General features: G+C 73.7%; 201 protein-coding genes and 3 tRNA genes (2 of these 204 only partly in view). 86 read left to right on the top strand and 118 right to left on the bottom strand.

Going from position 1 to position 229,065, the window contains the following annotated elements:
- Both cydC and ASD18_RS09670 read left to right on the top strand, forming a co-directional pair.
- A protein-coding gene (cydC, locus tag ASD18_RS09675) for a thiol reductant ABC exporter subunit CydC (RefSeq protein ID WP_056089888.1) crosses the window boundary here: on the top strand, positions 1-1,640 show its 3' portion. Its footprint begins 100 nt before the window's first position; the window shows 1,640 of its 1,740 coding nt (coding positions 101-1,740); the start codon falls outside the window, past its left edge; it ends in the stop codon at positions 1,638-1,640.
- Positions 1,630-3,342 carry a GAF domain-containing protein gene (locus tag ASD18_RS09670; RefSeq protein ID WP_235522311.1) on the top strand — a complete coding sequence of 571 codons (1,713 nt, stop codon included), beginning with the start codon at positions 1,630-1,632 and terminating at the stop codon, positions 3,340-3,342. The genes cydC and ASD18_RS09670 overlap by 11 nt, the downstream gene beginning before the upstream one ends.
- Positions 3,343-3,357: 15 nt before the next feature.
- Here ASD18_RS09670 and ASD18_RS09665 read toward each other — a convergent pair whose 3' ends face one another.
- Entirely contained in the window at positions 3,358-3,984 is a 627-nt protein-coding gene (locus ASD18_RS09665; protein WP_056089886.1) for a response regulator transcription factor, read from the bottom strand.
- A gap of 57 nt (positions 3,985-4,041) precedes the next feature.
- Between ASD18_RS09665 and ASD18_RS09660 the strand changes: the two genes are divergently transcribed.
- Positions 4,042-4,986 (top strand): NAD(P)-dependent oxidoreductase, encoded by a 945-nt coding sequence (locus tag ASD18_RS09660; RefSeq protein WP_235522310.1) that lies wholly within the window; start codon positions 4,042-4,044, stop codon positions 4,984-4,986.
- Here the strand turns inward: ASD18_RS09660 and mutM are convergent.
- From mutM to ASD18_RS09605, 11 genes are all read right to left on the bottom strand, one after another.
- Positions 4,983-5,885: a bifunctional DNA-formamidopyrimidine glycosylase/DNA-(apurinic or apyrimidinic site) lyase gene (mutM, locus tag ASD18_RS09655; protein ID WP_056089884.1), complete on the bottom strand. Its 903-nt coding sequence runs from the start codon at positions 5,883-5,885 to the stop codon at positions 4,983-4,985. The two genes, ASD18_RS09660 and mutM, sit on opposite strands and share 4 nt — an antisense overlap.
- Before the next feature lies 1 nt (position 5,886).
- Positions 5,887-6,576, bottom strand: a complete 690-nt coding sequence (gene rnc, locus ASD18_RS09650) for a ribonuclease III (protein WP_056089882.1) — start codon at positions 6,574-6,576, stop codon at positions 5,887-5,889.
- A gap of 67 nt (positions 6,577-6,643) precedes the next feature.
- Complete coding sequence (gene rpmF / locus ASD18_RS09645) at positions 6,644-6,841, bottom strand: 50S ribosomal protein L32 (protein ID WP_055913037.1); 198 nt, start codon at positions 6,839-6,841, stop codon at positions 6,644-6,646.
- A gap of 2 nt (positions 6,842-6,843) precedes the next feature.
- The gene (locus ASD18_RS09640; protein ID WP_056089879.1) at positions 6,844-7,422 is read right to left on the bottom strand and encodes a DUF177 domain-containing protein; all 579 of its coding nucleotides are present in this window, start codon (positions 7,420-7,422) and stop codon (positions 6,844-6,846) included.
- A gap of 125 nt (positions 7,423-7,547) precedes the next feature.
- A complete protein-coding gene (locus ASD18_RS09635) occupies positions 7,548-8,039 on the bottom strand; it encodes a hypothetical protein (protein ID WP_056089877.1) in 492 nt (163 codons plus the stop codon).
- Positions 8,036-8,524 (bottom strand): pantetheine-phosphate adenylyltransferase, encoded by a 489-nt coding sequence (gene coaD / locus ASD18_RS09630; RefSeq protein WP_056089874.1) that lies wholly within the window; start codon positions 8,522-8,524, stop codon positions 8,036-8,038. The genes ASD18_RS09635 and coaD overlap by 4 nt, the downstream gene beginning before the upstream one ends.
- Before the next feature lie 58 nt (positions 8,525-8,582).
- Positions 8,583-9,149, bottom strand: coding sequence for a 16S rRNA (guanine(966)-N(2))-methyltransferase RsmD (rsmD, locus tag ASD18_RS09625; RefSeq protein WP_056089871.1), 567 nt, complete (start codon positions 9,147-9,149; stop codon positions 8,583-8,585).
- Positions 9,146-10,765 carry a DUF6297 family protein gene (locus ASD18_RS09620; RefSeq protein WP_056089868.1) on the bottom strand — a complete coding sequence of 540 codons (1,620 nt, stop codon included), beginning with the start codon at positions 10,763-10,765 and terminating at the stop codon, positions 9,146-9,148. The genes rsmD and ASD18_RS09620 overlap by 4 nt, the downstream gene beginning before the upstream one ends.
- A complete protein-coding gene (locus ASD18_RS09615; protein ID WP_056089865.1) occupies positions 10,762-11,451 on the bottom strand; it encodes an ABC transporter ATP-binding protein in 690 nt (229 codons plus the stop codon). The genes ASD18_RS09620 and ASD18_RS09615 overlap by 4 nt, the downstream gene beginning before the upstream one ends.
- Before the next feature lie 40 nt (positions 11,452-11,491).
- Entirely contained in the window at positions 11,492-13,783 is a 2,292-nt protein-coding gene (locus tag ASD18_RS09610; protein ID WP_369817264.1) for an ATP-dependent DNA helicase RecG, read from the bottom strand.
- A gap of 2 nt (positions 13,784-13,785) precedes the next feature.
- On the bottom strand, positions 13,786-15,303 hold the full coding sequence (locus tag ASD18_RS09605) for a DAK2 domain-containing protein (RefSeq protein WP_056089862.1): 1,518 nt from the start codon (positions 15,301-15,303) through the stop codon (positions 13,786-13,788).
- Positions 15,304-15,580: 277 nt separating this feature from the next.
- Between ASD18_RS09605 and rpmB the strand changes: the two genes are divergently transcribed.
- Together rpmB and ASD18_RS09595 are read left to right on the top strand one after the other, a co-directional pair.
- Entirely contained in the window at positions 15,581-15,772 is a 192-nt protein-coding gene (gene rpmB / locus ASD18_RS09600) for a 50S ribosomal protein L28 (protein ID WP_028050248.1), read from the top strand.
- A gap of 84 nt (positions 15,773-15,856) precedes the next feature.
- Positions 15,857-16,381 (top strand): GNAT family N-acetyltransferase, encoded by a 525-nt coding sequence (locus tag ASD18_RS09595; protein ID WP_056089859.1) that lies wholly within the window; start codon positions 15,857-15,859, stop codon positions 16,379-16,381.
- An 8-nt stretch (positions 16,382-16,389) separates the two neighbouring features.
- Here ASD18_RS09595 and ASD18_RS09590 read toward each other — a convergent pair whose 3' ends face one another.
- Entirely contained in the window at positions 16,390-17,376 is a 987-nt protein-coding gene (locus tag ASD18_RS09590; RefSeq protein ID WP_056089857.1) for a thiamine-phosphate kinase, read from the bottom strand.
- 47 nt (positions 17,377-17,423) lie between these two features.
- On the opposite strand from ASD18_RS09590, the gene ASD18_RS09585 reads away from it, so the two are divergent.
- The gene (locus tag ASD18_RS09585; RefSeq protein WP_369817263.1) at positions 17,424-17,903 is read left to right on the top strand and encodes a DUF3515 family protein; all 480 of its coding nucleotides are present in this window, start codon (positions 17,424-17,426) and stop codon (positions 17,901-17,903) included.
- A 4-nt stretch (positions 17,904-17,907) separates the two neighbouring features.
- Here the strand turns inward: ASD18_RS09585 and ASD18_RS09580 are convergent, their stop codons facing one another.
- Positions 17,908-18,987 (bottom strand): acyl-CoA desaturase, encoded by a 1,080-nt coding sequence (locus ASD18_RS09580; protein ID WP_082573719.1) that lies wholly within the window; start codon positions 18,985-18,987, stop codon positions 17,908-17,910.
- A gap of 246 nt (positions 18,988-19,233) precedes the next feature.
- On the bottom strand, positions 19,234-20,403 hold the full coding sequence (locus ASD18_RS09575) for a D-alanine--D-alanine ligase family protein (protein WP_056089854.1): 1,170 nt from the start codon (positions 20,401-20,403) through the stop codon (positions 19,234-19,236).
- 105 nt (positions 20,404-20,508) lie between these two features.
- Between ASD18_RS09575 and ASD18_RS09570 the strand changes: the two genes are divergently transcribed.
- A complete protein-coding gene (locus ASD18_RS09570; RefSeq protein WP_056089851.1) occupies positions 20,509-21,672 on the top strand; it encodes a PLP-dependent aspartate aminotransferase family protein in 1,164 nt (387 codons plus the stop codon).
- Here the strand turns inward: ASD18_RS09570 and ASD18_RS09565 are convergent.
- The 6 genes from ASD18_RS09565 to leuC all read right to left on the bottom strand — a co-directional run bounded on the left by ASD18_RS09565 (position 21,669) and on the right by leuC (position 27,752).
- The gene (locus ASD18_RS09565) at positions 21,669-22,721 is read right to left on the bottom strand and encodes an NAD(P)H-dependent glycerol-3-phosphate dehydrogenase (protein ID WP_082573717.1); all 1,053 of its coding nucleotides are present in this window, start codon (positions 22,719-22,721) and stop codon (positions 21,669-21,671) included. The two genes, ASD18_RS09570 and ASD18_RS09565, sit on opposite strands and share 4 nt — an antisense overlap.
- Positions 22,718-23,482, bottom strand: a complete 765-nt coding sequence (locus ASD18_RS09560) for a 1-acyl-sn-glycerol-3-phosphate acyltransferase (RefSeq protein ID WP_056089848.1) — start codon at positions 23,480-23,482, stop codon at positions 22,718-22,720. Before ASD18_RS09560 ends, ASD18_RS09565 begins: the two co-directional genes overlap by 4 nt.
- Before the next feature lie 18 nt (positions 23,483-23,500).
- The gene (gene murA, locus ASD18_RS09555; RefSeq protein WP_056089845.1) at positions 23,501-24,817 is read right to left on the bottom strand and encodes a UDP-N-acetylglucosamine 1-carboxyvinyltransferase; all 1,317 of its coding nucleotides are present in this window, start codon (positions 24,815-24,817) and stop codon (positions 23,501-23,503) included.
- Positions 24,818-24,912: 95 nt separating this feature from the next.
- On the bottom strand, positions 24,913-25,503 hold the full coding sequence (locus tag ASD18_RS09550) for an HU family DNA-binding protein (RefSeq protein ID WP_056089842.1): 591 nt from the start codon (positions 25,501-25,503) through the stop codon (positions 24,913-24,915).
- A 107-nt stretch (positions 25,504-25,610) separates the two neighbouring features.
- Positions 25,611-26,276 (bottom strand): 3-isopropylmalate dehydratase small subunit, encoded by a 666-nt coding sequence (gene leuD, locus ASD18_RS09545; protein WP_056089839.1) that lies wholly within the window; start codon positions 26,274-26,276, stop codon positions 25,611-25,613.
- A gap of 21 nt (positions 26,277-26,297) precedes the next feature.
- Positions 26,298-27,752, bottom strand: a complete 1,455-nt coding sequence (leuC, locus tag ASD18_RS09540; protein WP_056089837.1) for a 3-isopropylmalate dehydratase large subunit — start codon at positions 27,750-27,752, stop codon at positions 26,298-26,300.
- Between the two features lie 106 nt (positions 27,753-27,858).
- Between leuC and ASD18_RS09535 the strand changes: the two genes are divergently transcribed.
- Positions 27,859-28,578 (top strand): IclR family transcriptional regulator, encoded by a 720-nt coding sequence (locus tag ASD18_RS09535; RefSeq protein ID WP_028046824.1) that lies wholly within the window; start codon positions 27,859-27,861, stop codon positions 28,576-28,578.
- Positions 28,578-28,808 (top strand): hypothetical protein, encoded by a 231-nt coding sequence (locus ASD18_RS09530; protein ID WP_056089834.1) that lies wholly within the window; start codon positions 28,578-28,580, stop codon positions 28,806-28,808. The genes ASD18_RS09535 and ASD18_RS09530 overlap by 1 nt, the downstream gene beginning before the upstream one ends.
- Before the next feature lie 53 nt (positions 28,809-28,861).
- On the opposite strand, the gene ASD18_RS09525 is transcribed toward ASD18_RS09530, so the two are convergent.
- The 5 genes from ASD18_RS09525 to ASD18_RS09505 form a co-directional block, all read right to left on the bottom strand.
- Positions 28,862-28,934: transfer RNA gene (locus ASD18_RS09525), tRNA-Glu, on the bottom strand.
- An 86-nt stretch (positions 28,935-29,020) separates the two neighbouring features.
- Positions 29,021-29,092 (bottom strand) — tRNA-Gln (locus ASD18_RS09520).
- 148 nt (positions 29,093-29,240) lie between these two features.
- Complete coding sequence (locus ASD18_RS09515) at positions 29,241-29,696, bottom strand: hypothetical protein (protein ID WP_056089830.1); 456 nt, start codon at positions 29,694-29,696, stop codon at positions 29,241-29,243.
- Positions 29,697-29,732: 36 nt separating this feature from the next.
- Positions 29,733-30,998, bottom strand: a complete 1,266-nt coding sequence (locus tag ASD18_RS09510) for a hypothetical protein (RefSeq protein WP_056089827.1) — start codon at positions 30,996-30,998, stop codon at positions 29,733-29,735.
- Between the two features lies 1 nt (position 30,999).
- A complete protein-coding gene (locus tag ASD18_RS09505) occupies positions 31,000-31,662 on the bottom strand; it encodes a hypothetical protein (protein WP_056089824.1) in 663 nt (220 codons plus the stop codon).
- A 115-nt stretch (positions 31,663-31,777) separates the two neighbouring features.
- On the opposite strand from ASD18_RS09505, the gene ASD18_RS09500 reads away from it, so the two are divergent.
- Positions 31,778-32,011, top strand: a complete 234-nt coding sequence (locus tag ASD18_RS09500) for a helix-turn-helix domain-containing protein (RefSeq protein WP_056089822.1) — start codon at positions 31,778-31,780, stop codon at positions 32,009-32,011.
- A 4-nt stretch (positions 32,012-32,015) separates the two neighbouring features.
- On the opposite strand, the gene ASD18_RS09495 is transcribed toward ASD18_RS09500, so the two are convergent.
- Positions 32,016-32,543: a hypothetical protein gene (locus tag ASD18_RS09495; protein ID WP_056089818.1), complete on the bottom strand. Its 528-nt coding sequence runs from the start codon at positions 32,541-32,543 to the stop codon at positions 32,016-32,018.
- A 164-nt stretch (positions 32,544-32,707) separates the two neighbouring features.
- On the opposite strand from ASD18_RS09495, the gene ASD18_RS09490 reads away from it, so the two are divergent.
- Both ASD18_RS09490 and ASD18_RS09485 read left to right on the top strand, forming a co-directional pair.
- Positions 32,708-33,505 (top strand): LysM peptidoglycan-binding domain-containing protein, encoded by a 798-nt coding sequence (locus ASD18_RS09490; protein WP_056089814.1) that lies wholly within the window; start codon positions 32,708-32,710, stop codon positions 33,503-33,505.
- Positions 33,502-34,107 (top strand): Rv3235 family protein, encoded by a 606-nt coding sequence (locus tag ASD18_RS09485; RefSeq protein WP_056089811.1) that lies wholly within the window; start codon positions 33,502-33,504, stop codon positions 34,105-34,107. Before ASD18_RS09490 ends, ASD18_RS09485 begins: the two co-directional genes overlap by 4 nt.
- 51 nt (positions 34,108-34,158) lie before the next feature.
- Here the strand turns inward: ASD18_RS09485 and secA are convergent, their stop codons facing one another.
- From secA to mtrA, 8 genes are all read right to left on the bottom strand, one after another.
- A complete protein-coding gene (secA, locus tag ASD18_RS09480) occupies positions 34,159-36,972 on the bottom strand; it encodes a preprotein translocase subunit SecA (protein WP_056089808.1) in 2,814 nt (937 codons plus the stop codon).
- Between the two features lie 3 nt (positions 36,973-36,975).
- Positions 36,976-37,956, bottom strand: coding sequence for a DMT family transporter (locus ASD18_RS09475; RefSeq protein ID WP_056089805.1), 981 nt, complete (start codon positions 37,954-37,956; stop codon positions 36,976-36,978).
- A complete protein-coding gene (locus tag ASD18_RS09470; protein ID WP_056089802.1) occupies positions 37,953-39,233 on the bottom strand; it encodes a winged helix-turn-helix domain-containing protein in 1,281 nt (426 codons plus the stop codon). Before ASD18_RS09470 ends, ASD18_RS09475 begins: the two co-directional genes overlap by 4 nt.
- A 78-nt stretch (positions 39,234-39,311) precedes the next feature.
- Positions 39,312-39,941: a ribosome hibernation-promoting factor, HPF/YfiA family gene (hpf, locus tag ASD18_RS09465; RefSeq protein WP_056089799.1), complete on the bottom strand. Its 630-nt coding sequence runs from the start codon at positions 39,939-39,941 to the stop codon at positions 39,312-39,314.
- Positions 39,942-40,147: 206 nt separating this feature from the next.
- Positions 40,148-40,885: a ComF family protein gene (locus ASD18_RS09460; protein ID WP_056089796.1), complete on the bottom strand. Its 738-nt coding sequence runs from the start codon at positions 40,883-40,885 to the stop codon at positions 40,148-40,150.
- 71 nt (positions 40,886-40,956) lie between these two features.
- Positions 40,957-42,615, bottom strand: coding sequence for an LpqB family beta-propeller domain-containing protein (locus tag ASD18_RS09455; protein WP_056089793.1), 1,659 nt, complete (start codon positions 42,613-42,615; stop codon positions 40,957-40,959).
- On the bottom strand, positions 42,612-44,333 hold the full coding sequence (gene mtrB / locus ASD18_RS09450) for an MtrAB system histidine kinase MtrB (protein ID WP_369817262.1): 1,722 nt from the start codon (positions 44,331-44,333) through the stop codon (positions 42,612-42,614). The genes ASD18_RS09455 and mtrB overlap by 4 nt, the downstream gene beginning before the upstream one ends.
- A 22-nt stretch (positions 44,334-44,355) precedes the next feature.
- Entirely contained in the window at positions 44,356-45,039 is a 684-nt protein-coding gene (mtrA, locus tag ASD18_RS09445; RefSeq protein ID WP_055912929.1) for an MtrAB system response regulator MtrA, read from the bottom strand.
- A 188-nt stretch (positions 45,040-45,227) separates the two neighbouring features.
- Between mtrA and ASD18_RS09440 the strand changes: the two genes are divergently transcribed.
- Genes ASD18_RS09440 through ASD18_RS09415 form a run of 6 tightly spaced genes read left to right on the top strand, consistent with a single transcriptional unit; the run spans position 45,228 to position 51,744 of the window.
- Positions 45,228-46,376: a glycerophosphoryl diester phosphodiesterase membrane domain-containing protein gene (locus ASD18_RS09440; protein ID WP_056089790.1), complete on the top strand. Its 1,149-nt coding sequence runs from the start codon at positions 45,228-45,230 to the stop codon at positions 46,374-46,376.
- Positions 46,373-47,041 (top strand): DUF4129 domain-containing protein, encoded by a 669-nt coding sequence (locus tag ASD18_RS09435; protein ID WP_235522309.1) that lies wholly within the window; start codon positions 46,373-46,375, stop codon positions 47,039-47,041. Before ASD18_RS09440 ends, ASD18_RS09435 begins: the two co-directional genes overlap by 4 nt.
- A complete protein-coding gene (locus ASD18_RS09430; RefSeq protein WP_056089788.1) occupies positions 47,038-48,246 on the top strand; it encodes a DUF4350 domain-containing protein in 1,209 nt (402 codons plus the stop codon). Before ASD18_RS09435 ends, ASD18_RS09430 begins: the two co-directional genes overlap by 4 nt.
- A 44-nt stretch (positions 48,247-48,290) precedes the next feature.
- Entirely contained in the window at positions 48,291-49,253 is a 963-nt protein-coding gene (locus tag ASD18_RS09425) for a MoxR family ATPase (RefSeq protein WP_156387991.1), read from the top strand.
- A gap of 1 nt (position 49,254) precedes the next feature.
- Complete coding sequence (locus ASD18_RS09420; RefSeq protein WP_056089784.1) at positions 49,255-50,547, top strand: DUF58 domain-containing protein; 1,293 nt, start codon at positions 49,255-49,257, stop codon at positions 50,545-50,547.
- A 33-nt stretch (positions 50,548-50,580) separates the two neighbouring features.
- Positions 50,581-51,744 carry a winged helix DNA-binding domain-containing protein gene (locus ASD18_RS09415; RefSeq protein ID WP_082573711.1) on the top strand — a complete coding sequence of 388 codons (1,164 nt, stop codon included), beginning with the start codon at positions 50,581-50,583 and terminating at the stop codon, positions 51,742-51,744.
- Here the strand turns inward: ASD18_RS09415 and ASD18_RS09410 are convergent, their stop codons facing one another.
- The gene (locus tag ASD18_RS09410; protein WP_056089778.1) at positions 51,745-52,734 is read right to left on the bottom strand and encodes a stage II sporulation protein M; all 990 of its coding nucleotides are present in this window, start codon (positions 52,732-52,734) and stop codon (positions 51,745-51,747) included.
- 50 nt (positions 52,735-52,784) lie between these two features.
- Here ASD18_RS09410 and ASD18_RS09405 point away from each other — a divergent pair, with 50 nt between their 5' ends.
- On the top strand, positions 52,785-53,600 hold the full coding sequence (locus tag ASD18_RS09405) for an RDD family protein (protein ID WP_056089775.1): 816 nt from the start codon (positions 52,785-52,787) through the stop codon (positions 53,598-53,600).
- Here ASD18_RS09405 and ahcY read toward each other — a convergent pair.
- The 5 genes from ahcY to ASD18_RS09380 all read right to left on the bottom strand — a co-directional run bounded on the left by ahcY (position 53,594) and on the right by ASD18_RS09380 (position 57,597).
- Positions 53,594-55,084: an adenosylhomocysteinase gene (gene ahcY / locus ASD18_RS09400; protein WP_056089770.1), complete on the bottom strand. Its 1,491-nt coding sequence runs from the start codon at positions 55,082-55,084 to the stop codon at positions 53,594-53,596. The genes ASD18_RS09405 and ahcY overlap by 7 nt on opposite strands.
- A gap of 152 nt (positions 55,085-55,236) precedes the next feature.
- The gene (locus ASD18_RS09395; RefSeq protein ID WP_056089767.1) at positions 55,237-55,434 is read right to left on the bottom strand and encodes a Trm112 family protein; all 198 of its coding nucleotides are present in this window, start codon (positions 55,432-55,434) and stop codon (positions 55,237-55,239) included.
- The gene (locus tag ASD18_RS09390; RefSeq protein WP_369817261.1) at positions 55,434-56,897 is read right to left on the bottom strand and encodes a phosphomannomutase/phosphoglucomutase; all 1,464 of its coding nucleotides are present in this window, start codon (positions 56,895-56,897) and stop codon (positions 55,434-55,436) included. Before ASD18_RS09390 ends, ASD18_RS09395 begins: the two co-directional genes overlap by 1 nt.
- A gap of 51 nt (positions 56,898-56,948) precedes the next feature.
- Positions 56,949-57,224 carry a hypothetical protein gene (locus tag ASD18_RS09385; protein WP_056091946.1) on the bottom strand — a complete coding sequence of 92 codons (276 nt, stop codon included), beginning with the start codon at positions 57,222-57,224 and terminating at the stop codon, positions 56,949-56,951.
- A 1-nt stretch (position 57,225) separates the two neighbouring features.
- Entirely contained in the window at positions 57,226-57,597 is a 372-nt protein-coding gene (locus ASD18_RS09380; protein ID WP_056089764.1) for a DUF3499 domain-containing protein, read from the bottom strand.
- A 75-nt stretch (positions 57,598-57,672) separates the two neighbouring features.
- Here ASD18_RS09380 and ASD18_RS09375 point away from each other — a divergent pair, with 75 nt between their 5' ends.
- Together ASD18_RS09375 and ASD18_RS09370 are read left to right on the top strand one after the other, a co-directional pair.
- The gene (locus tag ASD18_RS09375; RefSeq protein WP_369817260.1) at positions 57,673-58,170 is read left to right on the top strand and encodes a metallopeptidase family protein; all 498 of its coding nucleotides are present in this window, start codon (positions 57,673-57,675) and stop codon (positions 58,168-58,170) included.
- Between the two features lie 12 nt (positions 58,171-58,182).
- A complete protein-coding gene (locus tag ASD18_RS09370; RefSeq protein ID WP_056089761.1) occupies positions 58,183-59,058 on the top strand; it encodes a glycosyltransferase family 2 protein in 876 nt (291 codons plus the stop codon).
- Position 59,059: 1 nt separating this feature from the next.
- Here ASD18_RS09370 and ASD18_RS09365 read toward each other — a convergent pair whose 3' ends face one another.
- The 3 genes from ASD18_RS09365 to ASD18_RS09355 all read right to left on the bottom strand — a co-directional run bounded on the left by ASD18_RS09365 (position 59,060) and on the right by ASD18_RS09355 (position 64,626).
- Entirely contained in the window at positions 59,060-60,721 is a 1,662-nt protein-coding gene (locus ASD18_RS09365; protein WP_056089760.1) for a DUF5719 family protein, read from the bottom strand.
- Positions 60,718-64,230: a glycosyltransferase family 2 protein gene (locus ASD18_RS09360; RefSeq protein ID WP_056089759.1), complete on the bottom strand. Its 3,513-nt coding sequence runs from the start codon at positions 64,228-64,230 to the stop codon at positions 60,718-60,720. The genes ASD18_RS09365 and ASD18_RS09360 overlap by 4 nt, the downstream gene beginning before the upstream one ends.
- 66 nt (positions 64,231-64,296) lie before the next feature.
- Complete coding sequence (locus ASD18_RS09355) at positions 64,297-64,626, bottom strand: WhiB family transcriptional regulator (protein ID WP_056091941.1); 330 nt, start codon at positions 64,624-64,626, stop codon at positions 64,297-64,299.
- A 332-nt stretch (positions 64,627-64,958) separates the two neighbouring features.
- On the opposite strand from ASD18_RS09355, the gene ASD18_RS09350 reads away from it, so the two are divergent.
- The gene (locus ASD18_RS09350) at positions 64,959-69,392 is read left to right on the top strand and encodes an Ig-like domain-containing protein (protein ID WP_056089756.1); all 4,434 of its coding nucleotides are present in this window, start codon (positions 64,959-64,961) and stop codon (positions 69,390-69,392) included.
- Positions 69,393-69,471: 79 nt separating this feature from the next.
- On the top strand, positions 69,472-70,188 hold the full coding sequence (locus tag ASD18_RS09345; RefSeq protein WP_156387925.1) for a TIGR03089 family protein: 717 nt from the start codon (positions 69,472-69,474) through the stop codon (positions 70,186-70,188).
- 44 nt (positions 70,189-70,232) lie between these two features.
- Here ASD18_RS09345 and manA read toward each other — a convergent pair whose 3' ends face one another.
- A complete protein-coding gene (gene manA / locus ASD18_RS09340; protein WP_056089751.1) occupies positions 70,233-71,426 on the bottom strand; it encodes a mannose-6-phosphate isomerase, class I in 1,194 nt (397 codons plus the stop codon).
- Between the two features lie 181 nt (positions 71,427-71,607).
- On the opposite strand from manA, the gene ASD18_RS21020 reads away from it, so the two are divergent.
- The 3 genes from ASD18_RS21020 to ASD18_RS09325 all read left to right on the top strand — a co-directional run bounded on the left by ASD18_RS21020 (position 71,608) and on the right by ASD18_RS09325 (position 74,904).
- On the top strand, positions 71,608-72,174 hold the full coding sequence (locus tag ASD18_RS21020) for a hypothetical protein (protein ID WP_056089748.1): 567 nt from the start codon (positions 71,608-71,610) through the stop codon (positions 72,172-72,174).
- Entirely contained in the window at positions 72,174-74,288 is a 2,115-nt protein-coding gene (locus tag ASD18_RS09330; RefSeq protein WP_056089745.1) for a hypothetical protein, read from the top strand. The genes ASD18_RS21020 and ASD18_RS09330 overlap by 1 nt, the downstream gene beginning before the upstream one ends.
- Positions 74,289-74,400: 112 nt before the next feature.
- A complete protein-coding gene (locus ASD18_RS09325) occupies positions 74,401-74,904 on the top strand; it encodes a GNAT family N-acetyltransferase (protein ID WP_056089743.1) in 504 nt (167 codons plus the stop codon).
- Positions 74,905-74,928: 24 nt separating this feature from the next.
- Here the strand turns inward: ASD18_RS09325 and ASD18_RS09320 are convergent, their stop codons facing one another.
- On the bottom strand, positions 74,929-79,140 hold the full coding sequence (locus ASD18_RS09320) for a S8 family serine peptidase (protein ID WP_156387924.1): 4,212 nt from the start codon (positions 79,138-79,140) through the stop codon (positions 74,929-74,931).
- Between the two features lie 72 nt (positions 79,141-79,212).
- On the bottom strand, positions 79,213-81,240 hold the full coding sequence (locus ASD18_RS09315; protein WP_056089737.1) for a hypothetical protein: 2,028 nt from the start codon (positions 81,238-81,240) through the stop codon (positions 79,213-79,215).
- 144 nt (positions 81,241-81,384) lie between these two features.
- On the opposite strand from ASD18_RS09315, the gene rfbA reads away from it, so the two are divergent.
- The 4 genes from rfbA (at position 81,385) to ASD18_RS09295 (ending at position 86,558) form a co-directional block, all read left to right on the top strand.
- Positions 81,385-82,272, top strand: coding sequence for a glucose-1-phosphate thymidylyltransferase RfbA (rfbA, locus tag ASD18_RS09310; protein ID WP_056089735.1), 888 nt, complete (start codon positions 81,385-81,387; stop codon positions 82,270-82,272).
- A complete protein-coding gene (locus ASD18_RS09305) occupies positions 82,269-84,467 on the top strand; it encodes an acyltransferase family protein (RefSeq protein WP_056089732.1) in 2,199 nt (732 codons plus the stop codon). The genes rfbA and ASD18_RS09305 overlap by 4 nt, the downstream gene beginning before the upstream one ends.
- Before the next feature lie 119 nt (positions 84,468-84,586).
- A complete protein-coding gene (locus ASD18_RS09300) occupies positions 84,587-85,588 on the top strand; it encodes a GDP-mannose 4,6-dehydratase (RefSeq protein WP_056089729.1) in 1,002 nt (333 codons plus the stop codon).
- 4 nt (positions 85,589-85,592) lie between these two features.
- Complete coding sequence (locus ASD18_RS09295; RefSeq protein ID WP_056089727.1) at positions 85,593-86,558, top strand: GDP-mannose 4,6-dehydratase; 966 nt, start codon at positions 85,593-85,595, stop codon at positions 86,556-86,558.
- A gap of 63 nt (positions 86,559-86,621) precedes the next feature.
- Here the strand turns inward: ASD18_RS09295 and ASD18_RS09290 are convergent, their stop codons facing one another.
- Positions 86,622-87,716: an NAD(P)-dependent oxidoreductase gene (locus ASD18_RS09290; RefSeq protein WP_056091938.1), complete on the bottom strand. Its 1,095-nt coding sequence runs from the start codon at positions 87,714-87,716 to the stop codon at positions 86,622-86,624.
- 58 nt (positions 87,717-87,774) lie between these two features.
- The gene (locus tag ASD18_RS09285) at positions 87,775-88,677 is read right to left on the bottom strand and encodes a glycosyltransferase family 2 protein (protein ID WP_056089724.1); all 903 of its coding nucleotides are present in this window, start codon (positions 88,675-88,677) and stop codon (positions 87,775-87,777) included.
- 158 nt (positions 88,678-88,835) lie between these two features.
- Here ASD18_RS09285 and ASD18_RS09280 point away from each other — a divergent pair, with 158 nt between their 5' ends.
- The 4 genes from ASD18_RS09280 to ASD18_RS09265 are packed head-to-tail and all read left to right on the top strand — an operon-like array spanning position 88,836 to position 92,344.
- Positions 88,836-89,930 (top strand): glycosyltransferase family 1 protein, encoded by a 1,095-nt coding sequence (locus ASD18_RS09280; RefSeq protein WP_056089722.1) that lies wholly within the window; start codon positions 88,836-88,838, stop codon positions 89,928-89,930.
- A complete protein-coding gene (locus ASD18_RS09275; RefSeq protein WP_056089719.1) occupies positions 89,927-91,183 on the top strand; it encodes a hypothetical protein in 1,257 nt (418 codons plus the stop codon). Before ASD18_RS09280 ends, ASD18_RS09275 begins: the two co-directional genes overlap by 4 nt.
- Positions 91,184-91,193: 10 nt before the next feature.
- Positions 91,194-91,940: a glycosyltransferase family 2 protein gene (locus tag ASD18_RS09270; protein ID WP_056091935.1), complete on the top strand. Its 747-nt coding sequence runs from the start codon at positions 91,194-91,196 to the stop codon at positions 91,938-91,940.
- Positions 91,937-92,344, top strand: a complete 408-nt coding sequence (locus ASD18_RS09265) for a DUF2304 domain-containing protein (protein ID WP_056089716.1) — start codon at positions 91,937-91,939, stop codon at positions 92,342-92,344. Before ASD18_RS09270 ends, ASD18_RS09265 begins: the two co-directional genes overlap by 4 nt.
- Here the strand turns inward: ASD18_RS09265 and ASD18_RS09260 are convergent.
- On the bottom strand, positions 92,331-93,086 hold the full coding sequence (locus tag ASD18_RS09260) for a bifunctional 2-polyprenyl-6-hydroxyphenol methylase/3-demethylubiquinol 3-O-methyltransferase UbiG (protein WP_056089713.1): 756 nt from the start codon (positions 93,084-93,086) through the stop codon (positions 92,331-92,333). The genes ASD18_RS09265 and ASD18_RS09260 overlap by 14 nt on opposite strands.
- A 54-nt stretch (positions 93,087-93,140) precedes the next feature.
- Positions 93,141-93,986, bottom strand: coding sequence for a dTDP-4-dehydrorhamnose reductase (gene rfbD / locus ASD18_RS09255; RefSeq protein ID WP_056089710.1), 846 nt, complete (start codon positions 93,984-93,986; stop codon positions 93,141-93,143).
- Between the two features lie 127 nt (positions 93,987-94,113).
- On the opposite strand from rfbD, the gene ASD18_RS09250 reads away from it, so the two are divergent.
- Both ASD18_RS09250 and ASD18_RS09245 read left to right on the top strand, forming a co-directional pair.
- Positions 94,114-94,731 carry a dTDP-4-dehydrorhamnose 3,5-epimerase family protein gene (locus ASD18_RS09250; RefSeq protein WP_056089707.1) on the top strand — a complete coding sequence of 206 codons (618 nt, stop codon included), beginning with the start codon at positions 94,114-94,116 and terminating at the stop codon, positions 94,729-94,731.
- Positions 94,732-94,734: 3 nt separating this feature from the next.
- Positions 94,735-95,670, top strand: a complete 936-nt coding sequence (locus ASD18_RS09245; RefSeq protein WP_056089705.1) for a glycosyltransferase family 2 protein — start codon at positions 94,735-94,737, stop codon at positions 95,668-95,670.
- A 21-nt stretch (positions 95,671-95,691) separates the two neighbouring features.
- Here ASD18_RS09245 and ASD18_RS09240 read toward each other — a convergent pair whose 3' ends face one another.
- A complete protein-coding gene (locus ASD18_RS09240) occupies positions 95,692-97,797 on the bottom strand; it encodes a DUF2142 domain-containing protein (protein WP_056089702.1) in 2,106 nt (701 codons plus the stop codon).
- A 106-nt stretch (positions 97,798-97,903) separates the two neighbouring features.
- The gene (locus tag ASD18_RS09235; protein WP_056089700.1) at positions 97,904-100,477 is read right to left on the bottom strand and encodes a glycosyltransferase; all 2,574 of its coding nucleotides are present in this window, start codon (positions 100,475-100,477) and stop codon (positions 97,904-97,906) included.
- A 159-nt stretch (positions 100,478-100,636) separates the two neighbouring features.
- Here ASD18_RS09235 and ASD18_RS09230 point away from each other — a divergent pair, with 159 nt between their 5' ends.
- Entirely contained in the window at positions 100,637-100,894 is a 258-nt protein-coding gene (locus ASD18_RS09230) for a hypothetical protein (protein WP_056089697.1), read from the top strand.
- The gene (locus ASD18_RS09225; protein ID WP_056089694.1) at positions 100,891-102,417 is read left to right on the top strand and encodes a glycosyltransferase; all 1,527 of its coding nucleotides are present in this window, start codon (positions 100,891-100,893) and stop codon (positions 102,415-102,417) included. The genes ASD18_RS09230 and ASD18_RS09225 overlap by 4 nt, the downstream gene beginning before the upstream one ends.
- Positions 102,418-102,423: 6 nt before the next feature.
- Here the strand turns inward: ASD18_RS09225 and ASD18_RS09220 are convergent, their stop codons facing one another.
- The 5 genes from ASD18_RS09220 to ASD18_RS09200 all read right to left on the bottom strand — a co-directional run bounded on the left by ASD18_RS09220 (position 102,424) and on the right by ASD18_RS09200 (position 109,471).
- A complete protein-coding gene (locus ASD18_RS09220; RefSeq protein ID WP_056089689.1) occupies positions 102,424-103,794 on the bottom strand; it encodes a glycosyltransferase family 4 protein in 1,371 nt (456 codons plus the stop codon).
- Positions 103,791-104,996 (bottom strand): ABC transporter ATP-binding protein, encoded by a 1,206-nt coding sequence (locus ASD18_RS09215; protein ID WP_056089685.1) that lies wholly within the window; start codon positions 104,994-104,996, stop codon positions 103,791-103,793. The genes ASD18_RS09220 and ASD18_RS09215 overlap by 4 nt, the downstream gene beginning before the upstream one ends.
- Entirely contained in the window at positions 104,993-105,826 is an 834-nt protein-coding gene (locus ASD18_RS09210; RefSeq protein WP_056091933.1) for an ABC transporter permease, read from the bottom strand. The genes ASD18_RS09215 and ASD18_RS09210 overlap by 4 nt, the downstream gene beginning before the upstream one ends.
- Positions 105,823-106,710: a class I SAM-dependent methyltransferase gene (locus ASD18_RS09205; RefSeq protein ID WP_162251734.1), complete on the bottom strand. Its 888-nt coding sequence runs from the start codon at positions 106,708-106,710 to the stop codon at positions 105,823-105,825. The genes ASD18_RS09210 and ASD18_RS09205 overlap by 4 nt, the downstream gene beginning before the upstream one ends.
- Positions 106,711-106,801: 91 nt before the next feature.
- Positions 106,802-109,471: an N-acetylmuramoyl-L-alanine amidase gene (locus ASD18_RS09200; protein ID WP_156387923.1), complete on the bottom strand. Its 2,670-nt coding sequence runs from the start codon at positions 109,469-109,471 to the stop codon at positions 106,802-106,804.
- 115 nt (positions 109,472-109,586) lie between these two features.
- Here ASD18_RS09200 and rfbB point away from each other — a divergent pair, with 115 nt between their 5' ends.
- The 3 genes from rfbB to ASD18_RS09185 all read left to right on the top strand — a co-directional run bounded on the left by rfbB (position 109,587) and on the right by ASD18_RS09185 (position 113,299).
- Positions 109,587-110,582: a dTDP-glucose 4,6-dehydratase gene (gene rfbB, locus ASD18_RS09195; RefSeq protein ID WP_056089675.1), complete on the top strand. Its 996-nt coding sequence runs from the start codon at positions 109,587-109,589 to the stop codon at positions 110,580-110,582.
- A gap of 73 nt (positions 110,583-110,655) precedes the next feature.
- Positions 110,656-111,903: an LCP family protein gene (locus tag ASD18_RS09190; RefSeq protein ID WP_235522308.1), complete on the top strand. Its 1,248-nt coding sequence runs from the start codon at positions 110,656-110,658 to the stop codon at positions 111,901-111,903.
- A 4-nt stretch (positions 111,904-111,907) separates the two neighbouring features.
- Positions 111,908-113,299: an LCP family protein gene (locus tag ASD18_RS09185; RefSeq protein ID WP_235522307.1), complete on the top strand. Its 1,392-nt coding sequence runs from the start codon at positions 111,908-111,910 to the stop codon at positions 113,297-113,299.
- 7 nt (positions 113,300-113,306) lie between these two features.
- Here ASD18_RS09185 and ASD18_RS09180 read toward each other — a convergent pair whose 3' ends face one another.
- The 3 genes from ASD18_RS09180 to ASD18_RS09170 all read right to left on the bottom strand — a co-directional run bounded on the left by ASD18_RS09180 (position 113,307) and on the right by ASD18_RS09170 (position 116,299).
- Positions 113,307-114,431 (bottom strand): acyltransferase, encoded by a 1,125-nt coding sequence (locus ASD18_RS09180; RefSeq protein WP_056089672.1) that lies wholly within the window; start codon positions 114,429-114,431, stop codon positions 113,307-113,309.
- A 71-nt stretch (positions 114,432-114,502) separates the two neighbouring features.
- On the bottom strand, positions 114,503-115,042 hold the full coding sequence (purE, locus tag ASD18_RS09175) for a 5-(carboxyamino)imidazole ribonucleotide mutase (protein WP_056089670.1): 540 nt from the start codon (positions 115,040-115,042) through the stop codon (positions 114,503-114,505).
- 90 nt (positions 115,043-115,132) lie between these two features.
- Positions 115,133-116,299: a 5-(carboxyamino)imidazole ribonucleotide synthase gene (locus ASD18_RS09170; RefSeq protein ID WP_056089667.1), complete on the bottom strand. Its 1,167-nt coding sequence runs from the start codon at positions 116,297-116,299 to the stop codon at positions 115,133-115,135.
- A gap of 128 nt (positions 116,300-116,427) precedes the next feature.
- Between ASD18_RS09170 and ASD18_RS09165 the strand changes: the two genes are divergently transcribed.
- Entirely contained in the window at positions 116,428-116,928 is a 501-nt protein-coding gene (locus tag ASD18_RS09165; RefSeq protein ID WP_082573703.1) for a GtrA family protein, read from the top strand.
- 25 nt (positions 116,929-116,953) lie between these two features.
- On the opposite strand, the gene ASD18_RS09160 is transcribed toward ASD18_RS09165, so the two are convergent.
- Both ASD18_RS09160 and ASD18_RS09155 read right to left on the bottom strand, forming a co-directional pair.
- Positions 116,954-118,276, bottom strand: coding sequence for an ATP-binding protein (locus tag ASD18_RS09160; RefSeq protein WP_056089664.1), 1,323 nt, complete (start codon positions 118,274-118,276; stop codon positions 116,954-116,956).
- A gap of 3 nt (positions 118,277-118,279) precedes the next feature.
- Positions 118,280-118,981, bottom strand: a complete 702-nt coding sequence (locus tag ASD18_RS09155; protein ID WP_056089661.1) for a response regulator transcription factor — start codon at positions 118,979-118,981, stop codon at positions 118,280-118,282.
- 153 nt (positions 118,982-119,134) lie between these two features.
- On the opposite strand from ASD18_RS09155, the gene ASD18_RS09150 reads away from it, so the two are divergent.
- The 5 genes from ASD18_RS09150 to ASD18_RS09130 all read left to right on the top strand — a co-directional run bounded on the left by ASD18_RS09150 (position 119,135) and on the right by ASD18_RS09130 (position 128,368).
- Positions 119,135-120,442, top strand: a complete 1,308-nt coding sequence (locus ASD18_RS09150; RefSeq protein ID WP_056091922.1) for a sensor histidine kinase — start codon at positions 119,135-119,137, stop codon at positions 120,440-120,442.
- Positions 120,439-121,155 carry a response regulator transcription factor gene (locus ASD18_RS09145; protein ID WP_056089658.1) on the top strand — a complete coding sequence of 239 codons (717 nt, stop codon included), beginning with the start codon at positions 120,439-120,441 and terminating at the stop codon, positions 121,153-121,155. The genes ASD18_RS09150 and ASD18_RS09145 overlap by 4 nt, the downstream gene beginning before the upstream one ends.
- Positions 121,156-121,283: 128 nt before the next feature.
- Positions 121,284-122,048 (top strand): ABC transporter ATP-binding protein, encoded by a 765-nt coding sequence (locus ASD18_RS09140; protein WP_056091919.1) that lies wholly within the window; start codon positions 121,284-121,286, stop codon positions 122,046-122,048.
- Positions 122,048-124,639, top strand: coding sequence for an ABC transporter permease (locus ASD18_RS09135; RefSeq protein ID WP_056089656.1), 2,592 nt, complete (start codon positions 122,048-122,050; stop codon positions 124,637-124,639). The genes ASD18_RS09140 and ASD18_RS09135 overlap by 1 nt, the downstream gene beginning before the upstream one ends.
- Positions 124,640-124,753: 114 nt before the next feature.
- On the top strand, positions 124,754-128,368 hold the full coding sequence (locus ASD18_RS09130; protein WP_056089651.1) for an FtsK/SpoIIIE domain-containing protein: 3,615 nt from the start codon (positions 124,754-124,756) through the stop codon (positions 128,366-128,368).
- On the opposite strand, the gene ASD18_RS09125 is transcribed toward ASD18_RS09130, so the two are convergent.
- On the bottom strand, positions 128,350-128,745 hold the full coding sequence (locus tag ASD18_RS09125; RefSeq protein WP_056091917.1) for a hypothetical protein: 396 nt from the start codon (positions 128,743-128,745) through the stop codon (positions 128,350-128,352). The genes ASD18_RS09130 and ASD18_RS09125 overlap by 19 nt on opposite strands.
- A gap of 390 nt (positions 128,746-129,135) precedes the next feature.
- Here ASD18_RS09125 and ASD18_RS09120 point away from each other — a divergent pair, with 390 nt between their 5' ends.
- Complete coding sequence (locus ASD18_RS09120; protein ID WP_055912771.1) at positions 129,136-129,384, top strand: WhiB family transcriptional regulator; 249 nt, start codon at positions 129,136-129,138, stop codon at positions 129,382-129,384.
- Positions 129,385-129,524: 140 nt separating this feature from the next.
- Here ASD18_RS09120 and ASD18_RS09115 read toward each other — a convergent pair whose 3' ends face one another.
- Complete coding sequence (locus ASD18_RS09115) at positions 129,525-131,006, bottom strand: sensor histidine kinase (RefSeq protein WP_056091914.1); 1,482 nt, start codon at positions 131,004-131,006, stop codon at positions 129,525-129,527.
- A gap of 100 nt (positions 131,007-131,106) precedes the next feature.
- Here ASD18_RS09115 and ASD18_RS09110 point away from each other — a divergent pair, with 100 nt between their 5' ends.
- The 5 genes from ASD18_RS09110 (at position 131,107) to ASD18_RS09090 (ending at position 136,424) form a co-directional block, all read left to right on the top strand.
- Positions 131,107-131,625, top strand: coding sequence for a DUF2505 domain-containing protein (locus tag ASD18_RS09110; RefSeq protein WP_056089649.1), 519 nt, complete (start codon positions 131,107-131,109; stop codon positions 131,623-131,625).
- 287 nt (positions 131,626-131,912) lie between these two features.
- Positions 131,913-133,214, top strand: a complete 1,302-nt coding sequence (locus ASD18_RS09105) for an ABC transporter substrate-binding protein (RefSeq protein ID WP_235522306.1) — start codon at positions 131,913-131,915, stop codon at positions 133,212-133,214.
- A gap of 87 nt (positions 133,215-133,301) precedes the next feature.
- On the top strand, positions 133,302-134,312 hold the full coding sequence (locus ASD18_RS09100; protein WP_056089646.1) for a carbohydrate ABC transporter permease: 1,011 nt from the start codon (positions 133,302-133,304) through the stop codon (positions 134,310-134,312).
- Positions 134,309-135,223 (top strand): carbohydrate ABC transporter permease, encoded by a 915-nt coding sequence (locus ASD18_RS09095; protein ID WP_056089642.1) that lies wholly within the window; start codon positions 134,309-134,311, stop codon positions 135,221-135,223. Before ASD18_RS09100 ends, ASD18_RS09095 begins: the two co-directional genes overlap by 4 nt.
- A 160-nt stretch (positions 135,224-135,383) precedes the next feature.
- On the top strand, positions 135,384-136,424 hold the full coding sequence (locus tag ASD18_RS09090; protein ID WP_056089639.1) for a LacI family DNA-binding transcriptional regulator: 1,041 nt from the start codon (positions 135,384-135,386) through the stop codon (positions 136,422-136,424).
- Between the two features lie 92 nt (positions 136,425-136,516).
- Here ASD18_RS09090 and ASD18_RS09085 read toward each other — a convergent pair whose 3' ends face one another.
- Positions 136,517-139,798 (bottom strand): bifunctional proline dehydrogenase/L-glutamate gamma-semialdehyde dehydrogenase, encoded by a 3,282-nt coding sequence (locus ASD18_RS09085; protein WP_082573701.1) that lies wholly within the window; start codon positions 139,796-139,798, stop codon positions 136,517-136,519.
- 221 nt (positions 139,799-140,019) lie between these two features.
- On the opposite strand from ASD18_RS09085, the gene ASD18_RS09080 reads away from it, so the two are divergent.
- The 3 genes from ASD18_RS09080 to ASD18_RS09070 all read left to right on the top strand — a co-directional run bounded on the left by ASD18_RS09080 (position 140,020) and on the right by ASD18_RS09070 (position 142,855).
- Positions 140,020-140,412, top strand: coding sequence for a hypothetical protein (locus ASD18_RS09080; RefSeq protein WP_156387922.1), 393 nt, complete (start codon positions 140,020-140,022; stop codon positions 140,410-140,412).
- 80 nt (positions 140,413-140,492) lie between these two features.
- Complete coding sequence (locus ASD18_RS09075) at positions 140,493-141,764, top strand: Glu/Leu/Phe/Val dehydrogenase (protein WP_056089633.1); 1,272 nt, start codon at positions 140,493-140,495, stop codon at positions 141,762-141,764.
- Between the two features lie 38 nt (positions 141,765-141,802).
- Positions 141,803-142,855 (top strand): LLM class flavin-dependent oxidoreductase, encoded by a 1,053-nt coding sequence (locus ASD18_RS09070; protein WP_056089630.1) that lies wholly within the window; start codon positions 141,803-141,805, stop codon positions 142,853-142,855.
- Here ASD18_RS09070 and ASD18_RS09065 read toward each other — a convergent pair.
- The 8 genes from ASD18_RS09065 to ASD18_RS09030 form a co-directional block, all read right to left on the bottom strand.
- The gene (locus tag ASD18_RS09065) at positions 142,852-143,208 is read right to left on the bottom strand and encodes an META domain-containing protein (protein ID WP_056089627.1); all 357 of its coding nucleotides are present in this window, start codon (positions 143,206-143,208) and stop codon (positions 142,852-142,854) included. The two genes, ASD18_RS09070 and ASD18_RS09065, sit on opposite strands and share 4 nt — an antisense overlap.
- Positions 143,209-143,220: 12 nt before the next feature.
- Positions 143,221-143,913 (bottom strand): hydrogen peroxide-dependent heme synthase, encoded by a 693-nt coding sequence (gene hemQ / locus ASD18_RS09060; RefSeq protein ID WP_056089625.1) that lies wholly within the window; start codon positions 143,911-143,913, stop codon positions 143,221-143,223.
- A gap of 23 nt (positions 143,914-143,936) precedes the next feature.
- Entirely contained in the window at positions 143,937-145,154 is a 1,218-nt protein-coding gene (locus ASD18_RS09055) for a ferrochelatase (protein ID WP_235522305.1), read from the bottom strand.
- A 93-nt stretch (positions 145,155-145,247) separates the two neighbouring features.
- Positions 145,248-146,261, bottom strand: coding sequence for a carbohydrate ABC transporter permease (locus tag ASD18_RS09050; protein WP_056091901.1), 1,014 nt, complete (start codon positions 146,259-146,261; stop codon positions 145,248-145,250).
- Positions 146,258-147,196, bottom strand: a complete 939-nt coding sequence (locus tag ASD18_RS09045; protein WP_200938505.1) for a carbohydrate ABC transporter permease — start codon at positions 147,194-147,196, stop codon at positions 146,258-146,260. The genes ASD18_RS09050 and ASD18_RS09045 overlap by 4 nt, the downstream gene beginning before the upstream one ends.
- Before the next feature lie 78 nt (positions 147,197-147,274).
- On the bottom strand, positions 147,275-148,651 hold the full coding sequence (locus tag ASD18_RS09040) for an ABC transporter substrate-binding protein (RefSeq protein WP_056089624.1): 1,377 nt from the start codon (positions 148,649-148,651) through the stop codon (positions 147,275-147,277).
- Between the two features lie 93 nt (positions 148,652-148,744).
- The gene (locus tag ASD18_RS09035; protein WP_056089621.1) at positions 148,745-150,376 is read right to left on the bottom strand and encodes a glycoside hydrolase family 13 protein; all 1,632 of its coding nucleotides are present in this window, start codon (positions 150,374-150,376) and stop codon (positions 148,745-148,747) included.
- Positions 150,377-150,656: 280 nt separating this feature from the next.
- Positions 150,657-151,685 carry a LacI family DNA-binding transcriptional regulator gene (locus ASD18_RS09030; RefSeq protein WP_056089617.1) on the bottom strand — a complete coding sequence of 343 codons (1,029 nt, stop codon included), beginning with the start codon at positions 151,683-151,685 and terminating at the stop codon, positions 150,657-150,659.
- Between the two features lie 177 nt (positions 151,686-151,862).
- Here ASD18_RS09030 and ASD18_RS09025 point away from each other — a divergent pair, with 177 nt between their 5' ends.
- Positions 151,863-152,723: a serine/threonine-protein kinase gene (locus tag ASD18_RS09025; protein WP_056089614.1), complete on the top strand. Its 861-nt coding sequence runs from the start codon at positions 151,863-151,865 to the stop codon at positions 152,721-152,723.
- On the opposite strand, the gene ASD18_RS09020 is transcribed toward ASD18_RS09025, so the two are convergent.
- The gene (locus ASD18_RS09020) at positions 152,712-153,200 is read right to left on the bottom strand and encodes a MarR family winged helix-turn-helix transcriptional regulator (RefSeq protein WP_056089611.1); all 489 of its coding nucleotides are present in this window, start codon (positions 153,198-153,200) and stop codon (positions 152,712-152,714) included. The two genes, ASD18_RS09025 and ASD18_RS09020, sit on opposite strands and share 12 nt — an antisense overlap.
- Before the next feature lie 188 nt (positions 153,201-153,388).
- Between ASD18_RS09020 and ASD18_RS09015 the strand changes: the two genes are divergently transcribed.
- The 4 genes from ASD18_RS09015 (at position 153,389) to ASD18_RS09000 (ending at position 158,938) form a co-directional block, all read left to right on the top strand.
- The gene (locus ASD18_RS09015; protein WP_056089607.1) at positions 153,389-154,840 is read left to right on the top strand and encodes an endo-1,4-beta-xylanase; all 1,452 of its coding nucleotides are present in this window, start codon (positions 153,389-153,391) and stop codon (positions 154,838-154,840) included.
- Between the two features lie 62 nt (positions 154,841-154,902).
- Positions 154,903-155,478, top strand: coding sequence for an NYN domain-containing protein (locus ASD18_RS09010; RefSeq protein ID WP_056089602.1), 576 nt, complete (start codon positions 154,903-154,905; stop codon positions 155,476-155,478).
- Between the two features lie 246 nt (positions 155,479-155,724).
- On the top strand, positions 155,725-156,339 hold the full coding sequence (locus ASD18_RS09005) for a hypothetical protein (protein ID WP_056091894.1): 615 nt from the start codon (positions 155,725-155,727) through the stop codon (positions 156,337-156,339).
- A gap of 1 nt (position 156,340) precedes the next feature.
- Positions 156,341-158,938 (top strand): hypothetical protein, encoded by a 2,598-nt coding sequence (locus ASD18_RS09000; protein WP_056089599.1) that lies wholly within the window; start codon positions 156,341-156,343, stop codon positions 158,936-158,938.
- Between the two features lie 63 nt (positions 158,939-159,001).
- Here ASD18_RS09000 and ASD18_RS08995 read toward each other — a convergent pair whose 3' ends face one another.
- From ASD18_RS08995 to nirB, 6 genes are read right to left on the bottom strand one after another with little or no spacing between them, the layout of a single operon-like run.
- On the bottom strand, positions 159,002-159,751 hold the full coding sequence (locus ASD18_RS08995) for a S9 family peptidase (protein WP_056089596.1): 750 nt from the start codon (positions 159,749-159,751) through the stop codon (positions 159,002-159,004).
- A gap of 44 nt (positions 159,752-159,795) precedes the next feature.
- A complete protein-coding gene (locus tag ASD18_RS08990) occupies positions 159,796-160,536 on the bottom strand; it encodes a sirohydrochlorin chelatase (RefSeq protein ID WP_082573697.1) in 741 nt (246 codons plus the stop codon).
- Positions 160,533-161,651 carry a uroporphyrinogen-III synthase gene (locus ASD18_RS08985; RefSeq protein WP_056089593.1) on the bottom strand — a complete coding sequence of 373 codons (1,119 nt, stop codon included), beginning with the start codon at positions 161,649-161,651 and terminating at the stop codon, positions 160,533-160,535. Before ASD18_RS08985 ends, ASD18_RS08990 begins: the two co-directional genes overlap by 4 nt.
- A complete protein-coding gene (gene cobA, locus ASD18_RS08980) occupies positions 161,648-162,919 on the bottom strand; it encodes a uroporphyrinogen-III C-methyltransferase (protein ID WP_056089592.1) in 1,272 nt (423 codons plus the stop codon). Before cobA ends, ASD18_RS08985 begins: the two co-directional genes overlap by 4 nt.
- Positions 162,916-163,302, bottom strand: a complete 387-nt coding sequence (gene nirD, locus ASD18_RS08975; protein WP_056089589.1) for a nitrite reductase small subunit NirD — start codon at positions 163,300-163,302, stop codon at positions 162,916-162,918. Before nirD ends, cobA begins: the two co-directional genes overlap by 4 nt.
- Positions 163,299-165,890, bottom strand: coding sequence for a nitrite reductase large subunit NirB (gene nirB, locus ASD18_RS08970; RefSeq protein WP_056089587.1), 2,592 nt, complete (start codon positions 165,888-165,890; stop codon positions 163,299-163,301). The genes nirD and nirB overlap by 4 nt, the downstream gene beginning before the upstream one ends.
- 134 nt (positions 165,891-166,024) lie before the next feature.
- On the opposite strand from nirB, the gene ASD18_RS08965 reads away from it, so the two are divergent.
- From ASD18_RS08965 to ASD18_RS08955, 3 genes are all read left to right on the top strand, one after another.
- The gene (locus ASD18_RS08965) at positions 166,025-166,558 is read left to right on the top strand and encodes a DUF1697 domain-containing protein (RefSeq protein WP_056089584.1); all 534 of its coding nucleotides are present in this window, start codon (positions 166,025-166,027) and stop codon (positions 166,556-166,558) included.
- A 14-nt stretch (positions 166,559-166,572) separates the two neighbouring features.
- The gene (locus ASD18_RS08960; protein WP_056089580.1) at positions 166,573-167,019 is read left to right on the top strand and encodes an HIT family protein; all 447 of its coding nucleotides are present in this window, start codon (positions 166,573-166,575) and stop codon (positions 167,017-167,019) included.
- A gap of 171 nt (positions 167,020-167,190) precedes the next feature.
- Positions 167,191-168,717 carry a molybdopterin-dependent oxidoreductase gene (locus tag ASD18_RS08955; RefSeq protein WP_056089577.1) on the top strand — a complete coding sequence of 509 codons (1,527 nt, stop codon included), beginning with the start codon at positions 167,191-167,193 and terminating at the stop codon, positions 168,715-168,717.
- 64 nt (positions 168,718-168,781) lie between these two features.
- Here ASD18_RS08955 and ASD18_RS08950 read toward each other — a convergent pair whose 3' ends face one another.
- The 7 genes from ASD18_RS08950 to ASD18_RS08920 all read right to left on the bottom strand — a co-directional run bounded on the left by ASD18_RS08950 (position 168,782) and on the right by ASD18_RS08920 (position 176,978).
- A complete protein-coding gene (locus ASD18_RS08950; RefSeq protein ID WP_056089575.1) occupies positions 168,782-170,314 on the bottom strand; it encodes an FAD-dependent oxidoreductase in 1,533 nt (510 codons plus the stop codon).
- Positions 170,311-172,470 (bottom strand): molybdopterin oxidoreductase family protein, encoded by a 2,160-nt coding sequence (locus ASD18_RS08945; RefSeq protein ID WP_056089571.1) that lies wholly within the window; start codon positions 172,468-172,470, stop codon positions 170,311-170,313. Before ASD18_RS08945 ends, ASD18_RS08950 begins: the two co-directional genes overlap by 4 nt.
- Positions 172,470-173,831, bottom strand: coding sequence for an MFS transporter (locus tag ASD18_RS08940; RefSeq protein ID WP_056089568.1), 1,362 nt, complete (start codon positions 173,829-173,831; stop codon positions 172,470-172,472). The genes ASD18_RS08945 and ASD18_RS08940 overlap by 1 nt, the downstream gene beginning before the upstream one ends.
- Before the next feature lie 135 nt (positions 173,832-173,966).
- Positions 173,967-175,019, bottom strand: coding sequence for an ABC transporter ATP-binding protein (locus ASD18_RS08935; RefSeq protein ID WP_056091886.1), 1,053 nt, complete (start codon positions 175,017-175,019; stop codon positions 173,967-173,969).
- The gene (locus tag ASD18_RS08930; RefSeq protein ID WP_056089565.1) at positions 175,016-175,822 is read right to left on the bottom strand and encodes an ABC transporter permease; all 807 of its coding nucleotides are present in this window, start codon (positions 175,820-175,822) and stop codon (positions 175,016-175,018) included. Before ASD18_RS08930 ends, ASD18_RS08935 begins: the two co-directional genes overlap by 4 nt.
- Entirely contained in the window at positions 175,819-176,586 is a 768-nt protein-coding gene (modA, locus tag ASD18_RS08925; protein ID WP_056089561.1) for a molybdate ABC transporter substrate-binding protein, read from the bottom strand. Before modA ends, ASD18_RS08930 begins: the two co-directional genes overlap by 4 nt.
- Positions 176,583-176,978, bottom strand: coding sequence for a molybdopterin-binding protein (locus ASD18_RS08920; protein WP_056089558.1), 396 nt, complete (start codon positions 176,976-176,978; stop codon positions 176,583-176,585). The genes modA and ASD18_RS08920 overlap by 4 nt, the downstream gene beginning before the upstream one ends.
- 99 nt (positions 176,979-177,077) lie before the next feature.
- Between ASD18_RS08920 and ppk2 the strand changes: the two genes are divergently transcribed.
- Together ppk2 and nhaA are read left to right on the top strand one after the other, a co-directional pair.
- Positions 177,078-177,920, top strand: a complete 843-nt coding sequence (gene ppk2, locus ASD18_RS08915) for a polyphosphate kinase 2 (RefSeq protein ID WP_056089553.1) — start codon at positions 177,078-177,080, stop codon at positions 177,918-177,920.
- Between the two features lie 55 nt (positions 177,921-177,975).
- The gene (gene nhaA, locus ASD18_RS08910; protein ID WP_056089548.1) at positions 177,976-179,349 is read left to right on the top strand and encodes a Na+/H+ antiporter NhaA; all 1,374 of its coding nucleotides are present in this window, start codon (positions 177,976-177,978) and stop codon (positions 179,347-179,349) included.
- Here the strand turns inward: nhaA and ASD18_RS08905 are convergent.
- From ASD18_RS08905 to ASD18_RS08860, 10 genes are all read right to left on the bottom strand, one after another.
- A complete protein-coding gene (locus ASD18_RS08905; protein ID WP_156387921.1) occupies positions 179,346-181,046 on the bottom strand; it encodes a threonine/serine exporter ThrE family protein in 1,701 nt (566 codons plus the stop codon). The genes nhaA and ASD18_RS08905 overlap by 4 nt on opposite strands.
- A 17-nt stretch (positions 181,047-181,063) precedes the next feature.
- Positions 181,064-181,489, bottom strand: a complete 426-nt coding sequence (locus tag ASD18_RS08900) for an SRPBCC domain-containing protein (RefSeq protein ID WP_056089541.1) — start codon at positions 181,487-181,489, stop codon at positions 181,064-181,066.
- Positions 181,489-182,277: an SDR family oxidoreductase gene (locus ASD18_RS08895; RefSeq protein ID WP_056089537.1), complete on the bottom strand. Its 789-nt coding sequence runs from the start codon at positions 182,275-182,277 to the stop codon at positions 181,489-181,491. Before ASD18_RS08895 ends, ASD18_RS08900 begins: the two co-directional genes overlap by 1 nt.
- The gene (locus ASD18_RS08890; RefSeq protein ID WP_056089531.1) at positions 182,274-182,783 is read right to left on the bottom strand and encodes a thioredoxin domain-containing protein; all 510 of its coding nucleotides are present in this window, start codon (positions 182,781-182,783) and stop codon (positions 182,274-182,276) included. Before ASD18_RS08890 ends, ASD18_RS08895 begins: the two co-directional genes overlap by 4 nt.
- A 19-nt stretch (positions 182,784-182,802) precedes the next feature.
- Positions 182,803-183,828 carry an NAD-dependent epimerase/dehydratase family protein gene (locus ASD18_RS08885; protein ID WP_056089528.1) on the bottom strand — a complete coding sequence of 342 codons (1,026 nt, stop codon included), beginning with the start codon at positions 183,826-183,828 and terminating at the stop codon, positions 182,803-182,805.
- A 48-nt stretch (positions 183,829-183,876) separates the two neighbouring features.
- A complete protein-coding gene (locus ASD18_RS08880; protein ID WP_056089523.1) occupies positions 183,877-184,104 on the bottom strand; it encodes a MoaD/ThiS family protein in 228 nt (75 codons plus the stop codon).
- 32 nt (positions 184,105-184,136) lie between these two features.
- Positions 184,137-185,339: a serine hydrolase gene (locus ASD18_RS08875; RefSeq protein ID WP_082573692.1), complete on the bottom strand. Its 1,203-nt coding sequence runs from the start codon at positions 185,337-185,339 to the stop codon at positions 184,137-184,139.
- A gap of 106 nt (positions 185,340-185,445) precedes the next feature.
- Positions 185,446-186,000, bottom strand: a complete 555-nt coding sequence (locus tag ASD18_RS08870) for a methylated-DNA--[protein]-cysteine S-methyltransferase (protein ID WP_056089517.1) — start codon at positions 185,998-186,000, stop codon at positions 185,446-185,448.
- Positions 186,001-186,092: 92 nt separating this feature from the next.
- Positions 186,093-186,911: an ABC transporter permease gene (locus tag ASD18_RS08865; RefSeq protein ID WP_056089514.1), complete on the bottom strand. Its 819-nt coding sequence runs from the start codon at positions 186,909-186,911 to the stop codon at positions 186,093-186,095.
- Complete coding sequence (locus ASD18_RS08860) at positions 186,908-187,912, bottom strand: ABC transporter ATP-binding protein (protein WP_056089510.1); 1,005 nt, start codon at positions 187,910-187,912, stop codon at positions 186,908-186,910. The genes ASD18_RS08865 and ASD18_RS08860 overlap by 4 nt, the downstream gene beginning before the upstream one ends.
- Before the next feature lie 87 nt (positions 187,913-187,999).
- Between ASD18_RS08860 and ASD18_RS08855 the strand changes: the two genes are divergently transcribed.
- Positions 188,000-188,959 (top strand): YafY family protein, encoded by a 960-nt coding sequence (locus ASD18_RS08855; RefSeq protein WP_056089507.1) that lies wholly within the window; start codon positions 188,000-188,002, stop codon positions 188,957-188,959.
- A 22-nt stretch (positions 188,960-188,981) separates the two neighbouring features.
- On the opposite strand, the gene ASD18_RS08850 is transcribed toward ASD18_RS08855, so the two are convergent.
- Positions 188,982-189,587, bottom strand: a complete 606-nt coding sequence (locus tag ASD18_RS08850) for a uridine kinase (protein ID WP_235522304.1) — start codon at positions 189,585-189,587, stop codon at positions 188,982-188,984.
- Positions 189,588-189,601: 14 nt separating this feature from the next.
- Positions 189,602-190,921, bottom strand: a complete 1,320-nt coding sequence (locus tag ASD18_RS08845) for a mechanosensitive ion channel domain-containing protein (protein ID WP_200938592.1) — start codon at positions 190,919-190,921, stop codon at positions 189,602-189,604.
- A gap of 319 nt (positions 190,922-191,240) precedes the next feature.
- Between ASD18_RS08845 and ASD18_RS08840 the strand changes: the two genes are divergently transcribed.
- Entirely contained in the window at positions 191,241-192,074 is an 834-nt protein-coding gene (locus tag ASD18_RS08840) for a DNA-3-methyladenine glycosylase (RefSeq protein WP_056089504.1), read from the top strand.
- Positions 192,075-192,192: 118 nt separating this feature from the next.
- Positions 192,193-193,203 carry a DUF4349 domain-containing protein gene (locus ASD18_RS08835; protein ID WP_162251733.1) on the top strand — a complete coding sequence of 337 codons (1,011 nt, stop codon included), beginning with the start codon at positions 192,193-192,195 and terminating at the stop codon, positions 193,201-193,203.
- 67 nt (positions 193,204-193,270) lie between these two features.
- Here ASD18_RS08835 and ASD18_RS08830 read toward each other — a convergent pair whose 3' ends face one another.
- Complete coding sequence (locus tag ASD18_RS08830; protein WP_056089499.1) at positions 193,271-194,647, bottom strand: pyridoxal-dependent decarboxylase; 1,377 nt, start codon at positions 194,645-194,647, stop codon at positions 193,271-193,273.
- 37 nt (positions 194,648-194,684) lie between these two features.
- On the opposite strand from ASD18_RS08830, the gene ASD18_RS08825 reads away from it, so the two are divergent.
- Both ASD18_RS08825 and ASD18_RS08820 read left to right on the top strand, forming a co-directional pair.
- Positions 194,685-195,098, top strand: a complete 414-nt coding sequence (locus ASD18_RS08825) for a TIGR03668 family PPOX class F420-dependent oxidoreductase (RefSeq protein WP_235522302.1) — start codon at positions 194,685-194,687, stop codon at positions 195,096-195,098.
- Positions 195,099-195,234: 136 nt separating this feature from the next.
- Entirely contained in the window at positions 195,235-196,242 is a 1,008-nt protein-coding gene (locus ASD18_RS08820; RefSeq protein ID WP_056089493.1) for a hypothetical protein, read from the top strand.
- Positions 196,243-196,260: 18 nt separating this feature from the next.
- On the opposite strand, the gene ASD18_RS08815 is transcribed toward ASD18_RS08820, so the two are convergent.
- The 3 genes from ASD18_RS08815 to ASD18_RS08805 form a co-directional block, all read right to left on the bottom strand.
- On the bottom strand, positions 196,261-196,512 hold the full coding sequence (locus tag ASD18_RS08815; RefSeq protein ID WP_056089490.1) for a PspC domain-containing protein: 252 nt from the start codon (positions 196,510-196,512) through the stop codon (positions 196,261-196,263).
- A 104-nt stretch (positions 196,513-196,616) separates the two neighbouring features.
- Positions 196,617-197,057, bottom strand: coding sequence for a hypothetical protein (locus tag ASD18_RS08810; RefSeq protein ID WP_056089488.1), 441 nt, complete (start codon positions 197,055-197,057; stop codon positions 196,617-196,619).
- Positions 197,054-198,208: a serine/threonine-protein kinase gene (locus ASD18_RS08805; protein ID WP_082573688.1), complete on the bottom strand. Its 1,155-nt coding sequence runs from the start codon at positions 198,206-198,208 to the stop codon at positions 197,054-197,056. The genes ASD18_RS08810 and ASD18_RS08805 overlap by 4 nt, the downstream gene beginning before the upstream one ends.
- Positions 198,209-198,395: 187 nt before the next feature.
- Between ASD18_RS08805 and ASD18_RS08800 the strand changes: the two genes are divergently transcribed.
- The 5 genes from ASD18_RS08800 (at position 198,396) to ASD18_RS08780 (ending at position 204,233) form a co-directional block, all read left to right on the top strand.
- Positions 198,396-198,674: a dsRBD fold-containing protein gene (locus ASD18_RS08800; RefSeq protein WP_056089482.1), complete on the top strand. Its 279-nt coding sequence runs from the start codon at positions 198,396-198,398 to the stop codon at positions 198,672-198,674.
- Complete coding sequence (locus tag ASD18_RS08795; RefSeq protein ID WP_056089477.1) at positions 198,671-199,099, top strand: hypothetical protein; 429 nt, start codon at positions 198,671-198,673, stop codon at positions 199,097-199,099. Before ASD18_RS08800 ends, ASD18_RS08795 begins: the two co-directional genes overlap by 4 nt.
- Before the next feature lie 89 nt (positions 199,100-199,188).
- Positions 199,189-199,560 (top strand): nuclear transport factor 2 family protein, encoded by a 372-nt coding sequence (locus ASD18_RS08790; RefSeq protein WP_056089472.1) that lies wholly within the window; start codon positions 199,189-199,191, stop codon positions 199,558-199,560.
- A gap of 121 nt (positions 199,561-199,681) precedes the next feature.
- Positions 199,682-201,901, top strand: coding sequence for a cellulose binding domain-containing protein (locus ASD18_RS08785; protein ID WP_056089468.1), 2,220 nt, complete (start codon positions 199,682-199,684; stop codon positions 201,899-201,901).
- Between the two features lie 52 nt (positions 201,902-201,953).
- Positions 201,954-204,233, top strand: a complete 2,280-nt coding sequence (locus ASD18_RS08780; RefSeq protein ID WP_056089464.1) for a glycoside hydrolase N-terminal domain-containing protein — start codon at positions 201,954-201,956, stop codon at positions 204,231-204,233.
- On the opposite strand, the gene ASD18_RS08775 is transcribed toward ASD18_RS08780, so the two are convergent.
- The gene (locus tag ASD18_RS08775) at positions 204,223-204,894 is read right to left on the bottom strand and encodes an NAD(P)-dependent oxidoreductase (protein WP_056089458.1); all 672 of its coding nucleotides are present in this window, start codon (positions 204,892-204,894) and stop codon (positions 204,223-204,225) included. The genes ASD18_RS08780 and ASD18_RS08775 overlap by 11 nt on opposite strands.
- Before the next feature lie 114 nt (positions 204,895-205,008).
- On the opposite strand from ASD18_RS08775, the gene ASD18_RS08770 reads away from it, so the two are divergent.
- Positions 205,009-205,965: an AraC family transcriptional regulator gene (locus ASD18_RS08770; RefSeq protein WP_235522301.1), complete on the top strand. Its 957-nt coding sequence runs from the start codon at positions 205,009-205,011 to the stop codon at positions 205,963-205,965.
- 88 nt (positions 205,966-206,053) lie between these two features.
- Positions 206,054-206,455, top strand: a complete 402-nt coding sequence (locus ASD18_RS08765; protein ID WP_056089448.1) for a hypothetical protein — start codon at positions 206,054-206,056, stop codon at positions 206,453-206,455.
- Here ASD18_RS08765 and ASD18_RS08760 read toward each other — a convergent pair.
- Entirely contained in the window at positions 206,448-206,702 is a 255-nt protein-coding gene (locus tag ASD18_RS08760; protein WP_156387919.1) for a nuclease, read from the bottom strand. The genes ASD18_RS08765 and ASD18_RS08760 overlap by 8 nt on opposite strands.
- 368 nt (positions 206,703-207,070) lie before the next feature.
- Here ASD18_RS08760 and ASD18_RS08755 point away from each other — a divergent pair, with 368 nt between their 5' ends.
- Positions 207,071-207,658, top strand: coding sequence for a DUF664 domain-containing protein (locus ASD18_RS08755; RefSeq protein WP_056089439.1), 588 nt, complete (start codon positions 207,071-207,073; stop codon positions 207,656-207,658).
- On the opposite strand, the gene ASD18_RS08750 is transcribed toward ASD18_RS08755, so the two are convergent.
- Together ASD18_RS08750 and ASD18_RS08745 are read right to left on the bottom strand one after the other, a co-directional pair.
- Positions 207,645-208,616 carry a YafY family protein gene (locus ASD18_RS08750; RefSeq protein ID WP_056089434.1) on the bottom strand — a complete coding sequence of 324 codons (972 nt, stop codon included), beginning with the start codon at positions 208,614-208,616 and terminating at the stop codon, positions 207,645-207,647. The genes ASD18_RS08755 and ASD18_RS08750 overlap by 14 nt on opposite strands.
- A 71-nt stretch (positions 208,617-208,687) precedes the next feature.
- On the bottom strand, positions 208,688-209,920 hold the full coding sequence (locus tag ASD18_RS08745) for a hypothetical protein (protein ID WP_056089431.1): 1,233 nt from the start codon (positions 209,918-209,920) through the stop codon (positions 208,688-208,690).
- Positions 209,921-210,135: 215 nt separating this feature from the next.
- Between ASD18_RS08745 and ligD the strand changes: the two genes are divergently transcribed.
- Positions 210,136-211,101: a non-homologous end-joining DNA ligase gene (gene ligD / locus ASD18_RS08740; protein WP_056089427.1), complete on the top strand. Its 966-nt coding sequence runs from the start codon at positions 210,136-210,138 to the stop codon at positions 211,099-211,101.
- A gap of 87 nt (positions 211,102-211,188) precedes the next feature.
- On the opposite strand, the gene ASD18_RS08735 is transcribed toward ligD, so the two are convergent.
- Both ASD18_RS08735 and ASD18_RS08730 read right to left on the bottom strand, forming a co-directional pair.
- Positions 211,189-211,262: transfer RNA gene (locus tag ASD18_RS08735), tRNA-Met, on the bottom strand.
- Between the two features lie 91 nt (positions 211,263-211,353).
- Entirely contained in the window at positions 211,354-214,353 is a 3,000-nt protein-coding gene (locus ASD18_RS08730; RefSeq protein WP_056089425.1) for a UPF0182 family protein, read from the bottom strand.
- A 136-nt stretch (positions 214,354-214,489) separates the two neighbouring features.
- On the opposite strand from ASD18_RS08730, the gene ASD18_RS08725 reads away from it, so the two are divergent.
- Complete coding sequence (locus ASD18_RS08725) at positions 214,490-215,035, top strand: PPA1309 family protein (protein ID WP_056089420.1); 546 nt, start codon at positions 214,490-214,492, stop codon at positions 215,033-215,035.
- Here ASD18_RS08725 and ASD18_RS08720 read toward each other — a convergent pair whose 3' ends face one another.
- Both ASD18_RS08720 and ASD18_RS08715 read right to left on the bottom strand, forming a co-directional pair.
- Positions 215,036-216,139 carry a PDZ domain-containing protein gene (locus ASD18_RS08720; protein WP_056091871.1) on the bottom strand — a complete coding sequence of 368 codons (1,104 nt, stop codon included), beginning with the start codon at positions 216,137-216,139 and terminating at the stop codon, positions 215,036-215,038. It abuts the gene before it with no gap.
- A 36-nt stretch (positions 216,140-216,175) separates the two neighbouring features.
- Positions 216,176-217,108 (bottom strand): NAD-dependent epimerase/dehydratase family protein, encoded by a 933-nt coding sequence (locus ASD18_RS08715; protein WP_235522300.1) that lies wholly within the window; start codon positions 217,106-217,108, stop codon positions 216,176-216,178.
- Positions 217,109-217,311: 203 nt separating this feature from the next.
- Between ASD18_RS08715 and ASD18_RS08710 the strand changes: the two genes are divergently transcribed.
- A complete protein-coding gene (locus tag ASD18_RS08710) occupies positions 217,312-218,712 on the top strand; it encodes a zinc-dependent metalloprotease (protein ID WP_056089416.1) in 1,401 nt (466 codons plus the stop codon).
- A gap of 46 nt (positions 218,713-218,758) precedes the next feature.
- On the opposite strand, the gene ASD18_RS08705 is transcribed toward ASD18_RS08710, so the two are convergent.
- Positions 218,759-219,463: a YgjP-like metallopeptidase domain-containing protein gene (locus tag ASD18_RS08705; RefSeq protein ID WP_200938501.1), complete on the bottom strand. Its 705-nt coding sequence runs from the start codon at positions 219,461-219,463 to the stop codon at positions 218,759-218,761.
- A 193-nt stretch (positions 219,464-219,656) separates the two neighbouring features.
- Here ASD18_RS08705 and ASD18_RS21320 point away from each other — a divergent pair, with 193 nt between their 5' ends.
- Positions 219,657-219,815: a DUF5679 domain-containing protein gene (locus tag ASD18_RS21320; RefSeq protein ID WP_175348182.1), complete on the top strand. Its 159-nt coding sequence runs from the start codon at positions 219,657-219,659 to the stop codon at positions 219,813-219,815.
- Between the two features lie 55 nt (positions 219,816-219,870).
- Complete coding sequence (locus ASD18_RS08700) at positions 219,871-220,956, top strand: thiamine biosynthesis protein ThiF (protein ID WP_156387918.1); 1,086 nt, start codon at positions 219,871-219,873, stop codon at positions 220,954-220,956.
- A gap of 12 nt (positions 220,957-220,968) precedes the next feature.
- On the opposite strand, the gene ASD18_RS08695 is transcribed toward ASD18_RS08700, so the two are convergent.
- The 3 genes from ASD18_RS08695 to ASD18_RS08685 all read right to left on the bottom strand — a co-directional run bounded on the left by ASD18_RS08695 (position 220,969) and on the right by ASD18_RS08685 (position 223,800).
- Positions 220,969-221,322, bottom strand: coding sequence for a WhiB family transcriptional regulator (locus tag ASD18_RS08695; protein WP_056089410.1), 354 nt, complete (start codon positions 221,320-221,322; stop codon positions 220,969-220,971).
- 142 nt (positions 221,323-221,464) lie between these two features.
- On the bottom strand, positions 221,465-221,650 hold the full coding sequence (locus ASD18_RS08690) for a hypothetical protein (RefSeq protein ID WP_056089406.1): 186 nt from the start codon (positions 221,648-221,650) through the stop codon (positions 221,465-221,467).
- Between the two features lie 149 nt (positions 221,651-221,799).
- A complete protein-coding gene (locus ASD18_RS08685; protein WP_056089403.1) occupies positions 221,800-223,800 on the bottom strand; it encodes an ATP-dependent helicase in 2,001 nt (666 codons plus the stop codon).
- A gap of 155 nt (positions 223,801-223,955) precedes the next feature.
- Between ASD18_RS08685 and ASD18_RS08680 the strand changes: the two genes are divergently transcribed.
- Positions 223,956-224,216 carry a mycoredoxin gene (locus ASD18_RS08680; protein WP_056089400.1) on the top strand — a complete coding sequence of 87 codons (261 nt, stop codon included), beginning with the start codon at positions 223,956-223,958 and terminating at the stop codon, positions 224,214-224,216.
- Between the two features lie 10 nt (positions 224,217-224,226).
- Here ASD18_RS08680 and nudC read toward each other — a convergent pair whose 3' ends face one another.
- Positions 224,227-225,210, bottom strand: coding sequence for an NAD(+) diphosphatase (nudC, locus tag ASD18_RS08675; RefSeq protein ID WP_369817258.1), 984 nt, complete (start codon positions 225,208-225,210; stop codon positions 224,227-224,229).
- A 123-nt stretch (positions 225,211-225,333) separates the two neighbouring features.
- On the opposite strand from nudC, the gene ASD18_RS08670 reads away from it, so the two are divergent.
- The gene (locus tag ASD18_RS08670) at positions 225,334-226,281 is read left to right on the top strand and encodes a phosphotransferase (RefSeq protein ID WP_056089396.1); all 948 of its coding nucleotides are present in this window, start codon (positions 225,334-225,336) and stop codon (positions 226,279-226,281) included.
- A gap of 74 nt (positions 226,282-226,355) precedes the next feature.
- Here the strand turns inward: ASD18_RS08670 and ASD18_RS08665 are convergent, their stop codons facing one another.
- Positions 226,356-229,065: the 3' portion of an ATP-dependent DNA helicase gene (locus tag ASD18_RS08665; RefSeq protein WP_082573948.1), read on the bottom strand. The gene runs 836 nt beyond the window's last position; 2,710 of the gene's 3,546 nt are visible here — the last part of the coding sequence; its start codon lies beyond the right edge, outside the window — the gene reads right to left on this strand; it ends in the stop codon at positions 226,356-226,358.

The following is a 229,065-nucleotide window of genomic DNA, read 5'->3' as shown; positions in this document are numbered from 1 at the left end:
GGGTCGCGCTGGCCGCCGTGTCCGCGTGGCTGATCGCGCGCGCCTCGCAGATGCCGCCCGTGCTCCAGCTGTCGGTCGCCACCGTCGCGGTGCGGGCGTTCGGCATCGGGCGCGGGGTGCTGCGGTACCTCGAGCGCCTGGTGTCCCACGACGTCGCCCTGCGCGGCATGACCGAGCTGCGCACCACGCTGTACCAGCGGCTCGCGGTGGCCCGGCCCGACACCCTCCTGCGGCTGCGGCGCGGCGACCTGCTGGCCCGCGTCGGTGCGGACGTCGACACGGTGGGGGACGTCGTCGTCCGTGGCCTGCTGCCGGCCGGGGTCGCGACGCTGCTCGGTGCGGGGACCGTCCTCGCGATGTGCGCGTTCTGGCCGCCGGCCGGGCTGGCGCTCGCCGGCTGCCTCCTGCTCGCCGGGGTCGCGGCGCCCCTGATCGCGGCACGCGCCGCGCGGACCACCGAGGCCCTCGCCCTGCAGAGCCGCGCCGACATGACGGCCACCGCCCTCGGCCTGCTCGACGACACCGGCCCGCTGCGGGTGGCCGGGCGTGCGGCCGACGAGCTCGCCGCTCTGCGGGAGGCCGACCGTCGTCTGGCGACGGCCACCGACGCGGGTGCCGGTGCGGCTGCGGTCGCGGCGGGGCTCGGCCAGCTCGCCATCGGCATCGCCGTGCTCGTCGCGCTGGTCACCGGCGTGCCGGCGGTCGGCGCCGGGCTCCTGTCCCCCGTCGAGCTCGCCGTGATCGTCCTGACGCCCCTGGCCGCGTTCGAGGCGACGTCGCTGCTGCCCGCCGCGGCGATCCAGGTGCAGCGGTCGCGCGCGGCGGCTGCCCGGATCCTCGCCCTGCTCGACGCGCCGACGGACCCCGACCCGACCGACCGCGGCACCGCCGGTCCCCCGCTCGTCGCCGCCGGCGTCGCCGCCGGCTGGCCGGGCGCGCCGACCGTGCTCGAGGGGCTCGACCTGGACCTGCGCGCCGGCCGGTCGGTGGCCGTCGTCGGACCGTCCGGCACCGGCAAGACGACCACCCTCCTGACCCTGGCCGGGCTGCTCCCCCGCCGCGGCGGATCGCTCGCGCTCGGCGGGCACGACGTCGACCACCTCGCCCGCGAGACCGTCGTCGGCGCCGTGGTGGTCGGCACGGAGGACGCGCACGTGTTCGGCACCACCGTGCTCGAGAACCTGCGGGTCGCCCGCGGTGACGTGACCGAGGCGGAGGCGGAGGCCGTCCTGGTCCGCGTCGGGCTGGGTGACTGGCTCGCCGGGCTGCCGGACGGGCTCGACACGCTCCTGGGCCCGGACGCCCGCACGGTGTCCGGTGGGGAGCGACGACGCCTGCTCGTCGCCCGCGCGCTGCTGTCCCCGGCCGAGCTGCTGCTCGTCGACGAGCCTGCCGAGCACCTGGACCCGGACCGCGCGGACGCCCTGGTCACCGACCTGCTGGGCGACCCTCGCGGGGTCGTCGTCGTCACCCACCGGCTCACCCCGCTCGGCGCCGCCGACGAGGTGCTCTGGCTCGACGGCGGGCGGATCCGGGCGCGCGGGACGCACGAGCAGCTGGCCGCGTCGGCGCCCGGCTACCGTGAGCTGCTGGACCGCGAACGTGCGGACGACGAGACGGAGGCCGAGCGTGCGCGATGAGACACCCGGTGGCCGGCTCACCGAGGTGCCGGACTCAGCCCTCCCCCTGACCGGCGACGGCCTGACCGACCTCCTCGGCGCCATCCTCGCGGTGGCCAGCGAGCTGGAGCTGGCCACGGTGCTCGAGCGGTTCGTGCAGGTCAGCGCCGAGCTCACCGGCGCGCGGTACGGCGCCCTCAACGTGCTCGACGGTCACGGCACCTCCACCACCTTCGTGTTCACCGGCGTCCCCACCGCCGTCGCCGGTGCCCTGCGGACGGCACCGCACGCGCAGGGAGTCCTCGGCCAGATCCCGGAGACGGGCGTGCTGCGTCTGGACGACCTTCGTGAGCACCCTGCGTTCCGCGGGTTCCCGCGCGAGCACCCGCCGATGGGCTCCTTCCTCGGCGCCTCCGTGCGCGTCGGCCCCCGGGTGTTCGGCCAGCTCTATCTGTCCGAGAAGGCCGGCGGCTTCACGCAGGCCGACGAGGACGTCGTGGTCGCCCTGGCCGCGGCCGCGGGCGTGGCCGTCGCGAACGCGCAGCTGTACGCGGAGGCCGAGCGGCGCGAGCACTGGCTGCGCGCCGGGCAGGACATCACGACCATGCTCCTGGAGGGCATCGACGAGGAGGAGGCACTCGACCACATCGCGGCCACCGCCCTCGAGCTCGCCGGCGCCGACACCGCCGCGCTGGCCCTTCCCGGCGTCGGCGGGGAGCTGCTGATCGAGCTCGCCGTGGGGTACGAGAGCGAGCGCATCCTCGGCGCGCGGATGCCCATGGGCGGACGCGCCTGGACGGTGATGACGGAGGGCAAGGGCCTGCTCACGCCCTCCCTGTCGGCGGCCCGGACCGTCGCGGTGCCGGTCATGCGCTCGTTCGGGCCCGCGCTCTACGCACCGTTGCGGTCCTCGGGGCAGGACATGGGGGTGCTGATCCTCCTGCGCAAGATCGGCGCCACCCCGTTCGACGAGAGCGACCTGGCGACCGCCGAGTCGTTCGCCGCGCAGGCCGCGCTCGCGTACGTGCTGGCCGGCGCCCGGCACGCCCAGGACCTGGCCTCGCTCCTGGACGAGCGCGAGCGGATCGCCCGCGACCTGCACGACCTCGCCATCCAGCAGCTGTTCGCCACCGGCATGCAGCTGGAGACCGTGCGCCGCCGGGCGGCCCGCGGCGTGGACGCGACCGAGCTGACCGGGATCGTCGACGACGCCCTCGACAACGTGGACGCCTCCGTGCGCCAGATCCGGCAGATCGTGCACGAGCTGCACGACCCCGACGCCGCCTCCGGGCTCGTCGAGCGGCTGCGCCGGGAGGCGTCCCTCGCGCGCACCGGCCTCGGCTTCGCGCCCTCGTTCGTGGTCAGCCTCGACGGCGAGGCGCTCGTCGACGGCGGCGTCGAGGAGGACCAGTTCGACGAGCGGGTGGGTCAGGCGCTGGCGTCCGACGTGGTGGCGGTGGTCCGCGAGGGACTGGCGAACGCAGCGCGGCACGCGCACGCGTCATCGGTGATCGTGCGGGTGACCGTGCGAGGGACCGGGCCGCTCGGGTTCGTGCTCGTGGAGGTGCAGGACGACGGCGTGGGCTTGCCGCCGCGCCGCGACCGGAGCTCCGGCACCGGCAACCTCGTCTCCCGTGCGCGCCAGCACCGCGGGACGTTCAGCCTCGGCACCCCGCCCGACGGACGCGGCACGCTCCTGACGTGGGAGGCCCCGCTCGGCTGAGCGGCAGCCCGTGCGTCAGTGACCCGGCTCGGCCCGCCAGCCGGCGTGCTTGCGCGACGCGACCCAGGCCGCCACCTGCGTCCGGCGCTGCAGCCCCATCTTGGCCAGCAGCGACGTGATGTGGTTCTTGACGGTCTTCTCCACGACGCCCAGACGCTCGGCGATCTCCCGGTTGGACAGGCCCTCGCCGATCAGGTCGATCACCCGCAGCTCGCTAGGGGTCAGGCTCTCGGTCGGGTCGTCGTGCCCGGCCTTGCGGCGCGTGACCGTCCGCTCGTCGAGCAGGATCCGGCCGGCGGCGACGGCGCGGATGACGTCGGTGATCTCCGCGCCGCGCACGGACTTGAGCAGGTAGGCGGCGGCGCCCGCGTCCAGCGCGGCCGCGAGGGCGTCGTCGTCGTCGAACGAGGTGAGCACGATCGCTCGCGCCGACGGGAGCTGCTCACGCAGGGCGGCGAGCAGCTCGATGCCCGTGCCGTCCGGCAGCTGGAGGTCCACGAGGAGCACCTGCGGACGCACCAGGGCGGCCCGGCGCACGCCGTCGGCCACCGATCCGGCCTCGGCGACGACGGACATGCCGTCCGCCCGGTCGACCACCTCGGCGATCCCGCGCCGGACCACCTCGTGGTCGTCGACGATCATCACAGTGATGGGACCTGCGGAGGCGCTGGAGTGAGGCACCGTGGCATCGTAACGAGCGTGACCACCCTCCTGCTGCCGACCACGCTGTCGGACGAGCCGACTGTTCCCTCCGATGTCCAAATTGTCCGGTACGACGTGGGTGAACCTGTGCCCGACGACGCCCTCGACGCCGACGTTCTGGTGCTCTGGGGCAACGGGCACGAGCAGATGTCCGACGCCGCCCGCCGCCTGACCCGGCTGCGCTGGGTGCAGACGCTCGCCGCCGGCCCCGACGCCACGCTCGCCGCGGGGTTCGCGGACGACGTCGTCATCACCTCCGGACGCGGGTTGCACGACGGCCCGGTGGCCGAGCACACGCTCGCCCTGCTGCTGGCCGCGGCCCGCCGCCTCCCCGACCTGGTGCGCGCTCAGGACGAGCACCGCTGGGCGGGCGAGCTCGGCGGCATGCAGGACACCCGGCCCGGACAGGTGTTCCGCACGCTCGACGGCGCCCGCGTGCTGATCTGGGGCTTCGGGTCGATCGCCGCCCGGCTGGCGCCCCTGCTGGCCGCGCTGGGCGCCCAGGTGACCGGTGTGGCCACGGCCGCCGGTGACCGCCACGGCTTCCCGGTGATCTCGGCGTTCGACCTGCCCGACGAGCTCCCACTGACCGACGTGCTGGTCTCGCTGCTGCCCGCCACCCCGCAGACGCAGCACGCGGTGGGCGCCGACGTGCTCGCGCTCCTGCCTGCGCATGCGTGGGTGGTCAACGTCGGCCGGGGCGCGACGCTCGACGAGGCCGCCCTCCTGGACGCGGTGCGGGCGGGCCGGCTGGCGGGTGCGGCGCTGGACGTGTTCGAGACCGAGCCCCTGCCCGCCGACTCCCCGCTCTGGGACGAGCCCCGCGTGCTGATCAGCCCGCACGCCGCGGGCGGGCGGCCCGTCGGTGCCGGCGAGCTGATCACCGCGAACCTCTCCGCGTACCTGTCGGGCGGCAAGCTCCGCAATGTGGTGCAGCGCTAGAACCGACCGCGTCGTGGGCGCGGCTGGCAGCGCGGGCAGCTGTAGGACGACCGGTTCATGAACTCGTCGCGGCGCACCGGGGTGCCGCAGCGAGGGCACGGCCGACCCTCCTGCCCGTACACGGCGAGCGAGCGGTCGAAGTAGCCGGACGCGCCGTTCACGTTCACGTAGAGCGCGTCGAAGCTGGTCCCGCCCTGGGCCAGCGCCTCGGTCATCACCGCCGCCGCACCGTCGAGCGCCCGCACCACCTCGGCGCGGCGCAGGGTCTCGGTCGGGCGCGCGTAGTGCAGCTGCGCGCGCCAGAGCCCCTCGTCGGCGTAGATGTTCCCGATGCCGGAGACCAGGGTCTGGTCCAGCAGCGCACGCTTGAGGCCGGTCCTGCGCCGACGCACCGCCGCGACCAGCGCGTCGTGGTCCAGCGCCGGGTCCAGCAGGTCGCGGGCGATGTGCGCGACCGGCTCCGGCACCACCGGCAGCGGSGAGCCGAGCCCGCCGGGCGCACCGTCGGGCGTCGGCACCAGGTCGGGGACGCTCAGGTGGCCGAACGTGCGCTGGTCCACGAAGTCCAGGGCGGACCCGTCGTCGAGGTCCAGCCGGACCCGCAGGTGCGGGTGCTCGACGCGGTCGGCGCCGGGCTCGCGCACGAGCAGCTGCCCACTCATCCCCAGGTGCGCCAGCAGGGCGTCGTCCCCCTCGTCCAGCAGGAGCCAGAGGAACTTGCCGCGCCGGACCGCCGCATCGAGCCGCCGCCCGCGCAGCCGACCCGCGAAGTCGAGGGGACCGTCGACGTGCCGTCGGACGCTGTAGTCGCGGCGCACCTCGACCGCCGTGACCGTGCGACCGAGCACATGTCGTGCGAGCCCGTCGCGGACGGTCTCGACCTCGGGCAGCTCCGGCACGTCAGGGCAGCGGCAGCGCGGCGAGCACCCGGTAGGCGTCCGCGGCTGCGTCCTGCTCGGCGAGCTTCTTGGCCGGTCCCACCCCGACGCCGCGCGGCTGCCCCGCGACCACCGCGCGGGCGGTGAAGGTGCGGGAGTGGTCGGGGCCCTCGCCGGTCACCTCGTAGCTGGGCGCGCCGAGCCCCAGGGCAGCGGACAGCTCCTGCAGCGAGGTCTTCCAGTCGAGGCCGGCACCGAGCCCCGCAGCAGCCTCGAGCGAGGGGCCGACCAGCCGTTCGACGAGCGTGCGTGCCGTCTCCACGCCGTGGCTGAGGTAGACGGCGCCGAACACCGCCTCGAGCGTGTCGGACAGGATCGAGTCCTTGTCCGGCCCACCGGTCGACAGCTCGCCCTTCCCCAGCAGCACGTAGCTGCCCAGGTCGAGGTCCCGCGCGACGACCGCGAGCGCGCGCTGCGACACCGTGGCGGCCCGCATCTTCGCGAGCGCGCCCTCCGGCAGGTCCGGGTGCGCGCGGTAGAGCCGCTCGGTGACCACCAGTCCGAGCACCGCGTCGCCGAGGAACTCGAGGCGCTCGTTGGTGGGGATGCCACCGGCCTCGTGCGCGAACGAGCGGTGGGTCAGGGCAAGCACGAGAAGCTCGGGGTCCAGGTGGACCCCGAGCTTCTCGAGAAGTTCTGCCGCGGCACTCACGCCGGTCCTCCGGTCATCGAATGCCCCACGGCGGACGAGCTGGGCTCAAGGAGCCGCAAGCTCAGCCTCAGCGGACCTCGAACTCGGTCCGCACGGCCTCGGCGTAGGCACGGTCCTTGTAGGTACCGCACGACGGGCAGGCCGTGTGCGGCATCTTGTTGGCCTTGCACTGCGGGCAGGTGTGGAGCGTCGTGGCAGTGGTCTTCCACTGCGACCGACGCGCACGGGTGTTGCTGCGCGACATCTTGCGCTTCGGAACAGCCACGGCTAGCTCTCTTTCGTCTCGTCGTTCGAGCCCACGAGGCCGCCCAGAGCGGCCCAGCGAGGATCAAGCGTCTCATGCGAGTGGTCAGGGTCGTCCGCCAGTCGCGCTCCACACTCGGAGCACAGGCCGGGGCAGTCGGGACGGCACAGCGGCTGGAACGGCAGAGCCGGCACGACCGTGTCCCGCAGCGCAGGCTCGAGGTCGACCAGGTCGCCCTCCAGCTCGCGCACGTCCTCCTCGTCGTCGCCGTCCTCGACCGCGACCGCCGCGCGCTCGGGGTACACGTACAGCTCCGTGAGCGAGACGTCGACATCCTCGACGACCTCACCCAGGCAGCGCACGCACTCCCCGATCGCCCGACCACGGACGGATCCGGTGACCAGGACCCCCTCCATGACTGCCTCGAGCCGCAGATCCAGCTCGACGTCAGCCCCGGTGGGGATGCCGATCACATCCGTCCCGAGATCTTCCGGGGCACCCACGGTGCGCTGCACGGTCCTCGTCGATCCCGGACGTCGACCGAGCTCGTGCGAATCGAGCACGAAGGGCGAACGGGGATCGAGGTGAACAGGGCGCGGCACGGCCAGGGTCCCCTCGTTGATCTCGGTACGGCCATGAGCGGCAGAACCAACGGATCACTCTACGGCACAGGTCAGGGGCCGCCCAAATCCTCCGCGAGTGGCGCAGGTCTCACCTCTCGACCTGCTCAGCCCTCGTCGACGCCGAGCCGTCCCGCCAGCTTGGCCCGGCCCGCCTGCACCTGGCTGAGGACCTTGCCGAGATCGATCTCGAAGTCCGCCAGCCGGCGGTCGCAGTAGTCGTCCGCCTCTCGCTGCAGCCGCTCCGCGGTCTCCTCGGCATCGGCGACCACCTGGGCCGCGCGCTCCCGCGCCGCGACCACGACGGCCTCCTGGTCGACGAGCGCCGCCGCCTGCGCGCGCGCCTGCGCCAGCAGGGCATCGGCGTCCGCCTGCGCGACCGAGCGGGCGGCGTCGGCGTCGGCCAGCACCTCGTCGGCGCGCGAGAGCTGGCTGGGCAGGACGTCACGCGCCTGGTCCACGAGGTCGAGCAGCTCGGCGCGGTTCACCAGCACCGAGGACGACATCGGCATCGCCCGCGCGTTCGTGACCGCCGAGGCGATCGCGTCCAGCACGCCGGTCAGGCCCTCGGGCCGAGTCGTCGGATCCTCGTCGGTCATCCTGCGTCCCCTCCTCGAAGTGCTGCACGTACCGCGTGGGCGACCGGCCCGGGCACGAGGTCGTCGATCGGCCCGCCGTACCGTGCCACGTCCTTGACCAGCGACGACGCGATGTGGGCCAGCGCCTGGTCACCGACGACGAACACCGTCTCGACACCCGACAGGTGCCGGTTCATGAGTGCCATCGGCAGCTCGGCGTCGAAGTCGGCCCCACCGCGCAGGCCCTTGACCACCGCGACCGCACCCACCGTACGGACGAAGTCGGCGAGCAGCCCGTCGACAGCCTCGACCCGCACGCCGTCCACGTCCGAGAACACGTCGCGCGCGAGGGCGACCCGATGCTCGACGGGCAGGAACGAGGACTTGGTGGAGTTGCGGGCGACGCCGACGACGACCTCGTCGAACATCGAGCGGGCGCGTCGGATCACGTCGACGTGACCGAGCGTGAGGGGGTCGAACGACCCGGGGCAGACGGCGGTGGTCACCTGGTCAGGGTAGGCCAGGCTCCGCGTCCGGCCACGGGGACGCGGCCGTGGCGGGTGCTCAGGCCTGCGCGCTGTCCGTGAGCTCCGCGAACCACATGACGGTGTCCCCGTACGCGCGCCGGTCGAACCGGACCAGCGTCGGCGGCCAGGTGGGCTCCGGGGTGCGGGACGCCCGCTCGACGACGACGACCCCGTGGCCGGACAGGGCCGACCCGACCCCGGCCAGCACGCCCCCCAGGTCGGCCTCCGCCAGGTCGTACGGCGGGTCGATGAGCACCAGGTCCCACGGCGCCGACGGAGCCCGCAGCGCGAACCGCTCGGCCTTCTCCGCGACCACCTCCATGGTTCCCGCCAGCCCGAGGGTCGTCACGTTGCGGCGGCACACCTCGGCGGCGTCCCGGGCGGCCTCGACCAGGGTCACGTGCGCGGCGCCGCGGCTGGCGGCCTCGATCCCGAGCGCGCCCGAGCCCGCGTACAGGTCGAGCACACGGGCTCCGTCGACCACGTCGAGGTGCTCCAGCCGCGAGAAGAGGGCCTCCCGCACGCGCTCGCTCGTCGGCCGGGTCCCGGCGCGCGGCACCTGGAGCACGCGACCGCCGACCGACCCCGCGACGATGCGGGTCACCGGCGCGCTCCCGCCCGCTCCTGCTCCTGGGCGTCCATCAGGGTCTCCATCAGGGACCGCGTGCGGATCGACGAAGCGACCGCCACGGCGATGACCGACAGGATGATCTGGGTGTAGAGCAGGGTCGCGTTCACCGTCCGCAGCAGCACCGCGATCCAGACCGGCAGCAGGCAGAGCACGACGAGGTCCGGGCCGCGCGCGAGCACCGTGGCGACGCCCGTGGGCAGCGCGCCCATCGGGGTCGACACGAGGGCACCTCCCCAGTCGGGTGCGGGCCGGTACGAGGCGCGGACGGCCGCCGCTGCCCAGACCGGCGTGGAGGCCAGCCCGAGCGCGATCCAGCCGGGCACGTCGGACGCCCACCGGCCCACCGCGGCGAACGCGACGACGGACCACAGGGCCATCGCCGCCGCCGGCACGACCATGCGCAGCCGACGGACCGTCTTGGCGTCGATGGGCAGCAGCCGGTCGAGGATCGGGGCCATCTCGGCACGCCGGGCGCCCTCACCGGTCGCACTCATCGCCACCGACCCCGCGACGAGCAGGGCCAGCAGGACCCCGACGGAGCTGGCCAGCTGCGGGACGGTGCTCACCAGCACCGGGACGAGGGCCGCGACCACGAGCTGCACCACGTGCCGGGCGGACCGGCGCAGCACCACCACATCGGCCGTGATCAGCGCGGACACCGGCCCGCGGGCCGTGCGGAGCCGCGAGACCCACCGCCGCACCGGCGCGGCGGCACCGTCCGTCAGCGCGCGGCCGAGCTCGCGGGAGTCCATCGACACGACGGCGCCGACCGCCTGGGTGGCCACCGAGCCGCTCTCGCGCAGGCTCCGGGCGGGCATCCGCCCGAGCCGCCGGTCGACCACCACCGCGAGCAGCGTGACGACCGGGACGAGCGCGGCGACGAACCACCACGGGGCTCCGGGCACCTCGTCCACCGACCAGCCGACGCGCGCGAGGATCACCGCCGCGACGGGGGCGAGGAAGAGCAGCACGTCGCCGGCCAGCGCGATCGAGCGTCGCGACACGCTCGCCGACTGCCCCACCGCCGCGACCAGCACGATCCCGGCGGCCACCAGGGCCGCGGTCGCCGCCACCCGCGCGACGCGCAGTCCCGGATCCGCGAGCAGGCCGGCGTCCAGGAGCGCGACGAGCACCGCACCGACGAATCCCGCGAGCAGGGGCAGCCGGCGCGCGGCAGGGCGCAGGAGCCCGCGGCGGTCGACCGGGAGACCGAGCCACCAGGCCGCCTCCGCTCCCCCGGCGCCGACCGGTCCCAGCCGGCCGGCGAGCGAGAGGAGCGCCCCCGCCAGCGCCACGATGATGACGACGACGAGCGTGGCCAGGCTCAGCGAGAGCGGCGCCTCGACGTCCGGGGACGGCGGCAGCGACGCGCGCATGGCCTGCGCGAAGCCGAGCGCCAGACCGACGCTGATCGCGATGCTGATCACCGCGTAGTAGACGCTGGACAGCAGGTCGCCGATGTTCGCCCCGCCGCGGGCGTTCGCGGCCTGGGCGGTGAAGCGTCGGATGCTCTTGGCGGACGGGACGTCACCGAGGTCGAACGGCTGGACCGCCGGCTCGTCGTCGTGGGTGCCGACGGTGTCGGTCACGGGTTCTCCCGCGCGATGAGATCGGCCGCCTGGTCCGTCGGGAGCACGCGCGTCACGTCGTCGGCCACGTGCACCGCCCGGTCGGCGACCGCACGGAGCAGGTCCGGGTCGTGCGTGGCCAGCAGGACGGCACCGCCCGACTGCTTCTCCGCGACGATGCGCGCGGCCAACCGGTCGCGCATCGCCCGGTCGAGCCGCTGCTCGGGCTCGTCGAGGACGAGGAGCGACCGCGGCCGGACGAACCCCGCAGCGAGCAGCAGGCGGCGCCGCTGCCCCGAGGACAGGGCGACGGGCAGGGACTTGGCGTGGTCGGTCAGGCCGAACTCGGCGAGCAGCCCCGCGACCACGTCCTGCGCGCCGTGCACCCCGTGCCCGCGGGCGGTCAGGTACAGGTGCTCGGAGACCGTGAGTGCCGGGAAGTACGCGTCGTCGTCCAGGACGCTGGCCACCTTGGTGCGGAACCCGACGTCCCGCTCGTCGACCGGCCCGCCGAACACCTGCAGCGACCCGCCCGACGGTTCGAGCAGCCCGATCACGGCGCGCAGCACGGTGGACTTCCCCGAACCGTTGGCGCCGACGAGGGCGACGACCTTGCCGGGCGCCAGCGTGAACGTCACGGGTGCGCACACGGGCGCCCCGCCGTAGCCGACGAGCAGGTCCTGGGCGCGGATGACGGGCTTCGACACGTGCGTCAGGGTATCCGCCGGGCGCCCCGGCTCCCGACGCTCAGCTCTGGCCCAGGAACTCCTCGCGCCCGTCGGCCAGCTGCAGGTCGATCGCGGCACGCAGCGCGGGCCACGCCCCCAGCTCCGGATCGGCCTCGACCAGCGTCCGGGCGTCGTCGCGCGCCCGGTCGATCACCGCACCGTCGCTCACGATCCGCAGTAACCGCAGCGTGCCCCGGCGCCCGGACTGCGCCGACCCGAGGACGTCGCCCTCCTTGCGCAGCTCAAGGTCCACGCGCGCGAGCTCGAACCCGTCGGTCGTCGCCGCCAGCGCGCCCAGGCGCTGCGCGGCGACGCTGCCCTCGGGGGCGTCGGCGACGAGGAGGCAGAGGCCCGGCGCGCTCCCCCGACCCACGCGGCCGCGCAGCTGGTGCAGCTGCGACAGCCCGAACACGTGGGCGTCGAGGATCACCATCACCGTGGCGGCCGGCACGTCGACGCCGACCTCGATCACGGTGGTGGACACCAGCACCGGCGTGCGGCCGGACGAGAAGTCGGCGATCGCCCGGTCCTTCTCGTCGCTCGTCATGCGCCCGTGCAGGAGACCGACCTCGACACCGCCCAGCCGCGCGTCGTTCCGCAGGGTCTCGACGACCTCGAGCACGGCCCGCAGCGGCCGCTTCGGGGCACGTCCTTCGGCCGCCTGGGCCTCGCGGACGGTCGTCGGCTCGTCGAGGATCAGGTCGGCGCCGTCGGTCTCCCGCGGCCCGGCGGCGGCGCCGTCGTCGTCCCCGTCGATCCGCGCGCACACGACGAAGGCGCGTCCGCCCCGCTCCACCTCCTCGCGCACCCGGCTCCACGTCCGGTCCATCCACGCCCGGTTGTCCGCGGGCACGACGTGCGTGGTCACCCCGCTGCGGCCCGCCGGGACGTGCCGCAGCTCCGAGATCTCCAGCTCGCCGAACACCGTCATGGCCACCGTGCGCGGGATCGGCGTGGCCGTGGTCACCAGCAGGTGCGGGGCGTTCGCGGCCTTGGCCTGCAGCCGGCCCCGCTGCTCGACGCCGAACTTGTGCTGCTCGTCGATCACCACGAGCCCCAGGTCGGCGAACTGCACGGGGTCCGACAGCAGGGCGTGGGTGCCGACGACGATCCCCGCCTGCCCGCTCGCCGCCTCGAGCAGGTTGCTGCGCCGCTCGGCGGCGTTCTGGGCACCCGTCAGCAGGGCCACGCGCGTGCCGATCTCCGAGCCGCCCAGCAGCCCGCCCTCCGCCAGGTCGCCCAGCAGGGCGCGCAGCGTGCGGACGTGCTGCGCCGCGAGGACCGACGTCGGGGCGAGCAGCGCGGCCTGACCGCCCGCGTCGACGACCTGGAGCATCGCGCGCAGCGCCACGACCGTCTTGCCCGAGCCGACCTCGCCCTGCAGCAGCCGCTGCATCGGGTGCGGGCGCGCAAGGTCCTCGGCGATCTGCTCGCCGGCCGCGACCTGCCCCTCGGTGAGGGTGAACGGCAGCCGGGCGTCGAAGGCGTCCAGCAGCCCGCCGGAGCGCGCGGGGCGTGCCGTCGACTCCTCGCGCTGGGCGTGTGCGCGCCGCCGGGCCAGCTCGGCCTGCAGCACGAAGGCCTCCTCGTAGCGCAGTCGTGCCTGCCCCTTGCGCCACTCCTCCTCGGTCTGCGGGACGTGGACCGCGCGCAGGGCGCTCCACCGCGACGCGAGGTGCCGCTCGGTGCGCACCTGGTCCGGCACCGGGTCCGGGACGTCCGCCTCCGTGAGCCCGTCGAGCTCCTTGCGTACCGCGGCACGGATCTTGTCCGACTCCAGCCCCGCGGTCGCCGGGTAGATCGGGATCGGCCACTCGGCCTCCTCGAGGGCGACCGCCTCGTCGACCTCGTGCCCGAAGATCGCGTACGTGGGGTTCGCCAGCTGGAGCCGGCCGTTGAACACGTTGATCTGGCCGGAGAACAGCCCGAGCGACCCGGGCACGAGGCGCTTCAGGTGGAACTCCGCCATGGAGCGGTGGGGCATGAAGATCACCAGGTCGAGCGTGCGGGTGCCGTCGGTGACCTTGGCCTCGACGCGGGGCTTGCCCGTCCTCTGCGCGAGCTTGATCTCGGCGCCGCGCACCCGGGCGACCAGCGACACGTTGTGCCCGACCGCGAGGCTCGCGATGTCGGTCACCTCACGCGAGTCCGCGTAGCGCCAGGGGTAGTGGGAGAGCAGGTCGCCGACCGTCTCGATGCCGAGCGCGGCGTACTTCTTCTGCTCGGCGGGCTTGCCCTCCACCCGCCGGTGGAGCACGTCCACGTCGGTGTGGACGCTGTCCGGGTAGGTGAGCCCGTCGCGGCCGGCCACAGTCAGTCCAGCCCCAGCACGAGCGCGGGACCGTGCCCCGTCGGTCCGACCACGGTCGCCTCGACGCCCGGGTGGTGCGCAGCGAGGTGGTCGACGAGGCCGTCCACCAGACCGTCGCCCGGCGCCTCCTGCAGCAGGACGGTCAGGCTCTCCGCCGGCACCGGTCGCGGGGCGCGCACGAGGGCGTCGACGGCGTCGCTCACGTCGCGCGCGGAGGCGACCTCGACCGCGTGCACGTCCAGGCGTGCCAGCGCGGCCCGGGCCGCGGCGCAGCCCTGCGCGGTCGGACCCGCACCCGCGAGCGCCAGCGAGCCGACCACCGCGCGGACCTCGTCCGTCGCGTCGAGAGCCTGGATCACGACCTCGGGCGCAGCGAGAGCGGCGACCTCCTCCGGATCGACGCCCGTCCCCGGCAGGAGCGCCACGTGCGTGGCTCCGGTGTCGGTGACCGCGCGCGCGAGGTGCTGCGCCCGGACGGGCGCCTCGGGGCACCGGACGAGGACGACCGCGCCCGACGTCGCGTACCAGGCGGCGAGGCCGGGTGCGGCCGTGCACGCCACGACACCCCAGCGCTCGAGCCCGTCCGCCCGGCCGGTCAGGGCCGATCCGCCCGCGTGCGCGCCCGCGAGGAGCCGGACGAGGACCTGCTCGCGACGCCCGAGCGCGGCACCCGCGATCGCCGCGGCCGGATCGTCGGTGTGCACGTGGACGTGCCACCACCCGTCTCCGCCGACGACCGCCACGGAGTCCCCGACGGACCCCATCCGCCTGCGCAGCTCGGCCCCGGTGTCGATCACGGGGTGCTCGTCGCTCACCAGGAGCATGACCTCGAACGCGCCACCCGTCGGCTCGACGGAGGCGTGGTGCGCGGCCGTGGTCGGCAGCCAGTCGAGCGGGACCTGCACGGGCCGCTCGTCGGACACCGCCCGGGCGAGCGCGTCGAGGACGACGATCAGCGCGCAGGCACCGGCGTCCAGCACCCGCGCCGCCCGCAGCACGGGGTGCACCGCGCTGATCCGCCCGAGCGCGCGCAGGGCCTCCGCCACCGCCTCGGCCAGCATCGTCGGGAGGTCGGCTCCGGCGTCGGCGGCCGTGGCAGCCGCGCTCGACACGACGTCGGCCAGGGTGAGGACCGTGCCCTCCTGCGGCTCGACGGTCGCCTCGCGGGCGGCCCGTCCGGCCACGCCCAGGCAGCGGGCGACCTCAGGAGCACCTGCGTGCGCGGACAGGGCGCGCGCGAACCCCGTGAGGTACTGGCTCACGATGACGCCGGAGTTCCCTCGCGCCGAGAGCAGGGCGCCCCGGCCGAACGCGCGAGCCACGTCCTGCGCCGACGCGCCGACCGGGACGAGCCCGACCGCGTCTGCGCCCCCCGCGACGGTCAGCAGCACGTTCGTGCCGGTGTCGGAGTCCGCCACCGGGAACACGTTCACGGCGTCGATCCGGTCCCGTGCGGCGTCCAGCGCGGAGCGTGCCGCGTGCGCCCACTCGCGCACCGCCGCTGCCTCGAGCTGGTCCACCGCACCTCCGTCGTCCTGGATCGCCGCACCACGTCGGCAGGCCCCCACCTGTCTCGACGGGGCACCACCCTGCCTCATCACACCCACATTTGGGCCGACGTGCCCGATGGGCTAGTCTTGACCGGTTGCCCGGCCTTGCTGGGCGCTGGTGGTGCCCGATGGCGGCCCCCGCATCCACTTCCGGAAACGGTACGGAGACGGTGTCGCTCGTGCGCCCCGACCCATGACTTCGCCGCACACGCGGCACATGATCCGCAAAGAGCAACAGGAGAAGACCGTGGCTGCCAACTGCGACGTCTGCGCCAAGGGCCCGAGCTTCGGGCACAGCATCTCGCACTCGCACGTGCGCACGAAGCGGCGCTGGAACCCGAACATCCAGCGCGTGCGTGCCGTCGTCGCGGGGACGCCCAAGCGTCTCAACGTGTGCACGTCGTGCCTCAAGGCCGGCAAGGTGCAGCGCGCCATCTGACGTCACCAGACGTTCTCGAAGGCCCATGAGGTTGTCACCTCATGGGCCTTCGCCATGCCCGACACGTGTGGCAAGGTGACCTCCATGGTCGAGCAGCTGGACGAGGTGACGATCCGGGTCGCCACCGAGGGGGACGCCGCAGACATCGCTCGGGTGCACGTGCGGTCGTGGCAGGAGGCGTACGCGGGCATCGTGCCCGACGCGTACCTCGCCTCCCTGGACGCGGACGCCCGCATCGCGCAGTGGCGGAAGTACCTGCGAGAGGGCCCGCGGGAGGAGATCCGCACGTGGGTCGCGCTCTCGGGCGAGCGCATCGTCGGCTTCGTCACCGTCGGCCCCAGCCGCGACGAGGACGCGCGGCGCGGTGACCAGGAGATCTTCTCCATCTACCTCGACCCGGGCACCTGGGGCCACGGCGTCGCCCGCGACCTGATGCGCACCGTGATCGCGGAGGTCGGCAGCGCGACGACGATCACGCTCTGGGTCCTGGCCGACAACGAGCGTGCCCGGCACTTCTACCGCCGGCACGGCTTCCAGGCGGACGGCATCGACCGCTACGACGACATCGGCGGCGAGAGCCTCCTCGAGGTCCGCTACCGCCGGGGCTGACCGGCCGCTCAGCCGGCGAAGTGGTCCCACCCGGACCGTGCGGGCGCCGCGACGCCGTCGACGGTGACGAGCCCCTCCCCCGACGCGACCACCCGGCCGACCACCCGGAACGGCTCCGGCAGCACCGCGCCGGCGGGGAACGTGGCCAGCAGGCCGTGGTCCTCACCGCCGTCGAGCACCCAGCGCGCGGCCGGCACCCCGACGGCGTCGGCGACCGCCCGCAGCCGCTCCAGGTCGCCCGCGAACGCCGCGGTGTCCAGCTCGATCCCGACGCCGCTCGCCCGCGCGAGACGCCCCGCGTCCCGCAGCATCCCGTCGGAGACGTCGAGCATCGCCGTCGCTCCCGCGACCGCGGCGGCAGGGCCGGCACCCAGGGGCGCGACGGGTCGCAGGTGCGCCCCGACGAGCTCGAGGTCCAGCTCGCCCCGACCCGCGTGCAGCAGGGCCAGACCGGCCGCGGACCAGCCGGCCACCCCGGCGTGCGCCACCACGTCGCCCGGTCGGGCGCCCGAGCGCAGGACGGGTGCGCGGCCGCCGAGGTCGCCGTGCGCGGTGACAGCGACGACGACGACGGGTCCGCCGGACAGGTCGCCACCGACGACGCCCACGCCGAGCGGTGCGCACTCGGCGGCGAGCCCCCGGGCAAGACCCTCGACCCACGACACCGGCAGGTCGCCCGGGATCACCAGCGCGACCACGAGGCTGGTGGGCCGCGCGCCCATCGCGGCCACGTCCGCCAGGTTCTGCACCGCCGCACGCCGGCCGACGTCCTCGCCCGACGACCACGCCCGGCGGAAGTGCCGGTCCTCGACGAGCACGTCGGTGGTGACCACGAACCGGCCGTCCGGTGCGGCCACCACGGCGGCGTCGTCCCCCGGGGCCAGCTCGGTGTCGGTGCCGACGGGCAGCAGGGGGAAGATGCGGGCCAGGAGCCCGTCCTCGGACAGCTCCGACACGAGGGGTCCGTCGGGGGGTGCGGGGGTGTCGCCGGTCACCCGGACACGGTAGAGGGTCGGCGCCGTGCACGGGTTACGGTGGGCCGGTGCCCCGGATCCGCCGACGACTGCTCCTGATCGCCCCGGTGGCCGCCCTCGCCGCACTGTCGGGCTGCGCGAGCGTGGTGCCCGCGGAGGTGGCCCCCGACGCGACCGACCCCGTGTGCGCGAGCGTCGTGCTGGCGATGCCCGACTCGCTCGGTGACGGGCTGCCGCAGCGCGACACCAACGCCCAGGCGACCACGGCGTGGGGCGACACCGCGGCGCCGGTCGTCCTGCGGTGCGGCGTCGAGCCCCTGGGCCCGACCACGGAGCGCTGCCAGACCGTGGAGACGCCCGGCGGCCCGAGCATCGACTGGGTCATCGTCGAGGACGGCGACGGCGGCTGGACGTTCACCACCTACGGCCGCGAGCCCGCGGTCGAGCTGCACGTGCCGGCCGAGGTCGCCGACGAACGCTCGACCGCGTTCGTCGACCAGCTGGGTCCCGCCGTCGCCCTGACGGAGGCCGTCCGCTCCTGCGTGTAGCCGGTCAGCGCCCGTACTGCGCCGCGACCGGGCAGTCGAACGCCGCACGGTCCGCGAGCCCGACGCGGTTGAGGTACTCGACGATGATCCGGTAGGACCGGAAGAACCCGACCTCCGTGTACTTCACGCCGAGCTGCTCGCAGTAGTCGCGGACCACGGGCTGCACGTGCTTGAGGTTGGGGCGCGGCATGCTCGGGAACAGGTGGTGCTCGACCTGGTAGTTCAGGCCGCCCATCACGAAGTCGACCGCGACCCCGCCCTTGATGTTGCGCGAGGTGATCACCTGCCGACGCAGGAAGTCGACCTTCATGCCGGCGGGGATGATCGGCATGCCCTTGTGGTTGGGCGCGAACGAGCCGCCGAGCAGCACGCCGAACAGCGCCATCTGGACGCCGATGAACGCGGCGGCCTTGCCGGGCGGGAGCACCCAGAACAGCACGCCCACGTACAGCGCGAGCCGGGTGATGACGATCGGCGCCTCGACCCAGCGGTGCGGCACCGTCCCCTTGGCCAGCAGCAGCCGGACGCTCGACACGTGCAGGCTCAGGCCCTCGAGCATGAGCAGCGGGAAGAAGAACCAGCCCTGGTTGCGGCCGAACCAGGCCCGGAAGCCGGAGTGCTCGGCCAGCGCGTCCGCGGTCCACACGACGACGCCCGGCGCGATGTCCGGGTCCGTGCCCTGCTGGTTGGGCGAGGCGTGGTGCCGGTTGTGCTTGTTGCGCCACCACGTGTGGCTCAGACCGGCGAAGCCGCCGGCGAGGATGCGGGAGGTCCAGTCGTTCCACGCACCCGACTTGAAGATCTGCCGGTGCGCGCTGTCGTGGCCGAGGAAGGCGATCTGCGTCAGGACGACCGCCATAGCCGCGGCGACCGCGAGCTGCCACCAGGAGTTGCCGACGAGCACGACGGCCACCCAGATGCCGGCGAACGCCAGGACGGCCGCGATCAGGCGCGTCCAGTAGTAGCCGTAGCGGCGCTTCAGCAGGCCGGACTCGCGCACGTAGGCCGCCAGTGCGGTGTAGTCCTGCGCGTTGGCTGCCGCGCGCGGCGGTGCGGCCGGCGGCGGGGACACGGCGGCGCTCATGCGGGGCTGCCGGGAACGGAGGACGTGGCGGCGTGGAGGGCACCCATGACGGTCACTACCGATCTGCGGAGAGCCGTCACTGCGTGTCGGCCTGGCGTCGCACCCGCGGTCGGGAGTGCGGTGGGGCGCCGGCGAGGCGTCCCGACGGTGATGGGGACGGCTGGCGGCCACGACCACGGTGTCGCCGACCGATCCACCACGAATGGGCGAAGCGTAACCCGCGCGGCTGTGGTCGGCCTCACAGGCTCAACGCAGTCCGGTGGGTCGCGCGAGCGCGAGGCGGAGGAGCTCGTCGACGAGCTCGGCGTAGCCCACGCCGGAGGCCTCCCACATGCGCGGGTACATCGAGAACGGCGTGAACCCGGGCATCGTGTTGATCTCGTTGACGACGACGTCCCCGTCGGGCGTGACGAACACGTCCACCCGCGCGAGCCCCTCGCAGCCCACGGCCTCGAACGTCCGCACCGCGACGTCCCGGACCGCCTCGACGATCCCCTGCGGCAGGTCGGCGGGGCAGGCGAGCGTGACACCGGCCTCGTCGAGGTACTTGGCCTCGAAGTCGTAGAAGTCGTGCCTCGGGTCGGTGACGACGATCTCGCCCGGCAGCGACGCCCGAGCCCGCTCGCCGTCGTGACCGCCCAGGACCCCGCACTCGATCTCGCGGCCGACGATCGCCGCCTCGACGATGACCTTGGGGTCGTGCTCCTGCGCCGCCGCGATGGCGGCGGGCAGGTCCGCCAGGTCCGTGACGCGGGAGATGCCCAGGCTCGAGCCGGCGCGAGCGGGCTTGACGAACAGCGGGAGGCCGAGCTCGGCGATGCGAGCCGTCACGCCCTCGGGGTCGCGGTCCAGCTCACCGGGGAGCACCACGCGGAACGGGCCGACAGGCAGCCCGTGACCGGCGAGCACCAGCTTCATCATGTGCTTGTCCATGCCGACCGCGGACGCGAGCACGCCGGCGCCGACGTACCGGACGTCGGCCAGCTCGAGCATGCCCTGCAGGGTGCCGTCCTCGCCGAAGGGACCGTGCAGGAGCGGGAACACGACGTCGACCTCGCCGAGCACGCGCGGCAGCCGGCCGGCCTCGAGCACCTGCACGTCGCGGTCGTCGACGGCCTGCGGGAGCAGCACGTGCGCGGCGGTGTCCTCGACCTGCGGCAGGCGTCCGTCGACGATCGCCCAGCGGTCGGGGTCGTCGTCCGCCAGCACCCAGCGCCCGGCGGGGGTGATCCCGACGGCGAGGACGTCGTAGCGGTCGCGGTCGATGGCGTGCAGCACGCCGCCGGCGGTCGCGCAGCTGATCGCGTGCTCGCCGGAGCGCCCGCCGAACAGGACCATCACGCGTGGGCGGCGGCCCGCCCCGGGGGTCGGCGCAGGGGTGTCGTCGTGGCCCGAGGGCTGGGAGGTGGCGTCCATCGCGCCCGACCCTACCTGCCGGACCGACCTGGACCGGGCTCCTTCCGCGTGCGCGGCCGCATCCGTGGGACAACCCACGGAACAGTCGACGGGTACCCTGCGGCGGTGACCTCGTCGAGCCACCCGCACGCTGCCGACGCCCTCTCCCCCGCGACACTCGTCGTCGCGGCCGGCCGGCCGGAGCGCCTCCAGGGCGCGCCCGTGAACCCTCCCGTGATCCTCTCGTCCACCTTCGTCTCGCAGGGTGTGCCCGGCGCCGGCGAGCCGCTGTACGGCCGCATGGACGCTGCCACGTGGCACCCGTTCGAGGAGACGCTCGGCACGCTGGAGGGCTCCACCCACCCCGCGCTGGTCTTCGGGTCGGGCATGGCCGCGATCGCCGCCGCGCTGTCCCTCGTCCCCCCGGGCGGCCGGCTCGTCCTGCCGCGGCACGCCTACCAGGTGACGCTCGGCTACGCGCAGGACCTGCGCGAGCGGCTCGGGATCGACGTGACCCTGGTCGACATCGCCGACACCGACGCCGTGGTGGCCGCCCTGAGCGAGCCCCGGACCGCGTCGATGCTCTGGGTCGAGACGCCGACCAACCCCATGCTCGAGGTCGCGGACCTGCCGGCGCTGGTCGAGGCCGCGCACGCGGTCGGCGCGCTCGTCGGCGTCGACAACACCTTCGCCACGCCCCTGGTCCAGCGGCCGTTCGAGCACGGCGCCGACGTCGTCGTGCACTCCGTCACCAAGTACCTCGCCGGGCACACCGACGTGGTGCTGGGTGCCGCGCTGGCGGACGACGACGGGCTGCACGCCCGGCTGCACGCGTACCGGACGCTGCACGGCTCGATCGCGGGTCCGTTCGAGGTGTGGCTCGCGCTGCGTGGCGTGCGCACCCTCGCGCTGCGCGTCGAACGCGCCCAGGAGAATGCCGCCGAGCTGGCCCGCCGCCTGAGCGAGCACCCGGCCGTCGCGGAGGTCCGGCACCCGAGCCTGCCCGCCGACCCCGGCCACGAGCGCGCTGCGCGGCTGATGGACGGCTTCGGGGCGATCATCGGCCTGCGTCCGCACGGCGGACCCGGCGCGGCGGACGCGGTCGTGGCGGCGCTGCGGCTCTGGGTGCCCGCGACGAGCCTCGGCGGCGTCGAGTCGACGCTGGAGCGCCGTCGCCGGTTCGCCACCGAGTCGGCCACCGTGCCCGAGGACCTGCTGCGGATGTCGGTCGGCGTCGAGGACGTCGAGGACCTCTGGCGGGACCTGGCGCAGGCGCTGGACTCGCTCTAGGCCCCTTCGGCCTTGTGCGGCCGCGCGAGCAGGAGCGCGGCCAGCTGGTCGACGGGGAGCCCCTCGTGCAGCACCCGCACCACGGCGGACGTGATCGGCATCTCCACCCCCAGCGTCGTCGCGAGCTCGAGGACCGAGCGGCTCGACTTCACGCCCTCCGCGGTGCCGCCGGTGGCCGAGATCGCCTCCTCGAGCGTCATGCCGCGCCCGATGTGGCCGCCGAGGGTGTGGTTGCGCGAGTCGGGCGAGGCGCAGGTGGCCATGAGGTCGCCGAGGCCGGCCAGGCCGGGGAAGGTGTCCGCGTCGGCGCCGAGGGCGAGCCCGAGCCGGGTGATCTCGACGAGTCCGCGCGTGATGACCGTCGCCATGGTGTTGTAGCCGAGGCCCCGCCCCTGCGAGATCCCCACGGCGAGCGCGATGACGTTCTTGACGGCCCCGCACAGCTCCACGCCGACGACGTCGTCGTTGGTGTACGGGCGGAAGTAGGCCGAGGCGCACGCGCGCGCGACCAGCTGCGCGGTCGCCTCGCTGGTCGAGGCCACGACCGTCGCGGTCGGCTGGCGGTGGGCGATCTCGAGCGCCAGGTTGGGCCCGGAGACGACCGCGATGCGGTCCGCCGGGATCCCGAGCGACTCGGCGACGACCTCGCTCATGCGGCGGTCGGTCGAGAGCTCGACGCCCTTCATCAGCGAGACCGCCACGGCGTGCCCGGCCACGGCGTCGGCCAGCGGCGTGAGCGTCGCGCGCGCGCTCTGCGACGGGATCGCGACCGCGACGACGTCGGCGCCCGCGAGGACCGCTCGCGCGTCGTGCGAGGCCGTGACGCGCGCAGGGAGCTCGACGCCGGGCAGGTAGGCCTCGTTGCGGTGCTCGTCGGCGATCTGCCGGCACACCTTCTCGTCGCGGCCCCAGACGGTCACCTCGCACCCGGCGTCGGCCATGACGGCCGCGAAGGTGGTTCCCCACGCTCCCGCGCCCAGCACCGCAGCGCGCAGGCGCGGGGAACCGGGCACGTCGGGACGGTCCTGCGCCACCTGGTCCGCCGTCACGGCAGCTCGGGGTGGGTCGCGTGGTCGCCGCCGACCCTCTTCTCGCCCTGGGCCGCGGGCTTGCGCATGTCGTAGCGGATCGCCGGGGGCTCCTCGTCACGGATGTCCGCGAGCAGCGCGGTGATCGCGGCCATCACGCGCTCGGTCGCCTCGCGCAAGGTCGCGGTGTCGTGCGGGCGTCCGTAGAGGTCGGAGAGGTCGACCGGCGGGCCGGCGACCACCGTGACCAGCTTGCGCGGGAACGGCTTGAGCAGCTTCTTGTAGCGGCCGAGCAGCAGCTGGGGCCCCCACTGGGCGACGGGGATGACCGGCGCCTCGGTGCTCAGGGCCAGTCGCGCGATGCCCGTCTTGCCGACCATGGGCCACAGGTCCGGGTCCCGGGTGAGCGTGCCCTCGGGGAAGACCGCGACGACGTCACCCTCGCCGATCGCGGTGATGGCCGCCGTGAGGGACTCCCCCGCCGACGAGGAGTTGCGGTAGACCGGGATCTGCCCCGTCGCGCGCAGGATCCCCGCGAGCACCGGGATCTTGAACAGGGGCGCCTTGGCCAGGATCTTGGGCGCGACGCCGTTGTCCCACAGGAAGTGCGCGAACGTCAGCGGGTCGATGTTCGTCATGTGGTTCGAGGCGACGATGAAGCCGCGCTCGCGCGGGAAGTTCTCGGTCCCACGCCAGTCGTGACGCGTCATCGCGCGCAGCAGAGGACGCACCACATGGGCGACGTAGCGGTAGGCGCGGTTGGATCTGGCCGGCGGTTGCACGGGAGCCGATGCTACCTGTCAGTCGCGGCTGAACTCGGCGCCGAGCGCCTCGAGCTTCTCGGTGAACCGCTCGTACCCACGGTCGATCAGGCTGATCCCGCGCACCGACGAGGTGCCCTTGGCCGCCAGCGCGGCGATCAGGTGGCTGAACCCTCCGCGCAGGTCCGGCACCTCGATGTCCGCCGCGGACAGCGGCGTCGGGCCGGAGATCACCGCGGAGTGGAAGAAGTTCCGCTGCCCGAACCGGCACGGCCGCCCGCCCAGGCACTCCTTGTAGACCTGGATCGTCGCGCCCATGCCGACGAGGGCGTCCGTGAACCCGAAGCGGTTCTCGTAGACGGTCTCGTGCACGATCGACAGGCCCTTGGCCTGCGTGAGCGCGACGACGAGCGGCTGCTGCCAGTCCGTCATGAACCCGGGGTGCACGTCGGTCTCGAGCGTGATCGAGCGCAGGTCCCCACCGGGGTGGAAGAAGCGGATCCCGTCGTCGTCGATCGCGAACTCGCCGCCGACCTTGCGGAACGTGTTGAGGAACGTGGTCATCTCGGGCTGGGTGGCGCCGCGGACGACGATGTCCCCGCCGGTGGCCAGCGCAGCCGACGCCCAGGACGCCGCCTCGATGCGGTCCGACAGGGCGGTGTGCCGGAAGCCGATCAGGCGGTCGACGCCCTCGATCCGGATCACGCGGTCCGTGTCGACGGAGATGATCGCGCCCATCTTCTGGAGCACGTTGATCAGATCCATGATCTCGGGCTCGATCGCGGCGTTCGAGAGCTCGGTGATGCCCTCGGCGCGCACGGCCGTGAGCAGCAGCTGCTCGGTGGCGCCCACGCTCGGGTACGGCAACGCGATCTTGGTGCCCTGGAGGCGCCGCGGCGCGCGGATGTGGATGCCGTTGTCGGTCTTGTCCACGACCGCGCCGAACTGCCGCAGGATGTCGAGGTGGTAGTTGATCGGCCGGTCGCCGATCCGGCAGCCGCCCAGGTCCGGGATGAACGCCTCGCCCAGCCGGTGCAGCAGCGGCCCGCAGAACAGGATCGGGATGCGGCTCGACCCCGCGTGGGTGTCGATGTCCGCGACGTGCGCCGACTCGACGTCGGTGGGGTCGAGGTGCAGGACGCCCGCCTCGGCGTCGGCGTCGACCTTCACCCCGTGCAGCTCGAGCAGGCCGGTGACCACGGCCACGTCGCGGATCTGCGGGACGTTGCGCAGGACGCTGGGCGTCTCACCCAGCAGCGCCGCGACCATCGCCTTCGAGACGAAGTTCTTGGCACCGCGGACGGTGATCTCCCCCGAGAGCGGGGTGCCACCGTTGACGTACAGCAGATCGTTCATCGAACCATCGTCTCCCAGCTGCGGGGGTGCTCCCGACCGCGCCCGCACCGGCACGCCGGGGCGGGCGCGAAACCTTCACATCGACGTGCCGGGCGTTACTTCTTCTTGCCCTTGCCCTTGCTCTTGCTGGAGGACTTCTTCGCGTCGGCCTTCTTCTGCGCCTTCTTGGCGTCGGCGCGCTTCTTCGCGTCGGCCTTCTTCGCGGCGTCCGCCCGCTTCTTGACGTCGGCCTTCTTCGCCTTCGCCTTGGCCTTCGCTGCCGCCGCGGCCTTGCCCGTCGCGCCACCCGGCGACTTCGCCTTGACGGACGACGTGGCCGCGGGAACCGGAGTCTCGACCGGCGTCGGCTCGGACGCGGTCAGCCCCTGCAACGAGCCGAGGTCGGGGACGGCGCCGAGCGGCTCGCCGGACCCGCCGGCGACCCGTGCACGCAGCGTGGCGCCGGGGTGGAACCGCGCGACCGTGGTCGCCGACACCTCGAGCGCCTCCCCCGTGCGCGGATTGCGCGCCGTGCGGGCGGCGCGACCGGCTGCCTCGAACGTGCCGAACCCGGTGAGCGTCACGCGCTCCCCCGCGGCGAGCGCCGAGGTGATCTCGCCCAGCACGGCGTCGACGGCGGCTGCGGCGGCGGACCTGGAGGCACCGCGCGCGGCGATCCGGTCGGCGATCTGCGACTTCCCTGTCATCGGTCGTCCCTTCTCGGTCGGCGCGCACCGCGCCGGGCACCCGGCCCCACGCTAGTCACTGCAGAGCACCGGCGGCTCGCCGAGTGGGCGAACCGCCGGTGCTCACGTCAGGGACGGCGGCCGATCTCGACCGGCACGCCGGCCGGCCGAGCGGCGACGATCTCGACCGACGGCAGGTGCTTGGCCGGGAGGGTGGCGGGCCGCCACGACTCGCGACGGGCCTCGAACTCCGAGATCTCGTCGGCGTGCTCGAGCGTCAGCCCGATGTCGTCGAGACCCTCCATGAGCCGCCAGCGCGTGTAGTCGTCCACCTGGAAGGGCACCACGACGTCGTCGCACGTGATCGTCTTCGACGCGAGGTCCACGGTCACCTCGGTGCCCGGACGCGTCTCGAGGATCTTCCAGATCAGCTCGATGTCCTCCTGCGCCGCCTGGGCCGCGAGCAGCCCCTGCTTGCCGGAGTTGCCACGGAAGATGTCCGCGAAGCGGTTCGAGATGACGACCTTGAAGCCGTAGTCCTTGAGCGCCCACACGGCGTGCTCACGCGACGAGCCCGTGCCGAAGTCCGGGCCCGCGACGAGTACGGAGCCCGACGAGTACGCCTCCTGGTTGAGCACGAACGCCGGGTCGCCCCGCCAGGCGGCGAACAGCGCGTCCTCGAACCCGGTCCGCGTCACGCGCTTGAGGTAGACGGCCGGGATGATCTGGTCGGTGTCCACGTTGCTGCGCCGCAGCGGGACGCCGACGCCGGTGTGCTGGTTGAACTTCTCCATGACTGTCTCTCGCTTCCTGGGTCAGACCGTCTGGAGGTCGGTGAGGGGGCTGCCGTCGGGCGCGGGTACTCCGGCATCGAGATCGGCGAAGGACGACAGGGTGCCGCGGATCGCGGTCGCCGCAGCCACGAGCGGCGACACCAGGTGCGTGCGCCCACCCTTGCCCTGGCGGCCCTCGAAGTTGCGGTTCGACGTCGAGGCCGAGCGCTCCCCCGGCGCCAGCTGGTCCGGGTTCATGCCCAGACACATCGAGCAGCCGGCGTTGCGCCACTCGGCACCGAAGTCGAGGAAGATCTTGTCCAGCCCCTCGGCCTCGGCCTGCAGGCGCACCCGGGCCGACGCCGGCACCACGAGGACGCGGACGTCGTCGGCCTTGTGCTTGCCGCGGACCACCTTGGCCACCGAGCGCAGGTCCTCGATGCGGCCGTTGGTGCACGAGCCGATGAAGACCGTGTCGACCTTGATCTCGCGCAGCGGCTGACCGGGCGTCAGGCCCATGTATTCGATGGCGCGCTCGGCGGCGACGCGCTCGTTGGCGTCGGCGATCTGCTCCGGCACCGGGACCGAGCCGGACAGCGGCAGGCCCTGGCCGGGGTTGGTGCCCCACGTGACGAACGGCTCGAGATCCTGCGCCCGCAGCACGACCTCGACGTCGAACTGCGCGTCGTCGTCCGTGCGCAGCGTCCGCCAGTACTCCACCGCGGCGTCCCAGTCGGCACCCTCGGGGGCGTGCGGGCGGCCCTGGAGGTACTCGAACGTGGTCTCGTCCGGCGCGATCATCCCCGCGCGGGCGCCGGCCTCGATCGACATGTTGCAGATCGTCATGCGGGCTTCCATCGACAACGCCCGGATGGCCTCGCCGCGGTACTCGAGCACGTAGCCCTGACCGCCGCCGGTCCCGATCTTGGCGATGATCGCCAGGATGATGTCCTTGCTCGTCGCCCCGACGGGCAGCTCGCCGTCGACCGTGATCGCCATGGTCTTGAAGGGCGCCAGCGGCAGCGTCTGCGTGGCGAGCACGTGCTCGACCTCGCTGGTGCCGATGCCGAACGCGAGGGCGCCGAACGCGCCGTGCGTCGACGTGTGCGAGTCGCCGCACACCACCGTCAGGCCCGGCTGCGTGAGCCCGAGCTGCGGGCCGACCTGGTGGACGATGCCCTGGTCGGCGTCGCCGAGCGAGTGGATCCGGACACCGAACTCCGCGGCGTTGTTGCGCAGCGTCTGGATCTGCGTGCGGCTCGTCTCGTCGGCGATCGGCCGGTCGATGTCGAGCGTCGGAGTGTTGTGGTCCTCGGTCGCGAGCGTGAGGTCCGGGCGGCGGACCGGCCGACCGGCGAGCCGCAGGCCCTCGAAGGCCTGGGGGCTCGTCACCTCGTGCACGAGGTGGAGGTCGATGTAGAGGAGGTCGGGCGCCCCGTCGGTGCCCCGTCGCACGACGTGCGCGTCCCAGACCTTCTCTGCCAACGTGCCGGCCATCTTCTCGGTCCGTTCTCTCGTTCGTTCTCTCGTCCGGGAGTGTGGTTTTCCCGGCTCGCCTGCCGTCGTACTTGCATCTCAGCCTTCGAGACGCCAATATCGACCTATGGACAACTCTAGCGGAGTCGGCGTGCTGGACAAGGCCGCGTCCGTTCTCAGCGCGCTCGAGGCCGGCCCGGCCACCCTCGCACAGCTCGTCACCGCCACCCATCTTGCTCGCCCGACGGCCCACCGGCTGGCGGTGGCGCTCGAGCACCACCGTCTGGTGGCACGCGACATGCAGGGCCGGTTCGTGCTCGGACCCCGCCTCTCGGAGCTGGCGACGGCGGCCGGCGAGGACCGGCTGCTCGCCGCGGCCGGACCGGTGCTGGCCGCGCTGCGCGACCACACCGGTGAGAGCGCGCAGCTCTACCGGCGGCAGGGTGACCAGCGCATCTGTGTCGCCGCGGCCGAGCGTCCGATCGGCCTGCGCGACTCGATCCCGGTGGGCGCGACCCTGACCATGCACGCGGGCTCCGCCGCGCAGATCCTGCTCGCGTGGGAGGAGCCGGACCGGCTGCACCGCGGGCTGCAGGGCGCCAAGTTCACCGCCACGATCCTCTCCGGCGTCCGCCGCCGCGGCTGGGCCCAGTCGGTGTCGGAGCGCGAGGTCGGCGTCGCGTCGGTGTCGGCCCCCGTGCGTGGGCCGTCCGGTCGGATCGTGGCCGCCGTGTCGGTCTCCGGGCCGCTCGAGCGCCTCTCCCGGCAGCCGGGCCGGCTGCACGCCGCCGCGGTCGTCTCGGCGGCCAACCGGCTGACCGAGGTCCTGCGCCGAACGGCGGACTGATGGCTGTCCGCGGTGCAGCAGCGTCCCGACGCCGCCTGCGCCGCCGGGTCGCGCTCGTCGCGTTCGTCGTCGGCCTTCTCGTCGGGGCAGCGCTCGCGCTCCTGGGCGGCGGTGGCGTCGGCGACGCGCTGTTCACCGGCGTGCTGGTGGGCGCGATCGCTGCGGTCATCGGCTGGGGCGTCGTCACCATCCTGCCCACGTCCTCGCACGGGCCCCCCGGCCAGCACTGACGGCGCGCACGCAGAAGGGCCCGGTCACCGTGGTGACCGGGCCCTTCTCGACGTACCCCCGACCGGATTCGAACCGGCGCTACCGCCGTGAGAGGGCGGCGTGCTAGGCCGCTACACAACGGGGGCCTATACGCTGCGAAACCCGAGGGCCTCGCTTGCGAGTGAACACTCTACCCGATCCTCCGAGGAGGTCCGGACCAGCGGTGCTCGCGCTGGGGTACCAGGACTCGAACCTAGACTAACTGAACCAGAATCAGTCGTGCTGCCAATTACACCATACCCCATGGGGGTATAACGCCCGGAGCTCGAGGGTTGCCTGGCGGGGCAGACCAACGCGCATCCGGACGTCGTACCGGCGGTGAACACTACCCGAGCGTCGGGGCCGGGTCCAACTGGCACCGCGCCACGTGACGAAGCACACGGCCATCCAGCTCAGCGCGGGATGGCAGCGAGCTCCGACGCGTCGTACCAGAGGAGGTCGCGCTCGTCGAGGCGGTCGACGGCGGCCTCGTCACCGGCCGCGGCCAGCACGACGTCGGGCGCCGCGCCCGGCTCGTCGACGTGCACGCAGATCACGTCGGACTGCGGCACCTCGCGCGTGAGGTCGACAGCGCTGGGCACGTCGTCGCCGTCAGCCACCGCGAGGACCGCGCCGTCGGGCACGTCGACCGAGACCACCAGCCGCAGCTGCGGCGCACCCGGCGTCCCGCCCAGGAGCTCGAGCGAGTCGTCCGCGGCCGCCAGCTGCGCCGCGTACTCGAGGCCCTCGTCGTCCTCGTCGGGGAACATCGCCCGCAAGGCCGGGGTCACCGCGTGGGCGCGACGGGCCGCGAGCGGTCCCACCGCGGGATCGAGCTGGTCGAGCGAGGCCGGGAGGTAGATGCGCACCCCGCCAGTGTGCCGCGCGCGGCCGCCGCGCGAGCGTCAGGCGCGCACGGCGACCGCAGGCTCCGCCGAGGGGGCGGCGACCAGGAGCGAGTCCAGGTGGGCCGCGATCCCCGCGAGCGCGCGTCGGGCAGGCGATCCGGGCGCGGCCTCGCGGAGCGTCTGCGCCTCGAGGAGCGCGGTGTCCAGCGCCGGCCCGTCGTCGGGCACCAGGTACGCGTCCGGCACCCCGGCGTACCGCGCGAGGGCCTGTCCGACGGCGTCACCGGGCTGCGGACCGGCCACCGACGCGCGCACGCGGTTGACCAGCACCATCCGCGTGCTGCCGAGGCCCAGGTCCGTGAGCTCCCCCAGGCCCCGGACCAGCCGCTGGATCCCCACCGGGTCCCCCGCGCCGACCACCAGCACCACGTCCGCCGCCTCGAGCGCGCTGAGCGTGGCGGCGTTCCGCCGCGGGGCGCGCGTGTCGTAGCTGAGCACTTCGTCCTGCTCGAGGCAGAAGCCGCAGTCGATCACGGTCCACTCGGCGAGCCCCCGGGCGACCGTCCAGACCGCGTCGAGCGAGGACGACGGCAGCTCCGGCCAGCGGTCCGCCCGGGAGATCCCCGACAGCACCCGCAGGTCCGGGGCGATCGTCGGGGTGATCCTGGCCAACGTCATCAGGTCGAGGGTCCCCTGGCCGGCCGCGCGAGCCGCCGCGGCGAGGCCCGGCGCCTCGTCCAGCATGCCGACCACCTGCGCGACGCAGCCGCCGTACGTGTCTCCGTCCACGAGCAGCGTGCGTCGCCCGGCGGCGGCCAGCTCCGCGGCCACGTTCACGGCGACCGTGGTCCGTCCCGGCGCCCCCGTCGGCCCCCACACAGCAGCGACCAGCCCGCGCGCCGGGCGGCGGATCGTCTCCTCGTCGGGCCACGACGGATCGCGCCCGTTGTCGGGCGCGGCACCGAGGACGACCAGCGCGTCACGGACCACCTCGCTCGCGGACGCCTCGTCGTGCGGGGCGGCCGCGACGAGGTCCGCGCCCAGGGCCGCCAGCCGCTCGCCGAGCCACGGGCGCGCCGCGTCACCGATGCCGACCACGCGCACACCGGCCCGGTGCAGGAGCTCGATCGCCTCCCGGTCGAGGAGGTCGAGGTCGCCCGACACGACCGCCAGCCGACCGAGACCGGCCTCCGCCGCGGCGAGCAGCTCCGTCAGGTCCGCGCACCGCCGCGTCACGCTCAGGCGACCCCCGGTCTGCTCGACGGCCTGCACGATGATCGCCTCCGCCGCGCCCTGCACGGCGCACAGCACCCCGACGGCCACGTCAGCCGCCCGAGCCGAGGACCGGCACGACGTCGACGGTGCCCTCGGCCGCGAGCGCGGTGAGCACCGCCGGCAGCAGTGCGCTCGGGACCAGCACCTGGACCGCGCTCCCCCCGGAGGCGCGGAACGCTCCCGACGGGGTGCTGACCTCGGCCACCGTGAGGCCGCCGGCCAGCTCGCGCGGCTGGTCCGGTGCGGTGTCGTCGTCCGGGGCGGGGGGTGTGAACCAGAGGTCGACAAGGGCGCCCGGCACCACGTCCTGCGACGGGGCGCGCTCGAGGGTCACCGAGACCGGCCGCAGATCGAGGTCCGCGGCCGAGCCGACGGCCGACGCGGGGACCAGCTCGCCGCGCCCGACCGCCCGTACGGCCACGACGTCGCGCGCGATCGCCTCGTCGGCACGCAGGTAGTGGTCGAGGTTCACCGTGCCCAGCCGCACGTCGACGACCGCGAGCTCGTCCGCGGACACCCGGTCGCCCGGCACCAGGGCGGCACGCGTCATGTAGACCGGCACCGTCGCCTGCGCCGTGCGGACCGCCCACGACCCCAGCAGCACCGACGCCGCCACCATGGCGACACCCGCCAGCAGCCGAGGGTCACGCCAGCCGGGGCGTCGCAGCCGCGTCGCCACGGGCGCAGGCAGGTCGATCACGCTGGTGTCCATCGGCTCTCCCGTTCGTCGCGCCGCCCCGGACGGCCATCCTGCCGTCTCCCGGGCGGTGCGAACGGAGCATTGTGGACAAACCGGTCCGGGCGCCAGCGCGTGCCACACTGCGGTCATGCCTTCGCGGTTCCTCACCCTCGCGGACGTCACCGAGGTGCTGAACATCTCGGCGCCGCAGGCCTACGCACTCGTCCGCTCCGGGGAGCTGCCCGCCATCCAGATCGGCGGCCGGCTGCAGTGGCGGGTGGAGTCCACCGAGCTCGAGAAGTACATCCAGCGCATGTACGAGCAGACCCGCGCCCGGATCTCGAGCGACGGCAGCACGGCCGACGGCCCCACGTCCGACTGAGACGTCAACGCGACCGCACGACCCGCACCCCTGCGAACGCCACGGCCCACGACCCACGCCCCGTCGCGTCACCGACGTCGCTGAGGTCCAGGTGGTCGGCACCGACGCGATCCACACGGCCGACCAGCTCGGTCCCGCCGACGTCGACCCGGACCACCGCGCGGTCGCGCGCCAGGGCCCGCAGGGCATGAGAGAGCCCGAGGCGTGACTCGACGGCGCCCGGTGCCGGGGCCGCGTGCCCGACGAGCCCGTCGACGCCCGCCACCGCCGCCGTCGGCACCAGCGCGCGGCCGGACGCCGGCATGGCCAGCAGCAGCCACTCGGGCGCCGCATCGACCAGCTCCCCCGTGACCGCGTCTCCGCCCGCGACGAGCACCCGCACCTGGCGACCGACCGACGCACGCGCCCGAGCGGCCAGCGTCACCGAGGCTCGCTCGGCGCGCGCCAGCTCCGCGACGTCCGCGCGCACGTCCGCCAGCCGGCCCGCTGCCAGCTGGGCCTCCATGTCCGCGAAGAGCGCCTCCCACCGCATGTGAGCACCGTAGGGGGTCGATGCGCCGCCGCCGGCCCGACCACCCTCCCGCGATGTCGATCCCGCATCGCGGACCCCGGCTGGACATCAGATCGGACATTCAGGTACATCTATGGCACTCAAGCAGCATCAAACAACATCAAACGACTAGATCAGGGGCGAACATGGCGAGCGACGTCACAGCACAGGACGGCGGCCGGGCAGGCCGCGGCGGGGCCGCCATGACCATCGGTGCTCTGCTCGTCGGAGCGCTGGCAGCGGGCGCGCTGTGCCTGTCGCTCACTCGTCGGGTGCACACGCTGCTCGCCGGCCAGACGGGTCCGTGGAGGGTGGACGCGGCCGTGGAGGTCGGGGTGACCTCCGTCGGGCTGCTCGTCGCCGCGTGGCTCGCGGGTTCCGGGCTCGTGGCGGCGATGTGCCTGCTGGTCAGGGCGGCCGGGACAACCTGGCGGACCGGTGAGCGCCTCGTGCACCGGTTCGCCCCGCAGGTCGTCCGCAGGGCTCTGGTGCTCGCCGTCGGTGCGGGGATCGGCCTCGGGATGGCCTCAGGTGCGACGGCCGTCGCTCCAGATCCGTCGCCGACGATCTCAGTCACCGCTGATGCCGCCGCGCTCCCCGACCTCGGGTGGGCGGTGACCGTTCCGTCGGCCGAGCCTCACGCGCCGACTCCCGTGCCGGAGGTCGACGTGGCATCCGCGGCGGTGACCAGCCAGGAGCCGGCGGCCACGCCGGCCGCCGCGGAGACCGCTGCAAACCCCGAGTCGGTCGTGGTCGTCGCCGGGGACAGTCTCTGGACGATCGCTGCACGTCACCTGCCGTCGGGCGCCACCGACGCGGAGATCGCCGCGGCCTGGCCCCGGTGGTACGACGCCAACGCGGAGGTGATCGGCGCGGATCCCGACCTGATCCGGCAGGGCCAGGTCCTCACCACACCCGCACAGGTCGGCGAGGTGGCCTGGTGACCGCGCTCGTGCTGATCCGCGACGGCACCGCCGCCGAGGACGCGTTCGCGCGCGTGCGCGACGCCGCCACGGAACCGGGCTCCGCACCCGCCGACGCGCGACCCTGGCACCCCCGGGCACGGCTGGTGCCCGCACCCGTCCCTCCGCTCGTCGAGGTCGCTCCCGGGCGCGCGCACCCGGTGCCCCTGACGGCGACCGCCCGCATCGCGGTCCTGCGGGCCAGCGATCGTTCGTTCGTCGCCGACGCTGACGACGAGCCCGGTCCCGCCCCCGAGGGCGACCCGGCGTTGGTCGCCCGCGCGATCGCGCTCGCAGCCCTGGAGGTGCTGACCGGCGGTCGGTCGGTGGCGCAGCTCGCGCGCTGGCTCACGCCGGGGGTCTACGAGACGCTCCAGGTCCGGGCCGGTCTGACGCAGCGGGTGCTGGGCACCGACCGGGTGGTCCGCCCGCCGACGATCCGCCGTGCCCGGTCGTGCCGGGTCGGGCCGCACGCGATGGAAGCGACCATCGTGGCCGACCACGGCTCGCGCGTGCGGGCCGTCGCCCTCCGGCTCGAAGGCCATCGGGGCTCGTGGCGGGTGACCGCGCTCGAGATCGGGTGAGCGCCGGACGCACGGAAGCCCGCCCCGAGCACGGGGCGGGCTTCCGTCGTGTCAGCGCTTGCGCTGCTGCTTGGCGGCCTTGCGACGTGCCTCGCGGTTCGCAGCGCCCTCCTCCGCCGAGGCGGCCGCGGGGCGGGTGCCGGCGCTCTTGCCGCCGGAGTCCCCGCGGGTGATCACACCGCCGTCACCGTCGACCGACGGGGCCGTGTACTGCAGCGGTGTCCGCTCCGGGCCGTCGATGCCCTTCGCCACGAGCTTGCCGGGCGTCGGACCGTCGGACACCGATCGAGCCGCAGCCGCCTGCGCGCCCGCGCTGGCCGCCGCGGCGACGGCGGAGTCGGCCGTCACGGCCGGAGCGTCGGGTGCTGCCACCTGGACCTCCAGGTTGTACAGGTACCCGACCGTCTCCTCCTTGATGGCGTCCGTCATCGCGTTGAACAGCTGGAAGCCCTCGCGCTGGTACTCCACGAGCGGGTCGCGCTGGGCCATCGCGCGCAGGCCGATGCCCTCCTTGAGGTAGTCCATCTCGTAGAGGTGCTCGCGCCACTTGCGGTCGAGGACCGACAGGGTGACCCGCCGCTCCAGCTGCCGCATGTTCTCCGAACCGATCTGCTCCTCGCGCTCGGCGTAGGCGTGCTCGGCGTCCGAGAGGATCTCCCGCTCGATCAGCTCGGCCGACAGCCGCGTGGGGCCGCCCGCCTGCTCGACGACCTCGTCCGGAGTGATCGAGACGGGGTACACGGCCTTGAGCGCCGTCCACAGCGCGTCGAGGTCCCACGCCTCCGGACGACCCTCGGTCGTGGCGCCGTTGATGTAGGCGGTGAGCACGTCGGAACGGAAGTGCCGGACCTGGTCGTGCAGGTCCTCGCCCTCCAGCACCCGGCGGCGCTGCTCGTAGATCACGACGCGCTGGCGGGACATGACGTCGTCGTACTTGAGGACGTTCTTGCGGATCTCGAAGTTGCGCGCCTCGACCTGCGACTGCGCCGACTGGATGCCACGCGTGACGATCTTCGACTCGAGCGGCATGTCCTCCGGGAACCCGGCGCGCGTCATCATCGACTCCGCGAGCGAGGAGTTGAACAGGCGCATCAGGTCGTCCTGCATGGACAGGTAGAAGCGCGACTCGCCGGGGTCGCCCTGGCGGCCGGAACGACCGCGCAGCTGGTTGTCGATGCGGCGCGACTCGTGGCGCTCCGTGCCGAGCACGTACAGCCCGCCCAGCTCGACGACCTCGTCGTGCTCGGCGGCCACCGACTCCTTGGCCTTCTCGAGCGCGAACGGCCAGGCGGCCTCGTACTCCTCGGCGTTCTCCGCCGGGTCCAGGCCACGGGCGGCGAGGTCCTCGACGGCCATGAACTCGGCGTTGCCGCCCAGCATGATGTCGGTGCCACGGCCGGCCATGTTGGTGGCCACCGTGACGGCGCCCTTGCGGCCGGCCTGCGCGACGATCGAGGCCTCGCGCGCGTGCTGCTTCGCGTTGAGCACCTCGTGCGGGACGCCCTGCTTCTTCAGCTTGGCGGAGAGCAGCTCGCTCTTCTCCACGCTGGTGGTGCCCACGAGCACCGGCTGGCCCTGCGCGTGCCGCTCGACGATGTCCGCGACCACGGCGTCGTACTTGCCGTCCTCGCTCTTGTAGACGTAGTCGCGCTGGTCGAGGCGCTGCATGTCGCGGTTCGTCGGGATCGGCACCACCCCGAGCTTGTACGTGCCCTGGAACTCCGCGGCCTCGGTCTCGGCCGTACCCGTCATCCCCGCGAGCTTGCCGTACAGGCGGAAGTAGTTCTGGAGCGTGATCGTGGCGAGGGTCTGGTTCTCGGCCTTGATGGCCACGCCCTCCTTCGCCTCGATCGCCTGGTGCATGCCCTCGTTGTAGCGGCGGCCCGGCAGGACGCGGCCGGTGTGCTCGTCGACGATGAGCACCTCGCCGTTCGTCACGATGTAGTCCTTGTCCCGCTTGAACAGCTCCTGCGCCTTGATGGCGTTGTTGAGGAAGCCGATGAGCGGGGTGTTCAGGGACTCGTACAGGTTCTCGATGCCGAGGTAGTCCTCGACGCGCTCGATGCCGGGCTCCAGCACGCCGACCGTGCGCTTCTTCTCGTCCACCTCGTAGTCGCGCTCGGCCTGCAGGCGGCGGACCACCTTGGCGAACTCGGCGTACCAGCGGTTGGCGTCGCCGGACGCGGGGCCGGAGATGATCAGCGGGGTCCGCGCCTCGTCGATGAGGATCGAGTCGACCTCGTCGACGATCGCGAAGTTGTGGCCGCGCTGGACCAGCTCGTCCGTGCTCCACGCCATGTTGTCGCGCAGGTAGTCGAACCCGAACTCGTTGTTCGTGCCGTAGGTGATGTCGCACGCGTACTGCCTGCGCCGCTCGGCCGGGTCCTGGCTGGACAGGATGACCCCGCTGGTCAGCCCGAGGAATCGGAAGACGCGACCCATGAGGTCGGACTGGTAGCTGGCCAGGTAGTCGTTGACCGTGACGACGTGGACGCCGTCGCCGGACAGGGCGTTCAGGTACGCGGGCGCGGTGGCGACGAGGGTCTTGCCCTCACCGGTCTTCATCTCCGCGATGTTGCCGAGGTGCAGTGCGGCGCCACCCATGAGCTGCACGTCGAAGTGGCGCTGACCCAGCGTGCGCCGGGCGGCCTCGCGGACCGTGGCGAACGCCTCCGCGAGCAGGTCGTCGAGTGTCTCGCCCTCCGCCAGACGGGCGCGGAAACGGTCCGTCTCCTCGCGCAGCTCGGCGTCGGACAGCGCGACGAAGCTGTCCTCCAGGGCGTTGACCTGCTGGGCGATGCCCGACAGCTTCTTGACGATCCGGCCTTCACCGAGGCGCAGGACCTTCTCGAGGATCGCTGGCACGCACTACTCCCGACGTGTTCGCGCTCCGGGCGCGCGCGGCGTCGGAGCGGCTGAGGTGCCGGCCGCACGGCCGGGCGCGTCCATCGTAGGCGAGCCTGCGCGGCGCGGGCGAAGAACGACCACCGCAACGGCCAGCAGCACGGCACCCACCACACCGGTGACCCCGAGCCGCTCGTCGCGCAGCACCACCGCGCCGACGGTGGCCGTGAGCGGTTCGAGCAGCGCCAGCAGCGCGGCCGTCGTGGCCGGCACGTGCCGTAACCCCGTGAAGTAGGCGCTGTAGGCGGCCGCGGTGGGCACGACGGCCAGGTAGACGAGCAACGCCCAGCCCTGCGGGTCGGTGGGGGTCGCGAGGCCCGATCCGGCCACCGCCGCGAACGGGAGGAGCACGATTCCGCCGAGCGTGAACGCGGTCGCCGTGAGGGGCAGCGGGCCCAGTCCGGGCACGCTCCGGCGGTTCAGGCCGGTCATCGTGGCGAACGCCGCCGCCGACACCAGGGCGAGCAGGGCGCCGGACGCCGTGCCCGGACCGGCGGCGTCGGACGGCCCCACCAGGAGCACCAGACCCACCAGGGCGAGGGCGAGCGCGACGAGCGTGCGCGCGGACGGGAGCCGGCGGGACGACACCGCAGTCCCGACCGCGACGAGCAGCGGCGCGGCGCCGAGGGCGACCAGCGTGGCGACCGCGACGCCGGCACGCTGGACCGCGGCGAAGTAGGCCGCCTGGTAGACGGCGGCGAGCAGAGCGGTCTCGACGACGAGGACGACGACGGGTCTGGTCCGGGCCAGACCGCGCAGCGCCCCCGTGGCCGCGAGCGCGAGGAGCAGCACTCCCCCGCCGCCGAGCAGCCGGTAGGCGGCCACGGTCAGCGGCGGCAGACCAGCGGCGTCCGCGAGCGCGGCGCCGGCGAGCCCGCCGGTCCCCCAGAGCACCCCGCCGAGCGCGACCAGGGCGAAGTCGCGCGGCCGCGTCTCGTGCGTCATGCGGTCCGCACGGCGTGCGCCAGGTCAGCCGCGAGGTCGCCGCGCAGGAGCCCGCCGCGGTCGCCCACCGCGATCTCGTCCAGCCCGAGCCAGCCGGCGAGCTCGTGCAGCTCGGCGGCGAGCGGTTCGACCAGGTCGGCGGTGTGCGACGCGACGGGTGTGTCCGGTCCCGGGGTGCGGTGGGCCGCGTGCACCCGCAGCACGCCCGCCTGCCGGTCCGCCTTGAGATCCACGAGAGCCGACAGCGACTCACCGAGCAGGAACGGCAGCACGTAGTACCCCCAGACCCGCTGCGGCTCGGGGACGTAGATCTCGATCCGGTACCGCAGGCCGAACAGGGCCTCGACGCGGCGGCGCTCGAACACGAGCGGGTCGAACGGGTTCAGCAGCGCCGCGCCGGTCGCGCGGCGGGGCAGGTCGGCGTCGCGGTGCCGCCAGACGGGGCCCTGGTTCCAGCCGTCGACCGTGACCTCGTGCAGCACCCCGTGCTCGACCAGGTCCGCCACCGCCGGCGCCACCCGGTCCTGCTTGATGCGGAAGTAGTCCGCGAGGCAGCGCAGCGTGCCGATCCCGTGTGCCCGCGCCGAGATCTCCACCAGGGCGCGGATCGCGTCCTCGTCGGACGGCTCAGGGGCGGCGAGGGCGTCGGGCGGCAGCACCCGCGAGGTCAGGTCGTACCGACGCTCGAACGCCCCGTTGCGCCCCGCCGACGTCACCTCGCCGGTGAAGAACAGGAACTCCAGGACGCGCTTGGCCACCGTCCAGTTCCACCCCCACTCCTCCCGGGTGGTCGGGTGCTCGGCCTCGAAGTCCTCCTGCACCTGCCGGGCGGTCACGGGTCCGCGCTCGGCGATGATCGCCCGGACCTCGTCCACCACCGGCGAGTGCTTCAGCGGCACCTCGGAGATCGCACCCCACGCCTCCTTCTGGTAGGCGCGCTGCCGCCAGCCGAGGAGCCGGTACGTCTCCGGTGGCACGAACGAGGCCATGTGCGCCCAGGTCTCGACGAGCCGGCGAGGAGCCTGGCCCGACGCGCGGTCGAGCAGGGCGGGGTCGTACGCGCCGATGCGCGAGAAGGTCGGCATGAGGTGAGCGCGCGCGAGCACGTTGACCGAGTCGATCTGCAGCACGCCCAGGCGGTCGACGACCTGCTGGAACTGGCGCATGGTCGGCGCCGTGCCGCGAGCCGGGCGGGGCCGGTCCAGGCCCTGGGCGCGCAGCGCGATGCGCCGTGCCTGCGAGAGGGTGAGGCGTTCTGGGGCGCCCGGAGAGATCACGTGGACATCCTGCCGTGCGACGCCCACACGACGACGCCCGACCCGTGCGAGACGGGTCGGGCGTCGTCGGGGACGAGATCAGCCGGAGACGGCGGCCAGCGGCGTTCCGACGACGGCGGCGTCGAGCTTGATCACGCCGTAGCTCCACCCGCGCCTGCGGTAGGCGACGGACGGCTGCGCGGTCTCGGCGTCGATGAACAGGAAGAAGTCGTGACCGACGAGCTCCATCTCGTAGAGCGCGTCGTCGACCGTCATCGGCTGGGCCTGGTGGACCTTCTCGCGGATGACGACCGGGGAGTCGCCGAGCGTCGTCTCGACGGCCGCGTCGGGATCGAGCGGCGCGGACGCCTCCGGCTCGGGCTCGGGCGGGCGGACGTCGACAGGGGCGATCGGAGTGTGGTTGCGGTGGTCCTTGCGCCGGTCGCGGGTCCGCCGCAGCCGCTCGAGAAGCTTCCCGAGAGCCAGGTCCAGGGCCGCGTACCTGTCGTCGGCGCACGCCTCGGCACGGATCACAGGCCCTCGGTCGACGACGGTGAGCTCGACGCGCTCACTGCTACCCGCCTGTCGAGGGTTCGTCTCGTGCGACACGACGACGTCGATGCGCTGAGCGCGGGGGGCCAGCTGCTCGACTTTCGCGAGCTTCTGCTCGACGTGCGCCCTGTACTTCGGGAGCACCTCGGTGTGCCGGCCGGCAACCACGATCTCCATGTGAGCCTCCTGAGAGGGTCGGGGGCGGGTCAGGCCCGCCCGAGGGTGACAGTGCAATGGGCTGCCCCAGGGGCAGTCGGGCGGCGTCACCTCCTCCCGCGGCCTGCCCGGTCGACCCGGCGAGGGGTCGGTCCGTGCTGTGCCAACGGCTCAGGCCCCCACGCTAACCCCGCGCCCGCCCGCGAACCACTCACCTCGCCAAGGGATCACCCTGTGGACAGGTTCCGGCCTGGCGGGAGGCGCGCCGGACGCGCCGGACCGGGCGTCGACGCCAGCGTCACCGCCCCGATCACCCGGGCTCCGCGACTCTCGAGCGCCGACCGGCACACGGCGACCGTGGCACCGGTGGTGAGCACGTCGTCCACGAGCAGGACGAGCCTGCCCTCGACCTGCTCCGCGCGCCGGTCCGGCACCCGCACGTGGCCGACGAGGTTGCGCGTGCGCGCGCGAGCGCCGAGGCCGACCTGGTCGTGACCCCGGGACCGGACCAGCACGGGCGCCGACGCGGCGGGATGCCCGCCCCGGACGAGGCCCTCGACCACCGCGCCGGCGAGCGCCTCGACGAGGTTGCCGCCCCGGCGGCGTCGGGCCTCGGCCGTCGAGGGGGCGGCGACCACGAGCAGGGGCTGGACGCCGAGGTCCGGCGGGAGGGCAGTCGCCGCGAGCGCGAGCGCCTGCCCGAACGGACGCGTGAGATCGAGCCGGCCGCGGTCCTTCCACGCGATGATCGCGCGGCGGACGTCGCCCGTGCAGTCGGCGAGCGTCCATACCGGCAGCGGACCGTGCCCGTCCATCCGGTCCAGCCGCGGCGCGCGGTCCTCGCACCGCCACGGACGTCGCGCGAGCCGCCGGGAGCACGTCGAGCACCAGGCGACGTCGTCGGCCCCGCAGCCGGCGCACTCGACGGGCAGCAGGAGGCCGAGCAGCTCACGGGCGGACGTCATCGCTGCAGCCTGCTCGCCTGCGGCCGCGCAGGAGGGGAGCCGGTGGACGGCGGTGGGCTGTGGGCGGCCGGTCAGCCGGGGAACGACGGGTCGGCCGCACCGGTCAGACCGATGACCTGCGCCCAGGTGGAGCCGACGAACCGACGCAGCTCGCCGGCGGTCGTGGTCACGTAGATGACCGACGAGCTCCCCGCGAGGCCGGCGAGCTCGGCCACCGCCGGCAGGGGCCTGGTCGGGCCTGCGACGGGGACCAGGTGCACGGCGGGGTTCCCCGTCGAGCGTCCGATGACCGCGAGCGTCGACTCCTCGGCCCAGACCACGGAGGACGCGTCGACGAGGGCGGCGCCGGCGCGGACCGGGGCCCCCAGCTGCTGCGGTCCCCCGGACTCGTCGCGGGTGATCGCCGCGACGTCGAGCTGGACGCCGTCCGCCCCGGCGGAGACGACCGCGACCCGGACCCCGTCGCGGGCCACACGGACGGCACGAACCGCGCGGCCTTCCAGCCAGTCCGCGCTCACCTGGACCGGGGCGTCGCCCGCGCGCGCAGCGACCAGGCCGCTCGACGGCTGTGCCGTCCAGGCCCAGCCGAACCTGTCGACGGAGGGGGCGACGAGAGCCGTCCCGGTCAGGAGGTCCTGCGCGGGCACGTCCGCAGTGGGCACCGTGCTCAACGTGTTCGGCCCCGAGAGCATCACCCGCACCGACCCGTCCTCGTTGCTCGCCGGGCTGCGCGGGTCGAGCGAGTCGAGGGCGCCGAGGCCGGGCACCGGCTCGGGCTCGCCGTCCACGAGGGCCACGATGCGGTCGTCCTGGAGGAACTCGACGTTGCTCGGCGGGCCGGACCCGCGCTCCAACGTCGCGGCACCCTCCAGAGGCACGTCGCCGGCGTACACCTGGACCGAGCCGATGCCGGGCACCGGCCGCAGGCTGGCGTCGATCTGCGCGAGCAGGAGGTCACGGTCGGCGCGAGTCACGGCCAGAGCGGGCTCCAGGGTGACCTGGGCGACGCCCTCGTCGTCCACCGGTACCGACTCGGGGTTGAGCTCGACTCCGTCGGGCACCGCCGTGACGACCGCGTCCTGCAGCCAGGGCGACGGACCGGCCAGCAGCTCGCTGACGATCGACGTGCCCAGGCCCTTCTGCGGGAACCAGCGCGACTCGGGGACGAGGAACTTCTCGTCCGGGGAGAGGAAGTACAACGAGGCCGGCCGATAGCTCCGGCTGAAGTCCTCCTGCTGGAGGATCAGGCCGGGCGGCGTCGCCGCGATCCGCCACTGGTCGGCGTCGTCCTGCACCATCCCGAACGTCACGGACTCGCGCGCGTCCGGCGGGGCCTCGACGTAGACACCGTTCTCGTCGACGCGGGCCAGGACGGGGACGTCGATGGTCACCTCGGTGTCCGTCGTCGTCGGCGCGGGCTCGACCGGTCCGGAGACGACGACCCCGGCCGACGGCTTCCAGGTGCTCTTCGCCTCCCCCGCGAGATACTCCCGGGCCGTCACGAAGTCGTCCGTGAACCCCGCGGCGCCTGCCGCCAGGAACCCGTCGACGATCTCGGTCGGGGTGTCCCCCGGCTGCGGTCCCTGGGCCAGCACGGCGATCTCGGAGGGCTCCGTGACCTCGGCGTCCCCCTCGCTCACGGGTCCGGAGGTCGGGATCGCGGAGCACGCTGCCAGGACGACGAGAGTGACGACCGCGAGGGCGGCGCGGTGGAACGGGCGCGCGGTCATCGGACCTCCTGCCGGTCGGCGTCGTCCAGGTACACCTGGTCGTCGTCCTGGTCGGAGGCCATGTCGGGGAGCGCGGCCGGATCGGTGTTCGGGCGCACGACGGGGATCCGCAGCGCCCCGGTGATCGGCGACTCGTCCGGTGCCAGCGACAGCGGGGAGTCGGTGAGCCGGATGCCGGCGCGTCGTGGCAGCGTGAGCCGGAAGCTCGCTCCGCGGCCGGGCCGGCCCCACGCCTCGAGCCAGCCGCCGTGCAGGTGGGCGTCCTCGAGGGAGATCGCGAGCCCCAGACCAGTGCCGCCCGTCGTCCGGGCGCGCGCGGGGTCGGCCCGCCAGAACCGGTCGAACACGTGCGCGGCCTCGTCGGGGGTCATGCCCACCCCGCGGTCGCGCACGGTGATCGCCACGGCGTGCGCGTCGGCGCCGACCGTCACCTCGACCGTGCTCCCCTCCGCGTGCTCGACGGCGTTGACCAGGAGGTTGCGCAGGATGCGCTCGACGCGCCGCGGGTCGATGTCCGCGACGCAGCGCTCCTCGGGCACGACGACGTGCAGCCACGCGCCTCGCCGGTCGGCGAGCGGCGCCGCGTGGTCGACGGCCGTGATGACGACGTCGCGCACGTCGCGGCCCTCCGCGTCGAGCACCGCGGCGCCGGCGTCGAACCGGCTGATCTCCAGCAGGTCCGCCAGCAGGTCCTCGAACCGGTCGAGCTGGGTCTGCAGGAGCTCCGCCGAGCGCTTGGCGGCGGGGTCGAAGTCCTCGCGGGACGCGTGGATGACCTCGCCCGCCATCCGGATCGTCGTCAGCGGGGTGCGCAGCTCGTGCGACACGTCCGAGACGAACCGGCGCTGGAGCGTCGACAGCTCCTCCATGCGGTGGATCTGGTCCTGGAGGCTGTCCGCCATCTCGTTGAAGGAGCGGGCGAGCGTGGCCATCTCGTCCTCCCCCTTCTCGGGCATCCGCTCGGACAGGTGCCCGTCGGCCAGCCGCTCGGCGACCTGGGCCGCTCGGCGCACGGGCTGGACCGTCTGCCGGGTGACCAGCCAGGTCATGCTGCCCAGCAGGACGACGAGCGCGGCTGCCGCGAGGCCGAGGGTGCGCTGCAGGAAGTCGAGCCGGTCCTGCTCCGACTGGAGGCTGTACAGGAAGAAGAGCTGGTACGTGCCGACGACCGGCACGGTCACGTCCTGCCCGACGAGCACCCCGGGCGACACCCCGCCGGTCTCGCGCGGGATCGCGACGGACTGCCACTGCTGACCACCACCGGCGGTCGCCAGCCGCAGCTCGGGGCTGACCAGCGGGATGAGCGCCGGCGTCGTCGTCGCGCCCGAGATGTCCAGGCTGCTGCCCTCCTGACCGGGCGCGCGCAGCAGGAAGACCTCGCGTCGGTCCGAGCCGCCGGTGCGTTGGGCCTTGGACACGTCGCCGAGCAGGCGCTGCACGTCCGTGCGCGCCGTGGCCGTCGAGAAGTCGAGCGTCGCCTGCGCCTGCTGCGCGGACCGCGCACTCTCCTGCAGCACCTGGTCGAGCCGGGCCTGGAACAGACCGTCGGCCATCCGGGCGCTGACGTACGCACCGACGAGGGTGAGGGCCACCAGACCGATGGCCAGCGTCGACGTGATGACCCGGACCTGCAGGGACGACCGCCACACGCTCGACCACGCACGGACGCGCCTCCGCGACCGTGCCCGGAGCAGCCGCCAGGCGCCGCTCACGCGCACGATCGGGATGCTCCGGACGACCTCACGTCGAGGCCACGCCCGCCTTGTAGCCGACACCGCGGACGGTGACGACGATCTCGGGCTGCTCGGGGTCGTTCTCGATCTTGGAGCGCAGGCGCTGCACGTGGACGTTCACGAGCCGGGTGTCGGCGGCGTGCCGGTAGCCCCACACCTTCTCCAGCAGCACCTCGCGCGTGAACACCTGCCACGGCTTGCGGGCGAGCGCCACCAGCAGGTCGAACTCGAGCGGGGTGAGCGAGACCGGCCGGCCCGCCCGCGCGACGCGGTGACCGGGCACGTCGATGGTCACGTCGCCGATGGTGAGGTGCTCGGGCGCGGGCTCGTCGCTGCGCCGGAGCCGGGCACGGACCCGCGCGACGAGCTCCTTGGGCTTGAACGGCTTGGAGATGTAGTCGTCGGCGCCGGACTCCAGGCCGAGGACCACGTCGACCGTGTCGCTCTTGGCCGTGAGCATGACGATGGGCACGCCCGACTCGGCGCGGATCTGCCGGCAGACCTCGTTGCCGTCCTTGCCCGGCAGCATGAGGTCGAGCAGGACGAGGTCCGGCTGCGTGGCGCGGAACACCCCGATCGCCTCGTCACCGTCCTCGCAGAACACCGGGTCGAAACCCTCGGACCGCAGCACGATGCCGATCATCTCGGCCAGCGCGGTGTCGTCGTCGACCACGAGCACTCGTCCCTTCATGGCGGCATTCTCGCACCGCAGAGGCCCGTACCCGGGCCACATGGGCCGACGCGACGACACGGGCGCACAGATCACCCGGTCGCGCGCCGTCGGGGGCGCCCGCCGTGGCACGATGAATCCTCCGCGGGGGCACGCCACGGCACCCCCCGAACCACCTGCACGACCACAGCCGAGGGAGCCGCGCTCGCATGACGAGCCCGCACGACGACGTCCCGCAGCCGCCGACCTGGGCGGCGCCCGCGGGGACGGGGACGCCGCCGCCGCCGGAGCACGTGCCGCAGCCGGGGCCGGCCGCGCCGCCGCAGCCCCCGCCGCCGCCGTCGGGCTGGGGTCAGCAGCCCCCCGGCGGGTACGGCTCCTGGGGACCCGCCGCACCGCCGCCGCCCGGGGTCGCCTGGCGCCCGCAGGCGCTGCAGCCCGGGATCATCCCCCTGCGACCGCTCGGGATGGGCGAGATCTACGACGGCGCCTTCCGGGCGGTCCGTGCGAACCCGCGCGTGATGTTCGGGCTCGCCGCGCTCGTGGTGACCCTTGCCGTCACGATCCAGTCGATCATCCAGTGGTACGTCACGGGTCTCGTCGCGCCGCAGCTGTCCGACCTGTCCAGCGAGGTGGACCCGTCCGGGCAGATGGGGTTCGCCGAACAGCTGGGCTCGTCCGCGGGCCTGCTCATCTCCACCCCCGTGACCGCGCTCGCCACGACGATCCTCACCGGTCTGCTCATCGTGTCGGTGAGCCGCTCGGTGCTCGGCCAGGTGGCCACCGTCGGCGAGGTGCTGCGCTCGTGGCGCGTCTGGCTCGTGGTCGGCTTCACGTTCCTGAGCGGGGTCGCCGTCCTCGTCGTGGCCTCGGTGCTGACCACGGGTGTCGTCCTCCTCGCGGTGAACGACCAGATCGGGCCGGCCGTGCTCCTGGGCCTCGCCGGGGGGTTCGCGTTCGTGGTCGCCGCCGTCTGGTTCTCCACCCGGACGCTGCTGGTGCCCCCGGCGCTGATGCTCGAGGGCAAGAAGTTCTGGCCCACGGTGGCGCGGGCGTGGCGCCTGACGCGCGGGAGCTTCTGGCGTCTGTTCGGCATCTACCTGCTGACCAGCATCCTGGCCGGGATCATCGCGCAGATCATCGTCTTCCCGGCCACGCTGATCGCCCAGCTGGTGCTGCGCGACCCCACCGCGACGTCGTTCGGCTCCTTCGTGGTGATCGGGATCGCCAACGTCATCGCCTCGACCCTCTCGACCACGTTCGTGTCGTCCGTCGTCGCCCTGCTCTACATCGACGTGCGCATGCGCAGGGAGGGCCTGGACGTGGAGCTCGCACGCGCCGCGGAGTCCGCGGCGTGATCCTGCCTGCCGGGCTGACGGTCGGCGTCCCGGTCGAGCCTGATGCCGCGACCGGGCGGCGCTGGGCGACCGAGGAGCTGCTCGACCCCGTCTACCACCAGCAGCGCTCGCTGCTCAGCCGGCTGTGGGACTGGCTGGCGGAGCAGCTGGCGGGACTGCAGACGCCGGCCGCGATCGATCCGTTCGCGGTGCTGGTGGTGGTCGGCATCATCGCGGCCGTCGTGGTGGTCGCGTTCCTCGTGGCGGGCCCGGTACGCGTCTCGCGGCGCGGCTCGTCGGACCGCCGGGTCCTCGACCACGACGACGCGCGCACGGCGGAGGAGATCCGGGCCGCCGCCGAGGCCGCCGCGTCACGGGGCGACTGGGCGCTCGCGGTGCTGGAGCGCTACCGGGCGATCGTGCGGGGGCTCGAGGAGCGCACCGTGCTCGAGGAACGGGTGGCCCGCACCGCGCACGAGGCCGCGCTGGCCGCCGCCGCACGGTTGCCGTCGCTGGGCGACGACCTAGTCGCGGCCGGACGGACGTTCGACGACGTGGCGTACGGCGACGAGCCGGCCACGGCGGACGACGAGCGCAGGCTGCGTGAGCTCGACGGTCGCGTCCGGGACACCCGTCCGACGACGCCCACCGGCGTGGCCGACCTCGCCGTGGCGGCACCCCGATGAGCGCACCCACCGTGACCACCGCGCACGCACCCGTGGTCGGAGACGGGACGTCGGTGCGCAGCCGGTCGGCCCGGCGCTGGCGGCGCGCGCGGTGGTGGCTCGCCCTGCTCGGGCTCGTCGTGGTCGCCGGCCTCCTGTCCGCCCTGCCCGAGCCGCGGACGTCGACGCTCACGCTCGCCCCGGACAACCCCGGCGACCTCGGCGCGCGCGCCGCCGCACAGATCCTCGGGCGGCAGGGCGTCGACGTCCGGTACGTGCGGCACATCGCGGAGGTCCGGTCCCTCGCGGCTCCCGGCTCGACGGTGCTCGTCGTCGGCGACTACCTGCTCGACGCTGACCAGATCGACGTGCTCGACGCCACGGGTGCCGACCTGGTGATGGTCGACGCAGGGTGGGCGCTCGGGCTGCTGACCGACACGATCGCGGCGGGCGGGGGCACCGGGGGCGTGCCCGAGGTCCGCTCGGCCGCGTGCGACGACCCGGACGCCGTGGCGGCGGGATCGATCACCGCGCGGGGCTCCCTGCAGGCCACCGGGCCGGGCGCGGTCGTCTGCTTCCCCGCCGCCGGGACGGACACCGACGTCGGCGGCGCGTACGCGGTGACCGAGTCGGACGGTCGCCGGATCGTCGCGCTCGCCGACGTCGCGCCCCTGACCAACGAGCACCTCGCCGAGCAGGGCAACGCCGCGCTCGTGCTGCGTGCGCTCGGCCGGCACGAGCAGCTCGTCTGGTACATCCCCTCGCTCGACGACGTCGGCGCGGGCGACGGGTCCACCGACGCCGCTCCCGGCCAGCTCCTGCCCCCGGTCGTCCCGATCCTGGCGCTACAGCTCGTGCTCGTCGTGGTCGTGGCCGCCCTGTGGCGGGGGCGGCGGCTGGGACGGCTGGTGACCGAGAAGCTGCCGGTGGTCGTCCGGTCCGGCGAGACGACGAGGGGCCGCGGCCGGCTGTACCGGCGGGCCCGGTCCTACGGGCACGCGGCCGCCGCCCTGCGCGCCGGCGCGGCCGCGCGCAGCGCCGCCCGGCTCGGGCTCCCCCGCTCCGCTCCGGCCCCCGTGGTCGTCGGCGCCGTCGCGCGGGCCACCAGCCGCCCGGCACAGACCGTCGAGGCCCTGCTGTACGGACCCCCACCGACCGACGACCGCGGGCTGGCCCAGCTGGCCCGTGACCTGGACCATCTCGAGAGCGAGGTTCACCGAACGTGAGCGACCAGAGTCCCTCCTGGGGAACGACTGCACCCACCGCCCAGCTGCACCACCCGTCCGAGGAGCTGCGGGCCGCCCTGGGCACCGTGCGCGCCGAGGTGGCCAAGGCGGTCGTCGGGCAGGACGCGGCCGTCAGCGGCCTCGTCATCGCGCTGCTCTGCCGTGGTCACGTGCTGCTCGAGGGCGTGCCGGGCGTCGCCAAGACGCTCCTCGTCCGGGCGCTGTCGGCTGCTCTCGACCTGCAGACCAAGCGCGTGCAGTTCACCCCCGACCTCATGCCCGGCGACGTGACCGGCTCGCTGGTCTACGACGCCCGCACCGCCGAGTTCTCGTTCCGCGAGGGTCCGGTGTTCACCAACCTGCTGCTGGCGGACGAGATCAACCGGACGCCGCCGAAGACGCAGGCGTCGCTGCTCGAGGCCATGGAGGAGCGGCAGGTGTCCATCGACGGCACCCCGCGCCCGCTGCCCGACCCGTTCCTCGTCATCGCGACGCAGAACCCGGTCGAGTACGAGGGCACGTACACGCTCCCCGAGGCGCAGCTCGACCGGTTCCTGCTCAAGCTCGTGCTCCCGCTGCCGGAGCGCGACGAGGAGATCGAGGTGCTGAGCCGGCACGCCGCCGGCTTCGACCCGCGCGACCTCGCCGGGGCCGGCCTGCGCCCCGTGGCGACGGCGGACATGCTCGCCCGCGCCCGGGCCGAGGTGGCGCGCGTGCAGGTGGCCCCCGAGGTGCTCGGCTACGCGGTCGACGTCTGCCGGGCCACCCGCCGGTCGCCGTCGCTCTCGCTCGGCGTCTCCCCCCGTGGCGCGACCGCGCTGCTGGCCACGTCGCGCGCGTGGGCGTGGCTGTCCGGCCGGGGCTACGTGACGCCCGACGACGTCAAGGCCCTCGCCCACCCGACGCTGCGGCACCGGGTGCAGCTGCGCCCCGAGGCCGAGCTCGAGGGCGTCAGCACGGAGAGCGTGCTGGACACCGTGCTCGCGTCCGTGGCCGTCCCCCGCTGACGTGGCCGTCACCTGGCGCGCGGTCGTCCTGGCCGCGCTCGGGCTCCCGGTGGTGCTCCTGGTGCCCGCCACCGGGACCGTCCTGCTGTGGGCGCTGCTCGTCGTGGTCGCCTGCGCGGTGGACGTCGCGCTGGCCGCGTCGCCCCGGGAGGTCGGGGTCCGCCGGGACGTCCCGGCGTCGGTCCGTCTGACGGAGCCGTCGTCGTCCACGCTGACCCTGTCCCACCTGGGCCGACGCCGGCTGCGCGGCGTCGTGCGTGATGCATGGCCGCCGTCGTCCGGCGCGCAGGTCGACCGGCACCGGCTGGACGTCGCGCCGGGCGAGGGCGCCCGGGTGCGCACCGTCCTGGTGCCGACCCGGCGCGGCGACGCGCACGCCGACCGCGTCACGATCCGCACCCTCGGCCCGCTCCGGCTGGCGGGCAGGCAGGCCTCGCTCACCGTGCCGGGGCGGCTCCGCGTCCTGCCCGAGTTCGCGTCGCGGCGGCACCTGCCCAGCCGGCTCGCGCGCCTGCGGGAGCTGGACGGGCGCGCGGCGGTCCAGGTGCGCGGTCCGGGGACGGAGTTCGACTCCCTGCGCGAGTACGTGATCGGCGACGACGTGCGCTCCATCGACTGGCGCGCGACGGCCCGCCGCTCGGACGTCGTCGTGCGCACGTGGCGTCCGGAGCGCGACCGTCGCGTGCTCATCGTGCTCGACACCGGACGCACGTCCGCGGTCCGCGTGCTCGACGCCCCGCGGCTCGACGCGTCCATCGAGGCCGCGCTGCTGCTCGCCGCCCTGGCGACGAAGGCGGGCGACCGCGTCGAGCTCCTCGTCTTCGACCGCAAGGTCCGCGGCCGGGTGGCCAGTGCGACCGGTGCGCGCGTCATGGCCCAGTTCGCCGACACGTTGGCGCTCGCCGAGCCGGCGCTCGTGGAGACCGACTGGCCCGGGGTGGTGGCGCAGGTCCGCCAGCGGCTCAGCCAGCGCGCTCTGGTGGTGCTCCTGACCGCCCTCGACCCGGCGGCGGTCGAGCAGGGCCTGCTCGGCGTGGCCGGCCAGCTGACGGAGCGGCACCAGGTGGTCCTGGCCTCCGTGTCGGACCCCGAGGTCGACACCCTGCGCACGTCCCGCGACAGCGCCGCGGCGGTGTTCGACGCCGCGGCGGCGGAGCGCGTCGGGCTGGAGCGCGCCGCCGTGGCCGTCCGGCTGCGCCAGCGCGGCGCCGAGGTCGTCGACGCGCTGCCCGACGACCTCGCGCCCCGCCTGGCGGACACCTATCTCGCACTCAAGGCGGCCGGTCGGCTGTGAGGGCTGTGGGCGCTTCCGGGTAGGTTCCGGACCGTGCCCGACCTGCTCACCCGTGCCCACCTGAACCGTGCGCTGCTCGCGCGCCAGCACCTGCTCGAGCGTCGCCCCGGTCCCGCGATCGAGGTCGTGGACCACCTGGTGGGTCTGCAGGCGCAGAACGCGTGGTCGCCGTACGTCGGCCTGTGGAGCCGGGTCGAGGGGTTCCGCACCGAGGAGCTCGGTGCAGCGTTCTGGGACCGTTCCGTCACCCGGATCGCGGTGATGCGCAGCACGATCCACCTGGTCACGGCTGCCGACGCCTTGCTGCTGCCGGGCCTGATCGCGCCGCTGCACGCCAAGGACCTCCGGGTCAACGCGCAGCACGGCGCCGCGCTGCGCACGCTCGACCTCGCCGAGCTCACCGCCGCCGCCCGCGCCCTCGTCGAGGAGGAGCCCCGCGTGACCACCGCGCTGGGCCGGCTCCTCGGAGAGCGGTGGCCGGACGTCGCACCGAGCACGCTGGCCTACGCCGCGCGCGGGACGCTTCCCCTGGTGCAGGTACCGCCCCGGGGCGTCTGGGGTCGCTCCGGAGCGACCACCTGGACCACCGCGTGGGCCTGGCTGGGGCCGGAGCTCACCGCCGCGGCACCCGACCTGACCGATCCGCAGGTGCTCGCCGCCGAGCAGGAGCGGTTCGTGCGTCGCTACCTCGCCGCGTTCGGCCCGGCCTCCGTCGCTGACCTGCAGAGCTGGAGCGGGCTCACGGGGATGCGCGCCATGGTGGACCGCCTCGACCTCGTGCGGTACCGCGCCGATCCGTCCCCGGGGGCGGTCCGCGAGCGCGAGCTGCTCGACCTGCCGGGTGCCCCGCTGCCGGACCCGGACGCGCCCGCGCCCGTGCGGTTCCTGGCGGACTACGACAACGTGCTGCTCGGTCACGCCGACCGCACCCGGATCATCTCCGCCGAGCACCGCCCGTACCTGGCCAGCCCGAACGGGGTGGTCCCGGCCACCTTCCTCCTCGACGGGCGGGTGGCGGGGACGTGGGACGTGCCGCGCGACCGCAGGAGCGGCGGCACGGTCACGCTCACCGTGCGGCCGTTCGACCGCCCGACAGCCGCCCAGCGCGAGGAGCTGCAGGCCGAGGCCGAGGGTCTGGCCGAGCTCATGGCCGCCGAGGCGGACGTGCGTCTCGTCGTCGTGGTCGACCCGGGCTAGTCAGCCGGCGGTCGCGAGCACGTAGCCCGCGCGGTCCGCCTCGAGGTCGCCGGTGTGCCCGGCGCGGACGGCCCGCCGGCCGAGGACCAGCGTGTACGTCCAGAACGCTGCCAGGACGAGCACCCCGATGCTGACCTTGACGACCCACGGCAGGGCCGAGCCCGTCACGAAGCCCTCGACCAGGCCGGAGACCGCGAGGACGCCTACGAGCCCGATCGCCACCGTGAACAACGCGCGTGCCTCCTCGGCCAGCGCGCGCCCGCGCGTGCGGGGTCCGGGGTCGATCCAGGTCCAGAAGATGCGCAGCCCGGCGGCGCCGGCGACGAACACCGCGGTGAGCTCGAGCAGACCGTGCGGCGCGATGAGCTGCAGGAACACGTCCAGCTCCCCGTACGACGCCATCATGCCGCCGGTCGCCCCCACGTTGATCGCGTTGGAGGCCTGGAAGTACACCGGCCCGATCCCAGTGATCCCGGTGGCGATGCAGACGGCGGTCAGCCACGCGTTGTTGGTCCACACCATCGCCGCGAACCCCGCGCCCGGCGCGTAGTACTCCGCGAACGACTCCTCGACGTACTGCTCACGCTGGCTCGGGGTGCCCATCGACGCGAGCGCCTCGGGCTGCGTGGCCACCCAGACGCCCGCGGTGATGCTCAGGACGAGGAACGCCGCCATGACGCCGACCGTCCACCAGCGGATGCGGTACAGGGCCGCCGGCAGCGCGACCATGACGAACGCGGTGACGTCCCGCCAGCTCGGCTCGTGCGTGCCGGCGATCGCGGCACGTGCACGCCCGACGAGCATCGACAGGCGGGTCACCATCTCCGGGTCGGGCGCGGCCGACCTGACCGAGGACAGGTCCGTGGCGACGGCCTGGTAGAGCCGCACCAGCTCGTCGGCCTCGGCACCCGTGCGCCGCCGCTGACGCACCAGCGCGTCGAGCCGTGCCCAGTCGGCCGAGCGTGCCCGCTCGAAGGCGTCGAGATCCATGCCGCACAGCCTGCCATCCCGCGGGTGCGGCAGAGGCTAACCTGCGCACCATGGACGGCATCATCACGGGCGAGGGTGTCGTCCTCGACGCACGCCCGACCTCCGCGGCCACCCGCCTGCTCGCCGCGCTCCTCGACCTCCTGCTCCTGGCTGTCGTCGGCTTCGTGCTCCTGATCGCGCTGGGCGCGGTCGCCGGGGGCGTGTCCGAGGAGCTGGGACGCATCGCCGCCATCGTGCTGGTCGCCACGATCACGGTCGTGATCCCGACGACGGTCGACACGCTCACCCGGGGCCGCTCGCTCGGCAAGCTGGCGACCGGCATCCGCATCGTGCGCGACGACGGCGGTCCGCTGGTGTTCCGGCAGGCCCTGATCCGGGCGCTCGTCGGCTTCGTGGAGCTGTGGCTCACCCTCGGCACGGTCGCGCTGATCACGTCGATCGTGCACCCGCAGGGCAAGCGCGTCGGCGACATCCTGGCCGGCACCTACGCCGTGCGCGTGCGCGGCGCGGCGAAGGTGCGTGTGCCGCTGGTCATGCCGCCGCACCTCGCCGGCTGGGCGCACTCCGCCGACCTCGCCCGGCTGCCGGACGGGCTCGCGCTCTCGGTGCGCCAGTTCCTGGGCCGGACCGCGTCCCTGCACCCCGCGTCCCGGGTGCAGCTGGGCTCGCAGCTGACGGCCGAGGTGCAGCGCTACGTCAACCCGCTGCCCCCGCTCGGCACGCACCCGGAGGCGTTCCTCGCGGCCGTCCTCGCGGAGCGCAGGGACCGCGAGCTCACCGCCCGGCTGCGCGCGGACCAGCGGGACGCCGTGGAGTCGTCACAGCTGCACCGACTCCCCCACGGCGTCCCGGATCCCGCTCAGTAGCGGTAGTGGTCCGGCTTGTACGGGCCGGACGCGTCGATCCCCAGGTACTCGGCCTGCTCCTTGCTGAGCTCGGTGAGCCGGACCCCGAGGGCGTCCAGGTGCAGCCGCGCCACCTTCTCGTCCAGCACCTTGGGCAGCCGGTACACCTCGCGGGCGTAGTCGCCGGGCTTGGTGAACAGCTCGATCTGGCCGATCACCTGGTTGGAGAACGAGTTGCTCATCACGAACGAGGGGTGCCCGGTCGCGTTGCCGAGGTTCAGCAGACGACCCTCGGAGAGCACGATGATCGAGCGCTCGGGACCGACCTCGTCGGCCGGGAACGTCCACTCGTGCACCTGAGGCTTGATCTCCGTGCGCGTGATCCCGGGCACGGCGGCGAGCCCGGCCATGTCGATCTCGTTGTCGAAGTGGCCGATGTTGCCGACGACCGCCTTGTTCTTCATCCGGGCCATCTGCGCGGCGGAGACCACGTCCTTGTTGCCCGTGGTGGTGATGACGAAGTCGGCCTGGTCGATGACGTCGTCCAGGCGGGTCACCTGGTAGCCGTCCATCGCCGCCTGGAGGGCGCAGATCGGGTCCACCTCGGAGACGATCACGCGCGCACCCTGCCCGCGGAACGCCTCGGCGGCGCCCTTGCCCACGTCCCCGTAGCCCGCGACGAACGCGACCTTCCCGCCCATGAGCACGTCGGTGGCCCGGTTGATCCCGTCGGGCAGCGAGTGCCGGATGCCGTACTTGTTGTCGAACTTCGACTTGGTCACCGAGTCGTTCACGTTGATGGCCGGGAACAGCAGCTGGCCGGCCTCCGCGAGCTGGTAGAGCCGGTGCACGCCGGTGGTGGTCTCCTCGGTGACGCCCGTGATGTCCGCGGCGATCGTCGTCCACCGCTGCGGGTCGGCGGCGAGCGAGCGGCGCAGCGTGCCCAGGACGACGGTGAGCTCCTCGGAGTACCCCGGCTCCCCCGGCTGCGGGTCGGACGGGACCGCGCCGGCGGCCTCGTACTCGACGCCCTTGTGCACCAGGAGCGTGGCGTCGCCGCCGTCGTCGAGGATCATGTTCGGGCCGGTGCCCCCGGGCCACACGAGGATCTGCTCGGTGCACTCCCAGTACTCCTCGAGCGACTCGCCCTTCCAGGCGAACACCGGCACGCCGGCCGGCTGCTCCACCGTCCCGTGCGGGCCGACGGCGACCGCCGCGGCGGCCTCGTCCTGCGTCGAGAAGATGTTGCAGGACGCCCAGCGGACCTCCGCGCCGAGCGCCACGAGCGTCTCGATGAGGACGGCGGTCTGCACCGTCATGTGCAGCGAGCCGGCGACGCGAGCACCGGCGAGGGGCTGCGTGGGGCCGAACTCGTCCCGCAGGGCCATCAGGCCGGGCATCTCGTGCTCGGCGAGGCGGATCTGGTGGCGGCCGGCCTCGGCGAGGGACAGGTCGCGGACCTTGTACTGGCCGGGAAGTTCAGAGAACGACGTGGACACAGACATCTCACTCCTGCGGGGTTCCGGTGACGTGGGCGGGCGCGACGCAGCAGGGCTTGCGCCCTGGTCGTCCGCGCCGGCGCGACCCCTCTCGGTCTGCGGGCATCACCCACGCCGTCCGGGACATGCTAGCCCTGGGTGAGCGGCGTCACACGGCGTCAGCCGCGAGTGACGGGTACGCCCTCGTCCACCAGCAGCACGGGGATCCCGTCACGCACCGGATAGGCGACCGGGTTCACCGGGTCCGTCGAGACCAGGGTCGGCTCACCGTCGGGCCCGACGCCGTCCACCAGCGTCGCCCCCGTCGCCGGGCAGCGCAGGAGCTCGCGCGCCCAGGGCTCCAGCGTCCGGCCCATCAGGACTCACCGTCCTGGCGCACCAGGGCCAGCACGTCGTCGCGCACCTTCTCCATGATGTCCTCGTCGGCGGCCTCGACGTTCAGCCGCAGCAGCGGCTCGGTGTTGGAGGCGCGCAGGTTGAACCACCACTGCGGGTGGCCGTCCCAGTGGGAGACCGTCAGGCCGTCCATCTCGTCGACCTGCACCGGACCGGCGCCCTGCTGCGTCACGTACGCCTCGATCACGCGCTCACGCGCGGCGGCGACGTCGGTGACGCGGGAGTTGATCTCCCCGCTGGCCGAGTACGGCTGGAACTGCTCGGACAACGCCGACAGCGGGTGCGGCTGGCCACCGAGCGCCGCGAGCACGTGCATCGCCGCGAGCATGCCGGTGTCGGCGAAGAAGAAGTCGCGGAAGTAGTAGTGCGCGCTGTGCTCGCCGCCGAACACCGCGTCGTGCTCGGCCATCTGCGCCTTGATGAACGAGTGGCCGACGCGGGTGCGGACGGTCGTCGCTCCCGCCGCGCGCAGCAGGTCCGGCACCACCTGGGACGTGATGAGGTTGTGGATCACGGTCGGCGTGCGGCCGGCGGCGCGCTCGCGCTCCACCTCACGCAGGCCCACCAGCGCCGTGATGGCCGACGGGCTCACCGGGTCGCCGTGCTCGTCGACGACGAAGCAGCGGTCCGCGTCGCCGTCGAACGCCAGCCCGAGGTCGGCGTCGTGCTCGACGACCGCCGCCTGCAGGTCCCGCAGGTTCTCGGGCTCGAGCGGGTTGGCCTCGTGGTTGGGGAACGTGCCGTCCAGCTCGAAGTACAGCGGCACGATGTCCAGCGGCAGCGTGGGCAGGCCCGCGCCGGTGCCGAGGACCGCCGGTGCGGTGAAGCCGCCCATGCCGTTGCCTGCGTCGACGACCACCTTGAGCGGCCGGATGCCGGAGAGGTCCACCAGCGAGCGCAGGAACGAGGCGTACTCCGTGAGCATGTCGCGGTCCTCGACGGTGCCGCGCTGCGCGGCGTCGACCTCCGGGACCGAGCCCGCGAGGTAGTCGCCGGCCAGCTCGCGCACCGTGGTGAGCCCGCTGTCCTGGCCCACGGGGCGCGCGCCGGCACGGCAGAGCTTGATGCCGTTGTACTGCGCCGGGTTGTGGCTCGCCGTGAACATCGCGCCCGGGATGCCCAGGGCGCCGGAGGCGAAGTAGAGGCCGTCCGTCGACGCCAGACCGATCAGGAGGACGTCCACGCCCCGGGCGGCCAGCCCATCCGCGAACGCACCGACGAGCTCGGGACCCGAGGGCCGCATGTCGTTGGCGATGACCACGCGGGGGCGGTCCGTCGCCTCGGGGAGCACCACGACGTCGGCGAACGCGGCACCGATCGCGCGGGCGACGGTGGGGTTGAGCTCGTCGGGGACGACCCCGCGGACGTCGTAGGCCTTGATGAGGGCAGACAGATCGACACGGTCGGCAGCAGGGGAGATCACGCCGTCATCGTACCCGGGGCCTTCCGGGCCACGACCAGGACCGGGACCAGGTCAGGCGTCCCCGCCGACGATCTCGTCCCGGTCGAGCGGGATCCCGCTCCCGTCGAGGGGGAACCAGTTGCGCTGCTCGCAGGACGGGCAGGACACGAAGACCACCTGACGGCCGTCCGTGAGAGCCATCCGGATCCGGGTCAGGTCGGTGGCACCGCAGCGCAGGCATGCGTCGGTGCCGGGCACGCCCGGGCCGGAGGGCTGGCTGATGGAGCCGAGGGGCTCGCCCGCCCGCTCGGCGCGCGCACGCGCGGCCTCTCCCTTGCGGCGGGCCACGTCAGCCCTCGCCACGCAGCACGCGCAGGTGACCGCGGCGAGGTGCCTCGTTCAGGACCGCGCCGACAGCCTCGGGCAGCGCGACGGGCTCGGGCTCGATCCGCCTCCCCGCCTCCCGCACCGCGTCGGCCAGCGCCAGCAGGTCGTCCCGGCTCGGCGGAGCGGGGGTGAACTCGGGCGTCAGCCGGACGACCTCCCAGCCGCGGGGGGCCGTGAGGCGTTCCGCGTGCTCGATGCACAGGTCGTACGAGTGGGGCTCGGCGTGCTGCGCCAGAGGACCCAGCACCGCGGTCGAGTCGGCGTACACATAGGTCAGCGTGGCCACGGCCGCACGGCCGCATGCCGTGCGGGAGCACTGCCTCACGGATCTCACGCGCTGACGGTACTCCCGGGCGCGGACAGGCCGTGCCCCCCACGCCGTCGGCCGTGCGCGATCTACAGTGCTGAGGTGAGCTCTGCACCCCCGCCGCCCGCCCGCCGAGCCCCCGGTGTCGGCCGCCGCACCCTGGCGCTCCCCACGACGACGATCGCCCCCGTGCGCCGCCGCGACCGGCGCGGACGTGGACCCCGGGGGCCGCTGCTGCCCAGCACGATGCCCGCCTACCGCACCCGCGCCGAGCGGTTCGACGACCTCGTGCTCGATGCCGTCGAGCGGATCGAGCGCACCTGGGCACGCCAGCTGGTGGGGACGGAGTTCGCCGTCGAGGACGTGCCGCCGTCCAACCCGGCGCCGTGGGAGCACGGCGGGGTCCCGCTCGGTCGCTACTTCCCGTCCGACGCCGGGCTCCCGGCGCGCATCGTCGTCTACCGCCGTCCGGTCGAGTCGCGGGCCACCGATCCCCTCGACCTCGCCGACCTGGTGCGCGACGTGGTCGTCGAGCAGGTGGCCCACCTGCTCGGGAGGTCGCCCGACGACGTGGATCCGCACTACGGCGACGCCCACTAGCCTGTCCGGACGATGAGCACCGCCGTCCCGCCCCCGCCCACGCCAGCCTCCGATGTCCGCGTCGTCTGCGTCGTCTACCACCCCGGCGACGAGCTCGCGATGTTCGCCCGCACCCTCGCCGCTGCGTCCGCCACGCCGGCCGAGCTGGTGATCGTCGACAACGGCTCCGATCCCACCGTCGCCCGCGCGGTGGCCGACGAGTTCGGGGCGCGGCTCGTCGCCACGGGGTCGAACCTGGGCTACGGCGGCGGCGCCAACCTGGGCGCGGCAGGCGCCGAGGCACGGTGGATCGTCGTCGCCAACTCCGACATCGAGTGGCAGCCGGGGTCGCTGGACGACCTCGTCGCGGCCGCCGAGGCAGCGCCCACCGCGGGGTCGGTCGGCCCGGCCCTGCTCAACACCGACGGCACCGTCTACCCCTCGGCGCGTGAGCTGCCGTCGCTCACCCAGGGCGCTGGGCACGCGCTGTTCGTCAAGGTCTGGCCCGGCAACCCGTGGACGCGCCGGTACCAGGCGCACCAGCAGAACGCCGGCGGCCAACGACCGGCCGGGTGGCTGTCCGGTGCGTGCCTGCTGCTGCGGCGCGAGGCGTTCGAGGCCGTGGGCGGGTTCGACGACGGCTACTTCATGTTCTTCGAGGACGTCGACCTCGGGGAGCGCCTGGGACGCGCGGGGTGGATCAACCTCTACGTGCCGCAGGTCCAGGTCACGCACGTCGGCGGGACGTCCTGGCGCGCCAAGCCCGCGCCGATGATCTCGGCGCACCACGCGAGCGCGGCTCGGTACGTGCACCGCCGGTACCCACGCTGGTACCAGTGGCCGGTGCGGCAGGCGGCGGTGCTCGGGCTGCGGCTGCGGGAGCGCTCGGAGCTGCGCACCGCCCGCTGAGTCAGCGGGTGCCGAGCCTCGGGTCCTCGCGGACGGCGACGTCCGGGGTGAGGCGCGGCACCGGTACCGGGTCGAGCACGGACACGAGCCAGCCGTCCGCCTGGTCGACCGCGGCCACCATCGCCCAGGCGAGCGCGACCGTCGAGCCGTCGTCCGTGACGAGGTCGACGCCCACCACTCCCGCGACGGCCGCAGGCGGACCCGGCACCACCGCGGGGTCGGGCGCGGCGGCCTGGCCGGTCCCGGTGGCCAGGTCGTCGACCCACCAGGCGCCCGTCGTCCCGGCGTCCAGCACCAACGTCCGCTCGGCCAGCACCACGCCGTCGGCCCCGAGCAGCCGGACCGAGCCCGTCGCGACGCCGTCCGCGCTCGGGTCCGCGGCACCGGACACGGCCCCGACGACGAGCATCCCGCGGGTCCCGCTCGGGACGGCCACCACGCCGCTGCGCCCGACGGCGGTCGACGCCGCCCACGCGCGCTCGACGCTCGGGAGGTCGTCCAGCTCGCCGACCGCACCCGGGCGCGTCACGACGGCCGAGGCCAGGACGGGCTGGTCGGCGTCGACGACCACCGTGTAGGAGCCCGCGGGCAGCCCGCCCAGCGGCACGTCGGTCACCTCACCGGCCACCAGCGCCACCTCGTCCGCACCGGGGAGCTCCGTGACGCCCCCGGGGCCGAGCAGCGTGACGCGGGCGGTGGTGGCGACGGTGCCGGGCACCAGGAGCCGGAGCGCGGAGGCGGTCACGTCACCGACCGCCGAGGCGGACACCGCGACGCCGGGGACCACCTGGCGGCGGGCGGGGGCAGCACCGGGCACGACCAGGTCGGTCCCTGCGGGCGTGAACCCGTCGATCGCGGAGTCCTGCACGTGCACCCCGACCCGTCCCCCGGTCGCGGTCACGTGCACCGCCACCCGGCGCTGCTCGGCCGCGATCCCGCCGAGGACCACCACGCGGGAGGCGCCGGGCGCGACGAGGTACCGCTCGCCCGTGAGGTCGACCGGGCCCGACGGGCCCCAGATCGCGAGGGTGACCTCGGCGGGCGTCGACCCGGCGTTGTCCAGGACCAGCTGCGCGGTGCTGGACAGGTCGGTGGCCCCGCCGAGCAACCACGCGTCGGCCGTCGGCTGCTGGCAGGAGGCGGCGGAGAGCCCCCGCAGGTCGCCCGCGGTCACCAGGCCGGCGCTCGCGGCGGCCACCCGGGCGGGGGCATCAGCACCCGGCTCGGCGCGGACCACCACCGGGCCGGTCACGCCGGGGACGACCGCCGAGTCACCTCCGGCGTCGAGCGTCGTCGTCGTGGTCGAGCGGTCGAGCGGTCCCAGGGTGCCGGCGGAGCCGCCGTCGTGGTCCGGCACCGAGGTCACCGCCGTGACGGCGGTGACCGGGTCCACCGGGGTGGGGTCGAAGGCGGAGTCCCCCCGGCCGGTGTCGTCGGGCTGGATCAGCGGTCCGGCGCACACGAGCGTCGACACCGAGGCGGGGACGGAGATCTGTGCCGGCGGGACGGGGTCGCCTGCGGTGCCGCCGGGCAGGCGCGCCCCGGCCACGATCGCGGCCGTCAGCCCGAGTACCGCGAGGCCGGACGCGGCACGGGCCGTCCGTCCCAGCCAGACCTGCATCCGCGTCGGACCGGTCTCGTCGATGACGTCTCCCCCGCTCATGCCCGGGCTCCCCGGCGTCGCCGCACGGGGACGGCCAGGAGGATCGTCACCAGGGCGACCACGCCCTGGAGGACCAGCCACGGTGTGCGCTCCGGGCTGTCGTACCGGACGACGAGCTCACCGCCGTCGGCCCCGACGGCGAACGCCTGCCGCCACCCGCCGTCGACCGAGCGCAGAGACCGGCCGTCGAGCCAGGCGTGCCAGCGGGCGTCGGCGCGCTCGGCGAGGACGAGCACGCGGTCCTCGCCGCCCGGCGCCACCGTGGAGTCGACCGCCCGGTCGGCGGACGGCACCGCCACGGCGGCCACGGCGGGGTCCGTGACGTCTGCCCCGGCGGGCACGAGACGAGCCCACGCAGGCAGGGCGGTCGGGGCGGCGGCGCCGGCCACGGTCGCGGTCGCCTGCACCCGCCACAGCGTCCCGGTCACGTTCCTGGTCACCCGCTCGAGGCCGGCGGTCGAGTCGAGCCTGCTCACCAGCTCGTCGAGCTGCGTGGCGGCGACCTCGGGGTCGACGGCGCCGACGTCCTCGGGCAGGGGCGGCACCAGCACGTCGGCAACTCCCAGCGCGGCCAGCTCCCCCGCCACGTCGCCGGTCGCCGCCGACGCGAGCCGGGCGACGAGCTCGTCGACCTCGCTGGTGGCGACGTCGGCGGGGACCACGTCCGGGGTGAGCAGGTCGCCGCTCAGCGTGCGGGTCGACTCGGCCGCGGCCTGGTCCACCAGCTCGGGGCCGTCGCCGCGCAGCAGCTGCCACGTCACGGTCGCGGCCTCGGGGTCCTGCGTCGGCTCGAGGCTCACCGCGAGCACACGCGACGACAGCTGCGACGCCTGCGCCTGGAGGCCGACCGCGGGCACGATCGAGCGCTCGACCGCCCGCAGCCCGACCGCGTCTCCGCTGCGCGCCTGCCATGTCCACGTGCCGAGCCAGGCGACGGGAACGACGACGGCGGCGAGCGTGACGACCGCGACGAGAGGCTGCCGCCACCCGAAGGTGTAGTGCGCCAGGCGCTCGCGCAGCCGGTCCGCGCCGATGACTGCGGCCGCCAGGAACCCCGCGCCCGCGAGCGAGAGCGCGGGTCCTGCCCAGCCGTGGACGACCACCGAGTCCGAGATCCCGACGGGGACGGCCACGGAGATCGTCGCGGCCGCGGCACCGAGCGCCGCGACGACCCACGCACCCCGCACGGCACGGGCCACGGGGGCGCCACGCAGCAGGGCGAGCACCGCCAGGAGCAGGACGACCGCTCCCAGCGCGAGGGGCCAGGCCTCGGCCAGCGGCGCCGGAAGGACGTCCGGGACGAGCGACGACGCGTCCGCCGGGACTCCGAGCAGCCGGCTCACCGGGTCCGCCGCGGTGGATCCGCCCGGCAGCCCCGGGTCGGCGATCAGCAGACGCCAGCCCTCGAGCCCTCGCCGTCCCGCCTCGAGAAAGGTAGGACCCAGCAGGGCGAGCGCGGGGAGCGCCACGAGCAGGACCCGTCCGCGACGACGCGGCGCGCACAGGGCGACGACGCACAGGGCGAGCACCCCGGGAACGAGCAGCGCGGGCGACCCGGCGACGACGACGGCGAAGGCGATCGCCGCTCCGGCAGCGGCCGAGATGGAGCCGGTGGGGTCGGGAGCACCGACGCGCTCGGGCGTCGCAGGCACGTCGCCCACGGCTGCCGGGGTGTCTGCCGACGCCCGGGGCGTGGGAACCGTCGGCGTGCCGCGGACGGGCGTCTCGACATCGACCTCGTCGTCGTCGTGTCGCGCGGTGGCCACGCCGGAGAGCACCTGGTCGACGCGCTGCACCCCCACCGCCCGCGCGAGCCCGAGGGCCACCCAGGGCAGTGCGACGTGCGCGACGACCGCGCCCAGGCGTCCGTCACCGAGGCTCAGCAGGAGCGCGGGGGCGCCGGCCCACACGACCGCGGCCCAGCCGCGGACGGCGACCGAGCGCGTCGCGGCACCCGCGGCCGCCCACGCCCCCAGACCGGCCAGGACGACCGACCCGAGCAGGAGCACCGCCACGGCGGTCGTCGTCGAGCCGCCGGCGAGGGCCGTCGGGACGAGCAGGGCGGTGAGCAGCGCGTCCGCCGGGCCGGGTCCACCGAGCCCGTCCGCGACCCACCCGGACGTGGCTGCCGACCAGAGGTCGCCGAGTCGCGCGGTGGACGGCAGGAGCGCGTCGCCGACGAGCCTCCCACCGCCGACGACGCCCGCGACGAGCGGACCGAGCGCCACCCCCGCGACCACGACGAGGAGCCCGGCGACCACGGCGAGCGTGGTGCGGCGGCGGGTGGCAAGAGTGGCGAGCTCGCGCAGCTCGAGCTCGCTGGGGGCCTGGACCACCCGGCGGGCCTCGGCGCGCGCGAGCCGACGGTCCCGGGACTGCGACCACACGTCGCGCCAGCCGGCCTGCAAGGGACGCAGCGTGCGCCGGGGCAGACGGCGGCTCCGCGTCGCACCCAGCCGGGCGCGGGCCACTCCGTCCGGGCGGGCGAGCGCCGCGAGCGCCGCCCGCACCTCGTCGACGGCCAGGCCCGGCTGCTTCGCGGCGAGCCTGCCGAGCGCGCGCACCACGGACGCGACCAGCGCGAGGACGACCACCACGGGCACGAGCGGGAGCGGTGCGGAGACGAGTCTGCTGTGCACCAGCGCCCGTCGGCGCGCCGCGAACGACCGGCGCGGATCGGCGCGGTCGTCCTCGCCGTCGCCGTCGCGGTCGACGGGCACGCCGGCGACGTCGCCGGAGGTCGAGCGCAGCCCGAGGTAGCCCGCCTGGGCGTGGCGGACCACGGCCGACGGGACGACGATCACACGGTGGCCCGCCAGCCGGGCGCGCCGCGACAGGTCGAACCCGTCACCGAACGGGCCCAGGATCGGGTCGGTGCCGCCGAGGTCGTCCCAGGCGTCGCGCCGGACCAGCGCGCCGGCGATCCCGACCCCCAGCACGTCCTCCCGACCGTCGTGCTGGCCCTGGTCCAGCTCGCCGGGCTCGACGTCGGTCATCCGCCGGCCCGAGCGCGACGAGCGCAGACCGACCTCGAGCAACCGCTCCGGATCGGTCCACGTGCGCTGCTTGACGCCGGCGACCGCGACCGACGGGGCGTGACCGACCGCGCGGACCAGCTCGGACAGGGCGGTCGCCGCGGGAGCGCTGTCGTCGTGCAGGAGCCAGAGCCAGGTCGTCGGCGGTGCGTCGTCGACCGTGAGGCCACGGCGGACGGCCTGCCCGAACGAGCGGACGCCGGGCGCGCGCACGAGCCGCAGCGCCGGAGCCGCAGAGCCGGTGATGTCGGCGAACGAGCCGTGCAGCAGCTGCTCGACGGAGTCGTCGGCCGCGTGGGCGACGTCGACCACCAGGACCCGGAGCGGGCGGCGCGTCTGCACGGCGAGGGCCGCGAGCGTCGTGGCGAGGTACGGGGTCAGACCGCGGGTGACGACGACCGCGGACACCGGCGTCGTCACCGGTGTCGGGGAGGTCGCGGTGGGCAGGTCCACCGGCAGGAGCGTGTCAGTCATGCTCGGGACATCATGCCGCCGCGCGGGACGAGGCCCGCGCGCGACACTCCCGCCCGGCGCAGGACGTCAGACGACACGCCGCTTGAGCTTGCGCCGCTCCCGCTCGGACAGCCCGCCCCAGATGCCGAAGCGCTCGTCGTTCTGCAGTGCGTACTCGAGGCACTCGGAGCGCACGTCGCACCCCGTGCACACCTTCTTGGCCTCACGCGTCGAGCCGCCCTTCTCGGGGAAGAACGCCTCGGGGTCGGTCTGGGCGCACAGCGCGCGCTCCTGCCACCCCATGGGGCCCTCGTCCTCGAGGGCGCCGAAGATCGGCAGCACGTTGGAGGCGTGCGTCTGTGCACTCCTCCGTGCGTCCGAAGGGAAGATCTCGTCGTTGTCGAGCAGGTTCCACATGCGTGCCTCCGTGCGGTCCTCGTGCTGGTTCATCTGCTCGTTCAGGGGCTCGGCGTGCGACGCTCTCTCTGGTGCGCCGCGGGTGGTGCTCGCTCATGAATCCGTTCTAAGGAATTACACGCGTGTCGTTCGCGTTGGTCAAGCGGGGACGTGGTAGTTGTCCGGTTTTGTCGGGTGAACTTGGTGAAGATCGGTCGCCCGGGCGTGTCTGGTTGCTCCGGTGCAGTGACGAACAGTTGCCTGAGGTCAAGAAGTCCTGACCGGGTGCCGATGGGGTGGTGCGCGGGGGCCAGATCCCCCGCGGACCGAGCCCGCACCCGAGGGGAACCACTGTGCAGCTGTCGCTCCGCCGAGCAACCGCCTTCGTCGCCGTCAACGTCCTGGCAGTCGGCCTGCTGAGCGCGGTCGGTGTCGCGCCCGCCGCCGCTGTCGCGCCGACCGACCCTCCCGTGCTGACCGCCCCCGCGGACGGGCCGGGCAACCCCGTGCTCGCCTGGGACGCGGTCCCCGGTGCGACGACGTACCGGGTGGAGGTGTCGACGAGCTCGACCTTCGCTACGGCCGGCCGGATCTACCTGACCGACACCTATGCGCTGCACGCGACGCCGCCGACGGACCTGCCCCTCGGCACGATCTACTGGCGCGTCGCGGCCCTCACCGGTGCCGACCTGGGGCCCTGGGCTTCTGACGAGTTCACCAAGACGTCGGCCACGGCCCCCTCGGCCGTCTCGCCCGCGGACCTGGCCAGCCTGGCCTACCCCGACGAGACCCCGACGCTGCGGTGGAGCGTGCTCACCGGCGTCAAGGGCTACGAGGTCGAGCTCGACGACGAGGACGGGTTCGTCGCGGCGCAGTCGTTCAGCACGGCCAACACCTCCCTCGCCCTCACCACGCCGCTGACGCTGGGCAAGTCCTGGTACTGGCGGGTCCGCGGGGTCTCGGCGACCACCGGCGTGACGACCGCCTGGTCGACGCCGCGGTCCTTCACGGTGGTCTGGGGCGACGCCCTCGGCCAGCCGACCCTGCTCGGCGCAGGCGAGGTGAACGAGCAGTTCAACGAGATCCAGGACATCAAGTTCACCTGGACGCCGGTGCGCGGCGCGAAGGCCTACCTGCTCCAGGTGAGCCCGAACGGCGACTTCGCGAACAACATCAAGGACAGCGTGGTGGTCCGCGGAACGCAATACTCGCCGGCCGCGACCTACGTGGCCGGTGGCTACTACTGGCGCGTCCAGGCCATCGCCAGCGCCACCGGCGCCACCGGCCAGGCCGGCCCGTGGTCCGCGGTCGGCCAGTTCCAGCGCGGCTGGTCCGACAAGCCCGTACCCCTGCGCCCGATCGGCGGCGCCGAGGTCTCGGCGTCCAGCTTCCGGCTCGCGTGGGACGGCGTCGCGCACGCCGCCTACTACGAGGTGAGCATCAGCACGGACCCGAACTTCAGCTCCGGGGTCACCACGTGCCAGACGCTGCACACCTCCTTGACGCCGCACGCCGTGACGACCACGCCGAAGCCGAGCGCGACGGTCGGCGCCGACTGCACGTTCGAGCCGAACCCGGGTGCCGTGTACTACTGGCGCGTCCGCGCCATGGACACCCCGCCCAGCACGACGACCCCGGTGCAGGGCGTGTACTCCAACCGCGAGAGCTTCACGTTCGACCAGGCCGTGGTTCGGCCGATCTCGCCGGTCAACAACGTCACCGTCACCGCTCCCGTTCTCTCGTGGACGCCGCTGGCCGGCTACCACCGCTACCAGGTCACGCTGATCAAGGACGGCGTCGGTTCCCAGAAGACGGTCGGGACGACGTCGGCCACCACCTGGTCGCCCACCAACGTCAACGACACCAACCTCGGCGCGGGCACCTACGAGTGGTGGGTCCAGGGGGTCTCGGCCGACGGTGCGATGACGCCAGTCGCGGGCTCCTCCGGCCGGGGTCGGTTCGTCGTGACCGACCCGACGACCACGTCGCCCTCCATCGGCACCCTGGCCGTGGCGACGCCGCCGCTCCTGCAGGACTCGCCGAGCATGACGTGGACCCCGGTCACCGACGCGAAGTACTACCGCGTCTACTACGCACCGGCCGCGTCCAACACCTTCCAGGAGCTCACCAAGTCCCAGGAGAAGCTGCCGCAGGCGGCCTACACGTACACCGAGGCCCTCTCGGCCGGCGGGTGGCGCTGGTTCGTCCGGGCGTTCAACAAGGACGACGGCCAGATCGCGCAGTCGGGGGTCGCCACCTTCACGGTCACCGAGAGCCCGTTCGTGACCTACGTCGCCCCGGCGAACGGCTCGAGCCAGCCCGACGTCCCCGAGCTTCGGTGGGCGCCGTCGCCCGATGCCGACAGCTACACCGTGTGGCTGGCGACCGACAAGAACTTCACGAACGTCGTGCGCAAGTACTCGACCCACTTCACCTCGATCACCCCGCGGGAGTCACTGCCGGACAACACCGCTCTGCAGTCGTACTACTGGTACGTCCAGGTCTGCCGCTCCGACGTCACCTGCGGCCCCGGCCCCCAGGCGGCGTACGAGGCGAACGAGGCGAACATCTCCGCGTTCCGGAAGGTGAGCCCCGCGCCGGTGCTCGACCCCACCCCGGTTCCCGTCGTCGACCAGGTCGCCTTCTCGTGGGCGGACTACTTCCCGGCCGGCCTCCCGCAGGGCAGCACCGCACCCGGGGCGAAGGCCTACCGGATCGACGTCGCGAGTGACGCCTCGTTCGCGACGATGGTCGACACGGCCACGGTGGACCAGCCGTTCTACGCCCCGTGGGCCAAGACCTACCCCGACGGGACCTACTACTGGCGCGTGCAGGCCCTCGACGCGTCCTCGCAGGTGCTGACCAGCAGCGTCCCGGCGACATTCACCAAGTCGTCGTCCGCACCCGTGACCCGGCCCGTCACCGTGGTCAACGGTCTGCCGTCGCTGTCCTGGACGGCGCTGAGCTACGCCGGGACGTACACGGTCGAGCTCTACCGCGGCACGGACTCCACCTACCCGCTCGCCAACCGGATCCGCACCGACATCACCGCGTACGCCGCCTTCACCCCGGACAAGTCGCTGGGCCTCGGCAGCTACACGTGGCGCGTGCGGAAGAACGACATCGGCGGGTTCGCCGGCCAGTGGTCGTCCGGGGACGGCTTCACGGTCGGCGCGTCGGTGCCGGCACTGCTCGCGCCCGACGACGCGGCCCGCCCGACCTCGAACGACGTCGTCTTCCGCTGGTCGCCCGTGACGGGGGCCTCGGCCTACCGCTTCGAGGTCAGCACGGCGGCGAACTTCGCCACGATGCTGGAGTCGCCGAAGACCGTCACCACGTCGTGGGCGTCGCCCAAGTACTTCGTCGACGGGACTCCCTACTTCTGGCGGGTCGTTGCGCTGGACGGCGCGGACAATGCCATCGGCACCTCGGCGGTGCGCACGTTCACCAAGAACGAGGTGACCGTCACCCTCACCAGCTCCGCCAACCCGGCCGCCTCCCGGCAGTCGGTGACCCTGGGCGCCACGGTCGTCCGCAGCGGGAAGCTCCCCACCGGCAAGGTCACGTTCTACGACGGCGCGACCAAGCTCGGGGAGAGCACCCTCTCCTCGGGCGTGGCCACGTTCGCGACGACCACCCTGGGCGTCGGGACCCACCAGCTGACCGCGGTGTGGGTGGGCGACGCCAGCTCGGCCGCCACGACCTCCGACCCCCTGGAGCAGACGATCACCCCGGCGGGAGCGGCCTACACGCCCGTGACCCCGACGCGGGCCATGTCGTTCGAGTCGGTCCCCGGCGGCCAGACGTACACGCTGCAGCTCGAGGGGGCACCCGTCGGGGCGACCGCCGTGGCGCTCAACGTCACGGTGGCCAACCCGAGCTCGAACACCTACGTGTCCGCCTGCCCGGGTGGCACCTCGACGACGGACTGCAAGAAGTCGTCGAACGTGAACCCCTACGCGGGACGCAACACCCCGAACATGGTGATCGTGAAGCTGGGCGCCGACGACACGGTGACCTTCTACAACGACGCCGGTGTCGTCCAGCTCATCGCGGACGTGCAGGGCTGGTTCGTCGAGGGTGGGACCGGCGGGGCGACCTACGCCCCGGTGGCCCCGACGCGCGCGATGTCGTTCCAGAGCATCGGTGCCGGGCAGATGTACACGCTCACGCTCCCGAACGTGCCCGCGGGCGCGACCGCCGTTGCGCTCAACGTCACCGCCGCCAACCCGACGTCCAACACCTACGTGTCGGCGTGCCCGGGTGGTACGGGCCTGACGATCTGCAAGAAGTCGTCCAGTCTCAACCCCTACGCGGGCGCCAACACGCCCAACATGGTGATCGTCAAGCTGGGCACCGGCGGGAAGGTGTCGTTCTACAACGACGCCGGCACCGTCCAGCTCATCGCGGACGTCCAGGGCTGGTTCGTCGACGGCACGGCTGACGCGTCGTACCTGCCCACCGAGCCGACGCGCGCGATGGCGTTCCAGAGCGTGGCCGCCGGCAAGACGTACACGCTGACGCTCCCCGACGCCCCTGCGGGAGCGACGGCCGTGGTGTTCAACGTGACCGCCGCGAACAGCACCGCCAACACCTACGTCTCCGCCTGCCCGGGCGGGACGGTCGTGACGGACTGCAAGAAGGCGTCCAACCTCAACCCCTACGCCGGCCGGAACATCGCGAACCTCGTGATCGTCAAGCTCGGCACCGGGAACAAGGTGACGTTCTACAACGACTCCGGCACCAGCCAGCTGATCGCCGACGTCCAGGGGTGGTACGTCCAGTAGCCCTCCGCCGCCCCACCACCGACCGCCGGTCCGACCTCGTCGGGCCGGCGGTCGGCGTCTGCCGCCCTACGCTGTCCGGGTGCCCCCCACCACGGTCGCCGACCTCCTCACCCTGCTCGTGCGCGAGCCGGGACGCCCTCGGGTGACGTGGTACGGCGACGACGGCGAGCGTGTCGAGCTGTCGGGCGCGGTGCTCGGCAACTGGGTGAGCAAGACCACCAACCTCCTGGTCGAGGAGTTCGACGCCGGCCCCGGGACGCGGGTCGCCCTCGACCTGCCCGGGCACTGGCGCACCGTGGTGTGGGCGCTCGCGGTGTGGCGCGCCGGCGCCTGCGTCGTGAGTCCGGGCGCGGGGCCGGTGGACGTGCTCGTCACCGACTCCCCCGCCGGTGCGTCCGCGCGCGACCAGGTGGTCGCCGTGGCGCTGCCCGCCCTGGCGCGCAGCTTCCCCGATCCCCTGCCGCCGGGTGCCATCGACGCGGCGGGCGCCGTCATGACCTACGGCGACGTGATCGGGTGGACGGCGCCTCTCGACCCGTCCGCCGCCGCCCTCGACGGCGTCGTCACGCGCAGCCACGCGGACCTGCTGACGGATCCGGCTGCGGAGGCCGACCGGGTGCTCCGAGCCGCCGGACCCCGCTCCGAGGTCGTGGCCTTTCTCCTCGACGTGCTCGCGGTGCTCGCGGGCGACGGGTCGGTGGTGCTCACCAGCCCCGCGACGACCGCGGAGCTGGCCGACGACGCACCGCGGCGGGACCGCCTCGTCGCCTCCGAGCGGGTCACCGCAGCGGGCTGAGCCGCCCCGGACCGTACCGTCCGGGCGCGACTGTCAGGACGGAGTCAGGGGACGTCGGCCTGGACGATCGTCCCGGTGCCCGTCACCGTGAGCCGGCCGTCGGCGGCGGGAACGAAGGCCGCCTGCCCGCGGGTCAGCACCAGCTCGGAGCCACCGGCCGCGATCGAGGTCTCGCCGTCGAGGCACAGGACGATCCGCGGACCGCGGCCCGGCAGCGGGTGGCTGTGCCCGTCGGCGATCTCGGTGACCGAGAGCTCGAAGTCGTCGACCGGCGCGTAGAAGACCTTGGTCGCGCCGTGGAACACCTCCGGCGCCACGCGGATGGGGGGCGCCGCGACGTAGTCGACGTTGCGGAGCAGCTCCGGGATGTCCATGTGCTTCGGCGTCAGGCCCGCGCGCAGCACGTTGTCGGAGCTGGCCATGATCTCCACGGCGCACCCGCTCAGGTAGGCGTGCACCCCGCCGGCGGGCACGAACATCGCGTCGCCCGGCTGGAGGGTCACCGGGTTGAGGAGCAACGACGTCACCACGCCGGGGTCGCCCGGGTACGCGGCATCGAGCAGGACGACCGTGCGGTCGGCGCGCGGCGAGGGCGAGCCTGACGCGAGCCTCTCCGCGCAGGCCCGCGCGACCGCGCCGACCTCGTCGGCCGAGGGGCGCGTGGACGGCTCGAGCAGGTGCGTGAAGGCTGCGCGGATCCCCTCGACGGTCGGCTGGGCCACGAGGATCCCGTGCAGCTCCTTGGCCAAGGGTGCGTCGAGGTCCGCGAGCAGCTCCGCGGCCCGGCGGGGGGCGCGGAACCCGCAGACCGCCTCGAACGTGGTGAGGGCGAACACCAGCTCGGGCTTGTGGTTGCGGTCCTTGTAGTTGCGGTGTGGCGCGTCGAGCGCGACACCGGCGCCCTCCTCGGCGGCGAAGCCCTTCCCGGCAGCCTCGACGTTCGGGTGGACCTGCAGGGACAGCGGCCGCTCCGCGGCGATGATCTTGAGCAGGTAGGGCAGGCCCGCGCCGAACCGGGCGACGACGTCGGCGCCGAGGAGCGCCCGCGGCGCGGCGGCCAGCATGTCGGTGAGCGCGAGCGTCTCGTCGTCCGTCTCGACGGCGGACGGCCCGGCCGGGTGCGCGCCGAACCACAGCTCGGCGACGGGGCGCCCGTCTCCGGTCAGTCCGACGAGCTCCGGGATCGCGGTCGTCGAGCCCCACGCGTAGTGGCGGGGGTTCCCCAGGATCCTGTGCACGCTTCCTCGTTCCTCGGCGGACGGCGAACGCCAAGAATAGTCGCTCCCGTGCAGGACCATCGACGCGGCGCCCCCCACGTGGTACTGGGACGAACCGGACGACGCGAGTGGCGCTCACCGGATCTTCCGTGCGTGTCCCTAGAGTTTGATCCACCCGTCCCCTCACGCGAGGCCCTCACCCATGAACGTTGGTTCCCGGCGCATCGTCGTCGCGATCGTCTCGGTGCTGGTCGCCGCGGCCGCCGCGGCTGCGGTGATCGCGCTCCTGCGCCCCGCCCAGGCAGGCACGGGCGCGACGCCGGCTCCCACGGCCTCGCTGTCCGCCTCCGCGACGTCGTCGGCCACCGCTGCACCGAGCACCCCGGCCGAGCCGTCCGCGACGGCGCCGGCCCCGACGGAGGCTCCCCCCGCGACGCCCGCACCGACGGCCGGGACGACGGGCGCCCCGCTCGGCACCGCGACCGTGACCGTGACCTTCTCCGGCTGGGACACAGCCGCCGGCGCCGCGGTGGTCGGCGGCTACGTCGACGCCCTGGAGTCGGCCGGCACCTGCGCCGTCTCGATGACCCGCGGGAGCAGCGTCGTCACCCGGAGCGCCTCCGCGACACCGGACGCGACGACCATGAGCTGCGGCGAGCTGTCGGTGCCGCGCGCCGCTCTCACGCCGGGCACCTGGCAAGCCGTGCTGTCCTACACGTCCACGACCCGCGCGGGCTCGGCGCCCGCCGTCACCATCGAGGTCCCCTGATGTCCCGCGCACCCGTCCGCCGGCGCACCGCCGCGCTGCTGGCCACCCTTGCCGTCGTCGTCGCGCAGGTGGTGACCGTCGTGGCCGGACCGCTCGCCGCGCCGGCCACGGCCGCCGACCTCAGCAAGTTCGACCCGGGCTTCATCATCAGCGACCCGATCTTCTACGACTCGGGCGCGATGAGCGGCGCCGACGTGCAGGCGTTCCTCAACCAGAAGGGCGCGTCGTGCGTCCCCGGGAGCGACGGCACCCCCTGCCTGAAGAACTTCCGCCAGGCCACGACGTCCCGACCGGCAGACGCGAAGTGCCCCGGCGCCTACGTCGGAGTACCCGAGGAGACCGCAGCGTCCATCATCGTCAAGGTGGCCGCGGCGTGCGGCATCAACCCCCGCGTGCTCATCGTCATGCTCCAGAAGGAGCAGGGGCTGGTCACCGGGTCCGGCAGCGGTCTGTACGCCAACCGGTACCGCAGCGCGATGGGCTACGGCTGCCCCGACACCGCCGCGTGCGACGCGCAGTACTACGGCTTCTTCAACCAGGTCTACTCGGCGGCGGCGCAGTTCAAGAACTACGCGAACAACCCCACGAGGTACGGCCACCGCGCCGGCCTGACTAACAACGTGCGCTTCCACCCGAACGCCGCCTGCGGCAGCTCGGCCGTCTACATCCAGAACCAGGCGACCGCGAGCCTCTACAACTACACGCCGTACCAGCCGAACGCGGCCGCGCTCGCCGCCGGCTACAGCACCGGCGACGCCTGCTCGTCGTACGGGAACCGCAACTTCTGGAACTACTTCCGCGACTGGTTCGGCCCCACCACCGACCGTCTCCCCGTCGGGTCGTTCGACTCCGTCACGTCCGACGCCTCGAGCATCACCGCCACCGGCTGGGCGCTCGACCCGGACACCAACAACCCGATCGCAGTCCACGTCTACGTCGGGTCGGCGGGCACGGCCTTCACCGCCGACCAGTCCCGGCCGGACGTGGGCGCCGCGTACAAGAAGGGCGACCTGCACGGGTTCAGCGCCAAGGTGCCGACGGCGCCGGGCACGTACAACGTGTGCGTCTACGCCATCAACGACTGGGCCCCGGGCGGGAACACCCTCATCGCGTGCCGCTCGATCACCGTGGTCAACCGCGTGCCGTTCGGCAACATCGAGTCCGTGACGGCCGCTCCCGGATCGATCACCGCGACCGGCTGGGCTCTCGACCCCGACACCAACGACCCGATCGCCGTGCACATGTACGTCGACTCGGCGTCGGCCGCGTTCACCGCGAACGGGTCCCGCCCGGACGTCGGCCGGGTCTGGGGCCGTGGTGACCTGCACGGCCTCACGGCCACCATGAACGCCACCTCGGGACCGCACACCGTGTGCTTCTACGCGATCAACGCGACCCCGGGCGCCAACGCGCAGATCGGCTGCCGCACCGTCACGGTGCCGGCCGTCGTCACCCCGCCGGAGGCCAACCGCCCGCCGATGGGCAACCTCGAGACGGCCACGGTCGGCGAGGGAACCGTGTCGGTGTCCGGCTGGGCGCTGGACCCCGACACGGACGACCCGGTGACGGTGCAGCTGTCCGTCGACGGTGCGGTCGTCTCGTCGTTCGTCGCCAAGGCGTCGCGCCCGGACGTCGGACGCGTGTGGGGGCGTGGCGACCTGCACGGGTTCGCGGCCACCGTGAACACGACGTCGGGCTCGCACGAGGTGTGCGTCACCGCGCTCAACGCGACGACCGGGCCGTCGACCCAGATCGCATGCCGCACGCTCGTCGTCCCCGCAGTGCAGACTCCGCCCGCGTCCAACCGGGTGCCGTTCGGCAACATCGAGACGGTCACGGCCGCGGCCGGGTCCATCACCGTCACCGGCTGGGCCCTGGACCCCGACACCAACGACCCGATCACCGTGCACATGTACGTCGACTCGGCCTCGGCGGCGTTCACGGCGAACGGGTCGCGGCCCGACGTCGGCCAGGTCTGGGGACGCGGCGACCTGCACGGCTTCAACGCCACGATGAGCGCCACCACGGGCGCGCACACGGTCTGCATCTACGGCATCAACGCGACACCCGGTGCCAACGCGCAGATCGGCTGCCGGACGGTCACCGTCCCCTGACGCCCGCGTCAGGGGACGGCCGACGCAAATCCGCTTCGGCTCCGCGCCACCCGGTCCTACGCTGCGAGGCGCGCGCCGGAGCCGGGCGCGCCCCCGCGATCCGGAGACGACGGTGCTGATCCGACCCGAACGACCCGACGACGTCGACGCCATCGATCGGCTGACCATCGCCGCCTTCCTGCCGCAGTCGTTCAGCGACGGCTCCGAGGCACCGATCGTCCGGTCGCTGCGGGCGTCCGGCGACCTGACGCTCTCGCTCGTGGCGGAGGACGACGGCGACATCATCGGCCACGTCGCGTTCTCGCCCGTCACGATCGACGGGGCGCACGACGGCTGGTTCGGGCTCGGGCCGATCTCCGTCCGGCTCGACCGGCAACGGCGGGGTATCGGTCGGGCACTCGTGGCCGAGGGTCTGCGCCGGCTGCGGGACCGAGACGCGCGGGGCTGCGCGCTGATCGGTGACCCGAACATCTACGGCCGGATGGGCTTCACGGGCAACGGCCCGCTGTCGCACCTCGGACTGGACCCGGCCGTCGTCCAGCACCTCACCTTCTCCGGGACCTCGCCGCGTGGCGAGCTGCGGTTCGCGCCCGCGTTCGACGCCGCGGGTCACTGACCGCCGCTCGCCCTGCCGCGCCGCCTACTGCGTGAAGTACCCCTGGACGTCGACCACGAGATCCGTGTCCGCGGACTGGGTGTAGAAGGACACCTTGCCGGTGGTTCCGGTGCGGACCACGGCCAGGTTCGGCTCGTCGCGGCCCCGGACCACGTTGAGGTTCGAGATGAGCGGGGGCGCACCCGTCGACGTCGGGAAGACCCGGATGTTCGACGTCCCCCGCGGGGCCGCGGCGGTCACGTTGAGCACCACCGCGGTCGCCCCCGCCGGCACCCCGGCCTTGCCCGTCACGGTCAGGTCCGCCGTCACGCCGGCCCGCAGGGTCGACGGCAGCCCGAAGCCGGACCGGGTGTCGGCGATGCGCGCGGGGTCGACGGCCGTGAAGCCCTGCCGCCCTGTCGGGCTGTAGTAGCCGGCCAGGTCCGCGATGAGCCACAGGTCGGAGCTCTGCGTGTAGAACCGGACCTTGCCGCCCTCGCCCACCTGGACGGTGACCAGGTTCGGCTGGTCCCGGCCCCCGGACAGGTTCAGGTTGGACACGCTCGGGGGCGCCTGGGGCTCCGACGCCGCCGGCCTCGGGTACACCCGCACGTTCGTCCGACCGCCCGGGGCGACGCCCGTGACGTTCAGGACGACCGCGGACGCGTCGGCCGGCACGCCGTTCACCCCGGTGACGACGAGGTCGACGTAGTGGTCCGCCGGGAGACGGCCGGTCGGCACTCCCCCGGTCCCGTTCCGCATGTCCATGACACGCACGGGGCTGACCGGGACGAACGCGGTCGCGCCGCCGGGGCTGTAGTAGCCGGCGATGTCCGCCACGAGGTGGGACACCGCGCCGTCGGTCGCGAAGCGGACGGAGCCGCCTGCGCCGAGCTTCACGGTCACCAGGTTCGGCTGGTCCACGTACTGCAGGAGGTTGAGGTTCGAGACCGTGGGCAGCGCCCCGGTCGTGGCGGGCGTCGGGAACACGCGGACGTTGCCCGGCCCGGCCGGTGACACCGCGGTCACGTTGAGCACGACGGCGGTGGCCGTCTCGGGGACGGCGTAGCCGCCGAGCGGCAGGTCGATCGGTTCCCACGGAACCACCGCACCCGCGTCCACACCGGTCCCGTTGCGGGTGTCGAGCACGCGGAACGGCTCGACCGGCGTGAAGCGGTCGCCGCTCGCACCCACCGTGAAGTACGCGCGGTAGACGTCGTCCTGCACGGCGCCGTCCACGTCGGTGAGTCCGGCCACCCGCACGTGGTAGTGCCGACCGACCACGAGGTCGGCCGACGGAGTGATCGTCAGGGTGTCCGTCGAGGCGTTCGTGGTCCGCGTCGCGGGGACGGCCGCGCCCGTGACGCCGTCGACGAGCCGGACGGTCGTCGCGGTCGCGGCGCCCGCGGGAAGGTCGTGCCCCGACCGGATCGCGACCAGGGGGCGCACCGGCACCCCGCTCTGCTGCGTCTGCGGGCCGTCCTCCACCCAGAGGGCCGGCCCCACCGGTTCGGTCGTGTACCGGTTCCGGAGCACGTCGACGCTGCCGTCCGGGCACGAGGCGAGCACGTCGGCTCGCCCGTCCCCGGTGAGGTCGCCGACGGCGAGGTCCGGCGGAACGCCGTCGCAGTCGCCGGTGAGCCGGAACTGGTAGGCGTAGTCGAACGACGTGGGCGTCGTGCGCTCGACCAGCTCCACGAAGCCGGAGCGGCCGCCCACGATCTCGACGTCGCCGTCGGCGTCGACGTCGAACGCGGCGGGGGTCGCCTGGTTCGCGACACCGGCCTGGAAGGCCGCCCCACCGAGGGTGTGGTCGGCACCCTGCAGGTGGACCACGACGCCGCGATAGCCTCCTGGCCCGTCGCCGACGAGGACGTCGCCGTCCAGGTCGCCGTCCGCGTCCGCGACGCTGAGGACCCCCGGCGCCCGGCTGGTCGCGACCAGCGCCGGGACCCCGAAGGTCCCGTCCGCCTGCTGTCGGACCACCTCAAGACTCGCGGCGCCCGCCGGGTCCCCGCCCACGAGGTCGGCGCGTCCGTCGCCGGACACGTCCCCGACCGCCAGAGGCCTCATCGTGCGCGGCACCAGCACCACCCGTGCGAGCGACGCCCCGTCGCGTCGCAGCAGCACCGTCTCCCCGGCGGTGGTGAGCACGAGGTCGTCGTCGCCGTCACCCTCGACGTCCACCGCCCGCACGGCCGTGGCCACGTCGGTGGACAGCACCGCGGCCGCCGCGACGAGCCCTCCGTCGCTCCACGACCAGGCCCGCAGGCCCGAGGGCGTGGCGACGACGACCTCGTCCGCACCACCCGGCAGCACGTCGGCCACGACGAGGGAGTCGGTCAGGAGCGGTCCGGCGACCGATGCCGCGGCCCCCGTCGTCGCCGGGTCGCCGGCGACGACGGAGATCGTCCCACCCTGCCCGTCGGACACGGCAGCGACACCGTCGAGCGCACCGCCGGCCACCAGGTCTCCGACGGCGACCTGGGTCGACGTCGCGGCCGATGCCGACCGCGCGTTCTCGACCGTCAGCAGCGGGCCCCTGCTGGAGGTGCCGTAGGGGTCGTCGAGCTTGTAGAAGCCACCGACCGCCCCGTCCGAGGCCCGGACACGGACGAACACCCCGCCCGGAGCCGCCACCGGCACCGACGCTTCCGCGTTGCCCGACGACGGATCGGTCTGCGCACCCCCGAGCCAGCGCAGCTCGGAGTCGAAGACGTCGAGCTCCATCGGGCTGTAGTCGCGCGAGGTCAGTCGAAAGAGCCGAAAGCCCGCGGTGCTCACCTGCGAGGTCCACCAGTCGGCGTCGCCGTCCGTCCCGATGCTCCCGTTCGTGTAGGCAACCGCGTCAGCGGCGGGCAGCACCCGGGCGCGCGCGGGGACGTCGTCGTCCGACGGACCCTCGTCACCGACGGCTCGGTCGAGCGGGATGCCCGGCGTCTGCCCGAACGCGGCGGACACGTCGAGCACCCCGGCTCCGTAGTACGGGTCGCGCCCGCGCGGTCCGGCGTCGCGCGCCGACGCGACGAGCGCGTCCGCGACCTGCGCGGCGGTCCAACCGGGCTTCGCCTGCCGGAGCAGCGCGGCCGCCCCGGCGACCAGCGGCGATGCCATCGACGTGCCGGTGCCGAGCGAGTACCAGGTGTCGAGCGCGGCCGACGCGCCGACGACGTCGACCCCGGGCGCGGCGAGCGAGATCGAGTCGCCCCAGTTGGAGAAGCCCGCCCGCGTGCCGTAGTCGTCCGTCGCGGCGACCGACAGGACGCCGGGGACCTCGGCGGCGTAGGCGGCGGGGTAGTGCGGGACCGACGAGCCGTCGTTCCCGGCCGCCGCGACCACGACCACCTTCTTCGCCACCGCGTACTGCATCGCCGCGAGGATCGCCGGTGAGGTGTCCGGCCCCGCCAGGGACATGTTGATGACCGTGGCGCCGTGGTCGGCCGCCCAGGTGATCCCCTCGGCGACGTCGGAGTCGAACCCGTACCCGTTCTCGTCCAGCACCTTGACCGGCAGCACGGAGGCGTCCCAGGCGGCGCCGGCCAGACCGACGCCGTTGTTCCCGCGCGCCGCGGCGATGCCGGCCACCAGCGTGCCGTGACCCTGGTCGTCGTCCACGTCGCTGCTGCCGTCGATCGCGTTGTAGCCCGGGACGATCACCCGACCGGCGAGGTCCTCGTGCGACGCGCGGATCCCGGTGTCGAGGACGGCGATGACCGTGCCGGTGCCGCGCGAGACGTCCCAGGCCCGCGGCAGACGCACGAGGTCCAGGTACGGCCAGGTCACTGCCTGCACCAGATGGTCGTTCGGCCACACGGCCGTCGAGCGCACGTGGTCGACCTGCACGTCGGCGACCCGAGGATCGGCCGCCAGCTCGGCCGCCAGCTCCTGCGGGTCCTCGTCGCCCACCGGGACGGCGACGAACCCCGTCGTGCCCACCTGGTCCTCCGCCGAGACGCCCGCGGCAGAGAGCGCGGCCCTGCCCTGCGCCTTCGGGACCCCGTCCACGAAGCGCACCAGGACCTGGTCGCTCACGGGCGGCGTGGCACCGGGCTCCGCGACGCGCGGGATCCCGCTCCGGGACGCGGGCTCCGTGCCCGTCGGGTCGCTCGCGACCGGTTCCGCACCCGCGGCCGTCGGCAGGAACGACACGGTCGCGACCAGCGCGATCGCCACCGCCCCGACGAGGCCCGTCGCGCGCCACCCGCGTCGCGTCCGGGCACCAGCAGTCATCACGTCGTTCTCGCCAGTCAGATCCACGGGGAGGTTATCGGTCGGTCCGGGCGGTTTCTGAACCCCTTGCGTCACCCGAACGGCGCACCCTGGCGTCCGTCACCAGCTGAGCACCCGGTCGCCCCACCCGTCGCCGCGCAGCCCCGCCCGCACCGCGTCGCGGAACTCGGGTGCCACGACGACGGCAGCCGACGGGTCCGCCGCGAGGATCACGCGCGCCACGTTGACCGCGTCGGTCGGGGTGTGGACGTCGCCACCGAGCCGGCTCAGCGACACGTTCCCCTCGTCCGTCCACGTGGAGGTGAGGGCGGAGTACCACTGGGCCGCGGAGATCCCGAAGACTCCGGGGTCCACCGGCGTCGTCACGAAGACGGCTCGACGCTCGGGCGAGGCAGGCGCGGCGGAGGCGGCGGCGAGGAGCGCGGCGGCCGACGGCGGGGGCGCGAGCGACGTGGCGCCGAGCTCGACGCGCGCGGCGATCCCCGGGGCCGCGTGCCCGCGGGACGGCAGTGCCGGGTGGACGCCGCCCCACACGAGCACCGACGCCCCGACCGCGACGAGCGCGAGGGAGGCGCGCACGAGGCGCGGCCACGGTCGAGCGGCGACCCGGGGCGCGGACACGAAGCCGACCACGCCCGCGACGAGAGCGACCGCCGAGAAGATCGTCCACGCGATGGCGAACTTCCAGAAGTAGTAGCCGAGGTGTCCGGTCGTCCGCAGCTGGAGCCACCCGATGCCGAGGGCGACGACGCCACCGACGACGGGCAGGAGCGCGACGAGGACGGGTCTGGCCAGGGTGGTCGTCGCCCGGGAGCCGCGGCGGGCTACCACGGTCGCGACGCCCACGAGCAGGCAGGCCGCGACGAGCAGGGCGGGGATCAGGAGGCGCAGGGTGGTCCCGCCGCCGTCGATGACGAGCACCGCGTCGAGGCGTTGCCCACCCACCGTGCGCAGGGCGACGGCGATCGAGCCGAGCACGGCGACCCCGGTCGCCACCGTCCACGCCCACGCACCGCCCCCGGCCCGCCACCGGCCGCGGCGCAGCGGGACCACGAGGAGGAGCAACGTCGGCGCCGCGAGGACGAGCAGGAGGATCCACCCGTGCGCGATGCCGGCGATCGCGGCGCCGGCGGCAGCGACGTGCACCGGGGAGGCGACGCGGACCACGGGGAGCAGCACCAACGGGAGGGACGCGAGCAGCACGCACGCGAGCAGGTAGTTGGGGAAGCCGTCCGAGAGGATCCGGCCGCCCGGGCCCAGGACGAGCACGGACCAGACGCCGGCGGAGAGCGCGATCGCCAGGAGCGGCGCTCGGCGCAGACGGGGCAGCGCGCACACCCCGGCGACGAGCACCGTCGCGGCGAGGACCACGACACCCGCCATCGTGCGGGCGTAGAGGAGCACCTCGTCCCCGATGGGCCCGACCTCCGGGGAGACCAGCTCCATGAACGTCGCCACCACCGCGTGGTAGCCCTGCGGGTAGTGCGCGTACACCCAGGTCTCGCCGCCCGGTGCCGGTCCGAGGGCCGGGATGACCAGCCCGTGGCGCCGGATCATCTCGCTCATGTTGAAGTGCGCAGAGTGGTCCCAGCCCCGCAGGAGCATGCCGAGCGCGTTCTCGCCCGCCGCCGCCCGCCACCAGGGCGCCAGCACGAAGGCGGTGCCGAGGGCCGCGCCGACGGGGACGATGTCGACGAGCCGCAGGCGCGGCAGCAGCCGGCGTCCCCGCCGCGCCGGAGCCTCCCCCGCAGCGACCCAGGCCGTCAGACCCCCGGCCACCACGGCGAGCAGCGCGGTGCCGCGCCCCGCCACCCCGACCGGCAGGGGGACCCACCACAGGACGGGCACCCACCCGAGCAGGAGGCATCCGACGACCAGGACCCGTCGAGACAGCTCACGCGACACGGGGACGGCCAGGACCACCAGGAGGAGCAGGGCGACCGCGAGGACACCGTCGAGGACACCGGACGCGCGGCCGACGACGATCGTCCCCGCGACGCCGAGACCGCAGGCCGCACCGCGCAGCAGGCGGAACGTGCGCCCCGGTCGGTCCTGGCCGCGGACGGTGACCTCGACGGGGGCGGCAGGGTGCTGCCGAACGGCGACGTCGCCGAGCTCCTTGGTCACCAATTCCGTCCAGTCCGGGGGTCGTCATGCCGCGTACGGCCGGCCGAACTGTACCGCTCTGCGCGGTGATCATCGGTGACATCGGTCTCACCGGCGGCACGGCGCGTCCAGGGAGGTGCCCGATCTGAGGCACACTTGGTGCCCATGCGTGGAATCATCCTGGCCGGCGGCTCCGGCACGAGGCTGCACCCGATCACTCTCGGCGTCAGCAAGCAGCTCGTCCCCGTGTACGACAAGCCGATGATCTACTACCCACTGTCCACGCTGATCCTGGCGGGGATCCGCGACGTGCTCGTGATCACGACGCCGCACGACGCCGCGCAGTTCCACCGCCTGCTCGGGGACGGCTCGCAGTTCGGGATCTCGATCTCGTACACGGTCCAGGCGGAGCCCAACGGGCTCGCCCAGGCGTTCGTCCTCGGCGCGGACTTCGTCGGCACCGACTCCGCGGCGCTCGTCCTCGGCGACAACATCTTCTACGGCCCCGGCCTCGGTTCGCGGCTCCAGCGGTTCGAGCAGATCGACGGCGGAGCCGTGTTCGCCTACCGCGTGGCCGACCCGACGAGCTACGGCGTGGTCGAGTTCGACGCCACCGGCCGCGCCCTGTCGCTCGAGGAGAAGCCCGCCAAGCCGCGGTCGAACTACGCCGTGCCCGGCCTGTACTTCTACGACAACGACGTCCTCGCCATCGCGCGCGACCTCGCGCCGTCGCCCCGTGGCGAGTACGAGATCACCGACGTCAACCGCGCGTACCTCGAGCAGGGCCGGCTCCAGGTCGAGGTACTCCCCCGCGGCACGGCCTGGCTCGACACCGGGACGTTCGACTCCCTGCTCGAGGCCTCCGACTACGTGCGGACGGTCGAGCACCGCCAGGGTCTGAAGATCGGCTCGCCCGAAGAGGTCGCGTGGCGTCGCGGCTTCCTCTCGGACGACGAGCTCCGGGTGCGTGCCGAGGCCCTGACCAAGTCCGGCTACGGCAGCTACCTGCTCGGCCTCCTCGACTCCGACCTGGAACGACCGGGTACCGCATGACGCACGCTGCACCGGACACGACGACGACGACCGAGGACCGACCGGTCGCCGAGACCGCTCCTGGCGCGGCCACGACGCGACCCACCCGACGTGGCGCCGTGCGGACGGGGTTCCGCCCCGACATCGAGGGACTGCGCGCCCTCGCCGTCGGTCTGGTCATCGTCAGCCACGCCTTCGGGTTCCCCGCCGGCGGCTTCGTGGGCGTCGACGTCTTCTTCGTGATCTCCGGCTTCCTCATCACCGGACTCCTGCTCAAGGAGCACGCGCGCACGGGGCGGATCTCGTTCGCGGACTTCTACCGCCGCCGCGCGCGCCGCATCCTGCCGATGTCGACGCTCGTGCTCGTCCTGACCGTGGGCGCCAGCTATGCCCTCTACTTCGCGTCGCGTGCCCAGCAGATCGCCGTCGACGGGCTCTGGTCGCTGCTGTTCTCCGCCAACTGGCGCTTCGCCGCGGTCGGGACCGACTACTTCGCCTCCGCGCAGGAACCGAGCCCGCTCCAGCACTACTGGTCGCTCGCCGTCGAGGAGCAGTTCTACTTCGTCTGGCCCTGGATCCTGCTGGCGATGCTCGCCGCCGTCCGCCTCCGCCGCCGCCCGGCCGCCGTCGCGGGGATCGCGGCCGTCACCGCCCTGATCCTCGTCGCCGACTTCGTGTTCTCCGCCCAGGAGTCGACCGGGAACCCGACCGTGGCGTACTTCTCGACGTTCTCGCGCGCGTGGGAGCTGCTGCTCGGTGCCCTCCTCGCCGTCGCCACGCCGTACCTCGTGCGACTGCCCAGCCGGGTGCGGCCTGTCATCGGGTGGGCGGGGTTCCTGGCGATCTGCGCCGGCGCGTTCCTCATCACGCCCACCTCGACGTTCCCCGCGCCCTGGGCAGCGCTGCCCGTGCTCGGTGCCGGGGCCGTGATCCTGGCCGGGACGCGCGAGGACCGCCAGTCCTCCCTCCTGCCGCTCACCAACCCGGTCGCGGGCTACCTGGGCAAGATCTCGTACTCGCTGTACCTGTGGCACTGGCCCGTCATCATCCTGCTCGCGGCCGCCATGCCCGTGGAGCGTCGACTGCACAGCGCGCTCGCAGTCGTCATCGCCCTGGGCCTCTCGGTCCTGTCGTTCCACCTCGTGGAGGACCCGATCCGCCGCTCGCGGTGGCTGGAGCCACGAGCGCACGCGCGCACCCCCGCCCGCCAGAAGCCGAGGATCCCGCGCGCGCTCGTCGCTGCGGCGCTCGCGTCCGTGGTGCTCGCGGTCGGCACCGTCGGCCTCCTGCAGCGCCAGTACGCCGCTGCGACCCCGGCCGCCGCGATCCCCTCCCCGGTCGCGCCCCCGGTGATCGACGCGGACGACCCGGCCTCGGCCGTCGCCGCCGGGATCCAGACCGCGCTCGCGGCCACGGAGTGGCCCGAGCTCAACCCGACGCTCGACGCCGTGGCCGCCTCGCAGCCCACCGAGCTCAACGACCCGGCGTGCGTGAACAACTGGGACGTCGTCGAGCAGCACTGCGTCTACGGCCCCGCCGACGCCGAGAACACCGCCCTGGTGATCGGCGACTCGACCGCCATCGCGTGGCTGCCCGCGCTCCAGGCCGGACTGATCCCCGAGGGCTGGAACGTCGACTCGTACGGCAAGTACGGCTGCCCGTCGCCGACCATCACCATCCGGTCGATCGACCGTCAGCCCTACCAGACGTGCGACGAGCACCGGGACTGGGCCTTCGAGCAGGCCGCGACGGTCGCACCGGACCTCGTCGTCTTCGGCAGCGCCGAGGGCTACATCGACAACCTGCCCGACGGGTCGACCGGTGCCGAGGCGGAGGCGCGCTGGACCGCTGCGCTGGAGGAGTCGATCGACCGGGCTGCCCCGATCGCGCCGATCGTCGTCCTGAGCTCACCGCCGTCCGCGGCGGACCTCACGCAGTGCGCCACCCGGACCAGCCGCCCGGCCGACTGCGTCACGCAGGTGCACGACGCCTGGTACCGGACCTCCGCCGCAGAGAAGGCGGCCGTCACCGCAGCCCAGGCCCGCGGCGTCGACGTCACGTACATCGACACCAGCGGCTGGGTCTGCAGCCCCGACGGCCTGTGCCCGGGGTTCGTCGACGGCATCGTCGTCCGGTCGGACATCAACCACCTGACGGGCGTCTACTCCACGTTCCTGGGACCCCTGGTGCGCGACGCCGTGCTCGACCGCCCGTGACCCGCGGCGACCGCCCGCGACGCACGTCGCGGTAACCTACTGCCGATCCACGACCACGACGGGGCACAGCCCCGGCTGCGCGCTGTGCACGCGGCCCGACGCACCACAGAGGGAAGACGATGACCGGTACCAGGACCCCCCGCGCGCTCATCACGGGCATCACCGGCCAGGACGGTCTGTACCTCGCCGAGCTTCTCCTGGCGAAGGGCTACGAGGTCTACGGCCTCATCCGCGGCCAGAACAACCCGAAGTACGAGCTGGTCGAGCGCACCGTGCCGGGCGTGCACCTGGTCACCGGCGACCTCACGGACCTGTCGAGCCTGCTGCGGGCGCTCGCCGTCGCGCAGCCCGACGAGGTCTACAACCTCGGCGCGATCTCGTTCGTCGCCTACTCGTGGGAGAACGCGCACCTCACGTCGGACGTCACCGGCAAGGGCGTGCTCAACATCCTCGAGGCCATCCGGCTGCACGCCGGCGAGAACGCCGACAAGGTCCGCTTCTACCAGGCGTCCAGCTCGGAGATGTTCGGCAAGGTGCAGGAGGTCCCGCAGCGCGAGTCGACCCTGCTGTGGCCGCGCTCCCCGTACGGGGTGGCCAAGGTGTTCGGCCACTACATGACGATCAACTACCGCGAGTCCTACGGGATGCACGCGTCGTCGGGGATCCTGTTCAACCACGAGTCGCCGCGCCGCGGGCCGGAGTTCGTCACGCGCAAGGTCAGCCAGGCCGTCGCCCGCATCTCGCTGGGCCTGCAGGACAGCATCACGATGGGCACCCTCGACGCCAAGCGCGACTGGGGATTCGCCGGCGACTACGTCGAGGCCATGTGGCGGATGCTCCAGCAGGACGAGGCCGACGACTACGTGGTCGCCACCGGCGAGACCCACTCGATCCGCGAGCTGCTCGACATCGCCTTCCGCCGCGTCGGCATCGAGGACTGGTCGAGCCTGGTGCACCAGGACGCGCGCTTCATGCGCCCGGCCGAGGTCGACCTGCTCATCGGTGACCCGTCCAAGGCCCACGACGTCCTCGGCTGGAAGCCCAAGGTCGGCTTCCAGGAGCTCGTCGAGATGATGGTCGACAACGACCTGCAGGAGCAGCGCGCGCTCAACGGGAAGTGACCGCGTGAGCGTCGCACTCGTCACCGGCGTCACCGGGCAGGACGGGAGCTACCTGGTCGACCGGCTGCTCGAGGACGGCGTCGAGGTGCACGGCATGGTCCGTGCCGGCGACCCCTCGACCGGCCAGCTGCGGACCGCACACCCGCAGGTGCACCTGCACGAGACCGATCTCGCCGACGGTCCGGGGCTGCACCAGCTGGTCCGGGAGGTCGCACCCGACCAGCTGTTCAACCTGGCGGGCATCAGCTCGGTCGCCACCTCCTGGGAGCAGCCGGGCCTCACGGGGCTGCTCAGCGGGCTGGCGGTCGCGGAGCTGCTGGCGGCGGCGCTGGACGTCCAGGAGTCCACCGGCAGGCTGGTCGCGGTGGTGCAGGCCTCCAGCGCGGAGATCTTCGGTGAGCCCGACCGTGTCCCGCAGGACGAGGCCACGGCCGTGCGCCCGACCAACCCGTACGGGGCGGCCAAGGCGTACGCGCACCACATGTCGGGCATCTACCGCTCACGCGGGCTGGCGGTGTCCAGCTGCATCCTGTTCAACCACGAGTCGCCCCGCCGCCCGCCCGCGTTCGTCACGCGCAAGATCACGCAGGCCGCCGCGCGCATCGGTCGCGAGGGGACCGGCGAGATCGCACTGGGCAACCTCGACGCCCGGCGCGACTGGGGGTGGGCGCCGGACTACGTCGACGCCCTGGTGCGCGCCGCGAACCACCCGGGCGGCGGCGACTTCGTCGTCGCGACCGGCGAGACGCACTCGGTCGCCGAGTTCGCGGCGGCAGCGCTCGCCCGGGTCGGGATCGTCGACTGGGAGCGCTGGGTCCGCACCGACCCCGCCTTCGTCCGTCCGACGGACACCGCGCAGCTGGTGGGCGACCCGACGCGGGCGCGCGAGGTGCTGGGCTGGACCCCGACCCGCTCGTTCACCGAGGTCGTGCACGCGATGGTCGACCACGACGTGCAGCTGCTGGGCTGACACCCGGCGCACCGCACGACAGAGCCCCGGCGTCCGCGAGCGACGCCGGGGCTCGTCGGTGTGTCAGATGCTCACGCCGGGCTGCGTGTCGATCCACGAGGCGAGGCGGGCGACGCCGGCCTCGAGGTCGAACTCGGGCGTCCAGCCGATCGCGTCGCGGGCGTGCGAGACGTCCGCCCACGCGTGCCGCACGTCGCCCTGGCGGAACTGCCCGGTGACGTGCGGTGCGGGCGCACCGTAGTGCGCGGCGATGAGCTCGGCGGCGCGCGCGATGGTCTGCTGCTCCCCCGAGCCGATGTCGATCGGGTCCGTGCCGGGAGCGTCGGCCAGCACGGCGGCGACCACCGCGCGGGCGACGTCGTCGATGAGGACGAAGTCGCGGCGGACCTCGCCGTCCTCGTACAGCGGGATCGAGCGCCCGGCCTTCGCCAGCCGGCAGAACAGCGACATGATCCCCGTGTACGGGTTGATCAGGGACTGCCCGGGCCCGTACACGTTCTGCAGGCGCAGCGTCACCGGCTCCACGCCGACCGACTGCGCCCAGGACGCCAGGACGTGCTCCTGCGCGAGCTTGGTGGCCCCGTAGACGCTCACCGGGGCCGGCGAGACCACGTCGGCGGACATGGCGACCGGCTCGGCTCCGGGGAAGTCCCACTGGCCGGCCTCGAGGATCGCGCTGGTGCGCTGCCCCGGGTAGAACAGCGAGCCGTCTGCCCGGCGCCAGGCGCCCTCGCCGTAGACGGCCCGGCTGCTGGTGAGGACCACGCGGGCGGGCAGGGCGTCGTGGCGCAGGAACGCGTCGAGCATCTGGGTGGTCCCCACGACGTTGACCATCGCGTGGCGCGACGCCTCGGCGAGCGACTGCCCGGTCCCCGTCTCGGCGGCGAGGTGCACGACCACGTCCGGCCGCACGTCGGCCAGCACGGCGTCCCAGGTGCCCGGGTCGGTGACGTCGCCGACCCGCAGGTCGACCCGCGCGTCCAGGTCGGCCGGCCGGGCGGCGCTGGGGTGGATCTGCGGGTGGAGGTTGTCCACCGCGACCACGTGCTCGAACGCGTCGGCCAGCGCCGGGGAGATCGCCGTGCCGATGAACCCGGCACCCCCGCTGACGAGCACCGTGCCCCGTCGCGTCGAACCGGTCTCGGACGTCGAGGACATGCTCACTGCTCTCCTAGGGGTCGTCGGCCCGCCGATCTTCTCACGGCGGCCGGGTGGGTCACTCGGGTGCGGTACCCGGTCGGAACGCGTGGCGGAGCAGGGTCGCGACGGCACCGGGCCGCTTCGACGTGACCGCCTGCGGGACCAGCGTGAGGGCGTGCAGCCGGGAGGTCAGGTGGGTCCGGGCGGCACGCTCCGCGCGGCGCCAGCCCAGCTCTGCGACCTGGTCGCCGGCCTGCCGGAAGTACTCCCGCTCACCCCGGAAGCGGCTGCCGTCCAGGGCCTTCGCCGAGGACGCGCTCGCCGTGTGCCGGCGGTAGGAGAAGCAGAGGGTGGGCTCGAGCAGCATCTGCCCGCCCGCGCACACGACGTCGATGACGAGCGCGAGGTCCTGGATGATCGGCATGCCGTCGCGGAACGGGGTCGAGACGAGCACCTCGCGGCGGAACGCGAGCGACGGCCAGTACAGCCAGTCGGCGCGCAGCAGGCTCGCGGCCAGGTCCTCCCCCGACAGCACGCGCGGGCGACGCGTCCTCGGCATCATCAGCCGCTGCTTCACCGTGTCGGCCAGCGTCGAGACGACGGCGCCGTGCTCGTCGATGACCTGCACGCCCGGCTGGATCAGGTCGACCGTGGGGAACGCCGCGGCGGCGGCGAGCACGACGTCCACGTAGTTCGGCAGGAGCACGTCGTCGCAGCCGAGCAGGACCACGACGTCCTGGGTGGCCAGCGAGACGCAGGTCCGGTAGTTCTCCGTGATCCCCTGGTTGCGCTCGTTGCGCACGTAGGTCACGCGCGGGTCGTCGAGCTCGGCGAACCAGGCGCCGACCGACTCGTCGGGATAGGCGTCGTCGACCACCGTGAGCAGCCAGTCGTCGTTGCGCTGCGCCAGGACGCTGCGCACGGTCTCGCGCAGCAGCGCGGGCTCGCCCCAGAACGGGACGAGGATGTCGAGAGGCATGCGGACGGGCCTTTCCGAGGGTGGGGTGCCCCGACTCTACAAGGGACGTGAGTTCGTCGGCGCCGGGCCGGATGGGCCACACTGAGGTCGCGCGACGACGAGCCGCGCCCGACCAGCCGCGGGAAGCGCCGCGCCCAGACTCACGGAGACGCACCCCGATGACACCCCAGAACGACCGTCTGCGGGTCGCGCTGTCGATGCTCACCCTCGTCCCCGGCGGCATGGGTGGTTCCGAGACCTACGCCCGCGAGCTCGTCCGCGGCCTGGCCGGCTCCTCGACCGTCGACGCCACCGGGTTCGTCGCCAAGATCGGTGCGGGATTCTGCGCCCCGCTGCCCGAGCACGTCACGCACGGCGTCACCGGGGGCCACTCGACGGTCGACCGCGTCCGCACGCTCGCCCAGGCCGCCCTGCACGGCCGCGCGCTGCGCCAGGCGATGAGCGGGTTCGACCTCGTGCACGTGCCCTTCACCGCACCCGTGCCCACGCCCCCGCGCGGGGTGCCGATGGTGCAGACCTTGTTCGACGTCCAGCACCTCGACCTGCCGCACCTGTTCAGCCGGGCCGAGCTGCTCTACCGCACCCGCTTCTACGAAGGGGCAGCGCGTCACGCGGCCGCCGTCGTGACGATCAGCGAGTTCGCCCGCCAGCAGATCATCAGCCAGGTCGGGGTGGACGCCGACCGGGTGTTCGTCGCGCACCTCGGCGTGGACGCCGACGCGTTCACGCCGCACCTCGGCGAGCGCGAGCCGTTCGTCTTCTACCCGGCCCGCGGCTGGGCGCACAAGAACCACCCACGGCTCATCGAGGCCGTCGGCCTGCTCCGCGAGACCCGTCCGGACCTGCGCCTGGTGCTCACCGGTGGCGCGCTCGACTCGCTCGGTCCCGTGCCGTCGTGGGTGGACGTGCGCGGCCTGGTGCCGTTCGACGAGCTGCGCCGGCTCTACCGCACCGCGAGCGCGCTCGTGTTCCCGAGCCTCTACGAGGGCTTCGGGCTGCCGCCGCTCGAGGCGATGGCGTCGGGCTGCCCGGTCGCCGCGTCCACGGCCGGGTCGCTCCCGGAGATCTGCGGCGACGCCGCGGTCCTGTTCGACCCCACCGACCCCGCCGACATCGCCCGGGGTGCCCTCGAGGCCATCGCGCGCACGCAGGAGCTGCAGCCGCTCGGGCTCGCCCGCGTGCAGGAGTTCACGTGGGCCAACTGCCTGCGCGTGCACGACGACGCCTATGCCGCGGCGGTGCGCACCGCATGACGTCGCCCGAGACCGAGCGTCCGGGCGCCCTGACCCGCGGGAGCGCCACGGGCGTCGGTGTCGCCTCGGTCGTCGCCGCGGCCTCGAGCTACGGCGTCATCCTCATCGCGGCCTGGACCCTCGAGCCCGCGCGCAACGCCGACTTCCTCGCGTTCTGGTCGCTGCTGTTCTTCTCGTTCGGCATGCTCGCCGGGATCCAGAACGAGACGACACGGTCGGTGCGCAGCGCGTACGACGGCGCGGTGGGACGCGCGCCCGGCGCCCCCGTCCTCCCGCTGGCGCTCGCGATCGGTGCCGCCCTCGGGCTGCTCCTGGTGGCGACCTCCGCGTGGTGGGCGGCGCCGGTCCTCGGGGAGCGCGAGCCGCTGATCATCGCGGTGCTCGCGCTCGCCGTCGTGGCCTTCGCGGGACAGGTCGCCCTCGCGGGCTCGCTCGGCGGCGCGGGTCGCTGGTCGGTGTTCGCCGTCCTCGTCGGCTCCGAGGCGACGGCGCGGCTCGCGCTCGTCGCGCTCGCCGCCGTCGCCGGGGCCGCGATCGCGGGGCTGGAGGTCGCCGCCGCGGCCGCGGCCGGGACGTGGCTGCTGGTCCTCGCCGCCTCACCTGCCGCCCGACGGGCGGCGGGCGCGCGGGCCGACGTCACCACGTGGCCGTTCCTGCGACGGTCCGGCGCCGCGATCGTCGCCGCGGCCTCGAGCGCCGCCCTCGTGGTCGGCTTCCCCGTGCTGCTGCGCGTCACGTCGACGCCGGCGGAGTACGCGCTCTCCGCGCCCCTGCTCATCGCGGTCTCCCTCACGCGGGCCCCGCTGATGATCCCGCTCGGCGCCTACCAGGGCGTGGCCATCACGCACTTCCTCACCCATCGCGACCGTGGCATCGCGGCGATCCGCCCCATCGCCCTCGCCGTCCTGGGGGCCGGTGCCCTCGGCGCGCTGCTCGCCTGGCTCGTCGGTCCGTGGTTGATGGCTACCCTCATCCGGTCGGACTACCGCGTGGACGGGGCCGTGCTCGCCGGGCTGACGTTCGCCGCCGCGCTCCTGGCGCTGCTCACGCTCACCGGCGCCGCGGTCCTCGCGCTGGACCGCCACGCGGCCTACACGGCGGGCTGGATCGCCGCGACCCTGGTCTCGACCATCATCCTGCTCCTCCCGCTGCCGGTGGAGCTGCGTGCGGTGCTCAGCCTCGGCGTCGGGCCCGTCGTCGGGGTCGTCGTCCACCTCGTCGCGGCGTCACGAGCGCCCCTGATCGGTCGGTAGAGTGCAGGCCATGCCCGCCAGCCCCGAGCAGAGAGTGCTCATCATCGTTCCCGCGTGGAACGAGGAGGAGACCGTGGGGACGATCGTCCACGAGGTCCGCAGCACCCTGCCCGACGCCGACATCCTCGTGGTCAACGACGGCTCCACGGACCGCACCGCGACGGTCGCCAAGGCGGCCGGCGCCCGTGTCCTCGACCTGCCGATCAACCTCGGTGTCGGCGGGGCGATGCGCGCGGGCTACACGTACGCCTACCGGAACGGGTACCACCGCACGGTGCAGCTCGACGCCGACGGGCAGCACGACCCCGCCGAGGTCCGCGTCCTGTTCGAGACGCTCGACGCCGAGCAGGCCGACATCGTCATCGGTGCCCGGTTCGCCGGAGTCGGCGAGTACGAGGTCCGCGGTCCGCGCAAGTGGTCGATGACGATCCTGTCGAAGGTCCTCTCGCGCGTGGCCGGCACGAAGCTCACAGACACCACGTCGGGGTTCAAGGCGTGCGCGCCGCCGGCGATCCGCCTGTTCGCGTCCAACTACCCGGCCGAGTACCTGGGAGACACCATCGAGTCCCTGGTGATCGCGTCCCGTGCGGGCCTGCGGGTCCGTCAGGTGGGCGTGAACATGCGTATCCGGGCGGGTGGTCGTCCGTCGCACAGCCCGGTGAAGGCGGCGGTCTTCCTCTCGCGGGCGATGCTCGCCCTGCTCATCGCGCTCTCGCGACCGAGCGAGCCCGTCGCGGTCGAGGGTGCGACGGCATGAGCGGCTACCTGTTCGCGGTCTCGCTGTGCGTGCTCGTCGTCGGACTGCTGTTCTTCCTCCTGCGCACCCGCCGGATCCGCGAGAAGTACGCGGGCATCTGGATCGCGCTCGCCGCCGCCGTGGTGATCGTCAGTATCTTCCCGCAGCTGGCCTTCTGGCTCTCCCGGGTGTTCGGGGTGGAGACCCCGGTCAACCTGGTCTTCGCGACCGGGTTCGTGGTCCTGCTGCTCGTGTGCATCCAGCTCTCGGCCGAGGTGTCGAACCTCGAGGAGGAGACGCGGACCCTCGCGGAGGAGATCGCGTTGCTCCGCCTGGAGGTCACCGAGCTGGCCGAGCGCCAGCGGGCGGTCGAGGTCGACCCGGAGCCCGAGACGGGCGCGGGACCGCCGCTCACTCAGGCGTGAGCACGCACACGACGTCCGACGTCGACAGCACCACCTTGAGCGCCGGGAAGTAGATCGCCCGCCGCAGCGTCCCGGCGACCTCCGCGTAGGCCCCCGCCGTCATCCGGTGCACGCCGTGGATCACGGACGTCTGGAACCCGCGGCGACGGGCACCGCGGAAGAGCACGATCCGCAGGCCCGCCTCGTGGGCGTAGTACGTCATCTTGTGCGCGCCGATCGCGTTGACGTGCGTCGGGTCGCCGTTCTGGAACGCGTTGCCCAACCAGCTGTCGGCGTTGGGGAAGCGCAAGAACAGAGCGCCGTGCGGACGCAGCTTGGCGCGCAGCCGCCGCAGGAACTCCACGCTCTGGTCCGGGTCGATGTGCTCGAACACGTCCCAGCCGGTGATGAGGTCGAAGGACGCGTCGGGCAGGGCGTCCAGCGCGTCGGCCCCGTACGCGGTGAACCCGGCATCCTGCGCGGCCGAGACGAGCTCGGGCAGGAGCTCCGTGCCGGTCACGGCCCAGTCCTGGCGCCGGCAGAAGCCGAGGAACTGCCCGCTGCCGAAGCCGACCTCGAGCACGTCGCGCACCCGCGTGAACCGGCAGACCTCGCGCAGCTCGGAGCGGAAGTACGCGTCGTCGCCCCGGGCGACCGCAGCGAACGCCTCGGGTTCGTCCCAGCCCTTCCAGGCGCTGTAGACGCTCTCGGCGCCGGGCTCCACGGTCGTCCGGTCGCGCTCCGCGCGTCGCTCAGGGGTCACGCGCCGAATGCTAGCCACATTCGAGGCGTTCCGGTCAGGAGCCGGGCCACCGGATCAGGCCAGGACGGTCGGCGCCGCGACGCCCCAGCGCTCCCGCCAGTCGGCGATCGGGGCGACTCCGGCGTGCACCAGGGCGTCGTGCCCGAGCACCGAGTAGGCCGGTCGCGGGGCGGGTCGCACGAACGCCTCGCTCGTCGTCGGCCGCACGATGGCCGGGTCGAGGCCGGCCGCGCCGACCACCGCCTGCGCGAACCCGTGCCACGAGGCCGAGCCCGACGACGTGCCGTGGTACGTCCCGCTCGGGGCACCCGCGGTGACCAGCCGGACGACGAGATCGGCGAGGTCGACCGTCCACGTCGGCTGCCCGACCTGGTCGGCCACGACGTCCAGCCCGCCACGCTCGCGCGCGACCCGGGCGATCGTCTTGGGGAAGCACGGACCGCCGGCGCCGTACAGCCACGCCGTGCGCACCACGAAGTGGTCGTCGTTCGACGCCCGCACGGCCCACTCGCCCGCGGCCTTGGTGCGGCCGTACGCCGAGCGGGGCGCGAGCGCGCCGTCCTCGGGGTAGGGAGCGTCGGCGGCACCGTCGAACACGTAGTCGGTGGAGATCTGGACGCTGCGTGCACCCGCCGCCCGTGCGGCGCGGGCGAGCAGCGCCGCGCCGGTCGCGTTGATGGTGAACGCCGCGGCCTCCTGGGTCTCGGCGTCGTCGACCGCTGTCCACGCCGCGCAGTTGACCACCACGTCGTGCCCGCGCACGGCGCCGTCGACCGCCGCCTCGTCGCTGATGTCGAGCTGCGCGCGGTCTGCCGCCGTGACCTCGTGCCCGTCGTCCGTGAGCCGACGAACCAGGTCCTGGCCGAGCATCCCACCCGCACCTGTCACCAACCAGCGCACCGTGCACTCCTTCGATCGTCGTGTCCGGGCCGTCGCCGCACAGTCCGCCAGCCTAGCCGCGCCGCTAGGATGGGCGGTCGCTCCGGCCGCGCGTGGACCGGGTGCCGACCGACGGAAAGAGGACGACGTGGAGTTCCGCGAGCTCGAGGTCCCGGGGGCCTGGGAGATCACCCCGAAGCAGTTCGGCGACCCGCGGGGCGTCTTCCTCGAGTGGTTCAAGGGCGGCCCGTTCGCGGAGGCCGTCGGACACCCGCTCGACCTGCAGCAGGCGAACGCCTCGGTCTCCGCAGCCGGGGTCCTGCGCGGCATCCACTTCGCCGACGTCCCTCCGGGCCAGGCCAAGTACGTGACGTGCGCCAAGGGTGCGGTCCTCGACGTCGCCGTCGACATCCGGGTGGGCTCGCCCACGTTCGGCCGCTGGGACAGCGTGCTGCTCGACGACGTCGACCGCCGGGCGATCTACCTGTCCGAGGGCATCGGTCACGCCTTCATGTCGCTCGAGGACGACTCGACGGTGCTGTACCTGTGCTCGACCGGCTACTCCCCCGGTCGCGAGCACGGCATCCACCCCCTGGACCCCGAGGTCGGCATCGACTGGCCGACGACGGGCCGGGACGGACGCCCCCTCACGCCCCAGCTGTCGGACAAGGACCTCGCGGCACCCTCGCTGTCCGAGGCGGCCGCGCAGGGGCTGCTGCCTACCCTCGCCGCGGTCCAGGAGTACGTCGCGTCGCTGCGGGCCTGACGCGTGCCGATCCCGTCCGACGGCCAGGCCGTCGTGCTCGCGGTCGTCGTGACCTACCGGCCGGACGTCGCGGCCACGTCCCGGCTGCTCGGGTCGCTCGCGGCGCAGGTGCAGGGCCTCGTCGTCGTGGACAACGGCAGCGACCCGGACGTCCGTGCGCGGCTGGCGGAGGCGGTCGAGCTCGTCGGCGGCGCTCTCGTCGCACTCCCCGAGAACCTCGGCATCGGCGCGGCCCAGAACGTCGGCACCGAGCACGCGCGTCAGGCGGGTGCCACGCACGTCCTCTTCTCCGACCAGGACAGCCTCCCCGCGCCCGACATGGTCGCGCAGCTGTGGGCGGGGTTCGAGCGCGCCGCGGCGCAGGGCGTGCGCACCGGCGCCGTCGGACCCCTTCCGGTCGACGACCGCGACGAGACGGCGACGCTCCTGTTCGAACCTCGGCGCTGGGGCCCGCGGCGCGCGCCCGTCCCCGACGACCCGAGTGCGCTCGTGCCGGTGGCGTTCCTGCTGGCGTCGGGCTGCCTCGTGCCGCTGGAGGTGCTCGACGAGGTCGGTCCCATGCGGGCGGACTGGTTCATCGACCACGTCGACCTGGAGTGGGGTCTGCGGGCGCGCCGGGCGGGCTACGCCCTGTTCGGCGTCGTCGGCGCCCGGCTCGGGCACCAGCTCGGCGACCGGCTCGCGAAGGTTCCGGGCCGACGACGTGAGGTCCACATCCACAGCCCGCTGCGGAACTACTACATGGCCCGCAACACGTTGCTGCTCGTCCGGTCGGGCCTCATGCCGGTCGCGTGGCGGGTCGGCTACGTCGCCTGGATCGTCAAGTACTCCGCGTACTACGTGCTGGCCGTCGCGCCACGGGGGCGGCGCGTGCGCGAGCTCTCGGCGGGTCTGCGCGACGGGGTGCTCGGGCGGGCCGGTCGTCGTCGCTCGTCCTGATCCGACCGGACGGCGCCCGCGTCAGAGGTAGAAGTGCTCGAGCACCACGCCGACCGCGGCCGCGTGGACGAGGAACACGACGAACGCGAGGACGAGGGTCGGGATCGTGGGCCCGATGCGACCCCGCGACAGCCTCGCGGTGAGAAGGCCGGGCAGCGCCAGGAGCGCGGGCACGGTCATGAGGGCGTACCTGCCCTGGAGGAGGTCGGTCCGGCCGGAGGCTGCGAAGTAGAAGTACTCGATGGCGTACAGCATCACGAGCGTCCCACCGATGAACCCGACGCAGACGGCGATCAGCCGGTCGAGCTGGGCGCTCTCGGGGGTGCGCATGCGCCGGATCGGCAGCACGACGAGCCACGCGACCACCGCGACGGCGATGAGGATCTCGAGCCGCCAGAGCGCCCCGTAGACGACGTCGGGCAGCGGGGTGTTCACCCAGCCGAAGTTCCCCCAGAACTGGTGGTCCCAGATGTTGCGGAACTCGGCGACGTTGGAGCCGAACTGCGTGCTCAGGTACGTGCGGATCCCGCGGGAGGCGGCCGCGTCGGGGTCCGTGGGGAACCCGTTGCTCGTCGCGACACCCACCAGCCGCGCCAGGACCAGCCACGCGCCGTACGTCAGCGCGACCCCGGCCGCGGCCAGGAGCGGCTCACCGACGAGGACCTTCCAGTCCCGCACCCGGCCGTGGACCTTGCCCAGGACCCAGCCGATCGCCACGGGGATGGCGGCGGCGATCGCGAACGGCTTGCCGAGCAGGCCGAGACCCACCACGGCCCCCGCGAGGAGCATGAGCCAGGGAGCCCGCGACCGGGTGGTGAGCCGCGCGGCGATCCACAGCGCACCGAACCCGGACGCGATGACCAGGGCGTCGTTGTTCACGATGGCGAACTGGTGGGCGACCATCGGCTGGAGCGCGACCGCCAGCGCGAGCCCGGCCTGGGCCCAGGGCTTGCGCGGGAACACCTCGCGGCCGAAGAACCAGGCGAGCGCGGCGGCTGCCATCCCGAGCAGGACGGACCACAGGCGGATCGCCTGGACCTGGTCGACGGTGTCGTCCGGGGCGGCGAGGTAGAACGGGACGGCCGGGGCGTAGTAGCCCGGCGGGTACCCCGCTGCCGGCCCCGCTCCGTCCGTGTACGTGTCGGCGTCGGCGTCGGCCTCGGTGAGCGCGCGCGCCGCCTCGTCGGAGTAGTCGGGCCGGTCGGTCGGGGCGATCGCGGTCACGTTCATGCCCAGGCTCGCCTCCTGCAGCGATGCGCTGTAGGGCGTGTGCGGATGACCGGGCTCGAACCTGTTCGGGAGCTCGCCGGTGGTGGCCATGAACTGGACGCTCGAGAAGTGGGCGCCCTCGTCCATGCCCTGCAGCGGCGGGAGCAGCGCGGTCCAGAGGAGCCCTCGGACCAGGACGAGCGCGAGGATCGCCCACAGGCCCCACCGCGGACGCAGGAGCAGCACGACCATCGCGGCCGCCCCGAAGACGACCAGGGCGATGATGCCGAGCGGACCCGACCAGAACGAGCCGTACACGCCCATCCGGTCGAGCGCCTCGCTCACACGTCCGGCCGCCCCCGTGTCGGGGTCGTACGCGGTGATCACGGTGTCCTCGCCGGTGTCGGCCGTCCACACCGACGGGCCGTCGCCGCTGTTCGGGGCGAGCGAGATCGTGAGGTCGTACGTGCGTCCGGCCGAGTCCTCGACCGGATCGACGGCCACGACCTCGGCGAGGCGGTTGTCCTCGAGGTCGTCGCAGTCGAGCGTGCTCGACCCGACCTCGACGCCGGTCTCGGCGTCGGTCAGCCGCGCCTCGAGCGTGCAGTCGATGGTGTCCAGGTACGTCGCGAAGATGAGGGAGACCGCCTCGAGGCGATCGTCGAGGGCGACGACCTCGCCGCGGTACGGCTCGTCCGCGGTGATCTGCGGCAGGGGGTCACCGAGCCGGTCGTAGTGCTCGGACGTCGCCGCGGCCACGGGGCCGCCGATCTGGGCGAGGACGGTCAGCACGCCCGCGACGAGCGCGACGGCGAGGGCGACCACCACGACCCACAGCGGGGCTCTCCGCTCAGGTGCGTCGGCCGGCAGGGTCGCCGTCTCGTCGTCCTGACCGCGCACGGTGGTGTTGCTCGACATCAGCTGGGATTCCCCGGGTTCTCGTCCTGCGTCTCGACCGTCATGACCCCGAGGTCGGGATGCCGGCACCACGGGTCGCCGAAGATCCTCTCACGCGCGTCGCCCTCTACAGCCCGATCTTGCGCCGTGCGGCCCCGATCGACTTGATCACCACACCACGCGCACCGGCCGTCCGGTAGACCCGCACAACTGCGTCGACCGTCGGGCGCGCACGCCCGGGAATCCGGGCCTTGCGCCCGTCCGACGGTATGCCCGGGTACGGCTCCACGAACGCGTCCGCCGCGCTCAACGGCTCGTCGTCCGCGACCGGCTCCCAGGTGACGGTGCGCTCGCGGCCCCCGTCCCGCACGTGCTGCGCCGCGTCGCGCAGGATCGACTCGTAGACCGCCGCCTGGCGGTGGGGCGAGAGGGTGAGCAGCGCGTGCCGGCCGGCGCGGCGACCGATCGCGGCGCGCTCGGCGTCGTCGTCGAGCAGCCGCGCGAGCGACGTCGCCCACTCGTCGGCGCCCGACGCGAGCAGCCCCGTGCGCCCGTGCTCGATCACCTCGGCGAACGGCTGCGTCGGCGTCGCGATCGTCGGCGTGCCGACCATCGCGGCCTCGAGCCACTTGATCGCCGACTTCGACTCGTTGAAGACGCTGCCCGGGACCAGGGGCGCGAGGTTGACGTCGACGTCCCGCAGCAGCCGCGGCAGCTCGTACCAGGGCACCATCGGCTGGCGGCGGACCCGCTCCCCCATCTCGTCGAGAGCCGGGGTCGGTACCAGGTGACCACCGAGCCAGAGCTCGACGTCGGGGCGGGCGCGCATGACCTCGAGCACGGCCGGCTCCACCTGCGCCCAGTCCGCGTCGTGCGTCGTCGTGCCCGAGAAGTAGCCGATCCGCAGGGGTCCGGCTCCGCGGGGTGCAGCGGCGGCGCGCTCGCTCACCTGCGCGAACGCCCGACCCACGCCGTTGGAGAACCGTCGCGTGGGCAGGCCCGTCAGCTCGCCGACGCGCTCGCAGAGCAGCTCGGTGCTGCCGACGTAGAGGTCGGCCGCCTCGAGCGTCGTGCGGTAGCGCTCGACCCCGTGCCACCAGAGGTCCTGCTCGGCGTCGGAGAGCGCGTCGAGCCCGTGCACGCTCCCGCGCAGCGAGGGGTCCACGATCAGGTCGTCGACGTCGAACAGGACCGGGACCACCCGCGGACGCGCGCGCACCCGCTCGACGAGCTCGAGGGTCTGGTACGTCGCCGGGACCCGGTACAGGACGACGGCGTCCGCGCGGTCGACGAGCTCGAGCAGCTCGGGGTCGCGGTAGTGCCGCACGAGCGGGGTGGCGCCCCGCGTCCGGAGCGCCTCGGCGGCGAGCTGCACGCGGTACCGCAGCGGGGCGCCGTTGATGCCCGTGATGAACAGGACGTTGCGCAGGAGCCCGTCCTGCGCCGTCTGCACCGCCCGCGCCGAGGCCACGGGGCCGTCGTCACCCGCCTCGCGGTCGCCGAGCAGCTCCGCGTACACGCTCGCGAGCCCGTCCACCTGGTCGCTGGCGCGGCGCAGCGTCGCGGCCGGGGAGTGCGCCCGCATCGACGCGACGAGCGCGGGGTCGGCGACGAGCCGGCTCAGGGCCGTCGCGAGCGCACCGGCGTCCCCGGCAGGGACGACCACACCGTTGCGGCCGTCGTCGACGGCCTCCTCCGGCCCGAGGGTGTCGGTGCACACGACGGCCAGGCCCGCCGCGAGCGCCTCGCGCGTCACGATGGAGTGCGACTCACGCATGACGGAGGGCAGGACCAGGACGTCGTGCGACGCGAGCACCTCGCGCAGCTCCTCGGGGCGGTACGGCGCACGGGAGACGACCGCGTCCGGCAGGCCGGACGGAAGCTCGCCGGCGCCGAAGAGGTCGAGCGTCCAGCCGGAGGCGGGCAGGCGGCGCGCCGCCTCGAGCAGCACGGGGAGCCCCTTCATCGGGTCCGCCCCGCCGGTGAACAGGAGCCGGAGGGGGCCCTCGGGCGTGTCCGCCGCCCGCGACGCGGCGTGGACGGAGACGCCGTCGAGGACCTCGTCCGGAACTCCGTTCTCGTCGACACGCAGGATGGCGGGGTCGACACCGTTGGCGGCGAGCACCTGAGCGGCGCTCGCCGAGGGCGCCAGGACCAGGTCGGCGTTGGCCAGGTGCGCCGTGAGGCCGGTGTTGCGCCGCAGCAGCCACTCGTGGTCGACCTGGCAGGCGCAGCCGCCGCAGTCGACGACCAGCGAGCACGGCCGCATGTCGCGATCCACCAGGAACTGCCGGGCGCACGACCACCAGAAGTCGTGCATGGTCACGACGACGGCCGCGCCGGAGGCCTTGGCGGCGTCGACGAGCCCGCCGCCCAGGGTCTGCAGCGAGTGGATGTGCACGACGTCGGGCCGGACGTCGGCGAGCCAGCCGGCGAAGTCGGCCGCCACGTCCGGGTTCTCGCTGTTGCGAGGATCGGCCCATCCGGTCCACGGGGTGGTGACGATCCAGCGGACCTCGACCCCGGCGCCGTCCGACTCGGTCCACGTGGACAACGGCTCGCGGTCCGCGTCGAGGTGACCGGCGTAGACCCACGACTCGTGCCCGCGTTCGGCCATTCCTCGGGCGACTCGCTGCGGCACCAGGGTGCCGCCACTGACGAAGTTCGGCGGGTAGTGGGCGGAGACCTGGACTACGCGCATCGGTTCATCCTAAGGGGGCCTCAGCGCCAGTCGTGCGAGCGTCCAGGAGTGCTATACCTTGTCGCCATGCCGCACGACTCAGGAACACCGTCGTTCCGGGAATGGCACGCTGCACTGGCCGCGAACGACGTTGCGGCCCGCGCTGCCGAGGACGCACGCGTGCGCTCCGCGGCCGTCGCCACGCTCGAGGAGAGACTCGACAGCGCCGCCGCCGAGCTGCGTGCGCTGCGCGCCTCGGTGACTCTGCGCGACCACCTCCTGCGTGAGCAGCAGGTGGCGCTCGCGGAGCGCGACGCCCGGATCGAGATGCTGTCGACCACGGTCGTCACCGGCGAGACCCGCCGCCCGCTGATGCAGCGAGTGCGGTCGCGCGCCCGTCGCTACGCCGCCGGGATGAAGGCCCGGATCGCCGCATGACCGTTCCGATCAGCCTGCTGATCGCCGACCCCGACCTGGACAGCGCCAGGCTCGCCCGCACCCTCGACTCGGTGCGCCGGCAGGCGCCCGCCACGTGCGACGTCGTCGTCGCCCGTCCTCGCACCGCGGACCACGCCGCGCCGGCCCTCGAGCACGGGTCGCACGTGCGGGTCATGCTCGTCGACCTCGGCACCACTCCCCCGCCGGACGTCCGGGCGCTGCTGCTGCAGACCGCCCTCAGCGCCGCCCGGACCACGTATGCCGGAGTCCTCGAGCCCGGTGACGAGCTCGAACCCGGCGTCCTGGCCGCGTGCCGCCACCTCCTGCACGAGAGGCCGGTCGACGTCCTCTACACGGACGAGCAGTACGCGGGCGAGGGCGGCGGCATCGTCACCAAGCCGGGCTGGTCCCCGCACTACCTCGAGAGCTACCCGTACCTGGGGCGCCTCTGCCTGGTCCGCACGGCGGTGCTGCGTGAGGTCGGCGCGTTCGCGCCAGGGCACGACGGCCTCGAGGAGTGGGACGCCGCCCTGCGGGTGACCGAGTCGACCACCTCGATCGCCCACCTGCCCGTCATCGCGGTCACGCGCCCCGCACCACCGGCCACGGGCACCGAGCGCGGCTCGGTCGCCGTCGTCACCGAGCATCTCGCCCGCACGTCGGTGGCGGGCTGGGCCGAGGCGGCGCTCCCGGCCCCCGGGGTTCACGTGTGGCGGACGATCGACCCCGAGCCGCTGGTGACCCTCGTCGTGCCCACCGCCGGCACGGTGCGCGAGGTCCGCGGTGCGGCCCGCCGGCTCGTCACGAACTCGCTGACCTCGGTGCGCGACCTGACCACCTACGAGCGCTGGGAGGTCGTCGTCGTCACGGGGCCGAACACCGCGCCCGAGGTGCAGGGCGAGCTGACGGCCCTCCTCGGCGACCGCGTGCGCTTCGCGTACGTCGACGGTCCGTTCAACTTCTCGCGGGCCGTGAACGAGGGCGCGCGCCACGCTCGCGGCGACCTGCTCCTTCTCCTGAACGACGACACCGAGGTGCTCGAGCCCCGGTGGCTCGAGCGGATGGTCTCGGTCGCGCAGGACCCGACCGTCGGCGCGGTCGGCGCCAAGCTCCTCCTCGAGGACGGGCTCATCCAGCACGTCGGCGTGGTCATGGGTGAGGGGCTGGTCCCGGCGCACGCGTTCGCGTTCGAGGCCGACGCCGACGACCGCGCGGGGGCGAAGACGCTGGACCACGACTACGTCGCGGCGACCGGCGCCTGCCTGCTCACCCGGACCGACCTGTTCGGGCGCCTCGGCGGCCTCACGGAGGCGCTGCCGCTCAACTTCAACGACGTCGACTACTGCTTGAAGGTCGGCTCCGCGGGCTACGGGGTGGTGGTCACGCCGTTCGCACGCCTCGCCCACTACGAGAGCAGCACCCGCACGCCCGCGCTCACGGCGCAGGACCAGGCGTTCCTCGAGCGGCACTGGACGCTGCGGATGGCCGCGGACCCGCACGTCGCGTTCCGCTCCGACCGCTGACGACTCTCAGCCGCGACCGAGCCGCATCTTGACGCGCTCGACCAGCAGCTTGGGACCGCCCGCACGCAGGTGCCGGGTCGCGGTCACGACGTCCCACCACAGCTGCTGCACCCGGTGCCGCGGTGCGACCCGGGCGCCGTGGCTGGCCCAGTCCGCGGCGCGGCGCGGCGCGCGGCAGAACTCCACCAGCGGCGCCAGCGCCCGGGACCAGCGGAACCGCTCCGCGACGACCGCGACGTTGGCGCGGTACCGGTCGCGGTCCGCGCTCGAGACGAGCACGTGCTCCAACGCCTCCACGAGCGCGTCGACGTCCTGGGGCGGGACCACGCGGCCCAGGTCCTCCCGCTCGACCAGGTCGGCGAACGAGTCCCCCGCCGTGCACACGATCGGGAGCCCGGCCCAGAGGTAGTCGAGGATCCGCGTCCGGAAGCTGAACTCGGTCTCCACCTGCGGGAAGTGGCAGCTGACACCGAGGTCCGCGTCGAGCAGGTAGCTCGACCGCTCCTCGTACGTCACCCAGGTCTCGTTGAAGAACACGTGCGTGCCCGTCAGACCCAGCTCGTCGGCGAGGGCGCGCGTCTGGGTGGCCACCTGCATCTCGGGGACGTCGGGGTTCGGGTGCTTCATGCCGAGGAAGAACAGTCGCACCTCCGGTACCCGGGCGCGCAGCACGTCGACCGCCCGGACCAGCGTGATGGGATCGAACCAGTTGTAGACGCCGCCACCCCAGAGGATGACCTTGTCGTCCGGCCCGATGCCCTCGACCTGACCCTTGATCGCGTGCCGGTGCTGCACGGGCGGCTCCTCCGGCAGGCCGAACGGCGCGATCCGGATGAGCGAGTCCAGGCTGGGGTCGTCCTCGTAGGTGAGCGGGTTGATCCGGCCGCGCCCCGCGAGGTGGCCGATCCACAGGTCGCGCTGGCGGTGTGACGCACACAGGAAGAAGTCGCCGCGGCCGGTCTGGGCGTCGAGCTCACGCAGCGCGTTCGCGAGCGCCGCATCGCGTCGCGCGAGCGGCTTGAAGCGCTCCACCTCCAGGCTCTCGAGGTGGAACGGGTCGTACAGGTCGACGACGAGCACCCGGTCCAGGGAGTGCAGCCACGGGAAGGTCGCGACGACGAACCCCTGGACGACGACCACGTCCGACCACTCCACGACCCGGCGGAAGTCCGCGACGTCGACGTGCTCGACGGCGAAGGCCTCCGTCGACCGCTCGGCGCGGCCGAACGTCACCAGTCGCACGTCGTGCTCGCAGCCCAGCAATGAGGCGATCTCCCACGCCCTGATCGCCGGGCCCGCCATCCGCTCGGTGATCTGGTCGAGGGTCACGACGACGACCCGACGCCGGCCCCCCGCCCCCCCCGGGTCCTGCGTCATGCGCGCTCCACGCTCGAACGGACCTCGGACCACCGAGGCAGCAGTGCCATGGGCCCACCCGACTCGCGGACCGGCCCGTGGTCCACGCTGAACCGCCCGGCGTCGCGCAGGTAGTCGTAGGTGTGCGTGGTCGTGCTGTCCACGATCGACGCGAGCACCACGAAGCTGCCCGGCTGCAGCGCGAGGCTCGGCAGGTGGCAGTCGACCGACCCTCGACCGGAGATGCGATCGACCCTCAGCCCCGCGTCGCGGGTGTTGCTGGCCCACAGGTAGGTGCCGTCCGACGTCTCGATCGCGAGGCCGAACACGGGGTTGTCGATCGGTTCCTTCGCGTCGAAGTGGATGCGCACGATCGCCTCGTCGCCGGAGCGCAGCACGGTGCCGCCCCGCTCGGGGAGCACCTCCACGCTGCGGACCCGCCCCTCGCCCGAGCCCCAGCGCACGCGCCCCTGCTCGTCGACCTGCACGTCGGAGTGCGTGGAGTCGAGGTAGCGCTCCAGCACCCCCGCCGCCGGACCGGTCTCCTTCAGGACGCCCTTCTCCAGCCACGCCGCGTGGTCGGCCATCGCACGCAGCGACGGCATGGAGTGCGAGACGACGACGACCGTGCGGCCCTCGCGCTTGAACGTGGCGAACTTCTCCGCGCACTTCTCCTGGAACGCGGCGTCGCCGACCGCGAGCACCTCGTCGACCAGCAGGATCTCGGGCTCGACGTGGATGGCGACCGAGAAGCCGAGCCGGACGTACATGCCGGACGAGTAGTTCTTCACCGGCTGGTCGATGAACCGCTCGACCCCGGAGAACGCGACGATCTCGTCGAACTTGCGGTCGATCTCGGGCCGCTTCATCCCGAGGATCGAGCCGTTCAGGTACACGTTGTCGCGGCCGGACAGCTCGGGGTGGAAGCCGGACCCCACCTCGAGGAGCGCGGCCATCCGTCCGCGCGTCACGACGCGGCCCTCCGTCGGGAACAGGATCTTGGCCAGGCACTTCAGCAGCGTCGACTTGCCCGACCCGTTGTCCCCGACGAGCGCGAACGTGCTCGCCTCGGGGATCTCCAGGGCGACGTCGCGCAGAGCCCAGAACTCCTCGTACTGGGACCGTCGGCGGCGCATGACGGCCGCCTTCAGCGTCTGGTTGCGCTCGTGGTAGATGCGGAAGCTCTTCGAGACCTGCTCGACGGAGACGGCGGCGGGGCTCACAGCACCTCCGCCAGACGCTCGGTGTGCCGGTTGAACACCCAGGCCCCGATCATGAGTGCGGCGACGGACCAGATGACGCACCAGAGGGAGTCGCCCAGGTCGGGCATGCGGTTGTCGTACATCAGGTTCCTGAACACCTCGGCGAACCGTCCCATCGGGTTGAGCTCGTACAGGTCGAGCACGGTGACCGAGCCGAACAGCGGGCCGATCGACGCGGACTGCTCGGCGACGAGCCGCACGGGGTACACGATCGGGGTCAGGTAGAACCAGATCTGCAGCAGGATCGCGACGAAGTGCTGGGTGTCGCGGAAGTACACGTTGGCCACGCTGAGCATGAACGCGATGCCCAGCGAGAAGCACGCGAGCAGCACCATGAACACGATGACGAGCGGCAGCCACACGAACAGCTGGGAGCCGACGAGCACGAGCACGACGGCCAGGACAGCCATCTCGATCGACCACTGGTAGACGGCCGAGAACGTGCTGGCGACGACCAGGGTCGAGCGCGGGAAGTACACCTTCTTGATCAGGTTCTCGTTGCCGACGAGCGCGCTCATGCCCCCGTTGACCACCGCGGTGAAGAAGGTCCACGGCAGGAGCGCGCACATGAGCCACAGCGCGAAGATGTCGAGGCCGCTGGGGTCACCCGCGTCGGGCTCCATCCGGATGATGAAGCTGAAGACCACCGTGAAGATGAGCATCTGCGCCAGCGGGTTGGCCAGCGACCACAGCTGACCGAGCGCCGTGCGCTTGTACTTGCCCTTGACCTCACGCCGAGTGAGGTTGACCAGCAGCTCTCTCGAGTCGCGCAGGTCGGCGACGAGACTCACGCGTCGCCCCTCGACGTCGCACGGCGCACGGCCGCGTACCACCGGCGCGGCACGCTCAGGGCGCGGAACCCGAGCGTCGAGCGCAGGGCCTCGACGTCGTGCTCGGCGGCCTCGCGCGCGGCGCGCTCCTCGTCCCGCTCGCGCTCGGCACGAGCGAGCTGCTCCTCGGCCTCCGCGGCGCGCTGGGCGAGCAGGGTGACGGCAGACTCGCCGTCGTCGACGACGGCCCGCACGACGAACTGGTACGTGTCGGCGTCCGGCTGACCGGCGAGCCACTCGACGACACCTGCCGGCAGGCCGGCCGCGTCGATCTCGACCTCGACGCCCAGCGGGTCGGCGGTGGTCCGGCGGACGTCGACCGGGGCGAGGCCCGCGGAGGCGAGCATCTCGAGCAGCGACCGGCGCGTGAAGAAGCGGATGTGCGTGCGGTCCAGCAGTCCGGTGTCGGTGTACCTCCACCGTCCCTGCAGCAGCGCGAGCCGCAGCGACCCGTGCGCGACGTTGGGGATCGAGATGACCACCGACCCGCCCGGAGCCAGCAGCGGGACGGCGTTGCGCAGGACAGCCACCGGGTCCATCAGGTGCTCGAGCACGTCACCGAGCACCAGCACGTCGAACGAGCCGGCGCCGAACTCGGCGACGAGGTCGAAGTCGTTGAGGTCCGCGACGACGAGCTTGTCGAGGAACGGCCGGGCCTTCTCGGCGGCCTCCGGCACGTACTCGACCCCGCTGACGGTGCAGCCGTTGGCACCGAGCGCCTCGGCGAGGTAACCCGTCGCACACCCCAGGTCGAGCACACGGCGGTTCGGCCCGACGAGTGCGATCAGGAGGCCGTGACTGGTGTTGTCGGCCGCCGGGTCGATCGTCGTGTCGTACTGGAACATCCGTGCTCGCTTCCGTCGCAGCCCGCGGCTGGCGAGCCGCGCCATCATACCGGTCCAGGTCAGAGGCCCCTGGAGCCCCTGGGGCCGGACGTCAGCGGAAGTAGCCGAAGACGTCGCCCACCAGGTGGGTCGAGCCGAGGTTGTTGTACACCCGGATCGCACCGCCCGACGATGGTCGCACGACGGCGACGTTGGACTCGTCCCGTCCTCCGCCGGTGTTCAGGTCCGACGTCGCAGGCCTCGCCACGTCGCCGCTCCACGCCGTGATGTACGTGGCCCACGCGGTCTGCTGGGTCGCGGTGACGTTGATCACGACACCGACGGCACCCGACGGCACACCAGCGGCCGCGCCGACGGCGAAGTCGCGGGTCTGCCCGGCTCCGAGAGCTCCCCCGGCCGTACGGGTGTCGAACGCGCGGACCGGCTCGATGGGGGTGAACGCCGCCCCGGGGCCAGGCCCGTACCAGCCGACGAGGTCGACCACCGCGTCCGCGCTGCCACCGACGTCGCGGACGTCGAGCGCGCCGCCGGCGAGCGCGACCGTCGCGCGGTTGGTGGCGTCCCCGGCCGGTCGGTGGTTCACGGTCGAGGCCGTCGGAGTGGTGCCCTTGGGCACTGCGGCGAGGTAGCCCGCAGCGCCGGCGCCCACGGACGTGATGTTGACCACGACGGCCGAGGCGTCGGACGGCACGCCCGCGATGCCGGCGACCTGCACGGAACGGGTGCCGCCGGACTGCAGCCGCGGTCCGGACAGCCGGGTGTCGAGGAGGCGTGCCGGCGTGGCCAGCGTGTGGAACCCCGCCCCGCCCGACGCCATGTAGTAGCCGGAGACGTCGACGGCCACGTGGATCGAGCCCGTGTCGTTGTAGACGCTGACCTTCCCCTCGCCCCCGACGCCCACGACGACGTGCGCGGCGACGGTCCTGCCCGGGTCCGTGTTGAGCACCGACGAAGGAGGCATGGCCTGCCCGGCGGGCCAGGCCCGCAGGTGCGTACGCGAGGTGGCGTGGACCGCGGTGACGTTGAGCGCGACCGCCTTGGCGTCGGCGGGCACCCCGGCCACCCCCGTGACCGGGACGTCCATGCGGGACGCGGGGCCGAGCGAGGTCAGCGAGGTCCGCGTGTCGGCGATCCGCTGGGGCGTGATGGGCACGAAGGTGAGGTCGGAGCCCAGCGGGACGGGTGCCACCGTCGGCGGGTTCTGCGAGCCGGTGACCTCCACCGCCAGGGAGTACGGCACGACGGGTACCCCGGACGCGCGGTCGGTCGCCTCGAGCAGCAGCCGGTAGGGCCCTGTCCCGACCACGCCGCCGGGTCCACGTCCGTCCCAGCGCGCCACGAAGATCCCGCCCGACGGCACGGAGCCGGTGGTGCGCGAGACGAGGATGCCGGTGCGCGCGTCGGTCACGGACAAGGCCCAGTCGAGGTCGCCGAGCGCGCCCGCCTGGACGTCGACCGGGACGCCACGCGCCACGGACGACGTCACCGTCGGTGTGGGGTTGACGAAGCTCGCGCCGATGATCTGGCGTGCTCGCGCACGCAGCCAGCCGAGCGTGTTGTAGCCGAGCTGCCCCGGGCACGCCGTGAACGCGACGTCCCGGTGCCCGAGCACCACCGGCAGCGCGATGGTCGTCCCCGCGGGGTAGCGCGAGTTCTCCCCACCGAGCGTCGTGTAGCTCGTCGTGCTCGCGGGGTCGCGGTGGTACGCGGACAGGCGCCACGCGATCAGCCGTGCCACGGACTCCTGCACGCTCGCGGACGGCGTGATGCTGCTGTAGTCACCGAGCATCGAGATGCCGACCGTGCGCGTGTTGAAGCCCCCGGCGTGCACCCCGATGACCGCCTTGAACGAGCTCTCGGCGCGGCCCTCGTAGATGTTGCCCCACTTGTCGACGAGGAAGTTGTAGCCGATGTCGCACCAGCCGCGCGCCTGCTGGTGGTAGCGCTGGTCGTTGCGGATCTGCGCCATGGCCTCGGCCACCGAGCCGTACGAGTTCGGCCCGGCCGTGTGGTGCACGACCGCCGCGACGAGCGTGGACGCGACGTCGAACGCGCACGCCTGCGGCGCCGCGCCCCACTGGTCGCGCGTGTAGAGCGGGGGTCCGGCGACGGCCGCCGCGATCACGGCGGACGTCCCGTCGGACGTCGAGGCGTCCGGGGAGCCGTCGTCGGCCGCGGCGGTCCGTGCACCCCCGGTGCCCGCCGTGGTCTCGACCGGGCCGGTGCCGACGAGGGCGAGCCGGACGTCGTCGGGCGTGCCGGACGCCGGGAAGGACAGCTGGACGGCGTCCGCGCCGCCGATCCAGACCGAGCTGGTTCCTCCGCGCAGCGTCCGCGCGCTCTCGGCGGTGCCCGCGTCGGGCGTCGTCGCCTCGTCGCCGAGCTCGACCCAGTCCGTCCAGGTGGTGCCCGTGCGCGTGCGCACCTCCACGTCGACCGCCACCGCGGGGTCGGCCCAGGTCACGCCGAGCGACTGCCGCCCCGCGACCGGGACAGCGGCGGTGCGCACACGGTCGGCACCCTCGGGCTGGTCCGCCGCGATCGTGCCGGCGGCGGTTGCGGCACGACGGCCGGCGGCGCCCGCGGGCAGGACGACGACCGGGGTCTCGTCGAAGCTCGCAGGGGGTGGCGCGGTCGTCGCGCTCGCTGCCGACGTCGGGGCGCCCGCAGGGGCGACGCTCTGTGCCGGGGCACCGGCTGCAGCCGGTGTGGCCCCTCCCAGCACCATCGCTGCGGCCACGACGAACACACGTATCGACATCGATCCTCCCCCGGCTTCCCAGGCAGTGTCCGGGGGGTGCCCGCCGGGGTCAAGGACCGGGGGTCGGCGCGCCCGATATGATCTGCGTGCTTCCCACCCCTCCTGGAGGTCCCCCGTGCACCTGCTCGTCACCGGCGGAGCCGGCTTCATCGGCTCCAACTTCGTCCACCAGACCGTGCGAGAGCGCCCCGACGTGCGGGTCACCGTGCTCGACGCTCTGACGTACGCGGGCGACGAGCGCAGCCTGGACCCGGTCGACGGGAAGATCGTCTTCGCCAAGGGCGACATCGCGGACCCGGACATCGTCGACAGCCTGGTCAAGGACGTCGACCTGGTGGTGCACTTCGCGGCCGAGTCGCACAACGACAACTCGCTGCACGACCCGTGGCCGTTCGTGCGGACGAACGTCATCGGCACCTACCAGCTGCTCGAGGCGGTCCGCCGCCACGACGTGCGCTACCACCACATCTCGACCGACGAGGTCTACGGCGACCTCGAGCTGGACGACCCGGCCAAGTTCACGCCGGACACCCCGTACAACCCCTCCAGCCCGTACTCCTCGACGAAGGCGTCGTCCGACCTGCTGGTGCGCGCGTGGGCCCGCAGCTTCGGCGTGCGCGCGACGATCTCGAACTGCTCGAACAACTACGGCCCCTACCAGCACGTGGAGAAGTTCATCCCGCGGCAGATCACCAACGTGATCGACGGGGTCCGCCCCAAGCTCTACGGCTCGGGCGAGAACGTGCGCGACTGGATCCACGTCGAGGACCACAACAGTGCGGTGTGGGCGATCATCGAGCGCGGCCGGCTCGGCGAGACGTACCTCATCGGCGCGGACGGCGAGGAGAACAACAAGACCGTCGTCGAGGACATCCTCGAGATCATGGGCCAGTCGGCGGACGCCTACGACCTGGTGAGCGACCGCCCCGGGCACGACCTGCGCTACGCGATCGACTCGACCAAGCTGCGCGAGGAGCTCGGCTGGGCGCCCCGGTACGAGAACTTCCGGGCCGGCCTCGAGGCCACCGTCGCCTGGTACCAGGCGAACGAGGCGTGGTGGCGGCCGCAGAAGGACGCCACGGAGGCGAAGTACGCGCAGCTGGGTCGCTGATCTGCACAGATCCTCCACGACGCCACTGCCTGCACTCCGCCGGTCGGCCTGACCGCTCTCCTACGATCGTGCGGTGACCTCCCGCCACGCTGCTGTCCCACGCCCTCGCGCCGCCCGGCACGCCCGGACCCTGCGCGCCCACGGGGTGCTCCGCGCCATCGCGCTCGGGGTGGCGGCGGTCGTCGTGTTCGGTGCCAGCGGTGTCGCGGCTGTCGCCGCCAAGCTCAACGGCAACATGGACAAGGTCGACGTCTCGGCGCTGGTCAACCCGATGCCCGAGGCGAGCAAGGAGCCGGACCCGGACGACCCCAACGCGGGTCAGGCCGTGAACATCCTGATCCTCGGCTCGGACCAGCGCGACGGGGAGAACGGCACCATCGGCGGCGAGGTCGCGGGCATGCGCTCGGACACCGCGATGGTGCTCCACATCTCCGCCGACCGGTCCCGCGTCGAGCTGGTCTCCATCCCGCGCGACTCCCTGGTGGAGATCCCGTCCTGCACCATGACGAACGGGAAGACCACCCGCGCCACGGAGGGCATGTTCAACACCGCCTTCGCGACCGGCTGGGACAACGGCGGGGACATGACGTCGGCCGCGGCGTGCACGATCAACACGGTGCAGCACAACACCGGCGTCACCATCGACCACTTCGTCGTCGTCGACTTCGCCGGCTTCCAGCAGATGGTCAACTCGATCGGTGGGGTGCCCATGTGCATCCCGAACGACATGACCTCGAAGCTGGCGGGGCTCTCGCTCAAGGCCGGGTTCCAGACGCTCGACGGCGGGACCGCCCTCGCGTACGCCCGGGCACGCAAGGGCGAGGGCGTCGGTGACGGCTCCGACACCAACCGCATCGGCAACCAGCAGAAGCTGATCGCGGCGATGGTGCGCGAGGTCCTCTCCCGGGACGTGCTGACCAGCCCGCAGAAGCTCATCTCGTTCCTGAGCGCGGCGACGAGCTCGCTCACGACCGACACCGCGATGTCGCTCACGAACATGACCGGCCTCGCCTACAACCTTCGCAACATCGACTCTGGCAACATCACGTTCATGACCATCCCGTTCGCTCCGGCGACGTCGGACCCGAACCGGGTCGAGTGGACCTCCGAGGCCGACACCGTCTGGTCCAACCTGGCGAACGACGTGCCCGCGCTCGGCGAGACCCCGGCGGCACCGCCGACCACCACCGCACCGGACCCGGCGGCGACCACGCCGGCGCCCGGGACGACCGAGGCTCCGGCCGTCACGCCGACGCCCACGGAGACGAAGGACGCCGGGAAAGAGGCGTTCTCCGTCGACGACACGACCGACGTCTGCTGACCGGATGAGCCCCGACGAGAAGACGTCGCGCACCCCGCCGCCGAGCTTCGCGCCCGGCTCGCCGGCTCGCCCGGCCCGGTCGAGCGACGCGGAGCCGATCGTCGTCGGCCGGCCCTCGCGACCGGCTCCGCCGCCGCGGACCGAGCGCGCTCCCGACGGCCGACCCGTCCGACCGACGCCGCCACCGGCGCCACGACCGGCGTCGACGGGCCGCCCGCCCACCATCGCCCCCGCGCAGTCGGCTCGCCCCGCCGGGCCCGCGACACCCGTCGAGGTCCCCGGACGTGGGGCCAGGCCGACCCCGGCAGCACCCGCCGCCGCGCCCCGGACGACCTCGTCGCGACCTGCGACCGGCCGGTCGCCGCAGCCGGCCCGACCCGCGCGCCCGCGTACGGCCGCCGGTCCTCCGCCGCCGCCCGCCTCGGCGACGTCGCAGCCCGGGACGCCCCGCCGTCGCCGGCTGGTCATCGGTGGGGTCGCCGTGCTCGTGCTCGCGGCCCTGCTCGCCTGGCCCATCGGCCTGCTCGTCTGGGCCAACGGCAAGGTCCAGCACACCGCCGCCCTCAGCGGCGCGGCGAACACCCCCGGCACGACGTACCTGCTCACGGGTTCGGACTCACGGGCGGACGGTGGTATCGCCCAGGACGGCACGGAGGGCGCCCGGACCGACACGATCCTCCTGCTCCACGTCCCGGACAGCGGCCCCACGGCGCTGATCTCGCTCCCCCGTGACACGTACGTCGACATCCCCGGGCAGGGCGCGTCCAAGCTCAACGCCGCCTTCGCGTGGGGGAAGGCACCGCTCCTGGTCCAGACGGTCGAGGGCCTGACGGGCCTGACGGTCGACCACTACGCCGAGATCGGCATGGCCGGGGTCGAGCAGATCGTCGACGCGGTCGGCGGCGTGAACCTCTGCCACGACGTCGACGTGAACGACGCCGACTCGGGCATGGTCTGGACGGCGGGCTGCCACGACGTGGACGGCGTCCAGGCGCTCGCGTTCGCCCGCATGCGCAAGGCGGACCCGACGGGTGACGTGGGCCGCGCCGAACGTCAGCGCCAGCTCATCGGCGCCGTCATGGGCAAGGTGCAGCCGAGCCAGCTGCTGTTCCGGCCGGGCCAGCAGGTCTCGCTCATCGACGCGGGCACGCAGGCGCTGACGGTGAGCGACGAGACCGGGATCGTCGACATGGCCAAGCTCGCCCTCGCGTTCCGGACCGCCAACAGCGCGGAGGGCATCACCGGCACGCCGCCGATCGCGAGCATCGACTACCGCCCCGGCGGCAACGCCGGGTCCACGGTCCTGCTGGACCCCGACACGGCCCCGGCGTTCTGGGTGGCGATCCGCGACGGCTCGCTGCCGCCCGGGCCCGTCGGCGGGATGCCCGGGGCCTGAGCCGGCGTCAGGCCATCGCCTCCACGAGGCGTGGGCCGCGCATGACACGGTCGAGCACGGCCGCCCGGGGACGCTCCAGGGCGGCGAGCGTGGCTCGCCGGAACCGCGGACCGCACGGGACCTCGACGTACCGGTGCACGGCCCACGCCATCGCCGTCACCAGCGCGAGCGCCGCTCCGAGGGCCGCCGCGGCCGGCACGTGGTCCGACAGGGCCCGGATGACCGCGAGGCCCCAGTACTCGTGCACGAGGTACAGCGGGTAGGTGAGCGCGCCGAGCGCGACCAGACCCGGGTGCTCCCAGCGCCGCACCCGCGTCAGCACGACGACCGCGACGGCGGCCACGCACCCCACGACGGCGATGCCGAGCAGCACCGTCGACGGCGCGTACCCGGTGGTCCGCTCGAGCACCGCCGCGCGCGACGGGACGACGAGGGCGACGGCCAGCACCGTGTTCATGCCCACCGCGAGCCACGGGAGCCGCCGACGGTCGCCGGACCGGCGGTCCTCGACCAGCACGAACAACGCCATCCCCGCCGCGAACAGCGGGGCGTAGTCCGCGATGAGGAGGGAGGCGAGGCCTGTGGCCCCGGCGTGCTCGGCGAGCAGGGCGGCCCAGGGCCAGGCGAGCGCGACACCGACGACGCGTGCGCGCGTGATCCCGACCAGCGAGAGCACGCCCAGCAGGAGGTAGAAGCGCAGCTCCGTCCAGAGCGTCCAGTACACCCCGTCGACGTGGTCGACGCCCAACGCCGACTGGAACATGGTGAGGTTGACCAGCACCTGCTCGGGCGTGACGGCCTTGCCCTCCGGCCACACGACGAGCAGGAGCGCGCCGGTGGCCAGCACCGCGACCCAGTACGCCGGGTAGAGGCGGGCGATGCGGGACGCGACCACGTGGGCGGTCGGGCGGCCCCACGCCGTCATGAGGATGACGAAGCCGCTGATGACGAAGAAGAGCTCCGGGCCGAGCGATCCGTAGCCGGTCCACCGGCCCACTCCCCCGAGGCGGTCCGCCTGCCCCTCGCCCCACGCGCTGCTCGTCCGGCCGGTGAAGTGATAGAGCACCACGGCGGCGGCGGCGAGGAAGCGGAGCCCGTCGAGGGCCGCGAGGCGCGGGCGGGAGGACGTCATCCGCTCGACGCTAAGCAGACCCCGCGCGGCTCGCACGCCGAGACGAGCGCGCTCACCGACCCTTCACAGGGTCAGACGCTGAACCCCACGCTGGGTCGCGCGCTCGTCTGCGCCCGCAGCCGCTCCCCCTTGCCGTCGGCCTGGCCCTGGAGGTCCTCCTGGAACGCGGCCATCGCCGCACGCAGCCGGACGGCCTGCTCACCCTCGCCCGAGGCGAGGATGCGGACGGCCAGCAGGCCGGCGTTGCGCGCCCCTCCGATGGAGACGGTGGCCACGGGCACCCCGGCCGGCATCTGCACGATCGAGAGCAGCGAGTCCATGCCGTCGAGGTAGGCGAGCGGCACGGGCACCCCCACGACGGGCAGGGTGGTGACCGCGGCGAGCATGCCGGGCAGGTGCGCGGCCCCGCCCGCGCCGGCGATCACCACGCGCAGGCCGCGGTCCGCGGCGGTGCGCCCGTACGCGATCATCTTCTCCGGCTGCCGGTGGGCCGAGACCACGTCGACCTCGACCGGGACGTCGAACTCGGCGAGCACCTCCGCGGCGGCCTTCATCACGGGCCAGTCCGAGTCCGACCCCATGACGATCCCCACCAGGGCCTGCGCTGCCATCACCGTCTCCGTCCGTGCACCTCATGAGCCACGGCGACGCCGCGCGCCCATCATGTCCCAGCGTGCGGGACGTGCGGTGCCCTGTTCGCGTCAGGCGGACGCGTCGCCCCGCAGGAGCGCAGCCGCGGCGACCGCCCGCCGCCGGACGTCGCCGAGGTCCTCGCCGCTGACGTTCACGTGCCCGAGCTTGCGCCCGGCGCGCACCTCCTTGCCGTACAGGTGCACCTTCGCCCCCGCGTCGAGCAGGGCCACGTCGGCGAGCGCCTCGGTCGGGTCCGCCAGGCTGCTGCCCAGCACGTTCGCCATCACGGTCCACGGCGCGCGCGCCGTGGTGTCTCCGAGCGGCAGGTCGAGCACGGCGCGCAGGTGCTGCTCGAACTGGCTGGTCACGGCGCCGTCGATGGTCCAGTGGCCGGAGTTGTGCGGCCGCATCGCCAGCTCGTTGACCAGCACCCGCGGTGGTCCGCCGGCAGCGTCCGCGACCTCGAAGAGCTCCACGGCGAGCACCCCGACGACGCCGAGCCCGTCGGCGATGCGCAGGGCCACGTCGACCGCCTCGGACTGCGTCGCCGGGTCCAGGTGCGGCGCCGGCGCGACGACCTCGGAGCACACGCCGTCGCGCTGCACCGACTCGACGACCGGCCACGTGCGCATCTCCCCGCTCGGCCGACGCGCCACCAGGACCGCGAGCTCGCGGGTGAACGGGACCTTCGCCTCCGCGAGCAGCGGCACCCCGGTGCCGTCGGCGACGGCGGCGAACCAGTCCGCGACGTCGGCGGCGCCGCGCACGACGCGGACGCCCTTCCCGTCGTACCCCCCGCGGGCCGTCTTCACCACGGCCACGCCGTCATGGTCCGCGAGGAAGGCCTCGAGATCGGCGTCGGACGGCAGGCTCGCCCAGTCCGGGACCGGGATGCCGAGCTCCGCCAGGCGGGTGCGCATGACGATCTTGTCCTGGGCGTGCACCAGGGCGGCGGCATCGGGTCGGACCGCGACGCCGGACGCCTCCAGCCGGTCGAGCAGGGCGTTCGGGACGTGCTCGTGCTCGAACGTCAGGGCGTCGGCGCCCTCGGCGAGGCGGACGATGGCGTCCTCGTCGGACGCGGCGCCCACAGGGGCGTCGACGACCACCTGGGCCGCCGACGACGTCGGGCTCTCGACGAGGACCCGCAGGTGCAGCCCGAGAGCGGTCGCCGCCGGCGCCATCATGCGGGCCAGCTGGCCACCACCGACCACGGCCACCACGGGTGCTGTCACGGGCGACGACACTAGCCGAGCGTGCCGAGGGGTCCGAAACGCTTCGCTCCCGTCCCGGACAGGTGTCACCCAGGATCGCGGGATATCCTCGGGGACCGTACTGGCCGACCGACGCCCCGAGGAGCTCCGTGAGCGCGAGCGACGAGCTGACCGCCCCCGTGGCCGTCGTCGTCCCCGTCGTCCCCGCAGCCCGTGACTCGGCCCTGCGGGCCCGGGCGTACGAGCTGGCCCGATTCCTGTCCGTCGGCGGCGTCGCGTTCGTCGTCGACCTCGGCCTGTTCAACCTGCTGCGGTTCGGACCGGGGCACCTGCTCGAGAACAAGCCCCTCACCGCGAAGATCATCTCCGTCGTCGCAGCGACGCTCGTCTCGTGGCTCGGCAACCGGCACTGGACGTTCTCGCAGCAGCGCACCAACCGGCCGACGCGCGAGCTCGTCGTGTTCGCCGCCATCAACCTGGTCTGCGCGGCCGTGCCGGTGCTGACGCTCGCGTTCTCGCACTACGCGCTCGGGCAGACGACCCCGCTGGCGGACAACGTGGCGACGGTGACCGGCATCGCCATCGGCACCGCCCTGCGCTACGTCAGCTACAAGCGCTGGGTGTTCACCGGGACGCACGCAGCCCTCTGAGCCGCCCTGCGCTCGGGCCGCGCGCTCAGCGCCGTCGACGGTCCGGGCGGGAGGAGACCACGGCACCGAGCGGCAGCACCACGTCAGGGCGCATGGACGCCGGGACGCCGGACAGGAACAGCGCGAACACCGCGGGCCGGCGCTGCGCGAGCTCGAGCCGGCCGCCGTCGGCGGAGGCGAGGTCACGGGCGAGCGCGAGCCCGAGGCCGGTGCCCTTCCCCGAGGTGACGGAACGCTCGAAGATCCGGGGGGCGAGGTCGTCGGGGACACCGGCTCCCTCGTCCGCCACCTCGATGACCACCGCACCCGAGGGGCCGCCGGGCCGCGACCGGACGGTCGTCGTGCCGGCGCCGTGCTTCAGGGAGTTCTCGACGAGCGTGGCGATCACCTGCGCCAGCGCGCCGGGCGTCGCGAGCACCTGGGTCGCGCGGTCCACGTCGACGACAAGTCGGCGGCCGTTCGCCTGGAACGTCGGCTGCCACTCCTCCTCCTGCTGGTGGACCACCTCGAACAGCCGGACGGCCTCCGTGGTGCCGCCCGCGACCCGGCGTGAGCTGGCCAGCAGGTCGTCCACCACGCGGACGAGGCGCTCGACCTGCTCGAGCGAGATGCGCGCCTCCTCCCCGACCGTCGGGTCGTCGGTGGCGAGCATGATCTCCTCGAGCCGCATCGAGAGCGCGGTCAGGGGCGTCCGGAGCTGGTGGGAGGCGTCGGAGGCGAACTGCCTCTCGGCGGCCAGGCGACCGGCCATCCGGTCGGCGCTGCGGGCGAGCTCGGCGGCGACCAGGTCGATCTCCTCGACCCCCGACGGTTCCAGGCGCGGACGCACCTGCCCCGCACCCAGCTGCTCGGCCGAGGCGGCCAGGTAGACGAGCGGGGCCGTCAGCCGGTTGGCCTGCCAGATCGCCATGGCGATGCCGGCCGCGAACGCGACGACGGCAGCGACGACGACGAGCGCGATGACCCGGGCGCTCAGCCAGAAGACGTCCCACCAGGACACGTACAGCAAGACGTTCGCGCCGGTGTCGGACTCGACCTGCACGGACAGGCTGCGTCCCTGGATGCGGTCCCCCGCCCGGTACACCTCGCCGTCAGGCGCCTGCACGACGACGGAGGCCGGGATGTCGCCGGGCCCGCCCGCGGCGTTCTCCAGCATCCGGTCGGTCAGGGCGATGTCCTGCTCCAGCCGGAAGTCCACCGCACGGGCGGCGTCCACGGCACGCGACTGGAGCGCCTGCATCTCGTTCTCGCGGACCAGCTGGGCACCGAGGAACGCCAGAGGAAAACCGAGCAGCACCACCGCGACGGTGACCGCCGCGATCGTCGCCTGCAGGACGCGACGACGCAAAGCTCAGGCCCGCTCGGACGCGCCCGCGCCGCCGGTCTCGAACCGGAAGCCCATGCCGCGCACCGTGGTGACGTAGCGGGGCGCGTTGGCGTCGTCGCCGAGCTTGCGACGCAGCCAGGACACGTGCATGTCGAGCGTCTTGGTGGAGCCCGTCGGGTCCGAGCCCCAGACCTCACGCATGAGCGTCTCGCGCGCCACGACGGTGCCCGCCGCGCCGACGAGCACGCGCAGCAGGTCGAACTCCTTGGCGGTCAGGTGCAGCTCCCGCTCCCCCTGGAACGCCCGGTGGGCGGCCACGTCGACGCGCACGTTCTGCGCGTGCAGCTCGTCCTCGTCCGCCGGGTCGCCGACGCTGCGGCGCAGCAGCGCCCGCACCCGCGCCAGCAGCTCGGCCAGCCGGAACGGTTTGGTGACGTAGTCGTCGGCACCCGCGTCGAGCCCGACGACCAGGTCCACCTCGTCGGCGCGCGCGGTGAGCACGAGCAACGGGGTGGTCAGGCCGAGGTTGCGGATGGCGCGGGCGACGTCGAGGCCGTCCATGTCCGGCAGACCCAGGTCGAGGACGACCAGGTCGGCTGCGGCGGCACCGTCGATCGCACCTTGACCCGTGCCTTGCACGCGCACGTCATAACCTTCACGCCCGAGGGCGCGGGCCAAAGGCTCGGCAATCGCGGGATCGTCCTCGGCCAGCAGCACCTGGGTCATTCGCCCATGCTAGGTCATGGGACGGTCTTGACCGCCACACGGGCACGCACAGATGTCCACGTGAACCACCTGCCCCCACGGGCGGACGACCGGGGCGTCCGGGTCGTCCTGCGGGAGCACTCCGTCGCGTGCCGCCACGCCTACCCTCGTGGGGTGACGAGATGGGAGCGCCTGCTGCGCTGGGAGGAGGCGCACCGGTTCGCCATCGACGCCACCGGCACCGGCATCCTGCTCGTCCTCATGGTCGTCACGGCGACGGACATCGCCGACGGGGTGAGCAACGCGATGCGGTCGTACGCGTCGCCGCTGATCTCCATCGCGGTCGTCGCTCCCCTGGCCTGGCGACGCGTGCGCCCGGCCGCGTCCGCCGCGGCGGTCTACACCGCGGCACTGCTGCAGCTCGCGTTCTGGACCCCGCTCGTCGTGCCCGCCGACCTCGCCGTACTGGTGGCCCTGTACTCCGTCACGGTGCACGGCCCCCGGTGGGCGCACCGGGTGGCGATCGTCGGTGCGCTCGTCGGCTCGGTGCTGCTGGGCCTGTCGATGTACGGCTGGTTCGACGTCCCCGGCACCGTCTCGACGGCCGTGTTCACCGGCGTGGTCTCGCTCTCGGTGTGGGCGTTCGGTCTGGTCAGGCGCTCCCGCAGGGAGACGATCGCGGCGCTCGTCGACCGCGCGCGGCGGCTCGAGGTCGAGCGCGACCAGCAGACGCAGATCGCGACGGCGGCCGAGCGCGCCCGCATCGCACGGGAGATGCACGACATCGTCGCGCACTCGCTGACCGTGATGATCGCGCAGGCCGACGGGGGCCGGTACGCCGCGGACGCGGACCCCGGCGCCGCGACCCGCGCGCTGGGCACGATCGCCGAGACGGGCCGCGCGGCCCTCACCGACATGCGCCGGCTCCTCGGCGTCCTGCGCGGCAGCGACGACCGCGAGCAGACGACGGAGCTGCCCGGTCCGGGCGGGCTGGGCCACGGCGCCGCCCAGGGGTTCGCCCCCCAGCCGGCGGAGTCCGACATCGGCGCCCTCGTCGACCAGGTCCGTGCCAGCGGCCTGCGCGCGTCCCTGGTGCGCATGGGCGAGCCCCGCAACCTCCCGCCGGGCGCCGGGCTGACCGTGTTCCGGATCGCGCAGGAAGCGCTGACCAACGTGCTCAAGCACGCCGGCCCCGACCCGCTCGTCACCGTGCTGGTCCAGTGGCTCCCCGACGCGATCGTGCTCGAGGTCACCGACGACGGCCGGGGTGCCTCCGCCGACTCCGACGGGCTCGGGCAGGGTCTGCTCGGGATGCGCGAACGCACCACGATGTTCGGCGGGACAGTCACCGCCGGCCCCCGACCGGGCGGCGGCTTCCGGGTCCGCGCCCAGCTGCCCACCCCCGCGGACGCCGCGAGCGGCCGCACCCCCACCGACGAGAGGACCCCCGTGTCGCCCACCCAGGACGAGGCCACCCGATGACCGACAGCCCGATCCGCGTCGCCCTCGTCGACGACCAGCAGCTGGTCCGTGCCGGGTTCCGGATGGTCATCGACTCGCAGTCCGATCTCGAGGTCGTGCTCGAGGCCGGTGACGGGGCGCAGGCGGTCCGTGCGCTCGATCCCGCGGCGCGCACGGCGACCGGGCCGGTCGACGTGGTGCTCATGGACGTCCGCATGCCCACCATGGACGGCCTCACCGCGACGGCGCAGATCACCGCACGGGCCACCGACGACCTCCCGGCACCCCGCGTGATCGTCCTGACCACGTTCGACCTCGACGAGTACGTCCTGTCGGCCATCCGGGCGGGCGCCAGCGGGTTCCTGCTCAAGGACGCGCCCCCCGAGGAGATGCTCGGCGCCATCCGCACCGTGCACCGCGGTGACGCCGTGATCGCCCCGTCCAGCACCAAGCGGCTGCTCGAGCACCTGGTGACCGCCCTGCCGCCCGACGAGCCGGGCACCCCGACGGACCCCGCGCGGCTGGCCGTCGCCGACCTCACCGACCGCGAGCGCGAGGTGCTGGTCCTCATGGCGCGTGGCAGGTCCAACACCGAGATCGGCTCCGACCTGTTCGTCGCCGAGGCCACGGTCAAGACGCACGTCGGGCGCATCCTGGCCAAGCTGCACGCGCGCGATCGCGTCCAGGCCGTCGTGGTGGCGTACGAGACCGGTCTGGTGCGGCCCGGGTCCTGATCGGCCCACGGGATGACGGACGACCACACCACGGCCTGATGTGCCGCGTGCGGGTGCGTCCGTAGCGTCGGACGCGTCATCACCGCACTCGAAGGAGCCCGCTCGTGGACACCACCGTCTTCCGTCCGATGGACACCCCGCACCCCCCGGCCACCGTGGCGGTCAGCGCGCGGTCGCTGACCAAGGTCTACGGGAAGGGCGCCGCCGAGGTCCGGGCGCTCGACGGCGTCGACGTCGACTTCGCGGCCGGCGCGTTCACCGCGATCATGGGCCCGTCCGGGTCGGGCAAGTCGACGCTCATGCACGTCCTGGCCGGTCTCGACGGAGCCACCGCGGGCACCGCCCGGCTCGGCGCCACCGAGATCACATCCCTCGACGACACCGCCCTGACGCGCCTGCGCCGCGACCGCGTGGGGTTCGTGTTCCAGAGCTTCAACCTGCTGCCGATGTTCACGGCCGAGCAGAACATCCTGCTGCCGCTCGAGCTGGCGGGGTCGGCCGTCGACCGGGAGTGGTTCGACACCCTCGTGTCCACGCTCGGGCTCGGTCAGCGCCTGACCCACCGGCCCGCCGAGCTGTCCGGCGGGCAGCAGCAGCGGGTGGCCATCGCCCGCGCGCTCATCGCCAAGCCGGAGGTCGTCTTCGCCGACGAGCCCACCGGCAACCTCGACTCCCGCTCGGGCGCCGAGGTGCTCAGCTTCCTGCGGCGCTCGGTGCGCGAGCTGGGCCGCACCATCATCATGGTCACGCACGACCCGACGGCCGCCGCGTACGCGGACCGGGTGGTCCTGCTCGCCGACGGCCGGATCGCGGGCGACATCGCCGACCCCACGCCCGAGTCCGTGCTCATGGGCCTCGAGGCCCTCCGCGCCATCGACCAGGTGGCCCTCTGATGCTGCGACTCACCCTGGCGCAGATGCGCCGCAGCCTCGGCCGGCTGACCGCGGCCGCCGTCGCGATCGCCATCGGCACGGCGTTCCTGGCCACGACGCTGCTCGCCGGCAACGTCATGACCCGCACCGGGTACGACGCGGTGACGGCGACCTACGCCGACGCCGACGTCGTGGTGAACGGCGAGCTCACGCCGGCCCAGCTCGACGACGTGCGGGCGCTGGCGGACGTGCGGTCCGCCGAGGTGCTCGCCCCGACCGGCATCGAGTTCCGCAAGGGCGGCACGAGCCGCTGGGAGCTCGTCCTGCCCACCACCGACGACCCCCGGCTGAGCTCGCTGGCCGTCGAGGACGGTGACCTGCCGTCCGCCGCGGGCGAGGTCGCCCTGCCCTCCGCCACGGCGAAGGCCCTCGGCGTCGACGTGGGCGACACGGTGCAGGTCCGGTGGACCACGCCCGTGCCCGCGGACGACTCCACGGCGGGCCCCGACGAGTCGGCCGCGCCCCAGGAGACCTGGGAGACCGTCGACGAGGACGTGCTGGTGACCGGCATCGCCTCGGACCGGTCGAACGCCTGGTCGCAGGCGGGCGGGGCGGGTCTGGTCACCACCGCCGACCTGCTGCGCTGGACCGGGGCGGACTCGCTCACCGAGCTCGGCTCGGACCTCCTGGTGGTCGCGAACCCGGACGTCAGCCCCGAGACGCTCCGCGACGAGCTCGCACCGGTGGTGCCGAGCGCGTCGGTGCTCACCAAGGACCAGGCGGCCGCCGAGGCGGTCTCGCAGTTCTCCGACGGCGGGAACGTGCTGGTCACCATCGTCCTGGGCTTCGCGTCCGTGGCGCTGCTCGTCGCGGCGCTCGTCATCGCCAACACCTTCCAGGTGCTCGTCGCACAGCGCACCCGCACGCTGGCGCTCCTGCGCTGCGTCGGCGCCGGCAAGGGGCAGCTGCGCCGCTCCGTGCTGACCGAGGCGGCGATCCTCGGGTCCACCGCGTCCGTCGTCGGGCTCGTCTTCGGCCTGGTCCTCGGGCAGACGGCGCTGATCGTGCTGGGCCGACTGGACCTCGGCGTGCCCCTGCCCAGCACCATCGAGGTCACGCTTCCCGTGGTGCTGGTGCCCCTTCTTGTGGGCACGCTGGTCACGGTGCTCGCGTCCCTGGTCCCGGCACGGGAGGCGACGCGGGTCTCCCCGATCGCGGCCCTGCGTCCCGCCGACGCCCCCGCCGTCGGCGCCCGCGCCGGCCGCGTCCGGCTCGCCGCGTCGCTGCTGCTCATGCTCGGGGGCGTCGGCGTCCTGCTGCTCGCCACCGTGCTGGCCACCGCCGGCGGGGGGGACCCCACGCTGCTGCTCGGCGTCGGTGTGCTGGCCGGCGCGCTCTCCTTCGTCGGACTCCTGCTCGGCGCGGTGTTCTGGGTGCCGAAGGTCGTCTCGTTCGCCGGGCGCCTGCTCGCCCGCACCGGGACCAGCGCCCGCCTCGCCGCGGCCAACACGGTGCGCAACCCGCGCCGGACCGCCGCGACGAGCGCCGCCCTGCTCATCGGCGTCACCCTCGTCGCGATGATGAGCACCGGCGCCGCGAGCGCCCGGGTGTCGCTGGCCCAGGAGCTGGACGAGCACTTCCCGGTGGACCTGACCGTCGACGCCTCGGTCCTGGGTGCGGACGCGACCCTGCCCGCCGACGTCACCGACGCCGTGGCCGGTGTCGGCGGAGTCGGCACGGTCCTCGAGATGCGTGCCGCCCCGGTCATGCTGACGGACGACACGTGGATCACGGTGGTCGCACCCGCCGACGGCGCGGCCACGGACGTGCTGCGCGACCCGCGCACCGCGGACGGCCTCGCCGACGGCACGTTGCTCCTGCCCAAGCTGTACGCCGACGAGGCTGCGGACGCGACCGTCCCGGTGTCCGCCTACGCGACCGCGTGGGAGACGTCGGACCCCGCACCCGGTGGCTCCGAGGTCCCGCTCCAACCGGTGGCCTCCGACCTGGGCGGGATCTACGCTCTGGTCACGCCGGCCACCCTCGACGAGCTCGCCCCCGAGGCGCCCGTGTCGATGCTCTGGGTGGCGCTCGACCCCGGCGCGGACGCGGCGCTCGTGCTCCAGGAGGTCCGGTCGGCGCTGCCCGACACCCCGGCCGAGGTGAGCAGCGCGGGAGCCCAGCGGGCGAGCGACGAGGCCGTCATCGACTCGCTCCTCGCGATCGTGGTCGGGCTGCTGGGCGTGGCCGTCGTCATCGCCCTCATCGGCGTCGCGAACACCCTGTCGCTCTCGGTCCTCGAGCGGCGACGCGAGTCGGCGACGCTGCGGGCGATCGGGCTGTCGCGACGCCAGCTGCGCTGGATGCTCGCGGTCGAGGGGATGCTCATCGCCGGCGTGGGCGCGGTGATCGGTGCCGGTCTCGGGCTGCTGTACGGCTGGGCCGGTGCGGTCGTCGTCTTCGGCGAGGTCGGGGACGTGGTCCTGGTGATCCCGTGGCCGCACCTGGCGCTCCTCCTGGCGGTCGCGCTGGGTGCGGGGCTGGTCGCCTCGGTGCTGCCCGGGCGGGCCGCCGCCCGCACCTCGCCCGTGGCGGCCCTCGCGGTCGACTGAGCCGCTCGCCCGCAGGCCCACCGAGACGACCGGTGGGCCTGTGGGCGGTGAGGGCGGCCCCGCACGCCGGCACGACCCCGTCCGTGCAGCACCGCCGCGAGGCAGGGTCGTGCCGTGCGGTTCACCCTGCTCCACCCCGACCCGGCCCGCGGTCCCGGCCTCCAGGCCACCGACGTCGAGGCGGACGTCGGGACCGCCCTGTCCGTCCTCCGACCCGCTCTGGCGCGCGTCAGCGGCTACGCGGGGTGGACGAGCGCCGCGGTGCGCCCCGCGGTGGCCGACGCGGTGCTCGACGAGCACCACACGGTCGGCCAGCCGCCGCTCCTCGACGGGTGCGTGCTGCGCACGGAGCCCGGCGCGCGTCCTGCGGTCGCCCTCGCCGTGGCGTCGGCGTGGCACGTCGCGGTCGTGGCCGGGCCGGACAGCGGAGGCCTCGTCGCGGTCCCGACGGACGCGGCCGTGACACTCGGCCCGGCGGGCTCCGACCTGGCCGTGCACGAGGCGACGCTCCCGGTCGTGCAGGTCCGGCGCCGCCGGGGTCGGGTGCAGACGCGGACCGGCCGCCTGGGTCGCTGGCACCGGTGGCACCCCGAGCGCCCGCGCCGGCTCGGGGACACCACGCTCGTCCTGCGCGGGCTCCCCGGCGCCACCCCGGAGGTGGCCGCGGCCGATCCGGCGCCGGCCGCTCGCCCGGCCACCTGGCTCACCCCGCTGGTCGGCTCCGTGGCACTCGCGGCGGCGCTGCGACAGCCGCTGCTGGCCCTCGTGGGCCTCGCCGTGCCGCTCGTCGCCCTCGTCGGCGCGGCCGGCACACGGTGGCGGAGCCGGCACCCCGCCGACGACGACCGCTCCGTGCAGGACCCCGCCGCGCTCGTGGCCGCCACAGCCCGCGCGTGCACCTCGTCCGCCGAGCCGGCGACGCTCGACCAGCCGTGGGACGCCGGAGGCTCGCTCGCGATCGTCGGCCCGCGGGACCTCGCCCTGCCCGTCGCGCGGGCCGCGGTCCTGGGGACCCTCGGCACGCACCTGCGCGGGACGCTCGCAGTGCGCACCCGGCACGCCGACGCGTGGGGCTGGTGCGCCTGGGTGACCGCACCCGACGCTCCACTACCGCGGGGGTCGGACGACGCCCTCGTGGTGGCGGACGACCCGGTCGACCCCGCCGAGATCGCCCGGTGGCGGGCGTCCGCGCCGCCGTCGCAGCGCCTGCTCGTCGTCGCGCGCTCAGCGGCCGCGGTGCCGGCGTGGTGCCGCTCGCGGGTCGAGGTGGGTCCGCGCTCGGTCCGGCTGCACGGCGAGGACGGGCCTGTCCGAGACGTCCCCCGGCACACCCTGACAGCGCCGCGCGCGCTCGAGCAGGCCCGGCTCGCCGCTGCCGTGCGGGCCGCCTCCGGGCCGGACGAGCCCGGCACCGGGCTGCCGGCGCGGGCGTCGCTGGCCACCCTCGACGGGATCCCCGCGGCGGACCGGGTCGCCGCCACCTGGGCGGTACCCCGCGGGGGGCTCGTCGCGGCGCTCGGGATCGGGACCGGAGGTCGCACCGTCGCGGTGGACCTCGTCGCCGACGGGCCGCACACGCTGGTCGCGGGCACCACGGGTTCGGGGAAGTCGGAGCTGCTCACCACCCTGGTGCTGGCGCTCGCGCTCACGCACCCGCCGGACCGGCTCGCGATCCTCCTGGTCGACTTCAAGGGAGGCACCGGGCTCGGGCCGGTGGCGGGTCTCCCGCACGTGCTGGAGCACGTGACCGACCTGGACGCGGCCCACGCCCGCCGCATCCTCGCCGGCCTGCGCGCCGAGCTGCGACGGCGCGAGAGCGTGCTGGCGGCCGCGGGGGTCCGAGACCTCGTCGACCTCGACCCGACGGCCCCCGGCACGCCGCCACGCCTCCTCGTCGTCGTGGACGAGCTGCGCGCCCTCACCGAGGACGTCCCCGACGCCGCGGCGGCACTCACCAGGATCGCCGCGCAGGGGCGGGCCCTCGGTGTCCACCTCGTGCTGGCCACCCAGCGTCCGGCGGGCGCGGTGGGGGCCGACCTGCGCGCCAACGTCGCGCTGCGGATCGCCCTGCGCGTAACCGACCAGGCCGACTCGACCGACGTGCTGGACGCGCCCGACGCCGCACGGATCGACCCCGCCGCGCCCGGCCGCGCGTGGGTGCGTCGCGGGACACGGTCGCTCGAGCCGGTGCAGGTGGCCCGCGCGGTGGCGGCAACCGCTGCGCCGGTCGCCCGACCGGCTCGGCCGTGGTCGCCGGCCGGCGCAGGGTGGTCGCCGACCTCGTCGGCAGCGCCACCACCCGTCGACGACCCGGTCGAGGGATGGGTGCGCGCCGCGGGTGAGGCGTCGGCGGGCAGGGCTCCGGGCGGCTGTCCCTGGCTCCCCGCCCTCCCGTCGGTGGTCCGGGGTGGGGAGGTGCCGGACGGCCGTGGCCTCGCGCTCGGCGTCTCGGACCTCCCGGACGAGCAGCGACGAGGGTCGGTGCGCTGGGACCCGGTCGACGGCCCGCTCCTGGTCCTCGGCGGTCCGCGCTCAGGACGCACCACGACGCTGCTCGTCGCCGGGCTCGACGCACTCGACCAGGGGTGGGAGGTCCACGCGGTCGGGCTACCGGGCGAGGCGGTGGACCGGCTGCGCGCGGGCGACCGGCACGGAGGGCTCGGGAGCGTGCTCGCCACCGACGACGCGCGGGCGGTCGCCCGGCTGCTGGAGCTGGCCGTGGCGCCCGGCCGGGGGCGGGTGCTGCTGCTGGTCGATCGTCTCGACCTGCTGATCGAGTCGCTCGGCCGGCTCGCGCGCGGTGCCGGTGCCGACCGGCTGACCGCCCTCTGGCGGGGCAACCCGTCCGGGACCGGCCTGGCTGCCGGTACCGACGTCGGTGCGGCGGCGCTGCAGCACGCCGGCGCCTTCGCCCGTCGCCTCGTGCTCCCCCTGGCGGACACCACGCTCGACGCGCTGGCGGGCGTGCCGGGCGAGCTCGCTGGGCGCCGCACCAGCCCCGGGCGTGCCGTCCACGTGCATGCCGGCGGGGCGGAGCTGTGCCAGGTCGTCCTGCCCGGGGAACCGACACGTCAGGGGGTCTCACCGGCTCGCCCGGCGGTGCTCGTGCGCTCGCTGCCCGGGCGGGCTGACCCGCCGGACGGCACGAGCGCGCGGCCGGGGCTCGTCGTCCCGCTCGGGCCGGGCGGGGACCGCGGCGACACCGTGTGGGTCGACCTCACCGACGGGCTCCTCGTGGCGGGGCCGCCGGGCTCGGGCCGCAGCACCGTCCTGGCGGTCCTCGCGCGCAGCCTCGTGCGCGCGGGGGTGCAGGTGGTCCGGCTGGTGGACCCGTCCGCCGACCCCCCGCCCGGGCTCCCCGGGGTCCGGGACGTCGGTCCGGGGGACGTGCTGGCGGCGTGCGAGCCGGTGGGCACGTCCGTGCTCCTGGTCGACGACCTGGACGAGCTGGAGCGCGGGCATCCCGAGCTGTGCGGTCCGCTCCCGCCGGCACGCCTCGTGGCGACCGTGACGTCGGCGTCCGCCGTGCAGGCCTTCCGAGGCAGCATCCCGACGCTCCTGCGCCGCCGCCGGGCTCTCGTGCTGGACGCGCACGACCCGGCGTCGGCCGAGCTGGTGGGCCCTCGCGCGCCGTGGTGCGTCGACCCCCTCGACCGGCCCGCCGGGCGCGGCGTGCTGCTCCGCGGACGGGACGCGACCGTCGTGCAGGTCTACTCGGCGGGGTCCTGACGTCGCGCAGTCACGGCCACGACCGCGGGCAGCAGGAGCCCGACGCCGATCCCGACCGCGACGACGAGGACGACGACCGCCCAGGCCGTCGGCTCCGCACCGAGCCAGCCGATCGCGAGGACGACGAGCAGGATCTGCCACATGATCACGGGCGAGCGCGCCCAGCGTCGGCCGCGCCAGAGCCCGCGGGCGGCCAGCAGGAGCAGGAGCGCGATCCCGGCACCGAACGCCGCGAGGAACAGGCTCGCGGCGGGCATGGTCGCCGTACCGCGCACGACGTCGACCGTCCACGCGACGCCCAGCCCGAGGAAGGCAGCGGCCTCGAGGGTCAGCAGGAGGCACACGACGAGCAGAGGAACGGGTCGGCGGTCGGTCACGGGCACGAGCCTAGGCACGTCCGCGGCGCCGAGCCGTCCGCACCGGGCTGACCTGCACCGACGCGACGAATCGTGCATTACCACGTCTGGAGCGTGTCTCACGCCACGACGTGACGCTGATCACCGCCGACGACCGGCGCGCCGACCTGGACTTTCGTCCTACACCGGCCCTCACCTGCAGCAATACGCGGGAGGCCGCGTTGCACAGGCCATCCACAGGTGTGACGAACGCCTCAGCCGTTATGGACATGAAACCTTCCCGTAACTCTTGTGGACTTGCCATACCGGTGCGAGCCTTGACGTAGCAAGTCATCCCACCCCCGATCTCATGTTCAGACTCGCGCGCCCTGACCCAGGGCGCCGTCTCGACGTGTGCCTAGGAGAGAACTCATGGATTGGCGCCACCGCGCAGCGTGTCTCGACGAGGACCCGGAGCTGTTCTTCCCCATCGGCAACACCGGTCCCGCGTTGCTCCAGATCGACGAGGCGAAGGCTGTCTGCCGCCGCTGCCCCGTCGTCGACACCTGCCTCAAGTGGGCGATCGAGACCGGCCAGGACGCGGGCGTCTGGGGCGGGCTCTCCGAGGACGAGCGCCGCGCGCTCAAGCGCCGCACGGCCCGCCAGCGCCGCGCCGGCTGACCTCCCGACACACCGCTCCGACCCCGTCACGCACAGCGCGCGGCGGGGTCGAGCCGCGTCCGGGGCCGGCCGTCAGATCGGCGCCGCGGTCGGATCAACTCCGCCGTCAGATCAGCGCCGCCGTCAGATCGGCGTCGCCGTCAGATCAGCGCCGCGACGTCGCGCGGACCGCGCAGCCGCGCCTCGATGACCACCGAGGTCCCGCCGCCCTCGCGGCTCGACCACTCGATGGTGCCGCGCATCTCGTTGGTGACCAGCGTGGAGACGATCTGCGTGCCGAGCCCGGTGCCGGCGCCACGGTCGGCCGGCAGGCCGGAGCCGTCGTCGGCCACCTCGACGCGCAGGGCGTCGTCCTGCCGCTGCACGAGGACCTCGACGGTCCCCGACTCCCGCCCCTCGAACCCGTGCTCGACCGCGTTGGTCACCAGCTCGGTGAGGATGAGGGCCAGCGCGGTCGCGTCCTCCGCGGGGATGGAGCCGAACGACCCCCGCACCAGGGTCTGCACGTGCGCACCCTCGGTGGCCACGTCCGCCGCGAGCCGCAGGCTGCGCCCGACGAGGTCGTCGAAGGGCACGCTCTCGTCCAGCGTCTGCGACAGGGTCTCGTGCACGAGCGCGATCGTGGCGACCCGTCGCATCGCCTCCCCCAGCGCCTCCTTGGCCTCGGGCGAGGCGACGCGCCGGGACTGCAGCCGCAGCAGCGCGGCCACCGTCTGCAGGTTGTTCTTCACCCGGTGGTGGATCTCCCGGATCGTCGCGTCCTTGGTGATGAGCTCGCGCTCGCGGCGACGCAGCTCGGACACGTCGCGGCACAGCAGCACCGCACCGACCCGCTGGCCGTGCTCGGTCAGGGGCACCGCGCGCAGCGACAGGGCGACCCCGCGCGCCTCGACGTCCACCCGCCACGGCGCCCGCCCCATGAGCACCAGGGGCATCGACTCGTCGACGGTGTCGTGCTGCTCGATGAGGTCGGCGGTCACCTCGACCAGCGAGCGCCCGACGAGGTCGCCGACCACGCCGAGCCGGTGGAAGCAGGACAGGGCGTTGGGGCTCGCGTAGAGCACCTCGCCCTCGGAGTTGAGGCGGACGAGCCCGTCACCCACGCGGGGGGCGCCGCGACGGGGACCGGTGGGCGCGTCGGGCGCCGGGAACTCGCCGCGCCCGACCATCGCGAAGATGTCGTCGGCCGCCTCGACGTAGTTGAGCTCGAGCCGGCTGGGCGTCCGGGCGCCACCGAGGTTGGTCTGGCGAGCGAGCACGGCGATCGCCTTGCCGCCGCGCACCACCGGCACGGCCTCCTCGCGCACCGCGTACGAGCCGAACCAGCGCGGCTCGCGGGAGCGCTGGGCCGCGCGCTCGTCGAGCGATCGCTGCAGCTGGGGGCGCTGCCCCTCGGGGGCGCTCGAGCCGACGACGTCGTCGTAGTGCACGGTGGCCCCGGTGGACGGGCGGCACTGCGCGATGGCGACGAAGTCGCCGTCGGTCGTCGGCAGCCAGAGCACGAGGTCGGCGAACGCGAGGTCGGACAGGACCTGCCAGTCGCCGACGAGGAGGTGCAGCCACTCGAGGTCGTGAGCATCGAGCGCGGCATGACGAGCGGCGAGGGTGCTCAGCGTGGACACGGGCACCAGGGTAGGCGGCGCCGGGCGGCCCGAGGGCAGGACGGCCGACACCCGGGCGGCTAGCCTCGGAGCCACACACCCGATCCTCGAAGGACCCACCGTGCGACTGAGCGTGACGATCGACCTGCCGACCGACGCCCGCGCGGCGGCACGGCTCCTCGCCGACCCGGAGTACGTCCACCAGAAGGTGCGCGCGAGCGGCGCGCTCGAGCAGCACGTGGACATCACCGGGGCACCGGACGAGGCGTTCACGGTGACCACGCGCCGCGCGCTGCCCACCGACCAGATCCCCGCGCACCTGCGCGGCTTCGTCGGCACCCGGATCGACGTCCGCCAGGTCGAGGCGTGGGAGGCCCCCGCGGCGGACGGTTCCCGCGTCGGGACCGTCGTCGTCGAGATCGCCGGCGCCCCCGTCCGCCTCAGCGGACGCACGGCGCTCGCGGCCTCCGGGGCCGGCTCGACCACCGTCACGTACGACGGCGACCTGCGCGCGACGGTGCCGCTCTTCGGCTCCGCGATCGAGCAGGCGACGGCCGACGCGATCCGCTCGGCGCTGGAGGTCGAGCAGGACGTGGCACGCCACTGGATCGCAGGTCACGGCGCGACGCCACAGCCGTAACGATTCGGTAACACGGACCGATGTCCATATCGCTCTGACCTGCACAAACATGGGTGTGGGATCGCTACCACACGCAAACCGCCCACCAGCGTCCTTGACACTCGCGGGGCCGCCGACGACAGTATCCGCAGCGCGTGGGAACGCTCCCGCATCACTGCGGATGGGAACGCACCCACGCCGGGTCCACACGGCCCAACCCGATGACCGGTCGCGCCCCCTGCGGCGATCGGACGACGGGTGCCCTAGGGGTACGGCGAGGACGCCGTCCGACTGACAAGGGAGTCACAGTGCGCAAGACCACCAGCAAGATGTGGGCGGCCGCGGCGGGGGTCACGGGCATCGCCCTCCTCGCGACAGCCTGCTCCGGCAGCTCCGACACGCCTAGCGACGAGGGTTCCGAGGGCGGCTCGGAGAACATCACCCTGACGCTCGGCACGTTCAACGAGCCCGGCTACACGGACGAGATGTTCGCGGCGTACGAGGCCGAGAACCCGGGTGTCACCATCGAGAACAAGAAGGCCGCGACCTCGAACGAGGCCCGCGACAACCTGAACACGCGCCTCGCGTCGGGTTCCGGTGCCTCGGACGTCGAGATGATCGAGATCGACTGGCTCCCCGAGCTCATGCAGTTCCCGGACAAGTTCGAGGACCTGGCCGACCCCGCCCTCGACGGCCGCTGGCTCGACTGGAAGGTCGCGCAGGCCACCACGCCCGACGGCAAGCTCCTCGGTTACGGCACCGACATCGGCCCGGAGGCCATCGCGTTCCGCAGTGACCTGCTCGCCGCCGCCGGCCTGCCGTCCACGCGTGAGGAGGTCGCCGCCGAGCTCGGCGGCGCCGACGCCACGTGGGACGACTACTTCGCCTTCGGCAAGCGGTACACCGACGCCACGGGCAAGCCCTTCTTCGACGCTGCCGGTGCCATCTACCAGGGCATGATCAACCAGGTCGAGAACGCCTACGAGGAGGCGGACGGCACGATCATCGCCGCCACCAACCCCGAGGTGAAGGACATCTACGACGCCGTCACCAAGGCCTCCGTCACCGACAACCTGTCGGCGCACCTCGGCCAGTGGAGCGACGACTGGAACGCCTCGTTCCAGACGGACGGCTTCGCGACCATGCTGGCGCCGGGCTGGATGCTCGGTGTCATCGAGGGCAACTCGGCCGGCGTGACCGGCTGGGACATCGCGGACGTCTTCCCCGGCGGCGCCGGCAACTGGGGCGGCTCGTTCATGACCGTCCCGTCGCAGGGCAAGAACGTCGAGGCCGCGAAGAAGTTCGCCGCCTGGCTGACGGCCCCGGAGCAGCAGCTCCAGGCCTACAAGAACAAGGGCACGTTCCCGAGCCAGGTCGAGGCGCTCGCCTCGGACGAGCTGCTCGGCTCCACGAACGCGTTCTTCAACAACGCTCCGGCCGGCCAGATCCTGGCCAACCGCGCCGAGGGCATCATCGCCCCGTTCAAGGGCCCGAACTACTTCGCCGTCAACGACGCGATGCAGTCGGCCCTGACCGAGGTCGACGTCAACGGTGGTGACGCCGCTGCTCAGTGGGACACCTTCGTGAGCGCGGTCAACGCGCTCGGCTGACGCTAGCCACGGGGCCGGGCCGGTGGGTCATCCATCGGCCCGGCCCTGCCAGCGAAGGCTCCGGACCACTGCCACGAAGGACACCTGATGGTCACCTCCACCACCTCGCCCCAGCTCGACAGCGGTCGCGGTCGCGACCCCGAGCGCGCGCCCCGCCGCGTGGGCTTCAGCCAGACCCTGGGTCGCTGGGACGTCAAGGTCTCGCCCTACCTCTACATCTCGCCGTTCTTCGTCCTCTTCGCGCTCACGGGACTGTTCCCGCTGGTCTACACGGCGTACGTCTCCGTGCACGACTGGAACCTCATCGGTGGCAAGGGTGACTTCGTCGGCTTCGAGAACTACCTCTTCGTCCTCCAGGAGCCCAACTTCTGGAAGGGCCTGCGCAACACCTTCAGCATCTTCCTCATCTCGACGGTGCCCCAGCTGATCATCGCGATCGTGCTCGCGGCGCTCCTCGACGCGAACCTGCGCGCACGGACCTTCTGGCGCATGGGCGTCCTGCTGCCCTACGTCGTGGCGCCCGTCGCGGTCAGCCTCATCTTCGGCAAGCTGTTCGCCGACAAGTCCGGCCTCATCAACACGGTGCTCGGCTACATCGGCATCGACCCGATCGGCTGGCACGCGCAGATCCTGCCCAGCCACATCGCGATCGCGACGATGGTCGACTTCCGCTGGACCGGGTACAACACCCTCATCCTGCTCGCCGCGATGCAGGCGATCCCGAAGGACCTCTACGAGGCCGCCGTCCTGGACGGCGCCACCCGGGTCCGCCAGTTCTTCTCCGTCACCATCCCGATGCTGCGGCCGACGATCATCTTCGTCGTCATCACCTCGACGATCGGTGGCCTGCAGATCTTCGACGAGCCCCGCCTGTTCGACCAGACCGGTCAGGGTGGCCCGAGCCGGCAGTGGATGACCGCCACCATGTACATCTACGAGCTCGGCTGGGGTAACCAGAAGAGCTTCGGACGAGCGTCCGCGGTGGCCTGGATCCTGTTCCTCATCATCATCGTGATCGCCATGATCAACTTCACGGCGACGCGCAAGATCTCGTCGGAGACCTCGGCGACGAAGAAGCGGAAGAAGGTGTCCCGATGAGCGCCCCCTCGCTGCCGGTCATCCGGCAGACGGCCGGCCGTGGTGCCGCACGCGCAGCCGGGCGGAGCCGCTCGACCGCCGCCGGGTCGGACCGTCGTCCGGGCTGGGTCACGTACGTCCTGCTGGCGGTCGCGATCATCCTCGCCATCGCCCCGCTGTACTACGCGTTCCTGCTGGCGTCCGCCAACTCCGCGTACATCGCGCAGAACCCGATCCCGTCGCTGATCCCGCAGGGCGAGTTCTTCGACAACGTCGGCAAGGTCCTGAACTCGGAGATCCAGTTCTGGAAGGCGCTCGGCAACTCGATCATCGTCGGGACGATCACCGCCCTGTCGGTGGTGCTCTTCTCGACGCTCGCCGGGTTCTCGTTCTCGAAGCTCCGGTTCCGCGGCCGCAACGGCCTGCTCGTGTTCGTCATCGCCACCACGGCCGTGCCGACGCAGCTGGGCATCGTCCCGCTGTTCATCCTGATGTCGCAGCTCGGCTGGACCGGCAAGCTCATCGCGGTCATCGTGCCGGGCCTCGTCACCGCGTTCGGCGTGTTCTGGATGACGCAGTACCTCGAGTCGGCCCTGCCGTACGAGCTGGTCGAGGCCGCGCGCGTCGACGGTGCGTCGATGATCCGGACCTTCTGGCACATCGCCCTCCCGGCGGCGCGCCCGGCGGCGGTCATGCTCGGCCTGTTCACGTTCGTTGCCTCGTGGACGAACTTCTTCTGGCCGTTCATCGTCCTCGGTCCGCAGAACCCGACGCTCCCGGTGGCCATCCAGCTGCTCCAGGCGTCGTACTTCAAGGACATGTCGCTGATCATGGCGGGCGTCACCATCTCCACGATCCCGCTGATCATCCTGTTCTTCGTCGCTGGCCGTCAGCTCGTGGCCGGAATCATGCAGGGTGCCGTCAAGGGCTGAGCCCAGCACACTGGTCACGGCAGGTCCCGGACCCTCACGGCCGTACACCGGCCGCCTGAGGCCCGTCGATGGGAAGGGCGGGGTGCTCCCCGAGCGCCCCGCCCTTCTCATCACCAGCTCGTCATCGCTGCCTCGGCAGCCACAGGAGGGAAGACCAACGGTGGTCGACAACATCCCGGTCCACGTGGACCCCGCGCGGCCCCCCGCGCCGACGCTCGAGCAGGTCGCCGAGCGCGCCGGTGTCTCGCGCTCGACAGCCTCCCGCGCCATCAACGGCGGGCTGCGCGTCTCTCCCGAAGCGCTCGCCTCGGTCGAGGCGGCCGTCGCCGATCTGGGCTACACCCCGAACCGCGCCGCCCGCTCGCTCGTCACCAAGCGCACCGACTCCATCGCCCTGGTGGTCCCGGAGCCCGACGAGCGCGTGCTGTCGGACCCGTTCTTCGCCGGCACGCTCAACGGGCTGAGCTCGTCGCTGGCCGACTCCGACATGCAGGTGGTGCTGGTCATCGCCCGCCCCGGGGAGAGCGAGCGCACGGTCCGCTACCTGCGCAACGGGCACGTGGACGGGGCGATCGTGGTGTCGCACCACGCCAACGACGAGCTCGACCGCGCGCTGCAGCTGTCGCGCGTGCCGAACGTATTCGTCGGCCGTCCGCTGTCCGCCGACGAGCGCGACGTCCAGTACGTCGACACCGACAACGTCGAGGGCGGCCGCCTCGCCACGCAGCACCTCATCGACCGCGGCTGCACGCGCATCGCGACGATCGCGGGACCCGCGGACATGTCGGCCGGCATCGACCGCCTCACCGGCTGGCGCAACGCCATCCGCGCGGCGGGGATGTCCGACGACGCCGTGGTGCACGGCGACTTCACGATGGCGTCCGGCACCACCGCGGCGCGCGAGCTGCTGGCGCGCTACCCCGACGTCGACGCGATCTTCATCGCGTCCGACCTCATGGCGGCCGGCGCGCTCAGCGTCCTCGCGGAGCACGGCAAGGAGGTCCCCCGGGACGTCGCCGTGGTCGGCTACGACAACCTCGGCGTCGCCGCGTCGACCACTCCCCCGCTGACCAGCGTGATCCAGCCCGTCGTGGCCATGGCGCGTGCCGCGGGAGCCCGTCTGCTAGACCAGCTGAACGGTGCCCCGCCGTCGCCGCCGCTGATCTTCGCGCCGGAGCTGGTCATCCGCGCCTCGGCGTAGAGCGACCGTGCCGGCGCTACGGGAGCGCGCCGGCACGGTGACCGAAGGCCCGGTGGGACACCCACCGGGCCTTCGGTGCTGCCGGCGCAGCCTCAGCCCACGGTCGGTGGCACGTGCCCGAACCGGTGCAGCGTGCGGCTCACCGCCTGCTCGCGCAGGACCGAGAGCAGCTCGCGGGCGCCGCTGGCGAGCACCGGCCCGTCCAGCACGGTGACCTCGCCCACGCGGGTCGCCGCGGCCTCCCGCAGGCCCGGCGCCGATCCGACCACCCGCACGCGCCCGGTGACCTCTCCGGCGCGGACCCGTGCGGCGAAGGCCTCGTGCGCCTCGCCGGACACGTCGCTGAGGATCACGTCGACCCCGGCCGTGCGGGCCGCGTGGCAGACCCGGTCCACCTCCCGGGCGCGCGCGTCGGCGCCGGTGCGGACGGTGAGCTGCGGGACGGGCCGGTACCGCAGGAGGTTCGCCTCGACCCGCAGCCCCGACGGGTCGTGCTCGAGCGAGAGTTCGTCGGCCCACACGAGGGCGTCGTCCGCCCGGGCCCAGGCGAGCCACGCGTCGTCGTCCTGCGGCACGTCGGGGGCGTCCTGCCAGCGACCGATCTGCGCGACGTAGTGCGGTCCCCCGGCCTTGGCGCCGGGGCCCACCGTGGAGGCCTTCCAGCCACCGAAGGGCTGCCGCCGCACGATGGCCCCGGTGATGTGCCGGTTGATGTACACGTTGCCGACCTCGACGCGACCGAGCCAGTGGTCGATCTCCGCCTCGTCGAGGGAGTGCAGGCCCCCGGTGAGTCCGAACGCGACGGCGTTCTGCAGGTCGATGGCCTCGTCGAGCGTCTCGACGCGCATGATGCCGAGCACCGGTCCGAAGCACTCGGTGGTGTGGAACCACGAGCCGGGTGCGACCCCGTGCTTGACGCCCGGGCTCCACAGCCGGCCCTCCGCGTCGAGCCGTCGCGGTTCCACGAGCCACGACTCCCCCGGGTCCAGCGTGGTCAGCGCGCGCAGCAGCTTGCCCTGCGCCGGCTCGGTCAGTGGTCCGACGGCGGTGCCCAGCTCGGTGGCGGGGCCGACGCGCAGCGAGGAGACGGCGTCGGCCAGCTGCCGCCGGAGCCGGTCGGACCGACCCGCGGAGCCGACGAGGATCGCGAGCGAGGCGGCCGAGCACTTCTGCCCCGCGTGCCCGAAGGCCGACCGCACCAGGTCGGCGACGGCGAGGTCCACGTCGGCGGACGGCGTGATGACCAGGGCGTTCTTTCCGGACGTCTCCGCGAGCACGTCGAGGTCGGGCCGCCAGCCGGCGAACAACCGGGCGGTCTCGATGGACCCCGTGAGCAGGACGCGTGCGACGTCCGGGTGCGTGACGAGCCGGCGGCCGACGTCGCCCTCCGGGCTGAGAACGACCGTGAGGATGCCCTCCGGTGCGCCGGCGAGGTCCAGCCCGCGCTGGATGGCGGCCATGGCCACCTGCCCACAGCGCGGCGCCTGGGGGGCGGGCTTGACCAGCACGGGACTGCCCGCGGCGAGCGAGGCGAGCACCGAGCCGACCGGGATGGCGACGGGGAAGTTCCACGGCGGTGTGACGACGGAGAGCCCGGCCGGCCGGTGCACGGCACCCAGCACGACGCCGTCGGCGAGGTCCGCGGCGCGGTCGGCGTAGTACCGCGCGAAGTCGACGGCCTCGCTGACCTCGGGGTCCGCCTCCGCCACCGTCTTGCCGGTCTCGTGGACCATCGTCGCGACGAGGTCGGCGCGGGCGTCCTCCAGCGAGACCGCGACCGCCCGGAGCACCCGGGCGCGCTCGGCCGGCGGGGTCGCGGCCCACGCGGGCAGCGCCGCGGACGCCCGCGCCACCGCGGCGTCGACCTCGTCGGTCGTGGAGACGGAGACCGCACCCTCGGGCACCGGCACGTCCCGGTCGACGATCCCACGGGCCCACGCGCGGGCCACCCCGACGGCGGGGTCCGTGTCGGGCGTGTTGGCGAAGGTGTCGTGCCCGGGGGCGTCCGCGAACGGCCGGGCGGCCCGACGCGGGGCGGTCGACGGCACGTCCCGGTCGCGGAACGCCACCCGGAACGCCGCCTCCTGGTCGTCCATCGCGTCGTCGTCCGCGAACAGCGCGTGCAGGAAGTTCTGGCTCGCGGAGTTCTCCTCCAGCCGCCGTACGAGGTAGGAGATCGCCACGTCGAAGTCGTGCCGGGCCACCACGGGGGTGTAGAGCAGCACGGCACCGACCGCGTCCCGGACCGCTCGTGCCTGCGCGGGTGCCATGCCCTGGAGCATCTCCACGTCGAGGGCCTCGGAGACCCCGCGCTGCTGCGCGATCAGGTGGGCGGCGGCGACGTGGAACAGGTTGTGGCTGGCGACGCCGACCCGCAGGGCCGACGTCCGGGCCGGGTCGAGGGCGCGGTCGACGAGCCGCAGGTACGCCGCGTCGACCTCGGCCTTGGACCCGTACGGCGCCTGCGTCCAGCCGTGCAGCTCGGCCTCGACCTGCTCCATCGCGAGGTTGGCGCCCTTGACCAGGCGCACCTTGAGGCGCGCCCCGCCGGCCTCCCGGCGCTCCGTGGCGATGGCCGTCAGCTCGTCGAGCGCGTCGGCGGCGTCGGGCAGGTAGGCCTGCAGCACGATGCCTGCCTCGGCGCCCATCAGCTCGGGGTCGGAGACGAGCCGCTCGAACACGCGCATCGTCAACGTCAGGTCGCGGTACTCCTCCATGTCGAGGTTGAGGAACGTGCCGTGCCGGGCCGCGGTCAGGTACAGCGGACGCAACCGCTCGACCACCCGGGCGACGCTGCCCTCGGAGTCCCAGGTGGACAGCTGGCTGGCCACCGCGGAGACCTTGACGGACACGTAGTCGACGTCGGGACGCTCCACCAGCGCGTGCACCCGCGCGAGCCGCGCGGTCGCCTCGCGCTCGCCGAGCACCGCCTCGCCCAGCAGGTTGAGGTTCAGCCGGAAGCCCTCCGCCCGCGTCGCCGCCAGGTGCGTCGCGAGCCCCGGCCCGTCGTCGGCGACCAGGTGGCCGACCAGGCTGCGCAGCCGCTGGCGCGCGGCCGGCACCACGACGTCGGGCAGCACGGGTGCGACGAGGGCCCCAGCGCCGAGCATCACGCGGTCGACCGGGCCGAGGAACCCCGAGGCGGCACCCGCCGAGAGGCCGGCGAGCTCGCGCGCGGCGACCCGGACGTCCTGCGGGCGTGCGACGCGGTCGACGAACCGCACGGCGAGCTCGAGCCCGGCCGGGTCCGACACCAGGGCCGCCAACCGCCCGGTGGTGCGCCGCTCGCGGGCCGTCTGGCCCTCCGCCGTCGCGGACAGCCAGGTCCGGGCCAACCGGATCGCGTCATGCGTGACGTCGCCCGTCGTCGACATGCTTCTCCTCGCTCCGCCCGTGCCGGGTTGCGGCTGGGCTCTGGTGGTCCTCCGTGCTGGCCGGGTCCGGCCTGGGGCCAGTCTGGCTGTCAAGGACCGTCCGTGCGACGTCCGTCGCCCGGATGCCGGTTGACCTGCCTGTCGGATCTCGCCAGGGTGAACGCGTCCGCGCGCCGCTGCGCGGTCGAGCCGACGCCACCGTCGACCCCAGGGGGATCCGCATGCCTGCTCGCGTCCGTGCCCGACGAGTGCTCGTCACCGCCCTCAGCGCCCTCGCCCTCCTGGTCGGCGGCCTCGTCGCCGCCGTCCCGGCGTCCGCGGCGGAGGACCTGGGCCCGGCGCCGCTGCGCGCCGTTCCCGTCACCGGCGGTCTCGTGCAGCCCATGGCCACGATCGAGGACGAGGAGGAGTTCTGCAGGTGGCTCACGGGCCTCTACGTGAACCACCCCACGTACTACACGGTGCGCGTGTACAACTGCCGCACCACCGACGTCTTCGTCAAGGGGGTCTACCTCAACGGCACCTTCGGCACCTGCGTCCGGGTGCCGGCGCGCAGCTCGCGCCACCTCGGCGGCTCGGTGATCAAGCCGCTGGACGACGCGCAGGTCTGCTGAGCTGCCCGCGGTACGGACACGCGCGGCTCGCCCCTCGGGCCTGCCGTGCGCCGGAGCCAGGCGGTGACAAGGTGGGGGGCGTGACGAACCTCACAGCGGAGACCCCGCAGCAGACCACGCCCCTCGCCACCGCCAAGGCACAGCTTGCCGGTGCCGTCGAGATCCTCGGCTACACCGAGGGGCTCCACCGCATGCTCGCCACACCCCGGCGCGAGATGAACGTCGCCGTCCCCCTCCGACGGGACGACGGCGAGATCGAGCTCTTCACCGGGTACCGCGTGCAGCACAACATCTCCCGCGGCCCGGGCAAGGGCGGGCTGCGCTACTCGTCCGGCGTCGACGTCGACGAGGTCCGGGCGCTCGCCATGTGGATGACCTGGAAGTGCGCGGTCGTCGACGTCCCGTACGGCGGCGCCAAGGGCGGCGTCACCATCGACCCGCGGCAGTACTCCCAGGCGGAGCTCGAGCGCGTGACCCGGCGCTACACCAGCGAGATCATGCCGATCATCGGCCCCGAGCGGGACATCATGGCGCCGGACATCGGTACCAACGAGCAGACCATGGCCTGGGTCATGGACACGTACTCGGTCAACCGCGGCTACACGATCCCCGCGGTGACCACCGGCAAGCCCCTGGCCGTCGGTGGTTCGCTCGGACGCGCGACCGCCACCTCCCGCGGCGTCGTGCACTGCGCGGCCGCCGCCCTCGGGGACGCGGGCGTGAAGCTCCACGAGGTCAGCGCGGCCGTGCAGGGCTTCGGCAAGGTCGGCTCGCACGCCGCGCGGTTCCTGCACGACGCCGGCTCCCGGGTGGTCGCGGTCAGCGACGAGCAGGGCGGCGTCATGGACACCGACGGCCTCGACGTCGTCGCGCTGATGCGGCACGTCGAGCGCACCGGCACGGTGACCGGGTTCGACGGAGGCTCCCCCATCGACAACGCCGCGCTGCTCGCGCTCGACGTCGACGTGCTCATCCCCGCGGCCGTCGAGGGTGTGCTGGACGCCGAGGCGGCCGGTCGCGTCAAGGCCCGCTGGGTGGTCGAGGCCGCCAACGGGCCCACGACGCACGAGGGCGACCGGGTGCTCGCCGAGCGGGGCATCGTCGTGGTGCCGGACATCCTCGCGAACGCCGGCGGCGTCGTCGTGTCGTACTTCGAGTGGGTGCAGGCCAACCAGGCGTACTGGTGGACGGAGCAGGAGATCGAGGACCGCCTCGAGCACCGCATGGTCACGGCCCACCGGGCGGTCGCCGCCGTGGCGGGCGCGGAGGGCATCTCCCTGCGCGACGCGGCTTTGACGATCGGCGTCCGGCGCGTCGCCGAGGCGCACCAGATCCGCGGCCTCTACCCCTGATCGGGAGTACGGGCAGGGGCGCGGGTGTTGCGAACGAGGTGACTCGCCCGAACCCCGTGCCCCTGTCCGTGCTCGACACCTCTCCGGTCGCCGTCGGCCAGTCGTCCGGCGAGGCGCTCGCCGCGACCACCGCGCTCGCCCGTGCCGCCGACGCCGCCGGCTACGCGCGGTTCTGGGTGGCCGAGCACCACGCGATGCCCGCGGTCGCGTCCACGTCCCCCGGGGTGCTGCTGGCGCACCTCGCGGCGGCGACCGACCGCATCCGCGTCGGGTCCGGCGGGGTCATGCTGCCCAACCACCCGACGCTCGTCGTCGCCGAGCAGTTCGCGATGCTCGAGGCCCTCCATCCTGGCCGCATCGACCTCGGCATCGGCCGTGCACCCGGCGCCGACCCCATGACCGCGGCTGCCCTGCGGCGCACGGTCGAGGGCCTCGGTGCCGACGACTTCCCGGCCGAGGTGATCGACGTCCTCGCCCTGCTCGGGCAGCAGCTGCCCGGCCGCGCCCCCTCGCTGCGGGCCACGCGGCTGTCGGCGACCCCGTCAGCGACCTCGACGCCACAGGTCTGGCTGCTCGGGTCCAGCTCGTTCAGCGCCGAGCTGGCCGGGTCGCTCGGCCTGCCCTTCAGCTACGCCCACCACTTCAACACGGGCCATACGCTGCAGGCCGCCGACGCCTACCGCCGCGCGTTCCGGCCGTCACCCGTGCTGGACGCCCCGCGGCTCATGGTCTCGGCCTCCGTGCTGGTCGCCGACTCCGACGACGAGGCGCACTACCTCGCGGGCCCCAGCCGCGTCATGGCCCTGTCGCTGCGCACCGGGCGGCCGCTCGGGCCGATCGTCGCCCCCGAGGACGCCGCCCGGGAGCTCGCCGCGCTGGACCCGGCCGCCGCCGCGGACTTCTTCGCCCGCGTCCCGGGCACCCAGGTGGCCACGACCGCCGACCGGGCCGTCGACGAGCTGGCCGCCCTGGTGGAGCGCACCGGTGCCGACGAGCTGATGATCACGGGGACCGCCTACGACGTGGCGACCCGCCTGCACACGCTCGAGCAGGTGGCCGCACGCTGGCCCTCGGTGGTCGTGCCCGCCTAGACCTGCTGGTCGGCGGCGTGCGGGTCCCGGACCAGCCGGGCGGGGGCGACGCCGTCCAGCACCAGGGTGTCGTCGTCGGGAGCCGACACGGTCGCGGGCTCGCCGAGCAGCCGGAGCACCTGCTGCTCGCAGGCCATCGCGTCCGGCGGTCCCGCCATGAGCGTGGACACGACCGGGCCGAACGTCAGCGTGTCCCCGTCCAGCACCCACGTGCCGCGCACGCGGTTGACCCCGGCCAGGCCGAACACCTGCCCGTCACCGTCGAAGGTCAGCCACGGGGTCGCGCGCCGTCGACCCTCGACCTGCGCGCCCTCGAGCGCCGTGAACCGCCAGGTACCTGCCAGCTCCACCATCCCCCGATGATGTCACCCGCGGGGCTGGCGGTCCGCCCAGGTCTCCAGCGTCACGCGCGGGCCGGTGTAGAACGGCACCTCCTCGCGGACGTGCAGGCGCGCGTCCGTGGCCCGCAGGTCCCGCATGAGGTCGACGATGCGGTGCAGCTCGGGCGCCTCGAACGCGAGGATCCACTCGTAGTCACCGAGCGCGAAGGCCGAGACGGTGTTCGCGCGGACGTCGGCGTACCCGCGGGCGGCCTGACCGTGCTCGACGAGCATGCGGCGGCGGTCGTCCTCGGGCAGCACGTACCAGTCGTAGGACCGCACGAACGGGTAGACGGTCATGTAGTCGCCCGCCGGCTCGCCCGCCAGGAACGCGGGGACGTGGGCGCGGTTGAACTCCGCCGGCCGGTGCAGGCCGACCACGGACCACACGGGCAGCAGGTGCCGGCCGAGGTCGCTGGCGCGCAGCCGCTGGTAGGCGCCCTGCACCTCCTCGACCGTCTCCGCGTGCCACCAGACCATGAGGTCGGCGTCCGCCCGCAGGCCCGCGACGTCGTACCAGCCGCGGACCACGAGCCCGTCGGCGGCGACCGCGGCCTGGGCGGCGGTGATCAGCTCGGCGCGCTCGTCGTCGTCCTCGGGCAGCACCTCTTCGAGGGCGAACACGGTCCACATGGTGTACCGGACGGTGGCGTTGAGGGCCTCGGGGTCGTGCGTCATCGCAGGGTGCTCCAGGGGTGTGGTCAGGACCAGGGGTCGGTCGAGCAGGCGGCGGGGATGCCGGTGGGTTCGCCGGCGCGCATCTGGCAGCAGCCCGGTCGGCAGACCGACCGGTAGGGCGGCAGGTCACCGGCCGTCGCCTCGGCCACGGGCCGCGCGGCGGCGTCCGCGACGAGGTCGGCCGTGACCGGGTGCGCGCCCGTCGCGTCCGCCTCCCGGGCCAGCGCGGCACGCTCCAGGACGAGGTCGACGAGCCCGCGCACGAACGGCTCGCGGGTACCGACGCTGTCCGCGCGGACGGCGACCATGCCCAGCTCGGCCGCCGTCGCCAACGCCTCGGTGTCGAGGTCGAACGCGACCTCCATGTGGTCGGAGACGAAGCCGATCGGCGAGAGCACAACCGCCTCGACCCCGTCCGCCGCCAGCGCCGCGAGGTGGTCGTTGACGTCGGGATCCAGCCACGGCTGGCTGGGCGGGCCCGACCGCGAGCAGTACGCGAGGTCCCAGGTCACCGGGCGCCCGAGGCGCTCCTCGACCGCGGCGGCGACCGTCCTGGCGACGTCGAGGTGCTGCGCCGAGTACGACGCCCCCGACACCTGCGAGGCCTCCTCCATCGTGTCCGGGATGGAGTGGGTGACGAACACCAGGCGGGCGTCACGGTCGATCGACGCGAACGCCTCGGTCACCGCGTCGACGTTCGCCTGCACGAACCCAGGGTGGTTGAAGTAGGACCGCACCTTGTCCACGACCAGCGGGTGCTCGCCCTCGCCGAGGCCGACGTCGGCACCGAGCTCGTCGAGCGACGCCCAGAGGTTCTCCCGGTACTGCCGGCAGCCGGAGTACGACGAGTACGCGCTGGTCACGACCGCGACCATGCGACGCGCACCGTCCGAGTAGGCCGCCGACAGAGCGTCCCGCGTGTACGGCTCCCAGTTGCGGTTGCCCCACACCACCGGCAGGTCGAGGCCGCGCCGGGCGAGCTCCTCGGTGAGCGCCTTCTGCAGAGCGAGGTTCTGGCCGTTGATCGGGCTGGCGCCGCCGAAGTGGTGATAGTGCTCGGCCACGACCGCCAGACGCTCGTCGGGGATGTTCTTGCCCCGGGTGACGTTGCGCAGGAACGGCAGCACGTCGTCGGGGCCGTCCGGACCCCCGAACGAGAAGAGCAGCAGCGCGTCGTACGGGGCGACGGCGCTGCGGTCGGTCGAGGACGTCAGGGTGCTCACGGCGGTGTCGGGGGCCACCGGACGATCATCCCACCGGGGGTCGGCACCCTTCGCGGTGAGCAGGCCCCACGGACCGTGATCTTGACCGCACGCGCTGTCAGAACCTGCCGCTCAGCCCTTGACCGCCCCTCCGAGCCCTGCTCCGCGCAGGAACATGCGCTGGAACACGAGGAACAGGACGATCGGGATGAGCGTCGAGATGGCGAGCGCCGCCATGAGGACGCCCTTGTCGGTGGTCGCCTCGATGGACGGGAGCCGGACCGACAGGGGCTGCAGGTCCGGGTTGCGCAGGACGAGCAGCGGCCAGAGGAAGTCCTTCCACGACGCGATGACGGCGAAGATCGACACCACCCCGAGGATCGGCTTGCTCATGGGCAGCACGATCGACCAGAACAGCCGGAACGGCCCGGCGCCGTCCACCCGGGCGGCCTCGAAGATCTCGCGCGGCAGGTTGTCGAAGAACCGCTGGACCAGCACCACGTTGAACGCGCTCGCACCGGCCGGCAGCCACACGCCCCAGAACGAGTTGACGAGCGACGTGTGGAACACCGGCGTGTCGAGCACCGTCAGGTACAGCGGGACCAGGAGGACCACCGCGGGCACGAACAGGGTGGCCAGCACCGCCGCCTGCAGCACGCGGGCGTACCGGGGACGCAGCACCGAGAGCAGGTACCCGCCGGTCGTCGCGACGACGATCTGGCAGAACCATGCCCCGGCCGCGAGCACGATCGTGTTGACGAAGTACTTGCTGACCTGGACGTCGTTCCACGCCTGGCTGAGGTTGGACCACTCGATGCCGTTCGGGAACACCGCCAGCGGGGTGCGCAGGATGTCCTGCGTCGGCGTCACGGCGAACTTGGCCAGCAGCAGGATCGGGCCGACGCACCACACCACCAGGAGCACCAGGAGCAGCCAGTGCGTGGTGCCGAGCGACCACTTCACGGACGGTCGGCGCCAGTCGGAGACGGAGACCGCGCTGCGGTCCTCGCCCTCGTCGGTCGACGAGGCTCGGCGTGCCCTCGTCGAGCGGACCAGCTCGGCGCCCGGCAGGACCGGCACCTCGGCGGGCTCGGTGCCGAGCACCGGGGGCGGCGTCGTCGGCGGGATGGGAGAGGTCGTCGTCACGAGGTGCTCCAACGGCGGGTCAGGCGGAAGTACACGAGGGACATCACGGCCAGGAACACCGCGAGGAGCAGGCTGAGCGCGGTGGCCTCGCCGTAGTTGCCGCCGAGGCTGTTGCCGAACGCATAGCGGTAGATGAGCAGGAGGATGGTCACCGTGGCGTTGGCCGGGCCACCGCCGGTGAACAGGTAGGGCTCGAGGAACACCTGCGCGGTCCCGATGATCTGCAGGATCAGCGTGATGAACAGGACCCCGCGCAGCTGCGGGAGCAGCACGTGCCAGACCTTGCGCCAGACGCCTGCGCCGTCCACCTCGGCGGCGTCGTACAGCTCGGGCGGGACCGCGGTCAGCGCCGCGAGGTAGATGATCACCGTGCCGCCGGCAGCCGCCCACGTGGCCTCGAGCACGAGCGACGGCATCGCCATCGTCATGCTCTGCAACCACGGTTGGGGCGGGATGCCGACCCAGCCGAGGATCGTGTTGAACACGCCCTCGGGTCGCGGGTCGTAGAAGAACTTCCAGAGCAGGACGGCCACGACGGGCGGCACGACGACCGGCAGGTACGCCAGAGCCGAGTACAGGCCCTTCGCCCGCCGCACCTCGCGCATGAGCACGGCGGCGACGAGCGGGATCGGGTAGCCGAAGACGAGAGCCAGCAGCGCGAACCACAGGGTGTTGCGCGTCGCGACGGGCAGCAACGGGTCGGCGAACACGTTCTGGAAGTTCTGCAGACCCACCCACGACGTGGTGATGAGGTTCGTCTTCTGGAAGCTCATCACCACCGCGCGGACGATCGGCAGCCAGGAGAACACGCCGAAGATCACGAGCAGGGGCAGGGCGAACACCAGGGCGCTCAGCCCACCGCCCCGCACCCAGGTGAGGGGGGTGCCGGCGCGTCTGGGGCGCGCGGGCGCGAGGACGACGTCGTCCGTGGTCATCAGGAGCCTTCTCTCGGGGGTGCGGGAAGCTCGTGCGACGGTGCCCGGCCGGCGGACCGGCCGGGCACCGTCACGACGTCACTGGTCGAGCAGAGCCTGACCCTGGGTGTTCGCCGTCTCGAGCAGGTCGTCGATGTCCGCGTCCGCGTCGGTGAGGACCGCCTGGACGATCGGGAAGAGCAGCGCATAGGTGTCCTGGGTGGACGCGCTGATCTCACCGACGCTGGGCTGCGTGAACATGACGTCCGTGTAGCCCACCATGTTCTCGAGCGGGACGTTGATGTAGTCCTTGACCCACTCGAGCGACGTCTCGTACTGCTCCTGGCTGAAGATCGGGAGCACCGGGGTGCCCACCGCCTGGCCCTCCTCGTTGCGGAGCTTGGCGTCGGCCACCGCCTGGTCCTGGTCGAGCATCTTGGTCAGGTACCAGAAGTCGATCCACTTGATCGCGGCGTCCTTCTGGGCGTCCGTCGACTCCTTGGTCACCGCGGCGAGCGTGCCGCCGGTGAGGGCGCCACCGCCGTTCGACGTCGGGATCGCGGTGAGGCCGTAGCCCCAGTCCTCGGTGAGCCCGTTGTTCTCGACGAGCGCGTTGTAGACGTCCGAGCCGGACGTGTACATGGCCAGCTGGCCACCCGCGAACGCCTCGTTGATCTCACCCCAGCCCAGGTCGGTGCGGGGCAGGATCGAGTCGTCCTCGAAACGGAGGTCGTGCAGCCACTGCAGGTGCTCCTTGACCGCCGGGTCGTCCAGCGTGGCGACGTACTTGTCGCCGTCCTGCTCCTGGATGACGCCACCCCGCGAGTTGGCCGCGGCGGCCAGCTGCCACCCGCCGGCGTTGTCGAGCGCCATCGTCGCGTAGCCCGCGACGCCGGTGGCGTCGTGGATCGTCTTGGCGTACTCGCGGACCTCGTCCCACGTCGTCGGCGGCTTGTCGGGGTCGAGGCCGGCCTGCTCGAACAGGTTGCGGTTGTAGTGCAGCGCGACGCCGTAGATCGACTTGGCGGGGATCGCGTAGACCTTGCCGTCGTCGCCGGTGCCGGCGTCGAGCAGCGTCGTGTTGAAGTCACCCGCGTAGTCGAGGGACTGGAACTGCTCGTCGATGTCGGCCAGCTGGCCGTTCTCGAGGAGGGTCTTGGCGTCGGTCAGCGGGATCTCGAACACGTTGGGCAGCGTGCCGCCGGCCAGCTGCGCGGAGAACGTGGACGCGAGCCAGTTGTACTCCTGCGGCTGGATGTCGATGTCGGGGTACTTCGCCTCGAACTCCTTGACGCGTGCGTCGAGCGCCGCGACGGCGTCGGTCTCGGCACCGGGCTGGAGCCCGGCGACCTCGAGGGTGACCTTGCCGTCGGCGGACTCGCCGGCCGAGGGGTCGTCGTCGGTGCTGCACGCGGCCAGCAGGCCGAGCGAGAGCACACCGGCCATGGCCAGCGCGGTGGTGCGTGAGGACCTCATCGTCACTCCTTCGTGAGGGAACGCGCCGGACGGGGTGCCAGGTCGCGATCAGTTGTGTTCAGGGGTGGTGCGTGTGCGGGTGGTGCGGTCGGGTCAGGCGGGGGTGCGCAGCCACGCGGCGGTGTCGCGCGGCAGCAGACCTGCCTCGAGCGGGGCGCTCGAGAGCAGGAGCTCGGTGGGGGTGGGCAGGGCGACGGGCTCGTCGCCGAGGTTGACGACGCACACGAGGTCGCCACGGGCGAACGCGAGCACGTCGTCGACGGAGTCGATCCACGTCATCGGGCCGTCGCCCAGCGCGGGCTCGGCCCGGCGGATCGCCAGGAGGTCGCGGTACAGGCGCAGGGTCGACGCCGGGTCGGCCTCCTGTGCCGTGACGGTCAGGTCAGCCCAGGCCGTGGGCTGCGGGAGCCACGACCCGGCGGACCCGAATCCGTAGGGGGCGGCGGTCCCCGCCCAGGGCAGCGGCACGCGGCAGCCGTCCCGGCCGGGGTCGACGCCCTCGGAACGGAAGTGCATGGGGTCCTGCAGGAGGTCCAGCGGGAGGTCCTCGACCTCGGGCAGGCCCAGCTCGTCGCCCTGGTAGATGTACAGCGAGCCGGGCAGGGCGGCCGTGAGCAGGGCGGCCGCACGCGCTCGACGCAGCCCGACGGTCAGGTCCGTGGGGGTGCCGAAGCGCTTGGCCGTGAACGCGAACGACGTGTCCTCGCGCCCGTAGCGGGTGACCGGCCGCGTGACGTCGTGGTTGGAGAGCACCCAGGTGGCCGGCGCTCCGACGGGGCCGTGCGCGGCGAGCGTGATGTCGATCGACTCGCGCAGCTGCTTGGCGTCCCAGGGCCGCGCCATGAAGTCGAAGTTGAACGCGGTGTGCATCTCGTCGGGGCGCAGGTACTGCGCGAAGCGCGCCTTGTCCTGGAGCCAGACCTCGCCGACGAGGACGCGGGTGCCCTCGTAGGAGTCGGCGACGGCGCGCCAGCCGCGGTAGACGTCGTGCAGCTCGTCCCGGTCCACGTGCGGGTGCTCCCCCGGGCCCGGGTGCACGGGGACCTCCGGCAGCTCCGGGTCCTTGACCAGCAGGGCGGCCGAGTCGATCCGGATGCCCGCGACACCGCGGTCGAACCAGAACCGGAGCACCGCCTCGAACTCCGCGACGACGTCCGGGTGCGACCAGTTGACGTCCGGCTGCTGCGGCGCGAAGAGGTGCAGGTACCACTCGCCGGGGGTGCCGTCCGGGTCGGTGGTCCGCGTCCAGGTGTTGCCCTGGAAGTCGGAGACCCAGCCGGTCGGGATCTGCTCGCCGTGCTCGCCCTTGCCGGGGTGGAACCAGAACCGCTCGCGCTCCGGGGAACCCGGTCCGGCGGCCAGCGCGGCCTGGAACCACTCGTGCTGGTCCGAGACGTGGTTGGGGACCACGTCGATGATGGTCCGGATGCCCAGCCCGAGGGCCTCGCTGATGAGCAGCTCGGCCTCCTCGAGGGTGCCGAAGGCGGGGTCGATCGCGCGGTAGTCGGCGACGTCGTAGCCACCGTCCGCGAGCGGGGAGACGTACCACGGGGTCACCCAGATCGCGTCGACGCCGAGGTCCCGCAGATACGGCAGCCGCGACCGCAGGCCCGCCAGGTCGCCGGTGCCGTCGCCGTTCCCGTCGGCGAAGCTGCGCGGGTACACCTGGTAGATCACCGCGCCACGCCACCACTGCGGGTCCGTCTCGGGCTGCGCCTGCGCCACTCGTGTCTCGTCTCTCGTGGGCCGCCGTCGACGTCGCCGGGGCCGGTCGTCCTCTGCTCTAGCCGCGGCCGCGTCGTGCGTCACGGAGCTGAAGGAGCCCGCGGGACGTCGCTGTCGCGTTCCAGACACTAAAGGAAGCGACTGGATCCACGCAAGAAACTGACAGGACAGTTATCGAAGCGTGACCGAAAGACCCTCGGATCGCGATGAGGGCGCGCACAACGCCACGGACCCCGCCTCGCCAGGGGCGGCGAGACGGGGTCCGTGGACGCGGGAAGGGTCAGTCGGCGAGCGTCACCGGCTGGGTGGGCGCCGGACCCGTCGAGCCGCGCACGACGAGCTCAGGCTCGAAGAGCAGCTCGTCCTGCGGCACGGCGCTGCCGTGGATCTGGCTGACCAGCAGGTCGATCGCCGCGCGGCCCATGGGCTCGATCGGCTGGCGGACGGTGGTGAGCGGGGGCTCGGTGCAGCTCATGAAGGCGGAGTCGTCGTAGCCGACGACCGAGACGTCGTCCGGCACGCGCAGTCCCGCTCGCCGAGCAGCGCGGATGACCCCGAGCGCCAGCGGGTCGCTGGCGCAGACGATGCCCGTGACGCCCTCGCGCAGCAGCCGGTTGCCGGCCGCCTGCCCGCTCTCCAGCGAGTACGCGCTCCGGACCACCTGGCGCTCCCCCAGCTCGAGGCCGAGCCGGGCGGTGATCGCCTGCGCCGCCCGCAGCTTGCGCTCGGACGGCACGTGGTCCACCGGGCCCAGGACGAGGCCGATCTTCGTGTGCCCGAGCGAGGCCAGGTGCCCGACCGCCTGCTCGATGGCCACCTCGTCGTCGCACGACACGCGCGGGAACGGGAGCTCCTCGATCGACGCGTTGATGAGGACGACCGGCAGGTTCCGGCCGGTCAGGCGTTCGTAGTGCCCGTGCGTGGCGTCCCGCTGCGCGTAGTGCCCACCGGCGAACACGATCCCGGACACCTGCTGCCCGAGCAGGAGCTCGACGTAGTCGGCCTCGGAGACTCCCCCGGCGGTCTGCGTGCAGAGCACGGGGGTGAACCCCTGCTGCGCGAGCGCACCGCCGACCACCTCGGCGAACGCGGGGAAGATCGGGTTCTGCAGCTCGGGGAGCACCAGGCCCACCAGGCGGGCACGCTCGCCGCGCAGCTTGGTCGGTCGCTCGTAGCCGAGCACGTCGAGGGCCGTGAGCACGGCCTCGCGCGTGGACTCCGAGACGCCGGGCTTGCCGTTCAGCACCCGGCTGACGGTCGCCTCCGAGACGCCGACCTTGCGTGCTACCTCTGCGAGTCGCCGGGACATGCTGTCACTGTACTGCTCAGGAGCGCAAGTGGCTTGCAACCGGCTGCAAGCCGCGAACGCGCCACCCGTCACCCGTTCACCCGCGCCCGGCGTGCGGTCGGCTCCCCTGCCTTCTACCGTCAGTCCTGCCTACGAGTTCTGCCCACGAGCTCCGCCCCCATCGTCGACAGGTATGCCGTGCCACCGACCGAGTCCCGCCCGAGGGCGACCGCTCCGCTCGGACGCCGCTACCACCTCGAGCAGCAGCTGGGCCGCGGCGGGTCCGGCGAGGTGTTCCGGGCCACCGACGCACGGCTGCACCGACCGGTGGCGCTCAAGCTCTTCTCGATCGGCGCTGCGACCCCCGAGGAGATCCGCCGGTACGCGCACGAGGCGCGGATCCTGTCCTCGCTCGCGCACCCCAGCCTGGTCGCCCTGCTCGACGTGGGGGCGGACGTGCTCCCGGACACCGGACCGGTCGCCTTCCTGGTGATGGAGCTGGTGGACGGCCGGACCCTGCGCGACACCATCGCGGACGGACCGCTCGCGCCCTCCCTCACGGCGGACGTCGGACGGCAGCTGGCCCTCGCGCTCGGCCACGCGCACGGCGCCGGGGTGGCCCACCGCGACGTCAAGCCCTCGAACGTCCTCGTGGCCACCGACCGCGCGGACAGCGGCGCCCGCGACGCGCCCTGGTTGCCGGTGGTGCTCGCGGACTTCGGCATCGCGGTGACGGCCGCGGGCGCGCCGCTCACGCCCCGGGGGACGTCGGGGACCGCCGGGTACCAGAGCCCTGAGCAGGCGCTCGGCCACCCCGCGGGCCCGCCCAGCGACATCTACTCCTTGGGCCTCGTCCTGCTGGAGTGCCTCACGGGCGAGCGCGCCTACCCCGGCGACCCGCTGACCAGCTCGCTCGCCCGTCTGCTCGACCCGGTCGACGTGCCGGAGCGCTTCGGCCGGGACTGGATGCGGCTGCTGCGCGCGATGACGGCGGAGGATCCCGCCGCGCGGCCCACGCCCGCGGTCGTGGCCGCCGAGCTGCGGGCGCTACGCGTCTGAGCCCGACGGGTCCGGGATCTGCGCCTGCGCGGCGCGCAGCTTGTCGGTGAGGGCACGCAACGTCGCCAGCTCCTCGGTGTCCAGCGCTCCGCCGACCAGGCGTCGGATCGAGCGCACGTGCCGACGGCCGATCTCCCGCTGCACCCGCCGGCCCTCCGCGGTCAGGCCGACCGCCACGCCCCGAGCGTCGCCCTCCACGGGTCCGCGCCGGACCAGGCCGGCCTGCTCGAGGCGCTCCACCATCCGGGACAGGCTGGGCTGCGTGAGCAGGCTCCCCTCGGCCAGCTCCTTGAGCCGCGCCGTGCCGTCCGGGCAGGTGGAGAGGGTGAACAGGACGTCGTACTCGCGGATGGTCAGGTCACCCCAGACGTCGTCGCGCTGGAACCGCCGCATCAGCGCCACCTGGGCGCGGAAGAGCGACTCCCACGCCTCCGCGGCCTCCCGCGTGCCGGGCAGCTCACGGTTCACGTCCGACATCGACCCTCGTCTCCGATTTCATGCATACGCATTGATCTTTCCTCAACGGGGTCGGCGTGGCCGATGTTCCGTCACGCGGCTATCGAAACTGTCGCGCCCCGGGACCTGAAATGTTTCGGCACCTCGCGGTGGACGACCGGCGACGACCACTGTGCGATCCGGCACTTGGCTCAACGAGGAGGAACCCCATGCCTGTCGTCCATCCACCCCGCCGGTCCGCGCTCCGCACCGCGGCGGTCGCCCTCGCGGTGACCGCCGCGGTCGGGGCCACCCTGGCGATCCCCGCCCAGGCGGCCTCGACCCTCAAGGACCTGTCCACCGCCGCCGGCAAGGACATCGGCTTCGCGCTCGCCCCCGCCCGGCTGTCGGAGTCGGGCTACAAGTCCGTCGCGGACAGCGAGTTCTCCCTCGTCGTCGCGGAGAACGCGATGAAGTGGGACGCCACCGAGCCGTCCCAGAACTCGTTCAGCTACGGCGCAGGTGACCAGGTGGCCAGCTACGCCGCCAGCACCGGCAAGAAGCTGTACGGGCACACGCTCGTCTGGCACTCCCAGCTGCCGGGATGGGTGAACAACCTGTCCGGCAGCGCGCTGGAGTCCGCCATGACCAACCACGTCACCAACGTCGCGACCCACTTCACGGGCAAGGTCGTCGCCTGGGACGTCGTCAACGAGGCGTTCGACGACAACGGCGGCCGGCGTTCCGACTCCCCGTTCCAGCAGAAGCTCGGCAACGGGTACATCGAGACCGCGTTCCGCGCCGCGCGTGCGGCCGACCCGACCGCCAAGCTCTGCATCAACGACTACAACACCGACGCGGTGAACTCGAAGAGCACCGCGATCTACAACCTGGTCAAGGACTTCAAGGCCCGCGGCGTCCCCATCGACTGCGTCGGGTTCCAGTCCCACCTGATCATCGGCCAGGTCCCCTCGACCATGCAGCAGAACCTGCAGCGGTTCGCCGACCTGGGGGTCGACGTGCGGATCACCGAGCTCGACATCCGCATGCAGACGCCGTCGGACGCCACCAAGCTGGCCACCCAGGCCGCCGACTACAAGAAGGTCTTCCAGATCTGCCTCGCGGTCAGCCGCTGCCAGGGCGTGACCATCTGGGGCATCACCGACCGGTACTCGTGGGTGCCCGACACGTTCCCCGGCCAGGGCGCCGCGCTGGTCTGGGACGAGAACTACGCCAAGAAGCCGGCGTACGACGCCATCGCGTCGGCCTTCGGCGGGATCACTCCGACGACGCCGCCGGTCACGCCGACCACCCCGCCGGTGACCCCGACGACGCCGCCCGTCACACCGACCACCCCGCCGGTCGCGGGCTGCCAGGTCACCTACGGCGTGAACCAGTGGAACACCGGCTTCACAGCGAACGTCACGGTGAAGAACACGTCGGCGACGGCCGTCAACGGCTGGACCCTCACGTTCAGCTTCCCCGCCGGGCAGGCCGTGACGCAGGCGTGGAGCTCGGTGACCACCCAGTCCGGCTCGGCGGTCACCGTGAAGAACGCCGCGTGGAACGGCTCCATCCCGGCCGGCGGCAGCCAGCAGTTCGGGTTCAACGGCTCGCACAGCGGCACCAACACCGCGCCGAGCGCGTTCGCCCTCAACGGCACCGCCTGCTCGATCGCGTGACGCACCCGGCCCGGGCCCGCTCGTCGGGTCCGGGCCGGTCCACCTGCGGATACGCTGACGCGATGACGACCGAGGCGGCCCCGCGCACCACCTACCTGCTGGTGGACGGCGAGAACATCGACGCGACCCTCGGGTCCTCGATCCTCGGCGGGCGGCCCACCCCGGAGCAGCGGCCCCGCTGGGAGCGCGTGCTGACGTTCGCGCAGCAGACGTGGGACCAGCCCGTGAAGGCGCTGTTCTTCCTCAACGCCTCCAACGGCAACCTGCCGATGTCGTTCGTGCAGGCGCTGCTCGCGATCGGGTTCCAGCCGATCCCGCTCTCGGGCGAGTCGTACGAGAAGGTCGTCGACATCGGCATCAAGCGCACCCTCGAGGCCATCCACGGCCGCGGCGGCGACGTGCTCCTGGCCAGCCACGACGGGGACTTCGCGCCCGAGCTCGAGCAGCTCGTCGACGACGACGACCGTCGCGTCGGGCTGCTCGCCTTCCGCGAGTTCACCAGCACCCAGCTCTCGGCCCTCGTCGGGCGGGGCCTCGAGACGTTCGACCTCGAGGGCGACGTCGCCGCGTTCAACGTCCAGCTCCCCCGTCTGCGGATCATCCCGCTCGAGGAGTTCGACCCGCTGCGCTACCTCTGAGGCCCGCACAAGTGACCTAGGTCACGGGGTCATAACGGTTACCTGCTACCGGTCCGGTTTTACCTAGTACCCCGTGGCTCAGGTGCTTTGTGCGCTGGTAGACAGTGCGCTGGTCCCGCCAGAGAACCCCGGTGACCTGACCCGTCAACGGCGACGGTGCAGGTCAACCGGCTCTCGGGGGCCATCTACCGGCAGCACTGCTGGAGCGGGTCCGCCCGCTCCGCCAGTCACCACGACGAGGTGGTCATGAAGCGTCACATCTTGGCGGGGCTCGTCCTCGCGCTCCTGACGACAGCGATCGTCCTGTTCTCCGGTCCCGAGCTGCAGGGCGTCGCCCTGCTCGGCGCGGCGCTCGGCGGTGCCCTCGGCCTCGTGCCCGACCGGTCCCCCGCGCAGCGCGCTGCAGGGTTCGCCGTCGGCTTCGTCGCGGCCTGGCTCGGCTACGCCCTGCGCGCCGCGGCCCTGCCCGACGCCGCCGCCGGTCGCGCCGTCGCGGTCCTCATCGTCCTGGCGCTCTGCCTCGGGGTCGCCGCGCTCAGCCGCGGGAAGCTCCCGCTGTGGTCCGCTCTGCTCGGCGCCGCCGCGATGGCGGGTGCCTACGAGGCGACGTACACCGCCGACCCGGCGTCGTTCATCACCTCGTCGGCCACGACCGCGACGTCCATCCTGCTCGCCGCGGGTGCCGGCTTCCTCGCGACGTCGCTGCTCGGCGTCGTCGTCGAGCAGGACCGCGAGGAGGAGCGTGCGGCCGAGGAGCCGCTCTTCACCCAGAACGAGGAGCCGGTCGCCGCCAACGCCGCGCCCTCCCCGCGTCGCGGGCTGCCCGCCACCCGTCCATTCGACCCCCAGCCGGAGGCCTGACGTGCGACGCACGACCACCACCGCGGCCGCAGCCGTCGTCCTCATCCCCCTGCTCGTCGGCACCGCCGGAGCCCCCGCGTTCGCCGCGGACTCCGGCGACGTCGCCGTCACCAACACCGAGACCGTCCAGGCTCGGCTGTCCGCCACCGGCGCGTTCCAGAGCGCCCGCGTGTACGAGCAGCTGGCACTGAGCGGCACGGGCACGACGACGATCGAGAACCCCGTCTCGACGAAGGGCCTGCGCAACCTCGACGGCTTCGGCGGCTACCAGGTCACCGACGGCAAGCTCGTCAGCACCCTCAGCGTCGACGGCGAGCGTCGCGAGCGCTCCCTGAGCACGTACGACAAGGACCTCCCCCTCGCGGTCGAGGTCACCTACACGTTCGACGGCAAGGCGGTGCAGCCGGGCGCGGTCGTCGGCAAGTCCGGCACGCTCGGGGTGCACTACAAGGTCACCAACGTCACCGGCGCGACGCAGGACGTCACGTACGACGACGGCACCGGCACGCAGGCGACGGCGTCGGCTCAGACCGTCATCCCGATGATCGGCCAGCTGGTCACCGTCCTGCCGTCCACGTTCACCGACGTGCAGTCCGACGAGGCCGGCATCGCCGGCGACGGGCGCGGCGGCACCCGCATGCAGTTCCAGATGACCCTGTTCCCGCCCATCGGCTCCGCCACCGCGGAGTTCGGCTACACCGCGCAGGTCAGCCACGCGGTCGTCCCGAAGGCCACCCTGACGTCGATGGCGGTCTCTCCGCTCGACTACCCCTCGTTCAAGGGTGGCGCGGCCAGCTACCAGGCCGGCGCGCAGAAGGGCGTCGACCTCACGGGCGCCGGCCTGCTGCTCGACGACTCCGTGCTCCAGCTGCACGACGGAGCAGCCCAGCTGCTCGCGGGGCTGCTGCAGCTCCGCGACGGCGCGGCCAAGCTCGAGTCCGGGCTCAACGACGAGGCTGCACCCGGGGCCGCGGAGCTCGCCGACGGATTGAACGACCAGATCGCGCCCGGAGCGGCCAAGCTCGCCGCCGGATTGAACGACCAGATCGCGCCCGGAGCGGCCAAGCTCGCCGCCGGACTCAACGACAAGCTCGCTCCCGGAGCAGCGAAGCTCGCCGGGGGCCTCGGTGAGGCTGCACCCGGCGCCGCCGCACTCGCGTCCGGCCTCACCACGCAGCTCGCTCCCGGAGCGGCGACCCTCGCGGCCGGCGCCGGAGCGCTCAACGCCGGTCTCGCCGAAGCCAGCTCCAAGGCGCCGGCACTCCTCGCCGGGCTGGTCCAGGTCGGTTCCGGTCTGGACCTGGTCGACGCCGGTCTGGCCAAGCTGTACGGCGACATCGGCACGCTCCCGACGCAGGCGCAGGGCCTGCACGACGGCATCACGCAGCTGCGGACCGCGACATCGACGCTGACCGCGGGCATCGACCAGGTCAGGACCGGCGTCTCCGGCGCTGCGGCGTCCGCCTCCACCCTGTCCGGCGGGGCGGTGTCGCTCGGCAACCAGCTCTCGGTGGGCGTGGGCGCGCTGACGTCGCTGCGAGCCGGGATGGACCCCGCGTACCTCGCGCAGTACGACGCCGTCATCGCCCAGCTGTCCGGCGGCGTCCCCGTCCTCACGGACACCACCGACCCGGCGACGATCGCCGGTGGCGCGGCTGCGCTGTCGCAAGGCCTCGCCGGTGCGGCCACCAACCTCACCAAGATCGAGTGCGGTCTCAGCTCCGCATCGCTGCCGGGCGTGTGCGACGCCTCGAAGAAGGGTGTCCTCGAGGGCCTCGCCGACGTCGACGCGGGCATCACCCTGCTGGTCAACGGTGTGGTGGCGAAGGTGCAGACCGGCGTCGGCGACGCCGACGACACCTCTGCGGACAACACCCTGCGTGGTGGCGTGCACTCGCTCCAGGCGGGCACCAGCCAGCTCAACGCCGGTGGGGCAACTCTCGCCACCGGGCTCACGGCGCTGGGCGCCGGGGCGTCGCAGCTGAACGCCGGCGCCAGCACGCTGTCCGGCGGCCTGGCCGCGGCGGCTGCCGGTTCCCAGAAGCTGTCCGTCGGCCTCGCTCCGGCAGCCACCGGCTCACAGGAGATCTCAGCCGGGCTGAACGAGGCGGCGGCAGGCTCCCAGAAGCTGTCCGACGGCCTGGCCCCCGCAGTCTCGGGCTCGAAGGATCTGTCCGCCGGCGTGGCCAAGGCGGCGGCCGGTTCGACGAGGCTGTCTGCTGGGCTGGGCGACGCCGCCGACGGGTCGACGCAGCTGTCCGACGGCCTCGTCTCGGCCGCTGACGGTGCGCCGAAGCTGGTCGACGGCACGCAGCAGCTGTCCGACGAGGGCACCTCGCAGGTGGTCGTCAGCGGCAAGGGCACCGCGGAGGACTTCGGCGTGAAGTACGCGGTGCTCAGCGCGCAGGCCGACCGGGCGTCGGCCGAGGGCATGGCCTACGGCGCGCCGGACGGTGCGGCGGGGTTCACGGCGTACTCGATCGACATCGCCGGGGTCGACGGCACCGGGGCCAGCTCGGTCGGGCGCCTCATCGCGGCGATCGCACTGTTCGCCGCAGGGATCGGTCTGGCGACGTTCGCGCGGCGCCGGTTCGTCTGACCGTTCACCGCACAGACGCCGAAGGCGTGCGACACCACCCCCGGGTCGCACGCCTTCGGGCTGTCAGGCGGCGAACCCGGCGGCGATCGTGTCGTCGATCGCCTGCTGCACCTGGTCGCGGTGCTCGGACTCGAGCAGGGCGACCCCGTGGGCGCTGCCGCTGAGCTCGAGGAACGTGCTCGGGTCGTCCGCCCGGGAGACCGCCTCGGACGAGTCGACGCCGACGCTCGAGTCGTCGGTGGAGGCGATGACCAGGAGCGGTCCGTCGTAGCTGCTCGACGCCGACTGCGCGTCCTGGCCGTCGAACACCGCGGGCGGGCCGAGCGCCACGACGGCGACCGGGGCCAGCTCGTCGGCGAACGCCGCCGCGTACGTGCCGCCCTTGGAGGCGCCGACCAGGGCGATGCCCGTGGCGCCGAGGCTGCGGAGCACGTCGACCGCGGCGAGGAACGACTCCTCCCCGTCCGCGGACCAGCCGAAGGACGCGACCAGGTAGCCCTCCCCCGCCAGCCGGGCCAGCTCGTCCGCCCACTGGCACGCGTCGCCCTGGTTCTGCGGTGCCAGGAGCACCCCCTTCGTCCCGCCGCCGGTGAACGAGACCAGCGTCGGGTCCTCGGCGCTGCCGGTGGTCACCGTCGCGGTGCCGGCCGGGAGGCAGTCCGGGGTCTCGGCCGGGGCGAGCGAGGCGGAGATGCCGGCGGGTGCCGGGGCGAGCGTCGGGGTCGCCGCGTCGTCGGACCCGCCGGAGGACGTGCACGCCGCGAGGGCGGCGACAGCGAGGCAGGACGTCAGGACGCGCACGGCACGGGGCATTCCCCGTTCCTAGAGGTACGGAAGGTTTCGGGGCAACCCGCGTCTCAGGTCGCGGCGTCGTACCGGTCGAGCACGATGTCGACCAGGCGCTCGTCGGGCGCGAGCGGCTCGGTGACCACGTCGGCCCCGGCCTCGAGCACGCGGTCGTAGAAGTAGCCGGGGGCCAGCAGGTACGAGGCGACGACCACGCGTCCGCCCGACGGCACGTCCGCCCGTGCGGTCGCGATCGCGGCCGGCACGCGCGGCTCGGCCCCGGCGCCGTAGCCGATGGTCACGGGCTGCTCGAGCCGGTCGGCGAGGCCCGCGGCGACCGACTCCACCGCGAGCGCGGCGGCCGGGTCCGTCGATCCGGCCGCGGCCAGCACGACGAGGTCGTCGGGGGCCAGGCCGGCGGCGTCCAGTCGGTCCACCAGGATGTCCACGAGCCGCGGATCGGGCCCGAGGGGCGACGCCGCGGTGGCGCCGGGCTGATCGACAGCGGCCGCGATGTCGACCTTCACATGGAAGCCGACCGACAGGAGCAGCGGCACGACGACCGCGCCCGACGCGTCGCTCTCCAGGGCGTGCTCGACGACGTCCGCGACCTCGGGCTCCTGCACGTCGACGAAGGCCTCGCGCACGTCGAGCTGGGGGCGGGCCGCCGCGACCCCGGTGAGGATCGACCGGACAGCGGCGCGGCCGCCGGCGTCGTCGGTGCCGTGCGAGCAGCCGATGAGGACAGGCCCGTCGACGTCACCGAGCGGGCGGTCGGGCACCGGACCCCGGGCGTGCAGCGCGTTCGTCATACCGCCTCCTCCAGCTGGAGACGGTATCCCCTCTTGACCACCGTGCGGATGAGGGTGCGGCTCCCGGTCGCGTCCCGCAGGCGCGCGATGGCCACCTCGGCGGCGTGCGGGTCACGCGAGTCGCCCGGGAGGACGGCCAGCACCTGGTCGCGCGGGACGACGGAGCCACCAGCCGCTGCCAGCAGGCGTAGGACCTCCAGCCCCGTGGGCGTGAGGGCGAGCACGTGACCGTCGAGCACGGCCGTGCCGCGGTGGACCTGGAGCGGACCGGCGACGGTCTGCAGCGCCTGCAGGCCGCCGTAGTGGCCGACGAGCGCGCGGACCAGGGAGCCGAGCCGGCCCCGCTCGGGAACGAGCGGCTCGATGCCCCGCTCGAGCAGGGGCTTCGCCGTGATGGGGCCGACGGCCGCCATGACGACGCTGCCGCGCCGGGCGAGCCCGACGATGCGGTCGGTGACGCCGGCGTCGTCGGCCGCCTCCAGCCAGGCGTGCGCGCCGGGTGCCGACGTGAACGCGACGGCGTCGATCTCGCCGGCGGCGACCGCGCGGACCGACGCCTCCACCACCGCCGGGTCCGGGGGCGGACCCCACCGGTACACGACGAGGCTGCGCACCCGAGCGCCCGCGGCGGCGAACGCCTCGTCGAGCCCGTCGGCGCCCGCACCGTGGTGCTGGACCGCGATGTCCCGACCGGCGACCCCCTCGTCGAGGAGCACCTCGGCGATCTCAGCGCTCGTCTCCGACTCGGCCACCCAGTCGGCGGTCAGGCCGGCCGCCTGGATCGCTCCGCGCGCCTTGGGACCCCGCGCCACGATGCGGGTGCCGCGCAGCATGTCGACCAGGGCCTCGGCGAGGCCCAGCGCGTCGGCGGCCTCGATCCAGCCGCGGAAGCCGATCCCCGTGGTGACGACGACCGTGTCCGGCGGGTCCGCCAGCAGCGACCGGGTGCCGCCGAGCAGGGCCGCGTCGTCGATGTGCGGCACCATGCTCAGCGCGGGGGCGTGCCGGACCGCGGCTCCGCGGCGGCCCAGGGCGGCGGCGAGCTCGGCGGACCGACGGTCCGCGGTGATGAGCACGACGAGGCCCGCGAGGGTCTGGTCGATGGGTTCGCTCACAGGGCCATTGTGACGGTGCCGGGGTCCGCTGCGACCGTCGACGCGGTCGTGTGAGGCGCGTCACCATGCGCGGGCTCGAGCAGACCGGCCGCCGCGACCGCACCCAGGACGATCACCGCGGGAGCACGGACACCGGCCGACGCCGCGACATCCACCACGTCATCGAGCCGCGCGCGGGTGACGCGCTGACCGGGCAGGGTGCCCTCCTCGACCAGGGCGACGGGGGTGGCAGGGTCGGCGCCGGCGTCCAGCGCCTCGGTCGCGAGCGTGGCCAGCGCGCTCACGCCCATGAGCACCACGACCGTGCACGACCGGTCCCGCAGGCCCGTCAGTGCCGCGGACGACCAGCCGTCGTGGCCGTTCATCACGTGCACGGCGCCGACCGTCCCGCGGTGCGTCAGCGGGATGCCGGCCGCGGCGGGCGCGGCGAACGCGCTGCTCACCCCGGGGATGACCTCCACGTCGACGTCGGCCTCCCGGCAGGCGAGCACCTCCTCGCCGCCCCGCCCGTACACGAACGGGTCGCCGCCCTTGAGCCGGACGACCACCCGACCGCGCTGGGCCTGCTCGACGAGGATCCGGCCGATCTCGTGCTGCGGCACCGGGTGGTGGCCCGGCGTCTTGCCGACGTCGATGATCTCGACCCCGGGCGCCAGCTCGTCGAGCACCGCCACGGGTCCCAGGCGATCGGTCACCACGACGTCCGCCTCGGCGAGCGCGCGCCGACCGGCCAGGGTGAGCAGCCCGACGTCGCCCGGTCCGCCGCCGACCAGGACCACCCGGCCCGCGTGCGCCCGGCGCTGACGGAGGTCCACGTGCCCCTCGCGCAGGTGCGTCGCGACGGCGTCGCGCACCGCGAGCGTGCGGCGCGGGTCCGGGGAACCCGTCGAGACCACGCCCACGAGGACGTCGCCCTGCTGGGTGGTCGCCGGCGTGCGGGCCGACCCCGCCGAGCCGTCCCCCGCGTCGATGCAGAACGTCTGCCGCGCGGCGGCCCACGCTACGACGGACTCGTCGGTGGAGCGGTCGCCCGTCGCCGTGTGCACCAACCAGGCACCGTCGAGATCCGTCTCCACCACCTCGCGCGAGCGCCACTCCACCAGCCCCCAGCGGTGCAGGTCCAGGAGCACCTCGCACAGCTGCGGGGCGACCACCACCACCACGGCGGCGTCGGCCAGCAGGGACTGCACGCGGCGCGCCGCGACCGGACCGCCACCGACCACGAGGACGCGACGTCCGGTGAGCTGGAGCCCGAGCATCGTGGTCATCGCCCGACCTCCACGAGTCCGTCGGACACCCGGACGGGCCAGGTGCGCAGGTCAGGGCTCAGTCCGCGCGCGGGTGTCTTGCCCGCGACGTCCAGGCAACGGCCCGTCGTCAGGTCGAACACCTGCTTGTACATCGGGGAGGCGACCGTCGGCACCTCGACCCCGTCCACCGACCGCGAGCCGACTATGCCCCGGGAGATCACGTGCGCGTCGCTGAACGGGTCGTGCTGCTGGACCGCCAGGACGCGGCCGTCGAGGAGTCGGAACAGGGCCACCTGGTCGCTGCCCAGCAGCGCCGCGGCGCCGCGCTCGGGAGCGAGGTCCTGCACCCGACACACGGCGGTCCACACAGCGGTCTCCAGCGTGGTCTCCAGCGTGGTCATGAGCGCACCTCCAGCCGGGCTCCGGCGACGAGAACGGGTTCGTGGTGAGGCGTGGGGCGGGCGTCGTCGCGCTCGTCGGCGGTGGCGGGTCGCGACTGGCCGCGCTCCGGGACGTACGCCAGCGACGGGTCCGGGGTGTCGGGCGCGTTGACGAAGGACGCGAACCGGCGCAGCTTCTCCGGATCCTCGAGGGTGGCCTTCCACTCGTCCTCGTACTCGACGACGTGCAGGGCCATCTGCTCGTCGAGGTCCGCCGCGATGCCCAGCGAGTCCTCCATGACGACCGCGCGGACGCCGTCCAGGCCGCCCTCGACCTCCTCGATCCACGGCGCCGTGCGCTGCAGGCGGTCCGCCGTGCGCACGTAGTAGAGGAGGAACCGGTCGATGGTCCGCACCAGCGTCTCGGTGTCCAGGTCCTCGGCCAGCAGCTGCGCGTGCCGCGGGGTGAAGCCGCCGTTGCCGCCGACGTAGACGTTCCAGCCCTTGTCGGTGGCGATCACGCCGACGTCCTTGCCGCGGGCCTCGGCGCACTCGCGGGCGCAGCCGGAGACGCCGAGCTTGATCTTGTGCGGCGAGCGCAGGCCGCGGTACCGGAGCTCGAGCATGACCGCGAGCGCCACCGAGTCCTGCACGCCGAACCGGCACCAGGTGGAGCCGACGCACGACTTCACGGTGCGCAGCGACTTGCCGTAGGCGTGCCCGGACTCGAACCCGGCGTCGACCAGGCGCTGCCAGATGAGGGGCAGCTGGTCGATGCGGGCGCCGAACATGTCGATCCGCTGGCCCCCCGTGATCTTGGTGTACAGGCCGAAGTCCTTGGCCACCTCGCCGATCGCGATGAGCCCCTCGGGCGTCACCTCGCCGCCGGCGATCCGCGGGACCACCGAGTACGAGCCGTCCTTCTGCAGGTTGGCCATGACGTGGTCGTTGGTGTCCTGGAGCGTGGCCCGCTCGCCCTCGAGCACGTGCGCCGGCGACGTGGTGGCGAGGATCGAGGCGACCGTCGGGCGGCAGATGTCGCAACCGCGCCCCTCGGCCCGCGTGCCGAACCGCTCGATGACCTGCGTGAACGACGAGACGCCGCTGACCCGGACCGCGTCGTACAGCTGCGCGCGGGACAGGGCGAAGTGCTCGCACAGCGCGGTGCTCACGGCGATGCCCTGGGCGGCCAGCTCGGTGGTGACCAGCTTCTTGACCAGCGGGAGGCAGGACCCGCAGCTGGTGCCGGCCTTGGTGCACGCCTTCACGGCGCCGAGGTCGGTGCACCCGTGCTCGGTGACCGCCCCGCGGATCGTGCCGGCGGAGACGTTGTTGCACGAGCAGACGGCGGCGTCGTCGGGCAGCTCCAGCTCGGGCGCTCCCCCGCCGCCCTCGGGCAGGAGGAACGCGGCCGGGTCGCCCGGGAGCTCGCGGCCGAGCATCGGACGCAGGCTGGCGTAGGCGCTGGCGTCACCGACGAGGACGCCGCCGAGAAGCGTGCGGGCGTCGTCGGACATCACGAGCTTCTTGTAGACGCCACCCACCGGGTCCGCCCAGACGATCTCCAGCGCGCCGGGGGTCTGGCCGAACGCGTCCCCGAAGCTGGCGACGTCGACGCCCGAGAGCTTGAGCTTGGTCGCCGTGTCGGCGCCGGGGAACGACGAGGTGCCGCCGAGCAGCCGGTCGGCGGTGATCTCCGCCATCGCGTAGCCCGGGGCGACCAGACCGATCGTCGCGCCCTGGATGCACGCGACCTCGCCGACGGCCGAGATGTCGAGGTCGCTGGTGAGGCAGGTGTCGTCGACGACGATGCCGCCGCGCTCACCGATCGCCAGCCCGGACGCCCGACCGAGCTCGTCGCGGGGACGCACGCCGGCGGCGATGACGACGACGTCGGCGTCGACGCGGCCGCCGTCGGCCAGCTCGAGGCGACCGACGCCACCGCGGCGGTGCGGCTTGATCTTCGTGGTCATCGCGTTGAGCCGGACGCCGACCCCGAGCTGGTTGATGAGCCGCCGCAGCGCCTCGCCGCCGCCCAGGTCCACCTGCGCCGACATGAGGTGGGTGCCCACCTGGAGCACCGTGGTGCGGGCGCCGAGCGCCTGGAGCGCGCCGGCCGCCTCCAGGCCGAGCAGGCCACCGCCGAGCACCGCGCCCTTGACCACCCGGTCCTCGGAGAGCTTCTCGACGTACCCGCGCAGCGCCGCGACGTCGTCGACGGTCCGGTAGACGAAGACACCCGGGAGGTCCGCGCCCTCGAGCGGAGGCACCCAGGCCGACGAGCCCGTCGCCAGCACCAGGTGGTCGTAGTGCTCCGTGCGGCCGCGGGCGGTGGTGACCGTCTTGGCGTCGCGGTCGACCTGCGTCACGGCGTCGTCGCGGACCAGCGTCACCAGCGGGTCGGACCACAGCTCCGGGTCGCCGAGTGCCAGGTCGTCGGCGTCCCGGCCCGAGAAGTAGCTGGTGAGCGCCACCCGGTCGTACGGGCGCCGCGGCTCCTCCGCCAGCACCGTGATGCGCCAGGCGCCGGCGGTGTCGCGGTCACGCAACGCCTCGACCAGTCGCTGCGCGACCATGCCGCCGCCGACGACGACCAGGTGCTGGTTCATGGGGTGCTCCGTCGGGCTGGGGGGTGGGGCGCCTCCCACGGTAGGAAGCGGTTGTTTCCCTCGGTGGCGCGCGTCGTTACCTCGCGGGAACCTTTCCCGCACATGACGTTGGTCCTGGGTGTGAGAGTGGCGTCATGAGTCCCGTCATCGCCCTGCTCCGGGCCGCCAACGTGGGCGGTCGCACCATCAAGGCCGCCCAGCTCCGCGCGGCCGCCGAGGGCCTCGGGCACACCGAGGTCACCACCTACGTGAACAGCGGGAACCTCGTGCTGGTGCCCCACGGTCCGGCGTCGTCCGTGGGTCCGGGCCTGTCGGACGCCCTGTCCGCCGAGCTCGGTTTCGACGTCCCCGTCCTCACGCGCACGCTCCTCCAGTGGGACACGATCGTGTCCCGGGTGCCGTTCACCGACGAGGTGTCCTCGGACCCGTCGCACCTGGTCCTCTACTGCTGGGACGGCACCCCGAAGGACACCTCGTTCGACGCGACGCCGTACGGCAACGAGCGGGTCGCGTTCGCCGGGGACGAGACGTACGCGTACTTCCCCGACGGCATCGGCCGCTCGAGGCTCACGCTCCCCGTGCTGGAGAAGGCGACGGGCCGTCATGGCACCGCGCGGAACTGGAACACGGTCCTCGCCCTGCAGCGGCTCGCCCGCGAGCGCGCGTGACTAGCGTGGTCGCCATGACCACCCTGTTCACCAAGATCATCGCCGGCGAGATCCCCGCCCGGTTCGTGTGGGCCGACGACGTCGCCGTGGCGTTCGGGACCATCGCGCCCATCACCGACGGACACATGCTCGTGGTGCCGCGCGACGAGATCGTGCAGCTGACCGAGGCGCCCGACGACGTGCTGGCGCACCTGATGGCCGTGGCGAAGGTGATCGGTGCCGCCCAGCAGGCGGCCTGGTCCGCACCGCGCGCGGCGCTGCTCGTCGCCGGCTTCGAGGTTCCGCACCTGCACCTGCACGTGCTGCCCGCGTGGGACGAGGCGAGCCTGACGTTCCGCAACGCCCGCGCCGACCTGCCCGCCGCGGAGCTGGACGCGGCAGCGGAACGAGTGCGTGACGCCCTGGTGGCCCAGGGCCACGGCGCCCACGTCCCGGCGACCCTGACCTCCCCGGCGCTCTGACACGAGCCCCCGCGCACCACCGGGACGTCCGAGGAAGCGAGCGCTCTGACGACCGTGTGCTCGGACGCGGGTCGAGTGGCGCACAGGTCGTGCGCGGATCATGGGTGACGACATCCGGTGCTGGTCACGGCAGAGTCGGGGTGCACGACTCACCTAGGAGGCAGGCAGCAGATGGCTGGACGTCGGGACACGGGGCTCGCCGCGCTCGCGGGGGTGGCTGCGGGCGTCGTGACGATCGGCGTCGGGTCGCTCGTCGCCCTGATCACCGGGCCGACGTCCGACCCGTTGGTCGCCGTCGGGTCCGCGTTCGTCGACGCGACGCCCGCGTGGCTGAAGGACTTCGCCGCCTCCACGTTCGGCACGGCCGACAAGGTGGTGCTCGGGATCGGTGAGGTCGTCGTGCTGCTGGCGCTCGCCGCGCTGGCCGGGGTGCTCGCCGCGCGACGGTGGGCCTGGGGCGCGACGCTCGTCGTGGTGCTGGGGGCGGCGGCGGGACTGGCCGCGATGGCCCGACCGGACGCCGGCACGCTCGCGGCGGCACCGGCGATCGTCGGCGCCGTCGCGGGGCTGCTGACCTTGCGCGCGCTGGTCCGCCGCCTGCCCGGCGCGCCCGGCCGGCCCGCTCCCGAAGGAGTCCGGCGGCGCGCGTTCCTGCAGGCCACGGCGGCGGCCGGCGCGCTCGGTCTGGTCGGTGTGGTCCTCGGTCGGGCGATCGGTGCCGGCGCCCGCGGTGCGCAGTCCGCACGGGCGGCGATCCGGATCCCCCGCCCGGCCACGTCGGCGGCGCCGGTCCCTGCCGGGGTGGACGTCGGCGTCGAGGGCGTCGGTCCGTGGCAGACGCCCGCGGACGAGTTCTACCGGATCGACACCGCGCTGGTGGTGCCGCAGGTCGACCCGAGCACGTGGACCCTGCGCGTCCACGGGATGGTCGAGCAGGAGGTCACGCTCACCTGGGACGAGCTGCTGGCGAGCGATCTGGTCGAGGCCTGGGTGACGCTCGCGTGCGTGTCCAACCCGGTGGGCGGCGATCTCATCGGGAACCAGAAGTGGCTGGGACTGCCCCTCGCGGACGTGCTGGCCCGGGCGCGGCCGACCGCCGACGCCGACATGGTGCTCTCGCGCAGCGTCGACGGGTTCACGGCGTCGACCCCGCTGGCGGCCCTGACTGACGGGCGGGACGCGCTGCTGGCCATCGCGATGGACGGCGAGCCGCTGCCCGTCGAGCACGGCTTCCCCGTGCGCATGGTGGTCCCCGGGCTGTACGGGTACGTGTCCGCGACGAAGTGGGTGACCGAGCTCCGCGTCACACGGTTCGCCGATGCCACCGCGTACTGGACCGACCGCGGCTGGTCCCCGGAGGGGCCGATCAAGACGCAGTCGCGCATCGAGGTGCCGCGGCCGAGCAGCTCGGTCCCCGCCGGGTCCGTGGTGGTGGCCGGCACGGCCTGGGCGCAGCACCGGGGCGTCACCGGCGTGCAGGTGCGGGTGGACGAGGGGTCCTGGAACGACGCGACGCTCGCCGACGACGGTGGCATCGACTCGTGGCGGCAGTGGTCGTGGACGTGGGACGCCGAGCCCGGCGAGTACCAGCTGTTCGTCCGGGCGTCGGACCCGCAGGGCCCCCAGACGGGCGCGGTCGCGGGCGTCATCCCGGACGGCGCCACGGGCTACGACACGGTCCGCGTCACGGTCACCTGACCGGCCACCATGTCATTGCGCATGTCCTGAACGTGGCTAGCGGACGCATGAACATGGTCGGCGCTCAGGCAGTGGTCGCCGGGGTGGGTTCGCGGGCGTCGGACGTCGTCGCGGTCGCCGGGGCGGGCTGGTCCGGGTCGGAGCGGCGGAGCCAGTCGACGATGCCGCACACCGCGTCCTCGCACCCGCCGCAGCCGGTGGTCGCCCGCGTCGCCGCCGCCACGTCCTCCACGCTGCGCGCACCGTGCCGCCAGCAGCCGACGATGTCGCCCTTGGTGACCCCGTTGCACCGGCACACCACGGCGCGGTCGGGCATCAGTGTCGGGCTCGCGGCAGGGACGGCCGTCCCCGCGACCGGCCGCATGAGCAGCTGGGCGGGGTCGGCCGGGATCGGGGTGCCGCGGGTGTAGGCCGCGACGAGGTCCGCCGCGACCGGTCCCGCGCCGACGCACGTGGCCCCGATGACGCGACCGTCGGCGACGACGACCTCGATGTGCCGGCCACCCTCGGGGTCGCTGAGCCGCACCCGCCGACCCTCGGACACCGACCCGGCGCCGCAGACTCCCATCGCGACGACGTCGAGCCCGACGCCCTTCACCTTGACCACGTCGGTGCCGACGGTCGGCAGCGGCACGTCGTCACGCGCGGCCGACGGTTCGGTGAGCAGCGTCGCGAGACGTCGTGCCTGGTCCCAGCCCTGCGCGATCAGCCCGCTGCCCCCCTCGGGCGGCTCGGCGCAGTCGCCGATGGCGAATACGCGCGCGTCCGCCGGGGAGGCCAGGTCGGTGCCGACGACGATGCCGCGCGCCACGTCCAGGCCGGCCCGCTGCGCGAGACCCACCTCGGGGTACGTGCCGGCGGTGAGCACGAGCAGGTCGGCGGGGAGCACCTCGCCGCCCTCGAGCCGCACGCCGGTGACCCGCCCGTCGCTGACCACGGCCTCCTCGGTGCGGGCACCGACCCGGACAGCGATCCCGAGCGACGTCAGCCGCGCCGTGGTCACGGCGGCGGCGGGCCCGTCGAGCTGCCGGTCCATCAGGTGCGCGCCGCCGTGCACGACCGTGACAGGGACGCCGCGGTGGGCGAGGCCGCAGGCGACCTCGAGCCCGAGCACCCCGCCGCCGACGACGACCGCCCGGTGGGCGTTCACGGTGGCCGCGACGATCTCGCGCGCGTCGTCGAGGGTGCGCAGCGCGTGCACACCGGCGGGCAGGCTGTCGTCGTCGCGCCGGCCGAACAGGTCCGGGATGCGGGCGCGCGCGCCGGTGGCGAGCACGAGGATGTCGTACGGGTGCTTCCCGCCCGCCTGGTCGTGCACGAGGCCCGAGGAACGGTCGACGGTCACCGCGCGCGTGCCCGGCAGCACCTCGCTGGCGGACCGGTGGGCGTTGCGCGGCAGCGTGATCGACGCGACGTCGAGCTTGCCGGCCACCACCTCGGACAGCAGCACCCGGTTGTACGGCTCGTACTCCTCGTCGCCGAGCACGGTGGTGCGGAACCGGCCGCCGGGATCGCGCTGGTGCAGGTCGTCGACGAACCGCGCGCCGACCATGCCGTGACCGACCACGACGACGCGGATCTCACGTCCGGAGCTCATCGGACCACCTCCCCCGCGAAGAGCAACGACTCGTCCTCGAGCACCTCGACCGGTCCCTCCCACCGCTGGACGTCCACCGCGCAGACCTTGAACTCGGGCATCCCGGAGATCGGGTCGGTGGCGTCGGTGGTCAGGCGGTTGGCGCTGCTGGTCCCGCTCCAGTGGAACGGCAGGAACACCGTGTCGGCCCGCACCGCGTCGGTCAGCCGCGCCCGGACGACCCCGCGGCCCCGACCGGTGTCGAGCTGCACGAGGTCGGACTCGGCGATGCCCAGGCGGTCGGCCAGCAACGGGTGGATCTCGACGTACGGCGCCGGCGAGCTGCGTACCAGCTCCGGCACCCGACGGGTCTGCGCGCCGGACTGGTAGTGCGCGAGCACGCGCCCGGTCACCAGGAAGAGGGGCGCGTCGCGGCGCAGGTCGTCCGACGGGCCGCGGTGGTCCACGGGGACGAGCCGGGCGCGACCGTCGGGCGTCGGGAAGCGGTCGAGGAACATCCGGGGGGTGCCGGGGTGCGGCGTCGGCCCGGCGGGGACCGGCCAGAACAGGTCCGGCTCGGCGTCGAGGCGCCCGTGGCTGAGCCCGCTGTAGTCGGCGCGGCCACCGGCGGACGCCCGGGCGAGCTCGTCGAACACGACCGAGGGCGAGGTGTCGAACCGGACCGTCGACCCGAGCCTGAGCGCCAGGTCCGCGAGGATCTCCAGCTCGCTGCGGACTCCCGGCGGCGGCGGGAGGGCCTTTCGGCGCCGGATGACGCGCCCCTCGAGCGACGTCATGGTGCCCTCCTCCTCCGCCCACTGCGTGACGGGCAGGACGACGTCGGCCAGCACGGCCGTCTCCGACGGGAAGAAGTCGCACACCACGAGCAGGTCGAGCGCGGCCAGCCGCTCCCGGACGCGGTCGGCGTCCGGGGCGCTGACCAGCACGTTCGATCCGTGCACCAGGAGGGCGCGCGGGCCGCCCGGCGTCCCGAGGGACCGCAGCAGCTCGATCGCGGGCATCCCGGTCCGGGGCAGGTCGGCGGGGTCGACGCCCCAGACGCCGGCGACGTGCGCGCGCGCCGCGTCGTCCTCGATGGACCGGTAGCCCGGCAGCTGGTCGGCCTTCTGACCGTGCTCGCGGCCGCCCTGCCCGTTGCCCTGGCCGGTGATCGCGCCGTAGCCGGACCCGACACGGCCGGGCAGGCCGAGCAGGAGCGCGAGCGTGATCGCCGCCGTGACGGTGTCGGTGCCCTGCGTGCTCTGCTCGACCCCGCGACCGGTGAGGATGTACGCACCGGAGCCGCCGCGGGACGGTGACGCGTTGGCCAGCAGGAACGCCGCCCGGCGCAGCGACGCGACCGGGACGCCCGTGACCTGCTCGGTCCGCTCGGGCCACCAGAGGGCCAGCGACCGCCGGATGTCGTCGAGGCCCGTGGTCCGCTCGTCGAGGTACGCGAGATCCGCGAAGCCCTCCGCGAGGACGATGTGCGCGATGCCGAGCAGGAGGGCCAGGTCAGTGCCCGGGACCGGCTGCACGTGCAGGCCGCGCTCCTCGGTGGTCAGGTCCGCGGTCGCCGAGCGCCGGGGGTCCACGACGATCAGACCGCCCGCCGCGCGCACCCCCGCGAGGTGCTGGACGGCCGGCGGCATGGTCTCCGCGAGGTTCGACCCGAGCAGCAGCACGGCCTGCGCCCCGCCCAGGTCGGCCAGCGGGAACGGCAGGCCACGGTCCAGACCGAGGGTCCGGTTGGCCCCCGCGGCGGCGCTCGCCATGCAGAACCGGCCGTTGTAGTCGATGTTCGGCGTGGCCAGCACGGTGCGCGCGAACTTGCCGAGCGCGTACGCCTTCTCGTTGGTCAGCCCGCCGCCGCCGAACACCGCGACGGACTCGGGACCGTGGGCCTGGCGCAGGGCGGCCAGCCGGGTGGCGACGAACGACAGCGCGGTGTCCCAGGAGACCGGCTGCCCGTGCAGGAGCGGGGTGGTGAGCCGGTCCGTGGCCCGCAGGAGCGTGGGCGACGTCCACCCCTTCTGGCACATGCCGCCCTTGTTCGTGGGGAAGTCCCGGCCCGCGGCGGTGACGGTGCCCTCGTCAGAGGTGTGCAACGTCTGCGCACACTGGAGCGCGCAATAGGGGCAATGGGTCTCTGCCGCCGCGGACCGGGGGGTGGTCATCAGATGACCGTCGCGCCGAAGGAGCCGGAGCGGCGCTGGTACACGGCCCACGTGGTGAGGCTCATGACCAGGTACAGCCCGACGATCACCCACAGGGCCGCCTGGATGTTGCCGGTGGCCGAGGTGGAGATGGCGAACCCGCGCGGGATGAGGAAGCCGCCGAACGCGCCCACCGCACCCGCGATCCCGAGGCAGCCCGCCGCCGCCTTGATGCGGCGCGCCTTGTCCTCGTCGTCCGTGGCACCGAACCGGAACACCGCGGGGATCATCCGGTAGACCGAGCCGTTGCCGGCACCGGTGGCGACGAAGAGCACGAGGAACGACGCCAGGAACGGGCCGAACGCGTGGGCACGGAGGGCGAAGATCGCGCAGACCACGCCGGTCGCCATGACACCGAACGCGACGATCGTGACGCGGGCACCGCCGAGCTTGTCCGCGAGCATGCCGCCCAGCGGACGGGCGATGGACCCGACGAGCGCACCGGCGAACGCGATCGAGATCGTGACCTCGGGGAACTGGTTCTTCAGCAGCGTCGGGAACGCCCCGGAGAAGCCGATGAACGAGCCGAAGGTGCCGATGTAGATGAACGAGATGATCCAGGTGTGCCGCGCCCGGGCGGCGACGCCGTAGGAGCGCGGGTCCGCCTTGGCGTTGGACAGGTTGTCCATGTACCGCCAGGCCAGCAGGGCCGCGATGAGCACCAGCGGCACGAACATGAGGCCGGCCCGCTCGAGCTCCAGCCCGGCGGCGCCGACGATCACCAGCGGCACCGCGAACTGCACCGCGGCCGTGCCGAGGTTGCCGCCGGCCGCGTTCAGGCCGAGGGCGCGACCCTTCTCCTTCTCCGGGTAGAAGAACGAGATGTTCGCCATCGAGGAGGCGAAGTTGCCGCCGCCGACGCCGGCCAGCGCCGCGACCGCGAGCAGGGCGGGGAAGCCGAGCTGCGGGTTCTGCACGGCGACCGCGAGCGCGATCGTCGGGATCAGGAGGAGCAGGGCGGACACGATGGTCCAGTTGCGGCCACCGAAGATCGGCACCGCGAACGTGTAGGGGATGCGCAGCGTCGCGCCCACGAGCGAGGGCAGGGCGATCAGCCAGAACATCTGGTCGACCGTGAGGACGAAGCCGGCGGCGGGCAGCTGCGGGACGACGATGCTCCACAGCGCCCAGACGGCGAACCCGAGGAACTCGGCGAAGATCGACAACCCGAGGTTGCGGCGGGCGATCGCCCGACCGACGGAGGCCCACTGGCCGCTGTCCTCGGGGTTCCAGCCGTCGATCCATCGGCCGGGGCGGTGGGTGAGCGGCGCAGTGTCGAGAACGGGTGTGGTGCCGGCGTCGGTCGCGAGCTGTGTCGCCATGGGGACCTCCGGGAGGACAGGGTCAGGGGGGCTCGGTCGACGACGACGCTAGGCAGCGGATGTTTCGACCGACCTGTCCCCTCGGTTGCGCGCACGGTTCTTTTCGCGCACCGGTTGCCGCGGGGGCCTGTGAGATCAGGCGAGCGGACGCACCCGCACGTGCTCGGCGGGGACGCTCAGACGCACCTGGGCACCGACGTGCAGACCCAGCTGCGCGACCTGCGCCGGCGGCAGGTCGACGAGCACGTCACCCGTGGTCCGGAGGCGCACGCCGGTGGTCCCGGGCTCGAGGTCGATGACGCGCGCCGGCCAGCCCTCCCCGACCGTGACGGCGGTCGGCGGGAACGTCACCTGCACGCGCCCGCCCGGTCGCTGCGGAGCGCACGGGATGACGACGCCGTCCGGGCCGGCGACCGCCGTGGACCCGTCGGGCAGGGCGACGAGCGTCCCGACGACGAGGTTGACCCCGGCCAGCGCCGCCGTGAACGGGTGCACGGGGTCGGTGAGCACGTCGAGCGGCCGGCCCTGCTCGACCACCTGCCCGTCGTGCAGCACGACCACCCGGTCGGCGAGCGTCACCGCGTCGAGCACGTCGTGAGTGACCAGCACCGTGGCGGTCCGGGTGCGGCGCACCTGCTCGCGGACCAGCTCGCGCAGCTCGGCGGCCGTGCGCACGTCCAGCTGCGCGAAGGGTTCGTCGAGCAGCAGCACCGCGGGCTCGGCGGCGAGCGCCCGGGCCAGGGCGACGCGCTGCCGCTGCCCGCCGGACAGCGCGTCAGGACGCCGGTCGGCCAGCCCGCCCAGCCCGACCGCCGCCAGCCACTCGTCGGCCACCGCTCGGGACTGCGCCGCCGGCATCCCCGCCGCGCGCGGACCGAACGCCACGTTCTCCCGCGCGCTCAGGTGCGGGAACACCAGCGGGTCCTGGCCGAGCAGGCCGACGGACCGGTGCTCGGGCCGCACCGCCGACTCCACCCGTCCGTCCCACACCGCCGTCAGCGTCCGCTCCCCCACGCGCACCACCCCGGCCGTGGGCACGAGGTGCCCGGCCAGGACGGCGAGCAGCGTGGACTTGCCCGCGCCGTTCGGACCGAGCACGCCGACGATCTCCCCAGGATGGGCCGCGATGGTCACGTCGAGCGCGAAGGCGCCCCGGCGGACGGCGACCTCGGCGTGCAGCGACGTCACGCGGCACGCCCCGGGCGCCACGCCCGCGCGGCGAGCAGGACCGCGACCGCTGCGAACACCAGCAGCAGCGACAGCGCGACCGCGGTCCCCTGCGTCACACCGGCTCCGTTGAACGCCGAGTAGATGGCCAGGGGCATGGTCTGCGTGACGCCCGGGGAGTTGCCGGCGAACAGTGCGGTCGCGCCGAACTCGCCGAGCGCCCGCGCGAAGCAGAGGACCGTGCCGCTGACCAGGCCGGGCATGACCAGCGGCAGGGTGATCCGGCGCAGCACGGTCCAGCGGCCGGCGCCGAGGCTGGCGGCGACGACGTCGAACCGCGTGCCCGCCGTCCGCAACGACCCCTCGACCGACAGGACCAGGAACGGCATCGCGACGAACGCCTGGGCGATCACCACGGCGGTCGTCGTGAACGGGATGCTGATCCCGAACCACGTGTCGAGCGTCTGCCCGACCAGCCCGCGCCGGCCCAGCAGGTAGAGCAGCGCGATGCCGCCGACGGTCGGGGGCAGGACGAGCGGCAGCGTGACCAGGGCGCGGAGCAGGTCGGCGGGCCAGCCGCGCGCACGCGCGAGCACGACGGCGAGCGGCACGCCGAGCACCAGGCACGCGCCGGTCGCGACGACGGACGTGGACAGGGAGAGCCACAGGGCGTCGCGCGCCGACGGCGTCGCGATGTCGGCGGGCAGCGACCCCCAGTCCGCGCGCAGCAGCAGGGCGACGACGGGGAGCACCAGCAGACCGGCCGCCAGGGCCGCGGGCAGCCAGAGGAAGCCGGGGACGCCGACGGAGCGCTCGCGGGTCACGGCGCGGTGAACCCGTGGTCCGCCAGGATCCGCTGCCCCTCGGCGGAGAGCACCAGGTCGACGAACGCCTGCGCAGCGTCGCTGTGCGTGAGGGCGACGATCGGGTAGGAGTTCACGGCCGACGCCGCCTCGGGGAACCTGACCCCCGCGACCGTGTCTCCCGCTGCCAGCACGTCGGTCCGGTACACCAGTCCCGCGTCCGCGTCTCCGGTCTGCACCTTGGTGAGGACGGCCTTGACGTTCTGCTCCTCGCTGACCGGCGTGAGCGCGAGGCCGGCGCCGTCCAGGACCGTGCGCGACGCGGAACCGCACGGCACCTCGGGCGCGCAGAGCACCACCTTGCCGCCCGACGACGACAGCGCCGCGACGTCGGCCAGCGAGCCGATCTGCAGCGGGTTGCGCGGCGCGACGACGATCTGCAGGGTGTTCCTCGCGAAGACGGTGGCGTCATCGAGTCCGACGACCTCGGCCATGGTGTCCTCGTCGGCCGACGCGAAGACGTCGGCCGACGCCCCGCCGACCAGCTGCGCCGCCAACGTGGACGAGCCGTCGTAGGTCACCGGGTGCACCGCGACGCCCGGGTGCTGCTCGGCCATCCTCGCGGCGATCTCGTCGAACGGGCCCTGCAGGGAGGCCGCCGCGAACACGGTGAGCTCCCCGGTGATCCCGTCCGCCGTCGCCGGCGCCGAGGCCGGGGCGTCGGTCGCGCAGGCGGCCAGGGCGAGCAGCACCGCCGCGGAGCCGACGAGGGCGCGCACCCTCATCGTGGCGTCTCGACGAGCACGGTCGTCGCCTTGACCACCGCGGTCGCGCGTGAGCCCACCTCGAGCCCGAGCTCGCGCACCGCCTCGGTGGACATGAGCGACACCAGCCGGAACGGACCGGCCTGCAGCTCGACCTGGGACATCACCGTGTCGGAGAGGATCCGCGTCACCAGGCCGGTCAGCCGGTTGCGCGCCGAGCTGGTGCCGGCGGAGGGGTCGTCGGGAGTCCGGGCACGCTCGACGGCCAGCGCGGCGAGCTCGACGCCGCCGACGACGCTGCGGCCGGCGTGGTCGGTCCGCGCCTCCAGGGCACCCGACTCGACCCAGCGGCGCACGGTGTCGTCGCTGACGCCCAGCAGCTCGGCGGCCTCGCTGATCCGGTAGTCGGTCACGAACGCGATCGTAGTGCCGCAGAAGCGACTGTCCAGAGCCGCTCAGCCCGCAGATGCGGAACTCGGGCGGAAGCCCTTCCCTGCCGGTAGCGTCCGGGCATGGCGAAGAAGTCCGGCAAGAAGCACCAGGACAAGGTTCCGAACGACGTCTACGAGGCGGAGCTGTCGCGGCTCCAGGCCGAGCTGGTGAGGGTGCAGCTGTGGGCCAAGGAGACCGGCGCGCGGATCGTCGTGGTGTTCGAGGGCCGCGATGCAGCCGGCAAGGGCGGCACGATCAAGCGCATCGCGGAGTACCTCAGCCCCCGCATCGTGCGCATCGCCGCCCTGCCCACACCGACCGAGCGCGAGAAGGGCCAGTGGTACTACCAGCGCTACGTGGCGCAGCTCCCCACCGCGGGCGAGGTCGTCCTGTTCGACCGCTCCTGGTACAACCGCGCCGGCGTGGAGAAGGTCATGGGCTTCTGCACGCCGGAGGAGTACGACCGGTTCATGCGCCAGACGCCGATCTTCGAGCAGATGCTCATCGAGGACGGCATCCTGCTGCGCAAGTACTGGTTCTCCGTGTCCGACAAGGAGCAGCTCAAGCGGTTCCGGTCGCGGCTGAACGACCCGCTGCGGCAGTGGAAGCTGAGCCCGATGGACCTCGAGTCGATCAGCCGGTGGGAGGACTACTCGAAGGCCAAGGACGAGATGATGGTGCACACGGACACGATCGGGAGCCCGTGGTTCGTCGTGGAGTCGGACATCAAGAAGCACGCCCGGCTCAACATGATCAGCCACCTGCTCTCCACCATCCCGTACAAGGACGTCCCGCACGACAAGGTGACGCTCCCCGCCCGACCGTCCGCGTCGACCGGGTACGAGCGTCCGTCGCGCGAGCTGTCCACCTACGTCCCGAACCACGTGGCCAAGCTGCTCGGGGACCCCGAGAAGTACATCTGACGCCGAGGGCGAACGCCCGTTGCGTCCTGGTCGATCACCTGCGACCTTGATCCGCATGTCGACGACCTCGACCTCCCCCGGCCCGTCCCTGCGGGTCTCGCTGCCCGGTCTGCAGCCATCGGTGAAGAACTTCCTCACCAACGAGGCCGGCAGTGCCGTCTACCTGCTCGCCGCCACCGTCGTCGCCCTCGTCTGGGTCAACTCCCCGTTCGCGGACTCCTACGAGTCGCTCTGGCACACCTCCGCGGGGTTCCACGTGGGCAGCTGGGGCATCGACCTGGACCTGCACCACTGGGTCAACGACGCCGCGATGGCCATCTTCTTCGCGGTGGTCGGCCTCGAGATCAGCCGCGAGGCCACCACCGGGGAGCTGCGCGACAAGCGGACCGTCGCCGTCCCCGCCCTCGGCGCCCTCGGTGGCCTGCTCGTCCCGGTGCTCATCTACCTGGCGTTCAACGGCGGCACGGACGCCGCGCACGGGTGGGGCGTCGTCATGTCGACGGACACCGCGTTCCTCGTCGGCATCCTCGCCCTGTTCGGCCCCAAGTGCCCCGACCGCCTGCGCCTGTTCCTGCTCACGCTCGCGATCGTCGACGACATCGGCGCGATCACCGTGATGTCGATCTTCTACACCGACGAGGTCGACATGGCCGCGCTCGCCCTCGCCGCGGCGGTCGTGGTCGGGATCCTCATGCTGCGCTGGCTCAAGGTGTGGCAGCTCGCGCCCTACGTCGTCGCTGGGATCGCGCTCTGGTTCGCGGTGCAGGCGTCGGGCGTGCACGCCACCCTGGCCGGCGTGATCATCGGCCTGCTCGTCCCCGCCCGGCCACCGGACCAGGAGACCATCGACGAGGTCGCCGGCTACGGGCGCAAGCTGATCGACGACGCCACCGCCGAGCGCGAGCACCTCGCGGAGCTGGCGGCACGTGCCGCGGTGCCGACCAGCGACCGGCTGCAGCGGATCCTGCACCCGTGGAGCGCGTTCGTCGTGGTGCCCCTGTTCGGGCTGGCCAACGCGGGCATCCGGTTGAACCTGGAGTCGCTCCAGGCCGCGGCCCAGTCCCGGCTGGCCATCGGGGTCGCCGTGGCGCTCGTGCTCGGCAACGCCATCGGCATCACCGGCGCGGCCACCCTGGCGATCCGGTTCGGGCTGGGCGAGCTGCCCGGCCGCGTGCGGTGGGGTCACCTGCTCGGCGGCGCCGTGCTCGCGGGCATCGGGTTCACCATCTCGCTGTTCATCGCCGAGCTCGCGTTCGACGACGCCCAGCACCTGGAGAACGCGAAGATCGGGATCCTGGCCGGGTCGCTCACCGCCGCGGTGCTCGGCTCGATCCTGCTGCGGTGGCTCGGCGAGAAGCTGCCGCTGTGCTCACCGCTCAGCGACGCCCCGCCGCCGCTGCCACCCCTGCCGTGGCGGGCACCCGCCTAGAACCGCGTCACCGCCAGCCCGACGCGCCGCCCGACGGCGGACCCGAGCGCGATCCCCGCGAGCACCCCCAGCGAGATCGCGACCATCGTCGTGCCGGCCGTGACCACGGTGTTCAGCGCCTGGGCGTCCTCCCCGAGGATCGAGGTCACCCCGACGAGGCCCAGCGCACCGGGCACCAGCAGCCAGAAGCCCGGCAGGAACCCGACCAGCGCGGGCGGCCCGGTCGGCCGGGTCGCGGCGAACATCGCCACCGGCGTCATGAGCGCCGCCCCGATGAACGCGGAGAACACCCCGCCGAAGAACAGCCCGCCCACCACCTGCCCGGCGTAGGCGACGACGAGCACGAGCAGGATCCACGGGAGCGCGGAGCGTCGGGCGCAGTGGTGGAACACCACGCCCGTGCCGAAGACCAGCACCCCGAGCCACGGCCCGGCCCACCCGAGCGGCTGGGACGCCGCGGAGCCGAGCTCGGACGCGGGGACGCCGACCAGTGCGGCGGCGCCGGTGATGCCCAGCGCCAGGAGCACGAGCTGCATGGTCCCGGCGGCGAGGCGCGCGGCGCCGGCGATCATCTGCCGGGTGGCCAGGTCGATCGCCGCGGTGGTGAGCAGGGCCCCGGGCAGGAAGGTGACCAGGGGTGCCACGAGCGGCACGAGCGTGCCGACGTCGATCCCCGACCGGGACAGCAGGAACACCGCGGCGGCGACGACGAACGCGCAGCTGAGCACCACGAGCGCCTGGTAGGCGGCGGGCAGGCGGGCGGCGGCGACCTGCAGCCCGGCGATCGCGGCACCGAGCACGGACGCGACGAGGACGTCGACCAGGCTGCCGCCGAGGATCATCGCGAGGCCCGCGCAGACCCCGACGTACCCGAGGATGCGGACGGCTCCGCTGTACAGCGGGGGCGCCGACACGGCTGTCTCGATCCGGGCCGCACCGTCGTCCGGGTCGAGGGAGCCGGACTCCGCCTCGTCGGCGACGCCGAGCACGTCCTGGACCTGGTGCAGGCGCAGCTGTCGCCAGCCGGCCGACGACGCAGCGGTCTGCATCGACGTCCGCCCCGGCACCGAGACGAGGAGCGCGGTGGGCAGCGCGATGATCTCCACGTCCGGGGCGCCGTTGATCGCCGCCACCCGCTCGAGCGTCCGGGTCACCTGCACGACCGGCGCGCTCGAGTCGATCATCGCCTCGCCGAGCACCATGAGGAACCGGACGGTCGCCACGGTGTCGACGGACGGCTCGGTCGGCAGCGCGACGGCGTGCGCGTCGTCCAGCACGCCGATCTCGGTCGTCGTGGCGGCCGCTTCGAGGGCGGCCGACGCGGGCACCCCCGCCGGCCGGAGCCTGCGGTTGCGCCGGAAGAGCACCGCCAGGGCGGTCGCCGCGAGGACGAGGACGACGAGCGCGGTGATGATCGCCCCGAGCGGGATCGTCGAGCTGGTGACCGCGGGGTCCACGGTCCACGGCACCTCGACCACCACGGTCTCGGTGGGCGCCGGCGCCTGCGACGGTGACTCCTCGGGCGCGGTCGGCACCGGCTCCGCGGTCGCCGACTCCGCAGGGGTGACAGCTTCCGTCGGCGCGGGCGCAGGGGTCGTGGGTGCGTCGGTCGTGGTCGGCGTCGGCGTCGGCTGCAGCAGGGTCTCGCCCGGGTCGGGCGAGACCTCGACGCCGGTGGTCCCCGGGTCGGGTGACACGCCTGCGCCGACCCCGGTCACGAGCCGACGAACTGTGCGTAGCGGGCGAGGATCAGGGGCCAGTCCGTGAACTTGGGCCGGAACTCCGCGTTGGTCTCGTCCCAGCCCTCGTGCGCGAGCTCGAGGCGCGTCCCGCCCTCGTCGAGCGGCACGAACTGCACGGAGATCCGGCTCGGGTGCGCGGGATCCTGACCGAGCGTCGAGGTGTGCACGACGAGGGCGCCGCGCGCGATCGCCAGCACCCGACCCCACTCGACCTCACCGAGCGCGGCGTCGACCAGGTAGACGCGACCGCCCACCCGCGCCTCGATCCCCGCCCCGCGGAACCCGGCCGGGTCGGGCGTGTAGTCGGGGTGCCACCACCGGCCGATGTCGTCGACCCAGGCGTCGAACGCCTCGACGGGGGTGCAGGCGACCACGAGCTGGTGGCGGATCGGCTCCATCACGCCACCGGGTCCTCGTCGCCGTACGCACCCAGCCGGAGCGTGCGCGCGTGGGTGGCCAGGATCTGCGGGGTCGCCGCCCGCAGCGACTCCACGGTGTCCGTCCCGGCGCGCACGAACCGCCCCGACAGCGCGTCGAGCTCCCCGTCGCCGAACGCCCGGACCAGCTCCGCGACGGCCTCGACGGGTGTCCACTGCGTCCGGCCCTCGTGCAGCGGCATCGACGTCGTCATCGCCGTCTCGACGTGCCCGGGGGCGAGGTCGAGCACGCGGATCCCCCGGTCGCGGTACTGGGCGTCGAGCTGCGTGGTGAACCGCGCGAGCGCCCCCTTGCTGATCGCGTAGCCCGTGTAGCTGGTCATCGCGCGGTGCCCGGCGCCGGAGTTCAGGTTCAGCACCCGGCCGTCGCCGCGCGCGAGCATCCCCGGCAGCACCGCGTGCGTGACCAGCAGCGGACCGCGCACGTTCGCCTCGATGACCCGCCAGGAGTCCTCGACGTCGTCGTCGACGAACGGCACCTCGGCCCGCTCGATCACGCCCGCGTTGTTCACCAGCAGCCCGATGCCGCCGAGCTCCTCCTCCACCCGGGCGACCGCGTCGAGGACCGCGGTCCCGTCCACGAGGTCGGCGGCGGCCACGCACACGTCCCCGCCGATCTCCTGGGCGACCGCGTCGAGGTGCGCGCGTGTGCGGCCGACCAGGGCGACCGCGTACCCGGCCCGGGCCAGACCGAGCACGATCCCCCGGCCGATGCCACGGCCGGCGCCGGTGACCAGCGCGGTCCTCATCGCACCGCCTCCACGGCCTCGCGCAGCCGGTCCAGCGTCACCTTGCCGTGGAACCGTGTGCCTCCGACGAACACCGTCGGCGTCCCCCGCACGCCCAGCTCGATGCCCGCGGAGTAGTCGGCGGAGATCGCCGGGGCGTACGCCTGCGCACCGTCGCCCGCCACCTCGTCGGGGTCGAGCCCGAGCCGCACCGCGGCGGCACGCAGGTCCGGGTCGGCCAGCCGGTCCTGGTGGCTGAACAGCTCGTCGTGCATGTCCCAGAACTTCCCGTGCGCGCCCGCCGCCTCCGCCGCGAGCGCCGCCGAGAGGGCCGACGGGTGCACCTCGAACAGCGGGAAGTGTCGCCACACCAGGCGCACCTGCCCGTCGGAGGTGTCGACCAGCTGCCGCAGCGCCGGTGCGGCGGCGCGGCAGTACGGGCACTCCAGGTCACCGAACTCGAGGACGGTGATCGGGGCGTCGGCGCGGCCGTAGACGTGTCGCTCGGCGGAGATGTCGTCGGTCATGCCGTCGAGGATGCCAGGCTCACCGGCGCCGCGGCCGCAGCGGCGGGCTCGCGGTCCCCGCCCCGGTCGCGATCCCCGACACCATGTCCCGGAGCGTCTCGGCCGCCGACCAGGCCGGCCGCCAACCCAGCTCACGCTCCGCGCGGGACGTGTCGAGCAGCGGCACGGCGAGGGCCATGTCCAGCCACCCGGGACCGACGGGCACGGCGCGCGCGTGCCAGGCGGCCGCGAGGAGCCTGCGGGTGCCGGCCACGTCGACCTCGCGCACCCTCCCGCGCGAGACGACGTCGGCGACGTCCTGGCCGCGCAGCACGTCCGGGGCGGCGACGTTGAACGGCCCCCTCACGCGCCGGACGACGGCCTCCCGGTACGCCGACGCGACGTCGTCCGCGTGCACCACCTGGAGCCGAAGGCCCGCCGGCCAGGGCAGCACCGGGAGGTGTCCACCGATCGCCCGCCGGGGCGCCCACGGTCCGAGGAAGTACCGCGAGATCTCGTGCCCGGCTGCCTGCTGGAACACGAGCGCCGCCCGTACTCGGGCGATCGCGAGGTCCGCGTGCACCGCCTCGAACTCGTCGAGGGTCCGCTCGACCGCCGCCTTGTCGACGCTGTACGACGACGACCGCACCCCGCCGGTCGCCCAGCCCTCGCCGCGCGGGACGTCGTCCGGAGCGGGCGAGTACGCGCCGACGCTCGAGGCGACCACGACGTGCGGGACCCCCGCGCGCCGCGCGGCGTCGAGGACGTGCCGGGTGCCCGACACGTTCACGTCGTGCAGCCGGCGGCGGTCGTGGCTGGGCTGGACGGCCCACGCGAGGTGGACCACGGCGTCGGCGCCGGCGAAGGCGGGAACCAGGACGTCGACCGCGGTCGGCGCGGCGACGTCGCACCCGACCCACGTGGCGACGCGGTACGGGGCTGCCGGCGTGCCAGGGGGCACGCGCCGCGCGATGCCGACCACCGAGGTGACCGTGGCGTCGTCGCTGAACCGCCGCAGGAGAGCCGTGCCGACGTTCCCGCTGGCACCGACCACGACGACTCTCATGCGCACACGCTCGCACCAGTTGCGCCCACCCGCATCGCGACCGCGCCCTCAGAGGTCCGGGACCACGTCGACGACGTCGCTCGGCCCGAGCGCAGCCCCGTCGTCGGAGGCCACACCGTCGACCACGAACGAGCACCGACCGATCAGCTGGGCCAGCTCACCGCCGTGCCGGGTGAGCACCTGCGCCCGCAGCTCACCGACCGTCGAGGCGGGTACCTGCTCGGCGGCGATGCCGGCGGCCTCGGCGGCGGCCGCCGTGTAGCGGACGAGCGCCATGCCCACATGCTGCCACCGCCGAGGGCGGCCGACTATGCGCAGAGCACCGCGTCGACGGCGTGCGCGAGGCGCTCGGCGGCACGCTCCGGGTCGGCGGTCGCCGCCGGCAGCGCGGTCACCGCGACGGTCACGGACCGCCCGTCCGGACCCACCCCGCCGCCGGTCTCGTAACCGGGGATGCTCCCGCCGTGTCCCCAGGCGACCCCGCCGCAGCTCAACGGGGTGCTCATGAGCGCGAGCCCGTACCGCATGCCGTGCAGCTCGGGCAGGGTCTCGACGGTCGTCTGCATCTCCGCCAGCAGCGCGGGCGGCAGGAGCTCGCCGCCCATCAGCGCCACGAAGAACGAGTTGAGGTCGCTCGGGGTCGAGACGATGTCGCCCGCTGCCCACGCCCACGCCGGGTCGAGCACCGTGATGTCCTGCAGCTCGCCGCCGGGCTCGGTCGCGTGGTAGCCGAGCGGGTGCCGCTCGCGCAGGCTCTCCTCGCCGCGGTCCGGCACGTACGTGTCCCGCAGGCGCAGCGGCTCGATCACCCGGTCGGTGATCACCTCGGCCAGCGGACGTCCGGCGACCTTCTGCACGATCAGCCCGGCGACCACGTAGTTGGTGTTGCTGTAGTCCCATCGCGACCCGGGCGGTGTGCCCGGCTGCGTCAGGGCGAGGTCGAGCAGCTCGCGCGGCTCGACGTAGTGGTGCCGCGTCGACAGGAAGTCGTGATCCATGACCGCGGTGTAGTTGGGGAGGCCGCTGGTGTGCTGGAGCAGCTGCCGGACGGTGATCGCGGAGCCGTCGACACCGTCGCCGTGGACCAGGCCGGGCAGATAGGTCTCGACGGGCGCATCGAGGTCGATCGTCCCCTCGTCGACCAGCTGCAGGAGGGCCACCGCGAGGAACGTCTTGCTGTTGCTGCCGATGCGCACCTGGCCGTCGAGCGGCACCCGGGCGCCGGTCTCGAGGTTGCCGACGCCGGCGGTGTAGTCACGACTGCGCCCGCGCGCGTCCTCGTAGGTGGCCAGCGCTCCGGGGAAGCCTGCGTCGCGGACGAGGCCGTCGAGCTGGCGCTGCACCTCGCGCGACGCGGGCGGCGACCCGCCGGAGGCGTAGGCGGGTGTGCCGGCGACGAGCGCACCGGTCGTCGCGACGGCGCACAGCGCGGCGACCGTGGCGACGGCGCGTGCCCGGCCGTGCCGTCGCGGCGCGGTGGACGCGGAGGTGACGGGGTCGTGGACGGTCATGAGATCTCCTCGGAATCGGGTGATCTCAGCCTGTCGACGGGCGGCGACCGCTCGCCAGGGAGCACTCCCCCGAGCCGGGGTGGGGCAGACCCACGGGTCCGCCGCGTCAGAACAGCAGGTGCTCGCGCGGTCGTCCCTTGGCCTCGAGCCCGAGCAGGAACCGCTTGCGGTCGAGACCCGCGGCGAAGCCGGTGAGCGACCCGTCCGCGCCGATGACCCGGTGGCACGGCACGACGATCGCGATCCGGTTGCGCCCGTTGGCGGCCCCGACCGCCCGCGACGACGTGCGCGGATCCAGCCCGATCTCCGCGGCGAGGTCCCCGTAGGACCGCGTCTGCCCGTACGGGATGCGCAGCAGCCCTTCCCACACCCGGCACTGGAACGTGGTCCCCACGAAGTGCAGCGGGAGGTCGAACTCGGTCCGCGTCCCGGCGAAGTACTCGTCGAGCTGCGTCTGCACCTGGTCGAACTCGTCGTCCGCCCGCTCCCCGAACGGCCCTTGCACCGGCTCGTACTTGGAGTCCGGGAGCAGGAGCGCCGACAGGCCACCGTCGTGGGCGACCAGAGTGATGGGGCCGACCGGCGAGGGCACGACCGTGTGCACGACCCGGACCTCCTCGAGGAGCCGCAGATCCTGTGTCACGTCGTCCTGGACCGTCATGGCCGCCATCATTCCCCCACCCACTGACACGCCCGCCCGTCGCGCGCTCCCGAGGAGAAGACGCGCCACGGGCGGGCGGTGTGAGGTGCGGGTCAGTCCGTGCTGCGCAGGAGCGTCCGGACGCCGACCGCCAGCCCGACCACCGCGGTGAGCACGGCGGCGAGCCAGCCCGCTGCCACCGCGCTGCTGGTCAGGTCGCCCGCGAACAGCGCCCGCTCGGCCTCGACCACCCACCGCAGCGGGTCGAACGCGGAGGCCACCTTCATCCACTGCGGACCGGTCTCCAGCGGCAGGAGCATGCCCGACAGGATGAGCAGCGGGAACAGGACCGTCTGCTGGACCGCCCAGAACATCCACTCCTGCTTGCGCACGGCGATGGCCAGCGCGTAGCTGAGCGAGCCGAGGCCGACGCCGAGCACGGCGAGCATGACCAGTCCGAGCGGTCCCCCGACCGGGTCGGCGCGGAAGCCGAACGGCAGCATCACCAGGATCAGGATGATCGCCTGGGCGACCAGCGGGACCATCTCCTTCAAGGACCGGCCCACCAGCTGCGACGACCGCGACAACGGCGTCACCAGCAGGCGCTCGTGCGCACCGGTCTGCATCTCGAACTGCAGGTTGGCGCCGGTGGTCGAGGTGCCGAACAGCGTGGTCATCACCAGGATCGCCGGCACGAACCACTGCCAGACCTCGGCGCCGTCGAAGCCGGCGGACGCCCCGACGGAGCCGGCCAGCAGCGGACCGAACAGGCCGAGGAACACCAGCGGCTGGATCAGGCCGAACACCACCGAGAACGGTTCACGGATCACGGGGCGCAGCTCGCGGGTCATCACGAGCCAGACGTCAGCGAGCCAGGGGCGGCGGCCGGTCGTCGTGGCGGTGCTCGGCCGGGTGGCGGTGATCGTGCTCATGCTGCTGCCTCCTGCGTGGCGTCGTCGGTGCTGTCGCTCGCCCGCGGACCCTCGTCGCGCAGGCTGCGGCCGGTGAGGGCCAGGAACACGTCGTCGAGCGTGGGGCGGACGGCGAGCGCCTCGAGCAGCGGAGTGCCGGCGGCGGAAGCGGCGAGGACCAGCTCGGGCACCGCGGCCGCGGCGTCGGCCACCCGTGCCACGACGCGATCACCGTCGACGGAGACGTCGCGGGCGCCGGGCAGGGTCTCGACGATCGTCGCCACCCGCGCGGCCGTCCCGCCGACCGCGACGGTGAGCACCACGCGGTCGCCGGCGAGGGTGCGCTTGAGCCCGTCCGCGGTGTCGTCGGCGATGACCTGGCCGTGGTCGACCACCACGACGCGCTCCGCCATGGTGTCGGCCTCGTCCAGGTAGTGGGTGGTGAGCACGATCGTCATGTCGTGCTCGGCACGCAGCCGCGTGATGTGCTCCCACAGGTTGGCGCGGTTGTGCGGGTCGAGGCCCGTGGTCGGCTCGTCCAGGAACAGCAGCCGGGGCGCGTGCACCAGGCCGAGCGCCACGTCGAGCCGCCGACGCTGGCCACCGGACAGGTCACCGACCTTGCGCCGGGCCAGCGTCGTCAGGTCGAGGGCGTCGAGCAGCTCGCCGGTCCGCCGACGTGCCGCCGCCCGGTCCAGCCCGTAGACCTGGCCCTGCATGGTGAGCTCGTCGGCCGCGCGCTGCTGGTGCCCCGCGCCGTTGCCCTGCCCCACGTAGCCGATGTTCCGCCGGACGGTCGACGGCTCCGCGACCACGTCGACCCCCGCGACCGTCGCGGTGCCCGACGTCGGGCGGATCAGGGTGGTGAGCATCCGCATCGTGGTGGACTTGCCGGCGCCGTTGGGTCCGAGGACCGCGACGAGCTCGCCCGGGGCGATGTCGAGGTCGATCCCGCGCACGGCGTGCACGGTCTCGGTGCGGCTCACCACGAAGTCCTTGGTGAGTCCTCGCGTGTGGATCATGGGCTTCTCCCTCGCTGGATGGGTACCTGACCACCTTGGCGTGGGTAGCGGCCAGTTCCTGTCCGCTATCGATGCCATCCTGAGGACATGTCGACGCCGTCCTCCCGCCTCCTCTCGCTCCTGTCGCTGCTGCAGGCTCGCCGGGACTGGCCGGGCGGGGTGCTCGCCGACCGGCTCGGCGTCAGCCCGCGCACCGTGCGCCGGGACGTCGACCGGCTGCGCGAGCTCGGCTACCCCGTGCACGCCAGCAAGGGCCCCGACGGCGGGTACCGCCTCGACGCCGGCACGCAGATGCCACCCCTCCTGCTCGACGACGACCAGGCGGTCGCGCTCGTCGTCGCCCTCCAGACCGCGTCGACCGGGGTCGCGGGCGTCGACGAGGCGGCCGTGCGGGCGCTCGCCACCCTCCGTCAGGTCATGCCTGCGCGGCTGCGCACCGCGGCCGACGCCCTCCAGGTCACGGCCGTCACCCGCCGGGGCAACCGCCCCGAGGTCGACCAGCACGTGCTCCTGGCCGTCGGCGCCGCGGTCCGTGCCCGCGAGGTCCTCCGGTTCGACTACGCGGGCGGCACCGATGCCGGTCCTCGGCCCGCCCGCCGTGCCGAGGCGCACCACCTGGTCACGTGGGGCGACCGCTGGTACCTGGTCGGGTACGACCTGGAACGCGCCGACTGGCGCACCTTCCGCGTCGACCGGATGACCCCGAAGTCAGGATCCGGCCCGCGGTTCGCCCCCCGCCCGCTCCCGGCGTCCGACGTCGCGGCGTTCGTCGCCGAACGGTTCGCTGCGGTCACACCGTGGCCGTGCCGGGGCGAGGCGGAGGTCGACATGCCCGCGACCGAGGTCGCCACCTGGGCCGGCCGGGACGCCCTGGTGGAGCCGCTCGGTCAGGACCGCAGCCGTGCGGCGCTCAGCGCGTGGTCGTGGGACGGGGTCGCGGCCCGGTTCGCCATGTTCGGCGTCCCGCTCCGGGTGATCGGTCCCCCGGAGCTGGCCGACGCCATGCGCCGCCTCGCCGACCGCGCGACGGCGTCCCTCGGCGCGTAGCGCGGCCAGGATCAGCCCCGGTTCAGGCGAGGCCCAGCTCGATCGCCGGCCTCCGTGGATCGTCGACGTGGACGACCACGTCCGCCACCTCCACCGGCAGCATCTCCTCGTCGTACCGCGCGAACGCGGGCAGGGCCCACCGGTCCTCCTCCGCGGTCCGGCGGTGCAGGGTGGCCGGTCGGACCGTCAGATGCACCGCGAGCTCGGCGTCGAGCCATCGCCCGAGCAGCAGGCTCCCGTCGAGCACCAGCACCGCGCCGTCGGGAGCCTGCCCGTACCCGGCGCGCGTCGCCCGGTCGGTGCGGGGGTCCCAGAGCGTCGGCAGGTAGCGGCCCGACGCGGTGAACGGGTCCAGCACCTCACGTCCGAGCGCACCGACGTCGAGCCGGTCCTCCAGATAGGCGTCGGCGTCGTGCCGCCCGTGCTCGAACCGGATCGAGGCGGGGCGCAGGAAGTCCTCGGCGTGCACCCGCACCACCGCACGCCCGGCCGCACGCAGGGGTGCGACGAGCGCGTCTGCCAGCTCTTGCGGCCGGGTCGGGGGCGCCCCGTCGACGAGCACACGGACCCTGCCGTCGTGCTCGACGACCCGCCGCGCCAGCTCGTCGACGAGCACCGCGGGCGTCACGGGCCGGATCTGGCTCAGGGCTGCCGGCCCTCGGTGTCCCCCGCGGCCTGCTCGCGCTCGTCGATGACGTCCTGTCCGGGCCCGGAGAAGTGCCGCGACCGCTCGAGCGCGTCGATGCTGCCCGTGAACAGCCGCGAGTCCTGGCCACCCGTCTGGATGGTCTGCGTGTCGTCGGCGGACCAGGCGCCGGGGACCGGGAGGGGGGTCGGGAGCGTCGGCGTCGGAGCGGTCTCCGGGCGCGCCCGGCGGCCGGACGCCGGTGCGGGCGCGGTGCCCTCCCAGCGGGTCTTGGGCAGGCTCTGCGGCGCCTCCCGCTGGAGCCAGCCGACCAGCCCCTCGCGCACGTAGCAGCGCAGGTCGAACAGGGTGGGGGCGTCGACCGCGCTGGCCAGCGCACGGACGCGGACCAGCCCGCCGACCGCGTCGGTGACCTGCAGGATGCCGACCCGGCGGTCCCACAGGTCGGTGTCCTGCAGCAGCCGCGCCAGCTCGGCGCGCATCGCCTCGACGGGGACCTCCCAGTCCACGTCCAGCTCGACGGTGCCCAGCAGGTCGGCCGCGCGTCGCGTCCAGTTCTCGAAGGGCGTGGTCGTGAAGTACGTGGAGGGCAGGATCAGGCGGCGGTCGTCCCAGACGTGCACGACGACGTAGGTGAGCGTGATCTCCTCGATCCGTCCCCACTGCTCGCTGACCACCACCACGTCGTCCACGCGGATCGCGTCGGTGAACGCGAGCTGCAGTCCCGCGAACACGTTGGCGAGCGAGCTCTGCGCCGCGAGGCCGGCGACGATCGAGATCAGACCGGCCGAGGCGAGCAGGCTGGCACCGAGCGTGCGGGCCGAGGGGAAGGTCAGGAGGATCGCGGCGATCGCGCAGAGCACGAGGATGGCCACCGTGATGCGCCGGAGCACCTGGACCTGGGTGCGGACCCGGCGGGCGTGCCGGTTGTCGGCGACGTCGATCCGGTACCGCTGCAGGGCGGCGTCCTCGAGCACGAACGCGAGGCTGCCGATCAGCCACGCCACGGTGATGATCAGCGCGATGAGCAGCACGTGCTCGACGGTCCGGGTCCAGTCCGACGGGTCGGTGCTCAGCCGGAGCGCGATCCACACGGCGACGACCAGCAGCACCGCGCGCATGGGACGACGCGAGCGTCGGGAGAGGTCGGCGGCGACGGCGGACTTGCGCGCCACGCGGCGGACCAGCACAGACAGGAGCGTCGCCGCGAGGTAGGCGACCACGACGGCCGCCAGGATCGAGAGGGTCGGGACGACGACGCCCTGGACGTCGTCGGCCACGGTCTCGTCGGTAGCGCCACGGAGCAGGAGGGTCAGCACGCCTCTCAGCGTAGGCAGTGGCCGGACGTAGGTGCGCCCCGTCCCCGCTTCTGGGGGACGGGGCGCAACGGAGAGGCGTCTCGCCGGCACGAGGCTTGGCGCACTCCCTGAACCCTGACGGGCGGCCCGGCTCTCGCCGTGACCCTCGGCAACGCGGCCCTTCTTGCGACCGGCTGGTCGCCCGGTCTCCCGGTCGATCAGCTAGAACAGTTCTAGCACTGTCACGCGTGTACCGCATCCTTTCCATGTGTCGATCTTGTGTTGGCAAAGAAGCTCGGCCCCGGGATCGTATGGATTCGACCAGACCGAGGAGACCATGAGCCCCGCCGTTGTCGTCCGACGCCCGTTCGACCCCGCGCCCGCCCTGGCCTCGCTCGTCGCCCACGCGGTACCGGGCGTGGAGTCCGTCGCGGGCAGCACGGTCCGCCGGCTCGTCCGGCTCGGCGCCGAGGAGGTGGTGGTCGTTGCGACCCTCCGCGCGGACCGGATCGACGTGAGCGCATCGGCCGGCACCCCGACCGAGCTCGTCGCCCTCGCCGACCGCTGGTTCGGGCTCGCCGACGACCTCGACGCCGTGCACGCCGCGTTCGAGGACGATCCCGTGCTCGGCCCGCTCGTCCGTGCCAGGCCAGGGCTGCGGATCCTCGGCCACTCGGACGGCTTCGAGGCCGCCGCCACCACGGTGCTCGGCCAGCAGGTCTCGCTCGCGGCCGCGCGCACGTTCGGGGGCCGGCTCGCAGCCGCCTACGGCCGGCCCGGGCCGGACGGGCTCACCCGCTACCCCTCGCCGGAGGAGCTCGCCGCCGTGGACCCGGTGGAGCTGCAGACCGTCGTGCGGATCACCCACTCCCGCGCGCGGACCCTGCTCGCCCTCGCGCAGGCGTGCGCCGACGGACTCACCTTGGCTCCCGGTGCGCCGGACGTGCGGTCACGCCTGCTCGCCCTGCCCGGGATCGGTCCGTGGACGGCCGACTACCTCGCGCTGCGGGTGCTCGGCGACCGGGACGCGCTGCCCGTCGGCGACCTGGTCCTGCGTCGGGCGCTCTCCGCCCAGAGCGCGGCGGAGGTAGCGCGCGCGGCCGAGCCTTGGCGGCCGCTGCGGGCGTACGCCGCCGTGCACCTGTGGGCCGCGACGGCATACGGGCTGTGAGCAGGGGGAACGCGTTCCGATGACGGCACGGTCACGATTGCGACCGGCACCCACCCCCGCTGTCACGATTGCGTCACGCGCCCCCCGCGGCCACCCCCGTTCGCCCTACGGTCGCCGCATGACGCCGACGACAAGACACCCCGCACCGCAGCTCCGCGCCCGGTCCACCCGCCTGGTGGTCGCCGGCATCATCGCCCTGAGCGCTGTGCTCGGCGGGTGCAGCGCGAGCGGCGACGACATGAGCGCCGCCGACGAGGGCGGCACCTCGGGCGCGCTCGGCGGCGATGCCCGCTCCGGCACCGCGGAGCAGCCGGCGGACGGCAGCGTCGAGCAGGCCGCGAGCACGTCCGACGCCGACCGGCAGGTGATCCAGACCGGTGACGTCCGGATGACGGTGAAGGACCCGCTCGACGCCGCGGACGCGGTGGTCGTCCTCGCGGAAGGTGCTGGGGGCCGCGTCGACGACCGGTCGGAGCACGCCGCGACCAAGGACGACGTCGGCACGGCCGAGCTGACCATCCGCCTGCCCGCCGACGAGGTCAGCCGAGCCGTCGACGGTCTGCGTGAGCTCGGCACGATCGACGAGCTCAACCTCACGAGCGAGGACGTCACGGGCACGGCGCAGGACCTGGACGCCCGCATCCGTGCGCTCCAGCTCTCGGTCGCGCGGATGGAGGACCTGCTGACGCGGGCCACCACCAACGAGCAGCTCATCGCGGCGGAGAGCGCGCTGACCGAGCGGCAGTCCAGCCTCGAGCAGCTGCAGTCCGAGCGGGCCCGGCTGGCCGAGAAGGTGCGCCTGTCGACGATCCACGTGGTGCTCTACGGTCCCGAGCTCGCGCCGGTCGCGCCCGTGGAACCGGAGACCGGACCGCAGTCGTTCCTCGACGGTCTGGCGGCCGGCTGGGCCGCCCTCGTCGACGTCGCGAGCGGCTTGGCTATCGTCGTCGGTGTGCTCCTCCCCTGGCTCGCGTTCGGAGGTGCGGTCGCCGCGCTCGTCGTCGCCGCGGTCCGCTGGAACCGGCGTCGCCGCGCCACGGGCCCGATCGGCCAGCCGGCGCCCGCCGTCGTGACCTCGGTGCCGGGACCTGCCCCGTCCGTCTCGCCGGACGAGCACGAGCCCCGCTGACGATGGCGGTCGTCGACGGCGTGCTCGCGGTCACGGTGCGGCCGTGGCGCGTGGTGATGTCCCGGGACTAGCCCGCGGCCGCGCGGCGCACCGCGTCCACCGAGCGCGCCACGTCCTCGGCGTCGGTGGACCAGTTGCTCACCGACACCCGCAGGATGTCCCGGCCCTGCCAGCGGGACCCGGACATCCAGGTCACCCCGTCGGCGAGCACGCGCGCGGTGACCTCGCGCGTGTGCTCGTCGCTGCCGAACGCCACGCTGACCTGCGTGAACACGACGTCGTTCACGATCTCGGCGCCGTCGATCGCGCGGATCCCGTCGGCGATGGCCTGCGCGTTGGCCACGAGACCGTCGACGAGGTCCTCGACGCCGGTCCGGCCCAGCGACCGCAGCGCCGCCCACACGGGGACGCCCCGGGCGCGGCGCGACAGCTCCGGAACCCGCTCCATCGGGTCGCCCGCGCCCTGGAACGCGGCGAAGTACTCGGCGCGCATGCCGAAGGCCCTCCGCAGCGGCTCGGGGCGCGCGACGATCGCGAGGCCGCAGTCGTACGGCACGTTGAGGGTCTTGTGGGCGTCGGTCGCCCACGAGTCCGCCCGCTCGTGGCCGGCCAGCAGACCCCGCAGCCGCGGGGAGGCCGCCGCCCACAGCCCGAACGCGCCGTCCACGTGCACCCAGGCGCCGTGGGCGTGGGCCACCTCGATGGCCTCGGCCATCGGGTCGAACGCGCCGGAGTGCAGGTTGCCGGCCTGCAGGCACACGATCGTCGGACCGTCGCCGGCGGCCAGCGCCTCGGCGAGGGAGTCGACGACCAGCCTCCCCTGACGGTCGGCGACAACGGCAGTCGGCGTGCCGAGCCCCAGGTAGCGCAGGGCGAGGTCGAGCGTGCCGTGCCGCTCCTCGCCGACCAGGACCCGCACCCGCGGACCGCCCGCGAGCCCGTCGCGCTCGACGTCCCACCCGGCGTCGGTGAGCACCTGCTGGCGTGCCGCCGCCAGCCCGGTGAAGTTGGCCATCGTCGCGCCGGTGACGAACCCGACGTCGGCGCCCGCCGGCAGGCCCAGCAGCTCGAGCGCCCACGCGGCCGCGGCCTCCTCCGCCGCCACGACGCCCGGCGTGGCGTGCCGCATCGCCGTGTTCTGGTCCCACGCGCTGGTCAGCCAGTCGGCGGCGAGCGCGGCCGGGAGCGTGCCGCCGATGACCCAGCCGAAGAACCGGCCCGACGGCATCCCCATGAGGCCGGGCTCGACACCGGCGGCGAGCTCGTCGACGACCACCTCGGGGGCGGTCGGGCCGTCCGGCAGCGGGCCGCCGAGCGCGGCCGCGAGGGCGTCGGCGTCAGCCCGCGGGTGCACCGGGCGCTCGGCCAGGGACGTCAGCCACTCGCGGGCGTGGTGCGTCGCGCGCTCGAGCGCCGGGGCGAGGTCCGGCCACCGTGCCGTCATGCCCACAGCCTGCCACCGTGGCGCCAGACTGGACCGCGTGGACCCTGAGGAGTGCCGGAGACGGTTCGGCGCGGCCGAGCGTGCGGTGCTGGCGACCACCGGGGAGGACCAGCGCCCGCACCTGGTCCCGGTGACGTTCGCCGTGCTCGACGACGTCGTCGTCGTGACGGTGGACCACAAGCCGAAGCGCACCGTCGACCTGCGTCGGCTGCGCAACATCCGGGAGAACCCGTCGGTCGCGTTCCTGGTCGACCACTGGTCGGCGGACTGGTCGAACCTCTGGTGGGTGCGCGTGGACGCGACCGCGACGGTGGCCGACGAGCCTCCGACGCCGGCCGAGCTGCTCGCGCTCCAGGCGCGCTACCCCGCCTACCGAGAGGTCGCGCCCGGCGGTCCGCTGATCCGCGCCCGCGTGACGCGCTGGACGGGGTGGAGCGCGGCGCGCACGTGACGCAGTTCACCCGGAGGTTCGTCCCGCCTGCCGGGGTTTGCGTCACCGGGTCACCCGGACGGGCGAGTCTGGCCGGCGGTCGCCTCACTACCGTCGAGGGACGTCTGATCACGGGGGGCGGGCTGAGGAGGCGGACGTGAGCGCGACGGGCAAGGACCCGCAGTGGCGCGACGCCGAGCGGTTCGCGGAACGCCACGCCCGCACCGTCCTCGCGCGCACCGACGTCCGGGTGACGGGCCCCGGGTCCGCCGTCGAGCTCGACCTCGTGGGCATCGACTTCGCCGGTCGCGTCGAGCACCGTCGCAGCCCCGTGGGTCGCACCGACCTCGAGGACCTCCGCGCCGCGGCCGGCTCGTTCGTCGCCGTCTTCTACTCCCGCTCCGGGTTCACCAAGACCGCCGTGCTCTGGGCCGAGGAGCACCGCATCGCCCTGTTCGGGTACACCGACACCGGCTACGCGAGCCCGGCCAACACGTGCGCGGTCGAGCTCGTCCAGCGCGCCCAGGCCGAGTCCGAGCACCACGTGCGCGTGGCCACGGAGGTGGTGTCCCGCCGGGCGACCGAGGCGCGGCAGGAGGCTGAGCGGCGCGAGCGCGAGGCCCTGGCCGACGAGCTGCGCGCCGAGGACGACGCCCGCCGGGCCGCGGAGCGCCGCCGGATCCAGCGCCTGCGCTCCGAGACGCTGCTGGGCCGGACGGTCGTCCTCCTGCTGCAGATCCAGATCGTGCCCGGCACCCTGGCCGCCACGATCGACCGGCTGGCGCACTCGACGATCGTCTCCGCCGTCGCCGACTCCGCAGAGCGGCTGTCCATGAGCGACCGCCCGCACGCCGTCGCGCTCGTGCGCTCGATGTTCGACGACGCGGCTGCCGCGCTCGAGGTGCTCACCGTGCCGACGGCCCGGGACACGGCGAACTACCGCACCGCGGTGCAGGCCATCGATCGAGGTCTGGACGCGCTCGACGCGGCGAACGGCGTCGGTTCCGTGGGGCACGTCGCGCCCGAGCTCGTCGCGTCGCAGCTGCGAGCGGCCGAGCGGTGCTGGCGCGCCCTCGTCGGCGAGCTGACCAAGGCGCTGCCCGCGCCCAGCCTCGGCGACGTCCCCGCCCCGCGCCGGCCGCGCCACCTCACCCCGTCGGTCTGACCAGCTGGGGCACCCCTGTCAGCCCGGAGTGCCCGGAGCGGCCGGTCCCGCCGGCACCCAGCGCTCCGTCGGCATCAGGATCCACAGGAGGGGGTAGACCAGGAGCTGGCTGCCCGGCACGACGAACAGGATGAGCACGAACAGCAGTCGCGCGTGGAACGGGGCGATGCCGAACCGTCGGCCCAGGCCGGCGCACACACCGCCCAGCACACGGCCGTCGACCGGCCGGACCAGGCCCTGTCGAGCCATGCCGTCGTGGATGGTGCCCATGGTGCTGCTCCTCTCGTGCCGGCCAGGGCGGCCGGACTCCCCCAGCATGCCGCCACGACCGTGCCGTCCGCATCGGTGATCGCCCGGACCGGACCCTGAGACGGCTACTTGTCCTTGTTCCCCTTGCCGGGGTTCTTGTCCTTGCCCTTCGGGGTGGCGGGCGCCGGCGCGGGCGCAGTCTGCTCGGCCGCGGCCTTGTCGGCAGCCGCCTGGTCGGCAGCGGCCTGCTCCGCAGCGAGCAGCTCGGCGGCCGTCTGCTGGGCGGCCAGGTCGGAGGCCACCTGATCGAGGGCGGCGTCGATCTGCTGGTACCGCTCCGTCGAGACCTCGCCCGCGTTCGCGCCAACGTCCAGCGCGGTGCGCGTCTCAGCCAGCAGGGACTGGGCGTCGGCCCACCTCGACTCCGCGGCCGCCTGCGAGACGGCGAGCACCGACTGCTGGAGCGTCGCAGCGCGGTCGTCCGCCAGCTCGGGACTGCCGGCGCAGGACCCGCACAGCAGAGCCGTCGCGACGACGAGCGCAGCCCACCCGGCGCGGCGCCTCACGGCTCCACGCTCTCTTGGAGCTGGGTCAAGGACTCGCCGAGCGTGCCCTGGACCCTCGGGTAGGCAGGCGGCTCCTGCGGCGTGCCGTCGCCCGACACGAGCTGGCCGACGAGCACCGCGCCGCCGACGAGGAGCACGGCGGCCCCACCGACGAGGGCGGCCCGTCCGGACCGGACGCGATCCCACCGGCCGGTCGAGGGCGGTTCCGCCACCGGGACGGCGCGCGTGGGCGGCAGCGGGTCGCCGCCCGGACTCTCGACCGACGGGAGGACGAGGGTCTCGTCCGACGGCGCTGCCGTGATCGCCGCCAGGTCGTCCGCCACCTCCTGTGCGGTGGGACGTTCCTCGGCCGCCATGCGCGTCATCCGCGCCAGCAGGTCCGCCAGCCGGGCGTCGAGGTGCGGCGGGATCTCCGGGGACGTGGTGAGCCGGGCTGCCGCCACCTCGGCGGCCGTCCCGGAGAACGCGGGGCGTCCGGTCAGGCACTCGATCAGGACCAGGCCGAGTCCGTACACGTCGCTCGGCGGCCCCAGCGCGCTGCCGGTCGCCTGCTCCGGGCTCAGGTAGCTCACCGTCCCGAGCGTCATCCCAGTCATCGTCAGCCGCGTCGCGCCCGCCAGGCGAGCGATCCCGAAGTCGGCGAGCTTCGCGGTCGGCCCCCCGTTACGGCCGGTCAGCAGGATGTTCGCCGGCTTGATGTCGCGGTGGATGATCTCGCGCTCGTGCACGACCGCGAGCGCCTCGGCGACGTCCTTGCCGACCGCCGCGGTCTCGTCGACGCCGAGCACGCCCTCCCGCAACGCCTCGGCGAGCGTCGGCCCGTCCACCAGCTCCATCACGAGGTAGACCTGCTGCGACCCGTCGTCGTGGTGCACGGTGCCGGCGTCGTGCAGCGTGACCAGGCCGGGGTGGCTGAGCGTGGCGAGCACGCGGATCTCGGCACGGTTGCGCAGCAGGTCGTCGGTGTCCTCGTGGACCGGTGGGAACACCTTGACGGCGACGTCCCGGTCCAGCAGGAGGTCACGGGCCCGGTGCACGGTCGCCATGCCGCCCCGGCCCATGACCGCGTCGAGCCGGTACCGGTCGCCCAGGACCTCGGGCTCCGGCGCGTCCACCGGGTCCGGCCTCGACCCATCGACGTGTTCCAGCATGTGGCCAGACCCTAGGCGCGGTGGGTCCCGCCCGCACGCCGGGACCGGGCGAATCCGGGGCCGTGCGAGGCGTAGGACCTTGGGCCCTGGTATGTCGGCTCCGCGGCGGCGCACGCTCGAAGCAGCTGCCGATGTGGGGCAGACCGCCACCAACGGGGCGCAGCACCGACGGCGAAGGAGCCCAGTCGTGAACGAGACCTGGAACGTCGCGGTCTACCTCTTCGCCGACGACGACACGAGCCACGGTGTGGTCACCGGGGCGCACGCCGTCCTCACCACGTCGACGGGCGCGACCCTCGACGGCTGGGGCCGTGCGCAGTTCAGCTCCTACGACCTCGACGTGCCGGAGGTCGGCACCGAGCTCGCCGCCGCGCGCGCCCTGCGCCAGCTGGCCGACCGGCTCCTGCAGGCCACCTCCGACGACCTCGAGGACCTCGAGGTGCACGAGGTCCACCTGGTGCGATGACGGACACCCGCGTCCCCACGCGGGACGCAGCGCCGCGTGCCCGGCGCTGGGCGCTCGCGCTCGACGGTGTCACCGCCGTCGGCGCGGTCGCCGGGGTCCAGGGCTTCCTGTCGGGTCAGTTCGACCCGCTGGTCGCCCAGCTGACCTTCGTCGACGGCCCCGCGGTCCCCGCACTCGCCCTCGGCCTGTGCGTCGGGCTGCCGCAGGCCGTCGCCCTGACGCTCGGGCTGATCCGCCACCCGCGCGCGCCCGAGGCCGCCCTCGGCGCGGGGGTCGTCCTGACCGGGTGGGTGCTCGCGCAGCTGCCGCTGATCGGCTGGACGTCCCCCGTCCAGTGGACGTTCTTCGCGGTCGGGGTGGGCGAGTCCGCCGCGGCGCTCGTGTGGTGGAGGGCCGAGCGCACTCGCCGGCGGGGACGAGCCTGATCGTCACGTCCTCGGCCGTCCGACGACGGTGCGGACGATCGACGGGCCCTCGAGCCCGGTCACCCACCTCGGGCTGCCAGACTGCCCGGATGACCGTGCCCGACCCGATCGAGTTCAGCGGCGCCTGGGTGGCGGCGTGGAACGCCCACGACCTGGACGCCGTGCTGGCCCACTTCCACGACGACGTCGTCTTCACCTCGCCGACGGCGGCCCGGGTGGTGCCCGAGAGCGGCGGTGTGGTCCGGGGCAAGGACGCGCTGCGGCACTACTGGACCGAGGGCCTGCGCCTCGTTCCGGACCTGCACTTCACCGTCGAGCGGGTGTACGCCGGGGTCACCTCGATCGTGATCGGGTACCGCAACCAGTCCGGGGGGCTCGTCGACGAGGTCCTGGTCTTCTCCGACGGCCTGGTGGTGGAGGGCCACGGGACGTACCTGGCGTCGGACGGCGGCGAACGGTAAGCGTCTTCCTCTGAAATGTTTCACCCGTGGTGCTCCGCCACGGCCGCCCCCTAGCGTCACCCGGGGTTCACCCGAGCCCGACCGACTCCGTCGTCGGCCGTGAGCGCGCAGGAGGTACGTCATGACCCACCCCCGCAGGACCATCCCGTGGCTCGTGGCGGCCACGCTGGCCGTCGGGGTCGGTGTCGCCGTCGCGCAACCCGCGGCCGCGGCGGTCGGCTGCCGCGTCGACTACACGGTCAGCAACCAGTGGGCCTCCGGGTTCGGCGCCGACGTGAAGATCACCAACCTCGGCGATCCCGTCAGCGCCTGGACCCTGACGTGGTCGTTCACGGCCGGCCAGACGGTGACGCAGGCGTGGAACGCGACGGCGTCGCAGAGCGGCGCAGCGGTGACCGCCAAGAACGTCTCCTACAACGGGCCGCTCGCCACGGGCGCGAGCGCGTCGTTCGGGTTCAACGGCGCCTGGTCGGGCAGCAACCCGGTCCCCGCGTCCTTCGCGCTCAACGGCACCACCTGCACGGGCGGCACGACGACGCCGACCAGCACACCGACCGCGACAGCCACGTCGACGCCCACCCCGACGCCCACCGTCACGCCCACCACCCCGCTGGCGGGCGCGTGGCAGGCCGAGAAGCTGGACCGCGGGCTCATCAGCGTCCGCTCGGGCAGCAGCAACCTGGTCCAGTGGCGGCTGCTCGGCACCGAGGCGGCGAGCACGGGCTTCACCGTCTACCGCAGCGGCACGAAGATCGCGGGACCGATCACCGACTCGACCAACTACCTCGACGCGGGAGCGTCCGCGAGCGCCACCTACACGGTCCGCGCCGTGGTGAACGGGGTCGAGCAGGCCGCGTCGGCCCCCTCCCTGACGTTCGGCAACGGGTACCTCGACGTGCCGATCCAGCGGCCCAGTGCCGATCACGTGGCCAACGACGGCAGCGTCGGGGACCTGGACGGTGACGGCCAGCTCGAGGTGGTCCTCAAGTGGGACCCGACCAACGCCAAGGACAACTCCCAGTCCGGCGTGACCGGCAACGTGTACGTCGACGCGTACGAGCTGAACGGCACCCGCCTGTGGCGGATCGACCTGGGCCGCAACATCCGGGCGGGTGCGCACTACACACAGTTCCAGGTCTACGACTACGACGGTGACGGGAAGGCCGAGGTCGCGATGAAGACCGCGGACGGCACCCGCTCCGGGACGGGGCAGGTGATCGGCGACGCCGACGCCGACTACCGGAACAGCGCCGGCTACGTGCTGACCGGGCCCGAGTTCTTCACGGTGTTCACCGGTCAGACCGGCGCGATCGGGGCGACGACGAGCTACGTCCCGCCCCGCGGCACGGTGTCCAGCTGGGGCGACAGCTACGGCAACCGCGTCGACCGGTTCCTCGCCGGCACGGCGTACCTCGACGGTCAGCGGCCGTCGATCATCATGGCCCGCGGCTACTACACGCGTGCCGTCGTGGTGGCGTGGGACTACCGCAACGGCCAGCTGACCCGGCGCTGGACGTTCGACTCGAACAGCTCCACCTCCGGCAACAGCACGTACGCCGGGCAGGGCAACCACTCGCTGTCGGTGGCCGACGTGGACCAGGACGGCAAGCAGGAGATCCTCTACGGCGCCGCCGCCATCGACGACAACGGCGCCGGGCTGTGGAACAACCGCACCGGGCACGGGGACGCGGGCCACGTGGGTGACCTGATCCCCAGCCGGCCCGGGCTCGAGTACTACAAGGTCACCGAGAGCGCGAGCCAGCCCGACAGCTGGATGGCCGACGCCCGCACGGGCCAGATCCTGTGGAGCACGCCCGCCGCGGGCGACAACGGCCGCGGCGTGTCGGACGACATCTGGGCCGGCAGCGCCGGCGCCGAGTCGTGGTCGTCGTCCGACTCGCAGCTGCGGAACACCGCCGGCCAGACCATCGGCCGCAAGCCCTCGTCGGCCAACTTCCTGGCCTACTGGGACGCGGACACCTCCCGTGAGCTGCTCGACGGGACGCACATCGACAAGTACGGCACCGGCGGGGACACCCGCCTGCTCACCGGCTCCGGGGTGCGGTCGAACAACGGCACCAAGTCCACCCCGGTGCTCTCCGGAGACCTGTTCGGCGACTGGCGCGAAGAGGTGATCTGGGCGAAGTCCGACGAGTCCGGGCTGCGCATCTACGCCACACCGGCCCCGACCACCACCCGCGTGTGGACCCTGCTGCACGACCAGACCTACCGGGTCGCGATCGCGTGGCAGAACACCGCGTACAACCAGCCGCCGCACCCCGGGTTCTTCCTGGGCACGCCGTTCACCATGCCGGCCAAGCCCGTCATCAGCACGCCCTGATCTAGTCTTCCGGTCGGGTCGACGGCGGCCCGACCGGAGGACCTGGAGACCCGTGCCCGAGACGACGCTGCGCTACGACGCCCCGGCGTCGGCGTGGACCGAGGCCCTCCCGCTCGGCAACGGGCGGCTCGGCGCGATGGTCTTCGGCGGCGTTGCGGTGGAGCACCTCCAGCTCAACGACGACACCTGCTGGTCCGGTGCCCCCCGATCCCGTTCGGCGCCGGACGGTCCGGCTGCCCTGTCCGCCGCCCGCGCCGCGCTCGCGGACGACGACGTCCGCGAGGCCGAGCGCCAGGTGCAGCGGCTGCAGGGCGGGTTCGGTCAGGCGTACCAGCCGCTGGTCGACCTCTGGCTCGAGCAGCCGGCGCCCGCGCCCGTCGACGGGTACACCCGCTGGCTCCGCCTCGACGAGGGCGTCGCCGGGCACTCGTGCACGTCCGGGACCCAGGAGGCGTTCGTCAGCCACCCTGCCTCGGTCCTGGTCGTGCACCGCACGTGGACCGGCGAGCCCGGCGGGCTCGAGCTGCGGGTCACCTCCGAGCACCCCCTCGACGAGCCTGTCGGTGAGTCCAGCAGGTGGTCGACCACCCTGCGCATGCCGTCCGACTCTCCGCCCGACTACGTGCGAGGCTCGCACGTGGTCCGCGACCCGGCTCCGGGCGCGAGCGTCACGGCGGCCGTCGCGGTCGAGGTCGTCACCGACGGCGTCGTCGACGCCGGACCGGACGGCCTGCGGCTGCGCGGCGCGACCTGGGCGACCCTCGTCGTCGCCACCGCGACCGACTACGCCGGACCGACCACCCCGCTGCACGGCGACGCGGCCCGGTTGCGTGCAGCGGCGCGGTCGACGGCCACGGCGGCCGCGGCCCGCGGGTTCTCGACCCTGCGTGCCGAGCACGTCGCCGACCACGCAGGTCTCTTCGACCGGGTAGCCCTCGACCTCGGGACGACCCCGGCAGCCGGGCTGCCCACGGACGAGCGGCTGCGTCGGCACGCGGCCGGCGAACCCGATCCGGGCCTGGCGGCGCTCGCGTTCCACTACGGCCGGTACCTGATGATCGCCGGGTCACGCCCCGGGACCCTCCCCTTGACCCTGCAGGGGATCTGGAACGACTCGGTGCAGCCGCCGTGGTCGTGCAGCTACACCATCAACATCAACACCCAGATGAACTACTGGCCGGCACTGAGCACCAACCTCGCCGAGTGCGACGAGCCCCTGCTGCGCTGGATCGGCGAGCTCGCCGCGGCGGGTACGCGCACGGCCACCGACCTCTACGGCCTGCGCGGCTGGACCGCCCACCACAACTCTGACGCGTGGGTGTTCACGGAGCCCGTGGGTGACGGCACGAGCGACCCGTCCTGGAGCTTCTGGCCGCTCGGCGGGGTCTGGCTCGCGCGGCACCTGGTGGACCACCACGACTTCACCGGGGCCGGCCTCGACATGTCCGTCCTCGTCGGTGCGGCGCGGTTCGTCCTCGACTGGCTGGTCGAGCTGCCCGACGGCACGCTCGGCACCCGGCCCGCCACGTCTCCGGAGAACACGTTCCTCGCCCCCGACAACCGGCCGGCGTCCGTGACGACGTCGACGACCGCGGACCTGGCGATGGCCCGCGACCTGCTGGAGAACGTCGTGCGCCTGGGTGGACCGCTCGAGTCCGAGGCGTCGGCCGCCCTCGACCGCCTCCCGGCCGAACGGCTGGCCCCCGACGGACGGATCGCGGAGTGGCGCGACGACGTGGCCGAGGCCGAGCCGGAGCACCGGCACCAGAGCCACCTGTTCCGCGTCCACCCGGGCACCTCGATCGACCCCGACCAGGCACCGGACCTCGCGCGGGCCGCGCTGGCCACCCTCGACGCCCGCGGAGCCGAGTCGACCGGCTGGTCCCTGGCCTGGCGGCTCAACCTGCGCGCCCGCCTGCGCGACCCGGCTGGAGCCGCGCGGCTGGTCGACGCCTTCCTGCGCCCCCTCGGCCCGACGCACCACGGCGGGGGCGTCTACCCGAACCTGTTCTGCGCCCACCCCCCGTTCCAGGTCGACGGGAACCTCGGCTTCACGGCCGGCGTCGCCGAGCTCCTGCTCCAGTCGCACGCCGTGACGGACGGTCTGCGCGAGGTCCACCTCCTGCCGACGCTGCCGGCGTCGTGGCCCTCCGGGTCGGTGCGCGGCCTGCGCGCCCGCGGTGGGATCACCGTCGACCTGACGTGGGACCGACACGTGCTCACGTCCGCGCGGCTGGTGGCCGACCAGGACGTCTCGGTCCTGGTCCGCCACGGTGCCGCACGGGACCGCGCCGACCTCCGCGCCGGGCGGGCCTGGTCGCTCACCCAGTGACGGCGGCGGGCACCCGGGCACCGGCCGACACGGCGACAACCTGTCGGACCAGGGTCTCGTCCTCGACGGCCTCCGCCAGGACCCACCCGACCTGCGCGCGCGAGACGCGCACCTCCTCGATCTCCCCGCCGGTCGAGGTCACGGGCGGACCCGCCCACGGCTCGTCAGTGAGGGTGACCGGCTGGACCTCGACCCAGTCGAGCCCGCTCGCGCGCAGCTCGGCGCCCTGCCGCTCCGTGTCCGCGATCTGCGGGCGCAGCAGCAGCGCGAAGATCAGCCGGTTGACCAGCGGGAGGCCGACGCTCGTCGGTCCGGTGCCGTAGGACGTCTGCACGACGACCCGGCGTACCCCGTGGCGACGCATCGCGGTCAGCACCGTGCGCGTGCCCCGCGAGCGGATGTCGAGCGGGGTGCGCGACGGGCCACGCAGGCGCACGCGGACCGCGCTCTCGCTGATGCCGAGCGTCACGACCACGGCGTCCTGGCCCTCGACGAGCTTCCCGACCAGTGCGGCGTCGGTGGCATCTCCGTCGATCCCCCGGACCCCCGGCAGCGACGACGCGTGGCGCGAGAGCGCGGTGACGTCGTGCCCGCGTGCGAGCAGCTCGGTGACGGCGGCGCGGCCGGAGCCACCCGTCGCCCCGACGACGAGAACCTTCATGATCTGTCTCCTTCGGTGTGGTGGGGATTCCTGTGGTTCCCACCTCACCAGCGGCATGCTGGACGGTCTATGATGAGTCGTCGCCAATCTATGGCAGATCATCCAGGAGGTCTCGTGACCGTCGTCGATCTTCCATGGACCCCGATCGACCCCGTCGGCGAGGCCCTGCGACACCTCCGGGTCACGGGCGTCTTCTACAGCCGGACCGAGGCGGACGGCCCCTGGGCGGTCGACATGCCCGCGTTCGGCGACTGCGTGAGCTTCCACGTGGTGACCGTCGGCGAGGCGTGGGTCGAGGTGGAGGGTGCGCCGCCCGTCCGGCTGGTCCCGGGCGACCTCGCGCTCGTCCCGCACGGACGCGGCCACCTGTTGCGCAGCGCGCCGGGGGTGCCCTCGCTGGGCCGGGTCGACGAGCTGCCGCAGGAGTTCCTCAGCCCGAACTACTCGGTCCTGCGCCACCGGGGCTCCGGATCCAGGGTGGAGCTGATCTGCGGCGTGCTCTCGGTCGACGGCGCCTCGTCCCGGCTCCTGCTGGACCTCCTGCCCTCGGTCGTGCACGTCGACGGCGAGCAGGGCGGGGCGTGGATGGCGGCGACGCTCGCCCTCACCACCGAGGAGCTGACCCACGCCCGGCCCGGCGGCGAGGCCGTCACCACCCGGCTGGCCGACATCCTCGTGATCCAGTCGATCCGCGCCTGGCTGGACGCCCAGCAGGTCACCACCGGCTGGCTCGGCGCCCTGCGCGATCCGCAGCTCGGCACCGCGATCGCCGCCGTGCACCGCGAGCCGGGCCGGCCGTGGACCGTCGCGACGATGGCGCACGAGGCCGCGATGTCCCGGTCCGCGTTCTCCGCGCGCTTCACGGAGGTCGTCGGCGAGCCCGCGATGCAGTACGTCACCCGGGTCCGCATGCACGTCGCCGCCGACCGGCTCGGCTACGGCCGAGCCACCGTGCGCGAGGTGGCGTCCGAGCTCGGGTACGACTCCGAGGCGTCCTTCAGCCGGGCCTACAAGCGCGAGGTCGGCGTCTCCCCCGGCCGCACCCGACGATCGCCGATCACGCCCGGCTGAGGTGGCCCCAGACCATGGCGCGGCGGTCGGTGCTCGGCGTAGCGTCGCTGGTTCAGGTGACCTGGCGACGACGAGGGGCGGAACGACGATGAGCATGATGGCGGACATGATGAAGTCCATGCCGATGCCGGCGACGACGGGCATGGACATGTCGATGATGCAGGGCTGCATCGAGGCGTGCTCCGCGGCCTCGATGGCGGCGACGATGTGCGCAGACGCCGACGGCACCGAGAACATGGGCCGATGTGCGTCCATGTGCATGAACACCGCGGACGTCGCGATGACGATGATGCGGATGATGATGCGCCCGAACGGCTACGACATGGGCGTCATGAGCTCGATGATGACGGCCTGCATGACCATGGGCGAGGCTTGCGCGGCCGAGTGCATGATGCACGCCGAGATGTCGGAGCACTGCCGGATCTGCGCCTCCGCCTGCACGGCGATGGTCGAGGCGTGCCGCTCGGCGATGGCCTCGATGCCTAGCTGACCACGGGACGCGCGGAGTACCACGCACCCCCGAGGGCGACGACCTCCGCGACCAGGTGCACCGCGACGGGTTCCCCGATCGCGGGCGTCGCGCTGGTCGTCAGCTCGGCCACGCGGCCGTCGAGCAGGGCGACCGCGAGGGCGCCGGGCGCCTGGTGGGAGACGAGTCCGTCCTGCCACGCGCTGGGCGAGGCGACGGCGACGGCCTCCTGGATCGGCAGGAGGTCGATACGGGTACGGTTCGGCACGGTCTGCTCCATCGGTGGTCTCGCGATGTGTCTGGGTGGTCCGGACCGACGCCGCAGGGTTCACCGCGGGCGATCGGTCACGGGCTGCGCCGCTGAGCGGCACGGGGGTCCTCCGGCGAGCTCCTCAGAGCTGCGGGGACGGGGACGACTGGGTCGTCAGTGACACATTCGACAGAGACACCGGCGCATCGACGGCACGGCGACGGACCCCGCGTGGAGCGGGGTCACGGGCGCGGTCCGGGCGACGGGCATGCAACGAGTGTGAGATGGCGTCCACATGCTGTCAAGGCGTCTCACCTGTCGGATGGCTGCCGTCTCGCCGCTCATCCGGACGCAGAACGTCCGGAACCGGCCGTACGGTCGGCCACATGACGACGACGATCCCCTGGGAACCACCCCTCGCAAGCACCGAGCTCGACCACCTCGTCGGAGCCCTCGACCGGCTGCGCACGACGTTCCGCTGGAAGGCCGACGGGCTCGACAGCGCCGGCCTCGCCCAGCACGTGGGCGCCTCCGCCCTCACCCTCGGCGGGCTCCTGAAGCACCTCGCCGCGGTCGAGGACACCACGTTCAGCTGGAAGCTCGCCGGGCAGCACCCCGGACCGATGTGGGACCCGGCGAGCTGGGCGGAGAACGACACCGAGATCCTCTCGGCCGTCAACGACACACCCGCGCAGCTCTACGCGGCGTGGGACGACGCCGTCGCCCGGTCGCGTGCCCGGCTCGACGCCGCCCTCGCCGAGGGAGGGCTGGACCAGGACGTCAACGACGGCGACGACCGCGGGAACCACGCCAGCCTGCGCCGCCTGCTCTTCGACCTCGTCGAGGAGTACGGCCGGCACACCGGGCACGCCGACCTGCTGCGCGAGGTGGTCGACGGTCGCGTGGGCGAGGACCCGCCGAACGACTGGCGCCCGGTCTCCGGCTCCCCGCTCACCTGGATCAGGCGGAGCTGACCTCGTCCGTCGCCGCGAGCATGCGTCGGCCCACCGTGCGGACGCACGCCCGCAGCTCGGGGCCACCCAGCACCCGGAAGTCGACCGGGACGACGGCGAGGCGCTCGGCGTACCAGGGCGGGTTGCTCGTCGACCCCACCAGCCGCGACGTCGAGCCGTCCACCGGTTCCACCCGGCCCAGGTCGCGCGGGAGCCACTGCTGCGCGCGGTGGGCCGGCGCCTGCAGGAGCACGTCGACGTCGAACTCCCACCCGACGGCCAGGTGCGCCTCGAGCTCCGCCACCGGGTCGAGGTCCTCGGGCGGCGTGAACGTCTCATCGAGCAGCTCGACGCCCTCCACCCGGTCCACCCGGTACGCGCGGCGGGCGTCCGACGACAGCGAGTGGCACAGCAGGTACCAGCGGCCGTGCCGCACCACCACCGCCCACGGGTCCACCACCGTCTGCCACGCGTTGCCACCCTCCGAGCGGTAGGCCACCCGGACGCGCCGGTGCGCGGAGCACGCCTGGACCAGCGTCGTCGCGGTCGTCGGGTCGGGCCGGGCAGCTGCGCGGTCAGGCGCCGGCGCGGTGGTCTCCCGGACCGCCTGCACGGGACCCGCCACCGCCGCGGGCAGCGACCGCACGATCTTGCTCAGGGCCGTGCCCACCGGCTGGGCCTGGTCGTCGGCGTCGTGGTGCCCGTCCAGCACCGCCATGACCAGCGCCAACGCCTCGGCCGCCGTGAGCATGAGCGGCGGCGGCCGGAGCCCCCGACCGATCCGGTAGCCGCCGTACGGCCCGCGCACGGACTCGATCGGGATCTCCGCGTCGCGCAGGGTCGCGACGTACCGCCGCGCAGCCCGGTCCGAGACGCCGAGCCTGTCCGCGAGCCGGTCGGCGGTGATGCCGGGGCTGGCCTGGATGAGCTCGAGCGCCAGCAGCGCGCGGGCCGTGGGGTTCGGATCGCCGACGACCATGCGGACCTCCGGATCCGGACGCTCTCCGTCCGGAATCGACCCTAGGGCACTCGTCGCCGGACGCGCTGCGGCTACGGGTTCCAGCGCGCCACGACGGTGCTGGCCGACGAGCCGGCCGCCGCATCCAGCTGGTTCCACGCGAGGTACCGGCCGCCGCACAGCGCCCCGGCGAACGCGCGGTCCACGTCGATCCTCGCCAGGTCGCCCGACACCAGGTCGAGCACGTAGGTGGGGACAGCCGTGCCGGGACCCTGCGCGTCGGCCTCGGACCACTGCAGCCGGCCGTCACACAGTGCGAGGGACGCCTCACGTCCCGACCCGTGCAGGGTGACCGTCCTCGCCGTCCGGGCACGGGTGTCCACCACGTGCACCTGGCCCCCCGACTGCCCGGGGGTGGTCGCGACGAAGGCGACGACCTCCCCGTCCGCGACGAGCTGGACCACCGCGGACCCCGGCACCCCGGACCAGCGCACGAGCACCCGCGGCTGGTCCCCGTCGACCACCCGCTCGACGGACGCCTCGCCGGGCGCCACGGCGGGGTCGTCGACCTCTGACCGGACGACGTCGATGCCCGAGGACGAGGCTGTGGGCTGGGCGACCCCCGTCGCGACCGCGACCAGCGGCCCGCTGCCGTCCGCTGCCCGGGAGTAGACATCCCTCTGGCCGGGCTCCCCGGCTGCCCAGTAGACGCGCCCGCGCCAGACGGCCGTCGAGCCGGCCATGGAGGTGCCGCCCGCCCCGATGTCCTCCGCACGTGCGACCAGCGTGGCGCGACCGTCCGGACCCGCCGCGAAGACCCGCCAGCGCGGTGTGCCGACGCCGGTGCTGTCCGACTCCAGCCACGCCGCGATCCCGTCGGCGACCGACGCGTCGAACGCCTGCCGCGGGTGGTCCCCCGGGACCGGCTGTGCCGCCACGAAGGGCGTGAACGCCGCGCCGTCGAGCACGCCCATGGTGGTGGGCGCGGTCAGCCACGGGCCCCCGTCGAACGAGTCCGTCGGCACCTGGGCTGCCACCGCCCGTCCGTCCGCCCTCAGCCGCATCGGGACCAGGTGCCCGTCGTCGACACGGCCCGACGGGACCGTGTAGACGACCTCGTAGTCGGTCCCGGGCACGGCGAGGCGCGCGGTGGCGATGTCGACCGGGTCGCTCGCCACCGGGCTGCCGTCCGCCCACCGCAGGAGCCCGTCCACCGCGACGGGCACCACCGTCGAGTCGTGCGTCGGCGCGCCCACCGGCACTGCTGCCGGCTCCGCCGGGCTCGAGCAGCCGGCCAGGGCCATCACGACGACGATCGCGCTCACACCGCGCGCGGCTCCTCGGCGACTGCGCTCGGCGTCCACACGGGAAGTGTCCAGCGATTCCTTGCTCGACGAGACGCGTTCAGCCTCACAGTTCGGTCACGGGCACCTCCGGCGTGAACGACCAGACGGCGCGACCGTCGACCGCTGAGCGCGCCCGCCCCCTCGGTGGGGTCCGCCCTGCGGCTGCGGCGGCACGCAGCGCGCTTGAATGAGGCATGGCCCCGGAACACTCACCCGCCGTGGAGCTCGAGGTCGGGTCCCGCACCGTGCGGATCTCCAACCCCGACCGTGTCTACTTCCCCGCCAGCGGGGCGACCAAGCTCGACCTCGCGCACTACTACCTCGCCGTGGGTGACGGGATCGTGCGTGCGCTGCGGGAGCGCCCGTGCATGCTGCATCGCTACCCGACGGGCGTCGCCGGGGAGAAGGTGCACCAGAAGCGGCTGCCGCGGGGCGCACCGCCGTGGATGGAGACGGTGGAGCTGTTCTTCCCGCGCTACGGCCGCACCGCCGACGAGCTGTGCGTGACCGAGCTCGCGCACGTGATCTGGGCGGTGCAGATGTCGACCGTCGAGTTCCACCCGTGGAACAGTCGCCGGGCCGACACCGAACGCCCCGACGAGTGGCGCATCGACCTGGACCCGATGCCGGACTGCCCCTTCGACCGGGTGCGGCGGGTGGCACACGTGGCCCACGAGGTCCTGGACGAGCTGGGCGCAGTCGGCTGGCCGAAGACCTCGGGCGGCTCAGGCCTCCACGTCTACGTCCGGGTCGCGCCCGAGCACGGCTTCGCGGACGTGCGACGAGCAGCCCTCGCCTTCGCGCGGGAGGTGGAGCGTCGTGCACCGGACGACGTCACCACCACGTGGTGGCGGCGCGACCGGGACCCGTCGCTCGTGTTCGTCGACTACAACCAGAACGCCCGCGACCACACGATCGCCTCGGCCTACTCGGTGCGCGGAACTCCGGACGCCACCGTGTCGACGCCCCTGCGCTGGGACGAGATCGACGACGTCGATCCCCACGACTGCACCCTGCGCACGGTCCCCGCACGCTATGCCGAGCTCGGCGATCTCCATGCCGGCATCGATGACGCGGTGTTCGACCTGGCGCCGCTGCTCCGCTGGGCCGAGCGCGACGAACGCGACGGCGCCCCGGCACCCCCGGACGACGACGGGTGAGCCCGGACGCGGACCCGTCTCCGCCGACGGTCGTTCGCCCACACGACGAAGGCCCGGACCATGAGGTCCGGGCCTTCGTCTTCTGTGTAGCGGGGGCAGGATTTGAACCTGCGACCTCTGGGTTATGAGCCCAGCGAGCTACCGAGCTGCTCCACCCCGCGTCGGTGAGTACAACTTACCCCACGCCCCAGGGGCCACCAAATCGTGGACGCCCGGCCGGTGGTGGCGTGCGTCACCACCGGCCGGACCACGTCACTCGCCCAGTCGGGCCTCGGCGTCGAGGGCGGCCCGCACCGCGTCGTCGAGCCGCTGCTGCGCCTCGCCGTAGGCCGCGAAGTCGTTGCGCGCCAGTGCCGACTGGCTGTCCGCGATGGCCTCCTTCGCCTGCTGCAGCGCGCGGTCGAGGTCGGCGCGGGCGGTCGCGTCCGTGCCGGTCCCGGTCCCGGGGTCGGTCGGTGCTGCCGTCTCGCCCTCGGTCGGCTGGTCCGTCGGTTCATCCGTCGGTTCGTCCGTCGGCGGTGTCCCCGTATCGGGGTCGGTCCCGGCGTCGCCGGCGTCGGCGCCCGAGTCGCCACCGAACACCTGGTCGAGGGCGCCGTCGAGCGTGTCGGCGAACCCGATGTCGTCACCGAACGCCACGAGCACGCGTTGCAGCAGCGGGAAGGTGGTGCCGCTGCGGGCCTGGACGTACACGGGCTGGACGTAGAGCAGGCCGCCACCCATGGGCAGGGTGAGCAGGTTGCCGCGCACCACCTGGGAGTCGCCGCGCCCGAGGATGTTGAGCTCGTTGGACACGTCCGGGTCGGCGACGAAGTTGTTGTTCACCTGGCCGGGTCCGGGCACCGTCGAGTCCCGCGGGAGCTCCAGGAGCCGCAGCGTGCCGTAGTCGTCGGACGGTTTGCCGTCCTCGTTGCCCGCCTCGGCGTCGACCGCGAGGTAGCCGGTCAGCACGTTGCGCGCGTTGTTGCCCGTCGGGATGAACGACGACATGAGCGAGAAGCGGGCCTCGTCCTGGTCGGGCATCCGCAGCGTGAGGTAGTACGGCGGCTGCGGCACGGCGACGCTGCTGGTCGGGTCGTTCGGGTTGGCCCAGAAGTCGTTGCCGGAGAAGAACTGGCCGGCGTCCGTCACGTGGTACCGGGCGAGCAGGTTGCGCTGCACCTTGAACAGGTCCTCGGGGTAGCGCAGGTGGCTCATGAGCGCGCCGTCGATCGACGAGAGCGGCTCCAGCGTCGACGGGAACACCTTGTCCCAGGCCTTGAGGATCGGGTCCTCGATGTCCCAGGCGTACAGGGTGACCGACCCGTCGTAGGCGTCGACGGTGGCCTTCACGGAGTTCCGGATGTAGCTGACGGTCTTCGGCTGGAGCGCCTGGACGGTCTCGGACGTCTCGGTCAGCGAGTCGGTGGTCGCGTCGTCGAGCGAGCGGGACGCGGCGTACGGGTACTGGTCCGTCGTCGTGTAGCCGTCGACGATCCACTTGACCCTGCCGTCCACGACCGCGGGGTACACACGGCCGTCGAGCGTCAGGTAGGGAGCGACCTTCTGGACGCGGTCGCGCGGGTCGCGGTCGTAGAGGATCTGCGAGTCGCTGGTCACGCGGTCCGAGAACACGATCTGCTCGGACCCGAACTTCAGCGCATAGAGCAGCTTGGTGAACGGGTTGGCGATCGACGGCCCGGCGGAGACGTCCTGCGTCGGGAACGTGCTGTTCTCCGCGCCGGTCCCGCCGTCGGACGGGTAGTCCAGCTCCCACGGCCGCGCGCCCTCGGGGGCTCCCACGATCGAGTACGTGGGCGCCTTGGGGCTGAAGTAGATGCGCGGCTCGTACTCGCCCATCTGGCCCGTCGAGGGGATCCCCTGCTCCCAGAACGCCGGCGCCCCGCGCCCGGCCGTCGTGTTGCCGTAGGCGGCGACGACACCGAACCCGTGCGTGTAGACCGTCGTGTCGTTGGTCCAGTTGCGCTGCTGCGCGTCCAGGCCCTCGAGCGACAGCTCGCGCACCGCGATGACGGTGTCCCGGCTCTCGCCGTCGATCTCGTACCGGTCCACCGACAGCGAGTCGGGGAAGTCGTAGAACGCGCGGATCTGCTCGAGCTGCTTGAACGACGGGCTGACGATCTGCGGGTCGAGGAGGCGGATCGACGCCGTGGTGTCGGCGTCCTCGCGGAGCGCGCCGGCCTCGGCGGTGACCTCCGCGTTGTACTCCGTCGTCTTGACGTCGTCGAGCCCGTACGCGTCGAGGGTGGCCTCGATGTTGCGCTGGATGTACTCGGCCTCGGCGTCCTGCTGGTTCGGCTGCACCTGGAACCGCTGCACCACGGCCGGGTAGATGCCGCCGACGGCGATGGCCGCGACGATCATCAGGCCGACGCCGATGGCGGGCAGGCGCCAGTTGCCGCGGATCGCGGTGACGATGAACATCACGGCGACGAAGATCGCGATGCCCGCGAGGATCGCCTTCGACGGGATGACCGCGTGCACGTCCGTGAACGAGGCGCCGACGAACTTCTGGCCCGACTTCATGAGGATCGAGTACCGGTCCAGCCAGTAGCTCGCGGCGATGAGCAGCATGAGCACCGCCGCGATCGTCGTCAGCTGGACGCGGGCGGCGCGCGTCGTGCGCGGCGTCCCACCGCTCGGACCGCCGACCCGCAGGCCGCCGTACAGATACTGGGTGGCCACGGCGCCGATGCCGGCGAGGACGGTGACGGCCATGAGGAACGAGACGACGAACCGCAGGCCGGGCAGCGTGAACAGGTAGAAGCCCAGGTCGATGCCGTACTGGGCGTCCGTCGTGCCGACGGTCCCCCCGTGCATCCAGAGCTGGATGGTCTGCCACTGCTGGGACGCGGCCGCACCGGCGAACAGGCCGAGCACGGCGGGGCCGACGATCATGACCAGGCGGCGCAGCGGCTCGATGGCCTCGCGGTACTGGTCGAGGTTCGCCTGCTCCTGCGTCGACGGGGCGTACACGGGACGCGACCGGTAGCCGAAGTTCAGGCTCCAGTAGACCGCCCCGCCCATGACGAGGAACCCGAGGGCGAACAGCACGGCGCGCGTGCCCCACTCGGTGGCGATGACTCCCCCGAACCCGAGCTGGCGGTACCAGAGCACCTCCGTCCACACCTGGGCGAGGAGGAGCACGAGGACGACGAGGACGCCGAGAACGACCAGCGTGGGTGCGAGTGCTCCGCGCCGGCGCGCACGGGGCGGGCTGGTCCGGGGCGGCGGCGGGCTTCCGAATGTCACGGCGTGGCGGTCCTCGTCGTCGGGAACAAGATCAGGAACAACAGCTGACAGCGGGGCACGCACAGGACGCACACCACTCGCACGCTGAACGTGCCGGTCGAGGCACAGGTTCCCACAGGAATGCGACCATGAACCTGTGAGCGAACCCACCCCTGCACTGGCCGCACTGGCCGGATCCGTCCGCGAGATCGAGCAGCACGTCGCCGAGGCCGGCTGGGACGGCCCGGTCCGCGTCTTCGCGCTCGTCCGCACGCAGGCGATGCTGCAGACCGAGCCCGGCCTCGCGGCCCAGCTGGACCCGGCGGCGCTGGCCGCGGCGAAGGCCGACCCGGCCCACCTCACGTCCGTCGAGCAGGAGGAGCTGCCCGAGGCGCCGGACCTGGAGACGCTGCTCGCGGGACTGTCGTGGCCGTCGACCGTGGACGGCATGGCGGTCACCGTCGAGCGGGTGGTCCTGCCGCCGGCCGCCGAGGAGGCGATGCCCCAGGACGCCGACGCCGCGCTCGACTACCTGCTGGCCCACCCCGAGCGCCAGGACGTGCGCCTGGTGGTGGGCGCCCTGCGGGACGGACCGTCGTGGTGCGCCGTCCGCAGCCGCGCGAACGACAGCGCAGACCAGGTGGGTCAGGGTCCCGACCTCGTGCCGGGTCTGGTCTCCGCGGTGCGCTCGACCCTCGACTGATCAGCGGCAGGTCGGCAGGTCGTCGGCCGTGCCCGCGCCGATCGCGGTCATCGCCTCGCGGGCGTCGTGCAAGGTCTCGATGGAGACGACGCGGAGCCCGTCCGGCACGTGGCCGACGACCTCGTCGCAGTTCGAGGCGGGCGCGAGGAACCAGGTGGCCCCGTCGCGAGTCGCGCCGGCCAGCTTCTGCCGGATGCCGCCGATCGGACCGACCTCGCCCGTGACGTCGATGGTGCCCGTCCCCGCGATGTCCTTGCCGTTCGCCTCGTCCTCCGGCGTCATCTTGTCGATGATCCCCAGCGCGAACATGGTCCCGGCGCTCGGTCCGCCGATGTCGTCGATGCTGATGGTCACGTCCACCGGCATGTCGAAGGACGGGTCGATGAACACGCCGATCTGGGCCCGGCCGTCGTCCTTCTCGCCGGTGACGACCGGGACGTCGACGGCCTGCCCGTGCCGACGCACGGTGAGCGTCACCGTGTCGCCCGGCTCCACCTGCTCCAGCTGCGCGATCAGCCCCTGGTAGTCGGGCACCGCGATGCCGTCCAGGGCGACGATGACGTCCCCCTCCTCGACCTTGCCCTCGGCGTCGGTCCCCTCGACGGCACCCGCCACGACGAGGGTCGCGGGGACCTCGTACCCCAGCTCGGTGAGCGCGGCGACGGTGGCGTTCTCCTGCGAGGAGACCATCTCCGCCTCGTTGGACTCGTCGATCTCGTCCTGGGTCTGGTCCGGCGGGTACAGCAGCTCCACCGGCTGGACCACGGTCCAGCGCGACAGCCAGCCCTGGACGACGCCCACCGCGCTGGACGGGAACCCGGGACCGCCCGTGCCGGACACCGTGGTCAGGCGCAGCTCGCCGGTGGACTCGAACGTCTCGGCGCCCTCGATCTGGATCAGCGGCGTGTCGTCGTGCTCTCCGAGCACGTCACGCGTCGGGCCCGGGCTGCTGATCGCGTAGGGCACCGGCAGGATGACCAGCACGGCGAGCAGCAGCGCGGTGACCAGCATGCCGACGGACAGCGTGAGCGAGCGCGGGCTGACGCGTTCGGGCTCGCCGGAGGGCTCGTCGACGTCGAACGGGGAGGTGGGCTGCTCGAGCACGCCCACATCATCCCCTGTCACGATCCCCTGTCGCGCTCACCCCCGCCGACGCGCCCGCGCCTGCCGCCACACGGCCGCGGTGCCGATGAGCGCGACGGCAGCCCCCGCCGCCCCGAGCGCGGCGGCGTCCCGCGTGCCCACGCGACGTCCGGCGACGGCGAGCCGGCCCTGGACCCCCTCGAGCAGGACGTCGAGGCAGGCCGCGCTGGACCACCGCGGTTCCCACCCGGCCGCGCGCAGACGGTCCGACGCGACGGTCCACGGGTAGACGACGAACGCGAGCTCCGAGGCCGGCGCCGGCAGGACTCCCACGCGGTGCAGCCGCTCGGCGGTGCCGAACGCGGTCGCGGCCGCCAGCTCCACGCGCCGCATCCCCGAGGCGGCCTCGACCTGGGCGGGATCGAGCACGTCCGGCGCCCCCACGGTGAGGACGCCCGCGAGCGCGTGGTCCACGGCGAACCGCGCCGCGGCGGCCAGGTCGTCGACGTGCACGAACTGCCACGGACGGACCGCGCCCCGCACGGTGAGCAGGCGGGGAGCCTCGAAGTGCCGGGTGACGAAGGTGTCGACGCCGGCGCCGACCACCGCCGCCGGCCGCAGCTGCGTGACCAGCGGGGACCGGCGGCGGCCGCGCTCGAGCACGGCCGCCGCGGCGAGGAGGTCACCCACCAGCCCGTCCCGGGCGGCGTCGTCGGTGCGGGGCAGCGGGTCGGCGTCCTGGATCTCCGGCCGGTCGGCCCACGCGCCGTAGACCACCGCGGACCCGATCGCGACGACGTGCCGCGCCCCCACCGCGCGCGCGGCACCGAGGACGCGCTGGGTGTGCGCGACGATCGCCGCCTCTCGCTCGCGGCGCCCCTTGTCCACCGGCGCGACGAGGTCCCCGGAGTGGGTCACGAGCACGACGACCGTGGCACCCGCCAGCGCGTCCTGCGGGTCCTGCTCCGGGACCTCGTCGAGGGTCCGCACGTGTCCACCCCAGGCAGCGCCGACGGCGGACGCGATCGGTCCTCGCCCGATCACGACGACGTCGTCGGGGCGCTCGGGCTCATCCGGAGCGGTCCCCGGTCGCGCGCTGCGCCCTGAGCGAATTTGCCCGGCCACCATCCCTCGTTCCTGTGCTGCGTGGTTACCGTGGTTCGCAGCCGGCCCCATCGTCGCAGGAGGTCCATGTGAGCCCCGACAACTCCGCTGTCCCCGGAGCCGATGGTGGCGTGCCCGCCTGGGAGCAGGTCATGCGCGCGATGCTGGGCGAGGGCGCCGACGACGCCATCCGAGAGCTGCAGGAGCGCGGCTTCGACCCCGGCGCCATGGCCGCCGCGTCCGGGCTGCCCGACGACCCGGCCGCGCTGCAGCAGGTGTTCGCCCAGGTCCAGGCCCTGCTGTCCGCCTCGGGCGACGACCCCGTCAACTGGCAGATGGCCCACGACCTCGCGCGGCAGCAGGCCGCCGCGGGCGGCGACCCGTCGCTGAGCCCCGGGCAGACCCGGCAGGTCATCGACGCGCTCGCGGTCGCCGAGCTGTGGCTCGACGCCGCCACCGACCTGCCCCCGTCCACCGGCACTCCCCGCGCGTGGAGCCGAGCCGAGTGGGTCGAGGCCACCCTGCCCACGTGGCGCACCCTGACCGAGCCGGTCGCGTCCTCGCTGTCCGTCGCCCTCGTCGGCGCGCTCGGCGGTGCCCTGCCCGACGGGTCGGACGGCGAGCTCGCCCTGCCCGGCGGGATCGAGCCGGCTCAGCTGTTGCGCCAGCTCGGGTCGGCGGTCTTCGGCATGCAGGTGGGCCAGGCCGCGGGCACCCTCGCGCACGAGGTGTTCGGCACCACCGACATCGGCCTGCCCCTGCTCGACAGGCCTGCCCCGGCGCTCGTCGCGGCCAACGTCGACGCGTTCGCCGAGGGTCTCGACGCCCCCGCGGAGGAGGTTCGCCTCTTCCTCGCCCTGCGCGAGGCGGCCGCCACCCGCCTGTTCACCCACGTCCCGTGGCTGCGCTCGCACCTGCTCGCCACCGTCGAGGCGTACGCGCGCGGCATCACGATCGACGCCGACCAGCTGGAGGAGGCCGTCCGCTCGATCGACGTCACCGACACGGCGGCGCTCCAGCAGGCGCTCTCCGGCGGGGTGTTCGCCCCGCACACGACGGACGCGCAGAAGGCTGCGCTCGAGCGGCTGGAGACGGCCCTCGCGCTCGTGGAGGGCTGGGTCGACGAGGTCACCGCCACAGCCGCGCTCCCCCACCTGCCGCACACCATGGCTCTGCGCGAGATGATCCGCCGCCGCCGTGCCGCCGGCGGACCGGCCGAGCAGACGTTCGCCAACCTGGTCGGCCTCGAGCTGCGGCCCCGGCGCCTGCGCGACGCCGCCGCCCTGTGGGCGCAGATCACGCGCGACAACGGCGCCACCGCGCGCGACGCCGTGTGGGACCACCCCGACCTGCTGCCCGGCACCGAGGACCTCGACGACCCGTCCGGCTACGCGGCCCGCCGCGCGACCGCGGTCGACGACGCCGCCGAGGTGGACCGCGCACTGGCCGAGATCCTCGGCGAGGACCCGGACGCCGACCCGACAGCCTGACTGCCCGGCTGCGGCGCCCGCGCGACGGGTCCGTCCCGCAGGCGGCTCAGCGCGTCTCTGATGCTCCGGGGGCGTCGAAGTCCAGCTCGAGCTGCCCGAGCGCCTCGTCGTCCGGGTTGAGCTCGTCGACGTCCACCTCGTCGGACACGACGTCCTCCGGCTCGTCGATCCCGCCGTCGTCGACCTCGTCGGTCGGTCGGTCGGCGTCCTCGTCGGACTCCCCCGGCGCCGCCTGTGCTCCGCGCTCCGCCGCGTACGCGTACCCCTCGAGAAACCCTCGGGCGCGCAACGTCCGGGGGTAGGTGTCGAGCTCCGCCCAGAAGTCCGGACCGTGCCCGGCGTGCAGCAGGTGCGCGAGCTCGTGCAGGAGCACGTAGTCGAGCACCCACCGCGGCATGCCGCGCACGCGGTCGGAGATCCGGATCGAGCCGTCCGACGGCGTGCACGACCCCCAGCGGCGGCCCTGGTTGGTGGACCACCGGACGGTCGTCGGCTGCACGCGGCCGCCGAGGTACTTGGCGGCCAGCTCCGTGGCGCGGGACATGAGCTCGTCGTCCGACGGGCGACGGCGGCGTTCCTGCGTCGCCAGACGCGTGAGCATGCGACGCACCCACTCACGTTCCTGCGCCCGCGTGAACCGCGCCGGGATGGCCACGATCGTCCGGTCGCCCTCGCGCCAGGCCGTCACCGTGCGCACGCGCTTGCGCGAGCGGCGGATCTCGACCTGCGACAGGTCCTGCGTGGGCTGCACAGGTGCACGCTAGCGCGCAGGGCCCACGGGCCCCGGTTCACCCGTCGGCGCACGGCGCGTCCTGCACGATTCCGCGGGCTGTGGGCGTCTGGAGCACTACCGTGGACGTCGCGCGGGCGTTGTTGCACCAGCACGTCCGAGCCGCCGGCCGGCGGTTCCCCGGTCCGGTGCACGGACACCGAGGGAGGGCCCCATGGCTGAGACGTATGCAGGCGAGTTCTACTGCGTGAAGTGCAAGGAGAAGCGCGAGGCCGAGGGCGACGTCGTGATCTCGGAATCCGGTCGCAGGATGGCCAAGGCCGTCTGTCCGGTGTGCGGCACCAAGCTCAACCGCATCCTCGGCAAGGCCTGAGCACCACCACCGCACCCGCCCGAGGGCATCGTCCGCGCGGACGGTGCCCTTCGGCATGTCCGGGCCTGTGGACGACGCCCGCGCGGCCCTCGACAGCTTTGCCAGGGTGGCCCCCGACGCCGAGAGGGGACCCATGCGACTGCGCGCCGGGCTGCGGGTGCTGCGACGCACCGCCACCGAGGTCCAGGTGGGCACCGACCCGCGCTGGGCCGTCCGCCTGACCGACCTCACCCCCGCGGACGCGGACCTGCTCATGTCCGTCGACCCGCGGACGGACCTGACCGAGCTGGTCGCCCGCGCCGTCGACGTCGAGCGCGCCCGCGCGCTGGTCGCCGTGCTCGTCGACGCCCGGCTCACCGACGCTCGGCCGCCCGCGGCGGTCCTGCGCGGACCGGCGGCGGTCGACGCGGACGTGTGGTCCCTGCTGCGGCCCGACGGGGACGGCACCCGGCTCGTCCGGGCCCGGGCGGACCGGGTGGTGGCCGTCCTCGGCCTGGGGCCGACCGGGCTGGGCATCGCGGTGGGGCTCGCCGCCGCGGGCGTCGGCACCCTGCTGCTCGACGACGAGCGACCGGTGCGGTCGACCGACGTCGGCGTCTGCGGGTACAGGTGGGCCGACGCGGGCTCCGCGCGCGAGCACGTGGCTGCGCGGCTGCTGCGCGACGTGGCGCCGCACGTGTCGACGGTGTCGGACCGTCGGCCGGACGTCGTGGTGCTGGTGGAGTACGGGGTGGCCGACCCGGTGCGCGCTCCCGCGCTGGTCTCCGGGGCCACGGCGCACCTCGGGGTCGTCGTCCGGGAGGCGGACACGGTCGTCGGCCCGCTCGTCGTGCCGGGCACCGGACCCTGCCTGCGCTGCCTGGACCTGCACCGCAGCGACGCCGACGACGCGTGGCCGACCCTGGCCGCCCAGCTGCGGACCGGTGCGACCCCGAGCGAGCCGGCCGTGCCGGCCGCAGTCTGCGCGGGGATCGGGGCCGCGGCCGTGCTCGCCCACCTGGACGGGCTCGTCGGCCTGGGCGCAGGTGTCACGTACGAGGTCTCCCTGCCGGACGCGGTGCCGCGCAGACGCACGTGGGCGGTGCACCCCGAGTGTGGGTGCACCGCCCTCCCCGCGTCGCTGGTGGGCGCGCAGGGTTGAGTGCCGACGGCCTCAGGCCGCCGGGGCTGCGTTCTTCCGCGGGCGACCACGACCACGCTTGGTCGCGACCACCACGCCACCGACGAACACCTCGCCGCCCCAGACGCCCCACGGCTCGGCGCGCTCGATGGCGCCGGCCAGGCATCCTTCGATCAGCGGGCACTCGCGGCACAGTGCCTTGGCCCGTTCGACCTCGGCCGTCCGCTCGGCGAACCAGAGCTCGGGGTCGCCCGCCCGGCACGGGATGAAGTCGGCGACGAGCTGGTCGAACGTCTGGCGGTCGTCGGTCGCCGAAGTGCTGTCGGTGAGGGGCCACGCGCCGGATCCGCCCTGGTTCACCGTGTCGAGCAGCGTCGTGAGCCGCACGATGTCCTCCTGATGTCCTTGCTGGTGAGCGTGTTGCGTCGGTGCCGGACCGACTGCCAACCCGTCCCACCCGGATCATCGGGAGAAACAGAAAGGCCGCGGGTCCGAGTTCGGACTCCGCGGCCTGATGCCTCTGTCGAGGTCAGATCATGGGAGTCCGGATCAGCTGCGTGCGGGGATCGGTCGCCGTGCGACGCTTCGACCCGCCGGTGAGCTCGAGGGTGCTGCCGCCGATGGGCAGAGCGATCCCCTGGAACCGGAACATGGTGGGCGCGACAGATCGCGGCAGGAACGCGTAAGCGTCCGGCGTCTGGATCTTTGTGTTCATCGGTGCACCCACCCCCTCTCCGGCTCGGACCCTCACCTCTCGGCGCGGTCCCTCAACAAGGACGTCGCCCAGACTAGGACCGGGCTCGCGGGGCGGACAACCGAATAAACGAAGTTTCCTCGACGAATTTCTGCCATCGCCCGATCGGCTCAGCGAGCGGGCTGGGCGACGGTCGCGCGGACGGTCGCCAGAACGTCCTCGCCGACGTCCGCCAGCGTCATCGGTCCGACCCCGCGGACCGAGCCCAGCTCCTCGAGCGTGCCGGGGCACCGCTCCGCGATCGCGCGGATGGTCGCGCTGGTCAGGACGGACGCGGGCTGGCGGCGCAGCTCGGCCGCGTGGCCGTCGCGCCACGCGGTGAGTGCGTCGACGACGGCCTGCTGGCGGTCGTCGAGCTCGCGCCGCGGCACCCCCGGGCGGCGACGCTCGTCGGGCCAGAGGTCGGTGAGGAACCGCGAGACGGTGCGGCTCGCCCGGGCGCGCGGGTGACGGGCACGGGAGTACGACAGGTGCAGGTGCACACGCGCCCGGGTGATCCCGACATAGAGCAGTCGCCGCTCCTCGGCCAGCGCGGCGTCGGTCTGCGCCTGGACCGTGGGGAGCAGCCCCTCGGACAGCCCCACGAGGAACACCGCGTCCCACTCGAGGCCCTTGGCGGCGTGCAGGGAGGCCAGGGTCACGCCCTCGACGGTCGGCGCGTGCTGCGCGGACGCGCGTTCGTCGAGCTCGGCGACCAGGTCGGAGACGGTCGGCGGACCGCTGCCCGTCGGTGGGGCCGCAGCCAGCGAGTCGGCCAGCGTCACGAGCGCCTGCAGGGCGTCCCAGCGTTCGCGCGCCGCGCCGCGGCCCTCCGGCGGGCTCTCCGACCAGCCCGCGTTGCGCAGGATGTCCCGGACCGCGTCCGGCATCGGCAGGTCGGGATCCACGGCCCGCGCACCACCGCGCAGCAGGACCATCGCCTTGCGCACGTCCGCCCGCGCGAAGAACCGCGCGTTCCCGCGCACCTGGTAGGCGATGCCCCGGTCGGACAGGGCCGCCTCGAACGCCTCGGACTGCACGTTGGTCCGGAACAGGACCGCGATGTCGGCGGCCGACACGCCACCGCGGACCAGCTCGGCGATCGTCGCGGTGACGCCGGCGGCCTCTGCGTCGTCGTCCGCGTAGGTCACGTAGGAGACGTCGGGACCGTCGGCGCGCTGCGCCCGCAGCTCGAGGGGCGCGGGTCCGCCCGCCTTGCGGGACGCGTGCATGACGTGGTTGGCCAGGCTCACCACCTGCGGTGTCGAGCGGTAGTCCCGGACGAGCTCGACCGTGGTGGCGCGCGGGTAGGCGGCCGTGAACGACGTGAGGTGGTGCGCGGAGGCGCCCGCGAACGAGTAGATGGTCTGGCTCGGGTCGCCGACCACGCACAGCTCCTGCCGACCGCCGAGCCACTGGTCGAGCAGGTACTGCTGGAGCGGGCTGACGTCCTGGTACTCGTCGACCACGAAGTGCTGGTACTGCTCCCGGACCGAGTCCGCCACGTCCCGCCGCTCGGCCAGCATGGCGGCGAGCAGGAGGAGGACGTCCTCGAAGTCGATGACGCCCTGCTGGTCCTTCGCGGACTCGTAGGCCGCCATGAGCCGGGCGACGGACTGCGGGTCGATGCCCCCCGGGCCTGGGCGGTCGGTGGCGGCGGCCGCCTTGGCGTAGTCGTCGGCCGTGACCAGCGAGACCTTGGCCCACTCGATCTCGGACGCCAGGTCGCGCACGCTCTCCCGGTCCGTCTCGATGCCGACCAGCTGTGCGGCGTGCGCGACGAGCTTGACCTTCTGCTCGAGGATCCGGGGCGGCGGGCCGCCGACGACCTTGGGCCAGAAGAACCCCAGCTGGCGCAGCGCCGCGGCGTGGAACGTCCGCGCCTGGACACCGGACGCGCCGAGCAGCCGCAGCCGGGTCCGCATCTCCCCCGCGGCACGGGCGGTGAACGTCACGGCCAGCACGTTGGCCGGCCGGTAGGCCCCCACCTGGATGCCGTAGGCGATGCGGTGCGTGATCGCCCGGGTCTTGCCCGTGCCCGCGCCGGCGAGCACGCGCACGGGACCCCTCAGGGTCGTCGCGACGGCACGCTGCTCGGGGTCGAGGGCGTCCAGGAGGGCTTCGGCGGACATCGGGCACAGTCTCGCAGCACCGGCCCACACGCCGGACGCGGCCGGTGGACGACGCCCGTTCGAGTGACCCGGGAAGAGTCGCGAGCTTGCGGACGTTGCTGCCCTGGGCGACGATCTCGCCACGACCGTGCTCGAGAACCGACCGACGAGGACCGATGACCACGCAGACCCTGCCCGAGACCGGCACGATCACGATGTACTCCACCACCTGGTGCGGGTACTGCCGCCGGCTCAAGACGCAGCTGGACTCCGCAGGCATCGGCTACACCGAGGTGAACATCGAGGAGCACCCCGACGCGGCAGCGCTCGTCGAGTCGCTCAACGGCGGGAACCAGACGGTGCCGACGGTCGTGTTCCCCGACGGGTCCGCCGCGACGAACCCGTCGCTCTCGCAGGTGCGCGACCGCCTCAGCTGAGCGGTCCCCCTCAGCTGAGCGGTCCCCCGAACCACTCCTCCACGAGCGCCCGGGCGATCGACGCCCGCCCCGGCGGAATGACGTCGCCGGTCCGCACGGCGTCCGCCAGCCCGGCGCGGGAGAACCACCGCGCCTCCGTCAGCTCGATGCCGTCCACGTGCACGTCCGTCGACTCGGCCTGCGCGCGGAAGCCGATCATGAGGGACGCGGGGAACGGCCACGGCTGGCTGCCCCGGTAGGACACGTCACCGACGACGACTCCCGTCTCCTCCGCCACCTCGCGGCGGACCGCGTGCTCGAGCGACTCCCCCGCCTCGACGAACCCCGCGAGGGTGGACCACCGACCGGCCGGCCAGTGGGCCGCATGGCCCAGCAGGATCCGGTCGTCGGCGTCGACCACCGCCATGATCACCGCGGGATCCGTCCGCGGGTAGTGCTCCGACCCGTCGACCACGCACACCCGCGTCCAGCCCGACTGCGCCACCCGCGTCTCGGCGCCGCAGCGCGGGCAGCGGGGGTGCCGGGCGTGCCAGGCGTCGAGCGCCACCGCTGTCGTGGCCAGCCCCGCCTCCTGCGCCGACAGGTCGGCGCCGATGTCGCGCAGCGCCGTCCAGGTCAGCCCGTCGGGCAGCGTCGGCGTGATCGCGGGTCCCGTGCTGGTCGGTGCGGTGTGCACCAGCACGTCGGACGCCTCCCCCACGGTCGGCGCGGGACGGCGGTCCGCCACCCGGCGCGCCAGGTACGCCTCGCCGCCGTCACCCCGGCCGAGCAGCAGCCAGGCCTCGTCGTCGGCCGGGAGCAGGCGCGCCACGTCCGCCGGGTCGAGCAGCGCGACCGTCGGCCCCGCAGCGGTGACCACGGCCGCGTCGCACACGAGCAGCACGCGCGTGGCGGGATCGGCGAGGGCCGTGCGGACGAACCCGTCCTCGGTGCGCAGCAGCGCGGCCCGGTCGATGCCGGCACGGGACAGGGGGAGGTCATCCGGAACGATCACGCCGGTCACCGTACGCGGGGAGGCACCGCCGGGCTCGCGGAAACGGGCGCGGTGGGACCAATCGGGCGCAACACGCCGAGCGCCTCGACGGAGACGGCTCTGTCGCCCGCCTATCCTGGGCGCGTGGTCCGATCCCCCCTCGCCCTGGCCGCGCTGGCGACCGTCGCCGTCCCGGGACTCGACGCCTTCGACGTCCGACGGCCCGCCCAGCCCGGGTCCGACTTCGACACGGCGGTCGTCATCGACGCCCACCGCAACCGCTGGGTCGTGCGCGCCCCGCAGCACGCCGCGGCCGGCGCCGCGCTCGAGGCCGAGGTCGTGCTCCTGTCCATGCTCGCGGCGGAGTCCGAGCGCGGGAAGCTGCCCTTCGCCGTCCCGGCTCCCGCCGGGTTCGCGCACCTGCCCGAGGGTGGGCGCGCGGCCGTGCACGCCGAGATCCCCGGCGACCCGCTGCGGCTCGAGCGCCTCGCCCCCGGCCCTGGTCTCGCCGCGTCGCTCGGCCGCGCCATCGCCGCGCTGCACGAGCTGCCCACCGTCATCGTCGAGAACGCCGGCCTGCCCGCGTACGACGCCGGCGAGTACCGCCAGCGCCGTCAGGCGGAGGTCGACGAGGCCGCTCGCACCGGCAAGGTCCCGCCCGCCCTGCTGCGGCGCTGGGAGGAGCGGCTCGAGGACGTCGCGATGTGGCGTTTCCGCCCCACGGTCGTGCACGGCGACCTCACCAGCGACCGGGTGCTCGTCCAGGGCGACAAGGTCACCGGGATCCTGCACTGGGGCGACGCCTGCGTGGCCGACCCCGCCGACGACCTCGCCTGGCTCCTCGTCGCCGCCCACCCGGACACCACCGACTCGATCATGGAGGCGTACCAGCTGCGCCGGACCGAGCTCACCGACCCGCACCTGGTCGATCGCGCCCTGCTCGCCGGGGAGCTCGCGCTCGCCCGGTGGCTGCTCTACGGGGTGCGCACCCAGGACGCGGAGATCATCGACGACGCCGTCGCCATGCTTGAGGACCTCGACGCGCACACGCACGAGGGCCGGGACGCCGAGGCCGAGCCGCTGATGGCGTGACGGATCGCTCTGTCTCCTGGGGCGCAATGCGTGCATGCCCGGCTCCTCGGCTGAGCCGCCGCACCGGGTGGACGTCAGTCGCCGTCGAAGAGGGTGGGCGCCGACGGCTGCGGTGAGCGTCGCGCGGGCGTCCCTCTCGACCCCTCCCACCCCGCACGGCCGCGGCCGGGGGTGTTGGGCCGCGCGCCCTGCCGGTTGGCCCGCGGGGTGACCGCACCCAGAGCCTGCGGACCGCGGGTCGCGGCGCTCAGCAGCTCGGCGATCTCCGTCTCGTCCAGGAGACGCTCCGGGTAGACGGTCACGCCCGCGCCCACGTAGCAGAAGGCGGCGCGCACCCGGTCGAGCGGGGTGCCCGTCCACCGCGACCAGGCGAGCCGGTACACGGCAAGCTGGAGCTCGCGCGAGGCGCGGGCGGCCTCGTCCTTGGGCGGCGCACCCGTCTTCCAGTCGACCACCACGACGCCCGCCTCCCCGCCGCCGACGGCGGGGTCGGGGAAGACGGCGTCGATCCGGGAGCGCAGCACGTAGCCGTCGACCGAGATCTCGATGTCCACCTCGACCGCGACCGGCGAGCGGTTCGCCCACTGAGTGGCCAGGAACGCCTCGCGGAGCGCGCGTTCGTCGAGGTCGAGGACCGCGGAGTCGTCGTCGGCACCGGGAAGGGCGTCGACGTCCACCAGCGAGGCGCTGCCGTACCAGCCCTCGACCCAGGCGTGGAACCGGGTGCCCCGGCGGGCCTGCGGCGACGGCTCGGCCGGCACCGGGCGTCGGAGGTGCTGCGCGAACTCCGCCGGGTCGCCCTCGAGCCGGACCAGGGCGGAGGCGGACAGGTGCGCGGGCAGCTCGACCTCGCCCGAGGGTGTGCGTGCCCGCTCGCGCTCGGCGAGCAGACGCTCGGCGAGGACGTCCCACGGGTGCGCGGCGAGCTCCTGGTCGGGCATCGACGGGTCGCCGGCGGGGTCGGCCGTCACCTGCCGGGCCTCGTCCGCCCCGTCCGACGAGTGCCGGGCCATCGCGGCGCGCACCCGGGCGGCCGCGTCCTCGACGTGCGGGCGTCGGGTCGGCCCGACGTCCGTGCCGAACGGGTCGGCGGGCCAGGTGGCCGTGAGCACCAGCGAGGCGCGCGGGTTCGCCCCGGTGCCGTCCGGCACCTCCTCCCAGCCACCCGTCTCCACCAGACCGGCGTCGGCGAGCTCGGTGAGGAACACCGAGACCTTGCGGACCCGCGTGCCGTCGCCCCACCACGCCGCGGTGAGCAGCAGGTCGGACCGCGCACGGGTGAGCGCCACGTAGGCCAGCCGGCGCTCCTCGGCGACCTCGTGGTCGCCGGCGTCGAGCAGGAACTGCTTGCGTCGCTCCTCGAGCTCCTTGGGATCGTCGGCCCCGGAGTACGCGAAGACCGGCAGGTCGTGACGGTCGCCGCGCAGCGGGTAGGGCAGCGAGCCGAGCCCGGTCAGCCACGCGGAGTCCTTCGGTCCGTCCTTGCCCTGCGTCGCCGTGGCCGGCAGCCCGCCGTCCACCAGCCCCGCGACCGCGACCACGTCCCACTCGAGGCCCTTGGCCGCGTGCACGGTGATGAGCTGCACCGCGTCGGGGTCGGGCTCGGAGACCGGCATGTCCAGACCGTTCTCGCGGGAGTCGGCCGCCTCGAGCCACGCGAGGAAGCCGCCCAGGTTCGGGTGGTCGGCGGACCGGGCGAACTCGACGGCGACGTCCCGGAACGCGTCCAGCTGCGCCCGCGCGCGGCCCGGCGACGTGCTGGCCCGCGCGGCGACCTCGATGTCGAGCCCGAGGAGCCGCTCCGCCTCGCCGACCAGCTCCGGCACGGACAGGTAGGTGTGCGCGCGCAGCACGCGCAGGGTCAGGGCGAGGTCGGCGAGCCGCGCCCGCCCGACGGCACTGAGCGTCCGACCGCCGCGGCTGGTCCAGCCGTCGACCGGGAGCTCGGTGATCGCGTCGAGGGCGTCGACGATGCTGCGCTCGTCGACCGCGTCCGCCTCGACCACCACATCGTCCTCCACGACCGCGGCCGTCCACCCTCGCGACCGGGAGTCGCCACCGTGGCGCGCCGCGAGCTCGCCGGACCACGCTGCGAGCGCGTGCAGGTCCGCGGCGCCGAGCCGCGTGCGCGCGCCCGTGAGCAGGCGCATGAGGGCGTCGCCGCGGGACGGGTCGTGCGCGGCCTGCAGGAGGGCGACCAGGTCGACCACCTCGGGTGCGGAGAGCAGCCCGCCGAGCCCGACGACCTCGACCGGCAGCCCGGCGTCGCGCAAGGCACGGCGCAGGGTCTCGAACTGGGATCGCTTGCGGCACAGGACCGCGGCCGTGACCCGGTGGCGCCCCGGTCCGGCGGGCCGCCAGCGGTCGCGGACGAACTGCGCGACCGCCCGCGCCTCGTCCTCGACCGTCTCGGCGACGTGGGCGTGGACGTGTCCCTCGCCCGCACCCGGCCGCGCCACCAGCACCGGCACCGCGACGCGGGTGGCCGACGCCCGCAGCGGTGCCGCCACGTGGTTGGCCGCCGCGAGGACGAGCCGGTCGTTGCGCCACGAGGTGGACAGGAGATGGACGTCGGCCGGCGACCGCGAGCCGTCCGGGTGCACCTGCGGGAACGACGTCGGGAAGCCCTCGAGCCCGCCGGCGCTCGCACCCCGCCAGCCGTAGATCGACTGGTGCGGGTCACCCACCGCGGTCACCGGGTGCCCGCCGCCGAAGAGGGCGCCGAGAAGGGTCAGCTGGGCGTAGGACGTGTCCTGGTACTCGTCGAGCAGGACGACCCGGAAC

The sequence above is a fragment of the Cellulomonas sp. Root137 genome, assembly GCF_001426725.1.
Classification (GTDB): domain Bacteria; phylum Actinomycetota; class Actinomycetes; order Actinomycetales; family Cellulomonadaceae; genus Cellulomonas.
Note: the sequence above shows the minus strand (reverse complement) of the source record. Positions and strands in the feature narration are given on the sequence as shown.

What these genes read in the sequence shown, in the direction of transcription:
- ASD18_RS09635 (WP_056089877.1), bottom strand. Translation starts at nt 8,039, where the DNA reads ATGACCGACGAGGATCCGACGACTCGGCCCGAGGGCCTGACCGGCGTG.
- ASD18_RS09015 (WP_056089607.1), top strand. Translation starts at nt 153,389, where the DNA reads ATGCCTGTCGTCCATCCACCCCGCCGGTCCGCGCTCCGCACCGCGGCG.
- ASD18_RS09010 (WP_056089602.1), top strand. Translation starts at nt 154,903, where the DNA reads ATGACGACCGAGGCGGCCCCGCGCACCACCTACCTGCTGGTGGACGGC.
- ASD18_RS09270 (WP_056091935.1), top strand. Translation starts at nt 91,194, where the DNA reads ATGCCCGCCAGCCCCGAGCAGAGAGTGCTCATCATCGTTCCCGCGTGG.
- ASD18_RS09265 (WP_056089716.1), top strand. Translation starts at nt 91,937, where the DNA reads ATGAGCGGCTACCTGTTCGCGGTCTCGCTGTGCGTGCTCGTCGTCGGA.
- ASD18_RS21020 (WP_056089748.1), top strand. Translation starts at nt 71,608, where the DNA reads ATGAACGTTGGTTCCCGGCGCATCGTCGTCGCGATCGTCTCGGTGCTG.
- ASD18_RS09550 (WP_056089842.1), bottom strand. Translation starts at nt 25,503, where the DNA reads ATGACAGGGAAGTCGCAGATCGCCGACCGGATCGCCGCGCGCGGTGCC.
- ASD18_RS09410 (WP_056089778.1), bottom strand. Translation starts at nt 52,734, where the DNA reads ATGGATCTCGACGCCTTCGAGCGGGCACGCTCGGCCGACTGGGCACGG.
- ASD18_RS09200 (WP_156387923.1), bottom strand. Translation starts at nt 109,471, where the DNA reads ATGTCGATACGTGTGTTCGTCGTGGCCGCAGCGATGGTGCTGGGAGGG.
- ASD18_RS09405 (WP_056089775.1), top strand. Translation starts at nt 52,785, where the DNA reads ATGGACGGCATCATCACGGGCGAGGGTGTCGTCCTCGACGCACGCCCG.
- ASD18_RS09495 (WP_056089818.1), bottom strand. Translation starts at nt 32,543, where the DNA reads ATGCGGTGGGAGGCGCTCTTCGCGGACATGGAGGCCCAGCTGGCAGCG.
- ligD (WP_056089427.1), top strand. Translation starts at nt 210,136, where the DNA reads ATGGCCCCGGAACACTCACCCGCCGTGGAGCTCGAGGTCGGGTCCCGC.
- ASD18_RS09180 (WP_056089672.1), bottom strand. Translation starts at nt 114,431, where the DNA reads ATGACGTCCTCCCGCCCGCGCCTCGCGGCCCTCGACGGGCTCCGCTTC.
- ASD18_RS08885 (WP_056089528.1), bottom strand. Translation starts at nt 183,828, where the DNA reads ATGAGAGTCGTCGTGGTCGGTGCCAGCGGGAACGTCGGCACGGCTCTC.
- ASD18_RS08815 (WP_056089490.1), bottom strand. Translation starts at nt 196,512, where the DNA reads ATGGGCACCATCCACGACGGCATGGCTCGACAGGGCCTGGTCCGGCCG.
- nirD (WP_056089589.1), bottom strand. Translation starts at nt 163,302, where the DNA reads ATGACCACGCTGGAGACCACGCTGGAGACCGCTGTGTGGACCGCCGTG.
- ASD18_RS09370 (WP_056089761.1), top strand. Translation starts at nt 58,183, where the DNA reads ATGAGCACCGCCGTCCCGCCCCCGCCCACGCCAGCCTCCGATGTCCGC.
- modA (WP_056089561.1), bottom strand. Translation starts at nt 176,586, where the DNA reads ATGAGGGTGCGCGCCCTCGTCGGCTCCGCGGCGGTGCTGCTCGCCCTG.
- ASD18_RS09490 (WP_056089814.1), top strand. Translation starts at nt 32,708, where the DNA reads ATGGCGAGCGACGTCACAGCACAGGACGGCGGCCGGGCAGGCCGCGGC.
- murA (WP_056089845.1), bottom strand. Translation starts at nt 24,817, where the DNA reads ATGAACGATCTGCTGTACGTCAACGGTGGCACCCCGCTCTCGGGGGAG.
- ASD18_RS08870 (WP_056089517.1), bottom strand. Translation starts at nt 186,000, where the DNA reads ATGACGGTCCAGGACGACGTGACACAGGATCTGCGGCTCCTCGAGGAG.
- rfbA (WP_056089735.1), top strand. Translation starts at nt 81,385, where the DNA reads ATGCGTGGAATCATCCTGGCCGGCGGCTCCGGCACGAGGCTGCACCCG.
- ASD18_RS09505 (WP_056089824.1), bottom strand. Translation starts at nt 31,662, where the DNA reads ATGGACACCAGCGTGATCGACCTGCCTGCGCCCGTGGCGACGCGGCTG.
- ASD18_RS09530 (WP_056089834.1), top strand. Translation starts at nt 28,578, where the DNA reads ATGGCTGTCCGCGGTGCAGCAGCGTCCCGACGCCGCCTGCGCCGCCGG.
- ASD18_RS09135 (WP_056089656.1), top strand. Translation starts at nt 122,048, where the DNA reads ATGCTGCGACTCACCCTGGCGCAGATGCGCCGCAGCCTCGGCCGGCTG.
- ASD18_RS08945 (WP_056089571.1), bottom strand. Translation starts at nt 172,470, where the DNA reads ATGACCACCCCCCGGTCCGCGGCGGCAGAGACCCATTGCCCCTATTGC.
- ASD18_RS08855 (WP_056089507.1), top strand. Translation starts at nt 188,000, where the DNA reads ATGTCGACGCCGTCCTCCCGCCTCCTCTCGCTCCTGTCGCTGCTGCAG.
- ASD18_RS09080 (WP_156387922.1), top strand. Translation starts at nt 140,020, where the DNA reads ATGCCTGCTCGCGTCCGTGCCCGACGAGTGCTCGTCACCGCCCTCAGC.
- ASD18_RS09185 (WP_235522307.1), top strand. Translation starts at nt 111,908, where the DNA reads ATGAGCCCCGACGAGAAGACGTCGCGCACCCCGCCGCCGAGCTTCGCG.
- ASD18_RS08785 (WP_056089468.1), top strand. Translation starts at nt 199,682, where the DNA reads ATGACCCACCCCCGCAGGACCATCCCGTGGCTCGTGGCGGCCACGCTG.
- ASD18_RS08860 (WP_056089510.1), bottom strand. Translation starts at nt 187,912, where the DNA reads ATGATCCACACGCGAGGACTCACCAAGGACTTCGTGGTGAGCCGCACC.
- ASD18_RS08880 (WP_056089523.1), bottom strand. Translation starts at nt 184,104, where the DNA reads ATGGCGCTCGTCCGCTACACGGCGGCCGCCGCCGAGGCCGCCGGCATC.
- ASD18_RS08835 (WP_162251733.1), top strand. Translation starts at nt 192,193, where the DNA reads ATGACGCCGACGACAAGACACCCCGCACCGCAGCTCCGCGCCCGGTCC.
- ASD18_RS09395 (WP_056089767.1), bottom strand. Translation starts at nt 55,434, where the DNA reads ATGGGCCGGACGCTGGAGCCCTGGGCGCGCGAGCTCCTGCGCTGCCCG.
- ASD18_RS09440 (WP_056089790.1), top strand. Translation starts at nt 45,228, where the DNA reads ATGACGAGCCCGCACGACGACGTCCCGCAGCCGCCGACCTGGGCGGCG.
- ASD18_RS09065 (WP_056089627.1), bottom strand. Translation starts at nt 143,208, where the DNA reads ATGGTGGAGCTGGCAGGTACCTGGCGGTTCACGGCGCTCGAGGGCGCG.
- ASD18_RS08950 (WP_056089575.1), bottom strand. Translation starts at nt 170,314, where the DNA reads ATGAGCTCCGGACGTGAGATCCGCGTCGTCGTGGTCGGTCACGGCATG.
- ASD18_RS09085 (WP_082573701.1), bottom strand. Translation starts at nt 139,798, where the DNA reads ATGTCGACGACGGGCGACGTCACGCATGACGCGATCCGGTTGGCCCGG.
- ASD18_RS09145 (WP_056089658.1), top strand. Translation starts at nt 120,439, where the DNA reads ATGACCGACAGCCCGATCCGCGTCGCCCTCGTCGACGACCAGCAGCTG.
- ASD18_RS09280 (WP_056089722.1), top strand. Translation starts at nt 88,836, where the DNA reads ATGACACCCCAGAACGACCGTCTGCGGGTCGCGCTGTCGATGCTCACC.
- ASD18_RS09100 (WP_056089646.1), top strand. Translation starts at nt 133,302, where the DNA reads ATGGTCACCTCCACCACCTCGCCCCAGCTCGACAGCGGTCGCGGTCGC.
- ASD18_RS09275 (WP_056089719.1), top strand. Translation starts at nt 89,927, where the DNA reads ATGACGTCGCCCGAGACCGAGCGTCCGGGCGCCCTGACCCGCGGGAGC.
- hemQ (WP_056089625.1), bottom strand. Translation starts at nt 143,913, where the DNA reads ATGACGCACGACCCCGAGGCCCTCAACGCCACCGTCCGGTACACCATG.
- ASD18_RS08795 (WP_056089477.1), top strand. Translation starts at nt 198,671, where the DNA reads ATGACGGACACCCGCGTCCCCACGCGGGACGCAGCGCCGCGTGCCCGG.
- leuD (WP_056089839.1), bottom strand. Translation starts at nt 26,276, where the DNA reads ATGGAGAAGTTCAACCAGCACACCGGCGTCGGCGTCCCGCTGCGGCGC.
- ASD18_RS09330 (WP_056089745.1), top strand. Translation starts at nt 72,174, where the DNA reads ATGTCCCGCGCACCCGTCCGCCGGCGCACCGCCGCGCTGCTGGCCACC.
- ASD18_RS08940 (WP_056089568.1), bottom strand. Translation starts at nt 173,831, where the DNA reads ATGGCGACACAGCTCGCGACCGACGCCGGCACCACACCCGTTCTCGAC.
- ASD18_RS09595 (WP_056089859.1), top strand. Translation starts at nt 15,857, where the DNA reads ATGGTCGAGCAGCTGGACGAGGTGACGATCCGGGTCGCCACCGAGGGG.
- ASD18_RS09580 (WP_082573719.1), bottom strand. Translation starts at nt 18,987, where the DNA reads ATGAGCGCCGCCGTGTCCCCGCCGCCGGCCGCACCGCCGCGCGCGGCA.
- purE (WP_056089670.1), bottom strand. Translation starts at nt 115,042, where the DNA reads ATGGCAGCGCAGGCCCTGGTGGGGATCGTCATGGGGTCGGACTCGGAC.
- ahcY (WP_056089770.1), bottom strand. Translation starts at nt 55,084, where the DNA reads ATGTCTGTGTCCACGTCGTTCTCTGAACTTCCCGGCCAGTACAAGGTC.
- ASD18_RS08755 (WP_056089439.1), top strand. Translation starts at nt 207,071, where the DNA reads ATGACGACGACGATCCCCTGGGAACCACCCCTCGCAAGCACCGAGCTC.
- ASD18_RS08900 (WP_056089541.1), bottom strand. Translation starts at nt 181,489, where the DNA reads ATGGAGCCGATCCGCCACCAGCTCGTGGTCGCCTGCACCCCCGTCGAG.
- ASD18_RS09040 (WP_056089624.1), bottom strand. Translation starts at nt 148,651, where the DNA reads ATGAGGTCCTCACGCACCACCGCGCTGGCCATGGCCGGTGTGCTCTCG.
- ASD18_RS08955 (WP_056089577.1), top strand. Translation starts at nt 167,191, where the DNA reads ATGGCTGGACGTCGGGACACGGGGCTCGCCGCGCTCGCGGGGGTGGCT.
- ASD18_RS09155 (WP_056089661.1), bottom strand. Translation starts at nt 118,981, where the DNA reads ATGACCCAGGTGCTGCTGGCCGAGGACGATCCCGCGATTGCCGAGCCT.
- ASD18_RS09365 (WP_056089760.1), bottom strand. Translation starts at nt 60,721, where the DNA reads ATGAGCGGGGGAGACGTCATCGACGAGACCGGTCCGACGCGGATGCAG.
- ASD18_RS08805 (WP_082573688.1), bottom strand. Translation starts at nt 198,208, where the DNA reads ATGCTGGAACACGTCGATGGGTCGAGGCCGGACCCGGTGGACGCGCCG.
- ASD18_RS09140 (WP_056091919.1), top strand. Translation starts at nt 121,284, where the DNA reads ATGGACACCCCGCACCCCCCGGCCACCGTGGCGGTCAGCGCGCGGTCG.
- ASD18_RS08995 (WP_056089596.1), bottom strand. Translation starts at nt 159,751, where the DNA reads ATGCCCCGTGCCGTGCGCGTCCTGACGTCCTGCCTCGCTGTCGCCGCC.
- ASD18_RS08960 (WP_056089580.1), top strand. Translation starts at nt 166,573, where the DNA reads ATGACCACCCTGTTCACCAAGATCATCGCCGGCGAGATCCCCGCCCGG.
- ASD18_RS09455 (WP_056089793.1), bottom strand. Translation starts at nt 42,615, where the DNA reads ATGACCGCGCGCCCGTTCCACCGCGCCGCCCTCGCGGTCGTCACTCTC.
- ASD18_RS08680 (WP_056089400.1), top strand. Translation starts at nt 223,956, where the DNA reads ATGACCACGCAGACCCTGCCCGAGACCGGCACGATCACGATGTACTCC.
- ppk2 (WP_056089553.1), top strand. Translation starts at nt 177,078, where the DNA reads ATGGCGAAGAAGTCCGGCAAGAAGCACCAGGACAAGGTTCCGAACGAC.
- ASD18_RS09005 (WP_056091894.1), top strand. Translation starts at nt 155,725, where the DNA reads ATGAAGCGTCACATCTTGGCGGGGCTCGTCCTCGCGCTCCTGACGACA.
- nirB (WP_056089587.1), bottom strand. Translation starts at nt 165,890, where the DNA reads ATGAACCAGCACCTGGTCGTCGTCGGCGGCGGCATGGTCGCGCAGCGA.
- ASD18_RS21320 (WP_175348182.1), top strand. Translation starts at nt 219,657, where the DNA reads ATGGCTGAGACGTATGCAGGCGAGTTCTACTGCGTGAAGTGCAAGGAG.
- ASD18_RS08840 (WP_056089504.1), top strand. Translation starts at nt 191,241, where the DNA reads ATGAGCCCCGCCGTTGTCGTCCGACGCCCGTTCGACCCCGCGCCCGCC.
- ASD18_RS08830 (WP_056089499.1), bottom strand. Translation starts at nt 194,647, where the DNA reads ATGACGGCACGGTGGCCGGACCTCGCCCCGGCGCTCGAGCGCGCGACG.
- ASD18_RS08690 (WP_056089406.1), bottom strand. Translation starts at nt 221,650, where the DNA reads ATGAACACAAAGATCCAGACGCCGGACGCTTACGCGTTCCTGCCGCGA.
- ASD18_RS09535 (WP_028046824.1), top strand. Translation starts at nt 27,859, where the DNA reads ATGGACAACTCTAGCGGAGTCGGCGTGCTGGACAAGGCCGCGTCCGTT.
- ASD18_RS09300 (WP_056089729.1), top strand. Translation starts at nt 84,587, where the DNA reads ATGACCGGTACCAGGACCCCCCGCGCGCTCATCACGGGCATCACCGGC.
- ASD18_RS09285 (WP_056089724.1), bottom strand. Translation starts at nt 88,677, where the DNA reads ATGCCTCTCGACATCCTCGTCCCGTTCTGGGGCGAGCCCGCGCTGCTG.
- ASD18_RS09500 (WP_056089822.1), top strand. Translation starts at nt 31,778, where the DNA reads ATGCCTTCGCGGTTCCTCACCCTCGCGGACGTCACCGAGGTGCTGAAC.
- ASD18_RS09305 (WP_056089732.1), top strand. Translation starts at nt 82,269, where the DNA reads ATGACGCACGCTGCACCGGACACGACGACGACGACCGAGGACCGACCG.
- ASD18_RS09235 (WP_056089700.1), bottom strand. Translation starts at nt 100,477, where the DNA reads ATGCGCGTAGTCCAGGTCTCCGCCCACTACCCGCCGAACTTCGTCAGT.
- ASD18_RS08750 (WP_056089434.1), bottom strand. Translation starts at nt 208,616, where the DNA reads ATGGTCGTCGGCGATCCGAACCCCACGGCCCGCGCGCTGCTGGCGCTC.
- ASD18_RS09030 (WP_056089617.1), bottom strand. Translation starts at nt 151,685, where the DNA reads ATGTCCCGGCGACTCGCAGAGGTAGCACGCAAGGTCGGCGTCTCGGAG.
- ASD18_RS08895 (WP_056089537.1), bottom strand. Translation starts at nt 182,277, where the DNA reads ATGAGGACCGCGCTGGTCACCGGCGCCGGCCGTGGCATCGGCCGGGGG.
- ASD18_RS08790 (WP_056089472.1), top strand. Translation starts at nt 199,189, where the DNA reads ATGACCGTGCCCGACCCGATCGAGTTCAGCGGCGCCTGGGTGGCGGCG.
- ASD18_RS09665 (WP_056089886.1), bottom strand. Translation starts at nt 3,984, where the DNA reads ATGATCGTCGACGACCACGAGGTGGTCCGGCGCGGGATCGCCGAGGTG.
- ASD18_RS09290 (WP_056091938.1), bottom strand. Translation starts at nt 87,716, where the DNA reads ATGTCCTCGACGTCCGAGACCGGTTCGACGCGACGGGGCACGGTGCTC.
- ASD18_RS09095 (WP_056089642.1), top strand. Translation starts at nt 134,309, where the DNA reads ATGAGCGCCCCCTCGCTGCCGGTCATCCGGCAGACGGCCGGCCGTGGT.
- ASD18_RS09360 (WP_056089759.1), bottom strand. Translation starts at nt 64,230, where the DNA reads ATGACTGACACGCTCCTGCCGGTGGACCTGCCCACCGCGACCTCCCCG.
- ASD18_RS08965 (WP_056089584.1), top strand. Translation starts at nt 166,025, where the DNA reads ATGAGTCCCGTCATCGCCCTGCTCCGGGCCGCCAACGTGGGCGGTCGC.
- ASD18_RS08685 (WP_056089403.1), bottom strand. Translation starts at nt 223,800, where the DNA reads ATGTCCGCCGAAGCCCTCCTGGACGCCCTCGACCCCGAGCAGCGTGCC.
- leuC (WP_056089837.1), bottom strand. Translation starts at nt 27,752, where the DNA reads ATGGCCGGCACGTTGGCAGAGAAGGTCTGGGACGCGCACGTCGTGCGA.
- cobA (WP_056089592.1), bottom strand. Translation starts at nt 162,919, where the DNA reads ATGACCACGATGCTCGGGCTCCAGCTCACCGGACGTCGCGTCCTCGTG.
- ASD18_RS09430 (WP_056089788.1), top strand. Translation starts at nt 47,038, where the DNA reads ATGAGCGCACCCACCGTGACCACCGCGCACGCACCCGTGGTCGGAGAC.
- ASD18_RS09120 (WP_055912771.1), top strand. Translation starts at nt 129,136, where the DNA reads ATGGATTGGCGCCACCGCGCAGCGTGTCTCGACGAGGACCCGGAGCTG.
- ASD18_RS08700 (WP_156387918.1), top strand. Translation starts at nt 219,871, where the DNA reads ATGTCCGGGCCTGTGGACGACGCCCGCGCGGCCCTCGACAGCTTTGCC.
- ASD18_RS08775 (WP_056089458.1), bottom strand. Translation starts at nt 204,894, where the DNA reads ATGAAGGTTCTCGTCGTCGGGGCGACGGGTGGCTCCGGCCGCGCCGCC.
- ASD18_RS08765 (WP_056089448.1), top strand. Translation starts at nt 206,054, where the DNA reads ATGAGCATGATGGCGGACATGATGAAGTCCATGCCGATGCCGGCGACG.
- ASD18_RS09240 (WP_056089702.1), bottom strand. Translation starts at nt 97,797, where the DNA reads ATGTCGAGCAACACCACCGTGCGCGGTCAGGACGACGAGACGGCGACC.
- ASD18_RS08865 (WP_056089514.1), bottom strand. Translation starts at nt 186,911, where the DNA reads ATGAGCACGATCACCGCCACCCGGCCGAGCACCGCCACGACGACCGGC.
- ASD18_RS09575 (WP_056089854.1), bottom strand. Translation starts at nt 20,403, where the DNA reads ATGGACGCCACCTCCCAGCCCTCGGGCCACGACGACACCCCTGCGCCG.
- ASD18_RS09205 (WP_162251734.1), bottom strand. Translation starts at nt 106,710, where the DNA reads ATGTTCCAGTACGACACGACGATCGACCCGGCGGCCGACAACACCAGT.
- ASD18_RS09020 (WP_056089611.1), bottom strand. Translation starts at nt 153,200, where the DNA reads ATGTCGGACGTGAACCGTGAGCTGCCCGGCACGCGGGAGGCCGCGGAG.
- mtrA (WP_055912929.1), bottom strand. Translation starts at nt 45,039, where the DNA reads ATGAAGGGACGAGTGCTCGTGGTCGACGACGACACCGCGCTGGCCGAG.
- ASD18_RS09355 (WP_056091941.1), bottom strand. Translation starts at nt 64,626, where the DNA reads ATGTGGAACCTGCTCGACAACGACGAGATCTTCCCTTCGGACGCACGG.
- hpf (WP_056089799.1), bottom strand. Translation starts at nt 39,941, where the DNA reads ATGGAGATCGTGGTTGCCGGCCGGCACACCGAGGTGCTCCCGAAGTAC.
- ASD18_RS09460 (WP_056089796.1), bottom strand. Translation starts at nt 40,885, where the DNA reads ATGACGTCCGCCCGTGAGCTGCTCGGCCTCCTGCTGCCCGTCGAGTGC.
- ASD18_RS09045 (WP_200938505.1), bottom strand. Translation starts at nt 147,196, where the DNA reads ATGACCACGGACGACGTCGTCCTCGCGCCCGCGCGCCCCAGACGCGCC.
- ASD18_RS08875 (WP_082573692.1), bottom strand. Translation starts at nt 185,339, where the DNA reads ATGACCGTCCACGACCCCGTCACCTCCGCGTCCACCGCGCCGCGACGG.
- ASD18_RS08890 (WP_056089531.1), bottom strand. Translation starts at nt 182,783, where the DNA reads ATGACCGACGACATCTCCGCCGAGCGACACGTCTACGGCCGCGCCGAC.
- ASD18_RS09225 (WP_056089694.1), top strand. Translation starts at nt 100,891, where the DNA reads ATGACCGTTCCGATCAGCCTGCTGATCGCCGACCCCGACCTGGACAGC.
- ASD18_RS08990 (WP_082573697.1), bottom strand. Translation starts at nt 160,536, where the DNA reads ATGACGAACGCGCTGCACGCCCGGGGTCCGGTGCCCGACCGCCCGCTC.
- nhaA (WP_056089548.1), top strand. Translation starts at nt 177,976, where the DNA reads ATGTCGACGACCTCGACCTCCCCCGGCCCGTCCCTGCGGGTCTCGCTG.
- ASD18_RS09475 (WP_056089805.1), bottom strand. Translation starts at nt 37,956, where the DNA reads ATGACGCACGAGACGCGGCCGCGCGACTTCGCCCTGGTCGCGCTCGGC.
- ASD18_RS09220 (WP_056089689.1), bottom strand. Translation starts at nt 103,794, where the DNA reads ATGACGCAGGACCCGGGGGGGGCGGGGGGCCGGCGTCGGGTCGTCGTC.